Below are 223,744 nucleotides of genomic sequence, written 5' to 3' on the forward strand. Positions count from 1 at the left end.
GGTGCGGGAGAATAGCCCCGCAGTCGGGGGCAACCATGACAGGGGATCAAGTGTCCAACATGCGTGGCGAACGTGGTGGGGGCAGTGCGGGTGGGCACGGTGCGCGTGGCGGCGCGACCGGTCGATAGCCGGATGGGCACCGCCGCGGCGGACGCGGCGGGCGCCAGCGTCGACCACCTGACCGCGACCTACCAGGCGCACTACCGCTCCCTGCTCCGGCTGGCCGCCCTGCTGCTGGACGACATCGCCTCCTGCGAGGACGTCGTGCAGGAGGCGTTCATCCGGGTGCACGCGGCCCGGCGCCGGGTCCGCGAGCCCGAGAAGACCCTCGCCTACCTGCGGCAGACCGTGGTCAACCTGTCCCGCTCGACCCTGCGCCGCCGGATCCTCGGGCTGCGCCTGCTGCCCAAGCCGATGCCTGACATGGCCAGTGCAGAAGAAGGCGCCTACGATGCGCTGGAGCGCGACCAGTTGAAGACCGCGCTCCGAGGCTTGCAACGCCGTCAGCGGGAGGTGCTGGTGCTGCGCTACTACGCCGATCTGACGGAGGCCCAGGTGGCCGACGCACTCGGGATCTCGGTCGGCTCGGTGAAGGCGTACGGCTCGCGAGGGCTGGCCGCGCTGCGGGTGCTGATGGAGAGCAGCGATGACTGACGATCAACGGTCCTCGATGGAGGACCCGTTGGTGCGGGAGCTGCGCCAACGGCTGCACCGGGCGGTGGCCGAGGTCCAGCCCGACCCGGCCGCACTGCCCCGGCTGCGGGCCCAGGTGCCCCGGCGGCGGGCCAGGCACCGCGGCCTGTGGACGGGCGCGGCGGTCGCCGCCGCGCTCACCGCCGCCGCGCTGCCGACCATCCACGGGGTGCAGCAACTCGACCTCTCCGGCGGCCCGGTGGACGGTCCGCTGGCGGCCGGGCCGTCCCGCACCACGACTTCGTCGGGACCTTCGGTGGGCGGCGGCACCGGACGGCCGTCCGCGTTGCCGATGCCGGTGGTCACCGCCACGCCCACCGGCTCCCCGTCCGGCCCGGTGCCCGAGGTGACCACCAGCGGTTCGCTGGCCGGCGTCCCGGGTTCGCCCTCGGCGGGTACGCCGGTGGCGCCCGGCTGCGGCCCCGCCGACCTCGGCCAGGGCAGCTCCCACCTGGGCGCGGCCGAGGCGGACGGCCGGGTGTACGGCTGGTTCCGGGTGGTCAACACCTCGGGGCGGGCCTGCGAGCTGGCCGGCGGCGGGCTACTGGTCGCCGATTCGGCCAAGGTCAAGGTGGCCCCGCACACCGTCGGCGGGCCGGCCACCGGGCTGGCCGCACCGGTCGCGGACGGGCCGGTGCTGTTGCCGCCGAGTACGGGGTACCAGGTGCGGTTCGGCTGGGTGCCGGACGGGCCCTGCACGAGCGGTGACGCCGTCAAGGCCCGGGCGGTCGCGGCCGCCCCCGGGCCGTCCGGGTCGGGCTCCCCGAGTCAGGCCCCGGGCCCCGAGACCTCGCCCTCGCCGGTCGAGTCACCGAACCCGACCACCAGCCCGACCGCCGGCCGGCCCACCGTCACCCTCACCCACACCCCGGACCCGGGCGGCCCGCAGGTGGTCGCCACGCTGCCCAACGCCTGCACCGGCACCGTCTATCGGAACGGGGCGGAACGCATCCCGGAGGCATCGCCCTCGCCGGTCGGCTGAGCTCAGCCTTTTGCAGGGCGCTCAGTCTTACGGTCCAGGGGCTCGGGGAACGGCGACGGTTCGTGGCTGGCGGGCATCACTGCGAAGGTGCCTGACCATCTACGCAGGATCACCTTGCATGAGGTCGGCGTCGCCGTTCCCCGAGCCCCTGGATAGTGCAACCGTGCGCCCTGGTGTCCGGTGCGTGTGTAGGGGTGGTTACCGTGGTGCGTGTGTACCGGTTTCTCCTGACTTCGCGCTGGCTCGGCGGCACCGTGGTCGCCGTCCTGGCGGTCGTGGTCTGCCTGTTCCTGGGTTCCTGGCAGCTCAGCCGGTTCGAGGATCAGGTGAGCCGGCACCGGGACGCGGTGCGTTCGGCCGACGCGGCCACCGGCGGGGCGGCGGTGCCGTTCGCCGAGCTGCTGCCGGACGCGCGGGCCAGGGTCACCACCGAGACGGTCGGCCGCGCGGTCACGCTGACCGGGCGCTACGACCGGGCGCACCAACTGCTCGTTCCCAACCGCACGGTGGAGGGGAAGCAGGGGTACTACGTGCTGACCCCGCTCTGCCCGGGCGACGGGCAGTGCGTGGCGGTGGTCCGGGGCTGGGCGCCGGGGCCGGCCGCAGGCCGTACGGCGCCGGAGGTCGGGCCCGAGCAGGTGACCGTCACCGGGCGGCTGCAGGCTCCGGAGAACAGCGGCAGCAACGGTGCGGTGGCCGGCGGCCTGCCCGAGGGGCAGCTGGGCACGATCAGTCCGGCCGCCCTGGTGAACGTGCTGCCGGACGTCACGTACGACGGCTGGGTGGCCGCCGACACGGTGCCGGCCGGGCTGACCGTCGTGCCGACGGTGCAGCCGCAGGGGGGCAACGGCCTGAGTCTGCGGGCGTTCCAGAACCTGGGGTACACGCTGGAGTGGTTCGTCTTCGGCGGCTTCGTGGTCTTCATGTGGTTCCGGCTGGCCCGCCGCGAGGCGGAGAACGCCAGGGACCGGGCCCTCGGACTGGACCCGGTCCCGAACTGAGCCGACGGCGTCAGTCGTCGCAGTCGTCGCCGCCCGAGCTCTTGTGCTTGGAGCCCTTGTGGCTCTTCGCCTTCTTCGAACTCTTCGACCCCTTGCTGGACTTGGCCAGCAGCTGGGCCTGGACGGCCGAGCCGGGCGCGGCGACGCTGCCCGCGGACCAGTTGTCGCAGTCGTCGTCGGAGCTGGACGAGCAGCCCGCCGCGGTCAGCAGCAGCGCCAGTACGGCGCCGGAGGCCACCACCCCACGTCTGATGTTCAACGCGCTCTCCCCAGGTGTCGCAGTGCGAAGTCGATCTCCAGGCGGAGCTGTTTGATCCGCTCCTCGACCACCAGTGAGCCGTGCCCGGCATCGTAGCGGTAGACCTCGTGCTCCTTGCCGAGCTGTTCCAGCCGGGTCACGTAGTTGTCGATCTGCCGGATCGGGCAGCGCGGGTCGTTCACCCCGGCGCTGAGGTAGACCGGCACCTTCACCTGCTCGACGTAGCTCAACGGCGAGGAGGCGTGCCAGAGTTCGGGCACCTCCTCGGGCGAGCCGCCGAACAGGGTGCGGTCCAGCGACTTGAGCGCCTCCATCTCGTCCTCGTACGAGGCTAGGTAGTCCGCGACCGGTACGGCGGCCAGGCCGAGCGTCCAGCTGTCCGGCTGGGTGCCGAGGCCGAGCAGGGTGAGGTAGCCGCCCCAGGAGCCGCCGGAGAGCACGAGTTGGGACGGGTCGGCCAGGCCGGAGTCGACCGCCCAGTCCCGGACGGCGCCGATGTCCTCGAGCTCGATCAGGCCGACCCGGCCGTGCAGGGCGTCGGTCCAGGCCTGGCCGTAGCCGGTGGAGCCGCGGTAGTTGACCCGGACCACCGCGAAGCCGTGGTCCAGCCAGGCGGCGGGCCCGGCCGCGAAGGAGTCGCTGTCGTGGTGGGTCGGGCCGCCGTGCACCTCGAACAGGGTGGGGAACGGGCCGTCCCCGGACGGGCGTTGGACCAGCGCGTGCACCCGCCCGCCCGGTCCCTCCACCCAGACGTCCTCGACCGGCACCGAGCCGGGCGGCACCGGGCCCGGGGCCCGCAGCACCACGGTGCCCGCCGTCGAGCGGACCGCCGAGGGCTCGGCCGCCGAGGACCAGAGGAACTCCACCGTCCCGTCCGGCCGGGCGGTCGCGCCGGACACCGTGCCGCGCGGGGTGTCCAGCCGGGTCAGCTCGCCGGTGGCCAGCTCGTACGAGAACAGCTCGCTGCGCGCCTCGTACTCGTGCTCGACCAGCAGGGACCGGGCGTCGGGGCGCCACTGCGCGGAGAGATCGCCGGGGAACTCCCGGCCCTGGTCGTCGCGGAGGAGCAGCGCGGTCTCGGTGCCGGTGGCCACGTCCCAGAGGGCGGGCTCCCAGCGGCCGGTGCGCTGGTGGGCGATCAGCAGCCGGGTGTCGCCGTCGGCCGGGGCGAAGCCCAAACAGGCCACCCCACTGGGGTGCTGACGGCCCGTCACCTCGTCCAGCTCGGCCACCGTGGCGCCGTCGGCGAGCCGGAGCACCCGGATCGCCGAGTGCATCGCGTCGCCGTGCTCGGTGTGGTCGATCACCAGCAGGCTGGAGTCGTGGCTGAGGTCGCCGACCCCGCCGTACTCCTCGTGCCGGTAGACCACCTCGACCTCGGTGGCGCCGGGGCGGCGCAGGTAGAGGGTGGTGCCGTCCTCGTCGTCCGAGGTGCCGACCACCACGGTGCCGTCCAGGCCGAGCGCCAGCCCCGCGTCGTACGCGGCGGGCACGCCCGGCACGGCGTGTTCGTCGGGGCCGCCGGTGAACGGCTGGCGGCGCCAGACGCCCAGTTCGTCGCCGTCGGTGTCGTCGAACCACCAGATCCACTCGCCGTCCGGACTGAGCTCGGCGTCGGTGGTCCCGTTCGGGCGGGAGGTCACCTGGCGGTGGCTGTCGGCCGACCGGTCCCAGGCGTAGATCTCGTACGTGCCGGTGGAGTTGGAGACGTACAGGGCGCGTTCGGGGGCCTGCTCGGCCCAGTCGGGCAGGGAGACCCGTGCCGCCCGGAACCGCTGTTCCCACTCCGGTACGGGGCTCTTCTCGTTGCTCATCCCCCCATCAAACCCGATCCGCACGGCCCGGCGGAACGGCCGGGACGGCCGGTCAGGCGAAGGCGCACTGCACCACCCTGATCCGGTCCCGCCAGACCGTGACCGCCGTGGCGCCGCCGGCCGGCCCGCCGAACGACTCGGCCAGCGCCCGGTCGAAGGAACCGGACTCCAGGGCATCGGACAGCCGCCTGGCCCGGTCGAACCTGGCCTGGTCGGGCCCCTGGTACGGCAGCTTGCGCCAGCGCATCGGGGTGGCGCCGGGGCCGTAGCGGTGGCCGCCGAGGCTGGGGTGCGGGAGATCGAGCGAGAGCGCGTACAGGTCCTGTTCGCCCCGGTCGGCGACGGTGCGGAACCAGGGCGGGCCGACCCGGAGCCGGGCGCCGCCGGCGTCGGCCGGGGCCGGGCCGGCCTGGGACCAGCCGAAGGCCGTGATCACCGGGTCCCGGAGCACCGATTCGAACAGCGGGCGGAGGGCGGAGAGCGGCCGCTGCTGCACCCGGCAGGCGACCGGCTGGCGACTCCGCTGGATCGGGACTCCGAAGAACTCGGTCGGCATGGTCACGGGTGGCCTCCTGCTGCTTGCTCTGATCTGCTGCGCTGAACCTGTGGTCGTTGCTCGCGGACAGGACCTTACCTAGATGCGTTCGCGAACGCGAACACGTATTCGAATAATTTTCGATTCGCGGGGCAGGTCACCGAACGGGCTGGTCACGGGCCCGGAGAAGTGGCAGCATCGGCAGGTTGGCGCTGTTAGCCTCGTTCGCGAACGCGGCTGTCGCCCGCCGACCGCCCGCGCCCTCGCCCAGGCCGGGGCGAGGGGCCGACTGCCGTGAGGGGAGACGACGAGATGCCTGCGACCATGTCCGGCGACACCGGCGACGCGCTCTCCCGACTGGTGCGCGAGGCGCTGGACCGGCCCGGGGTGACCTTCCGCCGGCTTACCGAGTCCACTGTCGACCCGGCCACCGGCTACCGCCCGGGCACCACCTGGCTGCACAAGCTGGTCCGCAACGAGGTGGTCCGCGCGCCCGAGCCGCAGGTGCTCCGCGCGCTCGCGGCCGGGCTCGGCCTGCCGCTGCTCCAGGTCCAGCGCGCCGCCGCGGCCCAGTACCTGGACTACGTCACCACCGAGCTCACCGGCCTGCCCGCCGACGCCCGGGCGATCGTGGCGCACCTGGCCGAGCTGGATCCGGCCGATCTGCCCCGGGTCCGGGCCGTGATCGAGGCCCTGGTGGCCGCCAGGGCCGAGTCCGAAGGCGTCGAGGAACGCTGATTGTCGGACCCATGCGGTATTGCGGTTCCGCGACGTCCTCTCCTGCCCCCATAATCGGGTGTACGTTCGATTCCGTCTCGGGTCGCACGCGTCCGCCGTCACCGGGAGGGGGCACATGAACAGAGTCACCTGGTACCACGCCGAACTCGACGACGGCGCTCCCCTCGTCCTGCTCACCTTCCCCGACGAGTCCGTTCTGATCGGCGACCCGCGCACCCTCCCGCCGAACCTGCTGCCCACCCTCGCCGCCGCCCTGACCACCGGCCCGCTCACCGCCGACCGGATCGCCACCCTGCTGGCTGAGCTGTTGGCAGGTGCTGAGCCAGGCATCACCAGGGGCTCGGGGAACCGCGACGCCGACCTCGTACAAGGTGATCCGTCCGTAGGTGGTCAGGCACTTTCGCAGTGATACCCGCCAGCCACGAACCGTCGCAGTTCCCCGAGCCCCTGGATAGTGCAACCGGGCGCTCTGCCTAGTCTGTCCGGCGGGTCAACGCCACCCGGGAGCGGGTGAAGACGGCGGCGAGCAGCCAGGCCAGCAGTGGCAGCCCGATCACCAGCGCGGCCAGCTCCGGCCACGGGATCACCAGCGGGTTGCTGCCGATCTTGAGCGAACCCGAGCCGAACCGGGCCTCGATGCCGAGGTTCTGCACCCGCTGCAGCGCGGCGGCGGGCACCAGCCCGGCCAGCGCTCCGATGGTGGCGCCCATCGCGGCCACCACGGCGCACTGGAAGGCGGACAGCCGGCGGCGGATGCCCGGGGTGGCGCCCACGGCCGCCAGGGTGGCCAGGTCACCCCGGCTGTCGGTGGCCGCCAGACCGGTGGCGATGGCGGCGGCGGCGATGGCCACCGCCGAGGCGGCGATGGCGAGCCCCAGCGCGATGGCATTGGTGGAACCGCCCTGGTAGCCGCGCTCCACCTCGAGCTTGCCGGGGCCGGTCTGGAGCGCGGCGGCGGTGACGCGCTGCACCTCGGCCGAGGTCAGGGCCCGGGCGGGCCGCCACACCGACTGCTGGTCGACCGAGAGCAGCCCGGCCGCCTTGGCGGCCGCCGGTGACATCACCGCGCGGGCGGCCTGGGCGGTGCCGGTCACGGCCACCCCCGGCAGGCTGACCGTACTGGTCTTGTTGCCCTCGGGGCCGGTGGCGCCGAACCGGGTGAGCTGCAGGGTGACCTTGCCGTCCTGGAGGTAGCCGGGGTTCAGGACGACCACCTGACCGTCCGTCAGGGCCTTGGTGGCGACGGGCGAGTCCACGCCGAGCAGGTTGTGCAGCACGGCCGGATCGCCGCTGATCACGTCCCGGATGTCATCGGGCTCGGGGGTGTTGCGCGCGCAGCGGAGGTCGATGCCGCCAGGACCGGCCGGGGCCAGGCAGTCGTTCCCGGGCGCCGGGACCACCTGTACCCGGCCGCAGAACGAGCCGGGCGTGCTGTCGCACGCCCCGTAGCTGAGCGCGCTCAGGTCGGCGCGCTGCCCGAGCTCGGGCACGGCGCCCTCCACGGCGGTCCGCAGCGCGGCGGCGTTCTTCGCGATGGACACCGCCAGGCTGTCGGTGCCCCGGACGGACTGGGCCTGGAGCACCACGGCGCCGGGCGGGGCCGAGGCCACGTACCCGGCCCTGGCGGCCGAGTCGGTGCTGGCCTGGAAGGTCAGCACCGCGACCGCACCGGCGACGGCGGCCATCACGGCGGCGACCGCCGGGGCGGTACGTCCCCGGTTGCGGGCCGAGTCGCGCAGCGCGAGCCGGGGCGACAGCGGGAGGAACCGGCCGAGCCGGCCGAACAGGCTGATCAGCAGCGGGGTGCAGGCGATCAGCCCGAGCTCGGCCAGCACCGAGCCCGCCAGGACGGAGCGCGAGCCCGAGGCGGAGAGCTCGCCGCTCAGCGCGATGGCGGCGCCCGCCAGGGCGGTCAGCGCACCGGCGACGGCCAGCCACTTGGCCGGAGGCCGGGCGGTGACCCGGCCGGTGAGGGCGGCCACCACGGGCTGCCGGGCGGCCTGCACCGCCGGTACGACCGCGGCCAGCAGGCCGGTGACCACACCGAGCGCCACGATGCCCGACAGGTCGGCGGGGTTCAGTGCGAAGTGCCCGAACCGGGCCCCTGACCTGCCCTCCAGCCAGGACCGCCCGGCCAGCGCGGCGACCCCGCCGAGCGCCACACCCGCCAGCGCACCCGCGCCGCCGAGCACGATGCCGCCGCCGAGCACCACCCGGCGGATGTGCGCCCGGTTGCCGCCGGTGGCCGCGAGCAGCCCGAGCTGCCGCCGGGAGCGGCGGGCACCGACCGCGAACGCCGGACCGGCCAGCAGCACGATCTCCAGCAGCGCGAGACCGACCGCGGTGGCCGCGATGGTCCTGGTCCTGAGCGCGGTCTGCTCGGCCTCGGGGTCGGCGCTGGAGCTGATGGCGGTGGCGGGCGGCGGGTCGGCGAGCACGGCCCGCGACGCCACCGTGAAGCCGAAGGCGTTGGCCTGCTGCACCGCCTCCCAGCTGAACGCGGCGTGACCGGGCAGCGAGACCAGGTAGTCGCGGGCGCCGGGCGCGGTGGCCAGGCCGGCCTGCTCCGGCAGGGCACCGAGCAGTCCGCTCAGCTCGCCCGGCCGGCCGACCAGCCGGTTCGCCTTCAGGTCACCCGGGTACTCGACGGCGGCGGTGATCCGGAGCGGCTGGGTGGTGCCCTTGAGAGTGGTGCTCTGACCCACCTTCAGGCCGGAGTCGGTCAGGAAACCGGTGGTCGCCGCGACCTCGAACGGCGCGGCGGGCCAGCTGCCCTGCCGGAGCGTGGTGATGCCGGCCGTCAGCGGGTCCGTCAGGTCCATCCCCCAGGTCTGCACCTGGCCCTGGCCGTACGTGGTGCTGGTCAGGTGATAGCCGGTGGTGGCCTCGACCGGCAGCAGCTTGGCGTCGGCCGGCAGCGCCTGCTCCAGCAGCCGCTGCAAGGGCTGGGCGCTGCGGGCCTGTTCCTCGGGGGTGGGCGTGGGCTTCGGCCCGTTCTGGGACAGCACGGAGACGTTGCGCGAGGTGGGCTCCGCGCCCTGCACCAGCCGCCAGCCGGGCTGCGTACCGGTGCTGACGTACGCGTCGGCGGTGCCCATCAGGCGGGTGCCGCGCTCCTGCGGGGAGAGCTGGGTGCTGCGGGCCACGATGTCCGCGCCGGTGACACCCACCACCGGCAGCGCGATCATGGCGATGATCAGGGCGCTGCGGCCCTTGGCCCGCAGTGCGTCGCGGCGGGCGATCCGGAGGGCGGCGCGCCAGGCGGAGAGGCTCATCGGCTCTCGTCCGTCCCGGCGGCGGCGTGGCGCCCGCGGAGGTCGGCGGGCCGCTGACGCTCCTCGACCACCTGACCGTCGGTCAGCAGCACCACCCGGTCCGCCCACTGCGCGTGGGCGGGCTCGTGCGTCACCATGACGGCGGCCGCCCCGGCGTCGCAGCGGGCCCGCAGCACGGCCAGGACGGTCTCGCCGGTGGCCGTGTCGAGCGCGCCGGTGGGTTCGTCGGCGAGCACCAGCCGGCGTTCGCCGACCAGGGCCCGGGCGATCGCGACCCGCTGCTGCTGCCCGCCGGACAGCTGGTCGGGGAAGCGGTCGGCGTACTCGGCCACGCCGGTCTCGGCGAGTGCGGTCAGCGCCTCGGCCCGGGCCCGGCGGCTGGTCACGCCGTCCAGTTCGCGCGGCAGCGAGACGTTCTCGGCGGCGGTCAGCGCGGGGATCAGGTTGTAGTCCTGGAAGACGTAGCCGATCGCTCGGCGGCGGACGGCGGACAGCGCGGTCCTGGACAGCTTGCCCAGGTCCTGCCCCTCCACCCGGACCTGGCCCGAGCTGGCGGTGTCCAGCCCGCCGGCCAGCGTGAGCAGGGTGGACTTGCCGGACCCGCTGGGGCCCATCACCGCGACGAACTCCCCCGGACGGACCGTCAGGTCCACCTCGCGCAGGGCGTGCACCTGGGTCGCCCCCTGGCCGTGCACCCGGGACACGCCCCGCAGGCGCAGGACGGCCCCTTCGGTGTCCCTGATCTCTGTGGCTGTCACTCGTCGGCTCCTTCTCGTCGGCCGCCGCCCGAGGAACCGGGCGCAGCACAGCTGCCGTCCCGTCGGCGCGGCCTTGAGGGCGGCTCCGCCGGGGTGGCACCCCAGTCACTGTCCTGGCAGACCCGGCCGGTCGAACCACCCCGGCGAGCCTGCATACCGAGTATGTATACCCGGTATGCAGGCGTGCTTCAAGCGGCCCGGACGCGCGGCGGGGCCCCGCCGGAGTGTTCCGGCAGGGCCCCGGCGGGTCCGGCAAGCAGGTCAGGGGCGGCGCCCCGGGAGCAGCGCGGCGGGCAGCAGCCCGAGCGCCAGCACGCCCGCCGCGATCACGTACGTGGTCCTGAACCCCGCCGGGTCGAGGCCCGCCGTGCCCAGCAGCACCGAGAAGAGCGCCGTCCCGACCGAGGCCCAGACCTGCGAGTTGATGCTCAGCACGGTGCTCGCCGCCGCCAGCTGGTCCTTCGGCAGGTCGCGGCTCGCGGTCGTCATGGTCGGCATCAGCACCATCCCGGCACCGACGCCCATCAGCATCGCCGAGCCGACCACCCGCCAGGCGGCCACGTCCGGCACACCGACCTGGAGTCCGGTCAGGAGCATCCCCAGCGCGCCCAGCGCGACGCCGGCCGTGATCAGCCGCCGGGGTGACACCGTGTCGATCCGCCGGGCGGCGATCTGCAGGGTCAGGCCGACGGTCAGGCCGACCGGCGCGCCCAGCATCCCGACCTCGGTGGGGCTCACGCCGCGGACCTGCTGCCAGTACACCGGGCCGAGCAGCATCGAGCCGAAGTACCCGGCGGTGAACAGGGCGAGGGTGCCGATCCCGGCGGCGAGCCTGCGGTCGCGCAGCAGCCGCAGGTTCAGCAGCGGCTGACGCGCGGTCAGCGCGCGGCGGCCGAAGGCGGCCACCAGCAGCGCCCCGGCCAGTGTGGGGAGCAGCGCTCCGAGGGTGCCGAAGTCGCCCTGCTCGCCGCCCCTGGCCAGGCCGAACAGCAGCAGCGCCAGACCGGGGGAGAGCGTCAGCAGACCGGGCAGGTCCAGCTTGGGCGCGGCGGAGGGGTCGCTCGGCCGGTCGGACCGCAGCAGCTTCGCGGCGAGCACCGTGGCGGCCGCCCCGATCGGCAGGTTGACCAGGAAGATCCAGTGCCAGGAGGTGGCGTCGAGCAGCCAGCCGCCGAGCAGCGGGCCGAGCACCGGACCGATCAGGATCGGCAGGCCGCCCAGCGCCATCGCCCGTCCGAGCCGCTCACTGTCGGCGGCGCGCATCACCATCGTCATGCCGACCGGCATCAGCAGCCCGCCGCCGATCCCCTGCACGGCGCGGGCGGCGATCAGGCTGCCCGCGTCCCAGGCGAAGGCGGCCAGCAGGGAGCCGAGGGTGAACAGGACGAGGGCGGTCAGGTAGCTGCGCTTGGCGCCGATCCGCCCCATCGCCCAGGCCGCGGTCGGGACGACGGCGGCGAGCGCGAGCGTGTAGGCGGTGGTGGCCCACTGAATGGTGGTCAGCGAGGCGTGGAAGGTCTCGGCCAGACTGCGCAGCGCGACATTGACGATCGTGGTGTCGAGCACCGACATCATCGAGCCGATGATCACCACGACGAGCGTGCGGTTGAGGGCGGTGGACGAGGCCCGGGGCATCTCCGGCGGAGCCTCGACGAGCTGACCGGTGGTCATCTCCCGTGCCCCTCAGCCCTGGTACGGCCGGGTGGTCCGGGCGTCCCGCAGGGCCCGTCCCCACCAGGCGAGTTGGCCGAGCATGCCCTTGACCGCGCCCTCGGACACGGCGACGTCGCGCGGCGCACCGTCCGGCCCGAGGCCCGACCACGGACCGTGCAGACTGACCGAGTCGCGCACCGTCACGGCGTGCAACTCGGCGAAGATCAGCCGGAGTTGCTCGACTGCGCGGAGCCCGCCACCGAGCCCGCCGTACGAGACGAAGCCGACCGGCTTGGCGTGCCACTGCTGGTGGTGCCAGTCGATCAGGTTCTTCAGGGCGGCCGGGAAGCTGTGGTTGTACTCGGGGGTGACCACCACGAACGCGTCGGCGGCGGCCAGCCGGGGCGTGACGTCGGCCAGCGCGGCGACGGCCTCCGGGCTCGCCGTGCCGCCCCAACCGGGCATCACCAGCGGCAGGTTGACCTCGGCCAGGTCGATGACGTCCAGCTCCAGGCCCGCCTGGGCGGCGGCCGCGCCGACGAACCAGTCCGCGACGGCCGGGCCCTGGCGGCCCTCGCGGACGCTGCCGACGATGACGGCCACGCGCAGGGGTGCGTCCTGCTCGGCGGTGGTGGCAGCGGTTTCGGTCTCGATGGCAGCCATGGTGGTGTCCCCTCCTCGCGGGGTGACCGCCCGTCGCGGCCTCCCCTCCGGTAAAGTTACAACGAGCGTTGTCGAAAGTGCAACGGTCGTTGTAATTAATCGGGAGGCATGCGTGAGTGGCAGTAACGAAGCCTGGCTGGAGCAGGCGCGGCGCGAGGTCTCGCCCCGCAAGCTGGAGAAGCAGATCGCCCTCGCGAGCGCGGCCTGCATGGTCTTCGGCCGCGAGGGCTACGCCCGGGCCTCGGTGGACGCGCTGGCCGCCGCGGCCGGCGTCTCGACCCGCACGCTCTACAACCACTTCCCCGGCGGCAAGGCCGACCTCTTCCGGACCGTCGTCACCTGGACCTCGGGTCAGGTGCGTGATGCCCAACTGGCCCGCCTGGGTGCTCTGTTGGACCCCGAGCGCCCGCCCGGCCCGGAGGATCTGGCGCGCGACCTGATCGCCCTGGCCCGCGCGTTCGTCGGCCTGATGGCCGAGTACCCGAACCACTTCGCCCTGGTCCGCCACATCCACGCCGAGGCCGACCACGTGCCGCCGGAGGTGCTGCAGGCCTGGGTCGACGCCGGCCCGGGACCGGTCGGCCGCGCGCTCGCCGAGGCGATGGCCGGCCTCGCCGACGCGGGTCTGATCGACGTGCACGGGGACGCGGCCATGGCCGCCGCGCACTTCATGGCGCTGGTCTCGCACTCGATCGTGCAGCTCTCCCACTACGGCGTGCTCCCGCTGGCCAAGGGGGAGAGCGACCGTCTGATCGAGGGCGGCGTGCGGGCCTTCCTGCGGGCCTACCGGGCCGGGTGAGTCGACGTCAGCGAAACAGCTCGGCGTGGTCGAGGGCCCAGTCGCGCAGCGTGCGGGCGGGAGTGCCGGTGACGTCCCGGACGGTGTCGGTGACCGGCTCCGGTGCGTCGATCCGGGCCGCGACGAAGTCGAGTGCGCCGTCCACGATCCCGAGCGGCCACCCGCTGTCGACCATCTGCTGACGGGCAGCCGCCCGGGGGATCTCCTCCCACCGGGCCGGCCGGCCGACCGCCTCCCCGATGATCCGTACCTGCTCCGCCTGGGTCGGCGACGCGGGCCCGGTCAGCGCGTACCGCGCCCCGTCGTGCCCTTCCTCGGTCAGCGCCCGGACCGCCACGGCGGCGATGTCCCGTTCGTCGACCAAGGTCAGCCCGGCCGCGCCGCCGTAGCCGCGCACCACGCCCGAGGTGCGGATCTCCGCCGCCCACCGCAGCGCGTTGGCCATGAAGCCGTGCGGCCGCAGGAAGGTGTGCCGCAGGCCGGAGCCGGCGATCAACGACTCGATCGCGGCGTCCGGCCGCCCGGGCGACTCGGGCTCCTGCCCGGGGACGTCCCGCACCGCGGCCGAGGACAGGTAGACCACCCGGCGCGCGTTCCCGGTCAGCGCGGCCAGGGCCTCGGCCGCGCCCTCGGCCGTGTGCAGCGGCCAGGCGAGGAACACGGCATCGGCCTGCCCTGCGGCTGCCGCCAGCGTCCGCGCGGCGGACAGGTCGCCGGGTACGAGGCGTGCCCCGTCCGGGAGTTGGGCCGCCCGCGCCGGGTCGCGGGTCAGTGCCAGCACCTCCGTGCCGCCCGTCAGCAGGCCCGTCACGACGTGCCGGCCCACCGTCCCGTTGGCTCCGACGACCAGGACCCTCTGCTGCTCGTTCATGAACGGACTGCCTCTCCTTGACGGTGCGTCACCGCGCCCTCCGTGGGCTCTGTTTCGACCGTAAGCCGCCCGGACAAGACCTCCAATGCGCCCAGAGCTCCGATTCATACGCGAACGTCTCCGGCCCGAGCCTGTGCGAGTACCTTCGTCGGATGGATGTACTCAGCGACGTCGTGGCCGTGATGCGCACCGGTGAGCCCCGTTCGGCCCGGGTGGAGTGGTACGCCCCGTGGGGCCAGCGCTTCCTGCCCGCCCCCGGCGGTGGCTTCCAGGTGATCCTGCAGGGCTCGTGCTGGCTGATCCCCCGGGACGGGGCGCCGATCGCGCTCGGCGTCGGCGACGTGGTCTTCATGCCGCGCGGCCATGGCCACGCCCTGGCCGACCACCCGTCAACTCCGTTGGCAGCAGCCGCCTGTGACCCGCAGGACGACTCCCGTCACGAACAGCGGTACGCCGCACCGTCCGTGGGCCGCCGGCCGGACGGCACCCACCCCACCACCGTCACCCTGTGCGGCGCCTACCAGCTCGACCCCGGCCGGGCCCACCCGCTGCTCCACGACCTGCCCGACCTCCTGCACCTGCCCGCCCGCCTCGGGCACCACCCCGAGATCCGCGCCGCGGTCGAACTCCTCGGCGGCGAACTGGAGAACCCGCGACTCGGCGCGGACACCGTCGTCCCGGCCCTGCTGGACATGCTGCTGCTCTTCGTCCTCCGCGCCTGGTTCGACCGGCCCCCACCGTCGACGCAGGGCGGCCCGGCCCTCGGCTGGGCCGCCGCACTCGGCGACCCGGCGATCAGCGCCGCACTCGACGCCATCCACCGCACACCCGAAGCCCCCTGGACGGTCGAAACCCTCGCCACCCGGGGCGGCCTCTCCCGCGCGGCCTTCGCCAAGCGCTTCAGCGCGACGGTCGGCCGACCACCACTCGGCTACCTGACCTGGTGGCGGCTGACGACGGCCGCCCGCCTGCTCCGGGAGTCGGACAGCCCCCTCGGCGTGGTGGCCGAACGGGTCGGCTACGGCTCGGAGTTCGCCTTCGCCAACGCCTTCAAGCGGGAGTACGGCATCGCCCCGGGCCGCTACCGCCGGCAGCAGCTGTCCCCGGCCGTTGATGGCCGCCTGGTCTGAACTCGCGCGGCCTGCGGGACTGTTACGCCGGGAGGAAGAACCCGGTGACGTCGGCGAGCCGGCCGTCGCGGTGCACCGCGGTGCTGACGCCCGTCATCGCCGGTTCGCCCTGCTCGTTGAGCTGGGTCCACCGGGCCAGCGACCGGTCGTGGTGCTCCAGCACCTCGTCGATCCGGAACCGGTGACCGGGGAAGGCACCGGCGAACCCGGCCATGTAGGCGGCCAGTTCGGTCAGACCGCTGACCTCCGTACCCGGATCCCGGTAACCGATCCCGTCGAGGGCGACCGCCTCGAGCGCGGCGATCCGCTCGTCCGGTTCGGCCGACCAGCAGGCGGCGTAGTCCGTCCAGAGCTGCTGTGTGTCACTCATCGCTGTCCCTCTTTCGTGGGCCGATCGACGCGAGCGCGCCATCGGTGACGGTGTGCAGTTTGGTGATCGGCGTGCCGGCCCGGACCAGCACCAACAGGCCCTGATAGAGCGCCAGTAGCTGGGCCGCCGCCATCTCGACGTCCAGTTCCGCCGACACGCGGCCGAGCGCCCGGGCCCGGGTCAGCGCGTCGGCGAACCCGGACTCGATGGTCTCCAGCCCCTGCCGCACCCCCGGGGCGGCCTGGGGAACGGCGAAACACTCCACCGCCGTATTGGTGAGCAGGCACCCGGGATCGGGATCGACCCCGGTCTCGAACGCCGAGGTGAAGAACGACCGGATGCCCGCCACCGGATCGGCCGGCTCCAGCAGATGCACCCGGACCCGCCCCTGCACCACCTGCTCGTTGTAGGCCTCCAGGGCCGCGTGGAACAGGCCGTCCTTGCTCTGGAACGTCCGGTACAGGCTGCCCGGGTGCAGCCCCGTCGCCTCCTCGATGTCCCGCAGCGAGGCACCCAGGTAGCCCCGGCGACGGAACAGCCCCATGGCGGCGGCCAACACCTCTGCCCGATCCCAGAGTTGCCTGCGCCCCATGGTCACCCTGCCTCGATAGTTGAACGACTGCTCACAAAATAGCACGCTCGGCAGTGGTGTGAGTGATCGTCAGGCCGGTGGCCGTCCGCCGCGGCCGGAGGGGAGTCCGGCCGCGGCGGACGTACAGGTCAGGCGCCTGCCGCCACTGCCGTCAGCCAGGCGTTCCAGTCGCTCTCGTAGTCCAGCGAGGTGAGGAGGGTGCGCGCGGCGGTCCAGTTCCCGGTGCGGTAGTAGCCGAGCACGGCGGTGACGTCGGCCGGGTGCCTCTCGATCATGTAACGGGCGGCGAGGTAGCCCCAGTTGTAGGTGCGGCTGACGTCGCTGTTGTCGTAGGTGGTGTCGAACAGCGTGCGCAGGGAGTAGGTGTGCTTGCCGGCCTCGGCCACCGCGTTGGCGTAGGTGACGCCACGGTAGGAGTAGGAGACGTACTCCGCGAAACCCTCGCCCCACCAGACGGTCGGGGTGGTCTGGCTCGCGTTGAAGTCGCCGTACTGGTCGAAGCGCCCGTCGAGGTAGTGGGTGTACTCGTGGTTGAGGTTCCAGATCTGCCAACCGGGGCTCACGTCGGTGCGCTCATAGCAGATGAACCGCGGCTGGTTGCCCGCCTTGGCGGGGTTCCCCTCCAGGTACATGCCGCCGTTGTTGGTGTCGATGCCGTAGATCTTCCCCGCGTAGGCCTTGTAGTCGGCGCTGGAGTTGAAGACGTCGACCTCCAGGGTGGTGTTGAAGTCGTTCGCGACCGGCCCCGAGTCCTTGACCACGCCGTGGAAGTAGGCGTCCTGGTTGGCCAGACTCGTACAGGTCGCCGCCAGTTGGGCGGCGGTCATCTCCTGCGCCCGGATCCGCAGCGACGGGCTGCAGGTGTGGAGGACCGGCAGGATCCGCGACTCCAGCCGGCCGCCGGTGGGCGCGGCCGCGGCGGGAGCGCCCAGCGCGCTGCCGTGGGCCGGGCGCTGGCCCGGGTCCGCGGAGACCTGGTCCGGCTTGGGTGTGGCCTGGGCGGCTTGAGCGGCCTGGAGGGGGGTGGCCGCGATGGCTGCGACCAGCAGAGCGGTGGCTATGGCACGCAAGGTTCACTCCTGGGGGTTGGAGCAAGACGTCCCGTCCGTGACGGGCCTGCGCAGTAAAATGGCACACGTCACATTGCTTTTCAATACTTCTCACCGGGCCCACCGCGCGCATTCACCCGGGCCCGGAGAGCAGCGAGGACCACGAGACACACCAGCTCCACCGGCACCGGTCCGTCGGCCCTGACACGTCGGCAGCAACGACAGAGGGCCAGTCAGATTTCTCTGACTGGCCCTCTGGGCTGGGTCGGGGTGGCGGGATTTGAACCCACGGCCTCTTCGTCCCGAATTACAGGCGGGGCGGTCGCTCAGGTCATCTGCGCACGTCAGAGGTGGTGTCAGGTGCGTTGCTGGTCACTGCCGGACGGGCTGGTTGCTGTACTTTGCTGCTGTACTTTCGGAGCGCGATCAAGGGGTGGGACACGGGGCCGGGTCCCGGTCGCGGCACTGCCGTGGCACTGAGTAGAACCGGGTATCAGGCGTAGGGGCTCCAGCGGCCGAGGCGGGCCAGCAGTTCCAACGCAGCTGCCTCATCGAGGCCGAGGGCGACAGCGGCCTGTTCGGGATCTGCGTCGCGTCGAGCATCGTGGGCGGCCCAGTAGCCGACCTCCGTGGCGGTGACCTCCAACCGGCGGACCGCTCGAAGTGCCGCGAGTGGAGAGGTTTTCGTCAGCTTCTCGATCTCTTCTGCCAGTTGGCCAAGCAGGTCGGTGACCGTCTCGGGCAGCGGAACGGTCGACTTCTCCACGTCGTTTGTGTGCTTGTCCCAGTCCAGCAGGCAAGCCTCCGCCGCCTTGTCACCACCCTCAGCCAGGTCTTGCTCGCCGATCTCGTCCCAGTCCAGCTTGTGTTCGGCACCGGTCCAGCCGCAGGAACACACAGCACGCAGTGCCTGGGCCCGTGGGGTGAAACTGAAGCGGCCGTTGTAGGCGCTCCACTGTGACACCAGCTGCACGGCCCCGCTGCTGGTCATCGGGTAGGCGATCGGGCCAGGAGCGGTGCCGTCGGCCAGGAGCACTCCGACCGCACCCTCATGCGAGGCACCGAACTCGTCCGTTGTCCACGTCTCTTGCTTCCCCATCGTGCCCCTCCAACGGCCGTTTCCCAGTGCGCCCTTGGTGGGGGCAGTGGAGACGACGATCCCGCAGTCCGTGCTGTCTGCACCACCGGAATCGCGAAACTCCAGAGGCAGGCACGCGACACTGCTGTGGCCCGAGGCGACTCTTGGGCGTCGCTGACAACATGGATGAGGCTAAGTGGGATGATCTGCCTATTCGTGCTGTCCTGGAGCGGGCCTGAGCCATGGCACGAGTGAGATCGTGCGTGAACCGGTCTGCGGACTCCAGCGCTTGTTGTACAGCTCGGGCGTTTCCGCGGGTGTACTGGCGGAGCCGGTAGCAGTTGATCAGGTTGCCAGCCGCGAGAGCTCCATTGCACGCTGCGTCGAGTAGAGGATCGTCGTCTTCGAGGAGGACGAGCTCGGAGGCGGTGCGGATCAGTCGGAAGGTGAGGAGCTTCAGTTCGGTCTCAGGGCTATCGGAGGATCTGGCCAGCCCCTGGTAGCCGGCGAGGAGGTCGCTGAGTCCGCCTGGTGGCCCCTGGTCGGGGTCTGTCATCTGGGCTGCGTCGAGTTCGGCCTTGGCGAGCAGAACTCCGACTAGGAGCGGGGCGTCCTGTGACTGCACTCCGTGGGGCCGTTGTTTCGGGTCTGGGACCGGGGCGGCACCGAGCTCCGTCAGCGCGCGCAGCAGTTTGCGTGCGTTGGCGGGGCCAGGTGCTGACTGCCGTGACATGCGATCACAGTGCCGTCGCTGTGGTCAGGCCGGGGCTGTCGCGGCTCGGGCTCGACGACGCCTTCGACCAGCGCCCTTGACGGGCTTCGGCATCGCCAAGGCGGCCTTGCGCATACGCTCCTCTAGGCGGAGCATGTGCCCGATCTCGTCCTGGTACATCGCCAGGACCTCGTAGTTGGCGACCTGGTCGCCGAGTGGGTTGATCCACCCGGACAGAAGCCGCCGCAGCTCGGTGTTGATGCAGTGGAGGCGCCAGCCGACGCTCTCTGCGATCTTCGCGGGATCGGCGGTGATCATGTAGCCGCCGCGGAACGCGAGGAACGCCAAGCCCTTTTCCAGGGTGACGTGGTCGCGTATGTGGCCCTTGAGCCGTGAGAACTGGCTGTCGGTGGCGTGGATTTCGGTAGTGATCGCTTCTTTGGTGACCAGCACGTCCTCGCCGGCGCGCTCAAGGATTCGCCATGTGAGCTCGGCAAGGTGCTGGCTGGATACGGGGGGAGTGCGGCCCTGGTGAGTGGCCGCCTGAGCTGATGTGGTGGCGGGGGTGCGGCGGGAGGTCATTCAAGGTCATCGCCTTCGCCGAGGATCCGTGCCAGTTCGTCATCCATGGACTTCTCTCCGGTGGTCACCACTGTGTCGCACCAGTCGAGAGCGGCGCGAATACGCCGATGGTTGTCCAAGACGGCCCGGACCTCTCGGTCAGTGAACTCTGCAACATGCAGGTTCGGGATCAGTCTCTGTAGCTCTACTAGGAACGTGGTGCCCATGCCGATCAGCTCGAGCACTTCAGTGGACGCCCGCGTGTAGTCCACCGCGGGCTCGCGACGGCGCACCTCACGGACAGGCTCCTCAACCTCCTCCTCGTCGCGCTCGTGGGCGGCGGCGAAGCGGGCGTTCGCCGCCTCGATACGCTGCTCGTGGTGCGCCCGATAGACGATTCTCTGGTTCTCTGGGCTCGCCATGACCTGGTGGGCCACGTTTGGCCGCTTCAGCATCTCGGCCACGGCCTCGGCGGCATACTCGTCCTGGTTCATCAGGACTCGAACTCGGTCAAGCTTCTCTGCCTTGGTTAGAGGCCTGTGAGGCAGTCGGCCGGCGAAACTGAGGGCTTTGTCCTCCGTCCATCGCTTGCCGTCGGGCGGGTTGTGGATTAGCTCGAAGCGATCTTCCAGTGCGTCGAGTGCTGCGTGGATCGACCACGAGACGCCGCTTGCGCGCTTGTCCGGCGGCCAGGCTGTTGCTTCGTGTCGATATCGGAGCAGGGTGTGGACGTTGCTGCCGATCTCGTCCGCGTAGCGATCCAGCACGATGAAGACACCACGGTTTCCCCCTTCTGGGCCCAGCAGGGGGATCATCTTGAGAGTCAGGTCTCCCAGCTTGAACTGGACGCTACTGCCTTCATCAACGAGATCGCGCCCCTGGTGCACGTACCGATTCCACTGGCGGTCGGTGAACTGCTTGGGGAACGGACTCTCGACCGTCTTCGCGGGCATGTCGCCTCCAACGGGACCGACCGGCCTGCCACGAGGTGACACAGCAACCAAGAGCTGATCTTGGTTGCGGGCAGCCCGGAACAAATTCGCTGGTCACCCCCAGTGTCCAGCGAAGACGGCTAGGGACCAAACGGCCGCCAGCTCGAACGCTGTCCGTCGTGCAGAGGCTCTCGCAGCACCACTCTCTCGGCAGGTCCAGGTAGCGCACGACGAGCGCCGTGGGCTACTGATGGGTCCATGAGGACCTTCCTCCCCTACCTGCCGGTACTGCTACTTGGGGCCGGCCTCTTGGCACTCGCAATCGCGGTCCCACGTCGTCGGCGTCGACGTGAGCGCGCAGCACTGGCCGCGCAGTGGGATTGGATGTTGCGTCAGCAGGAAGCCCGTTGGGCGGCAGGAGCCCGCCTACTGCAGGCGGTGAACGTGTACCAGCGGGCGCGGCGGGGATCGAAGGCGCAGGTGCATTGGTGCGGGTCGGGGTTGGTGCAGGACGCATGGTTTGAGGGTTGGCATGTGCCGCCCGGGGCGTTTGTTCTCGTGACGGGAGAAGTGGGATGGGGCCCGCATAACCAGATCAAAGACGTGTTGTACGTCCGGCCTCACCAGGTGCATGGATGGGTGCCCGCGTCGGCGCCCGCGGCGTGGCAGAAGGAACGCCTAGCAGCGTCCGGCAGAGCGGAAGCGTGACACTGGCGGCCTGACTTGCACCAGCGAGGTTGCTGAGGTCATCTCGACAGGCCAGATGGTTCCAGGTTCGCCGGTTGCCGATTGACGGACCGGGGTGGTCCAGGTCGGCCGGGTGTCGAGCTTGGCGACTGCGGTGTAGGCCAGGGTGCTGGCGGGAGTCGATGGCGGCAAGCAGATCCGACTTGGTCACTAGGGCACCGGTCGCGGGGAGTTGGCCCAAGGGGCACTATTCGTCACTTTGACGCAAATTCGGTGGAGCTGCTCCGCTGGACCCTCGTCTCTGGCATGCTGAGGGTCCGTCGAGAGGGGCCGCAGCGATGCAGTGGAAGATCCACGGGGAACGTCCGATCTACGAGAACCCATGGGTGAACCTGTGGATGGTCGATGTCGAACAACCCGATGGGCACCGCTGGGAGCACCACGTCCTGAAGCTGCGGCACCTGGCCGTGGCCGCTGTGGTGGACAGCGAGAAGCGGGTGCTGATGATGTGGCGGCACCGCTTCATCACCGATTCGTGGGCCTGGGAACTGCCCATGGGGTTGATCGAGGCGGACGAGACTCCGGCGGAGGCCGCATCCCGCGAGGTGCTGGAGGAGACCGGCTGGACGACCAGCGACATCCGACCACTGATCTACGCCCAGCCCGCGAACGGCATCACCGACTCCGAGCACTTCGTCTTCCGCGCCGATGCCGTCGAGTACGCGGGGCCTCCGAGTGAGCGCAATGAATCCGATCGGATCGAGTGGATTCCGCTGTCCGAGCTGCGCGGCATGATCGACCGACGGGAGATCGTCAGCAGCGGTTCGCTCGTCGGGGTGCTGTACCTGCTGCTGGACGAAGCCGGCCTCTGATTCAGGCGGCCAATTCGTCGATTCGGCTGGCCAGTTCGGCCGCCAGCGGAGCATCAGCGTATGGCTTGAGCAGCTGTCGGAACTCTCCGAGGTGGGCGGTGACCCTCGGAGAGTCCACAGCCGCCGCGAGGTCCAGGGTCTTGCCTGCCGTTGCGCAGGACAACTCCACCTCCCGGAGCTGGAGTTGGGTTCGGGCCAGCCAGAACGTGTGGAACGCCCGGCCCCGCAGGTTCGTTGTCGGCTCGATTCGCAGGGCCTCGGTGATGAGGGGTTCCGCCGCGACCACGTCTCCGAGCTGCCCCAGGGCGATGCCGGTGTCCACGGTGAGCTTCGTCTGGTCGAAGTACTGGACCCAGGCGGGATCGTCATCCGATTGGCTGATCATCCCGAAGTAGCGGTGGGCCTCGTTGATGGCCTGGTGGGCTGCCTGCTTGTCCTGGGCGCTGGCGTGGGCGAAGGCTTCACGGGTCGAGAGCATGGCCAGCAACCGCGGGGTGCCGCCGTCGAGAAGTGCGCTGTCCTGTGCGGCCCGCGCCAGGGCGATGGCGTCGTTGACCCTGTCCTGGTAGGTCGCTTGGAGGCTGAGGCAGGCGAGCACGTTGGCGACGAACGGGTTGTCGTCGATCTCTCGTGCCAGCCGGAGGGACTCCGTGAAGTAGCTCTGAGCGGTCCTGTGTTGGCGCGCGTCGAAGTAGGTCCAGCCGGTGAGGCGTGCGAGTTCAGCCGCGATGCCGTGAAGGCTGCGCCGGTAGTTGGGATCGGTGGTCTCTCGCAACACGCCCATGACGTACCTGAGTTGCCCGATCACTGCTGGCCGGAGAGCCTCACCGCCATGCTCGTCGTCACGCCGCCAGTAGTCCTCGATGGACGCCTGGAGCGACCGCAGCACGGTCGGCGTCACCCTGGTGCCGGCCGCGATGGACAGGATCTCGTCCAACCCCGATCCAGGCAGGGGGCCCGGTGGCGCCCAGGGCTCCACGATCATCGGAGTGGTTGGGGCCGCCAGCTTTGGAGCGGCAGCCCTCGGGCGCTCCCACTCCCGGCCCGCGAGGCCGAGCAAGTGGCCAGGAATCCGGAGCCCGTCTGCGATGCGCTCGATGACGGTCATGTTGGTGATCTGCCGTCGGCCCGACATGACCTCGCCGACCCTGCTGGGTGTCATCTCGCACATCCGGGCGATCCGGGACGAGTGGAATCCGCCTTTGGACCTGGCGAGTTGGAAGATCCGGGCGAAGTCGCGGGCCCGGCACGCAGTGATCATTTCCGGGTCTGCCAGCAGGCGGCCGGAGAGCCCTGGCGGCGCAGTGGAATCAGTCATATCCGGCACCCCCACCGCCGGGACGATCATCGCTCACTGTCACGCGGGATAACTGACCGCGAGTTTACCCACCATGGGTACCCATGCTGGCCTTATCCGTGAACTACCCGGGCGGCGATCGTGGTTGTCAGCCGCCGGAGCCCCGGCGGCAGTCACCGGATCGGGAGTTCCTCATGTCTGAGAACCTCACCACCAACACGGAGCTGGACGGCGACGCCCTGCTCCTGTCCCGTTCGAAGGTCGTCGCGGCCCGCTCGCGCGACGAGCAGCCCTCGGACGGCGGGTCCACCGGCCGCACCGACACCAACGACTGACGGCTGCACTCATGACCGCCGAGCAGCCCTCGGTGGTTGAGCGTCTGGGCGGGGATGACTTCCTCGCCCAGACGCTCGGCCGCAGCTACAAGGTCGTACGTGGTGACGCCACGTCAACCGCCGGCCTCTTCGGCTGGGATGACTTGAACGCCATCCTGGCCGTCCACCGGCTCGAATCCCCCCGCTTCCGCCTGGCCGCCGACGGCACCCAGCTCCCGACGCACCTGTACTCCCGGCCGGTGGTCACCCGGCGAAGCACGGTGTGGAACCAGCTCCAGCCCTCCGCACTCCACCAGCAGCTCGCACAAGGGGCCACGTTGGTCCTGGACGCGGTGGACGAACTCCACCAGGGCGTAGGTGGGCTGGCCATGGACCTGGAGCGCTGGTTGCGGACCGGGGTGCAGACCAACCTCTACGCCTCGTGGACCAGCACCGAAGGGTTCGGGGTCCACTGGGACGACCACGACGTGGTGGTCGTCCAGCTCGACGGGGCAAAGCGCTGGCGGATCTACGGTCCGACCCGCGTCGCCCCGATGCACCGCGACGTGGACTCCCCCGAACTTCCGCCGGAGACCCCGGTCGCGGAGCTGGTCCTCACCGCCGGCGACCTGCTGTATCTGCCGCGCGGCTGGTGGCACGCCGTCGCCGCTTCCGAGGGGCAGCACTCCCTCCACCTCACGTGCGGGATGCAGAGCACCACCGGCGCGGACCTGATCACCTGGCTGTCGGAGGCCCTGCGCGCTCAGGAGGGCGTCCGGGTGGACGTGCCACGCTTCGGTACCGAAGCCGAGCAGCAGGCCTTCCTGCGCGCCCTCGCCAAGCTCGTGGCCTCCGAGTTGGAGAGCCCTGACCTGATCACCCGGTTCGCCGCGAGCCGGGATGCGACCGAGCGGGCGCGTCTCGCCCCCTCGCTGCCGTACATCACCGCGGCCCCGCCGAACCCGGACCTGCGGGTGCGCCTGGTGGCCTCGCGCGCTGTACTCGACTCCGGAGACGGGGCCACGGCACGGCTGATCGCGGGCGGGGAAGAGTGGACGTTCGCCGCGAAGGCCGAACCGATGCTCGCTCTGCTCCTCGACGGGGACGTGCACCGGCTCGCCGACCTGGCGCAGGCCGCGGGAATCACTCCCGCCCAAGCGGCCGGCGTCGTGACGGAGCTGGTAGAAGGTCAGGTCGTCGCCATCGGAGCAGGGCAGTGAGGGCGCGGCTGGGCCTCGGCACCTACCGGTGCCGGGACGTGCGGCGGGACGCCATGATGGCGGCCTCCCTCGGCGCGGACTGGGTGGACACCGCCGCGAACTACTCGCACGGGCAGGCCGAGAACGCGCTTGCTCCGGTGCTGGTCCGCCACCCGGACCTGAAGGTCTCCACCAAGGTCGGATTCATCCCGGCCGACACGGGGCGGATCGCGGTACGAGCCGGGATGCTGACCCCGGCGGACGCCCGGCGCGGGCACTGCCTGGCCCCGGGCTACGTCGCCTGGCAAGTCACCCGCAGCGCACGCCGCCTCGGCCGGGCCCCGGACATCGTGTTCGTCCACAACCCCGAACACGACTGCCCGCCCGGCGCCGTCACCGAGCGCCTCTACGCGGCCTTCCTCGCACTGGAGGAAGCCTGCAACCAGGGTGTCATCAAGGCGTACGGCGTGGCGACATGGCGGGGATTCAGCAGCGGAGTGTTCGATGTGGCGGACCTGGTCGCCCTTGCCGTCCGGGCCGGCGGCCTGAACCACCACCTGTCGGCCGTCCAACTCCCGGTGTCCGTCGTCCACTTGGCTCCTGTCGGGCTGGCTCTCGACGGCCTGGGCGTCCTGGTGGAAGCGGCGAGCGCTGGCCTGGAGGTGTTCGCGTCGGCCCCGTTGCACGGTGGGGAGATCCCCGACATGGTCGGGCTCGAACTCGCCGAGCTCATCACCCCTGGCAGTACTCCGGCGGAGGCGGCCCTGGCCGTGGTCGCCTCCGCCCCCGGAATCTCGCGTGTCCTGCTCTCGACCGGCAACCCGCAACACTGGAGCCGCGCCGCCGATGCCGTCGGCCGCGCGCCCCTGTCGCAGGACTTGCTCCGGAAGGTCACGGATGTACTCGGAACCTGAGAACGACACCGCCACGCGGATGCGAAACGCCCACCACACCGCCGCTTCGGCCCTCGCCGTGGCACTGGATGGGGACCGGGAGGCCTGGGGCTGGCGCGGCCGTACCCTCGGCCGCCCGGTCACCAGTGTGAGCGGCAACGCCTGGCTGCGTCTGGTGTGCGCTCCGGCGGAGAAGGCCGGCGGGAAGATCTGGGACGGACCGCAGGAGGCTGAACGTTCCATGCCTCCTGGGGTTCCCCGCCCGCACCTTCGGGCGTGGCAGACCTGGACCGAGGGCGGCAACGGCTACCTAGCCGAGCTGTACGACCGGATCACCGACCCCACCATTACCGGCGACGGGCCACTGCTGCGTACGGCCCCGGCTGTCGGTGACACCTGGTGGAAGGCCCTGGACACCACCCTCACCGCTGTGGCGGCCGTGCCCACCGACCGGGTGGCGGTGCGGCAGGAGTACCTCGATCGGGCGATGCCGCAGTACCTCGGCACCGGGTTCGACACCACCGTCCCCGCGTGGTCCACCGCCCACGGCGACCTGCACTGGGCGAACCTCACCCAGCCAACCCTGACCGTGCTCGACTGGGAAGGCTGGGGTGTGGCACCGGCCGGCTACGACGCCGCCGTCCTGCACGCGTACTCCCTGCTCGTCCCCGAGACCGCAGCCGAGATCCGGCACCACCTCGGTCACATCCTCGACACCCCAGCCGGGCGCTTCGCCGAACTCGTGATCGCCACCGAGCTGCTCCAAGGCATCGAACGCGGCGACCACACCGAGCTGGAAGGCCCGCTACGGGCCCGGATCGGCCACCTCGTCGAACTCCGCGGCTGAGAGCTGTCTGCCCTCGGCGCTGACGGCTTCGGCCACACCACTGGAGGGCACCATGCAGACCACCCAGGACGAAAGATGACCGCCCTACCAGCTCCGGAGCCGCTCGCTCCGGCGGTCCGGGGCCGGTGGCGGCTGCTCCCCGGTTCGCCGACCTCTTCCCAGACCGCGCGGGCGCTCGTCTCTGCCGCGCTGGCCGGGTGGGAAGTCGCTGACCTCGAAGCGGCTGCCCTCCTGGTTGCTTCCGAACTGGTCACCAACGCCGTGGTGCACACCGGCTGCCGCACCATCGGCCTGTCTCTGCGCCTGGACCACCGAGTGCTGCGGATAGGAGTGCGCGATTCCTCGCCGGCCGTGCCGGTTCTCCTGCCGCTGACCGATTCGCTGACCGGTGGAAGGGGGCTCGCCGTGGTAGCAGCCAGCTCGGTCGCTTGGGGAATGCAGCCCATGCCGTTCGGCAAACTCGTCTGGGCCGAGCTCGCCCGCCCGGCCCCTCCCCGGCCGCCTACGGCTTCCCCGGTCATCCATCTGCGGCCCGCACGGGTGAGGCCCACCGGGCAGATACGCGCTGCCTCGTAGCGGCTCCCAGTCTTCCGCCGCTCCCGCATGGCGGAGGCGCGGGGCCCCCTCCCGTGTAGGCCGTCCTGGTCCGTCCCTCGGGATCGGGACGGCCCCTTAAACCCCCAGCGGCACCTGCAACCGCTGGGCAGCACAACCCTCGCCCCGGTGACGTGACTTGTGGACCACGGACGACCGGGGCGGGGCGCTCCCGCAGCCGATACCGAAGAGTGAGACGAGCAAGATGAACGAGCCTGCCAACCCCGGGCGGGTGGCCATGGAGGATCAGATCCGTGCTGCGGGTGCTCATGCGGCCGACAGTCATTCAACAGTCAGCAGCCCTCGCCCGAGGCCCCGCTTCGCCGCGATGATCCGGGCGCGGAGCTGGTAGGAGGGCCGAACGGACAAGTGCCTCTTGCTGGGCACCACTGCCGGTCGCCTGAAGCGGAAAATGCCTTGCTGATGCCAGCAGTTGCTGGCATCAGCAAGGCATGCTCTAGGCCCAGGTGGCGCCGGCTAGGAGCCCATCGAACGCGAGTGCGCGCATGGCGGTGTCGTAGTCGGCCCACTCATGCTCGGCCTCGGTGAAGTGCTGGTCGAAGTAAGCGCGAGTGAGGTCGGGTTCGTGCCACTCGTGGGCGCATCGGCAGCGGACGAAGACCTGTTGGCGGACGTTCAGGAGGAGCCAGTCGCGGCGGGCGCGGCAGTAGGCGCAGGTGATGGGGATGCCGTGGGCGTCGAGTTCGCCGGGGTGGGGGACGGCTCGGACGACGGGGCGGTGGTCAGCGCTGGGGTTGGTCAAGTGGTGCCCTTCGGCCGGTGACGGGGTTCAGCGACACCACAAGACGTACGGCGGCCGGGATGTTCCCGGCCGCGCAGATGACATCAAATCGACATCCCCGTCAGGCCGTTGGCCTCGCGGGGTGGATCAGGCGGCCTGGTCCACGTCGCTGTACCTAGCCTCGTAGGCGGTGAGGCGGGTGATCAGCGCGTGATGGTCGGTGGCGAGGCCGTCGAGGACTTGGCGGGTGTGGAGGCTGTCGGGCTGGCGGGCGAGTGCCTGGAGGGTGTCCCAGTGCTCGGCGATGGCGGCCAGGTGCTCCTGGTCCCGGTGGACGGCCTCCTGTCGCTGCCCGAGTTCCTGGGTGGCGGCGGCGAGGGTGAGGTGGCCTTCGGTGACCCGGGCGGCCAGGTCGGGGGCGCTGCGGCGGAGGGCGTCGTGCGCGGCCTGGTCGGCGTCGGCCTTGGCTTTGCGCTCGCGTGCCATGTCGGCGGCGGCGTCGAGTGGGAGCTTGCCGTCGCGGACCTGTTCGGCGAGGTCGGGTGCGGCCTTGAGGACGGTATTGGCGAGGGACAGGCGGCTTCGGCTGAGCGCGTGGAGCTTGGCGTGGGTCCGCAGGGAGTGTCCCGAAACTGAAAGGAACATGGCCTGGACCATGGCGCGCTGGCCTGCGCTGATGTGCCGGCGGCGGACGTTGGACGCGAAGATGTACGCGACCTGGTCGGTGCTGGTGTAGGTGGTGAAGGTGGGTTCGACGCCTGCGAGTTCGCAGGCGGCCAGGCGGTTGCGGCCATCCAGGAGGACGCCGTCGGAGTCGAGGACGATCGGCCTGAGCAGGCCGTGGGTCTTGATGGCCTCGGCGAGGTCGTACATCTCGTCCTCGGCGAGCATCGGGAACATGTCGGCGTACGGGTGGATCTTCAGATGGGGCTCCTGGGTCGGGCGAGGTGCCGGGGTGCACCCGGTTGGTGCACCCCGGTGAGGAACGGCCTGGCGTGGCGGCCAGCGCCGGGCTGGAGACGTCTGCCACTGGGTGGGGCTCGGGGCATCTGGTCCTCTCGGCCGGTCAGCGTCGGCGGGTGTGGTCGTGGGCGGGCTGGGGGCCGGTCGGTGCGGTGGTGGGCGTCGCGGTCGCGGGCGCCGTGGGGGTGTGGCTTCCGGTGCGGGTGAGTGCGATGTGGGCGCGTTGGTCGAGGCGGTCGGTGGTGGCGTTGCGCAGTCGCCACAGGAGGACTTCGGCGGGGCGGTCGGCGGTGGTCAACTCCCGTTGCCGGGCGGCTTCGGCGAGGGCTCGGTGGGGTGGTTGGCCGGAGGTTTCGGCTTGGGCGAGGGCGGTGGCCAGGGCGGGCCAGGAGGGGTCGGCGAGGATGCGCTGGGCGTGGTCGGGGACGGCGGCGTGGACGTGGGCGGCGAGGCGGTCGGTGGTGGCGGGGGTGGGGGTTCGGCGGGTGAGGTCGGCCATGACGGGTTCGGCGGCCTGCCGGTAGGCGCTCCGCAGGTGGACGAGGGCCTGTTGGGCGGCTGCGGCCTGCTGGCGGTGGCCTCGGCTCTCGTGCCAGCGGGCGATGGCGATCAGGACGAACAGGGCGGTGGACAGCAGGGCCGCGGCTGCGGCGCCGTCCTTGCCGGAGCCAGCGGCGTGGAGGAGTTCCTTGGCGGCCGAGCGGAGGGCGGCGGCCTGCTGGTGTTCGGCGCGGATCTTGGATCGGGTGGCGCGGTTGAACGCGGTTGCGGCGGCCCGTAGTTCGGCGCGGGTGTGGGCGGGTGCGGTGAGGGCGGCGGTGTGGAGGAGCTCACCGAACGCGGCGGCCTGGGCCTGCATCGCGCCGTCCTGATCGCCACCACCCGCGTCCTCGTCGGCACCGTCCTGGCCGGGGAAGGCGAAGCGGACCGTGCCGACGAGGGCGGTCTCCGCCTGCCGCCACCGGTCCGGCTCGACCGCCGGCCGCTCGGGCACGGTGGGCTGCTGAGCGGCGAGGCGTTCGCGCAGGCGGTTGACGGACAGGTCGGGGGAGAGCTTGGAGCCGCCGAAGTAGACGGGATCGCCCTGGGCGTTGACGTCGCCGGGCCGGGCGAGGCTGTAGCCGAGGACGTCGCCGCTGTCGGGGCCGATGCGGTAGCGGATCTGGATGCCGAGCGCGGTGAGGGTGGAGAAGTACTCCTGCTCGTCGCGGACGGCTGCGGCGACCGCCTGGGCCTGCTCCAGCAGCCACTCCTTCGCGGTCTGCTGATGCCCGTTGCGCTGGGCCTTGGCCTGCTCGGCGCTGGTGGGCATCGGCGCGGCGGTGCCGTCCCCGGGGTTGAGCTGCCGCAGACCGAGTTCCTTCTCGATCTTGCGGCACACGGCCTGGGCGCGCTGGCCGTCGCGCTTGTTGCGGGGCCGGCGGCCGTCCTCGCGCACGGTGGTGGCCATGATGTGGATGTGGTCGTCGGCGTGCCGGACCGCGATCCACCGGCAGCCCTTGTCGTCCCGGTCGGGGGCGATGCCGGTGGCGTTGACGATCCGGCGGGCGACCTCGGCCCACTCGGCGTCGGTGAGGTACCGGTCGCCGGGCGCGGTGCGGACGGGGCAGTGCCACACGTGCTGCGGCACCATCGCACCGAGGCGCATCTCGCGGGCACGGACGGGCTGGTCGAGGTAGTCGGCGAGCTGGTCGAGGAGGGCGTGGTGCCGGTCGAGGGGGGATCGGCCGGGGTCGGGCAGGCCGGGCATAGCGAAGGCGGCGACGATATGCGGGTCGGTGTGCTCGTCGCGCCGGCCGGGGCCGAAGAGGTAGGAGAGCAGGCCGCGGGTGCGGGAGCCGGTGGAGACGTCAGGCACCACGACGGCCTCCCGGAGCCACGCGCTGGTAGGCGAGGCGGGCCTCGGCGGCGCAGGCGCCGAGGTCCTCCAGGACCTTCATCGCGCGCTCGGGGATCGGACCGAGGTAGACCTCGACCATGAGCTGGTTGAGGTTGTTGCCGGCCCGGTCGATCGCCCGCTGGTGGGTGCCGACCGCCTGGGTGAGCTGGTCGACGGCCTCCCGGTCGGGCAGGGGGACGAAGCCGTCGGGACGGCCGGTCTTCACGACCTCCTGTGCGACGCTCAGCGCCGAGTCCGCCAGGAACGCGGAGCGCGAGCGTCCGAGCCTGGCGGCGGCGATGTCGATCAGGTCCCGCTCGGCCGGCTCCGCGGAGCAGGTGAGCTGGAGGGTGCGCTTGGTTCCGGAACGCGGCCGGTACATCCGCTCAGCGAGCGCAGCGATGCACTCGTCCACCGGAAGCGCCGGGCGGTCGAGCTCCGGAACGCGGAGGTGGAGGAACTCGGCGGTGGTCACGGTCGGCGCTTCACGAACGACGCGAACATCGGCGTCGGCACGCTCGGCGTCGACGCGGTGGTGCGGATCGGCATGGGGCTCGGAGATCTGGTCCTGGTCGTGGCCGCCCTCGGTCACGTTCCCCTGGTCCGGCGCGCCCTCGCGCCGGTCCTGCCCCGCCACCCCTGGGGCGGGGTCAAGCGCAAAGTCCGCGTCGCCAACGGCGATGTGGACTTTGCCCCAGCTTGCTCCGTCGTCGTGGTGCCGGTGGCCCAACGGCCTACGCCACAAGCCCTTCAGCGTACGGGACTTCACGGGCTGCTTGGCGTCGTTCTGGGCGGCGTGCTGGTGCTCGGGAATGGGGTGCTCTCCGGCTGGGTCGGTCGGGTGTCGGACGGGATGGTGCGCTGTGGAACCGGGGTCGCTGGGCGGCGGTGTCCGGGCCGTCTGCTCTGCGGAACCCGTTCCGCAGGGCAGACGGCGGGGTGCGGTGATGCCGGAGTTCCGTTGGCCGTCTTCCGGTGGCGTGCGGTGCCCGGTCGACCGGGGGGTGGGCCGGTCGGTCCGGTGTGGCCGGTCAGGCGGCTTCGGGGTGCGGGCGGCCAGCCTCGGGGTTCCAGCGCGGGCGGAGGTCGTTCATCAGCTCGGTGAGGCGGCTGCTGCCGAGCGGGAGGCCGGCGGCGCGGACGGCCCGCTCGACGACCGCGCGGGTGAGCTTGCCCTCGGCGGTGGCGGCTTGGAGGCCGATCTCGCGCAGCCTCGCCATGTCGGCGCCGGGTGGACGGCCGACCGGCTTGTCCCGCCCGGTGGTGGGCTCCTCGCCGACGTGGCCGGACAGTCCTGCTGTCGGGGTGTCCCGAGAGTAAATCGGTGGACCGCCGTTCTGTGCGGGGCCGGGGTCGTCCAGGGTGCCGCTCCACTCGTCGGGCAGGACTCCGGTGGCGGATGCCAGCGTCAGCATCGCGTTGTCGTCGCCGACCGGCGGTCGCGGCCCGGTGTCCTGCGCGCGGTCGGTGGCGGTGTATCCGTTGCCGGTCTCCTCGGCCATCCCGTCGCCCTGGGTGGGCTGGGTGATGGCAGGGGCGCGGTCGGCGGGTCCTGTGGTGGGTGGGTGGTGGAGGTGGCGTAGGAGGGTGGGGCCGACGGTGCCCCAGCCGAGGAGGAGGGTGGGGGCGACGGTGTCGAGGGCGGCGCGTCCCCAGTGGTGGGCGAGGAGTGGTTCGGCGGTGTTCAGGGCGAGGGTGAGCAGGCCGCACAGGTGCATCAGCCAGCGGGCGGAGCGGAGCTGGTCGGGGTGGGTGCCGGTGGTGGCGAGGTGGTGGAGGGCGACGAGGAGGCCGACGACGGATAGGTCGACCATGGGGGCGATGAGCGGGGCGACGGGGCGCGGGATGCCCAGGCGCAGGGCGAGGGACCACACGTTGCCGAAGGAGAAGGTGAAGGCGAGGGCGGCGATGACGGCCATCACCACGGTGGTGATGGTGCGGGCGAAGGCGCCGGAGCCGGTCGGCGGGGCGGTGGGCATGCGGGTGGGGTCCTTGCGGTGGCGGGTGTTGTGGGGTTGCCGTCTTTGCCGTCTTGCCGTTGCATCCGCAGGTCAGGGCGGTTACGGCAGGGGCGGGCGCGGCAGGCCGGTGGCGTCTTGGACGCGGTGCGGTGGCGTCCCGGTACGGGAGCTCTTCCGTCTTGGGACGGCTATCCGTCCCACTCGCAGGCCATCTGACCTGCGGTTTCGTGGCAGGGACGGCTGGGACGGCACAAGACGGGTGTCGTCGCCGTCCCGGGTCCGGCCCGGCGGGCGCTGGGAGGGTGCGCGGTGCCGGACCGGTGGCGGTGCGGGACGCTGTGCCGTCCTGTCCGGTGCTGCCGTCTTGGCGGCAGGCCGCCTGACCTGCGGTGTTACGGCAGGGACGGCAGGGACGGCAGTTTCGCGCAGGTCACCTTCTTGGGCCCGCGCCCACGCCCGCACCCGTGCCCGCCTCCGACCCGGGTGCGGTCGGGTGGACGGTGGGGCAGTAGCGCCGCCAGGCGTCGGTGAACTTGTGGCGCAGGTAGCCCTTGCGCTGGGTTCCGTCGCCGATGCGCACGTTGCCGGAGGAGATGCCGAACTCGCGGAGCATCGCGCCGAGCCCGCGCGCGTTCAGCCCGCCCCGCCCGGCCTCGGCCCAGGGGGCTTCCGGGTCGCCGTTGAGGGTGAACAGCAGCTGGTCGGTGGTGATGCTGTCCGGCTCGCCGGCGGCGTGGAAGATCCGGCGGATGTCGGCGAGGATCCGCGCGCCGCCGGGGCTGTCCTCCTCGGTCTGGACCTCGTCGTCGACCATGCGCCTGCACGCCTGGCGGGCCAGGCGGGGCCAGGGTCCTCCGGCGAGGTCGGCGATGATCACCAGGGGCTCCCAGGTGTCGGCCGCGCGGTCCTCGACCGGCATCGCGGGCTCCAGCAGCAGGGCCTGCTCGGCCAGGGGCGCGCTCCACTGGGCGATGCGGTCGCGGATGGCGTGCAGGGCGGGCCTGTCGCGCATCGTGCGGTAGGGCGCGACGCGCTCCCCTTCAGCGCGGCGGCGCATCCGGATCACGATGGAGCGGTCCATGATCGTGTCGGGGAGGTCGCCGATCCCGGCGATGGCCGCCATGGCGAAGGTGTGGAAGCGGCGCGGGGTGTGGTCGTTGCCGACCACTCGCAGCACGTACCGGTCGCGCTGGTGCCCGGCGTTCAGCAGGCCGCGCATCTCCTCGTTCTTCTCCGCCATCTTCGGGCTGCCGAAGATCGTGTCCGCCTCGTCCACCAGGAGCGTGGGCGGCTCTTCGGTGATGGAGCGGAAGACCGCGGCCGGGGTCGAGTTGACCGTGAGCACCGGCTGGTGCACCGTCTCGGTGAGGACGTCGAGCAGGCGGGACTTGCCGCAGCGCTTCGCCGGGCCGACCACTGCCAGGCGCGGCGCGTGCTGCCACGAGCCCTGCAGGTGGGTCGCCGCCACCCACAGCGTCGCGGCGTCCAGGGCCTCCTCCGAGGGCAGGATCACGAAGGTGGCGATCAGGGCCTTCAGTTGGGCGAGCAGGTCGGCACCCTCGGTCGCCTCGGTGTCCGGCAGCAGGTCGGTCCCGGACAGGGCGCCAGGCTCGGCCGGTGCCGCCTCCGGCTGTCCACAGGCTGTGGACGCCTCGGGCTGGAGGCCGGGCAGGTAGGCGCCGGGCTCGCCGGCCTTGGCGACGGGCGGCCAGTTCGTGGTGGCCGCTGTCGGGCCGGGGGCTGCGGTGGCGGGGCGGGAGGCAGTACTCTCGGTCATGGCGATTCCTCACTCGGCGGTTCCGGGGGGCAACCCGGTCCGCCGTAGCTCGACTGTCCTGGGATGGGCGGTGGCGAGGTTTCCGATCAGCCCCCGGTGTTCGTAGCGCCGGGGGCTTCGTGTTTTTTCTCGGGACACTTGGGCGCTCCGCACACCCGTGCAACCTCCTGGGGGTTGGGTTCTCCATGCTGACATGATCGAACGTAGTGCGACCCCTATCGCCCTGTCAAGCGAATGGAGCCTGAAAATCTCAACCTTTTTCCGCATAGTCGCTGATGAGTGTGATGTAACGGATTGGTAACTATGCACCCCAACCGCTTGACGGTTACACATGTCATGCCACTACCTTCTATCTATCGCCGCGTCGCGCCCATCCGTAATCGAAGGGAGGTTGGTATGGTCAACCCTATGGTGCATCGCTTCACGCCCCTGGAGGGCGAGGCCCTGGTGGCCCACAACCTGAAGGTCCTGCGCAAGGCCGCCCGTCTCTCCCAGGAGGACGTGGCTGAGCGCATGACCCGGCTCGGCTTCAAGTTCCACCAGACCCAGGTCGCCAAGATCGAGAACCTCACCCGCCCGGTCCGCTTCGACGAGGTCATCGGTCTCGCCAAGGCGCTCAGCGTTCCGGCGGCCAACTTCATGACCGAGGCCGTGGCCGGCCCCGACGAACCCGACTACGAGCTGCAGGAGGCCGGCTTCGCCCTCCAGGCCGCCCAGCTGGAGTGGAGAACCGCTCGCGACATCGAGCAGGGAGCCAAGGCCCGGATGGACGAAGCCCAGCGCCTCTACGACGAGGTCGCCGAGCGCCTCGAAGCGCAAGGCATCGCTACCACCGTCGACCAGCCGCTGTGGTACCCCGCCCCCAACTCGCCCGGGGACCCGCTCCGCAAGGAGCCGGACGCCGACCGGTAGGACCGCACCGATCCCCTCCGGGTGCTGCGGTGCCATCGGCCCATGGTCACCCATGCCCCGGCTCGCAACCTAGAACGGCCGACCCGGCCCGCCCGCCCAAGATCGTTCTTGGCCGCGAGCCGGAGCCGCCGTAACCTGCACCACCCGCTGCCCGACCCCCGGCGCTACGAACGCCGAGGACCGACAAGCAGCTGCACCCACCCACCGCCCATCCCAACAGTCGCCACGGCCGCGCGTTGCCCACGCGCCGCCGGGAGGAGTTCCATGCCCACCGCTGCCACCACGACCGTCATCGAGCGGAAGTGGCACACCACCGCCGAGGTCGCCGAGATGCTCGGCTTCGGCCTCTCCAAGACCAAGATGCTGGTCCTCTCCGGCCAGATCCGCTCCGTCGCCATCGGCCGCAACCGCCGCATCCTGCCCCTGTGGGTCGACGAATACGTCGCCCGCGTCGTCGCCACCGCCGAGGAGGTGGCCGCATGAGTGGCAAGCGCGGCAACGGCGAGGGGTCCATCTACCCCTACCGCAACGGCTTCGCGGCCTACGCCTGGGTGACCACGCCCACCGGCAAGCGCGACCGCAAGTACGTCTACGGCAAGACCCGGACCGAGGTCCACGACAAGTGGCTCAAGCTCCACACCGCGGCCAAGGCCGGCCCCGTGGCCACCAGCACGCCGACACTGGAGCAGTTCCTCGCCTTCTGGCTGAAGGAGGAGGTCGAGGTCAACCTCAAGCCGCTCACCGCCGCGACCTACGAGACGGCCGTGCGCCTCTACATCGGCCCGTTCCTCGGCGCCAAGCGGGTCGACAAGCTCAACGTCCGCGACGTGCGCGAGTGGCTGAACAAGCTCGCCACCACCTGCCAGTGCTGTGCCCAGGGGAAGGACGAGCGCCGCCCCGAGGAGCGACGGAAGTGCTGCGCGATCAGCAAGTGTTGCCGCCAGTACCTGTCCAAGCGTTCCGTCGCCGACGCCCGCACCGTGCTCCGCAGCGCGCTCACCTACGCGATCAGCGAGGAGATGATCGCCCGCAACGTCGCCCAACTCGTCAAGCTGGCCAAGCCCCGCCCCCGCAAGGTCATCCCGTGGTCGGTCGAGGAGGCCAGCCGGTTCCTCGAATCGGCCCGCGCCGACCGCGACCCCCTGTACGGCGCCTACGTGATGATCCTGGTGCTCGGCTTGCGTAAGGGCGAAGTCCTCGGGCTCCGGTGGTCGGACGTGATGCTGGACCGGGGAGAGGTCCTGATCCAGCAGCAGCTCCAGCGGGTCCGTCGCCGCCTGCTGCACTCCGAGGTCAAGACCGATGCCTCGGAGTCGGTGCTCCCGCTGCCGGACCTCTGCCGCACGGCCCTGGTGCTGCGGGAGAAGAGCCGGGATGCCCACAAGCTCGCCGCCCGCGACCTATGGACGGAGTCCGACCTGGTCTTCACCACCAAGTACGGCACCCCGGTCGAGCCGCGCAACTTCAACCGGCGGTTCGAGTTCCGCTGCCAGCAGGCCGGCGTGCGGCTGATCCGCGTCCACGACACCCGCAAGACCTGCGGCACGCTGCTGGCGGCCCTGGACGTGCACCCGCGCGTGGCGATGCAGATCCTCCGGCACTCGCAGTTCGCGGTGACCATGGAGATCTACACCCAGGTCCCCTCCGAGCAGACGCGCAACGCGCTCAGGAAGCTCGGCGAGACCCTCGACGTCGGGCGATCCGACGAGGCGGAAGGAGAGGGCGAGACGCCTCCGGCCTCCGCAGCCGATGATGGTCCGGAAGCGCCGGAGTAAGCGCAGGACATGGTGATCATCCGAGTGGCCCGGCCAGGTACCTTCGGCCGGGCCATCGGCGTTCACGGGACCGACGTCACAGGTACCCCTGCCTGACGCTCGCTGAGCGACGCGGCTGAAGCCTGGAGACGAGTGACAGGGCTCTGGCGGCGCCGCAGTCGTTTCTCTGCCGGGTCAGTGTGTGCGTGTCGTGTGCGCGCCCGCCCCGGCGGCCAGGCTCCGAGGATGGCCGCTGGGGCCGGGGCGGGCACGCACGGCGGTCACGTGTCGAGGTAAATGCTGTACCAGGGCCCCCCGGTTACGGTGCGGCTGTAGTTGACATTGGTCTGGTCACCGTTGCAGTCAGCTTCGGTGTACACCGCGGCGTCTTTGTTGGTGAAGTTGCTGAGCTTCTTCGCAGGCATCGCGAGGTTGATGCAGTTACCGCTCTCCGGGTCCATCAAGGTCTGGTTGGCTCCCTGGTCGTCGACGTACTCGACCGCGCCGTCGGCGGCGTGCGCCGACGTCGGGACGGCGACGAGGAGCAGGAGTGCGCCGGTGAGCGTTCCCAGTGTGGTGCGGATGCGCATGGAGTTCCTTCGGGGTTTCGGGGAAGGGGGACAGCCCATCGGTACCTGGGCCGGGGGGATTCGCGTCCGGGACACGCGGTCCGTCACCCCGACGGCAGCGCCCTGTCATCCGGACGGGCCCACGGTGGACTGCGGCGCGCCAGGGGCGTGCTCTGACGGAACCCGCTTCTGAGGCCATCTGGCAGCATCGGATCGCCGACCGGCCAAGTCGGTGCTCAGCTGTTCGTGGCCGCACCGTGCGGCCGTGAACGGAAGGACCGAGCATGTCCCGTCGTACCGAGGCCGCCACCGCACTCGCCCTCTGCCTGGCCACCGGCCTGGGAACCGTGATCGCCGCCGGCCCCGCCCACGCGGCCGTCCCCAACGTGTGCGGGGGTGCGATGACCGACTACGTCGGGGCCAGCCCCCTCCTGCTCCCGGATGCCCCGTTCGTCGGCACCGTCAGCCTCGTCGGCGAGAAGCGGGCCATCAGCATCACGCCCGTCTTCCTGACCGCCAACGTCCTGCGGACCGAGATCGGCACCGGGGACGACGCCCGCGCCCAGAGCGGCAACTTCACGCTCAAGGTGGACAGCAGCGGACGCGGAAAGATCAGCTTCCCGGTCTACGCCGGCATGGCCAGCAGCACCGACGTCAACTGCACCCCGGGGCTCACCCCCACCCGCGTCACCAAGATCAACGGAAAGATCAACGTGACCGGCGTCGAGGGGCAGGTCGACTTCGTCGTGACCCGCACCTGACGGCCCGTTACCGTGCCGATCTTGGTGAGCATGGGCTCGACTGCGGGGCTCGGTCGGGTGATCTCTCGACCGGCCGCGTCATTGGCCCGGATCTGTCCGGGAGCGGGCAGCGGTGCTGGGCGGTCCATCGATGTGCTCGTGACTGCGGCGGCAGAAGCATGCCGACGGCCAGCGCCGCAACGCGCTCAGGAAGGTCGGCTCGTCCTTCAGCAGCAGCTCTGCCGACCCGGCGTCAGCCGCCCCCGACGACCGGCCGACTGATCCGGCGGTTGGTGAAGGTCGCCAGCAGTCGAGGCGGTTGCTGTACTTCCGTGCTGGCACATACGTCAGAGGGCCCGTCAGATTTCTCTGACGGGCCCTCTGACCTGGGTCGGGGTGGCGGGATTTGAACCCACGGCCTCTTCGTCCCGAACGAAGCGCGCTACCAAGCTGCGCCACACCCCGGTCCTGCTTCGTTGCTCTCCGTCTCCGGTGCAACGAGTAGAACTCTACCGGACGGGTGCCGTGAGGCGAAATCCGGTATCCCGGGGTGGCGGGGCGGGGGTCAGCGGCGGGGGGTGAGGGTGAGGAGGGTGGCCTCGGGGGGGCAGGCGAAGCGGACGGGGGTGTAGCGGTTGGTGCCGCAGCCGGCCGAGACGTGGAGGTAGGACTGGTGGCCGCCGGCGCGGTGGGCGGAGAGGCCCTTGACCCGGCGGGCGTCGAGGTCGCAGTTGGTGACCAGGGCGCCGTAGAAGGGGACGCAGAGCTGGCCGCCGTGGGTGTGGCCGGCCAGGATCAGGGGGTAGCGGTCGGCGGTGAAGGCGTCCAGGACCCGGAGGTAGGGGGCGTGGACGACGGCGATGGAGAGGTCGGCGTCGGCGGACGGGCCGCCGGTGACGGCGCTGTAGCGGTCGCGGCGGATGTGCGGGTCGTCCAGCCCGGTGAACTCGACGTCCAGGTCGGCGAGCTTGAGGCGGCCGCGGGTGTTGGTGAGGTCGAGCCAGCCGGCCGCGTCGAAGCCGTCGCGGAGGTCCTCCCACGGGTTGTGGACGGCGCCGGTGATGCCGCGTCGGCCGGAGCCGTCGGGGTTGTTCAGGCCGTGCACGCCGCTCTTCAGGGCCTTGAGGTAGCGGGTGGGGCTCTTCGGGCTCGGGCCGTAGTAGTCGTTCGAGCCGAAGACGTACACGCCGGGGAAGTCGAGCAGCGGGCCGAGCGCGTCGAGGGTGGCGGGTACGCCGAGCGGGTCGGAGAGGTTGTCGCCGGTGTTCACCACCAGGTCGGGGCGGAGGCCGGCCAGGCTCTGCAGCCAGCGCTGCTTCTTGGTCTGCCCGTTGACCATGTGGATGTCGGAGACCTGGAGTACTCGTACCGGCCGGGCCCCCTTCGGCAGGATCGGTACCTCGACCCGGCGCAGCCGGAACGAGCGGACCTCGAACCCGGCGGAGTAGGCGAGGCAGGCGGCGCCGGTGGCGGCGATTCCGAGTGGGACGGAGTACAGCGGTCGCATCGGTCCATGCTCTCAGACGCATGATCGGAGCGGGAACGGACCGGTGCCGCCGGAGGACTGGACGGGGCAAGGAGGGGACTGACGGGGCATCAGCGGGCAATCCGGTTGCCCGTGGCCGGGCAGGGGCATATGAATGGCCCATGACTACGCTCAAGCAGCAGCTGCAGGAGGACCTCACCACCGCGATCAAGTCCCGGGACGAGCTGGCCTCCTCCACCATCCGGCTCACCCTGTCCGCGCTGACCGCGGAGGAGAAGGTGAAGGGCCGGAAGACGCCGGTTCTCTCCGAGGACGAGGTGCTGACGGTGATCGCCCGGGAGGCGAAGAAGCGCCGGGAGGCGGCGGAGGCCTTCGACCTGGCCGGCCGCACCGAGTCGGCCGCGAAGGAGCGGGCCGAGGGTGAGCTGCTGGCGCGGTACCTGCCGAAGCAGCTCGGCGACGAGGAGTTGGCCGCGATCGTGGCCGAGGCCGTGGCGGCCAGCGGGGCGACCGGCCCGCAGGGCCTGGGTGCGGTGATGAAGCTGGTGAAGCCGAAGGTGGAGGGCCTGGCCGAGGGCAGCCGGGTGGCCGCCGCGGTGAAGGCAGCCCTGCAGCCGTAGGCAAGCAGCGGAGAAGCAGAAGGGCCCGCCCCCGGTTGAACCGGGGGCGGGCCCTTTCCGCTTGACGCAGCCTGACTCAGTGCCGGCCGCCGCCGTTACCGCCGTTGCCACCGTTCCCGTTGCCGCCGATGATGCCGGGCGGCAGGGTGAAGTTGCCGCCGATCAGGCCGGCGTTGGCGCCTGCGGCGTCGCCGCCGGCAGGCGGGGTGGGGGAGGCGTTGGGGTCGGTCTTGGGCAGCGGGTCGGGGATGTTGACGGTCTGGAAGTTGGTCTTGGGCGTGCCGTCCACGGCCGCGCTCATCGCCATCTGCCAGATCGGGCCGGGACCGGTCGCGCCGTACACGCCGCCGTTGAAGCGGGTGGGGCCGATCTTGATGTTCTTCATCGAGACGTTGACGGTCGGGCCGCCCAGCCAGACCGAGGTGGACAGCTCGGGGGTGTAGCCGGTGAACCAGGCCGCGTACCGCTCGTCGGTGGTACCGGTCTTGCCGGCGATCGGCCGGCGGTCGTCCAGGGTGAGCGAGGAGCCGGTGCCCTTCTCGGTCACACCGAGCAGCAGGGTGTTGATGCCGTCCGCGGTGGTCTCGGAGATCACCTGGGTGCAGTTGGCCTGCGGCACCGGCAGCTGGGTGCCGGCCGTGTTGACCACGGACTTCACGGCGACCGGGGAGCAGTACTTGCCGCGCGCGGCGAAGGTCGCGTAGGCGTTGGCCATCACCATCGGGGAGACCTCCTGGGTGCCGAGCACCATGGAGGGGATCTCCAGCAGCGGCTTTCCGCTGGCCAGGCTCTTGATGCCGAGCTTGTCGGCCATCTGCTTGACCGCGCAGAGGCCCATCTCGGCCTCCATCTGCACGAAGTAGGTGTTGACCGACCTGGCCATCGCCTCCTTCAGCGCGTACGGGCCCTTCTCCTCGGTGCTCTCGTTCTTGAGCTTGACGCCCTTCTCGTTCCAGGTGCCGGAGCACTGGGACATCTTCGGGTAGTCGATCTCGTACTGGGAGGGGTACTCCTGGGTGATCGGGATCCCGCTCTCCAGTGCCGCCGCCGCCAGGATCGGCTTGAAGGTCGAGCCGGGGGAGAAGCCGTTGCCGCCGCCCATCGCCGCGTCGGCGTTGAGGTTGATCACCGTCTGGTTCTGCTTGGAGTCCAGGCCGTACGGGCGGCTCTGCGCCATCGCCAGGATCTCGCCGGTGCCCGGCCTGATCATGGTGGCGGCGGCCGCGACCGAGTCGGTCGGGTAGACCTTGGTGGTCACCGCCTTGTACGCGGCGGCCTGCTTGTCCGGGTCGATGGTGGTGTTGATCTTCAGGCCGCCCTGGCTCCAGAGCCGCTGCCGGTCGGTGGCGGTCTTGCCGAAGGCCGGGTCCTGCTTCACCACGTGCCGGACGTAGTCGCAGAAGAAGCCCATCCCCGCCTGGGCGGTGATGCAGCCGTTCAGCGGCTCCTTGTACTTCAGGTTGAGCGGGCTGGCGATCGCTTCCTTGGCCTGCGCGTCGGTGATGTGCTTGTTCTCGAGCAGCTTGCCGATCACCGTGTCGCGGCGGGTCTGGGCCGCCTTCGGGTGCAGCACCGGGTCGTACGACGTGGGGTTCTGCACCAGCCCGGCCAGGGTGGCGGCCTCGGCGATGCTCAGGTCCTTGGCGCTCTTGCTGAAGTAGCGGTTGGCCGCCGACTCGACCCCATACGCCTGGTGGCCGTAGAAGGTGATGTTCAGGTAGTTGGTGAGGATCTGATCCTTGGTCAGCTCCTCCTCCAGCTTGATGGCGATCTTCAGCTCCTGGATCTTGCGACCCAGGCTCTTCTCGGTGGCCTTCTTGAAGGCCTCCTTGTCGTCGCCCGCCAGCTCGACGTTGACGTTCTTCACGTACTGCTGGGTCAGCGTGGAGGCGCCCTGGCTGGCCTCGCCGGACTCGGCGTTCTTCCCGATCGCGCGGAGCACGCCCTTGAGGTCGATCGCGCCGTGCTCGTAGAACCGGGCGTCCTCGATGTCGACCTGGGCCTGCCGCATGATCGGGGCCATCTGCTCCTGGGTCAGGATGGTCCGGTCACGGTCGAAGACCCTGGCGATCAGACCGCCCTTGGCGTCGTAGATGAACGAGGCCTGGGAGAGGGTCGGCGCCTTGAAGTCGGTCGGGACGTTGTCGAAGCTCTCGGCGGTGTCCTTGGCGGTCAGACCGAGTGCGCCGATCGCGGGCAACGCCATGCCCGCGACGAGAACTCCGGCCAGCACGCTGATGCCCAGGAACTTGAGCCCGAGCCCGGCCTTGTCAAGCGGGGATCCCGCGGGTCGCTGAGGTGCCATGGAGAGAACACTACGTCGGAGATTCCCGGACATGGGGGCAGGTGTTCGCCTAGGCTTGTCACAACACTGCGACAGCTTCGCTCTGTTCATCAGCGTCACTCTTGTGAGTGATGAGCTTTGCCCGAATTGACCCACTGTCTGGTGATATGTCGCCAGCTCTGCCGGGCGCACTGTGGCAGAGGGTGACGAAAGTGGCCCGAACGCCCCTGGCAAGGCCCCCGACCTGCGATCACTCCAACGAGTGAGAAGACGGATACCCATAGTCCGATTGGGCCATTTGAGATTGGGCCCGAAGGGGCTGTTGCGTGCTGTCGTTCTTCCGTAACGTCCTCAACTGGCAGCGGTGAATATGCCGTTGCCGCCGTGGGGGAGCCCCGATTCGGGAGAGGACGGCGCCGTGATGGGCTGGGTGGACGACTGGAGTGCGCAGGCAGCCTGCCGCACGAGTGATCCAGACGAGCTGTTTGTTCAGGGGGCGGCGCAGAACCGCGCCAAGGCGGTCTGCAGCGGGTGCCCGGTACGCACCGAGTGCCTCGCGGACGCGCTGGACAACCGGGTGGAGTTCGGCGTCTGGGGCGGGATGACCGAGCGCGAGCGGCGGGCGCTGCTGCGCCGCAGGCCGACGGTGATGTCCTGGCGCAGGCTGCTGGAGACGGCCCGCACCGAGTACGAGGAGTCGCTCGCCACGGGCGTCATCCTGACCGACTACGCACAGGCGGGCTAGGCCGACCGGGTCCCCGTCACACGTACGGCGCAGGCTGGCTGACCGACAGTCAGCCAACCGCCGTCAGTCCTGGCTGTCAGTCACGGCCGCCGCCCAGCCGCTCGCCGATGGCGCGCAGGCCGGCCAGGTCGTGCACGTCGCCCGGCAGGGCGGGCACCTCGACGATCGGCACGTCCGGGTACACCGAGACGAACCGGTCCCGGGTGAGCCGCTCGCGGTCCATCACCTGCATGCGCTCCGCGTGCAGCCGGAGCAGACCGGCGGCGAGCATCTCGGCCGCCACCGTGCTGCTGCCCGAGCCGTTCTCCTCCAGTGCCTCGGCCGCGGCCAGCGCGCGTTCGGCGGTGAGCTGGGGCGCCCCGGTGCGGTGCACCCGGTTGAGCACCAGGCCGGCCAGCGGCATCTCGTCGGCGGCCAGCCGGTCGACGAAGTACGCCGCCTCGCGCAGCGCGTCCCGCTCCGGTGCGGCCACCACCAGGAAGGCCGTGCCCGGTGCCTTGAGCAGCTGGTAGGTACGGTCGGCGCGTTCGCGGAAGCCGCCGAACATCGAGTCCATCGCGGAGACGAAGGTCTGCACGTCGGTCAGCAGCTGGGCGCCGAAGATCTTGCCGAGGGTGCCGGTGATCAGGCCCATGCCGACGTTCAGGAACTTCATCGCGCTCCGCCCGCCCACCTTGGCCGGGGCGGTCAGTATCCGGATCAGCCTGCCGTCCAGGAACGAACCGAGCCGGTTCGGCGCGTCCAGGAAGTCCAGCGCGGAGCGGGACGGCGGGGTGTCCACCACGATCAGGTCCCACCGGCCAGCCGCCCGCAGCTGGCCGAGCTTCTCCATCGCCATGTACTCCTGGGTGCCGGCGAATCCGGCGGAGAGCGACTGGTAGAACGGGTTCTCCATGATCGCCTTGGCCCGTTCGGGGTCGGCGTGGGCGAGCACGACCTCGTCGAAGGTCCGCTTCATGTCCAGCATCATGGCCTGGAGTTCACCGTCGCCGGTCACCTCCTTGACCACCCGGGGGGTGTTGTCCAGCTCGGTCAGGCCCATCGACTGGGCCAGCCGCCGGGCCGGGTCGATGGTCAGCACGACCACCTTCCGGCCGCGCTCCGCCGCCCGCAGGCCGATCGCCGCCGCGGTGGTGGTCTTGCCCACCCCGCCGGAGCCGCAGCAGACCACGATCCGGGTCTTCGGGTCCCCGATCAGGGTGTCGATGTCGAGCTCGGTCATGCCGCCCCCTGCCGCTTCAGCTCACCCGCCAGGCGGTACAGCCCGCCCAGGTCCACGCCCCCGCCGAGCAGCGGGAGTTCGTACGTCGGCCGTTTCAACTGCTGGAGCACCGCGCGCTGTTCACGCTCCAGCTCGACCCGCTCGGCGTGCTCGCGGGCCTGGTCGAGCAGTGGATCGAGCAGTGGCTCGACCGCGGCCCGGACGGTCGTGGCCGACTTGGACCGCCCGCCCAGACCGGCTTCGCCGAGGGCCAGCGCGACCTCCTCGCGATGGTCGCCGGTCACCGCGTCGACCGCGGCGGCGTCCAGCACCGGCGGCCGGACCATGTTCACCAGTACGCCGCCGAGCGGGAGTTGGGCCTCGGCCAGCTCGGTGACGCCGTCCACCGTCTCCTGCACCGGCATCTCCTCCAGCAGGGTGACCAGGTGCACCGCCGTCTCCGGAGACCTGAGCACCCGCATCACCGCCTGCGCCTGCCCGTGGATCGGCCCGAACCTGGCCAGCCCGGCCACCTCGGAGTTGACGTTCAGGAACCTGGTGATCCGTCCGGTCGGCGGCGCGTCCATCACGATCGCGTCGTACGCCCGCCGCCCGTCCGGGCCCTTGCGCCGGGCCGCCTCGCAGGCCTTGCCGGTCAGCAGCACGTCCCGTACGCCGGGCGCGATGGTGGTGGCGAAGTCGACGAAGCCGACCTTCTGCAGCGCCTTCCCGGCCCGGCCCAGCTTGTAGAACATGTCCAGGTACTCGAGCAGCGCCTGCTCGGTGTCGATCGCCAGCGCGAACAGCTCGCCGACCGGGCCCCGGCCGTCCAGCCCGAGCTTGGACCGCGAGACGGTGGCGATCCTGCGCTCCTCGTACGGCAGCGCGGCCAGCCCGAACATCTCGGCGATGCCCTGCCGGCCCTCCACCTCGATCAGCAGCGTCCGGCCCCCGTCGGCGGCCAGCGCCAGGGCCAGCGCCGCGGCGACGGTGGTCTTCCCGGTGCCGCCCTTGCCGCTGACCACGTGGAGCCGGACACCCTCCCAGTCCGGATCGCGCCGGTCCACCTGGTCCACGCTCCGTCTCCGTCCGTCTCAGCGGCACCGCACCCGGTGGGCGCCTCCTCCCGCGAGCGTAACCAGCCGCCGCCCCCGATGCCGGGAGCCCGGGAGGAACGGTCCGGATTCATGCCCGTGCTGTGTCCCGGATCACACCCCGGCCAGGCACTAGAGTCACCCCCATGACCAAGTGGGAATACGTCACCGTGCCGCTGCTCGTCCACGCCACCAAGCAGATCCTGGACTCCTGGGGTCAGGACGGCTGGGAGCTCGTCCAGGTTGTGCCGGGGCCGAACCCCGAGCAGCTCGTTGCCTACCTGAAGCGGGAGAAGAGCTGATGAGCAAGGTTGAGGAGAAGCTGGCCGCGCTCGGCCTGACCCTCCCCGAGGTGGCCGCGCCGGTCGCCGCGTACGTCCCGGCGATCCGCTCCGGCGAGTACGTGCTGACCGCGGGTCAGCTCCCGATGGTCGCGGGCAAGCTGCCGAGCACCGGCAAGGTCGGCGCCGAGGTGACCGCCGAGGAGGCCAAGCAGCTCGCGCAGACCTGCGCGCTCAACGGCCTCGCCGCGATCAAGTCCGTGATCGGTGACCTGGACAAGGTCGAGCAGATCGTCAAGGTGGTCGGCTTCGTCGCCTCCGCCCCCGACTTCACCGGCCAGCCCGGCGTGATCAACGGCGCGAGCGAGCTGCTCGGCGAGGTCTTCGGCGCGGCGGGCGTGCACGCCCGCAGTGCGGTCGGCGTCGCGGTGCTTCCGCTGGACGCGCCGGTCGAGATCGAGTTCCAGGTCCGCATCACCGCCTGACGCGCACCGGCGCTCCGGGCATCAGCCATCAGGGGCTCGGGGAACTGCGACGCCGACCTCGTTCAAGGTGATCCATGCGTAGGTGGTCAGGCACTTTCGCAGTGACCCGAACGCCAGATCTCCTCGCAGTTCCCCGAGCCCCTGGATAGTGCAACCGGACGCTCTGCCTACGGCGCAGCCCCGAGCCCCTGGACCGTAGATGCCGGAGCACCTGCCAGAGGCTGAGCCCCTGCCCAAAGCCGTGATCGCGGGCTAGCATCCCGTTCATGATGCCGATGCCGCCGTCCTGGCCCGCCCGGATCAGGGCGCTCGCGGAGGGTGGTCTGACCCCGCCGGTCCCGAAGCCCTCCGCCACCGTGGTGCTGCTGCGGGACGGGGCCGGGGGCCCGGAGGCGTACCTGCTGCGCCGCCGCACCTCGATGCCGTTCGCCGCCGGGATGTACGCCTACCCGGGCGGCGGTGTCGATCCGCGGGACGCGGAGGCCGAGCTCGGCTGGGCCGGCCCGAGCCCCGCCGAGTGGGGCGAGCGGCTCGGGGTGGACGCCGCCACCGCGCAGGCCGTGGTCTGCGCGGCCGTCCGGGAGACCTTCGAGGAGGCCGGCGTCCTGCTGGCCGGACCCGATGCCGGCACCATGGCCGACGCCGCGGACTGGTCCGCCGAGCGCGCCGCGCTGGAGGCGCACGAGCTCTCCTTCGCCGACTTCCTGCGGGCGCACGGCCTGGTGCTCCGCTCCGACCTGCTGTCGGCCTGGGCCAGGTGGATCACGCCGGCCTTCGAGGAGCGCCGGTACGACACCTGGTTCTTCGTCGCCGCGCTGCCGGCCGGGCAGCGGGCCGCCGACACGGTCGGCGAGGCGGACCGGGTCGCCTGGCTGACTCCCGCCGAGGCGGTCGAGGGCCACGCGGACGGTCGGTACGGGATGATGCCGCCGACCGTGACGGTGCTCCGGGAGCTGCTGCCCGCCGGTACGGCGGCGCAGGCGGCCGACCTGGCGGCGGACCGCAAGATCGAGCCGGTCCTCGGTACGGCCGAGCTGGCCGGTGATCGGATCTCAGTGCGATGGTCGGGGTATGAAGAGCTGACCATCGACGGTATTTTTCCTCTCAACTGACCGCTCCACCCAGGAAGGATCGCCCGATGACCCACAATGACGTGGTTCGCCGTGCGGCGTACCCCCAGCCCACCCTCTCCGTCCGGCCGCTGACCCTCCGTTCGCTGGCGGGGCAGCTCGACCCCGTCCCGGTCGAGCCGTACCTGCGCTCGCTGGAGCGGCCGCTGCACCCGCGCACCCTGCACCGGATCTGCGAGGGCGGCCGGTGAGCGGTCCGCTCCCCGGTGACCCCGCCGCCGAGATCGGCGGCGGGGCCACCCCCCGGGCGTTCTGCGTACTGGCGCCGAACCCGTCGCCGATGACGCTCGACGGCACCAACACCTGGCTGCTGTCCGAGCCCGGCTCCGAGCTCGCGGTGGTGATCGACCCGGGCCCGTTGCACGAGGGCCATCTGCGCCGGGTGATCGACATCGCCGAGCAGCAGGGCAAGCGGGTGGCGCTGACCCTGCTGACCCATGGTCACCACGACCACGCCGAGGGCGCCGCGCGGTTCGCCGAGCTGACCGGCACCGAGGTCCGGGCGCTCGACCCGGCCCACCGCCTCGGCGGCGAGGGCCTGCACGGCGGCCAGGTGATCGAGGTCGGCGGCCTGGAGATCCGGGTGGTCGGCACCCCCGGGCACACCGCCGACTCCCTGACCTTCCATCTCCCCGCCGACGGCGCGATCCTGACCGGCGACACCGTGCTCGGCCGGGGCACCACGATGGTCGCCCACCCGGACGGGACGATCGGCGACTACCTGGACTCGCTGCGCCGCCTGCACACCATGGCCGCGGAGCAGGGCGTCCGTACGGTGCTGCCGGGCCACGGCCCGGTGCTGGCCGACGCGCTCGGCGCGGTGGACTACTACCTCGCCCACCGGGCCAGCCGGCTGGCCCAGGTGGAGACCGCCGTGGAGGCGGGGTACCGGACCGCCGAGCAGGTGGTCGCCAAGGTCTACGCGGACGTGGACCGCGCGCTCTGGCCCGCCGCCGAGCTCTCCGTCCGGGCGCAGCTGCGCTATCTGGAGGACCACGGCCTGATCTGACGGCCCGTACGCCTGACAGAGACGCCTGAGGGCCCGTGAGCAGCAGCTCACGGGCCCTCAGGCGCTGGATGTCAGCGGGAGCGGCGGGAGAGCCGCTCGACGTCCATCAGGACCACCGCGCGGGCCTCGAGCTTCAGCCAGCCGCGGCCGGCGAAGTCGGCCAGCGCCTTGTTGACCGTCTCGCGGGAGGCGCCCACCAGCTGGGCCAGCTCCTCCTGGGTGAGGTCGTGCGCGACGTGGATGCCCTCGTCGGACTGCACGCCGAACCGGCGGGACAGGTCCAGCAGGGCCTTGGCCACCCGACCCGGCACGTCGGAGAAGACCAGGTCGGACATCACGTCGTTGGTCCGGCGCAGCCGGCGGGCGATCGCCCGGAGCAGCGCGATCGAGACCTCGGGGCGGGCGTGCAGCCAGGGCTGCAGGTCGCCGTGGCCGAGGCCGAGCAGCTTGACCTCGGTCAGCGCGCTGGCGGTGGCGGTGCGCGGGCCCGGGTCGAACAGCGAGAGCTCGCCGATCATCTCGCTGGGGCCGAGCACGGCGAGCATGTTCTCCCGGCCGTCCGGGGAGGCGCGGTGCAGCTTGACCTTGCCCTCGGCCACGACGTACAGCCGGTCGCCCGGGTCACCCTCGTGGAAGAGCGACTCGCCACGGGCCAGCGTCACCTCGGTCATGGAGGCACGCAGCTCGCCGGCCTGCTCGTCATCGAGAGCCGCGAACAGCGCGGCACGCCGCAGAACGTCGTCCACGTGCTTCCTCCTGCTGGTGGTGGGTGGTGCTTCCGGTCATGACTTGCCTCACCAAGGATGACGCATGTCGCTCCGATCATATGAGGAGGGGGGCGGGCGGGGAGTACGGTACGGGGCCATTTGTACTCATCAGTGCTCCCCGGATGCCGTAGTGGGCGCTCGATCACCCGTTTGCAGTACCCGTTCCGATCCTCCCGTCGCCCGGTGTCGGCGCCGTTGGGCCGAACGGATGCCGGGGACGGGGTGCCGGTTCGCCGTGCGGAGGTCCGGCTCCGCCGGAAGGGTGGAAGGGGTTGATCCATTCGGCATTCCAGGAGGGACGGACAGATGGAAAAGCGCGCGGTGATCAGTGAATTCCTCGGCACGCTGCTACTGGTGCTCTTCGCGGTCGGTGCGGCGGTGGTGGCCGGTCAGTGGATCGGCACCCTGGGGATCGCGTTGGCGTTCGGCTTCGTGCTGCTCGCCCTGGCGTACGCGCTCGGTCCGATCTCCGGTTGCCACGTCAATCCGGCGGTCACGCTCGGCTTCCTGCTGGCGCGCCGGATCGACGGCCGGACGGCGGTCTCGTACTGGGTCGCGCAGTTCCTCGGCGGGATCGTCGGTGCGGCGCTGGTGCTGCTGCTGGCCAAGCAGGTCCCCGGGCTGCAGACCAGCGGCAAGCTCGGCAGCAACGGCTGGGGCGACCGGTCCGAGGCGCACATCAACCTGTTCGGCGCCTTCCTGACCGAGGTGCTGCTGACCTTCCTGCTGGTCTACGTGGTCCTCTCGGTCACCCACCGCTTGGCCGTCACGGGCTTCGACGGCCTGCCGATCGGGATGGCGCTGGCGGTGGTGCACCTGGTCGGCATCCCGCTGACCGGCACCTCGGTCAACCCGGCCCGCTCGCTCGGGCCCGCGATCTTCGCGGGCGGGGCGGCGCTCTCCCAGGTCTGGCTGTTCCTGCTGGCCCCGCTGGTCGGCGGCGCCGTCGCCGCCGGAGTGCACCAGCTGACCCACCCTCAGCGGGTGGCCGCGGAGGTGCGGGAGACCGCGCGGGTCTGACATCCGGTTCGCACCAGGCCCGGCCGGCAGGTTCCGGCCGGGCCTCGTGCCGGCTGCTCGGAACCGGCCGCCGGGGGGTCTCGCCCGAAGTGATCTCGGCAAAGTAGGCTGACGAACACTCATGACACGGACATGACCGGCTGGGGCGATGGCCATGAACGCACGTACGGAACGAGCGACCGAGCCGGAATGGGCGGGCGACGACCAGGAGTGGTGGGACTGGTACATGTCCCTGGCCGTCAACGCCCCCTTGGGGGCGGTGAGTTCCATCGCTTCACCCGGCGGACCGCCGGTGCGGCCCGCCACCCCGGGCGAGGTCGCGGGTGCGCTCGACCAGCCGTACCTCCTGCCGGACCGGGCGGTCGAGCGGTTCCGCCGCCGAGGGCACGTCCGGCTGCCCGGGGTGATCCCGCCCGCCGTGCTGGCCGCGCTCGCCGAGCGGGCCGGTCAACTCCTCGGCGAGGCCCACGGGTTGGCCAACCCGGGACGCTTCCTGGCGCTGGAGCAGCTCTGGCTGACCGACCCGCTGCTGCGCAGCGTCGCGCTCTCCCGCCGGCTCGGCGACCTCGCGGCCCGCCTGCTCGGCGCCGGCCGGGTGCGGCTCTACCACGACAACGTGCTCTCCAAGGAGCCCGGCTGCGGACGGACGCCCTGGCACCGGGACGCCGACCACTACCCGCTCGACTCCCCGGCCGTGTGCACCAGTTGGATCCCGCTGCACGACGTGCCGACCGCGATGGGGCCGCTGGCCTGCCTGGACCGGACGGCCGTGCCGCCGGTGCTGGCGGCCACCCCGGCGGTCGCCGAGCAGGGGTACGACGGGTTCGTCGCCGCCACCCTGCGGGCCGACGGGATCACTCCCGTCCCCGCGCCGTACCGGGCCGGCGAGGTCTCGTTCCACGCCGCCGACTGCTTCCACACCGCCGGGCCGAACCGCACCGACACCCCGCGCCGGGTGCTCTCCGCCACCTACTACGCCGACGGCACCCGGGTGGTGGCCCGCCCGACCGCGATGAGCGGCCGCTGGACCGACTTCCTGCCCGGTGTCGCGCCGGGCGGTCCGGCCGCCTCGCCACTCAACCCGGTGGTCGGCACCCTGGGCTGACCCGGGCGCCGGGGGTTCACCCGTCGAGTCGGGCGGGCAGGCCGAACAGTGGGAACAGCTGCTCGGTGTCCAGGAACGAGTTGAGCCCGACCACCCGGCCCGCCGAGATCTCCAGCACCTGCAGCGCCCATGGCGCGTGCCCGCCGTCCGGGCTCGGCCGGTACTGGCCGAACGCGGGTGCCCCGTTGGCGACGGTCGGCAGCAGCCGCGAGCCCCGGCAGCCGCAGCCCGGGCCGAGCAGCCAGTCGCGGATCTCGCCCTTCCCGCGCAGCCACATCTCGTACGGCGGCATCGAGAGCACGGCGTCCTCGTGCAGCAGACCGGCCAGGGTGTCCAGGTCGTAGCTCTCGAAGGCCCGGAGATAGCGCTCCAGTAGGCGTTCCTGGTCCTGGTCCAGCGGCCGGAGCGGGTCGGTGACCACCGGCTCCTGCGCCGCCATGGTCGAACGGGCCCGCTGGAGCGCGCTGTTGACGGAGGCCACGGTGACGCCGAGCAGTTCGGCCACCTCGGCGGCGGACCAGGCCAGCACCTCACGGAGGATCAGCACCGCGCGCTGCTTGGGGGCGAGCCGCTGCAGGGCCGCGACGAACGCCAGCCGTACCGACTCGCGACGGGTGGTCAGCTCCGCCGGGTCGGCGGTGAGCAGGGTGTCCGGGACCGGGCCGATCCAGGTCACCTCGGGCAGTTGGGTGCCGCTCGCGGTGGACACCGTGGCCGAGCTGGTGAGGTCCATCGGCCGGGCCCGGCGCTGCCGTCCGTTCAGCGCGTCCATGCAGACGTTGGTGGCGATCCGGTACACCCAGGACCGCAGGGCCGCCCGGCCCTCGAAGCCCCGGTGGCCGCGCCAGGCGCGGATCATGGTCTCCTGCACCGCGTCCTCGGCCTCGAAGGCGGAGCCGAGCATCCGGTAGCAGTACCCGGTCAACTCGCGCCGGAACTCCTCCAGTTGACGCTCCAGCGGAGCTTCACGCTCCGTCGGTTCGATCGCTGCACTGCTGGTCATCGCACCCGCCCCCTGGTCCGGCCCGTTACGAGGGGAACGTAGCAGCTCCCGGATCACCAGAGGCCGGTGACCGCGTCGCCGACGTACTTGGCGCCGAGGACGGCGAGCACGGCCGCCATGATCGCGCCGTTGTGGACCGCCATCCAGGCCTTCCACTCGGCCAGCACGTGGGTCGAGCGCTCGCCGCCGACCAGGTGCACGCCGAGCGGCAGCAGCGTGCAGAGCGAGCCGATCAGCACCATCAGCACGGCGGCGACGGTCTTGCCGCCCGTACCCGCGGAGCTGGTGGCGATCGATACCGCGCCGCCGACCGCCAGCACCAGGTTCTTCGGGTTGGCGGCGACCAGGGCGGCCGCCAGCCCGGCCGACTCGGCCGGGGTGAAGCGGTCCACGGCCTGCATCCACTTCGGCGGCGCGGACACGTGCCCCTCGCGCGGCCGTCCGCGCCACTGCTTGCCGGCCAGCAGGACGAACAGCGCCCCCAGGGCGAGCTTGAGCCAGTAGGCCCAGGTCGGCTTCTCCCCGCTGGTGGTCAGCCCGCTGCCGAGCACCACCACGGCCGCGACCACCGCCGCCAGGGCACCCAGCCAGCCGGCCGCGAACGCGATCCCGTTGGCCCGGCCGCGCGGCGTCGCCAGCATCAGGATCACCGCGATCAACGGCAGCGGGCTGATCGCGATGCCGACCGCCGAGGACAGCATCGAACCGATCGCCTCGCCCATGCGCCTGCCCCTCTCGGATGGTCCGGGCAGGCCGCCTCGGCGTACGCCCTGGCAACACCCTTGCGGCAGGCGGCGGGAGCTGCGACTCCGGCCCGCCGAACGGGTGAGTGAGGGTGCGTCAGCCCGCCGCCCTCTTGATCAGATCGGCGATCAGGGCCTCGTTGGCGGGGCCGAGGTCGGTCAGGGCGTAGCTGGTCGGCCACAGGGTGCCCTTGTCCAGGTGGGCCTGGTCGCTGAAGCCGAGTGTGGCGTACCGCGACTTGGACTTCTGCGCGCTCTGGAAGAAGCAGACCACCTTGCCGTCCCTGGCGTACGCGGGCATCCCGTACCAGAGCTTCGGCGCGAGGTTCGGGGCGGCGGCGCCGACGATGGCGTGCAGCTTCTCGGCGAGGACGCGGTCCGCGTCCGGCATCTCGGCGATCTTCGCGAGCACGTCGCTCTCGCCGTCCGCCTTGGCCGCCTTCGCCGAGCGCGGGCCGCGGCGGGCGGCCGCCTTCAGGTCCTTGGCGTGCTCCTTCATCGCGTCGCGTTCCTCGGCGGTGAAGCCGTCGAAGGTGCTCTTGGTGTCGTTCATCGCGGGATTCCTCTCGGGCGGGGCGTGGGACGGATCAGGGGACGGAGACGGCGCGAGCCGGAGGCGCCTCGCGGTGGTGCAGCAGCGTTCTGGCACGCTCGGCCCGACGGGCCGTCAGATAGGCGTACGGCGAGGCTCCGTAGGCCAGGCGGAACTGGCGGCTGAGGTCCCCGGCGGCCAGGTCCGCGTCGCGGGCCAGTGCCAGGACGTCCAGCGGTTGGGTGTGCTCGCGGTCGATCCGGTCCCGGACGCGGCGCAGCCGGGCGAAGTCGTTCAGGCGTTGCGCCGCGATCCGGGCGCGGGCCCAGGCGGGATGGCACATGGGAGTTCCCCCTCCTCGATGACCGGAACGGCTACCGGAGCTCCTGGAAGCGGACCAGGTTCCCGGCGGGATCGCGGACGGCGCAGTCCCGGATGCCGTACGGCTGCTCGGTCGGCTCCTGCACCACCTCGGCGTCGCCCGCCACCAGCTTCGCGAAGACGCCGTCGAGGTCGGGGGTGGCCAGCAGGATCCAGCCGTAGGTGCCCTTGGCCATCATCTCGGTGATGGTCCGCCGCTCGTCCTCGGTGATCCCCGGGTCGACGGCCGGCGGCGCCAGCAGGATCGAGGTGCCGGGCTGCCCGGCCGGGCCGACGGTGATCCAGCGCATCTTGCCCTGGCCGACGTCGCTGCGGACCTCGAAGCCGAGCGCGTCCCGGTAGAACGCCACCGAGGCGTCGGGGTCGCTGTGCGGGAGGAAGGTGGTGTGAATGGTGATGTCCATGGATCTCAAGCTAGTCGCGGCCCGGGCGCCGCCGCTTCTCGAATCCTGATCGGTTCGGGCGGCCTGACGGTTCGTCGGCGGCCGGGGCGCGGCGGCGTCCCGCACCGCCGGTGGAATCGGGTCCGCGAGGTCGGCCGCGCGACGTAGCCTTCGTGCATGGCAGAGAGCAAGGTCAAGTCGCCCGTGAAGGCGCGGAAGCCGGAGTCGCACCTGGCGATGGTGCGGCGGGCGCGGAAGATCAACCGGGAGTTGGCGGAGGTCTATCCGTACGCGCACCCGGAGCTGGACTTCGAGAACCCGTTCGAGCTGCTGGTGGCGACGGTGCTGTCGGCGCAGACCACCGACCTGCGGGTGAACCAGACCACGCCGGCGCTGTTCGCGAAGTACCCGACACCGGAGGACATGGCGGCGGCGGTGCCGGAGGAGCTGGAGGAGATCATCCGGCCGACCGGCTTCTTCCGGGCCAAGGCGAGGTCGCTGATCGGGCTGTCGATCGCGCTCCGGGACAACTTCGGCGGTGAGGTGCCGGGCCGGCTGGCCGACCTGGTGACGCTGCCGGGGGTCGGCCGGAAGACCGCCAACGTGGTGCTCGGCAACGTCTTCGGGGTGCCCGGGATCACCGTGGACACCCACTTCGGGCGGCTGGCCCGGCGGTTCGGGTGGACCGCGGACGAGGACCCGGTCAAGGTCGAGGCGACGGTGGCGGAGATCTTCCCGAAGTCCGAGTGGACGATGCTGTCGCACCGGGTGGTGTTCCACGGCCGCCGGATCTGCCACGCCCGCCGCCCGGCCTGTGGGGCCTGCCCGATCAGTGCGCTCTGCCCCTCGTACGGAGTCGGTGAAACCGACCCCGAGAAGGCCGCGAAGCTGCTGAAGTACGAGAAGGGTGGCCAGCCGGGCCAACGGCTCAAGCCGCCGGCCGACTACCCGGGGGAGCCCGCGCGACCGGCCGGGACGGTGACCGTGGAGGTGTCCGAGTGACGGGGCTGGCGGAACTGATCGAGCGGGACGGGCTGCCGCAGTGGCTGCTGCCGGTGCGGGAGGCGGCCGAGACCGTGCGGCCCGAGCAGCTCAGCCGGTTCCTGCCGCCGGCCCAGGGGGGCCGGGCGTCGGCCGTGCTGGTGCTGTTCGGTGACGGTCCCTCGGGCCCGGACCTGCTGCTGATCGAGCGGGCCAGGGCGCTGCGCTCGCACGGCGGCCAGCCGTCCTTCCCGGGCGGTGCGCTGGACCCGGCGGACGGCGACCCGGCGAGCGTCGGTCCGGTGGCCGCCGCGCTGCGCGAGGCGGAGGAGGAGACCGGGCTCGACCCGTCCGGGGTGCAGGTGTTCGCCACCCTGCCCGCGCTGTACATCCCGGTCAGCGACTTCGTGGTGACGCCGGTGCTGGGCTGGTGGCGCCGGGAGACGCCGGTCGCGCCGGTCGACCCGGCCGAGACCGGCGCGGTGTTCCGGGTGCCGCTGACCGAGCTGACCGATCCGGCGAACCGGGCCAGGCTGCGGCACCCGTCCGGCCACGTCGGCCCGGCGTTCCAGGTGGCGGGGCGGCTGGTGTGGGGTTTCACGGCGGGCGTGATCGACCGGGTGCTGCACTACAGCGGCCTGGAACGGGACTGGGACAGCTCACGGACGCTCAGCCTGTAGGGGCGGGTGCGGCGTGGGGGGTTTGCGTGACGTCGCCGGGCGTACCGCCGTTCGGGCGTCGGCCCGTGGGAGGGTAGCCGGGTGAATGTCCTGGATCTACTGCTGATCGTCGCCGCGCTGGGCTTCGCCGTGACCGGCTACCGGCAGGGCTTCGTGGTCGGCGTGCTGTCGGTGCTGGGGTTCCTGGGCGGCGGCCTGATCGCCGTCCAGCTGCTCCCGCTGCTGCTGCGCCACCTCGACCCCGGCACGGTGGCCTCGGTGGTCGCGGTCGTGGTGGTGATCGTGCTGGCCGCCATCGGCCAGGCGGTGACCACCCACTTCGGCTGGAAACTGCGTGGTCACATCGACCGGCGCCCGACCCGGGTGCTGGACGGGATCGGCGGCTCGGTGGTCAACATGATCTCGATGCTGCTGGTGGCCTGGCTGATCGGTTCGGCGCTGGCCGGCACCTCGATGCCGACGGTCTCCAAGCAGGTCCGCAACTCGCAGGTGCTCGGCGGGGTGAAGTCCGTCCTGCCGGCGGACGCGCAGAACTGGTTCTCCGACTTCACCAAGGCCCTGGCCAGGAACGGTTTTCCCCAGGTCTTCAACCCCTTCGAGCAGGAGTCGATCACCGAGGTCAGCCCGCCCGACCCGACGCTGGCCAACAGCCCGGTGGTGGCGAAGGCCCGGCAGAGCCTGGTCAAGGTGGTCGGCACCGCCACCGCCTGCGGCAAGACCCTGGAGGGCACCGGCTTCGTGTTCGCCCCGCACCGTGTGATGACCAACGCCCACGTGGTCGGCGGCGTGGACGAGCCGACCGTGCAGATCGGTGGCACCGGCCAGCTCTACGACGCCACCGTGGTCCGCTACGACTGGCAGCGCGACATCGCGGTGCTGGACGTGCCGAAGCTGAACGCCCCCGCGCTGGTCTTCGCCGATGAGGCCAAGACCAACGACAGCGCGATCGTCGCGGGCTTCCCGGAGAACGGCGCGTTCAACGTCCAGCCCGCCCGCATCCGCGGCCGGATCCAGGCCTACGGCTCGGACATCTACCACCGCGGCCAGGTGGTCAGGGACGTCTACTCGGTGCGTTCGCTGGTCCGCCAGGGCAACAGCGGCGGCCCGCTGCTCACCCCGGACGGCCGGGTGTACGGGATGGTCTTCGCCAAGTCGCTGGACAGCTCGGACACCGGCTACGTGCTGACCGCCGCCGAGGTGCGCGGCGAGGCGCAGGCCGGCGCGGGCGCTTCCACGCGGGTGGACACCGAGGGCTGCGCGCTCTGAACCACTGTCAGCCCGTGGACCCGCACACTCTGACCCGCCGTCAGCCTGCCGGCCTGCCGCGCCCGGCGGGCCCCGGCTGGTAGCGTCGCCCCGGGCTCACCCGTTCGGCTCAACCGCCGTGCGGCGCACGGGGTCCGACGGCAGGTCAGAAGCGGTACGGGGCATTGGAGGACGGCCGGTCATGATGGGTCACTCGCACGCGGTGAGCGGAGCGATGCTGTACGCGGGCACCGCGCCGTTCCTGGCGCCGATGATGTTCGACGTCCACCTGGCGCCCGCCGACGTCATGATGGGCACCATCCTGGCGGCCGGGGCGGCCCTGTTGCCCGACCTGGACCACCACGACGGGACGATCGCCAACTTCCTCGGCCCGATCTCCAAGGTGCTCTGCCGCTTCGTCGCCTGGGCCTCCGGCGGGCACCGGAAGGCCACCCACTCGCTGCTGTTCGTCGCGCTGATGGGCGGCGGCACCTGGGCGGGCGTCAGCTTCCTGGGCCGCAACTTCACCCTGGCGATGACGTTCTTCCTGATCGCGCTGGCGATCCGGGCGCTGCGGCTGCACCCGCCGGGCGACGGGCCGACGATGTGGATCACCATCATCGGCCTGTCGGTGCTCGGCACGGCGGGGATGAACAACTGGATGCCCAACGCGCCCGGCTGGCTGCCGTACGCGGTCGCGCTGGGCACCCTGGCACACCTGCTGGGCGACTGCCTGACGAAGAAGGGCGCGCCGCTGCTCTGGCCGCACAAGGAGCGCTACGAGGTGGTGCTGATCAAGCGCACCGGCAACTCGGTGGAGACCAAGGTGCTGGTGCCGATCATGTCGGTGGCGACCTTCGTGCTGCTGTGGTTCACGGCGGTCTCGCCGACCGTGCTGACCTGACGGCGGCTCACTCCTCCCGACGGAGGCGCGCCCCCACCCAGCGGGCGCGCCGCCGGAGGATGCGCGGGATGCCCATCGGATGCGCCTCTGCCGCGCGCTGCCGGCCGATCCGGCCGTAGGTCTCGTACGCGTGCGGGTCGGCCAGTGGTTCGGGGTACGGCGGCTGCTGCGAGCTGCTGGTGCGGCGTCGTCGGCGCGTGGCAGCTTCGCGGTCGGGCATCCAGGTCATACCGGAGGGATGCCCGCCTGTCGGGCGGAGTAACCGTGGCCGGATGACCCGACTGTCCTATGCAGTTGTCATATGAACATGCGTCAAGTCCGGTGGCCCAGGCCACCGTCGGCCGCCCGGTCCTGGTGCTCAGCCCTGGTGCTCCCCGACCCACTCGATCAGCTCCGCCGAGAACTCAGCCGGTGCCTCCTCGTGCGGGAAGTGCCCGACCCCGGGCAGCAGCCGCCAGCGGTACGGCGCCTCGACGAACTCGCCCGCGCCCAGCGCGGTGTGCGCGAGCAGCACCGGATCGGCCGCCCCCTGGATGTGCAGGGTCGGCGCGCTGATCGGCTTCTTCATCCGGCGGGCGAACTGGATGCCGTCCGGCCGCGCCATCGAGCGCAGCAGCCAGCGGTACGGCTCGATCGAGCAGTGCGCGGTGCTCGGGATCTGCACCGCCTGCCGGTACGCGTGCAGCGCCTCGGCGTCCGGCTGGTTCGGCCCGGTCCACTCGGTCAGGTAGCGGCCGACCAGGGCCGCGTCGTCCGCGACCAGGCGGCGCTCCGGCACCCAGGGGCGCTGGAAGTTCAGCACGTGGTCGAAGGCGGCCATCTGCCGACGGTCCGTCAGCAGGGCGCGGCGCAGCTGCCGGGGGTGGGCCGCCGAGACCACGGTCAGGCTGCGGATCACCGAGGGCCGCATCACGGCCGCCACCCAGGCCAGCGAACCGCCCAGGGCGTGCCCCACCAGGTGCGCCTGCCGCTCGCCGAGCGAGCGGATCACGCCGGTGATGTCCAGCGCCAGGTTGCTCGGGTCGTAGCCGCGCGGGGTCCGGTCGCTGCCGCCGACGCCGCGCAGGTCCAGCGCCACCGCCCGGTAGCCGGCCTCGGCCAGCGCGGTCAGCTGGTGCCGCCAGGCCCACCAGTACTCGGGCCAGCCGTGCACCAGCAGCACCAACGGGCCCTCACCGGCTTCGGCGATGTGGAACCGGGCGCCGTTCGCCGCCAGGTCGCGGTGGGTCCATGGTCCGGCCGAGCGGAGCTCCCACGGGGTCTCGGTGATCTCGGTCCTCGGGGTACTGGCCCGGGAGGGCGTGGGCATCTGGTCCAGCGGCATACCGAGAGCCTGTCACACCCGGTCGCCGAACGCGTCTCCGGCACTCACCGGTGGTGTGAATGCTGTGTGACGCGGGCCCGTTGCGCCGTCAGGGGCGGCGGCCCAGGCCCCGGTCGATCTCCTCCTGGGTGGCCGGCCGCGGCCGGGCGTTCTTCAGCACGTCCTTGGTCTTCTGCGCGCCCTCGATGGTGCGGTGCGGCTTCTCGATCTTCTTGAACGAGCGCAGCGCCAGCAGCCCGAGCAGCGCGGCCAGCAGCAGGTAGGCGCCGGCCACGATCAGGAAGGACCAGCCGAGGGTCAGCCCGAGCGCCTGCAGACCGTACGCGGCGGCGAAGCTCAGCATCGGCACCGAGGCCAGCGCGACCACGCCGGCCACGGCCAGCGAGACGCCGCCGGAGACCCCGCGCTTGACGTCCTGTCGGATCTCCGCCTTGGCGAGCGCGATCTCGTCGTGCACCAGGGCGGACAGGTCGGCGGTGGCCGCCGCGAACAGCTGCCCCACCGAACGCTCGCCCTCGTAGGGCGCCCGGCCGTCGCTGGTCGGTTCTGCGGTTCCTGCGGGCATCAGCGGTTCTCCTTCACGAGGCCGGGCAGTTGCGGTGGCGGGATTTGTTGCCGACAGCTCTGAATCATGCCCCGACCGGCCAGTCCGGCACCACTCCGGGGCGCCCCTCGGGCGACGGCGTGTCACCTGACGGGCCCTCAGGGATGGTTTCAGGTCAGAGCGCGGTCTGCTGGTAGACGTCCGGGATGCCGTCGCCGTCCGAGTCGAGGTTCTCCTCGTCCACCAGCTGCTGGTAGTGCCGGTTGCGCAGCTTGAGCAGCACGGTGGCGACCAGCGCGCAGAGCAGCGAGCCGACCAGTACGGCGGCCTTGGCCCGGTCGGCCAGCTCCGGGTCGTCCGGGAAGGCCAGGTCGCTGATCAGCAGCGAGACGGTGAAGCCGATGCCGGCCAGGGTCGCGACCGCGAACAGGTCGGCCCATTTGAGCTGCGGGTTGAGCTCGGCCCGGGTGAATCTGGCGGCCAGCCAGGTGCCGCAGAAGATGCCGACCGTCTTGCCGACCAGCAGGCCGAGCACGATGCCGAGCGGGGTGGCCTGGGTGAACACCTCGCCGAGCGCCGGGCCGGTGATCGCCACCCCGGCCGCGAACAGGGCGAAGACCGGCACCGCGAAGCCCGCCGACAGCGGCCGGACCAGGTGCTCGATGTGTTCGCCGGGGGAGACCTTCTCGTCGCCGACCTTGTGGCAGCGCAGGATCAGGCCCATCGCGACGCCGGAGACCGTGGCGTGCACCCCGCTCTCGTGCATCAGCGCCCAGATCAGGAAGGCCAGCGGCACGTACAGGTACCAGCCGCGGACCCCGTGCCGGTGCAGGAACCAGAACAGCACCAGACCGGCCAGCGACAGCCCGAGCGCCCAGAACTTGATGCCCGAGCTGTAGAACACCGCGATGATCAGGATCGCGATCAGGTCGTCCACCACGGCCAGCGTGAGCAGGAACGCCCGCAGCGCGGACGGCAGGTGACTGCCCACCACGGCCAGCACGCCGAGCGCGAAGGCGATGTCGGTCGCGGTCGGGATGGCCCAGCCGGTCGGGTGGCCGCCGGGTCCGGCGTTGGCCAGCGTGTAGACGATCGCGGGCAGCGCTACGCCGCAGACCGCCGCCACCACCGGCAGCATCGCGGCCCTCGGGTTGCGCAGCTCACCGGCGACGAACTCGCGCTTGAGCTCGATCCCGGCCACGAAGAAGAAGATGGCCAGCAGCCCGTCCTTGGCCCAGGCGTCCAGGCTGAGGTCGAGGTGCAGCGGCGCGGACGGGCCGATGGTCCACTCGCGGACGGAGTCGTACGAGCCGGGCCAGAGGTTCGCCCAGAGGAGTGCGGCGGCGGCGGCCAGCAGGAGCAGGATGCCGCCCACGGTCTCGGTGCGCAGCGCGTCGGCGAGGTACGTCCGCTCGGGCAGCGAGAGCCGTCCGAGGAACTGACGGCGGGTCGGGGTGGGCGGCGGCGTGGCCACGACGGGAGACCTCCAGGGCGGGGAGCGGCAAACGGATACACCGGTGGTGCGGTGCCGACCAGTCTTCCCGGCGCGCCTCAGAAATCTTGTTGTGTTTTTGACAGTCTAACGGGTGGTCTCTGGCTAACGGGTGGTCTCTGGCGGGCGGGCGCGGCAACCCTGAGGCGGTGTCCGGTTTGCCTATTTTATGAAGAGAGCTGACTTTCGCTCGGGAACCCGCGCCTCCGCCCGGCGCGCGCCCTCTCGTGCGCTCCCTCGAACGGGTGCCGTGCGGTGCGGCCGGTCGGCGAGCTTCCTACCGTCGGGCATATGCCGTCCGGACCGGGCGGTCCCGCCCGATCCCGGAGCTCCTGATGTCCAGTCAGATAACCGACCGGCCCCCCTCACCGCTGCCCGCCCTCTCCCCGGAGCTGGCCCAGCTGATCCGGCCCCTGTTCAGCGGGGTCTCGCCGACCGGCGGCGTCGCGGTCGCCGTCATCCGGGGGAACGAGCGGACGGTGGTCTGCCGGGGCTACGCCGACCGCTCCGGTGCCCGGCCGGTGCGCGCCGACACCCGCTTCGCGCTCGGCTCGGTCACCAAGACCTTCACCGGGCTGCTGCTCGCCGAGATGGTGGCCAGGGGCGAGGTCAGGTACGAGGACCCGATCGACCGCTACCTGCCCGCCGAGGTGCTGCCCGGCTATCCGCAGGAGCGGCCGATCACCCTGCTGCACCTGGCCACCCACACCTCGGGCCTGCCCCGGCTGCCGGTCGGCCTGCTCCCCTCGGCGCTGCCGCGCTGGTTCACCGCCCCGTACGCCACCTTCAGTCGGCCGCACCTGCTCCGGGCGCTGCCGCGGACGCCGGTCCGGGGCATGCCGGGGGCGCAGGTCCGCTACTCCAGCCTCGGCTGCGGGCTGCTCGGGCTGGCGCTGGAGAGCGCGGCCGGGGTCCGTTACGAGGAGCTGCTGGCCAGCCGGATCTGCGGCCCGCTCGGGCTGATCGACACCTCCTGCGGGCCGCATGGCTACCGCCGGGGCCGCCGGGTGCCGTCCTTCCGGCTGCCGGCCCTGCCGGGCGCGGCCGCGCTCAGCTCGACGGCGGACGACATGCTGCGCTACCTGCAGGCACACCTGGCGGTGGACGCGGTGCCGATCACGGACCGGGGCGGCACGGCCGCCGCGCTGAAGGCGGCGCTGCGGGAGGTCCGGCTGCCCCGGGTCGAGCGGCGCCGCTCCGGTGCGCGGATCGCCCTGACCTGGAACCAGCGGTCGGTGGAGGAGGGCGAGTTGCTCTTCCACACGGGGTCGACGGGCTCGCTGCGGGGCCGTGGTGCGACGGCCGAGGCTTCGGGGGGCCGGGACGGCGGGGCGGCCTCGGCGGTGTTCGCCGGGTTCAACCCGGTGGCCCAGGTGGGGCTGGTGGCGATGGCCAGCACGCTGCCGGGGCTGCGCCGCCGGTTCACCCAGACCGCGTACGCGACGCTGCGGCGGCTGGCGGGCTGAGTCTTGGCGTGACACCGCGGCGGGGGCCGGTGACGGCCCCCGCCGCAGCGCTGGTACTGACGACCGGTCAGCTGTGGTCGGCGCCGCCGGGCAGCTGGGACTGGATCAGGTTCATCACCGAGGAGTCGGCCAGGGTGGTGGTGTCACCGACCTCGCGGCCCTCGGCGATGTCGCGCAGCAGGCGGCGCATGATCTTGCCGGAGCGGGTCTTCGGCAGCTCGCTGACCACCTTGATCTGCTTCGGCTTGGCGATCGGGCCGAGCGTCTTCCCGACGTGGTTGCGCAGCTCGGCGACCAGCTCCTCGGTCTCGGTCGCGGTGCCGCGCAGGATCACGAAGGCGACGATCGCCTGGCCGGTGGTGGCGTCGGTCGCGCCGACCACCGCCGACTCGGCCACGGCGGGGTGGCCGACCAGGGCGGACTCGACCTCGGTGGTGGAGATGTTGTGGCCGGAGACCAGCATCACGTCGTCCACCCGGCCGAGCAGCCAGATGTCGCCGTCCTCGTCCTTCTTGGCACCGTCACCGGCGAAGTACCGGCCCTCGAAGCGGGACCAGTAGGTGTCGATGTAGCGCTGGTCGTCGCCCCAGATGGTGCGCAGCATGGACGGCCACGGCTCGGTCAGCACCAGGTAGCCGCCGGAGCCGTTCGGCACCTCGCGGGCCTCGTCGTCCACCACGGTGGCGGCGATGCCCGGCAGGGCGCGCTGGGCGGAGCCCGGCTTGGTCTCGGTGACGCCCGGCAGCGGGCTGATCATCATCGCGCCGGTCTCGGTCTGCCACCAGGTGTCCACGATCGGGGTCTTGTTGCCGCCGATGTGCTCGCGGTACCAGATCCACGCCTCGGGGTTGATCGGCTCGCCGACGCTGCCCAGCACCCGGAGGCTGGAGAGGTCGAACTTGGCCGGGATGTCGTCGCCCCACTTCATGAAGGTGCGGATCGCGGTGGGCGCCGTGTAGAGGATGGTGACGCCGTACTTCTGCACGATCTCCCAGAACCGGCCCTGGTGCGGGGTGTCCGGGGTGCCCTCGTAGATCACCTGGGTGGCGCCGTTGGCGAGCGGCCCGTAGACGATGTACGAGTGCCCGGTGACCCAGCCGATGTCGGCGGTGCACCAGTAGACGTCGGTCTCCGGCTTGAGGTCGAAGACCGCGTGGTGGGTGTAGGCGGCCTGGGTCAGGTAGCCGCCGGAGGTGTGCAGGATGCCCTTGGGCTTACCGGTGGTGCCGGAGGTGTACAGGATGAAGAGCGGGTGCTCGGCCTCGTGCGCCTCGGGGGTGTGCTCGGTGGACTGGCGCGCGGTGATCTCGTGCCACCAGACGTCCCGGCCCTCGGTCCAGGCGACGTCCTCGCCGGTGCGGCGGATGACGAGCACCTTCTCGACGCCGTCGACCTTGGTCAGCGCCTCGTCGATGGCGGGCTTGAGCGCGGACGGCTTGCCACGGCGGTAGCCGCCGTCGGCGGTGATCACCAGCTTGGCGTCGGCGTCCTGGATCCGGGAGGCCACGGCGTCGGCCGAGAAGCCGCCGAAGACCACCGAGTGGGTGGCGCCGATCCGGGCGCAGGCGAGCATCGCCACGACCGCCTCGGCGATCATCGGCAGGTAGACCGCGACCCGGTCGCCCTTGCGGACGCCGAGCTCCAGCAGCGCGTTGGCGGCCTGCGAGACCTCGTCCTTGAGCTGGGCGTAGGTGATCGAGCGGCTGTCGCCGGGCTCACCCTCGAAGTGGATCGCCACCCGGTCGCCGTTGCCGGCCTCGACGTGCCGGTCCACGCAGTTGTACGCCACGTTGAGCTTGCCGTCGGCGAACCACTTGGCGAACGGCGGGTTCGACCAGTCCAGGGTCTCGGTGGGCTCGACCGCCCAGCTGAGACGGCGGGCCTGCTCGGCCCAAAAGCCGAGCCGGTCCTCGGAGGCCTGCGCGTACGCGGCCGCGGTGACGTTGGCGTCGGCCGCCAGCTCCGCCGGGGGAGCGAAGCGGCGCTCCTCCTTGAGCAGGTTGGCCAGGCTCTCGTTGCTCAACGCGCACTCCTCATCGAGTCTCAATCTGCCGGGAGATCCCGTGCGGAAGGGATTGTCCCGTGTGTCCCAGCGCACAGCTCACCAGGCGAACCGCCCTGTTGACAAGAGGCATCGTGGAATTGGTGTAGACCTTTGACCGGGTCGGGACGCTTTACGCGGTGCGGCGAGCCTTGACGGACCGTCCGGTCGGTACTCCACTGACAGCAGGGCTGGAGCCCCGGCCGGCACCGGGCCGACCGCGACCCGCCCTGGTGGGGGGACAGCATGTCCGGACTTCCCGCGAGCACCGACTCCCGTACCGAACCCCAACCCGGCGACTTCGCCGTGGTCCGGATGGGCGGCCACGGCGGCCGCCTGATCCGGATCGGCCAGTGGCTCAACGGCGACGGCTTCACCGACTTCGAGCACGCCTTCGTCCACGTCGGGAACGGCGAACTGGTCGAAGCCCAGCCCGGCGGGGCCGAGCTCCGACCGCTCTCCGTCTACGACAACCGCCCGACCCGCTGGTCGACCGGGCGGATCCCCTTGACCGACGACCAGCGCCGGGCGGTGGTCGCGGCCGCCCGGGGCTACGTCGGCACCCCGTACAGCGTGGCCGACTACTTCGCGCTGGCCGCGCACCGCTTCCACCTCCCGCTCGGACCACTGCTCAGGAAGTACGTCGCCGACAGCAGGCACATGATCTGCTCCCAGCTGGTCGACCAGTGCTACTGGGACGCCGGCGTGCACCTCTTCACCGACGGCCGCTGGCCCGGCTACGTCACCCCGGCCGACCTGGCCAACCTGCTGGGTCCGTAGCCGGGCTGACGGGCTGACGCCTGGTCAGGCGGCCAGGCTCGGGGTGTCGGCGGGGCCCGGCTCGGTCGGGCTCCGCCGCTGGTCCGAGACCGGGACGAAGCGGCGCAGCACCGGGTCCAGCACGTACGCCTGGGCGTCGGCGAAGTCGAAGTACATGCCGACCAGCCGGAGGGTGCCCGCCGTGACCCTGCGCTCCACCGCCGGGTGGGCGAGCAGCTGGTCCAACTGCTGGACCACGTTGGTGATGCAGAGCTGCTCCACCTCGCTGACCACCGGCCGGTCGGCGAACTCCGCGGGGGCCCGGCGCAGCCGGGCCAGCGAGCCCCGGCCGTTGCGCAGCCAGCGCCCGAGCGGGGTGGGCGGGCCAGGGGTCAGGTGCACGCCGTCCAGCAGGGCCTTCATCGCGCCGCAGCCCGAGTGGCCGCAGACGGTGATCGAGCGGACCTCCAGCACCTCGACCGCGTACTGCACGGCGGCCGCCACCGAGTCGTCGGCCGCGCCGGGCTCGTACGGGGCCGGGACCAGGTTGCCGACGTTGCGGACGGTGAACATGTCGCCCGGGCCACTGCTGGTGATCATGCTGGTCACCAGCCGGGAGTCGGCGCAGGTGAGGAAGAGCTGGGAGGGCGTCTGGCCCTCCCTGGCCAGCCGGGCCAGCTCGGGCCTGACCAGGTGGGCGGTGTGCTGCTGGAAGCCGCGGACGCCGTCCAGCAGGCGGCCGTGCGGGTCGTCGGCGCCCGGCTCGATGCAGTGGTGGCCGCCCCAGGGCGTCCAGGCCCGGCAGCGGTGCGGGCCCGGCGAACTGCCCGCCCGGACGGTGCCGTCCGGGTCCAGCACCTCTTCGTCGAGCTCGGTCAGCACGGTGACCCGGCCGCCGGCCGCCTGGTGGCCGGCCCGCCAGGTGTGCACCTGCTCGTAGGCCGCGTGGTCCAGGAACGAGCCGTCATGACTGACCGTCACCCGGGTGCCGGCCGGGATGCCGGCCAGCGCCCGGCTGAGCCGGGGCACCACGGCGAAGGTCAGCGGGCCGTGCGTACGGACCGTCCAGGAACCGTCCGGCTCGGCCAGCACGTCGACATGGGCCCGGGTCAGCCGGTACAGCGCCAGCAGGGCGGCGACCCCGCCGCCGAGCAGCACCCCGAGCGGGACGCCGAGCAGCACCACGCCGAGCACGGTGGCCAGGTAGACCGGGAACTCCCGGTGCCGGTGCACCCGCCGGATGTGCGCGAAGCTGACCATCTGGACGCCGACCACCAGCACCAGCGCGCCGAGCGCGGCCAGCGGGATCTGCCGCAGGCCGCCGCCGAGCGCGAGGGCGGCCACCAGCACCCAGACCCCGTGCAGCACGGCGGACCACCGACTGGCGGCCCCCGCCCGGATGTTGGCGGTGCTGCGGACGGCGCCGCCGGCCACCGGCAGACCGCCGAGCAGACCGGTGAGCAGATTGGCGATGCCCTGGCCGCGCAGCTCGCGGTCCAGGTCGATCGGGCCCGGCGCCATCCGGCCGACCGCGACGGCGGAGAGCAGCGACTCCACACCGGCCACCGCCGTCACCGTCAGCACAGCGGCCAGCAACAGCGGCCAGTGCGCGCCGAGTTGGGCCGCCGAGGGGAGCGCGGCGAAGTCGTGCCGCTCCCAGCCGGGCAGCTCGACCCGGGCCAGCGTGAGGCCGAGGCCGATCGAGAGGCCGGTGGCGGCCGCCACCGCGACCAGCGCGGCGGGCACCCGGGCGGCGACGGCGCCGATCCGGCCGGCCCGGCCGGGCAGCAGGCCGAGCCGGGGCCAGCCGAACAGCAGCACGATCGCCAGCCCGCCGACCGCGAGCGCGGGCAGGTGCGGCCCGGAGAGCTGGCCGGGCAGCGCGATCAGGTTGGCGAGTGCGGCGCTCTGCGGCGATCCGCCGAGCACCACGTGGAGTTGGGCGATGGCGATGGTGAGGCCGACCCCGGCCAGCATGCCGTGCACGACGGCGGGGGAGACGGCCAGTGCGGACCTGGCGACCCGGAAGGTGCCGAGCAGCAGTTGCAGGAGCCCGGCGGCCACCGTGACCGCGCAGGTCACCTGCCAGCCGAACTGGGCGATCAGGCCGGCCACGATCACGGTCAGCGCGGCGGAGGGGCCGGTCACCTGGAGCGGGGCGCCGCCGAGGGCTCCGGCGACCATGCCGCCGACGGCGGCGGCCACCAGCCCGGAGGTGAGCGGGGCGCCGGTGGCGAGTGCGATGCCGAGCGAGAACGGGACGGCGATCAGGAAGACCACCAGGGAGGCCGGCAAGTCCCTGGTCAGCCGTCCGAGGCGGCCCGGCGGGGCGTGGTCGGTGGTGTCGGAGGCGATGGGTGCGGCGGAGACGTCGAGGGTCATGGTGTCCCGTCTTTCCGGGGGAACGAACGCAGTCAGGTCCGGGCGGTGCTTCGGGGGATCGGATCGGCTGTCGTGGGTCGCGACGGTGTGGCGGGGGATGGTCGTGGGGTGCAGGCACGGCGGGGTCGGCTCGTCCACCCCTGGGACCATCAAGATTCGGTAAACCGAGAGTAATGAGATCTTTGCACAGCGTAAAATCGAGCGGTAGGGCGAAGGCTCGGATTCACTCCTTCGGGGGGTAGGCGAACCATCGGGGGATATGCAGAAACGCGCTGGGCGACCCCGGTCTCCCAGGGTCGCCCAGCGCGTCGTGGCCCGTGGCCGACGGTGGATCAGACGCCGGCCGCGTCCAGGTGCCCGGCGCCGAGCACGAAGCCCTCGTCCACCTGGGTGGCCAGGTCGATGCCGGTCTTGGCGTTGCCCCAGCTCTCCGCGTTCCGCAGGTGGAAGTGGACGGCCTGGCCGGTCCAGCGCTCCGGCTCGCGGGCCGCGAAGGCCAGCTCCGCCTGCTCCCTGAGCCGGGCCAGCACGGCCCGGTTGGCGGGCTCCAGGGTCCGCAACTCCGGCTCGGCACCCTGCTCCAGGCGGCGCACCCAGTCGGACTGGCCGAAGCAGGTGAGCAGGTCCTCGCCGACCTCGCGACGGAGGAAGGCGAGGTCGTCGGCGCCGTTCACCTTGTTGCCGACCACCTTCAGGTTCACGCCGAAGTCCCGCGCGTACTCCTTGTACTGGCGGTAGACCGAGACGCCCTTCCGGGTCGGCTCGGCGACCAGGAAGGTCAGGTCGAAGCGGGTGAAGAGGCCGGAGGCGAACGAATCCGAACCGGCGGTCATGTCGGTGACCAGGTACTCGTCCTGACCGTCGATCAGGTGGTTCAGCAGCAGCTCGACCGCGCCGACCTTGGAGTGGTAGCAGGCCACCCCGAGGTCCTGCTCGGTGAACGCGCCGGTGGCCAGCAACCGGACCGAGCCCTCGTCCAGCGCGATCGGCCGGGCGCAGGCGGCGTACACCGGGTTCTCCTCGACGATCCGGAGCAGGCGCGAACCCCGGCCGGGCGGCGTGGTCTTGATCATCTGCTCGGCGGAGCCGATCAGCGGATTGCTGCCGCGCAGGTACTCCTTGATCTCCGGCAGGTGCGCGCCGAGCGAGGGCAGCGCGGCGGCCTGATCGTCCGTCAGGCCCAGGGCAGGGCCGAGGTGTTGGTTGATGTCCGCGTCGACGGCGATCACCGGGCAGCCCGCTGCGGCGAGGTGGCGGATGAACAGTGCGGACAGCGTGGTCTTCCCGCTGCCGCCCTTGCCGACGAAGGCGATCTTCATCTGAGACTCCGGCTCTCGGCCCAGCCGCTGGGCGGCTGAAGTTCTTGGTAATCGTTATCGTCACCGATAGCGCTCATGCTATCGGGGGTTTGGCCCACCGCGCGGGCGGGAAAGTCGGATTGCCTCGAACGGGTGATGGTGGGGTTGCTGTCGGGCCCTGGGGGAGGTGTTCATTACCCTCGGGTAGGTGACCACTGGAACAGACCCCCTCGCCCCGCTGGCCGAGCTCCCCGGAGTCCCCGAGGCCGTCGCGGAGGTGCGCAAGGCCGTCGACCGGCTGTACGGGCACCGGGCGATGCGCCGCCGCGCCGCCGAGGTGACCTCGGAGTCAGCCCTGCGCGGGGCCCGGGCCTCCGCCGCCCTGGACGGCGCGGACTGGCCGCTGGAGGAGGTCCGCCGCCGGACCGACTTCGGCGCCGACCCCGAAGCCCGTACGGTCGGCGGCGCGCTGCGGATCTCCGCCGAGGCGGGGCAGCTGCTCAGCGTCTGGCGGCACTCGCCGATGCAGGTGCTGGCCCGGCTGCACCTGCTCGCGGTGGGCGACGGCGCGGCCGACGCCGGCCGGCCGCGAAAGGCGGACGAGCCCGCCCCCGAGCTGTTCCCGCTCGAGCTGGCGACGGCCGAGGGGGTCGGGTCCGAGCTGCCGCCGGCGGTGGCCGTCACGCTGCCGCCCGCGCCGCCCGCCGAGGAGGCGGCCGCCCGGCTGGACCAGCTGGCCCAGCTGCTGGCCGCCCGCGCCGACCGCGCCCCCGGCGTGGGTGCCCCGGCCCTGGTGGTGGCCGCGGTGGTGCACGGCGAGCTGCTCGCGCTGCGGCCGTTCGCCTCGCACAACGGCGTGATCGCCCGGGCCGCCCAGCGGATCGTGCTGATCGCCGAGGGGCTTGACCCGAAGGCGATCTGCCCCGCCGAGGTCGGCCTCGCCGAACTCGGCACCGCGGCCTACCAGCAGGCTCTGCAGGGCTACCTGAGCGGCACCGCCGAGGGCATGGCGGCCTGGATCGCGCACTGCGGGCAGGCGCTGCGGCTCGGCGTGCGGGAGAGCACGGCGGTCTGCGAGGCGATGCAGCGCGGGATGGTCTGAGCTCTGGCGTTGGCGGCCGTCCACCTGCCCTCCTCCGGGGGCGGGTGGGCGGCCGTTGCCGGTTATCGGTCGTTCATAGGTGCCGCATAGCGGCGGTCCGCAGACTGTGCGGCGAGGCAAGAGCAGCACGGACGCAAGCCCGACCGCTGACGCACCGCCACCGTCACTGACCGCAAATCCGGAGGAGGCACCAGAAGCATGACCATCCTCGACGAGCGTCCGGTCGAAGCCGACGTCGCAGCCGCGCCGGCCCCGATCCCGGCCCTGATCCCGGAGCCGGCCCTGGCGCCGGTCCCGGAGCGCCCACCGATCGCCGACCTGCGCTCCAGAACCCGCGAACTGCACCGCCTGCGGGCCGAGGTGGAGGCCGGGCCGAACCCGCAGGCCACCGCCCAGCAGCACGGCCGAGGCAAGCTGACGGCCCGTGAGCGGCTGGAACTCCTCTTCGACGAAGGCTCGTTCATGGAGTTCGAGCCGCTGCGCCGGCACCGCGCGGTCGGCTTCGGGATGGAGGCGAAGAAGCCGCACACCGACGGTGTGATCGTCGGCTGGGGCACCGTGCACGGCCGGACGGTCTTCTCCTACGCCCACGACTTCCGGATCTTCGGCGGCGCACTGGGTGAGGCCCACGCGCAGAAGATCCACAAGATCATGGACATGGCCGAGGCGTCCGGCGCCCCACTGGTCAGCCTGAGCGACGGCGCCGGTGCGCGGATCCAGGAGGGCGTCACCGCGCTCGCCGGGTACGGCGGGATCTTCCAGCGCAACGTCCGGGCCTCCGGGGTGATCCCGCAGATCAGCGTCATCCTCGGGCCGTGCGCGGGCGGCGCGGCGTACTCGCCCGCGCTGACCGACTACGTCTTCATGGTGCGGGGCATCTCGCAGATGTTCATCACAGGCCCCGACGTGGTGCAGGCCGTCACCGGCGAGCGGGTCAGCATGGACGAACTCGGCGGCGCCGACGTGCACTCGCAGGTCTCCGGGGTCGCCGCGTTCGCCTACGACGACGAGCAGACCTGCCTGGAGGAGGTCCGCTACCTGCTCTCGCTGCTCCCGCAGAACAACCGCGAGCTGGCCCCGTACAGCCCGACCGACGACCCGGCGGACCGGCGCTGCGAGGCGCTGTTCGACCTGGTGCCCGCCGACCCCGCCCGGGCGTACGACATGCGCGCGGTGCTCGAGGAGCTGGTGGACGACGGCGAGTTCTTCGAGGTGCACGCGGCCTGGGCGCCCAACGTGGTCTGCGCGCTGGCCAGGATCGGCGGGCACGTGGTCGGCCTGATCGCCAATCAGCCGCTGGCGATGGCCGGGGTGCTGGACATCCACGCCTCGGAGAAGGCCGCGCGCTTCGTCCAGCACTGCGACGCCTTCAACATCCCGCTGGTGACCATGCTGGACGTGCCGGGCTTCCTGCCCGGCGTCGACCAGGAGCACGACGGCATCATCCGGCACGGCGCCAAGCTGCTGTACGCGTACTGCAACGCGACGGTCCCGCGCATCCAGCTGATCCTGCGCAAGGCGTACGGCGGCGCGTACATCGTGATGGATTCCCGCTCGATCGGCGCCGACCTGTCCTTCGCCTGGCCGAGCAACGAGATCGCGGTGATGGGCGCGGAGGGTGCCGCCAACGTGATCTTCCGCCGGGACATCAACGGGTCGGAGGACCCGGAGGCGACCCGGGCGCAGAAGATCAAGGAGTACCAGACCGAGCTGATGCACCCGTACTACGCGGCGGAGCGCGGCCTGGTGGACGACGTGATCGACCCGGCCGATTCCCGCGCCGTGCTGGCCAGGGCGCTGGCGATGCTGCGGACCAAGCACCGGGCGCTGCCCCGCCGCAAGCACGGGGTCACCCCGCTGTGAGCGGGCCGGAGGGGCCGGTCCTGCGGGTGCTGCACGGCCGGCCGGATCCGGTCGAACTCGCCGCCACCGTCCTGGTGTTGCGGGCGGCCGCCGTCGCGGCGGCGGCCCGGGCCGGGGCGCCGCCCGGCCAGGGCGGCCACCGGGCGGTGGACTGGGAGCGGCCGGGAGCGGACCACCACTCGGCCGGCTCCTGGCAGCGCGATCCGGCCCCGATCTAGGTCAACGTGTCAAATCCCCACGCCAGTTCAGTCTCACTGAGGAAGAATCCGCATCATGACTGCGACCGACTACGTCATCTCAGCCGCACTCGTCCTCCTGGTCATCCCGCAGATCCGCGGCACCAGGCTCACCGTCCTCAACCTGTTGATCCCGCTCGCGCTGGTCGCGGCGGCCGCCGCCTACTACCTCAAGGGCATCCCGACCCAGGGCAACGACGTGCAGCTCGACCTGGTGACGGTGGCGGCCGGTGCCGTGATCGGCGTGGGCTGCGCGCTGAGCACCCGGCTGCAGCGGGGCTCCACCGGTGAGGTGATCGCCAAGGCCGGGGTGCTGGCGGCCGCGCTGTGGATCGTCGGCATGCTCGTCCGGGCCGTCTTCGTCTACGCGGTCTACCACGGCTACGGCGCCGAGATCGCGGACTTCAGCCGGGAGCAGCAGATCACCGGCGCCGAGGCGTGGACCGCCGCGCTGGTGCTGATGGCACTGGCCCAGGTGGTCGCCCGGCTGCTGGTGCTGCGGCTGCGGGCCCGGCAGGTGGTCGCGGTCTGACGCAGGGTTGGAGCCGGGTCCGGGAGGGTCGTCCTCCTGGGCCCGGCTCCGTCGTGTGCTGCCCCCGCCCCGGGGCGGTCATGCGGCGGCCGGTCGGGACAGGGCCGGGTCGGCGTACTCGACCAGGCTGACCCGGCCGGTCGCGGGGAACGGCCTGGCCAGCGCGGCGTACCGGCCCTGACCGACCGGCAGATCCTGCACCAGCCACCGTCGCGGCCCGGCGCCGACGCCGAACCGGACCACCACCGGGCCCGGCAGCTCCGGGTCCACCTCGATCGCGCGCAGGTCGGCCGCCAGGCCGACGCCGACCGCCTTCAGCACCGCCTCCTTCCGGCTCCAGGCCCGCAGGCCGGCCGCCCGACGGTCGGCCGGGTCGGTCAGCCGGGCCAGCTGTTCGCGCTCCCGGGGGGTCAGGGTCAGCGGTGCGGCCCGGTCCGGGTCGGGGCCGGCGGCGGTCGCCAGATCCACTCCGAGCGGGCCGTGACCGGTCACCGCCAGCAGCCAACTGCCGCCCGAGGCAGTCAGGTTGAAGCTTGCTCCGGCGTTTGGGCCGGTGAGTGCGGGGGCGCCGTGGCCCGGGTCGGCGCACTGCGGGCAGGCCCGGCGGCCGAACCGCAGCCCGGCCGGGTCCCGGTCGAGCCGGGCAGCCAGGATCCGGCGCAGCGCCACGTGCGAGCTCAGGTAGAGCCGGGCGGCCTCAGGGGTGAGCCGCCGGGCCCGGTCGAGTTCGGCGGCGGAGAGCAACCCGGTGCGCCGCAGGTCGAGTTCGGCCTGCGGGGTGGCGGCCCCGCCGTGCCAGACCTGGGTGACGGCTCCGGCCGGGGCCGGCCCGGTCGGGACCGCGACGGCGCCGCCGGTGGCGGCCCCGCTCACCGCGCCCCGCCCGCCAGTGCCTCGGTGACCGCGCCCGCCAGCCGTTCGACGGTGTTCAGTTCGTCGAACAGTCCGGCCGGGGAGATGTCCACGTCGAAGGCGTCCTTGATCCCGTTCAGCAGCGCCATCGCGGAGAGGGATTCGCCGCCCGCCGTGAAGAAGTCCTCGTCGACGTCGCCGAACCGGTCCCGGTCGAGCGCGAAGGCCCAGAGCCCGGCCATCGCGGCCTCCACCGGCGTCTGCGGCCGCGCTGTCAGCGCGGGTACGGCTTCGACGGCCAGGGCCGCCGCCTGCTCGGCCTGCTCGGCGAACTGGGTGGCGTACCGGCGGCTGTAGTCGGCCCGGACCAGCTTGCCGAGCGCGTTGAGCTCCAACTCCGCCTGCACCAGCACCCGGGAGGGCACCTTGAACGGGGCGAGCAGGCCCGCGACGTGCGCCCGCAGCCCGGCTTCGTCCACGGCCGCGCCCTCGTGCAGCACCACCACGGCGGCCACCCGCTGGGTGAACAGCTCGTCCGCCACGCCGAAGGCCACCGCCTGCCGGACGCCGGGGTGTCGCAGCAGCGCCTCCTCGACCTCGTACGGGGAGATCTTCTCGCCGCCCCGGTTGATCATCTCCTTGATCCGGCCGGTGAGTTGGATCGAGCCGTCCTCGGCCAGCCGCCCGAGGTCGCCGGTCCGCAGCCAGCCGTCGACGAACGCCTCGGCGCCGTCCTCCAGCCGGAAGTAACGGTCGATCACATTGGCGCCGCGCAGCACGATTTCGCCCGTACTGCCGGGGGTGGTCCGGACCGTGCCGTCGGGGTCGAGCAGGCCGACCTCGGAGCCGGTGGGCACCATGCCGGCCGCGCGCGGGGTGCCGTCCGACGGCAGGGTGGAGGCGATCTGGTGCGCCTCGGACATCCCGTAGGTCTCCAGTACCGGTGCGCCGTAGGCGAGTTCGAGCTCCTCGCGGAGGGCGGTCGGCAGGCTGGCGGTGCCGGAGCGGGCGAACCGCAGGCCACTCAGGTCGGCCGGCCGTTCGCGCAGCCGGTCGAGCAGCAGCCGGTGGATGGTCGGGCCGGCCGAGAACCAGGTCGCCCCGCTCTCGGTCAGCGCGCGCAGGGTCTGCTCGGCGTCGAAGGCGGGTAGCAGCAGGACGCTCGATCCGGCGATCAGCGAGGTGATCACCGAGCCGACCAGGCCGTGGATGTGGAAGGTCGGCATCACGTTGAGGCAGCGGTCGGCGGGCGTGAGGCCGTACGCCAGGACGGAGGCGGTGGCACCCGCAAGGAGGTGGCGCTGCGCGAGCGGGACGATCTTGCCGGCCGAGGTCGTACCCGAGGTGCGCAGCAGCAGTGCCTCGTCCGCGACCGGCTCGGCGAGCGGCCGGAGCGGGTCCAACCCGGCGCCGGTGAACCGGAGTTCGACCGGCCCGCCGAGCGGATCGGGGGTGGCCTCCAGGATCGCGCAGCTGGTCCCGGCGGTGGCCCGGAGCAGGCTTGCGGAGCTCCCCGCGAAGGTCAGCACGAGCGAGGGCTCGGCCATCGCGAGCGCCTGCCCGAACTCCTCCTCGGTCAGCAGCGGGTTGACCGGGTAGCACACCGCGCCAGCCATCACGGCGAGTTGGACCACCACGCCGTCCAGGTCGTTGGGCGCGCAGACCAGCACCCGGTCCTGCCGCTCGACGCCGAGCTCGGCCAGCCGGGCCATGGTGGCCCGGACCAGGCCGTCGAGTCGGCGGTAGTCGACGCTCCGCCCGTCGGGGCCGAGCAGGGCGGGGGCGGTGGGAGTGGCGGCGGCCCGTTCGGCCAGCACGGCGAGCAGGGAGGTCGGGACGCGGTTCATCGGACGGGCTCCAGGTGGGTGAGTCGCAGCTCGGGGACGGTGCCGACCTGGGCGTCGACCCAGCTGTCGGAGTAGACGGTGTCGGCGTACCGGTCGCCGCCGTCGGGGAGGATCAGCACGCAGACCGCGCCGGGTTCCAGCCGGCCGCGCAGCCGGGCGAAGGCAGCGATCACGGCGCCGGACGAGCGGCCGGTCAACAGGCCCTCCCGGTCCAGCAGTTGGCGGCAGCCGGCCACCGCCTCGGCCTCGGTCACCGGCTCGACCAGGTCGAGCCCGGGGCCCCGCGGCCGGCCGCCGTGCGGCAGGTCGTCGACCACCACCAGGGTGGTGGCCAGCCGGTGGGTCCGCAGGTGGGCGGCGGCGCCGAGCAGCGCGACCGGGCTGCTGGCGGGGCAGAACAGGTAGTCGGGGTCGGCCGGCAGCCCGGCCCTGATCTCCCGGACCAGGGTGTCGTCGGTGCTGTCCGGGCTGCCGGATCGCGGCCGGTACGCGCCGGGCAGGGTGGCCGCCAGCGCGTCGGCCAGCCGGGCCAGTCGGCCGCCGTCCGGCGGACCGCCGGCGGGAGCGGTGCGCACCGCCTCGATCCGGGCGCCGAAGGCGTGCAGCATCGCCCGGTGCCAGACCGTGACGGCCCCGGCCTCGACCACCACGTGCAGGTCCAGGCCGTAGTAGCGGCAGACCTGGGCGTACGAGATGGCGAGGTTGCCCGAGTCGGCGGCCAGCACCACCGGGCGGCCCGGGACGATCTCACCGGTCCGGAGCGGGGTGAGCAGCAGGCCGAGCGCGGTGCGGTCCTCGATGCTGCCGGTCGGGTTGAAGCGTTCCAGCTTGGCGTGCACCCGCAGGCCGGAGTCGGGGGAGAGGCCGTTCAGGCAGACCAGCGGGGTCTGGCCGACGGTGTCCAGGATGCCCTGGCGAACGTGGTGGTTCATGAAGTCCTCCACTACTGGACGGCCGCGGACGGACCGTCACCGGACGGCCGGGAGCGCTCAGCGCCGCGGCTCTGGGGTGGTCAGGACCGCCTCGATGCGGTTCAGCATGGCGTCGGCCCGGTCGTTCATCCCCGGGCCGCTGCGGCAGGACATCGCGATCTCCACGTGCCCGGGAAGCTGGTAGGCCGACAGGAAGGCCGGTGCGTACGGGACGTACATCGGCAGCGAGTAGACGGTGCGCGCGGTGAAGCCGCCGCCGGAGAAGCCGGGCAGGTCGGCCCGGCCGAGTTCGGAGACGATCGCGGAGGCCTGGTAGGTCTCCCGCCGGTCGCCCGCCGAGCGGGCGGCGGCCAGCGCGGGGGCCAGGCCGGCGAACGAGGAGAGCCTGACGTTGCCCTCGCGGGGGCCGTCGGAGTTGAGCTCCTGACCGTCCATCATGGCCTGCACCAGCTTGCCCTGGGTGGCCCGCCAGCTCGCCCCGAGCGGGACGTCGAGCAGCACCGGCAGGGTCAGGTTGGCGGTGGAGAGCACGGCCGGGTCGTGCCGCCGCAGGTTCACCGGGACCATGAACCGGCCGTCCGCCCCGGACGCCCCGGTCATCGCCACGGCGATCTTGGCGACCAGGCCGGCGTGGCTGCCCGGGATGCTGCGGCGGCGCCAGATCCAGCCGGGGCCCGGGGCGTCGTCGGTCCGAGCGGCCGGGAGGGCGTCGAACGGCGAGGGCCAGCGGGCCTCGGTGTCCGGACGCTCCACCGACCTGGCGAACCGGGCGACGAAGGTCTCCTCGGTGTCGGTCGCGGCCGCCCCGACCGGGGTCTCGGCCCGCAGCGCCCGGAACACCTCGGCCATCCAGGCCATCACGCCCTTGGCGTCCATCACGGCGTGGAAGGCCCGGAAGACCACCGTGCTCGGCTCGCCGGTGAGCAGCAGCACCTCGCAGTTCGGGCCCTTGGCCGGGTCGAACGGGCGGCGCAGCAGCTCGCTGTCGTACGTCCGACGGTCGATCAGCGAGCCGTCCACCACGGTGACCGGAGGCGCCTGGCCGCTGTCCACCCAGTACGCCCCGCGGCGGACCACCCGGGCCCCCGGGCAGGCGGCGGAGGCGATCGCCACCGCCTTGGCCAGCTGGTCCGGATCGAGCCTGCCCGCCCCCTCGACGAAGACCTGGATCGCCATCGGCGGGGCCATCAGCGCCGCCATCAGGTAGCTGCGCTCGGTCAGCGAGATCTTGCGCTTGTAGAGGGTGGCGGCGGGACGCGGACGGGCCTGAACGAGGGTCATGCCAGGCTCCCTTCGGTGAGTCGGAGGCGGACGGGGGCGTCCGTCGGGGCGAGGGTGCGGGAGAGGGCGAGCGGGCCGGTCGGGCCGAGGTCGCCGGCCCAGCGCAGCGGGAGCGGTTCCTCGGCGGCCAGCGCGAGCTGGACGCCGCCGGGGACGGGGCGGCTGCTGCGCAGCCACCACCCGCACGGCGTCCGCCGCCAGCCCGGCCGCCAGGCCGGCAGTTCGACCCGCTCGGGGCGGATCGCGGCGATGCCCTTGGCCTTCAGCAGCGCCTCGGTCTCGGCCCACTCCCGCATGCCGACCTGCTCGGCGGGCCGGTCGAGCACCCGGGCCAGCCAGCCCAGCGCGGCCGGGCGGGGGCGCTGGTCCTGGATGTCCACACCGATCCAGATCCCCCGGGCCAGCGCGGTGAGGCCCAACTCGCCCGCGTGCGAGACCGATCCGCGCCAGGCCGACTCCGGCCGGTCCTGGTCCGGCCAGGACCAGCGCCGCTGGGCGTCCCGGGTGGGCGCGGTCCGCAGACCGGCCACCCGCTCGGCCGCGTCCAGCAGCAGCCCCCGCCCGGAGGGGCTGGCCCGGCGCCCGAAGCCGTCCCGGGGGAGCCGCGGGGTGCTGCTCGGGCAGAGGTGGATCCTGCTCATCGGACGAACCGGAACCGGGGCACGGCCAGGGCGAACAGGACCACCGCGACCGCCAGCAGGATGCCGGCCCCGGGCAGCGCCGCGTCCAGCGACCCGCCGCGCACCAGGATGTCCTGGTAGGCGTTGAGCGCGATCCCCTGCGGGACGAACTCCGAGACGGTGCGCATGAAGTCGGGCATGAACACCCCGGGGACCATACAGCCGCCGAGCGCCGCCAGCACCAGCACCACGGCGGTGCCGATCCCGGTCACCTGCGCCTCGCTGCGGGCGATCGAGGCCAGCAGCAGCCCGAGCGAGACCGCGCAGGCGGCCAGCGCCAGCGTGATCGGCAGCAGCGCCAGCGGATGCACCCCGAGATCCATCCCGAACACGAACCGGCCGAAGCCGAGCAGGATGCCGACCTGGACCACCGCGACCAGCAGGTACGGGGCGACCTTGCCGAGCAGCAGCTGCCAGCGCGGCAGCGGGGCGGAGAGCAGCCGGCGGAAGGTGCCCTCCCGCCGCTCGACCATGATCGAGCTGGCCATCACGGTGACGATGAAGAAGACGTACATCACCGTGTAGCCGGGCACCTCCTGCTGGTACACCGAGGGGTACTTGATCGCGCCCTCGCCGTCCGGGAAGCTCACCTTGGCGTTCACCTGATGGGTGGTCGCGTCCAGCGCCGCCACCTGGGCCTGGAGGGCCGCGCGGAGCGCCGGATCGGACTGACCGTCACCCAGCTTGGTGAGCGCGAGCCTGGTCCCGGCCTGCGAGGTGACCGTGACGATCAGGCTGCTGATCGCCGACTGCACCGGGTCCACCACCTGGCGGGACGAGGACGGGTCCACCACGTAGCCCACCTCGGGCACCGCGCCGTCCGCGATCCGCTGCTGGAAGCCGGCCGGGATCACCACGCTGAACGAGTCGGTCTTCGCCTTCACCCGCTCCTGGGCCTGCGCCGCGCTGAGCGGGGCGCCGTCCTGGGTGCTGGTGACCTTCAGCTCGCCGCTGCCGGCCAGGGCCGTGGCCACCGCCCCGGCGGCCGGGCTGTGGTCCTCGTCCACGATCGAGATGCTCAGCTTGCCCGGGGAACCGAGGTCGGCGAAGGAGTTGCCGAGCGCGAAGCTCATCACGGTCATGAAGAGCACCGGGGAGAGGAACAGGGTGATCAGCGAGCCGCGGTCCCTGAGCAGGACCAGCAGTTCCTTGCGCATCATCGGAAACATCAGGCACCGTCCCGTATCTGGCGACCCGTCAGGTCGAGGAAGAGCGACTCCAGGTCCGGGCGGCCGAGCTTGATGCCGCCGAGGCCGAGGCCGTGCTCGGTGGCCAGGTCGGAGACCCGGCGCAGGGTGGCCGGCATGTCCGTCACCCGAACCCGCAGGGTGGCGGCGGTCACGGTCACCTCGCCGTGCGCGGTGAAGGCCACCGCCAGGTCCTCGACGCCCTTCGGCAGCAGCGCCGACTCGGCCTCGTTGAGCGACCACTCGAGCAGGCCCTCACCGAGCGGTTCGAGCAGTTCGTCCTGGGTGCCCTCGGCGAGCACCCGGCCGTCGTCGATGATCACGATGCGGTCGCAGAGCTGCTCCACCTCCGGCATGTAGTGGCTGGTGTAGACGACCGACATGCCGAACTCGGCCCGCAGCCGCAGCACGGTCTCGAAGATCTGGTTGCGGCTCTGCGCGTCCACCCCGACCGTCGGCTCGTCCAGGAACAGCAGCTTCGGCTTGTGCAGCAGCGCGGCGGCGATGTTCACCCGGCGCTGCATACCGCCCGAGAAGGAGGAGACCCGGTCCCCGGCGCGGTCGGTCAGGCCGACCACGTCGAGGGCCCAGTCGATCCGCTCGTCGCGGAGCCGGCGGGGCAGCTTGTACGCGCCGGCGAAGAAGGCCAGGTTCTGCCGGGCCGTCAGGCTCGGGTAGAGGGCGATCTCCTGCGGGACCACGCCGATCAGCGCCTTGGCCCGGATCGGATCGGCCGTCAGACCGAGCCCGCCCACCGAGATCGAGCCCTCGTCGGGGGCCAGAGCACCCGTCAGCATCGCGATCGTGGTGGACTTGCCGGCCCCGTTCGGGCCGAGGAAGCCGAGGATCTCGCCCTTGCCGACCCGCAGCGAGATGCCGTCCACCACCGAGCGGTCACCGAACTTCTTGACCAGTCCTTCGGCGGTCAGCACGTCGGCCGCTCCGGAGGTCACGTCGACGCCCTCGGGCGCCACCAGGTCGATGGTCATGACTGCCACCGCGAGACCACCAGCGAGAGGTAGCTGCCGCCGTAGGCGAAGCTGGAGACCAGCGCGTGGTCGACGTCGCCGGACCGGCCGCCCTGCGGCACCAGTCCCGGCAGCTCGTCGGGGGCCACGTCCACGCCCCAGGTACCGGGCAGGAAGCCGTCCTGGATCGACTGCACCGCCGCGACCAGGGCCAGCCCAGGGGCGGAGCCCGAGGTCTCGCCGAACAGCGACTTGGTCGCGGTCAGCGGCCGCTCGGCCAGACCGCTGGCCCGCAGGGCGGCGATCTCGACGTCGTCCACCGCCGGGCGGCCCATCGCCGCCGAGGCGACCAGGCCGATGTCCTGCGGGGTGAGTTCGGCCGTCCGGAGCGCCTCGGACATCGAGCGGGCCCAGGCCGTGCCGTGGCTGTGCAGGCCGGAGATCCCGCTGTCGTCGCCGGTCAGACCGAAGCCGGCCACCTTGGCGAGCACCGGGGTCTCGTTCTCCCGCGCACTGGCGGCGGACTCCAGCACGATCGCGACCGCACCGGCCGCGAGCACCGTGCCGCCCCCGCCGAACGGGTGCACCCCCTTGTCGCTGAGGAAGCCGGGGATCTTCACGTGCCCGGCCAGCAGGGCGTCCGGGCACTCGTCCGCGACCACCACCACGATCCGTTCGGAGGCACCCCGGGAGATCAGCCGGTAGGCGTAGTGCAGCGCGCTCAGCGCACTGGTGCCGCCCGCGCAGACGGTGGCGGTGATGCCCTTGAAGCGGTGCAGGATCGCCACGTGCCCGGCGGCCGCGTTCACCACCGTGTTCGGGAAGAACTTCGGGTTGGCGCCGGACGGGCCGCCGGCCAGCACGATGCCCTCGTTGAAGTCCTTCACCGGCGTGATCGGGGCCAGACCGGTGGCGAAGATCAGTCCGGTCTGCTCGGCCTGCTGCCGGCTCGGCTTGCCGTACGTGCGGTGCAGCTGCTCGACGGCCGCGGCGGCCAGTCGGCTGGTCGGGTCCATCCGGCGCAGCACGGCGGGGTTGACGCCCGCCGCGATCGCCTTGTAGTCGATGGTGCCGGCCGGGCGGCTGCCGTAGCCCTCCACCTCGACCTGCTCGCGGTACGCGGGTTCGCCGGAGGCGAGCGTCTCGAGCAGCTCGGCGTGGCTGTGCGCAGAGCCGGCGATGCCGGCGACGCCGGTGATCACCACGTCCCGGCCGACCGCGGCGGCCACCGCCGCCGGGGGCGGGGTGTCGGTCATCGCGGCGTTCCGGATCACCAGGGCGGCGTTGTTGCCGCCGAACGCGAAGGAGTTGGAGACCACCACGTCGATCGCCTCGTGCCGGGCCTTCTCCGGCACGATGTCAAGCCCGCTCGGGGCCGGGGTGCCACCGGTGTTGGCGGTCGGCGGCAGGATGCCGTCGCGGACGGCCATCGCGCAGACCACGGCCTCCACCGCACCGGCCGCGCCCAGGGTGTGACCGATCATCGACTTGGTCGAGCTGACCGGCGGCGGGGTCTTGAAGAGGGTCCGGATCGCCTTCGGCTCGATCTTGTCGTTGGTCGGCGTGCCGGTGCCGTGGCCGTTGATGTAGTCGACCTGGTCCACGGTGTGGCCCGCGCTGCGCAGCGCCGCCGTCATGGCCCTCGACGCACCGTCACCGCCCGGGTCCGGCGCGGTCAGGTGGTACGCGTCGGCGGACAGGCCGTACCCGGCCACCTCGGCGATCGCCGGGACGCCGCGCCTGGCGGCCGCGTCCGCGTTCTCCAGCAGCAGGAACCCGGCGCCCTCGCCGAGGTTGAGCCCGGCCGAGCGGGTGTACGGGGAGCAGGCGTCGGAGTCCAGCGCGCCGAGCGAGTGGAAGCCGTTGAAGGAGAGCCCGGCCAGCGGGTCCACCCCGCCGACCAGCACCACGTCGGCCTCGCCGCTCCAGAGCAGCTCGGACGCGTAGCCGATGGCCACCGCGCCGGCCGCGCAGGCGTTGGAGAGGGTGGCCCGGGGGCCGGTCAGCTGCAGCCGCTCGGCGACCAGGTCGGCCACGCTGTGCAGCGAGTACCCCTTCAGCAGCCGGACGTCCGCCTTGCGCAGACCCTGCTTGATCCACTGCTCGTGGAACTTCTCCACGCTCCGGCTGGTGCCGAGGCTGCTGCCGATGACCACGGCGACCCGCTCCGGGTCGTAGCCCGCCTCGGCCAGCCGGCCGTGCTCGACGGCCTCGGTGGCCGCCTTCACGGCGAGCGTGAAGCAGCGGTCCACGCCCGGCTCGTCGGCGACCGGGGACTGGCCGCCCTTGCTGGTGATCAGGCCCGTGGTGTCCACCACGGTGACCTCGCCGACTCCGCTGCGCCCCGCCTGGATGGCGGTCCAGCACTCGTCCGCGGTGGTGCCGACGGCTGAGATCATGCCCAGCCCGGTGATGACGATGCGCATGGCTGTCAGGCTCCGATTCGCTCGGTCCAGGACTGCGGGACGACCACCGGCGAGGAGACCGTGGTCAGGGTGACGGGGGTACCGGCCTCGTCGGTGCCCAGCAGGGCGAGGCCGGGGACGTCGAAGGGCTTGGCGAGCAGGCCGAGGGCCAGCTCGATCGCGCCCTCGGCGCTCGGGAAGACCGCCCGGACCTCGCCGACCTGGCGGTCACCGGCGAGGATGGCGCTGCCGACGGCGGGCGCCGAGCCGGCCGGGGCGGTGAGGGTGATCAGGCCGCGCTCCGGGGCGGGCGCCTCGGCCAGCGCGGCGCTGCCGCGGAACTCGTCCTCGCGGTTCCAGCTGACCAGCCACTCGAGGTTGGCCTCACGGACCGTCAGACCGATGGTCTGGCCGGCCACCTGGGGGTGCCGGACCTCGGCCCGGGCCCGGCTCAGCGCGGGCTCGTCGACCGCGCCGCCGGCCAGCGCCTGGGCCTGGGTCAGCACGGTGCCCAGCGGGTCGGCGCCGACCGGGGCGAGCAGCAGGTAGCCGTACTCGCCGGTGGTGCCGATCCGGGTCAGGATGCCCGACTCGCCGTCGGCGCCCGGCAGATCGACGGCGGTGACGCCGTGCAGGACCAGGCTGGAGACCTCGAAGTCGACCAGGTTCTCGGCGATCTTCCAGGCCTTCGGGCCCTCGAAGGCGACTGCGGCCTGCTCGCCGGTGGCGTCGATCACCTGGACGTCGTCCAGGTCGGCGGCCGCCTCGCGGAGCAGCTCGGCCAGGTCGGTGCGGGACTGCGAGATCAGCCAGCTGGTGTCGTCCAGTTCGATGTGGATGACGGCGTCCCAGATGCCGCCCTGCTCGTCCAGGATCAGGGTGTCGCGGGCGGTGTCGGGCTCGACGTACTCGCTGTCCTTGGCCAGCACCCGGCCGAGGACGACGCCGCGCTCCAGGCCCGAGACGGCGACCAGGCCGGCCCCCGGGGTGTAGACGCCGACGGTGGTGCGGATGTGGTCGTAGTGCTGGGTGATACCGGCCATGACGATGAATCTCCTTGTGAGAAAGCTGAGTTGAGTGAAGTGGGGGTGGATCAGTGCTCGGTGGACAGCGCGCGGCTGTGCGGCTGCCGGGTCAGGTACCGCTCGGCGGCGTCCGCGTCGGCCAGCACCGAGACCGGCCAGTGGGCCGAGCCCGCCCGGCCGTGCGGGTGCCGGGCGACCAGGGCCAGCAGCGGCCCGGACGGGGTGGAGCGGACCAGGATCTGGGCGCTGCCCGGGTCCTGGGTGGCGGTGGCGAGCCAGCGGCCGTCGGGCAGCCGGACGGCCACCCGGTCGGTCCAGCGCTGCCAGGCGCCGGGCTTGTCCAGCGACCAGACCTCGCCGGGGCCGCCGGGCACCAGCAGCTCGGGCGCCTTCGGGCTCGTCGGGGTCAGCCAGACCACCAACTCGCCGTCCTGTGCCGCCGCTTGGGCCCGTACGGTGACCGTGATCCCGGTCGGGTGACCGGCCAGTGACCAGGACAGCTCCGGTGAGCCGAGCCCGCCGGCCGCCGGGTCGAAGTCCCAGTGGACCGGGTCCGCCTCGGAGCCCCAGCCCAGGCCGTGGTTCTCGTCCTCGCGGGTGCCCTGCCGGGTCACCCAGAGTCCGGAGCGCCACCGCGGGTTCCGGGCGAAGGCCCGGGCCCGGGGGAACGGGGTGCCCAGCACCGGCTTGCCCGCCGACTGCCAGGAGGCGATGCCCCCGGCGGCGGCGTCGAGCAGCACGGTGTGGTCGCCGGAGACCATCCGGTGCACCGGGCGGCGGGCCACCTCGCGGTCGTCCCAGGCGGCCTGTTCAACGGTCAGGTCCTCCTCCGCCTCGTGCAGCGGCCCGGACGGCCGGAGCGCGAGGCCCCGGTCGGGTGCGGGACCGGTCAGCGGGAGTACCTGCTGCGGCCGGTCCGCGTCGTGCAGTTCGACGTGGTACGCGTAGTCGGACGGGTGGTCCAGCGCGAGCAGCGAGTCGGTGACCAGTCCCGCCTCGGCGGGCTCCGACCAGTGCACCCGGGCGGACAGCCCGGTCCTGGGCTCCCACCAGGCGACCGCGCCGCCCGGCCGCAGCCGGGTCCTGGCGCCCTGGTAGTCGGCGGTGTTCGCCGGGTACAGGCCGCGGCCGGCCGGGCGGTAGCCCCGGTCGTCCAGCAGCAGGGCCGAGCGCAGCCCGTTCACCACCAGGGTCCGCAGCCGCTCGTACGGTGCCGGGCCGCCGGTCCACCAGACCCGCTGGTACAGCGCCCCGTCGACCAGCCGGCTCTCCCGGTGCAGGGTGCCGTCCGGCTGCCGCTCGCTGGCCAGCCACCCGTCGGGCAGCGGCTGGACGGTGATCCGGTGGCGCAGTGCCTGCCGCCAGCCGGTCAGGTAGGCCGGGCCGAAGACCGGCCAGGTCTCCTGGAGCACCGGGCCGACCCAGTCGTCGTGGAACACCCGGACCGCGCCGTCGGAGTGACGGACCGTCAGGTTCAGCCGTCCGGACCGGTGACTGAAGACCGGTTCGGCGGGCCCGGCCGGCCGGGGCGGCAGCACCGGGTCGGGCCCGGGTTCGGCGCCGACCTCGGTGTGCAGGATCTCGCCGGTGTCCGGGTCCAGGATCGCCCGGAAGGTCAGCTCGCCGAGCGAGAGCGCGGTCCGCAGCACGGTCCGGCCCTGGAGCAACTCGCTCTCCTTGCCCAGCTCCTGGCCCGCGATGCCGTCCGCCTGGTAGCGCCAGGCGGCCGTCATTGACAGGTCGGCGGGGATCAGGTGACCGTGCTCCTCGCGCAGCCGGGTGACGATCTTCGGCATCCAGCTGACCATCTCGATGTCGCCGTCCTCGTCCGCCTCGGCGGGGCCGACCACGACGCAGCCGAGCTGCCGGTAGAGCGGCAGGGCCAGCTGGTTGCTCGGGTTGACGGTCAGTCGGATCGCCTCGACGCCCTGGTCCCGTACGGTGCGGAAGGCCAGCGAGAACAGCTTCCCGGCCAGCATGCCGCCACGGATCCGGGGGGCGAGGTAGAACATCGACCCGATCACCTCGTTCTCGGGCACCACCCGCATCCCGCAGGCGCGGAACATCCCGAGCGTGCCGAGGACCTCGCCCGCCTCCTCCACCACCAGGAACAGCACCGTGCCCCGCTCGGCGAACTCGGCGAGCACCATCTCCGGCGTCAGCTCACGGTCGACCCAGGCCGGGACGTCGTGGTGCCGGTTGTACAACTCGGCTATCCCTGCCGCGTCCTGGGGGGTGTAAGGCCGGATCACCGCCTCACTGGAGGCCATTACCGCCTCCGCTGCTGCGCTCGGTCACGGTCAGCGAGCCCTTGGCGACCAACTCCCCGCCCACGCTTGCCTGGACGGTGACCGGCGTCAGGGTGCCGAAGGCGTTGCCGAGCTCGGCCCGCAGGACCAGCTGGTCACCCGGGACGACCAGCCGGCTGAACTTCATCTGCCGGATCGCGCCCAGGTAGCCCACCCGGCCCGCGGTGTCGACCTCGTCGCTGTCGGCCACCTCCTCCTTCCAGGCGGACGCGTAGACCACGGCGGTGAGTTGGGCCATCGCCTCGACGATCAGCACGCCGGGCATGATGGACTGGTCGGGGTAGTGGCCGGCAAAGAACGGCTCGGAGACGGTGACGTTCTTGATGCCGTAGCCGGACTTGCCGGGGATCACGTCGTACGCGCGGTCGACGAAGAGCATCGGCCAGCGGTGCGGCAGGAGTTCACGGATCTGGTTGGCGTCGAAGGTCAGCTTGCGGCCGTCGGCCGCCGAGAGTGCGGAGCTCATGCGAGGGCCTCCACCCGGGGGATCTCGCCGAGGGCGGTGACCACGAAGTCCACCAGCTTGTTGACCGAGCCGAAGGCGGAGCGGTCGTCGTCGGAGATGGTGACGCCGAGGTGCTCCTCGAACATGACCACGATCTCCAGGGTGTCCAGCGAGTCCAGCTCCAGACCGCGGCCGAACAGTGGCTGGTCGTCGCCGATCAGCTCGGGGCTGATCTCCAGGCCCAGGCTCTCCACCAGCAGGACCTTCACCCGGTGGTTGAGGGCGGCGCGGGCCTCGGCCTGGTCGAGCAGCTCGTCGTAGGACTGAGACATTTCGTTTCTCCTTGGGAAGGGGTGTGGGTGATGTGACGATGCGTCAGGTGGTCAGGCCGCCGTCGACGGTGAGCACCTTGCCGGTGATGTAGCTCGCGGCCGGCGAGGCGAGGTAGGTCACGGCCGAGGCCACTTCCTCGACGCTGCCGGTGCGCTTCATGGGGACCATGCCGACCAGCTGCTCGCGGGCCCGGGGCTCCATGCCCCGGAGCATGTCGGTCTCGGTGAAGCCGGGGGCGACCACGTTGACCCGGATCGAGCGCTCGGCCACCTCGCGGGCCAGGCCCTTGGCGAGGGCGATCATGCCGCCCTTGCTGGCGGTGTAGTTGAGCTGGCCGGGCTGGCCGACGATGCCGCTGGTCGAGCCGATCATGACGATCGAGCCGCCGGTGCGGTGCATCTGCTTGACCGACTCACGGCAGGTCAGGAAGGCGCCGGTGAGGTTGGTGGTGATGACCTTCTGCCACTTGTCGAGGCTCATCGTGGCGAGGAAGCCGTCCGCCGTGATGCCGCTGTTGACGACCACCACGTCGAGCTTCTTCCAGGTGCTCCTGACGGTCCGGAACATCTCCTTGACCTCGGCCTCGACGCCGACGTCGGCCTGCACGGTGAGCGCCTCCCGGCCGAGTGCGCGGATCTCCTCCGCGACCTCCTTGGCGGCGCTCTCCTGGGTGGCGTAGTGCACCACCACGTCGCAGCCGGCCCGGGCCAGGGCCAGGGCGCAGCCCCGGCCGATGCCCCGGGAGGCGCCGGTGACCAGGGCCACCGTGCCGGAGGCGAAGGTGCCGGGAGCCAGGTCGAGTGAGCGGGGTTCGGTGGACGTGGTCATCTGTCCTCTGCCTCCAGTCGGCGCACGAACGCCTCCAGCGATACGGGGGTGTTCACCAGGGTGAGTTGGGGTCGGTCGGGGAAGTGCTTGGCCAGTCCGACCAGCGCCTGGGCGGGTCCGAGCGCCACCAGCGGGGTGGGGTCGGGGCCGCCGAGCGCGGTCATCAGGTCCTGCCAGCGGACCGGCGCGCAGAGTGCGGCGGTGAGGTCCTTGGCCAGGTCGTCGGCATCGGTGCTGAACGAACCGGTGGCCACCAGGCCGACCGGTACGGTCGCGTCCACCAGCCGGGCGTCCCGGACGGCGTCCGCCCACCGGTCGGCTACCGGCTGCATCAGCCGGCTGTGGAAGGCGTGCGAGACGTCCAACAGCTTGGCCCGGGCGCCCAGTTCGGCGGCGAAGGCCCGTACGGTGGCCAGCTCGCCGGCCGCCACGAACTGCCGCGGGCTGTTGTCGGCGGCGACGTCCAGGCCGTGCCGCTCGACGGCGGCCAGCGCCTCGGTGCGGTCCTGGCCGGTCGCCACGACCGCGCACATCCCGCCCTCGCCGGGCGCTCCGGCCATCAACTCGCCGCGCAGCCTGATCAGTTCGACCGCCCGGCCGAACGGCAGACTGCCGGCGGCGACCAGCGCGGCGACCGCGCCGACACTGTGCCCGGCGGTCGCGGTGAGCCGGACGCCGCGCTCCTCGAGCACCCGCCAGGTCGCCACCGCCACGGTCAGCAGGGCGGGTTGGGCGTTCTGGGTCTGGGCGAGCACGGTGCCGGGCGCGTCCCAGCAGAGCTCCCGCAGGTCCAGGCCGACGGCCTCGGACGCTTCGTCGAAACAGGCGGCCGCGACCGGGAACGCGGTGGCCAGCGCCTTGCCCATGCCGGGCGTCTGGCTGCCCTGGCCGGGGAACAGGGCACGGACTGCCTTGCCGGTACTCATCGGGGAATGACCTCCTTCAGTCAGGGGTGGTTGGGGGCGCGGTGGGCTCAGCCCGCGACGGGGGCGGGCTGGTGCGCGGTCTCCTGCCAGAGCCCGGAGATGTCACCGAACTTCTCCAGCACCCAGCCGTCGTGGTAGATGGTGTCGAGGTAGCGGTCGCCGCCGTCGGGGTAGATCAGGACGCAGTTCGAACCGTCCGGGATCCGGTCCCGGTAGCCCAGGAAGGCCGCGGTGACCGCCCCGGAGGAGCCGCCGGCCAGGATGGCCTCGCGCTGCACGAGCTTCCGGCAGCCCACCACGCTGTCCAGGTCCGAGACATGGATCACCTCGTCGACCAGGCTGGTGTCGGTGAGCGGCGGGCGGATGCTCGCTCCGTGCCCGGGCAGCAGCCGGGGCGCGGGGGGCTGGTCGAAGATGACGCTGCCGATCGCGTCCACCCCGATGATCCGGGTGTTCAGCCGGTGCTCCCTGATGTACTCGGCGCAGCCCCGCATGGTGCCGAAGGTGCCGACCGAGGCGAACAGGTAGTCGATCCGGCCGTCCAGCGCGAGGTGGATCTCCCGCATGGTCTGCTGGTGCGCCCGGGGGTTGTTGGGGTTGGCGTACTGGTTCGGCCAGTAGGCGTGCGGGGTGGCCGCGACCAGCTCCCGGACCCGGCGCAGCCGGGCCGGCAGGTACTCGCCGCTGTCGGCGTCGGGTTCGGTGACCAGCTCGACCTCGGCCCGGTAGGCCCGGAGCAGTTCGAGGTTGCGGCTGGTGGTCTTGGCGTCGATCACACAGATGAACCGGAGACCGAAGTACCGGCAGATCTGGGCCAGTCCGACCCCGAGGTTGCCCGAGCTGGACTCGATGACCACCGAGCGCTCCGGGTCGAGCTCGCCGGCCTCGATCGCACCGAGCAGCATGGAGAGCGCGGTGCGGTCCTTGATGCTGCCGCCCGGGTTGAAGCGCTCCATCTTCACCAGCACCCTGGAGCGGAACTCCGGGGCGATCTGCTTCAGTTCGATCAGCGGTGTCCCGCCGATGATTCCCGGGAGACCCTGCAAGGCTCTGCGTACCATGAGTCCGGACCCTTTCTGTCGACCCGAATGCACTGGTGGAAGGTTTCGCACTGGTGGGCGGTTCGTTCTGAGGAGGACTCTCCGGGACGGCCCTATCAAGGCCCGATGAAGTCCCCATGCGGCGCACATAACCCCTGTTGAACCCCTGTTTCTTGCTGCGCCCCCGGGGGTTGGGCCGGCCGGAATACAGACTGGATATGGGCGGAGTACAGGGCCGGTGCAGGCGCACGCGCCAGAGTTCTCCCGACTGAACTCGTAGAGGGAGCTGGAGACATGGACACCGAAGCCGTGGACCTGGACGCCTGGCCGGCCCTGCTGTCGGGCGCGGGCGAGCGCACCGTCCGCGCGGCGCTCGCCCGGGGTCCCGAACGGGCGGGCCACGCGGGCGCGTTGGTCGCGGCCGCGCAGGCCGCCGCACTGCTCGGCAGCCGGGCCGCCCGGCTGCTGCCCGGCGAGGCGGCGGTGACGGCGGCGGTGGTGCACACCGTGACGCCGGTCCTGCTGGGCGACGGGGGTCGGGCGGTCGCGGGTACGCCGCTGATCGACCGGTTCCCGGTCCTGGTGCACGCGTTCGCCGCCGAGACGGCCGACACGGCCCGGCTGACGTCCGCCGCCCGGCTCGGCGCCCAGCTCCCCGAGCGAGCCGCGAACGGCCAAGCCCCGCGCGGCGGTTGCAGCATCGTCCAGGCGCTTCCCGGTGCCGTCCGCGAGCTGGCCGCACCCGCCCCGGTCGTCGACCGGGCCCGGGCCCTGCTGGCGGCGGGGGACGAACTGCACCGCCGGATGGCCGACGTGCGATCGGTCACCGACCCGGCCGCGCAGCCGCTCGCCCGGGCGTACGGCACGCTCTTCGCCGCCGCGGCCTGCCTGCACCTGTGGACCGCCAACTCGACTGCGGCCGCCGGGCATCCGCTCTGGGCCGAGGCCGGCTGGCTGGCCGGTGCCCTGGAGGCGCTGACCGCACTGCTCGGCGGGCAACTCGAGCTGCCCGAAACCTGGTTGGCCGGTCTCGGGCTGCCGCCGGTCGGGGCGGCCACCGCCCCGTTCGGTGCGCTGCTGCTGGCCGAGGCCGAGGCCGGCCGGCCGCTCACCCCGTTCGACCTGTAGTACCCACCCACCCCGACCGCAGCGCCAACCCCCGCCCAGGAGGACCGAGATGTCCGACCGCACCGCTGTCGCCACCGCACCGCAGACCACCGAGCAGATCCGCGGCTGGCTGCTCGACCGGGTCGCCCACTACCTCGGCCGGCCGAGCGCCGACCTGGCCGGCCACCTCCCGCTGAGCGGCTACGGCCGGGAGTCGGTCTACACCTTCGCCCTGTGCGCCGACATCGAGCGCGTCCTGCGCGTGCCCGTGCACCCCACCGTGATCTGGAACATCGACACGGTGGACGGCCTGGCCGCGTACCTGGGTTTCCGCTCGGCCCGGCGCTGAGCTCGCTTTTCTGTGATGACATACGGCCCGAGGGGCGGCCGGGGGCTTCCGCTCCCCGTCCGCCCCTCGGGCCGTACGCCGTTCCGGGTGGGTCAGCCCACCAGCTGATGCGGCATCAGGGTCCGCACCTCGCCGCTCAGGATCGCCTCGTACGTCCGGACCAGCAGTCGCCCGGGCTCCACCCCGAGCTCCTCGGCGAGGATCCGCCGCCCGTCCAGGTAGAGCGACATCGCCTCGGCCTGCCGTTCCGAGCGGTACAGCGCGGTCATCAGCAGGGCCCGGAACTGCTCGCGCATCGGGTGCTGCGAGACCAGCCGGGTGAGTTCCGGGATCAGCCCGCGGTGCCGGCCGAGGATCAGCTCCGCCTCGATCCAGCCCTCCAGCGCCTCCAGCCGGGTCTCCTCCAGCTGCGGCCGCTCGGTGTCGATCAGCTGGTCCGTGACGTCCGCCAGCGCCTCGCCCCGCCAGAGCGCGAGGGCGGCCCGCAGCTCCTCGGCCGCGCGCTCGTAGCTCTGCTCCCGCAGTGCGCGCAGGCCGTCGGCGGCCCGGTGCGCGAACTCCCGGTGGTCACAGGCGATCTGATCGGCCACCAGGCGGTAGCCGGAGCGGATTCTGATCAGCTGGGCGTCCGGCCCGAGTCGTCGCCGGATCCGCGAGGCGTAGGTGTGGATCTGCGCCCCGGCGGTGTTCGGCGGGTTCTCGTCCCAGAGCATCCGGCTCAGGTGCTCGTCGGACAGCACCCGCCCGCCCGCCAGGACCAGCGCGGCGAAGGTGGTGCGCTGCTTGGTGCCGCTGAGGGTGTCTTCCTGGCCGGCGGTCCAGACGTGAACCGGCCCGAGGATTCGGAACTCCATGGTGCCGCCTTCTCTCCTGTCGACGTCACGGGGTACGGCCCGGACGGGTGATGTGGGTGCTGCCGCGGCTTGATCCGCCGGCCATGGGAAGAGGCTAGAAAACCGCCTCATCGAGCGGTTATCGGCTCGATATCCCGGGTAACCGCGGTTGTCTGAACGCCTGTTGGGTGCGCTGCTGCCCGGCCAAAGCCCGAGAGCCCCGACGGGGGAGAGCTCCGGTCGGAAGCTCTCCCCCGTCGGGGCTCTCGGTGGCACCGGTCAGTGCCACTCCTCGGTGTTGCCGGTGGTGGTGGGCAGGGTGGTCGGCGTGGGGGCCGGGGCGTCCGCCGCGGTGATGTGCGAGGTGGCCGCCTGGGCGGGGCCGGCGAGCAGATCGGCGGCGACGCCGGCGCCGAGGGCGACGGTGGCGGCGGCCACGAGGAGGACGATCTGCTGCTTGAAGGTGCTACCGGTGAGGCGCATCTCAACCCATTTCCAGTCGGAGTAGCGGGCGTTCCCTGCTGACGTGGAAGACTCTAGGAAGCGGCGGCTTCGATCCTTTATCGGTTTCCTTTCGCCTCTGACCTGCGGTGATATCGGTTTCCGGCGGCTCAGCCGTAGCGGCGGAGATCGTGGAAGAAGTCCTCGACCACCGCCAGCTCCCCGGCGGCCAGCACCGAGTCGTACACGTGCTTGCCGACCGCGAGGTCGAGCACCCCGAGGCCGAACGGCGAGAACACCACCGGGCGGTCGGCGGGCAGCGTGAGCCGGCCGGTGAGGACGTCGTACAGCGTGCCGTCGACGAAGTCCCGGTTCCCCGTGCGCTGTTCGGCGAGGTGCAGCGAGGTGTCGGCCTTCAGGCAGTGCTCCACGTCGTCCACGATGTTGACGGCCCCGAGCACCACCTCGGGGGCCAGGTCGCGAAGCGAGACGTGCAGCACCAGCGGGTTGTGCGAGAACCACTCGGGGTCGTGCACATGGGGGGCGCCGGCCACGGTCGCGAAGACCACCAGGTCGCTGGTCCGGATCAGCTCCTCGGCGCTCTCGTGCACGGTGATCTCGCCGGTGCCACCGGCCTGTTGGAGATATCCGGCGAACCCGGCGGCGTGCTCGGCGGACAGGTCGTGCACCCCGGTGGAGTCGAACTCCCAGCCCGTACCGGCCAGATAGCTGTGCAGATAGCGGGCGATCAGCCCGACCCCGACGAAGCCGATCCGCCGCGGCCGGCCGACGCCGGGCCCGCGGGCCTCCGAGAGCCGGGCGGCCGCGAGCGCGGCGGAGGCCGCCGTCCGGGCCGCGCTGATGATCGAACTCTCCAAGCAGGCGAGCGGATAGCCGGTCTCGTGGTCGTTGAGGATCAGCACGGCGGAGGCCCGCGGCAGCCCGGCCGGCACGTTCTCCGGGAAGCTGGAGATCCACTTCAGCCCGTCCACCCGCACCGCACCGCCGATCGAGGCGGGCAGCGCGATGATCCGGGAGCTCGGGCGGTCCGGGAAGCGCAGGAAGTAGGACGGCGGGTTCACCGTCCCGCCCACGCCGTGGATCCGGTACGCCTCCTCCACGATCGAGACCACTTCCTGCTGCCTGCCGTCCAGAACCCGGTGGACCTGGGCTCCGGAGATGACGGCGAACGGCGGGACCGTACCTGTTCGGGACATGGGCAACTCCGCAACTGGGAAGGGCTGTTCGACGGAACGGGGGATCACGGACCCCTCGGGACATCGGCGACCCTAGGCAACCGGTCTACGGGAAAGCCATATTGCGACCGTGGGCCGGGCGCGGCCCACGGCTCACCGGGCGTAGTGCAGTGACTCCCCGCCCCCGCCGCCGCCCGACGGCGGTTCCAGCTCCGCCAGTTCGGCCAGCGCCTGTTCCGCCCGGAGCAGCGAGGGCGGCGAGTCGAGCCGCGCGAACAGGCTGCGGGCCTGCTCGAAACGCAGCCGGGCCTCGCCGTTTCGCTCCAGTTCCCGGTGCAGCCGCCCGAGCGCGAACAGGACCCGGCCCTCCGCCAGCGGACTGTCGATCCGGCGGACGGTCTCCAGCGCGGCCAGCAGATCGGCCTCGGCCTCGGCCGCCCGGCCGAGCCTGGTCCGGGTCTCGCCCAGCCCGAGCAGGGCGTAGACGCTGCCGAGCAGATCGCCCTTCAGTCGGACGATCCGGCCGACCTCCAGGAAGGACTGCTCGGCCGCCGCCAGCTCGCCCTGGAGCGTCTGACTGCGCGCCAGGCGGTAGAGGGACTGGGCGGCGCACCGGGTCTCGCCGGTCCGGCGGGAGACCAGCACCGACTCCTCACCGAGCCGGACGGCCTCCTCGGTCCGGCCGAGGTCGAGCGCGTTCTCGGCCAGATAGCCGAGCGCGTGTGCCTCCGAGGAGGCGTCCCCGACCTTCCGGAAGATCACCGCGGCGGCCCGGAGCCGCTCCGCGGAGCTCTCCAGATCGCCCTGCAGCCGCTCCATCACCGCGATGTGGCGCAGCGCCAGCGCCAGCCCGTGCTCCTCGCCCGCCTCGGCGAACAGTTCGAGCGCCGCGTGCAGGTACTCGCCAGCCTCGGCCAGCCGGACCCGGCGCAGCCGGGTGCCGCCCAGCTCGGTCAGCATGAAGGCGCTGCCGCGCAGGTTCCCGGCCGCCCGGGTGGCGGCCAGCGCCCGTTCGCAGCAGAGCTGCCAGTCGTCCACGTAGTTGCGGATGTCGAACAGCACCAGCAGCGACCCGGTGAGGTCCCAGGCCAGTTCGTCCATCCCGAGCCGGGCGGTCTGCTCGATCACGGCGATCAGCGAGAGCCGCTCGGCCTCGTACCACTCCAGCGGCGCGGCGATCAGCTCGGCCAGCAGACCGGCCTCGACCGGATAGCGTGGGACGCTGCCGTGGATGATCGAGAAGTCGCCGCCGTACTCCCGCCGGTGGGCCTGCTCGGCGATGGTCAGCCAGCCCCGGAAGGCCCGGTCGAGGGACTCCCGCAGCTCGTCCTCGCTCTCCTCCGCCCGGGCCCGCTCACGGGCGAACAGCCGCAGCAGGTTCTGGAACCGGTAGCGCAGCTGGCCGGTGGCGTCGACGCCGACCACCTCCAGCAGCTGGACGTCCACCAGATGCTCCATCAGCCGCTCGGCCTCGAACTGGTCGCTGTCCAGCAGCGCCGCGCCCACCCAGACGGTGAAGTCCGGCACGGGGAGCAGGGCGAGCCGCCGGTAGAGCTGGGCGGCGTCGTGCGAGAGATAGCGGTAGCTGAGCGCGAAACCGGCCCTGACCTGCGACTCGCCCTGGCTCAGCTCGTCCAGTCGGCGCTGCTCGTCGGCCAGCCGGCCGACCAGGTGACGGACCGTCCAGTGCGGCTTGGAGGCCAGCCGGGCCGCCGCGATCCGCAGCGCCAGCGGCAGCCGGTCGCAGAGCTCGCTGAGCCGGGCGGACTGCTCCGGGTCCGCCGCGATCCGCTCCGCCGGGACGATCCGGGAGAGCAGCTCTATCGCCTCGGGCTCGGGCAGCACCCCGAGCTGGATCCGGAGCGCGCCGTAACGGAGCATCAGCTGCTCCATCGGCCCCCGGCTGGTGACCACCACGCAGCACTGGCCGTTGCTCGGCAGCAGCGGTCTGATCTGGGCGATCGAGCGCACGTTGTCCAGCACCACCAGCAGCCGGCGGTCGGCCAGCATGCTGCGGTAGAGCGAGACCCGCTCGTTCAGCTCGGCGGGGATCTGCTCGCTCGGGACGCCGAGCGAGCGCAGGAAGCGGCTCAGCACGTCGGCCGCGGCGGTCGGCTCGTTCACCTCGTCGTGGCCGCACAGGTCGACGAAGAGCCGGCCGTCCGGGAACAGCCCGGCCACCTGGTGCGCCCAGTGCACCGCCAGACCGGTCTTGCCGACCCCGGCCACCCCGGTGACGAAGCCGATCGCGGGCGGCTGGCCCTCGGTCCGGTCGCCGAGCAGGGTGTCCAGGGCCGCGATCTCCTCGGCCCGGCCGGTGAAGGCGGGGATGTTGGGCGGCAGGTCGGAGGGGGTGATCCGGAGCTCGACCGGCCCGGCCGCGGGGCCGGGCGGCCCGGGCAGCTCGGGCAGGGCGGCGACGGCCAGCGTCAGCGCGGGGTCGTCACGCAGGATCGCGTCGTGCAACTCCTGCAGACCGGGCCCCGGTTCGATGCCCAGCTCCTCGATGAAGAGCTGCCGGCCCTCCCGGAAGGTCTCCATCGCCTCGGCCCGTCGGCCGGCCCGGTACTGGGCCAGCATCAGCGAGTGCCGGGTGCGCTCCCGCAACGGGTGCTCCCGGACCATCGGGACGAGCCGCCCGATCAGCTCCTGGTGGTTCCCGAGCGCCAGCTGGAGCACGACCATCTCGTCGTGGGTGACCAGCCGCCACTCCTCCAGCCGCTGGGCCTCCTCCTCGACCAGCCGCCCGGTCACCCCGGAGAGCACCGGCCCGCGCCAGAGCTGCAGCGCCTGCGCGTACAGCTCGGCGGCCCGGGCGTCCCCGGTGGGGGAGCGCTCCTCGGCGACCCGTTCCGCCTGCTGCACCAAATCGGTGAACTCCAGCAGATCCACCCGGTGCCCGGCCGGAATCAGCTGATAGCCGGGGTGCGCGGTTCTGATCAGATCATCACCGAAACCCTCGGCCTTGAAAGCCTTTCGCAGGGCGGCGATACAGATCGCGACCTGGGTCCGTGCGGTGGCCGGCGGCTCGCCGAGCCAGACCGCCTCGGTCATCGCGTCCACCGACACGATCCGCCCCGGGGCCAGCAGCAACATGGCCAGGATGGTGCGCTGACGTGCGCCGCCTACGACGATCCGGCGACCCCCGGTGGCCACCGAAAGTGGTCCGAGCACGCCGAACTCAAGCTGCCCGCTCAAGAAATCCCCCCGAATGCGACGTCCGTCCCCCTGAAGAACGTCTGTGCCGCTGCCGTGCAGCCGGGCAGCGACTTCGGGCCGCACAAGGGGCCGCCCGCAGTAGCGCAGCCTACCGGGGACGGTGGAATTTCCAACCCCGGTCGGAACAGCGGGAGGGTCAAATTTGGGCAAGAGCCGGCCGCCGGGTCGCCGGGCAAAGAGTTGCGGCGACGCCTGATCGAGCTGGGCGCCGCCGCTGGTACAGGTACCGGGTTACCAAGCATGCACCGTAATTGCCCATCAGGTGGGGATCTACTGCCCGTTCACCTGGTGCGGCGGCCCGACAGCGGGTCGGCTGCATGTGGGTGCTCAGTTATCTGTACTCGGTCCGTGGGGCCTGAACTGCGTTGTCGGTTTGACCTCTCAGGGTCCTGACCGGGTCTCGCGGGCCGTAAGTCCTTTCTACCTCGAAACGGGACAAAGGGGAACCCGAAACGAGAAGTCTTTCGGTGTTTGCGCACTGTGACGGGCCCTGGTGGAGGGGCCGCCCGGCCGTTCTGGCCGATTCGGGCAGCCCCGGCACTTTCAGGCGATCGGCCGACGGCGCTTCGCGGCGTACCAGAGCAGCCCGGCGGTCAGCGCCGCCGTGCCGAACGCGACCGCGAGCAGCACCGAGCGGCTGGGAGCGGAGAACTCCGGGAGCCGGCGGCGGAGTTCGACCGGCCGGTCGAAGACCAGGATCGGCCAGTCCCTGGCCTGCGCCTCCTTACGCAGCGCCCGGTCCGGGTTGACGGCGGACGGGTGGCCGACCGCCTCCAGCAGCGGCAGGTCGGTCGAAGAGTCGCTGTACGCAAAGCAGTTGGCGAGGTCGTAGCCCTCGGTCTCGGCCAACTCCCGGATCGCGGCCGCCTTGTTCTCGGCGTAGGCGTAGTAGTCGATCTCCCCGGTGTACCGGCCGTCCTCGACCTGGAGCCGGGTGGCGATCACGTGGTCCGCGCCGAGCAGCTGCCCGATCGGCTCCACCACCTCCGAGCCGGAGCTGCTGACGATCACCACGTCGCGGCCGGCCTGGTGGTGCTGCTCGATCAGCGAGGCGGCCTCGTCGTAGATGATCGGGTCGATCAGGCCGTGCAGGGTCTCGGCGACGATCTCGCGGACCTGCTGGACGTTCCAGCCCTTGGTGAGGGCGGACAGGTACTCGCGCATCCGCTCCATCTGGTCGTGGTCCGCGCCGCCGACCAGGAAGACGAACTGGGCGTAGGCGCTCTTCAGTACGGCCCGACGGTTGATCAGGCCGCCCTGGTAGAACGGGCGGCTGAACGCCAGGGCGCTCGACTTGGCGATGATCGTCTTGTCGAGGTCGAAGAACGCGGCGGTCCGCGTTGCTCTGAACGGGCGGGATGCGGCGGTCGCGGCGGTCGGCAGCGGGCCGTGCGGGGCGCCGTTCGGCACCGAACCGCGGGCGTTGTTCTCGCCGTGGTCGGCGGTGTCGGCGTTCTCGGTGGTGTCCACGGGATCAGAGGATAGAGGGCTGGGCAAAAGACCCCGCCATATGGCGTACTCGCAGCGATGCGGGTTTGTGTTTCTGGGCCGTCGGGTACACCATGGAAGTCACGGATCGTTCGCGACCGTGCTAACCCGGTCCGGCTCCTCCCCCCCGAGTCGGACCGTGGATAGACGACCCCCGCTCTCCCCCCCGGCGGGGGTCGTCGCACGTCCGGGGCCATTTTCCGGGCCTGTGGGCTGGTCGGGCGGGGTCTGCGGTGTGGTGTTTCCCGCGGCGGTACGGCGGTTGGGCGGTCCGCCCTTCGAGACGAGATCGTCACTCTGAGTATCGAGTTCGACGGCCCGTTCGGCAGCTCGGTTGATCTTCATTTGTGTCCGTCCGGGGTCTTCCGGATCTTCTCGGTGACGAAGTCGGCGTCAATTCATTGGGCAATCGCCCCCCGTGCGAGTGAACAAAGTTATCCACAGCCCCCGAGTTGTCCCCAGCGAATCGGACCGGGCCTGACGGACCCTCAGCGGAGCCGGACCGTGGAGTCCGGTCGGGCACCGTCCGACCGCACCTCGCCAGGGGCAGCAGCCGTACCGGGGGAGACAGCCATGTCGACACCGATCACCGACCGACTCACCGACCGACCGGCCGCCCGGGGGCCGTTGATCGTCACCGAGGACGAGAGCCTCGCCGAGCACCTGCTGCGGCTCTGCGCCGCGGCCGGCACCGACCCCCAACTGCTCTCCGGCGCCCCGCCGCCCAGAGGGCTCTGGGAGAGCGCCCCGCTGGTGCTGGTCGGCGACGACCAGGCCGAGCGCTGCGCCGGGCTGACCCGCCGGGCCGGCGTGCTGCTGCTCGGGCTCGACCTGGACGACTGCGACGTGTGGGTCCGGGCGGTCCAACTCGGGGCCGAGCACGTCATCTTCCTGCCCGACGCGCAGGCCTGGCTGCTGGACCGGATCGCGGACGCCGCCGAGGGCGTCGGCGCACCGGCCCTCACCGTTGCGGTGCTCGGCGGCCGGGGCGGCGCCGGTTCCTCCACGCTGGCCTGCGCGCTGGCCGTCACGGCGGCCAGGGCGGGCCACCGCACCATGCTGATCGACGCCGACCCGCTCGGCGGCGGCCTGGACGTCCTGCTCGGCGGCGAGGAGGCCGGCGGCCTGCGCTGGCCCGACCTGGCCGGCTCCCGGGGCCGGGTGAGCGGCTCCGAGCTGGCCAAGGCGCTGCCCTCGCTGCACCGGCTGACCGCGCTGTCCTGGGATCGCGGGGACACCCTGGCCGTACCGCCGGAGGCGATGCGCAGTGTGCTGGCCGCCGCCCGTCGACGGGGCGGGCTGGTGGTGCTGGACCTGCCCAGGCATCTCGATCCGGCGGCCGGTCAGGCGCTCGAACAGGCCGACACCGGGCTGCTGGTGGTTCCCGCGGAGCTGCGCGCGATGGCGGCGGCCGACCGGGTCGCGGCCGCCGCCCGGATGCGGCTCGCCGATCTGCGGGTGGTGGTCCGGGTGCCGGGCCCGGCCGGGCTGACCGGGGCGGAGGTGGCCCGGGGGCTGCGGCTGCGACTGGCGGGCGAACTGCCCACCGAACCCGGCCTGGTGGTGGACGTCGAGCGCGGCTCGCCGCCCGGTATCCGGGAGAAGGGGCCGCTGGCCCGCTTCTGCGGGGGCTTCCTGACCGAGGTGATGCCGCCGGTCCAGGCGGCCGGAGGAGGGGCGTCATGACGATGCGTCAGCGCGGGCCCGGCTGGCCCGCCGGAGCGGGGACGGGAGCGGGGGCCGGGAACGAGTCTGGGGCCGGGGCGCACCGGCGGCCGTTGGGCCGTGGAGCCGCCGCGGTCGGGGACGAGCGGGCGGCGACGCTGATCGACGCCGTCCGGATCCGGCTGGCCGAGGCCGGGGCCGCACCCACCGCCGGTTCGGTGGCGGCCGCCCTGCGAGCCGCCCGCCCACCGCTGGGCGGGGACGACGTGCTCGACGCCGTCCGGGTGCTCCGCTCCGAACTGGTCGGCGCCGGGCCGCTGGACGCGCTGCTCGGTGAGCCCGACGTGACGGACGTGCTGGTGAACGGCCCCGACCAGGTCTGGGTCGACCGGGGCGGCGGGCTGCGCCGGGTCCCGGAGATCCGCTTCCCGGACGTCGAGTCGGTCCGGCGGCTGGCCCACCGGCTGGCCACCGCGGCGGGCCGCCGCCTCGACGACGCCCGCCCCTGGGTGGACGCCCGACTGCCCGACGGCACCCGGCTGCACGCCGTGCTGCCGCCGATCGCGGCCGGCTGCACCCACATCTCGCTGCGGATCTGCCGGACCAGGCCCTTCACCATGGACGAGCTGGTGGCCGGCGGCGCCCTCCCGCCGATCGGCGCCGAACTGCTCACCGCCGTGCTGCGGGCCCGGCTCTCGCTGCTGATCAGTGGGGGCACCGGGACCGGAAAAACCACGCTCCTCGCAGCGTTGCTCGGCCTGGTCGAGCCGGACGAACGGATCGTGCTCGCCGAGGACTCGGCCGAACTCCGGCCCGACCACCCGCACGTGGTGCGCCTGCAGAGCCGCCCGCCGAACCAGGAGGGCCTGGGCGAGCTGACCCTGCGGGACCTGGTCCGGCAGGCCCTGCGGATGCGTCCGGACCGGGTGGTGGTCGGCGAGGTCCGCGGCGAGGAGGTGGTGGACCTGCTCTCCGCCCTCAACACCGGCCACGAAGGCGGCTGCGGGACGGTGCACGCCAACACGGCGGCCGACGTCCCGGCCCGGCTGGAGGCGCTGGGTTCGCTGGCCGGGCTCGACCGGCTCTCGCTGCACAGCCAACTGCGCGCCGCGCTGGACGTGGTGATCCACCTGGTCCGCGACCAGCGGACCGGGCAACGGCGGGTGGCCGAGCTGCACATGCTGGTCGGCGACGACCGCGGGCTGGCGCTGACCGTCCCCGCCCTGGCCTTCACGGCCGAGGGCGGCTGTGCCCCCGGCCCGGGCTGGGGGCGGCTGCGTCGGCGCTGCGCCGAACGGGGCGTCGCACTGCCCGAGCCGACGGCGGTGGCGCGGTGAGGCCCGACGCGTGGCACTTCGGGTGGGCCCTGCTGCTGTGCGCGGTGGCGGCGGGCGCCCGCTACGCGCTCAGGAACCGGACGGAGGAGCTGGGATGACGACTGATCAGATGCTGGTGATCGCGGCCGGAGCGGTGGGTCTGGCCGCCGGGCTCACGTTCCGCCGATGGCGGCACGCCCGGACGGTGCGCCGGGCCGGTGCACTGCTCGGCGGTCCGGCCCGGGGCGGCGCGCGAGCGGGCCGGTGGGCCGTACTCGGGCGGGCCAGACCGGCCTGGCTGGTGCCGGAACTCCTGCTGCTCCCGGCCGGGTTGCTGGCCGGACAGCTCAGCCGCTCCCCGGTGCCGCCACTGCTGGCCGCCGTGGCGGTGCTGCCGGTACGGCGCTGGCGCAGCCGCCGCCGTCGGGCCGCCGAGGCACGGCGGCGGGCGGCCGCAGTGGTCGAGCTGTGCGCCGGCCTGGCCGCCGAACTGCGCAGCGGGGCAACGCCGCAGCAGGCCCTGCACTCCGTACTGGGCCGGGCGTCCACCCTGACCGAGGGGCTCGGGGCCGAGTCCTCGGCCCGGCTGGCGGCGGGGCGCTACGGGGCGGACGTCCCGGCAGCCCTGCGTTCGGTCGCCGAGCTGCCCGGTGGTCGTGGCGCGGCGGCGGTGGCCGCCTGCTGGCAGGTCACCGCCGAGAGCGGCACCGGTCTGGCCCCCGGGCTGGACCAACTCGCCGACGCGCTAAGGGCGGAGCGGGCCCTCGCCGAGGAGATCGAGAGCGAGCTGTCCGGGCCGAGGACCACGGTCGCGGTGCTGGCCGCGCTGCCGCTGGTCGGCCTGCTGCTCGGGGCGGCGCTCGGCGCGGAGCCCGTACGGATCCTGCTGCACACTCCGGCCGGGTTGGCCTGCCTGGCGGCCGGGGCCTTGCTGGAGGCGGCCGGGCTGGCCTGGACGGCGCGGATCGTCAGGGCGGCGGAGGACGCGCCGGAGCAGAGCGGGAGAGCGGGGAGCGGCTGCGGGCTCTCCCGAACGCGCGCGGGGGCTCCGCCGCAGGACCGCTGGGTGGGGTCGGACGCGTCGTCGGTGCGGGCGGAGGTGGCCTGGTGAGACGGGAGTTGGTGTTCGCGGTGCTGGCCGGGCCGGTGTCGGCCGGGGTCGGGGTCGAGCTGCTGAAGGCGGTCCGGCGACGGTCGGTCCGGCGGCGGGTCAGGCGGTGGGGCGGTCCGGCCGGGCGGCCGTTCGCCCGGCGGCGTCGACCTCGGGCCGGGCGGATCGGGCAGGCGCTGCGGGCGCGCGGGGTGACCCGGGCGGTGCTGCTCGACCGGGCTGTCCCGGCGGCGGCCGGTGCCGGTGCGGCGGTGCTGGTCGGTGGCCCGGCGGGGCTGGTGGTCGGTCTGCTGGTCGGTCTTGCGGCCCGGCGGTGGCTGCCGAGAGTGCGCTCACCGAGCGCCCGCCGGGCGGCGCTGGAGCAGGAGCGGCTGACCCGCCAACTGCCGCTCGCCGCCGAACTGCTGGCCGCCTGCCTGGGCGCCAGCTCGTCACCCGCCGCGGCAGCCGCCGCAGTGGCCGACAGCGTCGATCAGCCGATGAGCGGCCGACTGGCCGGAGTGGCGGCCGAGTTGGCGCTCGGCGCACCGCCGGAGCTCTGCTGGGACCGGCTCGGCGCCGACTGCCCGCCGCTCGCCCCACTGGCCCGCTGCCTGGTCCGGACGAGCGTCAGCGGCTCGCCGCCGATGGCTCCGCTGGTCGGCCTGGCACACGCCCAGCGGGCCGCCGCAGGCCGGGCCGCCCACGCCCGGGTCCGCCGGGCGGGGGTGCTGGCCACCGCGCCGCTGGGGCTCTGCTTCCTGCCCGCGTTCGTCCTGATCGGGGTGGTGCCGGTGGTGATGGGGCTGACCGCGCTGTTCGCCGAGCGGGTCTGACCTTCTGCCTTCTTTGGTTCTGAATTCCGGCTTCCGACAAGGAGTTTCTGATGACCGTTCACGTTGTGCCTGTTCGGCACCACAGCCCGGCCCGGCGGATCCGGGTGCTGCTGCGCCGCCGGGTCGACTGGCTGGCCGTCCGGGCCCGCCGGTTGGGCGGGGCCCGGGCCGATGCGGGGATGACGACGGCGGAGTACGCCGTCGGCACGGTGGCGGCCTGTGCGTTCGCCGCGCTGCTCTACAAGGTGGTGACCAGCGGGGCGGTCTCCGGCGCCCTGAGCGAGTTGCTCAATCGAGCGCTCCATGCGGTCTGACCGGCCGTCGAGCCCGGGGCAGGGCTCGGAGCGAGGGTTCGTCACGGCGGAGACGGCGGTGGCGCTCCCGGCGCTGGTGCTGCTGTGCGCGCTGCTGGTCTGGGGCGTGGTCACCGCCGCCGCTCAGATCCGCTGCGTGGACGCGGCCCGGGTGGGTGCCAGGGCCGCCGCCCGGGGCGACGGCAACGCCGGGGCACTGGCGCAGGCCGCCGCCCCGGCCGGGGCCAGGGTGAGCGTCGCGACGGGCGGGGACACCGTCCGGGTCACCGTCGAGGCGCCGAGCCCCGCGCCGGGGCGGCTCGGCGGGGCCCTTTCGGTGCGGCTGCACGCCGAGGCGGTGGCCGCGCGCGAGGACGTGATCGGTTCGACGGGCGGAGGTGGGCGATGGCCGGCCTGAGGCCCGGCCTGACGCGCGGCCTGAGGTCCGGTGGGAGCCCCGACGGCAGCCCCCGTACGCCGTCGGACCGGGGCTCGGCGACGATCTGGCTGGTCTCGCTCGGGATGCTCGGCTGCGTGGTGTTCGCGGTCAGCCTGGCGTTCGGCGCGGCGGTGGCGGCCCGGCACCGGGCGGAGTCGGCCGCCGACCTGGCCGCGCTGGCCGCCGCAGGCCACCTGATGCTGGATCAGGACGGCGGCTGCGGCCGGGCCGCCCGGATCGCCGGTCAGCACCGGGCCCGGCTGGTCAGCTGCACGGTGCGGGAGGGCATCGACGCGGTGGACGTGGTGGTCGAGGTGCCGGTCACCGGCCTACCGGTGCCGGTGGGCCCGGCCCGCGCCCGCTCCCGGGCGGGGCCGGTCTGGGCCTGGGGCGACGGCGACCCGGTGGCAGCGGCAGCGGGCCTGTCGGGCCGTCAGGAATCCTCCTCCGACCGCCCCGGCGCTCCCGCCAGCAGGATGTTCAGCAGCCGCACCGCCGCCGCCTTGTCCAGCGGGTCGTTCCCGTTGCCGCACTTGGGGGACTGGACGCAGGACGGGCAGCCCCGTTCGCACTCGCAGGCGGCGATCGCGTCCCGGGTCGCGGTCAGCCACTGCTCCGCGCCCCGGAAGCCCCGTTCGGCGAAGCCCGCGCCGCCGGAGTGGCCGTCGTACACGAAGACCGTCGGCAGCCCGGTGTCCGGGTGCAGCGGCACCGAGACCCCGCCGATGTCCCAGCGGTCGCAGGTGGCGAACAGCGGGAGCAGGCCGATGGAGGCGTGCTCCGCCGCGTGCGCCGCTCCGGGCAGCTGGTCGAACGGGATGTTCGCGTCGAGGAGTTGGTCCTCGGTGACGGACCACCAGACCGCGCGGGTGCGCAGTGTCCTGGGCGGCAGGTCGAGCTTGCTCTCGCCGAGGATCTCGCCGGTGGAGATCCGCTTGCGCAGGTATCCGACCACCTGGTTGACCACCTCCACCGAGCCGAAGCTGAGCCGGGCCTCGCCCCACTCCACGGTGGTGTCGGTGGCCAGCACCGAGATGGAGGTGATGTCCCTGGCGGCGGTGGTGTAGGGCGGCTCGGCGGGTTCGACCAGCGCCACCGAGCTCTCCAGGTCGAGGTCCTGCACCAGGTAGCTGCGGCCCTGGTGCAGGTGGACCGCGCCGGTGTGCACGGTGGTGTGGGCGGCGGCCGCGTCCACGGTGCCGAGCAGCCGGCCGGTCGAGCTCTCGACGATCTGCACCGGGCTGCCGCCGCTGCCCCGCAGGTCCACCGAGTCGACGGCGCGCTCCCGGCGGGTCCAGTACCAGGAGCCTTTGGTCCGCTGCCGGAGCAGGCCGCGCTGCTCGAGCACGGTCAGCAGCTGCCCGGCGGAGGGTCCGAAGAGCGGCAGGTCGGCCTCGGTGAGCGGGAGTTCGGCGGCGGCCGCGCACAGGTGCGGGGCCAGGATGTGCGGGTTGTCCGGGTCCAGCACGGTGGCCTCCACCGGGGTGGCGAACAGCGCCTCCGGGTGGTGCACCAGGTAGGTGTCCAGCGGGTCGTCCCGGGCGATCAGCACCGCCAGCGCGCCCTGGGCCTCCCGCCCGGCCCGTCCGGCCTGCTGCCAGAGGGAGGCCCTGGTGCCGGGGTAACCGGCCATCAGGACGGCGTCCAGCCCGGACACGTCGACCCCGAGTTCCAGTGCGGAGGTGGAGGCCAGGCCGAGCAGCCGGCCGGAGTGCAGGTCGCGTTCCAGCGCCCGGCGCTCCTCGGCCAGGTAGCCGCCCCGGTAGGCGGCGACCCGGGCGGCCAGCGGGGTACCGAGCTGGTCCTGGGCCTGCAGGGCGACCAGTTCGGCCGAGCGGCGGGAGCGGACGAAGACCACCGTGCGGGTGCCGCGCTCGACCAGTTCGGTGAGCAGGTAGCCGGCCTCGGCGGTCGCGGTCCGCCGGACGGGGGCGCCCTGTTCGCCGACGTTCTCGGTGAGCGGCGGCTCCCAGAGCGCGAAGACCAGCGGCCCGCGCGGCGAGGCGTCGTCGGTCACCGCCACGGCGGGCAGCCCGGTGAGCCGCTCGGCGGTGGCCGCCGGGTCGGCGGTGGTGGCCGAGGCCAGCAGGAAGGTGGGCGAGGAGCCGTACCGTTCGCACACTCGCCGCAGCCGCCGCAGCACCTGGGCCACGTGCGAGCCGAACACGCCCCGGTAGCTGTGGCATTCGTCGATCACCACGTACTCGAGCGTCTTCAGGAACGAGGCCCAGCGGGGGTGGGCCGGCAGGATGCCCCGGTGCAGCATGTCCGGGTTGGTCAGCACGTACGAGGCGTACTGGCGGACCCACTCGCGCTCCTGGAACGGGGTGTCCCCGTCGTAGAGGGCGGCCCGGACCCGCTTCGGCGCCAGCTCGGTGGCCCGGCGGCGCTGGTCGGCGGCCAGTGCCTTGGTCGGTGCCAGGTAGAGCGCGGTGGCACCCCGGCCGTTGCGGGCCTCGGTGCCGTCCAGCAGGTCGCTGAGCACCGGCGCCAGGTAGCCGAGCGACTTGCCCGAGGCGGTCCCTGTGGCCAGCACCACAGTTTGGCCGGATTTGGCCAATTTCATCGCTTCGGCCTGGTGTGTCCAGGGTTCTTCGATGCCCAGGGCCTGCGCGGATGCCACGATCTCCGGACGGATTCCGTCCGGCCAGGGCGCGTAGCGGGCCTGACGGGCCGCCAGATGCTCCGTATGGGTGAGGCGGTCGGCCCGGCCCCGGCTGGCGGACAGGGCGGCGAGCAGGGCCTCGGGCTGGTGGTGACGGGGCGGCATGGGGACCCAGTGTGTCACCGGCGTGACGGAGAATCGTGCCAAGCCATCGTGCGGGCATGGTCGCAAGTGGTTGAATGAAGCCGTGACGGCCGCATGGCCGAGGGTCGCACCGCCGGGGCTCAACTGCCACGGCCGTGCCGTGCCCGGCCTGCGACCAAAGCGGTGACGGCCATCCGGCCGAGGATCGCAATGACGTAGCAAGGCAAGGTGCTGGAGGTTCCGTGGACCTGTCCCTGTCGACCCGCACTGTCGGCGACCGTACGGTCGTCGAGGTTGGCGGCGAGATCGATGTGTACACCGCCCCCAAGCTGCGCGAGCAGCTGGTCGAGCTCGTCAACGAGGGCAACTACCACCTGGTCGTCGACATGGAGGGCGTGGACTTCCTGGACTCGACCGGTCTGGGTGTCCTGGTGGGCGGCCTGAAGCGAGTTCGCGCGCATGAGGGTTCGCTGCGCCTGGTGTGCAACCAGGAGCGCATTCTGCAGATCTTCCGGATCACCGGTCTGACCAAGGTGTTCCCGATCCACACCTCGGTGGACGACGCGGTCGCCGCCACCGACTGACCAGCCGTCAACGGGCCGGTGCGGGCGATCGCTTCGGCCCCTGACGCTCTCACTTGAGCTCATCTGCTCGTGCACCGGCGGGGCCCTCGGCCCCGCCGGTGGCGGGTGGTGGGCAACTGCCCCGGCGGCGCTTCTGCCTGCCCGCGCGAGTCCGAGGCGTGATCCCGGAGGGGAAGACAATGGCAACGGTCGAACTTCGGTTCAGCGCACTTCCTGAGCATGTCCGGACGGCCAGACTGGTGGCCGTGGCGGTGGCGAGGCGCGCCGGAGTCGATGAGTCGGTGCTCGACGAGGTGCGGCTCGCGGTCGGCGAGGCGTGCTCGCGTGCGGTGAGCCTGCATCAGCGGGGCGGTCTGGACGGCGCGGTACGGGTCGCGCTGACGGATCAGGAGAAGCGTTTCCTCATCGAGGTGGAGGACGAGGCCGGTCCGGCCGGTCTGCCGCCGCTCGGCTCCGCCGCCGAGGAGATGGGCGAGGACGCCGAGGACGCGCTCGGGCTCGCGGTGATCACCGCGCTGGTCGAGGACGTCGAGGTGACCTCCGGGGCCAACGGCGGCCTGATCCGGATGAGCTGGAACGTCTCGACGGAGCCCGTGGAGCTCTGACTCCGCGCAGAAACTCCGGGCTCACTCGGACCACATATTGACAGATTGTTGAAGCAGGCGGTTCCCTGCTCTCGGGCGCGATCGGTTTCGGTTCGAGAGAAGGACACCTTCCCCATGCGGATTCGCATCCTGTGGCCGACCGGTCAGGCCACCGCCACCCTGCGCCCGACGCCCACCTCCGAGGCCCTCTGGGCCGTCCTGCCGGTCGGCTCCACCGCGAGCACCTGGGGCGAGGAGGTCTACTTCGACACCCCGGTCTCGGTGGACCGCGAGGACGATGCCCAACAGGTGGTCGAGCCCGGCACGGTGGCGTTCTGGACCGACGGCGACAGCCTCGCGCTGCCGTACGGCCCGACCCCGATCTCACGGGCCGACGAGTGCCGGCTGGCCGGCCCCTGCAACCTGCTCGGCGCGCTGGACGGCGATCCCGGGGTGCTGCGCACCGTCCGGGCCGGTGACCCGATCCGGGTGGAGCGGGCCTGAGCCCTGCGGGGTGCCGTGTAGGTTCGCTGCGTGAAGCCTGACGTGAAGCTCGAAAAGCGGCTGTGGGCCGCCCCGGCGCTCGGCCTGCTGCTCGCCGGCCTCGCGGTCGGGTGCGGCGGTGGCAGCGACACCGCCGCGCTCGACTCCTGGTCCAAGAAGGTCTGCGACTCCGCCCAGAGTCCGATCGCGCAGTCGCAGACCGCGCTCGCCGACACCGCCAAGGTGCTGCCCGGGGAGGCGCCCGCCGAGTTGCAGCAGCGGCTGGCGGCCGACCTGGGGGTGCTGGCGGCCACCGACCAGCAGCTCGCCGAGGCGATCTCGAAGGCCGGTGCGCCGAAGATCGACGGCGGGGCGGCGGTCCAGCAGGGCGCGGTGGACGAGTTGAAGAAGGCCGGCCAGGGCTACCTGGAGGTGCAGCAGAAGCTCACCGCGCTGCCCAACACCGAGCAGGCGAAGTTCGCGGACGGGCTGCGCAGCGTCGGTGACCAGATCCAGCGGCTCGCGCAGCAGTCCACCGCGGCGCTCAACAAGCTGCAGAGCGGCGACCTCGGCACCGCCATCGCCAAGCAGCCGGGCTGCAAGCCCGCTCCGAAGACCTCGCCGAGCGCGAGCACGGACCCGAGCACCCCCGCTGCCACTCCCGCGGCCTCCCCCAGCGGCACCCCGGCCACCACCCCGGCTGGCACCCCGGCCGTGCCGCCCGCGTCCCCGACGCCGGGCGCCAGCGGCTGAACCGTCCCGGCCGCCGCGCGACAATGGGCGGGTGACCAACAGCCCTGTCCTTGACCACGCCCGTCTCGCCGAGTTGCGCGCGGCGCTGCTCGCCGCCTCGTACACCGCCGACGGCTGCCTCGACCTGCTCGGGTCCACCGGCTACGCCGCGCTGGCCCGGAGCGAGGCGGTGCCCGCGCTGCGGGCGACCACCGGCGGCACCCCGCTGGAGACGCTGGTGCGGCTGTTCCTGCTCCAGCAGCCGGTGCCGTACGCCGCCGCGGCGGCCGCGCTGCCGGTCGAGCACTGTCTGACGGACCGTTGGCTGGTCCGCGACGGCGACGAGCTGGTGCGGGCCACCGTGGACGTCCGCCCGTACGCCAACGAGGTGGCCGGGCTGCCCAGCGCGGACGCCTGGGTGGTGTCGGACCTCGGCTGCGCGGTCGGCGGGGCGGGCGGCATCGGGGCCGGGGAGGCCGCGCACGGGGTAGCCAGGAAGGACCTGGTGCTCGGCGTCGGCGGTGCCTCCACCACGCTGGCCAACCTGGCCGTGCGGCGGCCGGTGCGCCGGGTGTTGGACCTCGGTTCGGGCTCCGGCGTGCAGGCGCTGCACGCCGCGCGGCACGGCCGGCACGTCACCGCGACCGACCTCAACCCGCGCGCGCTGCACTTCACCGCGCTGACCCTGGCGCTGTCCGGTTTCGCGGACTTCGAGACCGCCGAGGGCAGTCTCTTCGAGCCGGTCGGGGAGCAGAAGTTCGACCTGATCGTGTCCAACCCGCCGTTCGTCATCTCGCCCGGCAGCCGCTTCGTCTACCGGGACGGCGGGATGGCCGGCGACGACCTCTGCCGCAGCATCGTCCGGGGCGCCGCCGCGCACCTGGAGCCGGGCGGTTACTGCCACCTGCTCGCCAACTGGCAGCACGTCAAGGGCGAGGACTGGCAGGACCGGCTGGCCGGCTGGGTGGCCGGGACCGGGCTGGACGCCTGGGTGGTCCAGCGCGAGGTCCAGGACGTGGCCCAGTACGCCGAGTTGTGGCTGCGCGACGGCGGCGACCACCGCGGCCCGGGGTCGGACTACCAGGCCAGGTACGGCGAGTGGCTGGATGCCTTCGAGGCCGCCGAGGTGGAGGGCATCGGCTTCGGCTGGATCACCCTGCGGGCGGGCGGCTCGGCCGAGCCGACGGTGCGGATCGAGGAGTGGCCGCACACCGTGGAGCAGCCGCTCGGCCCGCACATCGAGAGCTGGTTCGCCCGGCAGGACTTCCTCCGGACGCACGACGACGCGGCGCTGCTGGCGACCCGTTACCAGCTGGCCGACGAGGTGGTGCAGGAGCAGATCGGCGCGCCCGGCGCGGAGGACCCGGAGCACGTGATCCTCCGTCACAACCGGGGCATGCGGCGGGCCACCAAGGTGGACACCGTCGGGGCCGGTTTCGTCGGGGTCTGCGACGGCACCCTGGCGGCCGGCGAGATCGTCGACGCGATCGCCCAACTGCTCGGCGAGGACCGGGTGGTGCTGCGGGACCGGGTGCCCGAGTCGCTGCGGATGCTGACCGAGCAGGGCTTCATCGAGCCGGTCGGGTAGCCGGGAGCCCTGTCCGGTTCATCTGCCGGTTGCCCGGTGTACGCCGGACGGCAGCCGCCGGTTGGCCGTAGCCTGCCACGCTCCCTGTCCACAGGCTGTGGACAGGGAATCGGGCGGGGGAGCGATGGAGACGCCGACGGCGGTGGCCGCAGGGGTGGTACTCACGTGCTTCGGTGGCGCCCTGCTGCTCTGGTGCGCCGTCGAACTGCGCCTTCGCCACCACCTGCGCCGCCACGGCGTGTCCGCGACCGCCCGGGTGGTCGCCGACCGCGATCCGTACGGCGAGTCCTACGGGGACACCTTCGGCGAGCTGGACAGCGCGCCGCTGCTGACCTTCCCGACCGAGGACGGCGGTTCGATGCTGACCCGGCCGCGCGGGCACACCCCGCTGCGCCGGCCGTCCTGGCTGCGGCCAGGGGTGTCCGTACCGGTCGCATACGACGCGAAGCGGCCGGGCCGAGTGGTGCTGGCCGCGCCCGACGTCGCCTCGGCGGTGCCCGGTGACGTGTTCTGGGCGCTGCTCGGCACCAGCTCGCTGGCCGGCGGGCTGAGCCTGCTCGGGAGCGTGCTGGCGGGCTAGGGCAGGGCATTCGGATCCCGCCGGCCCCGATTCGGCCGACCGGCCCAGGACGACCGGAATCCGACCCCGGGACACCCCGGAACCCCCTCCGCGCGGCGAGAACACGCATCATCGGGTTACCGTTCGAGTGGCGTCGGTCGGCCTTGCCGGTGAAAAAGTGCGATCCGTTCGTTTGACAAGGGTGGCCAGGGTACGGTCACACTCCGCTGGTGGGGCCGTCGCACAGTGGCAGCCTCGGACGAGGACCACGAGCAGTAGACGAGGGTCGGGGGCGGGTCGAACGCCGCCGGTCCCAGGCCGCGCCGCCAGCAGATATAACGACCGGGAGAGAAGAGCGAAGGTGTCCCCGAGCAGCGAGACCGCGCACGGCAAGCGACTCGTCATTGTCGAGTCGCCGGCCAAGGCGAAGACGATCAAGGGCTACCTGGGCCCCGGCTACATCGTCGAGGCCAGCGTCGGGCACATCCGCGACCTGCCCGGCACGGCCGCCGAGGTCCCCGACCAGTACACCGGCGAGGTGCGCCGCCTCGGCGTCGACGTCGACCACGACTTCGCCCCGATCTACGTGGTGAACGCGGACAAGAAGTCCCAGGTCTCCAAGCTCAAGGCCCTCCTCAAGGAGTCCGACGAGCTCTTCCTCGCCACCGATGAGGACCGCGAGGGCGAGGCCATCGCGTGGCACCTGCAGGAAGTGCTCAAGCCCAAGGTGCCGGTCAAGCGGATGGTCTTCCACGAGATCACCAAGGCCGCCATCCAGGAGGCCGTGGCCAACCCGCGCGAGCTGAACCAGCGCCTGGTCGACGCCCAGGAGACCCGCCGCATCCTCGACCGCCTGTACGGCTACGAGGTCTCGCCGGTGCTGTGGAAGAAGGTCATGCCGAAGCTCTCGGCGGGCCGGGTGCAGTCCGTCGCGACCCGCCTGGTGGTCGAGCGGGAGCGCGAGCGGATCGCCTTCCGCACCGCCTCGTACTGGGACCTGACCGGCACCTTCGGCACCGGCCGGACGGCCGCCGACGCCGCCAACCCGGAGAGCTTCGGTGCCCGGCTGTCCACCGTGGACGGCAAGCGGATCGCCACCGGCCGGGACTTCGGCTCGGACGGGCAGATCAAGGGCGCCAACACCCTGCACCTGGACGAGACGGCCGCCCGCGCGCTGGCCGCCGCCCTGGAGCAGACCGCGTTCACGGTCCGCAGCGTCGAGTCCAAGCCGTACCGCCGCTCGCCGTACGCGCCGTTCCGCACCACCACGCTCCAGCAGGAGGCCAGCCGCAAGCTGGGCTTCGGTGCCAAGCGGACCATGCAGGTGGCCCAGAAGCTGTACGAGAACGGCTTCATCACCTATATGCGTACCGACTCCACCACGCTGTCGGAGACCGCGATCACCGCCGCCCGGGTCCAGGTCACCCAGCTCTACGGGGCCGACTACCTGCCGGACGCGCCGCGCACCTACGCCAGCAAGGTCAAGAACGCCCAGGAGGCGCACGAGGCGATCCGCCCCTCCGGCGACCGCTTCCGCACCCCGGCCGAGACCGGGCTGAGCAGTGACGAGTTCCGGCTCTACGAGCTGATCTGGATGCGCACCGTCGCCTCCCAGATGAAGGACGCGGTCGGCCAGTCGGTGACGGTCAAGGTCGGCGGCCGGGCCGCCACCGGGCAGGATGTGGAGTTCTCCGCCTCCGGCAAGATCATCACCTTCCACGGCTTCCTGAAGGCCTACGTCGAGGGCGCCGACGACCCGAACGCCGAGCTGGACGACCGCGAGCGCCGGCTGCCCCAGGTCACCGAGGGCGACCCGCTGGCCGCCGAGCAGCTCAACCCCGAGGGCCACTCCACCAAGCCGCCGGCCCGCTACACCGAGGCCTCGCTGGTCAAGGAGCTGGAGGACCGGGAGATCGGCCGGCCGTCGACGTACGCGTCGATCATCGACACGATCATCAACCGGAAGTACGTCTTCAAGAAGGGCACGGCGCTCGTCCCGTCCTTCCTGTCCTTCGCCGTGGTGAACCTGCTGGAGAAGCACTTCGGTCGACTTGTCGACTACGACTTCACCGCCCGGATGGAGGACGACCTCGACCGGATCGCCGCCGGTGAGGCGCAGTCCGTGCCGTGGCTCAAGCGGTTCTACTTCGGCGGCGTCGAGGGCGCGGCCGAGGGCGGCGCGGCCGAGGCCGGGAACGGCGACGGCGACCACCTCGGTGGCCTGAAGGAACTGGTCACCGACCTCGGCGCGATCGACGCCCGGGAGATCAGCTCGTTCCCGCTGAACGACGAGATCACCCTGCGGGTCGGCCGGTACGGCCCGTACGTCGAGCGGGCCTCCCAGGTCGAGGGCGAGCCCGGCCAGCGCGCCGACGTGCCGGACGAGATGCCGCCGGACGAGCTGACCGTCGAGCTGGCCGAGGAACTGCTGGCCAAGCCCAGCGGCGACTTCGAGCTGGGCCAGGACCCGGAGTCCGGCAACCAGCTGGTGGCCAAGGACGGCCGGTACGGCCCGTACGTCACCGAGATCCTGCCCGAGGGCACCCCGAAGACCGGCAAGAACGCGGTCAAGCCGCGTACTGCCTCGCTGCTCAAGACGATGTCGCTGGACACCGTCACGCTGGCGGACGCGCTGCGGCTGCTCTCGCTGCCCCGGGTGGTCGGCACCGACGCCGAGGGCGTGGAGATCACCGCGCAGAACGGCCGGTACGGCCCGTACCTCAAGAAGGGCACCGACTCGCGGTCGCTGACCGACGAGGAGCAGATGTTCACGGTCACCCTCGAGGAGGCCCTGGCCATCTACGCCCAGCCCAAGCAGCGCGGCCGGGCCGCGGCCGCGCCGCCGCTCAAGGAGCTCGGCAACGACCCGGTCAGCGAGCGTCCGGTCGTGGTCAAGGACGGCCGGTTCGGACCGTACGTGACCGATGGCGAGACCAATGCGACGCTCCGCAAGGACGACGACGTCGACACCATCACGCCCGAGCGCGGCTACGAGCTGCTCGCCGAGAAGCGGGCCCGCGGACCGGTGAAGAAGAAGGCCGTGGCGAAGAAGGCCCCGGCCAAGAAGGCCGCACCCGCCAAGACGGCGGCGGCCAAGAAGACCGCCGCCAAGAAGACCACCACGGCGAAGAAGGCGACCACGGTCAAGAAGACCACCGCCAAGAAGGTCGCGACCAAGAAGACGGCGGCTCCGGACGAGAGCTGACCCCGGTCGGAACCGAGGGCCCGCGCCACGGCGCGGGCCCTCGGTGTGTCACAACCCAGTCATGACCGGCATCCGGAGGGCCTTCCCTCCTTTGGCCACAGGCGCCGACCGCTACGCTGACGGTATGACGAGCGAGGAGCAGCCCACCCAGTCGAGCGCCCCCGACCTGCCCGAGGTGCGCCCCGCCGGGACACCCGGCGAGCGGGCCAGGGCACTGCTGCGGCTGCGCCCGTACCGGCGGCTCTGGGTCACCCAGCTCGTCGGCGGGGCCGGCGACCGGCTCGGTCTGCTGGTGCTGATCGGCCTGACCTGGGTCGCGGCGCTGGTCGGCGGCCAGCTCGGGCACGGCTACCGGGGCCAGGCGCTGGCGGTCGCCGCCGTGCTGGCGGCCCGGCTGCTGGCCACCCTGATCTTCGGCGCGGCGCTGCTCGGTCCGGTGCACAGTCTGTTCGGCGGGCGACTGGGCCGGCGCTGGACGATGCTCGGCGCTGACGTCTTCCGCGCGGTTCTGATCGGTCTGGCGCCCTGGTGGCTCAGCTGGTCCACCGGTTCGGCGACCTGGCTGCTGCTCGGCACCGCCTTCCTGACCGGCGCGGCCGAGCGGATCTGGTCGGTGGCCAAGGACGCCGCCGTCCCCGGCCTGCTGCCCGCCGCCGATCCGTACGCCCCGCAGGGCGAGCAGCGGCCGTCCGCCGCCAACCTGGAGACCGTCCGGGTGATCGACCAGCGCACCGGCTGGGCCACCGTGCCGCTGGCCGGGGCGCTGCTGGTCGGGCTGACCCTGCTCAACAACGTCTTCGCGGCGCTCGGCTCGGACTGGCTGAGGGCGCATCAGTTCACCACCGCCGGTGTCGGCGCGGCGCTGCTGCTCACCGCCTCGGCGGTGCTGACCTACCTTCAGGAGCTGCCGACCGGCGCCTTCACCGCGCCGCGCTCCCCGCTGCAGGGCCTGCGGGCCCCGACCGACGCGACCCCCGGCCCGGCGCTGAGCAAGGGCCGCACCGGCTCGGCCCCGTTCTTCACCTTCTCGGTCGCCGCCGCCTACGCGGCGATGGCGGGCGTCGCCGTGCTCGGCCTGCTGACCGCGGTCGACCACCGGGCCGGGCCGATCGGCTTCGGCCTGGTGGTGCTCGCCGCCACCGGTGCCCCCGCGATCGGGATCCGGATCACCCGGCCGCTGCTGCCCTCGCTGTCCCGCCGCCGGCTGCTGGCGCTCGCCCTGATCACCGAGGGCGTGGCGCTGATCCTGGCCGGGCTGGTGCTGGACTTCGTCCTGGTGCTGCTGCTCGTCGCGCTGGCCGGGCTGGCCGCCGGCGTGGTGATCGGCACCGGCCGGACGCTGCTCGCCCAGGAGGTCGAGGAGCTCCGGCTGCCCAGGGTCACCGAGCACCTGTACGCGGTGCTGCGGGTGGTGGTTGGCGCCTCGCTGGTGCTGATGCCGCTGCTCGCCGCCGGGTACGGCGAGATCGCCTTCGGCGAGGTCACCACCGGCAGCTTCACCTTCATCCACGACGGTGCCGCGCTGGCGATGGGTACGGCCGGGCTGCTCACCCTGGCGCTGGCCGCCGTGGTGCTGCTGAAGACCGACGACCAGCGGGGCGACGTCCCGTTCGGCCGGGAGCTGATCCGTTCGATCCGGGGCACCGCCGCCGTGGCGCCGCACCGGGTCAGCGGCACCGGCTTCTTCATCGCCCTGGAGGGCGGCGACGGCGCGGGCAAGTCCACCCAGGCGAACGCGCTGGCCGAGTGGATCCGCAGCAAGGGCCACGAGGTCGTGGTCACCCGCGAGCCCGGCGGCAGCCCGATCGGGCAGCGGCTGCGCGCGCTGGTGCTGGACGTCGGCAACACCGGGCTCTCGCACCGGGCCGAGGCCCTGATCTACGCGGCCGACCGGGCCGAGCACGTCGAGAACGTGATCCGCCCCGCGCTGGAGCGCGGCGCGGTGGTGATCACCGACCGGTACATGGACTCCTCGATCGCCTACCAGGGCGCGGGCCGCGACCTGGCCGCCACCGAGGTCGCCCGGATCTCGCGCTGGGCCACCGGCGGCCTGGTGCCCGACCTGACCGTGGTGCTGGACGTCGCGCCGGAGGCGGCGCGCGAGCGCTTCACCGAGGCGCTCGACCGGCTGGAGTCCGAGCCGACCGAGTTCCACGCCCGGGTGCGCGCCGGGTTCCTCGCGCTGGCCGCGGCCGACCCCGCGCGCTACCTGGTGGTGGACGGCAGCCAGACCGCCGCCGCCGTGACCACCGCCGTCCGGCACCGGCTCGACCGTGAGCTGCCGCTCTCCTCGCAGGAGAAGGCGGCACAGGTCGAGCAGGACCGGCTGGCCCGCGAGGAGGCTGCTCGACGGGCTGCCGAGGCGGCCCGGCTGAAGGCCGAGGCCGAGGAGGCCGAGCGCAAGCGGCTCGAGCTGCTGGAGGAGCTCCGCGCCGAGCAGGCCGAGAAGGACCGGCTGGCCCGCGAGGAGGCCGAGCGCCTCGCCGCCGAGGCCGCGGCCAAGGCGGCCGAGGAGGCCCGGGTGCTGGCCGAGGCCGAAGCGGCCCGTCGCGCCGAGGAGGAGGCCGTCCGGGCCGCCGCGGAGGCGGAGCGACTGGCCGCCGAGCTGGCCGAACGGGAGCGGCTGGCCGCCGAGACGGCGGCGCAGGAGGAGCTCCAGCGGCAGCGCGAGCTGCAGCGGGCCGAGCAGCGGCGCCGGGCGGAGGAGGCGTTGCAGCGGGCGGAGGCGGCGCGGGTCGCGGCTGCGGCCGCGGCGGCTGCCGCGGTCGGGGAGAGCACGATGACGGTGGAGCTGCCGCAGGTTGCCGCCGACGACAGCACCCGGGAGATCCGGAAGCCGGTGGACGAGACGGCGGTCATGCCGAAGGTGCCGGCGGCGGACGAGACGGCGGTGCTGCCCAAGGTCGAGCCGAAGGCTGTTCCGGTGGAGGACCGGGTGCCGCCGGGGCTGTTCCGGGACGAGACGCCGGCCTCGCCGGTCTCGCCCGCTGAGACCACCCGGGAGCTGCCGGTGGCCGAGCCGCGGCCGCGGCCGTCCTGGGCGGAGGAGACTCCGATGGACGACCTGCCGAGCCTGACGGACACGCTGCTGGGCTCCCGCGAGGAGTGGGCTCAGTGGCAGACCGAGGAGCCGAACCCGGACGAGAATCCGCGCAAGCGCCGCAGCTAGGCACACGGGCTGGTGGCACATGCCAGGGGCTCGGGGAACGGCGACGGTTCGTGGCTGGCGGGTATCACTGCGAAAGTGCCTGACCACGCACGGACGGATCACCTCTTTTGAGGTCGGCGTCGCAGTTCCCCGAGCCCCTGGCATGTGCCACCTTGCGTCCTGCAAAGGGTGTCCGCCCGCAGGGTTAGGCTCGGGGCGGGACGAGCGGTAGGAGTGCGGCGTGAGTGTGTGGGACGACCTGGTCGGCCAGGATCGGGTGGTCGAGCAGCTGACGGCCGCCGCCGGGGCGGCCCGCGCGACGGTGCTGGCGGGCCGGACGGCCGCCGCCCCGGCGGGGAACGCTTCGCTGATGACGCACGCCTGGCTGTTCACCGGCCCCCCGGGGGCAGGGCAGATCACCGCCGCGCGGGCGTTCGCCGCCGCGCTCCAGTGCACCAGCCCGGACCTGGAGCTGGGTGGTGTGCTGGGCTGCGGGTTCTGCGACGGCTGCCACACGGTGCTCGCGGGCAGCCACGCCGACGTGAAGTACGTCCGGACCGACGGGCTCTCGATCGCGGTCGCCGACATGCGTGAGCTGGTGATGCGCGCTGCGAGCTACCCGACCGGCGGCCGCTGGTCGGTGATCCTGGTGGACGCCGCGCACCGGCTGACCGAGGCGGCGGCGAACGCGCTGCTCAAGGGTGTGGAGGAGCCGTCCCCGCGGACGGTCTGGCTGCTCTGCGCCCCTTCGGTGCAGGACGTGCTGCCCACCATCCGCTCGCGCTGCCGGCTGCTGGTGCTCCGGACGCCCGCCGCCGAGGCGGTGGCGGACATGCTGGTCCGCCGGGACGGCGTGGAGCCGGAGACCGCCCGGCTGGCCGCGCTGGCCGGGCAGGGCGACGTCGACCGGTCCCGGCGGCTCGCGGTGGACGACCAGGCCAGGGCCCGGCGGCTGGACGTGCTGCGGATCCCGCTGGAGGTGGCCGACATCGGGGGCTGCCTGGCCGCCGCCCAGCGGCTGGTGGACACCGCGAAGGCCGATGCCGAGGCGCTCGCCGACACCCAGGACGCCAAGGAGACCGGCGATCTGCGGGCCGCGTACGGCGCCACCGAGGGAAGCCGGGCCCCGCGCGGGATGGCCGGTGCGGTCAAGGACCTGGAGAAGCGACAGAAGAGCCGGGCCACCCGGACCCGGCGGGAGACGCTCGGCGTCGCGCTGCTCGATCTGCTGGGCTTCTACCGGGACGTGCTGGCGCTCCAGTTCGGCGCGGGCGGCTCGCTGTCCAACGAGGACCAGCGGCAGGCGCTCGGCCGGGTCGCGGAGCAGAGCACGGCGGAGAACACACTGCGCCGGATCGAGGCCGTGCTGGCCTGCCGCCGCGCGCTGGACCGGAACGTCGACCCGCTGCTGGCGGTCGAGGCGATGACGGTGGCGCTCCGCGCGGGCTGAGCCGCGCAGTGGCGGTTGACGCTGCGTCACCTCCTCCCTTCGAGTGAATCCCGCACCCCCTCCGGGAGCCGCGCGGCCGTCCGCCGTTCCGTCTTGCACGCTGTGGACCGAGTACGCCGTGGTCTGCGGCCCCGAAGGCCGGGCCGTTCGTGTTCGGTTCCCCGAGGTGGTGCGCCCCATGCCCCGTCCGCTCCTCGTCGTCCCGCTGGTGCTGGCTCTGGTCGGCGGATTCTGGCTGACCCGGGCCGCGCTGGTCCGCTGGCGCGACCTGAAGTCCGCGCAGACGTACGAACTGGTCGCCGAGCAGCGCCCGTTGCTGCTCCGCGCGGGTGGCGCGGTACTGTGCGGCATGTGTGTGACCGCGCTCACCGTGGCGGTCGCGCTGGACGGCCGCGGCGTCCGCCCGGCCCGGGCCGCCGCTGTGGCGGCGGAGCGTCCGGCGGCCCCGCCGATGGCCTCGCCGTCGGCCGAACTCCCGCCGGTGGTCACCCAGTTCGACGTGATCGGCCGGCCCGCCGGCGGTGAGCTGCTGGAGGGCGCGGTGGCCGGTCCGGACGGTCGGCCGCGCACCGTACGGGTCTGGCTGCCGGAGCGGTACCAGGCCGACCGGCAGGCCAGGTTCCCGGTGGTGGTGCTGCACGCGGGCACCGCCCGGCGGACCGCCGACGCCGAGGTGCCGGACGTCTTCGAGGGCATCGCGTCCGCCGTGAAGCTGGGCCGGGCCCGGCCGTTCGTGGTGGTCGCCCCCGAGGCGCCGACCGGCACCGAGCATCCGTGCGAGCTGGTCGCCGCCGCCCCGCAGGCGATCGCCGACGACCAGGCGCTGCGGACGGCGGTGGCCGCCGCGTTCCGTACCCTCCCGGCGGGTCCCGGCAGTTGGGGCGTGCTGGGGATCGAGGGCGGCGCGGCCTGCGCGGCCGCCGCCGGGCTGGCCAGGCCCGACCTGTACGGGGCGGCCGCCGCCGTCTCCGGCCGGTACGACGCCACCGCGCTGGCGGGCACCGGCGCCGAGGCCCCGGAGGGGACCGCCGCCAAGCTGCTGCTGGCGGCCGCGAAGAACGACGCGGACGGGCTGGACGCGGCCCGCAAGCTGCAGACCGCCCTGCACGACGGCCGGGGCCGGGCCGCCAAGGCGAACGTCCGGATCTCCGACGTGGTGCAGGACTTCGCGCCCGACCGGGAGCGGCTGCGGCTGGTCCGGGTGGCGGCGCAGTACCTGGCGGAGAGCCTGACCCGCACGGGCTGAGAGCCGGACTGGCACCGGCCGGGCCGCTACGCTCGATGCACCCTGTACCGAGCGCAGAGAGAAGCACCCATGCGAGCTGTCCGGCCGACCCGCCTCGTGCCCGCCGTCCTGGCCGCCGCGCTGCTGCTCGGGGCCTGTACCTCCGGCGGTTCGACGCCCGGACAGACCGTCTCCTCCACACCGTCCTCGGACCACGCCCCGGCCGCCGGGGTCACCCCGCTGGAGCCGCTGCCCGCCGAGATCCCGGCCGCGCTGGCCTCCTACTACGGGCAGAAGCTCGACTGGAAGACCTGCGACGGCGACTTCGACTGCACCACCTTCAAGGTGCCGCTGGACTACGCGGCCCCGGCCGGCGGGGACCTGGTGCTGACCGCGGCCCGCAAGCGCGCCGCCGGCGGCAAGGCCCGGCTGGGCTCGCTGCTGCTCAACCCGGGCGGCCCGGGCGGCTCGGCCGTGGAGTACGTCGAGGGCGTCGCGAAGGGCTACGACCCGGAGGTCAGGGGGGCGTACGACCTGGTCGGCCTCGACCCGCGCGGGGTCGGCCGGAGCTCGCCGGTGACCTGCCTGAGCGGCGACCGGATGGACGCGTACACCGCCGTCGACATCACCCCTGACGACCAGTCGGAGATCGACGCCCTGGTGGCGGCGGACCAGGAGTTCGCGGCGGGCTGCAAGCAGCGCTCCGGCGGCTTCCTCGGCCACGTCAGCACCGTCGAGTCGGCCCGCGACCTGGACGTGCTGCGGGCCCTGCTCGGCGACCAGAAGCTCAGCTACCTGGGCAAGTCGTACGGCACCTTCCTCGGTGCCACCTACGCCGGCCTGTTCCCGTCCCGGGTCGGCCGGATGGTGCTGGACGGCGCGATGGACCCGGTGCTGGACGCCCGCGCGGGCAACAAGACCCAGGCCGGCGGCTTCGACGTGGCCTGGGCCGCCTTCGCCAAGGACTGCGCCAAGCGCGAGGACTGCCCGCTCGGCCGGGACGAGCAGCAGCTCGACCAGCAGCTCGACGCCCTGTTCAAGCGGATCGACGGCGCCCCGCTCCCCACCGAGTCGAGCCGGAAGCTGACGGAGGCCCAGGCCACCACCGGCGTGATCCACGCGATGTACGCGGAGTTCCTCTGGCCGCAGCTGCGGACCGCGCTGACCACCGCGAAGGCGGGCGACGGCACGGCGCTGCTCAAGCTCTCCGACCAGTACTACGACCGGGAAGCCGACGGCAGCTACCCCAACCTGATGTTCGCCAACATGGCCGTCAACTGCCTCGACCTGCCCGCCCCGTTCGCCTCCCCGGCGGAGGCCGCGGCGGCGGTGCCGGAGTTCGAGCAGGCGTCCAGGCACTTCGGCCGGGACATGGCCTGGATGGCCCTCGCCTGCGGCTACTGGCCGGTCAAGCCGACCGGTGCCCCGCACACCATCCGCGCGGCCGGCGCCGCCCCGATCGTGGTGGTCGGCACCACCCGCGACCCGGCTACCCCCTACGCCTGGGCCCAGTCGCTGGCCGGCCAGCTGGAGTCCGGCCGGCTGCTCAGCTACGACGGCGACGGCCACACCGCGTACGGCCGCCACAACACGTGCGTCGACGGCGCGGTCAACCGCTACCTGCTCGGCGGGGACGCCCCGGCGGCGGGGACCCGCTGCGCCAAATAACGAAAGTACGATCTTCGGTCCGGTAGGTACGATGTCTGCCCGCCTGTACCCACCTGCACCTACCGCTGAAGGAATGTTTCGTGCTCGGAGTCAACGACCTGGCGACGTACGTCCTCGGCGCCCTGGTCATCGTCCTGCTGCCCGGTCCCAACTCGCTCTACGTGCTCTCGGTCGCCGCCCGCAAGGGCATCCGGACCGGCTACTCGGCCGCCGCCGGCGTGTTCGTCGGCGACTTCACGCTGATAAGCCTGACCGCCCTCGGTGCCTCCTCGCTGCTGAAGGCCAACCCGGCGGTCTTCGCCGTGGTGAAGTTCGGCGGCGCGGCCTACCTGCTCTGGATCGGCTTCGGCATGCTCCGGGCGGCCCGCCAGCTCTGGCGCGAACGGCACGCCACCGCGGCGGAGGACGCCGAGGCTCCGGCCGCCGGCGAGCGGCCGTTCCGCCGGGCCCTGGTGATCAGCCTGCTCAACCCCAAGGCCATCTTGTTTCTCTTGTCGTTCTTCACCCAGTTCGTCGACCCGACGTACGGTCAGCCGGTGCTCTCCTTCGCCCTGCTCGGTGGCATCCTGCAGACCTTCAGCGTGCTCTACCTCTCCCTGCTGATCTTCGCGGGCACCACCCTGGCCGCCGCCTTCCGCCGCCGCAAGCGCCTCTCGGCCGGCCTCACCAGCGGCGTCGCCGTCCTGTTCGCCGGCTTCGCCGCGAAGCTGGCCGTCTCCTCCGCCTGAAACGTGGGTGCGGACCACCGGTGCGCACCGTGTAGACTGGCACGCGTTGCCGACGGCGTGATCATCTCGCCGGATGCAGCGGTGCCGCCTTAGCTCAGTTGGCCAGAGCAACGCACTCGTAATGCGTAGGTCTCGGGTTCGAATCCCGAAGGCGGCTCTGTGAAGGCCCCAGGACTCACTCGCCGTGACCTGGGGCCTTTGCCATGTCCGGAGCACCGCCGCTGACCCGTCCTCAGCCGTGGCGGGGTTCCCAGCGGAAGAGGCGGCGGCCCAGGACGGCGGCGCCGGCGGTCCAGGCGGCGATGATCAGCAGGGCCGGGGCGGCGTGCTGCCAGGCGTGCAGGAGGTCGAGGGCGGGGAGTGGGGCGCCGTTCCAGGACTCGGGGCCGAAGCCGCGGCCGAACCAGGCGGTGCGGAGGGTCTCCACCACGGGGGCCATGGGGAGGTTGTGGGCGGGGGCCTGGAGCCAGTGCGGCATGGAGCTGAGGGGGGCGACCACGCCGCTGGCGAACATGCAGATCAGCAGGACCGGGGTGGCGATCATCGGGGCGGCCTCCGCGCTCGGGGTGAGGCCGGAGAGGGCCACCGCGAGGACGGCGAAGAGCAGGAAGCCGCCGGTCAGGGTGAGCAGGAAGAGCAGCGGATCGGCGGGGAGGGGTGCGTCGAACCAGATGACGGACAGTCCGCCCAGGACCAGGACCTGGAGCAGGACCACCGCGCCGGCCGCGCCGAACTGTCCGGCGAAGATGGCGGTCGGCGGGACCTCGGTGCCGCGCAGGCGCTTGAGCACCAGGTCGTCGCGCCGGGCCACCACGCCGTTCAGCAGGTTGATGAAGGACGTGACGAGGGCGAAGCCGATGAAGCCGACGGTGCTGTAGGCCGCCGCGTTCACACCGGCGATCTGCTGGTCGCGCAGCGGTGCCGCGATCACCAGGTTGAGCAGGACCGGCAGCAGGAAGCCGATGAAGGTCGAACGCCGGTTGCGCCAGAACACCCGCCAGGAGAGCAGGAATTGGCCGCGGGCGTAGGCGGGCCAGGCCAGGGTCCGGCCGGGGGCGGTGGTGGTCGGGGTGCTCATCGGGTCTCCGCCTTTTCGTGGGCCAGTTCCAGGAAGACGTCCTCCAGGGAGGCGTTGCGTGCCTCGATGCCGTCCAGTTCGACGGCCAGTTCCGCCGCCCAGCCGTGCAGGGCGGCCAGGGCGGGGGCGGTCCGGGCCACCGTGTAGAGCACGGTGCCGTCCGTGACGGTCGGCGACTCGCCCAGGACGAACGGGAGTTGGGAGACGGCGACGCCCGCGGGCAGCGGGAAGGTGATCCGGGTGCCGTGGCCGGACAGCACCTCCTCGACCGTTCCGACGGCGGCCAGCTGCCCCCGGTCCATGATGGCCACCCGGTCGGCCAACTGCTGGGCCTCCTCCAGGTAGTGGGTGGTGAGCAGGACGGTGGTGCCGGCCGCCTTGAGCTCGCTGACGAGTCGCCAGGTGGCCCGGCGGGCCTCCGGGTCCATGCCGGTGGTCGGCTCGTCCAGGAACAGCAGCTCCGGGGTGTTCAGTACGGCCAGGGCGAGGTCCAGCCGGCGCCGTTCGCCGCCGGAGAGCTGCGCCACCCTGGTGCCCGCCCGTTCGGTGAGGGCGACCCGGTCGAGGACCTCGGCGGTGGGCTGTGCGCCGGAGATGAAGGAGCGCCAGGAGTCGATGGTCTCCCGGACGGTCAGCTCCTTGAAGAAGCCGCCCTCCTGGAGCATCACGCCCGTCCGCCGCCGGACCAGCGCGCCCTGGGTGTACGGGTCGAGGCCCAGCACCCGGACGGTGCCCGAGCTCGGCGGCGAGTACCCCTCCAGTACCTCCAGGGTGGTGGTCTTGCCGGCGCCGTTGGTGCCCAGCAGGGCGAACAGTTCGCCTCGCGCGACCGTGAAGGAAATGCCCCGGACGGCTTCGTAATCGCCGTAGCTGCGACGCAGGTCGCGTACCTCTACTGCTGGTTCCCCGGGAATTCCCGGGCCCGTGTTGAGTGTCATGGGATACAGGGTGAACCGGGGGGCCTATATAAGGCAAGTGGGCGACATAAGCGCAGGTCAGAGGGTATTCAAAATGTCATGGGTGCAGGTGTGGCATTTTGCAGCGGTGAGTTTCTGACATCCCCTACTGACGCACTCCCGGGTGTCGGGTGCATAGTTTCCTCATCGCCGAAAACGAGCCGGAGAAAAAGCCGGAAAGCGAATTGGCGCCGATGGTGACCAGCCCCGCCGGGGCAGGCGCCACACCCCGAAGGGAGCCCACCATGGCCGAGAACACCACCCCCGCGAACGACCAGTTCGACATCGAGATCGAGGAGCTGGACAGCGTCAACGCCGGCATCTCCGTCAGCTCGCTGGCCTGCGCCGCCTGCCCGGTCTCGAGCTTCAGCTCGGTCTCCAACGCCGCCGCCGAGACCGCGGCCGAGTAATTCGGGTCCTGTGCCGCGGTGAGCCCGCCCTCGGGTGGGGTCACCGCGGCACCCTGCTTCCCGCCATCCCCGCCATCCCGAAGTACCCACCGACCAGCAGCGAAGGAGAGCCGGGCCCATGGAGAACCTCCGGCAGGAGCTGACGCGGTTCATCCAGCAGCCCGCCGCCCAGCAGGACCCGCCCGCGCTCTACCGCCGTCTGCTGGCCAAGGCGCCGGTGCTGGACCTCGGCCGGGTCCATGTCGTCTCGGGTTACCAGGAGATCATCACCGTCCTGATGCACCCGGGGACGGCCGTCGACCCGACCACCGTCGGTCTGCCCAGGGCCGGTTCGACCGCCCTGGCCCGGATCGTCAACCGGATGCTTCCGATGCGCGACGGCGCCGACCACACCCGGCTCAAGCGCCTCGCCACCACCGCCTTCAGCGCGCGCCGCCTGGAGCAGATGCGCGCCCGGATCGAGAGCACGGCCGCCCGGATGCTCGAACCGCTGCTCGCGGCAGGGGAGTTCGACGTGGTCGCCGACCTCGCCGTACCGCTGCCGGTGGCCGTCTCCTGCGCGATCCTGGACATCCCCGACTCCGAGCAGGAGCGCGTCACCGGCTGGGCCGGTCTGATGGCCCGTTCGCTCCTCGACGACTTCGGCAGCCAGGATGCCCCGGACGATCCGGCCCGGATCGCCGAACTGGACGCCGAGTTCGAGGAGTTCCGCGCGTACGTAGAAGAGCTGTGCGCCGCCCGCGCCGCCGATCCCGGTGACGACCTGATCAGCCGGCTCACCGTGGCCCGCGCCGACGGCCGGCTCGACGACGAGGATCTGCTCGCCTTCGTGGTGATGCTGCTGGCCAACGGGCTGGAGACGCTGACCTCCGGACTGGCGCTGGCCGTCTGGCAGTTGCTGCGCGCCCCGGACCTCGCCGAACTGATCCGAAGCCGGCCCGACCGGGCCGAAGCGGTCTTCGACGAAGCCCAGCGGCTCGGCAGCCCGGTGCGCGCCAGTGCGCGCGCCCTCACCCACGAGATCACCCTCGGCGACACCGTCGTCCCGGCCGGCCGGGTCGCTCTGCTGCTGTACGCGGCGGCCAACCGGGACCCGCGCCGCTTCGCCGACCCGGACGTCTTCGACCCGGACCGGGCCGAGACGCGTCACCTGGCCTTCGGCCACGGTCCGCACCACTGCCTGGGCGCGCCGCTCTCGCTGATGGCGGGCGCCGCCGTGCTGCGCGGCCTGGCCGAGGCGGGCCGGACGCGTGCGTTGAGTACCCCGCTGACCGAGGAGACCGTGCCGTGGAACGCGCAGTTCGTCTTCGGCGGCATGCGTGAACTGCCGCTGCGGTGCCCGCCGGTGGCGGCAGCGGACCGGTCGGCCGCCCTCGTGGGGGTGGGGCGGCCATGAGCAGCACAGCCACTAGTGAGCGGACACCGGAAAGTGGGGAGATCGTGACCGTCGCGACCAGGCCGGACGGCCCGGAGACCGAGCAGCCGACCGTCGGCACGGCGGGAGCCACCGCCGTCGCGGCGGCCCGGGCCGCCGCAGTCCTGGAACCCGGGCTGGACCGTCCGGTCGGACTGGTCGGCGCCCGGCTCCGGGCCGCCGCCGCCGCACTGCTGCTCGCGGTCGGCGCGGGCGGCGGCTGGGCGGCGTTCGGCAGCCTGCCGCACACGCTCGCGCTCCCGGCGGTGCTCGCCCACGGCACGGCCCCGGAGACGGTCCGGGCCGACCAGGCGGGCTCGCTGCTCGCCTACCAGGTCGGTACCGGAGCGGTGGTGACACAGGGTCAGGGCATCGCGTTGCTCAGGACACCGGCGGGCGATGAGCTCGTTGTCCGGGCACCGCACGCCGGCACGGTCACCGCCCTGCTGGCCACGCCCGGTGCCACGGTCGCGCCCGGAGCCGGTCTCCTCGCGCTGGACGACGCCCAACTGCCGGACACCGTACGGATCTTCGCCACCTCACTGCAGGACGCCGGGCACCTCGTGCGCGGGCGGACGGTGCTGGTGCCGGTGCCCGGGGCGGGGACGGTCCAGGCCACCATCACCGAGGTGGACTCGCTGCCGGTCCGGGCCGAGACCCTGGACGGGACGTTCACCGTGCCGCTGCCCGGTGTGCCCACCGGTGCGGCTCCGGTGTGGGTGGCCTATGCCCGGATCCAGGCTTCCGCAACGCAGTTGCGCGGTCCGGTGCCGTTGACGGTCTCGGTCGATCTGGGCGCCAGGCACCCGTACCAGGCCGTGTTCGGATCGGGGGCCGGGCGATGAGCCTCGACGTCCGGGAGACGGCGGCACCGAAGGAGGTGCACCAGGAGCGGCCGGAGCCGCCGAAGCCCGCCGCGCGCAAGGCGCCCCGCTACCTGCGGACACCCGTGGTGCCGCAAATGGAGGAGCAGGACTGCGGTGCGGCCTGCCTGGCCTCGGTACTGGGCGCGTTCGGCCGCCGGGTCACGCTCCAGGAGGCGTCCCGGTCCTGTGGGGTGAGCCGGGACGGCGTCAGCGCGGCCGCGGTCGCCAAGGCGGCCGGCCGGTACGGGGTGCTCGCCAAGGGCCGCCGGGTGGTCCGGACCGAGGAGCGGCTGCTCGGCCTGGAAAACGTGCAGGTCCCGTCGATGGTGCTGGTCACCGGCCCGCACTTCGCGATCTTCGAGGGGGTCAAGCGGGGCCGGGTGCACATCAACGACCCTTCGCTGGGCTCCTATTCGGCGACCCCGGCCGAGTTCTGGGACTCGTTCTCAGGCATCGCGGTCGGCTTCGAGCCCGGCCCGGACTTCGAGGCCGGCGGCCGACGCTTCCCGCTGCTCCGGGCGCTGGCGGCGCGGATGCGCGCGTTCGCCGGACCGCTGCTGCTGGCGGTGCTGCTCTCCGTGACGCTGGCGGTTCCTGGGGTCGCGGCGGCGTTCCTGCTGCGGGCCTATCTCCGGTCGGTGGTGATCGGCGGCACGGCGACTTGGGCGGTACCGCTCGCGCTCGCGGCGGGCGCCGTGGCGGGTACCGTACTGCTCGGTACCTGGCTCCAACAGACCCTGGTCAACCGGGTGTTGGAGGCGATGGCGGCCCGCACCTCGGCCGGCTTCCTGTGGCGGCTGCTGCGGCTGCCCGGATCGTTCTTCCACCGCCGCCAGTTGGGCGGGCTGGTCACCCGGGTGCAGATGAACGACGGTCTGGCGATGCTGCTCTCACACCGGGTCGCCTCGGCCTCGGCCTCGGCGGCGGCCGCCGCCGTGCACCTGGCGGCGCTGGTCTGGCTGGAGCCCCGGCTGGCCGTGGTCCCGGTGGCGGTGGCGGTGCTGGACGTGCTGGTGCTGCGGGTCGCGGACCGGCGGCGCGGCGGTCTGATGCACCGGCTGCACGCCGAGCAGTACAAGCGGGACGGGGTCGCCTTCGCCGGTGTGTCGGCGATCGAGACGCTGAAGGCGGAGGGGGCGGAGGACTCGTTCTTCCGGTCCTGGGCGGGCTGGCAGGCCCGGGCCATGGAGACCGGCCAGCGCGTCACCACCGCGGTGATCGTGCCGCTCTCGCTGCCCGGCGCGCTCAGCTCGGCGGCCACCGCGACCGTGGTGGTGCTCGGCAGCTCGATGCTGCTCGGCGGCTCGCTCTCGATCGGCACGCTGCTCGCCTTCCTGCTGCTGCTGAACGGATTCCTCTCGCCGGTGGGACAACTGGTCGGAGCGGCCTCGGAGTTCACCATGGCCAGGGCGCAGAACGCGCTGCTGGAGGATGTCGAGAGCACCGAGCCCGACCCGTACCTGAATCCGGTCCTGGACGCCCCGGCCGAGCCCGCACCGCGGCTCAGCGGTGAACTGGAGCTGCGCGACGTCGAGTTCGGCTACGACCCGAACCGCCCGCCCACCCTGGCCGGGATCTCGCTGCACATCCGCCCGGGGGAGTGGGTGGCGGTGATCGGCGGCAGTGGCAGCGGCAAGTCCACGATGGCCAGGCTGGCGGCCGGGGTGCTGCGCCCCTGGTCCGGCCAGGTGCTGCTGGACGGCCGGCCCCGGGACGACTGGCACCGGTCGGTGGTGACCAGTCAGGTCGCCTATGTGGAGCAGCAGTTGCGGCTCTTCGAGGGAACCGTCCGGGAGAACCTGACGCTCTGGAACCCGGCCGCCGACGAGGACGCCCTGCGGCGCGCGCTGGACGACGCCGAGGTCGCCGAACTCGTGGCCAGGCGTGGCGGACTGGACGCGGGACGGATCGACGAGGACGCCCGCAACCTCTCCGGCGGTGAGCGCCAGCGGCTCGAACTGGCCCGCGCGCTCGCCCTGGACCCGGTCCTGCTGGTGCTGGACGAGGCCACCTCCGCGCTGGACGCGCACACCGAGGCGGCGGTCAACGAGCACCTGCGGCGCCGGGGCACCACCTGCCTGGTGCTGGCCCACCGGCTGAGCACCATCCAGGCCGCCGACCGGGTGGTCGTGCTGGCCGGCGGCCGGATCGTCCAGCAGGGCACCCCCGCCGAACTCGCCGCCGTCCCGGGCCCGTACCGGACGCTGCTCGTCGAGAAGACCCAGAAGACCGAGACCGAGAAGGAGGAGAAGTCATGACCGCCACGGCCACCGCCCAGGCCAACCGCGCCGCGCTCGCCGCCGCCGTCGGCGTGCTGCACGCCGGCCGTGGCGGACGACAAGCTCACCGGGCCGCCGCCGGGCACCCGGCCGAGCAGGCCCGGGCCGCCCTGGTCGCCCTGGGCACGCTCCCCGAAGGCGCCGAACTCCCCGCCGCCGTCAGCAACTCCCGTGACCCGCTGACCGCGCTGCTGCGGTCGGCCGGGGTGCGGTACCGGCCGGTGACACTGCCGGCCGGGGCGGACGGGCACGGCGATCCGGCCGGTACGGCCGGGCCGATGGTGGGGTTCGCGGCGGAGGACGGCCGCCCGGTCGCGCTGGTGCCGAGTCCGGCGGGCGGTCACCGCCGCTACGACCCAGCCGACCCGTCGGGCCGGGGCGAGGTCGCACTGCAGGCCGGAGCGCTGCTGCTCTACCTGCCGCTGCCCTCGGGCGATCTCGGTCCGGCGGACCTGGCCAGGTTCGTGCTGAAGGTGCCGGGCGCGCGGCGCGACCTGGGACGGCTGACCGCGGCCGGTCTGGGGGCGGCGCTGCTCGGGCTGCTGGTGCCGTTGAGCGCCGGTGTGCTGATGCCGCAACTGCTGGCGGCAGACGCCCACCCGGTGCGCTGGCTGGCCCTGCTGCTGGGGTCGGCGGTACTGGCGGCCTGGCTGCTGGTGATCGTCCGGAACACGGCCGCGATCCGGCTGACCGGACGGGTGCAGAGCGCGTTGGAACCGGCTGTCTGGGACCGTCTGCTCGGTCACGACGCCCGGTTCTTCCGCGACTACACCACGGGTGACCTGGTGCACCGCGCCAACGCGGTCGCCCAGGCCAGGGCCGCGCTGTCCGAGGTACTGGTCAGCGCGGTGCTGGGGGCGGTGTTCGCCACCTCGGGACTCACCGTCCTGCTGTTGGTGGACGCCTGGCTCGGCGGGCTGCTGCTGCTCGCCGTGCTGGCGGTGACCGGGCTGCTGCTTCTGCTCGGTCGCCGCCGCCAACGCCACGAGAGCGCGGTGTTCGAGCTGCACGGACAGCTGAACGGCGTGCTGTACGGGCTGCTGCTCGGCATCGACAAGATCCAGACGGCCGGCCGGGAGATCCAGGCGTTCGCTCGCTGGGCGGTGCCGTTCGCCGCCCAGAAGCGGGCGGACGCCGCCGCTCAGCGGGCCGACGCCGCGGCCGGCGCGCTCACCGCAGGGCTGCAACCGCTGCTGCTGGCGGTCCTGTTGGCGGGCGCGGTGCTGGACGGCGGGACCCTGCCCGGCCATCTGATGGCGGCCGGTGTGGCGGCCGGTCAGGTCGCGGCGGCGCTGGGTCAGGTCACCCACGCCGCGGCCAGCGCGTACGGGATCGCACCGGTGCTCGACCGGATCCGGCCGATCCTGGCCGATGCCCAACCAGCGCAGAACGACCGTCAGTTGACCGATCCCGGTGAGCTGCGGGGCGCGGTCTCGCTGGACCGGGTGACGTTCCGCTACCCGGGGACGGCCGCACCGGTGCTGGACGGGGTGTCGTTGCACGCCGCGCCCGGCGAACTGGTGGCGGTGGTCGGCCCCTCCGGGGCCGGCAAGTCCACCCTGGTCCGGCTGCTGCTCGGCTTCGAGACGCCCGAGTCCGGCACCGTCCGCTACGACGGACAGGACCTGGCGGGGCTGGACGCCCGGCTGGTCCGGCGTCGGCTCGGCGTGGTGCTCCAGCACGGCCGCATGCTGCGCGGCTCGCTGCTGGAGAACCTGGCCGGCAGTGACCCCGAGGTGACCGAGGAGCGGATCTGGGAGGCCGCCGAACTCGCCGGTATCGCCGACGAGTTGCGCGCCCTCCCGCTCGGCCTCGGCACCCGGGTCGGGGAGGACGCCCAGGGCTTCTCCGGGGGTCAGGTGCAGCGCCTGCTGCTGGCGCGCGCCCTGGTCCGGCGGCCCGCCGTCCTGCTGCTGGACGAGGCCACCTCCGCGCTCGACAACGCGACCCAGCTGCGGGTCGCCGAAGCCGTCGCGGGCCTCGACCGCACCCGGGTGGTGATCGCCCACCGACTCAGCACCATTCGCACCGCCGACCGTATCCATGTCCTCTCCGGCGGCCGACTGACGGCCTCCGGCACCTACGACGAACTACTCGGCCACGACCCGCTGTTCACCCGACTCGCCCGACTCCAGGAGATGTGAGATGCCGCTCGACCTGCAGACCCACCGCGCCGTCGACGGTGCTTTCACCCCTAATGACGATCACGACCACCCGGCCGGGGTGCTGCTCCCCGGCCTCGCCCGGGGCGACGAACGGCTGCGCGCCGTGGTGGCCGCGGCCGCCTCGTTCGCCGACCGGGCCGAGGCCCGACCGGACGGCAGTACGGTCTTCGCCCCCGATCCGGACGAGGACCGCCGCGGCCGGAGCGCCGCGGTGGACACCTGGCTGCGCCGCGCGGCCGGTGAGCGCGGCGGCGCCGGGGCGCTGCTCGACCACCTGGCCGAGACCGGCCGGCCGCTCGGCGACGGGCTGCGCTCGGTGGTGCTGGCCGACCCCGCGAAGCTGCCCGACTGGGCCCTCGCGCTGGCCGTCTTCCTGCGCACCCTGCCGCTCGCGCCGAGCGCCGAGACCACCGCGCCCGGTGCGCTCAGTGCCGCTTTCGCCGCCGCCGCAGACGAGTTGCTCCCGTACGGCAGCGGCGGCATCCTCGGCGTCCCGGTCACCGACCGGGCCCGCGCCGACCTGGCCGGCACGCTGACCAGCCGGCTGGTCGAGGCCTGCAAGCTGGCGCTCTGCCACGAACTGCAGGCCACCACCGGCCGCCCGCGGGCCACCGACTGGGACGAGTCCGGTGACCTGGACACCTCACAGGAGGGCTGGCTGGCCCGGCTGGAGCGGCTGCCCGCGCTGGCGTACCTGGTCGGTACGGTCTGCCGCCAGTGGCAGCACGTGCAGACCGAGCTGTTCGCCCGGCTCGCGGCGGACCGCGCGCTGCTGGTCGAGCAGATGTGGGAGGGCGAGGACCCGGGCCCGCTGGACTCGGTGCGCGGTGAGGCGGGCGACCGGCACGCGGGCGGCCGCTCGGTGGCGCTGCTGTACTTCGCGGGCGGCCGGGCGGTGGTCTACAAGCCCAAGGACATGCGGCACGCCGCCGCCTACCTGGACCTGTCGCGCCGGCTGAACGAGGAACTGTCGCTGGACCTGCCGGTGCGCACCGTGCTGATCCGCAGCGACCGGGGCGACGACGGCCACGCCGCCTCGCTGACCGCGCACGTCGAGAGCGACTACGGCTGGGAGGAGCTGGTCCCGCACCGCCCCTGCGCCGACGCCGGCGGCTTCGCCCGGTTCTACCGGCGGCTCGGCATGACGATGCGTCTGGTGCAGCTGCTGGAGGGCCGCGACCTGTGGGCCGACAACCTGCTGGCGGACGGTGAGCACCCGGCGCTGATCGACCTGGAGTGCCTGCTCTACCCGCGGGTGCAGACCCCGCCGTCGATCAGCAGCGAGCAGCACGAGCTGCTGGACACGCTCGAGTCCACCGTGGTGCGGACGGCGATGGCCTTCCAGCCCTGGACCCCGGCCAAGCACGGCTCCACCCTGGACATCGGCTGCCTGTCCCGGATCGGCAGCCTGGAGGTCGCCCCGGGGGTGCCCGCCCTGCCGCTGCCGCCGTACCGGCCCGTCCACCTGGACGAGAGCGGCGCCACGGTCACCGCGGACCCGTGGGCGTACACCGAGGAGCTCACCGAGGGCTACCGCGAGATGCACCGGGTCCTGTACGGCCTGCGCGCGGAACTCGCCGATCCGGAGGGGCCGTTGGCGGGCTTCCGGGGCATCTGGGTGCGCTACATCTGGCGGCACACCTGGGACGGCTACAAGATCATCCGGGCCTCCACCAGCCCGCTCGCCCTGGACAGCGGCGCCACCCGCGAGACGGTGATCGCCGGGGCCCTGCAGGGTGCCATCACGGCGCTGGCCGGTGATCCCGGACGTGGTGACCTGCTGGAGGTGGTGCTAGCCGAGCTGGACTCCTTCCGCCAGCTCGACATCCCGTTCTTCCGCTCGCTCACCACCTCCTCGTCCGCCTTCACCGCGGACGGCCGGGAGATCCCGGGCCACTTCCGCAGCACCGGCTGGCAGCGTCTCCAGGACCGGGTCGCCGAGCTCGACGGCTTCGACCTGGACGCCCACCTCGCGGTGCTCACCGGCTGCGTGGACGCCGCCAGGTCCGGCGAGGAGCTGCCCGTCCCCGCCGCCGCGCGCACCGCCAAGGCCCGGATCCCCGGCAACGGCGAACTGCTCGACCACGCGGTGGCCATCGGCGACCAGCTGCTCGCGGACCGGCACGGCAACGGCTGGCTCGGCGAGTGCTGGTACCCCGGCAGCGGCCTGCGCCAGGTCGAGGTGCTCGGCCCGGACCTGGTCAGCGGCACGGCCGGGCTGGCCGTCCTGTTCGCCGAACTCTGGGCCGCCACCGGCGAACCGCGCTTCCACCGCGCCGCCCACCACACCATGACCGCCGCCGCCCGGCTGATCGACCCGGACGCGCCGCGGGCCTTCGCCTTCGCCTCCGACAGCCGGCTGGCCGGCGGCGCGCCCGTCCCCGGCGGCTTCGCCGGCCCCGGTGCGCTGATCCACGCGCTGGCCCGGGTCGGCACCCTGCTCGGCGAGCCCCAACTGGTCGCCTCCGCCCAGGCCCTGGTGCCCGGCACGGTCGGGGTCGCCACCCCGACGGAGGCCCGGCCGGGACGCCCGGTCCGGACGCCCAACCCGGACCTGCCGCTCGGCAGCGCCGGCCTGCTGCTCAACCTGCTCCGGCTGCGCCGGGTCACCGGCCCCGGCCACGCGCCCACCGACGACGGCATCAGGGCGCTGGCCGCCGCCGCCCTCGACCAGCTGGCGGCCGAGCCGGCCGACGGCGCCGAGGGCGAGACCGTCCACGGCTTCCACGACCTGGTCCCCACCGGCCCCGACTCGATCGCGGCCGCCCTGGCCCGCACCGTGGCCGAGGCGCCCGCCCTGCTCGCCGCCCCGGAGGCGGTCCGCGAACGGCTGCGCGGCCACCGCTTCGCCACCGCCACCCGGGCCGGCCGGCTGGCCTGCCTGGACACCGCCGTCGCGCTCGGCGCCGGCATCGTCGACCCGGCCGAACTGGCCGCCCTCACCCCGCCGGTGAGCGCCCGGCAGATCTCCGGCCGGTCCACCCGTGACCTGGTAGCCACCGCCGGTGAGGCCCTCACCGCCGCCGAGGCGGGCCTGCTGCACACCGTCCCCGAGGCACTGGACTCGCTGCTGCCCGGCCCGTTCTACGACGGCCGGGAGGCCGCCGCCCTGCTGGTCGGCGAGCTGATCGCCCGTCACGACGCCACCGGGAGCTGGTACCCCGACCGGGCCGCCGACGACCGGATCAACCTCGGCGCGCTGGACGGCTCGGCCGCGGTCGGCCTGCTGCTGCTGCGCCTGCTCGACCCCGCCACCGCCCCGCTCGCCACCCTGCGCTGACCTCCGATCGAGACTGAGGGACCGTCATGTCCGACACACCCGCGACCGAGGCCGCGATCGGCTTCAAGCACCACTACACCCCGTACGTCGTCGACGGCGAGGCCGTCTACCTGGTCTCCGAGCGCGGTGTCTCGGTGGTCGACGGCGGCCTCGCCCAGGCCCTGGCGCCGCTGCTGGACGGCACCCGGACCGCCGAGCAGATCGGCGAGGCGCTGCGCGACACGGTGCCCGCCGACAAGGTGCGGACCGCCGTCGAACGGCTCCGCGACCGGGGCTACCTGGCCAGCACGGGCCGGGTCGAGGACCCGGCCGGGGCCGCCTACTTCGAGATGGCCGGGCTGGACGGCGCCGCCGCGAGCAGCGCGCTGCGCACCTCCCGGGCCCGGGTCGAGGTGTACGGCGACCTGGACCCGCAGCCCTTCCTGACCGCGCTGGCCGCGGCCGGGGTGACGGCGGACCCGACGGCCGAGTTCACCATCGCCCTGACCGAGGACTACCTGCACCCCGGCCTGGCCGAGCGCGACCTGGAGGCCCGGGAGAGCGGGCGGCCCTGGCTGCTGGCCCGTCCGGTCGGCTCCATCGTCTGGGTCGGCCCGGTGTTCGTGCCGGGAGCGCCCGACGAGGCCGGGACCACCGGCTGCTGGGAGTGCCTGGCCCACCGGCTGTCCGCCAACCGCCAGTCGCTCAGCTACCTGCAGCACCGCCTGGGCCAGGACGGCCCGATCTCCACCGCCGGCGCCCAGTTGGCGCCCTCGCTCGGCACCGGCGCCCAGCTCGCCGCCCTGGAGGCGGCCAAGTGGCTGGCCGGGGTGCGCCCCGCCGAGGCGGTCGTGCTCACCCTGGACACCGTGCTGCTGGAGACCGAACGGCACCGCCTGATCCGCCGTCCGCAGTGCCCGGCCTGCGGCGACGACGGACTGCTGGCTGAGCGTCAGCTGAGGCCGGTCCGGTTCGAGAGCCGCCCCAAGGCGTACACCGCCGACGGCGGCCACCGCTCCTCCTCGCCGGAGGACATGCTGGACAAGTACAAGCCCCAACTCTCGCCGGTGACCGGCGTGGTGACCTCCCTGGTACCGGCCGGCCGCACCCCCACCGGGCTGCGGGTGTACGTCTCCGGGCAGAACCTCTCCCGGCGCAGCGGCGACCTGCGCCAGCTCAGGACCGGGTTGCGCTCGGTGAGCTGCGGCAAGGGCCGGACCGACGTGCAGGCGAGGGCCAGCGCGCTCGGCGAGGCGATGGAGCGCTACTCCGGCGTCTTCCAGGGTGACGAGGCCCGCCGCACCGCCAGCTTCACCGAACTGGGCGATGCCGCGATCCACCCGGCCGACTCGCTGCTCTACAGCGAGCGCCAGTTCGCCGAGCGGGGCCGCTGGAACGACAAGCCGTCGATGTTCAACACCGTCCCCGAGCGGTTCCGCGAGGACGACGAGATCGAGTGGTCGCCGGCCTGGTCGCTGACCGAGCAGCGCACCCGCTGGCTGCCCACCATGGCGCTGTACTACGGCTACCGGCACCGCGACGGCTTCTTCGCGGCCGGTGACTCCAACGGCTGCGCGGCCGGCACCTCCTTCGAGGACGCCACCCTGCAGGGCTTCCTGGAGCTGGTCGAGCGGGACGCGGTCGCGCTCTGGTGGTACAACCGGGTCCAGCGGCCGGCCATCGACCTGGACGCCTTCGGGGATCCGTACATCGGTGAACTCCGGGAGATCTACCGGGGGTTGAACCGCGAGATCTGGGCGCTCGACCTGACCACGGACTTCGGCATCCCGGTGGTCGGCGCCTTCTCCCGCCGGACCGACAAGCCGGCCGAGGACGTGCTGATCGCCTTCGGGGCGCACCTCGACCCGCACATCGCGCTCACCCGGGCGCTCACCGAGATGAACCAGTTCCTCGGCCCGGTCGCGGGCGACGCGGACGGCAACGTGGACTACGCGGGCGCCGACCGCGAGCAGAAGGAGTGGTGGACCACCGCGACGGTGGCCAACCAGCCCTACCTGCTGCCCGACCCCGCCGCCCCCGCGGCCGGCCCGTCCCGCTGGACGAAGCTGGCCGGTGACGACCTCGCCGAGGACCTGGCCCTGGTCCAACGCCTGGTCGAGGAACGGGGCATGGAGTTCCTGGTGCTCGATCAGACCCGCCCCGACATCGGTCTGCCGGTGGCCAAGGTGATCGTCCCCGGTATGCGGCACTTCTGGGCCAGGTTCGCGCCCGGCCGGCTGTACGACGTGCCGGTGGCGCTGGGCTGGCTGGACAAGCCCACGCCGGAGGAGGAGCTCAACCCGATCCCGATCTTCATCTGACGAACCGCCGGGCCGCCGCCCTCGCGGCGGCGGCCCGTCCAGCCCGGAAAGAGGTTTTCCATGACCGTGACCGAACAGCTGCACCCCGACCTCACCGCCGAGGGCGGGACGCCGCGCACGCTGCTGCGGCTGCGCCCGGAGGTGGAGGTCACCGCGCAGGGCGACGACCTGGAGCTCAGCCACCCGTGGGGCCGGCAGCGCGTGCACGCGCTCGGCGCCGAAACCGTCCAGCGGCTCGCCGCACTGACCCGGACCCATCTCGACGTCGACGAACTCGCCGACGGTGGCAGGCTGTTCCACCTGCTGAGCCGGTTCCCGTACCTGGTCACCACGACCATCGCCGACCCGCTCGGCGAGCCGATGGCCACCGCCGTGCCGATCGCCCGGGCGGCCGGCCTGCCGGGCCTGGTCCGGGCACCCGCCTCGGTGGTGCTGTCCCGCTTCGCCTACCTGCGCCGACTGCCGGAGGAGCACGCCGGGGCGTGCGTGCTGGAGTCGCCGATGGCGCCGTTCCGGCTGACCCTGCATCAGCCGGCGGCGGGGGCCTTCGTCGCGGCGGTGACCGCCTCCCGTTCGGTGGCCGAGGCGGCCATGCTGGCCGGGATCAGCGGGCCGGCCGGGCAGGCGCTGGCCGGACTGCTGGCCGGGGCCGGATTCCTGGACGACGGCGCGACCGGCGAGCCGCCGCTCTGGGACTTCCACGACCTGCTGTTCCACGCCCGCAGCCGCCCGGGCCGGCACGACTACCCGAGCGGGGGCGTCTTCGCCCACACCGACATCGCCCAACTGCCCGCGATCCCGGGTCTGGGGGCCCGGGAGGACGGCACCGGGATCGACCTGCCGGTCCCGGACTGGGACGAGGTGCTGGCCCGTGACCCGGTCCTCAGCGAGGTGCTCGAGGGCCGCCGCTCGGTCCGTACGTACGCCGAAACCCCGGTCACCCTGGCCCAGTTGGGCGAACTGCTGTACCGGGTGGCCCGGGTCCGCCGGATCGTGCCGGGCGACCCGTCCGACCCGCACGGCTACGACATCGTGGACCGCCCCTACCCGGCCGGCGGCGCGACCGGCGAACTGGAGGTCTACCTCTCGGTGGTCCGCTGCGACGGCCTGGTGCCGGGCGTCTACCGCTACGACGCGGCGGCCCACCGCCTGCGACCCCGGCCGTTCGCCGGCGCGGCGGACGAGGCGGCGTTCCGCGAACTGATGACGGCGGCCTGGCGGGCCACCGGCTGCTCGGTGGACCCACAGGTGCTGCTCACCGTCACCTCCCGGTTCGGGCGGCTGTCCTGGAAGTACAGCCAGATCGCGTACGCGCTGACGCTCAAGCACGTCGGCGTGGTCTACCAGACGCTGTACCTGGTGGCGACCGCGATGGGTCTGGCGCCGTGCGGCCTCGGCTCGGGCGACACCGACGCGGCGGCCCGGGCCCTCGGCCTGGACTGGACGGCGGAGTCCTCGGTCGGCGAATTCCTGATCGGCAGCCGCCCGGCCGACGTCCCGCGCACCGCCCACGGCTTCAACGACATCGTGGCGTCCACCCGGGGGGCTTAAGGAACTGACGTTCGGAAGGCAGGGGCTCGGGGAACTGCGACGCCGACCCTTGCAAGGTGATCCGTGCGTAAATGGCCAGGCACTTTCGCAGTGACCCGAACGCCAGATCTCCTCGCAGTTCCCCGAGCCCCTGGATAGTGCAACTGAGCGCCCTGCAAAAGCCCTTGGACATGCCTGTGCCCCGCCGTGGAGTGGCGGGGCACAGGCATGTCCAGTTGGGTCGGCTCAGAGCCACCCGTGTTCGCGGGCGATCCGGATCGCGTCGCAGCGGTTCCGCCCGTGGGTCTTGGCGATCGCGGCCGAGACGTAGTTGCGCACCGTGCCGGGAGAGAGCGAGAGCGCGGCCGCGACCTCGTTGATGGTCGCCCCCTCGGCCACGTGGCCGAGCACCGTGAGCTCGCGCGGGGTGAGCGGCATCGCGGCGGGCCGCACCACGTCTGCCACCAGCCGGGGGTCGTACACCCGTCCGCCCCGGGCGAGTTCGCGGACCGCCGAGATCAGCGCGCCCGGCGGCACGTCCTTGAGCAGCACCCCGGCGACACCGTCGGCGACCGCACGCTGCAGGTCGGTGGAGCGTGGCACCGCGATCAGCAGCAGCACGGCGGTGGCCGGTGCGTGGTCGCGGATCAGGGCGGCGGTGGCGGGTCCGCCGGGTCCGGGCAGATCCGGGTCGAGGACGGCGACGGTCGGCCTGGTCCGGGCGGCCTCGGCGGCGGCCTCCTCGGCGGTGGTCGACTCGGCGACCACGGCGATGTCGGTCTCCCGGTCGAGCAGGGCGCCGAGCCCCGAACGGAACAGGTGGTGTCCGTCGGCGAGCAGGACGCTCACGGTGGGGGTCCCGGCGGTGGTGGCCGGGGCCGAACGGTACGGGGGGTGGTCCAGGAGGGTGATCATCCGGCTACCTCGGTGGCGTTGAAGTGTCGGGCGAACAGGCGGGCAAGCCAGGTGCGGGGGTCGGAGGGCTCAGCCCCAGCCCCAGGTGTCCTGCGGGCCGGTGGGCAGCGGGGACGGGACGGCGGTGGCGGCGGGAGCGGGCGGCGGGGTGGGCAGACCGGTGGTGACGCTGTTGGTCGCGGCCAGGTCACCGGGGGCTCCGTCGGCCGTCAGGACGACGGAGGCCGGGGCGGGGGAGGCCAGCTGGACGGTGGCGGCGGTACCGGTCAGGACGCTGAAACCGAGGGCGACAATCGTGATAAAACGGACCTTCTGCGTCATGGGGGTGCCCGATCCTCTCGCATTTCGACTGAACCCCCGGGCTGCTTCCGGGGATCGAGGTGTGCGGCCGGCGGTCCGTACCGGGCCCCTGAGGGGCTGCTGTCCCGGTGTTTCGGTCCGTCGTTCTTGCCGACACCATGAGATTGGCGGTCCGGGGTGGTCCCTGTCAGCACTCGGAGCTGGCACCAGAGTGCCGTGACACCCTGAGGCCAGCTCCGGTCACTTGGTGCCAGGGCGGCCGAACCGGCCCTGACCTGCCCGGATGCGGGTCAGGGGTGGCTGGGCAGCTCGAGCAGGCCGAGCGCGAGCCGGGAGTCGACCTCGCAGTGCAGAAGGTGCCAGCCGCTCAGCACGCCGCCGGCGCTGGTCAGTTCGTGCCACGCGTCGCGCAGCCCGTCCTCGGCGTCCAGCAGGTTGCCGGCCGCCACGAACACCACGGCGTCCAGCTCCTGCGGCGTCACCCGGATCCGCGCGTGGCTGAGCCGGGCCGGCCCCTGGAGCCCGCGCTCCAGGCCGTCCCGCACCACCGGTGCCACCGGAGGGCCGGCCGGGCGGCCGCTCGTCTCCAGATGGGCGCGAATCGCGTACACACCTGCAAGCCTGCGGCACCGAAAGCTCGCCGACCGGCAGTTTGCGGTGGCATCTCTCCGCCTGGCAGCAACATGTCGCGGGTCCCGGACGCGGTACGGCGGATTCCGCTATCTGACGCCCCGTTCGGTGCCCGCTCCTTCACGGTTCGTCCATCGGACCACCGCGATTGTCCGTAAGACTGTTCTATGTTCCTTCTCGTGACGGTACGCTGACCGCCTGTCAGGGACGGCCTGCAGGACGACCGGTTCGATATCCGGTCCACGGGGAGGGTGTGATGTGTTCCGCACTTCTGGTGACGGGGCGTTGACCGAGTCGCAGCCGATGGGTCTCGACCCGTTCGGCGAGGCGGTCTACCGGACGATGCTGCTCCACCCCGAGTTGGACACCCAGGGCATCGCCGACCGGCTGGAGGCGCGCGAGCCCGAGGTCAGGGCGGCGCTCGACCATCTGGCCGACCTGGCGCTCACCCGGCCCACCGGGGCCGAGGACCGCTGGCGCGCCGTCAATCCCGAACTCGGGCTGGCGACGCTGCTCGCCCGGCAGGAGGCCGAGGCGGCCCGCCGCCAGCAGGAGATCGAGCGCAGCCGCGCCGCGATGGCCGGGCTGATCGCCGAGTACGCGAGCGTACGGGCCCCCAGCACCCAGTCGGGGGTCGAGCTGATCGTCGACCTCGGCGAGGTCCGCGGCCGGCTGATCCAGCTCGCCTCCGACGCCGCCGTCGAGGTGCTCGCGCTCGCCCCCGGCGGCCCGCAGCCGTTACAGGTGATGGAGGCCAGCCGCGCGCTGGACCAGGAGACCCTGGAGCGCGGCGTCCGGATGCGCACCATCTACCAGGACAGCGTCCGCAACGACCCCGCCACCGTGCAGTACGCCCGCTGGCTGCACGGTCTGGGCGGTGCCGTCCGTACGACGCCCACGCTGCCGCTGCGGATGATCCTGGTCGACAACGCCACCGCGATCGTCCCGATCGACCCGGAGGATCCGCGCAAGGGCGCCGTGCTGCTGCACAGCCCCGGCGTGATCGCCGCGCTGCGGGCCCTCTTCGAGCAACTCTGGGACCAGGCCCGCACCTTGGGCGAGACCGTGCAGCGCGACCCGCACGGGCTCACCGCGCAGGAGCGGGAGCTGCTCCGGCTGCTCGCCGAGGGTCTCACCGACGAGCGGGCCGGTCAGCGGCTCGGCGTCTCGCTGCGCACCGTCCGCCGGATGATGGCCGACCTGATGGTGCGGGTGGACGCCCGCAGCCGCTTCCAGGCCGGCATCCAGGTGGCCGCGCTCGGCTGGCTCGGCGAGACCACCGCGCGCTGAATCCCGGTCGCCGCCCGCCTGCCGCGCGGCACATGGGCCGGTGACTGCCGCCGTCGGATGAGTGGGTGCTGATCCCGGACATGAAGGTGGGGTCAGGACTGCCGGGATCACGCACTGCGGAGGGGATCCCCTCGCTGCCACGCTGAGCCCGGCGGCGCAGCAGCGTCGGCAGCGGGGTTCTGCAGAGGCGGGCGACAGCACGTGGGTGGGTTTTTGGGGGCGGTCACGGGATACCCCACCGTGCTCTTCACCTTTGCGCTGGCGGTCGTGGTGGCGTACTGGGTGGTGGTGCTGGTCGGGGGGCTGCACTTTCACGGAGGCCACGGCGGGGGCCACGGTGCGCACGGGGGCCACGGTGCGCACGGCGGGGGCCGTGCGGGCCACGGGGGTCGTGGTGGGCGCGGGGGCCACCACGGCCACGGGGGAGTGCAGAAGGTACTGGGCCTGGGCGGGGTGCCGATCACGGTGGGGGTCTCGCTGGTGGTCGCCTTCGGCTGGTTCGGTGCGCTGGTCGGCCGGGCCGTCCTCGGGGACCGGGCGGCTGGGGTCGTGCTGCCGTTGGCGCTGGTCACCGGGTGGGTGGGGGCGCGGGTCCTGGCGTGGCCGGTGCGGCGGTTGATACCGACCCCGGCCCCGCCGCCCACCCGGCAGGACTTCGTCGGCCGGGCCTGCGTGATCCGCACCGGTCGGGTCGGCCCCGACTTCGGGCAGGCCGAGGTCCGTGCCGCCGACGGCTCCGCCGCGCTGGTGCAGGTCCGGCAGAGCGTCGCGGAAGCGGGGGGCCCGGGAAGCGGGCTGACGGCGGGTGTGTCCGCGCTTATCTACGACTACGACGCGGCCGGCGAGTTCTTCCGCGTGATGCCCGAGGTCGTGCCCGGCCTGCCTGTCATCGACTGATCCGTCGTCATCATCCATTCACAGTGAGCTCGTCCAAGGGGCCGGCCATGTCTGTTGTCACCATCGGTATCGGCGTGCTCGTCGCCGTCCTGCTACTCATCGGCCTGGGCACTCTGCTGCTCTTCGGCCGGCTGTTCCGGAAGGTGGTCCAGGGGGAGGCGCTGATCATCAACCGCCCCAAGTCGGTCGATGTCACCTTCACCGGCGCCCTGGTGGTCCCGATGATGCACCGGGCGGAGGTGATGGACATCTCGGTGAAGACCATCGAGATCTCCCGCACCGGCCGGGAGGGCATGATCTGCCAGGACAACATCCGGGCCGACATCCAGATCACCTTCTTCGTCCGGGTCAACAAGACCGTCGAGGACGTCATCAAGGTCGCGCAGGCGATCGGCACCGACCGGGCCAGCCACCAGGAGACCCTGCAGACGCTGTTCAGCGCGAAGTTCGCCGAGGCGCTGCGCACCGTCGGCAAGCAGCTCGACTTCACCGATCTCTACACCAAGCGCGAGGAGTTCAGGGACCGCATCATCGCGGCCATCGGCACCGACCTGAACGGTTACCACCTCGACGACGCCGCGATCGACCACCTCGAACAGACCCCGATGGTGCAGCTCGACCCGGCCAACGTGCTGGACGCCCAGGGCATCCGCAAGATCACCGAGTTGACCGCGCTGGAGCACATCCGCACCAACGACTTCCAGCGCAACGAGGAGATGGAGATCACCCGGCAGAACGTGGACGCTCGGGAGGCCGTACTGGAGTTGGAGCGCCGCCGGGCGGAGGCGGAGATCCGGCAGCGCAAGGGGATCGAGACGCTGCGCGCGCAGGAGGAGGCGGCCACGGCGCAGGTCCAGGAGGAGGAGCGGCTGCGGGCGCACGGTGCGCTGCTGCGGACCGAGGAACTGCTCGGCGTCCAGCGGGAGAACCAGCAGCGGGAGATCGCCGTCGCCGAGAAGAACCGCGAGCGGGTGATCGCCGTCGAGACCGAGCGGATCGAGAAGGACCGCCTGCTGGAGGTGGTCAACCGGGAGCGGGAGGTCGAGCTCTCCCGGGCCGAGATGGACCGGCAGGTCGAGGTGGAGCGCCGGGGCGTCGCCGAGGTGGTGCGCGAGCGGGTCGCGGTGGACCGTACGGTGGCCGAGCAGGAGGAGGAGATCAAGCGGGTCCGGGTGGTCCAGGAGGCCGAGCGGACCCGGCAGGCCGTGATCATCACGGCTGAGGCGGAGGCGCAGGAGCGGCTGGTCAAGGACATCAAGGGGGCCGAGGCCGCCGAGCAGGCCGCGCACTTCCGGGCCAGGGAGCAGCTGGTGCTGGCCGAGGCCGGGCAGAAGAGTGCCCAACTCGACGCGGCGGCTGCGGCCCTGACGGCGGAGGGCGAGCGGGCCAGGGCCGGTGCTGCCGGGCTGGCGCAGGCCGAGGTGGCGGAGCGTCAGGCGCTGGCCGAGGCGGCCGGGATCCGGGCCCGACTGGAGGGGGAGGCCGAGGGCCTGAAGCAGAAGGCGGCGGCGATCGAGAAGGTCGGCCTCGCCGAGGCGGCGGTCACCGAGAGCAAGGCGCTCGCGGAGGCCGTCGGCATCAGGGAGCGGCTGCTGGGCGAGGCCGCCGGGCTCAAGGAGAAGGCGGTGGCGATGGCCGCGCTGGACGAGGTGTCCCGGGCGCACGAGGAGTTCCGGCTGCGACTGGCCGCCGACAAGGAGATCAGGCTGGCCGCTCTGGAGGTCCAGCAGAAGGTCGCCGAGGCCCAGGCGGCGGTGCTGGCGGCCGGGTTGGAGAGCGCGGACATCGACATCGTCGGCGGGGACAGCGTGTTCCTGGAGCGGCTGGTCGGCGCGGTGTCCTTCGGCAAGGGCATCGACGGTGTGGTCCGGAGCTCGGAGACCGTGCAGACGCTGGGTGCGGAGTGGCTCGGTGGGGACCGGAGCTTCGGGGCGGACGCGACCGAGGTGCTCGGTTCGCTGGCGGCGGGTGGGCCGTGGAACCTCGCGATGCTGCTGAAGCTGCTCGGTACCAACGGAGTTGACGCCACGGTGCCGATCGCGCCGGTGCCGGCCGCCACGGTGCAGTCGGCCAACGGCAGCGCCAAGTAACCAGGGGAGCGGGGAGAGCAGCGATGGGCGTCGAGGACGGCACCTACCAGGTCCTGCGAGCGCGGCTCGCCGAACGGGCCGCCGAACTGGGGCGACAGGTCTCGGAGTTGAACGGCCGTCGGCAGGAGGTCTTCGGCTCCCGCGGCCTGGAGCTGGCGGGCTCGGCCCGGCTGCGCACCGCCGGGGAGGCGACCGCCTGCGGCCTGGTCGCGGTCCGGCCCGGCGTCCTGCTGCTGGGCACGTCCGCGCCGGACCTGCTCGCCGGCCTGCTCTCGCTGCACGGCCCCGACGGCTCACCGCTGGAACCCGCCGCCGTCCCGGGCCTGTTGGACGACGAGCGGTTCCACCGCGATCTGGCCGAACTGCTGCGCTACTTCCGGGACTCCCGGCTGGTCGACCTGGTGCGCACCCCGGCGGGGCGGCTGCTGGCCGTCTTTCGCACCGGGGCGAACGAGGGCGACCTCCGGGTCCTGCGCTGGCAGGTGACGGACGACCGGGTCGAGTACCTGGACAACCACGGCGAGCGCGACCTGCCCCGCCCGGCGGCTTTCGAGCTGCCGTGGACCACGGCCGGGCGTGACCACCACGAGCAGGGCCGGATCAGGATCGAGGGCGGCGAGGGTGTGGTCTCGGTCGCCGCCACCGAGGGCAGCCTCACCGTCCGCTCGGTGCCCGACGGCCGGCTCCTGTTCGAGGAGACGGTGGACGACCCCTTGCAGAGCCTGGCCGACGCCACCGTGGCGTACGCCATGACCGGGCCGTTGCTGCTGCTCAAAGTCCGTCCCTACAACGAGTCCGCCGACCGCTGTCTGGTCGTCAACACCCGGACCGGCTCGGTGCGTCGGCAGGACTCGCTCGGGTACGGAGCCAGGCTGCTCCCGGCCGAGCAGGGCCTGCTCTTCCCCGGCGGGTACGAGCTGGCGGACGGCAGCCACCGGGCCTTCCGGAGCGGAGCCGCCCCCGGCGCTGAGGAATTGCACTTCGACGCGGTGCTCCCCTCGCCGAACGGTGAGGACCTGCTCTACATCCTGCGCCGACCCGGCCACGCCCAGGTGCTGCTGGTGCCGTGGAACACCGTCCGCCGGGAGGCCGGGACCGCGCTGCACGGTGCGGGCTGCGCTCTGCTGCCCGACGGCACGCTCGTGCTGCTCAGGGCGGACCGCGAGCCCGTCCGGACCCATGAGCTCCAGTTGTGGCGCACCCCGTTCCTCTCCGCCGAGTACGCCGCCGCCCAGCCGGTCGGCGACGGCCCGCTGGAGCGGATCGGCAACGCCGACCTGGTGCGCGGTATCGCGGACTGCCTCGACGTGGTCCGTACGGCGACCACAGCGGCAAGCGAACAGGCCACCGCGGCAACGGCGTTGCTGCTGGACAGCTGCGCCAAGGTCGGTGACCGCCACTACTGGCTCGCCGAGGCCGGGCTGCTCGCGCCACTCACCGAGTTGCGCGGCGCCGCCGAGCAACTCACCGCCGAGCAGGCCCGGATCGGAGTGCTGGCCGCCCGGGCGGCCGAGGCGCTGGACCGGGCGGGCGAGGAGACTGCCGCGCTGATCCGCCGCTCGGTGGGCGAGCCGCCCGCCGACGCGGAGGCCTGGACTGCTCTGCTGGCCGAGCTGCGCCGGGCCCAGGGCCGACTCCGAACCCTGCGCGAGCTGCCCAGGATCGACCTCGCCGAGCTGGATCGGCTGGAGGCGCAGCTCTCCGCCGAGCTGGCAACGGCGACCGAGCGGGCCTTCGCCTGGTTCGCCGGTCCGGACGCCTTCGCCGCTTCGCTGGCCGCCGCCCTGGCGGCGGCGGAGACGGCTGCCGGGGTGGCGAGTGCGGCCGAGGCGGTGCAGCTCGCCGACCGGCTCGCCGGACAGGCGGACGCCCTGGCCGTGGTGACCGATCTGGTGACCGGCGCGGTGGCCGCCGATCCGGGCGCGGGCACCGCCGTGCTGCTCGCCATCGGCGAGGTGCTGGCCGCCGTCAACCGCGCCCGGGCCGTCCTGGAGACCCGTCGCCGCGCCCTGCTGGACGAGGAGTTGCGCGCCGCGTACGCCGCCGAATCCGCGCTGCTCGCCCAGGCGACCACGGCGGCGCTGGCCGCCGCCGGCACGCCGGCCGACTGCGACGGCCGGCTGGCCGGGCTGCTGCTGCGGCTGGACGGCATGGAGGCCAGATTCGCCGAAGTGGCGGAGTTCGCCGAGGAGTTGGCCGCGCGCCGGGAGGATATCCGGCGGGCGTTCGCCACGCGCAGGCAGACTCTGCTGGACCAGGCCGCCGCCCGGGTCGGCCGGAGTGCGGCCTCCGGGCAGCGAGCGCTGGAGGCGCTGCGCCGCCGACTCGCCGGGCTGGCCACCCAGGAGGACATCCACGCCGCAGCGGCCGCCGACCCGATGGCGCTGCGCGTCCGCGCCGCCGCCGACGAGCTGCGGACACTGGACGACCAGGCCGGCGCCCAGGAGTTGGCGGACGGCCTGACCGGTGCCGTCCGGGCGGCCGTCCGGACCCTGCGGGACCGGGCCGACCTCGCCGAGGACGGCGGCGCGAGCGTCCGGTTCGGCCGGCACCGCTTCGCCGTACGGCGCGAACCGGTCGAGCTGACGCTGCAACAGGACGGCGAGCAGCTGGTCTTCGCGGTCACCGGGACGGCCTACCGGCGGCCCGCCCCGGTCCCCGAGCTGCTCGCCGGGCGCGAGTTCTGGACCCAGCCGTTGGTGAGCGAGTCGCCCGCGCTCTACCGCGCCGAGTACCTGGCCACCGGCCTGCTGGAGACGGCCACCGACGAACCGCTGCCGGACCAGGTCCGCCGCGCGGCGGAGCAGGCGTACGACGAAGGCTACGAGCGGGGCGTGCACGACCAGGACGCGGCACTCATCCTCGGCGCGTTGCTCCGACTGCGCGCCGGAGCAGGGCTGTTGGCGCACCCGGCCGGAGTACGGGCGGCCGCGCAGCTGTTCTGGGCGCACGGGGCGGACGAAGGGCGGCGCGGTGCCTGGCAGCGCCGGGCCCGCTCACTCGGGCTGGCCCGCGACACCTTCGGGCCCTCCGGTGCGCTGGCCGATCTGGCGGCCGAACTGTCCGATGCGGCGAGGGAGTTCTGCGACGTCCGAGGTCTGCCCGTGGGCCCGCCGGTGGGCGGGTACCTGGTCGAGGAGCTCGCCGACGGGCGCGCGGGCTTCGCGGGCAGCGCCGTCGCCCGCACGCTGCTCGACGGATTCCGGCGCACGGCGGCGGCCCCGCAGCTCACGGCCGACCTCACCGCGCTCGCCGGGGACCTCCCCGCCTGCCACCAACTCGCCACCGCCTGGCTGGGGTCCTACGCCGGGCCCGAGCCCGACGGCCTCGCCGAGGCGGTGGCCCGGCTCTGCGCCCCGGCCCTGCCGCGCTACGAACTCGACGTACCGCTCGGTGAGACGGTCGAGGGCCTGCTCGGCACCCACCCGCGGGTACGGGACGGGCGGCTCACCGTGCGGATCGACGAACTGCCCTACCGGGCACATGAGTTCAGGGAGAAGCGCGGCGCCGCCTTCCGGGCCTTCCAGCGGCGGCGCACGGAGGTCCTCGCCGCCGAGCGCACCCGCCTGCGGCTGGACGACCACCGCCCCCGCCCGTCGGCCGGGTTCGTCCGCAATCAGCTGATCAACGAGGTCTACCTCCCCCTGATCGGCGACAACCTGGCCAAGCAGCTCGGCACGCTCGGGGCCGGCCCCGACCGCAGCGGCCTGTTGCTGCTGCTCTCCCCGCCCGGCTACGGCAAGACGAGTCTGCTGGAGTACGTCGCCGACCGCCTGGGCCTGCTGATGGTCCGGATCGACGGCCCGGCCCTGGGTGCCGGCACCACCTCACTGGACCCGGAGCGGGCTCCGGACGCCGCCGCCCGGCACGAGGTCGAGAAGATCGTCTTCGCGCTGGAGGCGGCCGGCAACGTGCTGCTGCACCTGGACGACATCCAGCACGTCTCGGCCGAATTCCTGGAGAAGTTCCTCCCGTTGTGCGATGCCCAGCGCCGGATCGAGGCCGTCAGCGAGGGTCGGGCCCGCAGCTTCGATCTGCGCGGGCGCCGCTTCGCGGTCTGCCTGTCCGGCAACCCGTACACCGCGAGCGGCCGGCGGTTCCAGGTCCCCGACATGCTGGCCAACCGGGCCGACGTCTGGAGTCTCGGCGAAGTACTGTCGGGGCATCAGGAGTTGTTCGCGCTCTCCTTCCTGGAGAACGCGCTCGCCGCCAATCCGGTGCTCGCCCCGCTGGCCGGAGCCGAACCGGCCGAGCTGCGGCTGCTGGTCGCCCTGGCCGACGGCGACCCCGGCGCCCAGGCCGACCAACTTACCCGGCCGGTCCAGGACTTGGACCGGGTCCTGGCCACGCTGGCCCGGCTGCGCAGTGTCCAGCGCACCGTCCTGACCGTCAACCGCGCCTACATCGACTCCGCCGCTCAGCAGGAGAGCACCAGGACCGAGCCGCCGTTCCTGCTCCAGGGCTCCTACCGGACGATGGCCCGACTCGCCGCACGGGTCGACCCGGTGCTCAACGAGACCGAACTCGAGGCCCTGCTCGATGAGCACTACCTCGCCGAGGCACGGACCCTCGGCAGCGCGGCCGAGGCCAACCTGCTCAAGCTCGCCCAGCTACGCGGCCGGGCCACCGCCGAGCAGACCGCCCGCTGGCGGGCGCTGTGCGCGGGCTACCCCGCCGCGGACTGATCGGGCCACCCGAGCAGCCGCGCGCCGAAGGCCGCCGTCTCCAGGGTGTAGCGCTGGAGCGCATCGTCCGGATCCAGCCCGGTCAGCCGGACGATCCGGTCCAGCCGGTACGACAGCGCCCGGACGCTCAGCCCGAGTCGCCGCGCCGCCTCCGCCAGCACATAGCGCGAGTCGGCGTAGGCGGCCAGGGTCTCCAGCAGCGGCACCGCCCCGCCGCGGGCCTCGCGCAGCGGGCCGAGCACCCCGTTCACCAGCTCCTCCAGGGCGACCCGGTCCCGCAGCAGCACGGGCAGCACCAGCAGATCGGCCGCGGACAGCAACTGCCCCGGCAGCCGGAGCCGGTTGGCCTGCTCCAGCGCGCTCCGGGCCTCCTCGTACGAGCGGACCGCCCCGCCGGGCCCGCTGTGCGGACGGCCGACCACCACCCGCCGACGCCCCGTCAGCTCCGCGAACGCCTGGATCGCCGCACTCTCGCCGGGGCCGGCGGGCAGGATGCAGACCAGCCGCCCGTGCTTCACAGCGAGCAGCACCTCCTGATCGCCGAAGCGGCCGAGCAACTGCCGCTCCACCCCGCGCACCAAGGGGTCCTCGGGGTCGTAGCCGTCGCCGTCGGCGACCGCCACGATATGGGCGCAGGCCAGGTTGAGCCCGAAGCGCTCGGCGTGCTCGGCCAGCCGGCCCAGGTCGCTCCGGCTGCTCAGCAGGTCGGCGACGAACTCCCGCCGCCGGGCCTCCTCCTGGTGCAACTGCTCCCGGTAGGCCCGGCCGTGCCCGCCGGCGAGTGCGGCCACCGCCGCCCGCAGCGCGGCCATGGAGGCCCCGTCCACCGGCTGCCCCGCCCAGACCCGCCCGCTTTCGGCCAGTTGCTCGTCGACCAGCTCGGCCAGCCCCCGCCCCGCCAGGGCACACCGGCCTCCGTACTCCCGCAGCGCCTCCAGCTCGTCCCGCCGCAGGCGCCGCCCGGTTCTGGCGACCTCCTCCAGCAGCCGTCCCCACTCGCCCGGGCCGGACGCCGCAGGCGACCCCGACGACGCTGTGACCGTGGCCATGTGGTCTCTTCCCCCCGTTCGAACAACGACGCGTCAGCGTACTCGCTGCCCCCCGGCGGTGGATGGCGGGTTTCTGACAGATCATTGCCCGGGGCCCCGGGGATCAGCACGATGGGCCGGTACGGGTGAGTGGTGAAGGGGGACGGGGATGACCGGGGACGTGGCCGAGAGACCGCAGGCCAAGGAAGGGGAACGCGTCGAACAGCGGGTCACCTGGGCGGAGTTGTTCTTCGACCTGGTGTGGGTCTTCGCCATCACCCAGATCGCGGTGGCCCTGGCGCACGCGCACTCGCTGTTGGACGTGGCGATGGCAGTGATGCTGTTCCTGCCGCTCTGGATGGGCTGGGTCGGGGCGGCGCTGCTCGGCAACGCGACGGGCGAGAGCCTGGACGGGGTGCACGGGCGGCTGCTGGTCTTCGCGCTGGCGGCCTGCGGTCTCGGGATGAGCGTCGCGGTGCCGGACGCCCTCGGCGACCGGGGCGTGCTGTTCGGGGTCTGCTACGTGCTGATGCGGCTGATCCTGTGGCAGCGGATGCGGCGCTGGCCGACCTTCGGCGGGCTGCGGATCGAACCGTTCTCGGTGAGCCTGCTGGTGAGCGGGCCGCTGTTCCTGACCGGTGCCTTCCTGGACAGCGGGCCGCGCCAAGTCCTCTGGACGGTCGGCGCCTTGGCCGAGGTGCTGGGCACGGCGCTGCTGGGCAAGCGGCTGGACCGGGCCAGGTTCGAGACCTCCCATCTCCCGGAGCGGTTCGGCCTGTTCGTCATCATGGCGCTCGGCGAGACGGTGATCGCCTCCGGCGGCCACGTCTCGGACGGTCACCTCGGTACGGTCGCCCTGGTCACCCTGGGGGTGGCGTTCGTGCTGATCGTGCAGCTCTGGTGGGCCTACTTCCACTACAGCGCCCCGGCGGCCCGGCACAGCCTGGACGTCGACCCGGTGCAGGCCAGGATCGTCCGGGACGTGTTCAGCTACGCGCACCTGGCGTACGCGGTGGCCATCATCCTGATGGCGGTCGGACTGGAGGAGCTGCTCGCCGCACCGCTCCAACACCCGCACGAGCTGCCGCAGTTCATGCTGGCGCCGGGAGCGGCGCTCTACCTGGCCGGGTTCTGCTACGCCCGCTGGCGGATGTTCGGCGCGGCGGCGGTGCCGCGGACGGCGGGCGCGCTGGCCTGCCTGGCCCTGGCCGCGACCGCCTCGGCGGTGCCGCAGGTGGTCACGGCGGTGCTGGTGGTGCTGGTGCTCGGCGCGGTCAACGGGGTGGAGGCGTTCATCGTCGAGACCGGCCGCCCACTGCTGCTGCTCCGGATGCCGGGGCGGCGTCGCGCGGCGAACTAGCCGCCGTTGAGCAGCGCCTCGCCGAGCGGGGTGCGCAGGTAGAGCACGGTGCGGCCGGTCCGGTGCGAGGCGGCGAGGCCGGCCGCCCGGAGCGTGGTGAGGTGGTGCGAGACGGTCGGGGCCGGCATGCCGGTGCGGGCGGCGAGTTCGGTGGTGGAGGCGGGGGAGCCGAGCTCGGCGAGCAGCCCGGCCCGGGAGCGGCCGAGCAGGGCGGCCAGCGCGTCGGGAGCCCGGTCGCGAGGGGTCTCCCAGAGCGCGGCGATGCCGCGCGGCGGGTAGACCAGGCCGGGCTGCCGGGGCGGGGTGCTCTGGGAGAAGACCCCGGGCCAGACGAAGACGGTGGGCACCAGGACCAGCCCCCGGCCGCCGTCCAGGGTGCGGGTGGCCTCGTAGTTACGGTGCCTGACCCGGAGGGTGTCGTCGGCCCAGCTGACCTGGGGGTGCAGCGCCTCGAACAGCTCGGCGGCGCCGCCCCGGGCGATCGACCGGGCCCGGTACAGGACTTCGCCCTCGACCAGGCGCTGGATCCGGCTCCAGTGCGGCTGGATGGCGACCTCCCAGTAGGCCCGGATCTGGTCGGCGAGCCGGGCCAGCCCGTCGGCCGGGTCGCGGTACAGCTCGGCGACCGGGGCGGCCAGCGAGGCGTTCGGTGGGCCGGTGAGCCGCGCCAGGTCGGCCCGGACCAGCTCCGCCGGGGTGGCCGCCAGGGTGGCCAACTCCTCCGCCAGTGAGGGTGACTCGGTCTGCGGAACGGGCGTGAGGAAGCTCGGGACGTACAGCGTGGGGATCGGCACCAGCGCGAACAGCAGCGACAGGTCCACCGCCGGGAGAGCGGCCCGGGTGTCCCGGGCCCAGCCGAGGTGCAGAGGTTTGCCGCCGGGGTCCTTGAGGGCTTCGACGCTGGTGACCACCTCCCAGAGCGGGGAGTGGCCGAACCGGGTCCGGGCCAGGTCCTGGGCGGAGAACCGCAGGGTGAGCACGCTCCGACCCTCCGGACGATTCGAGCAGGATGAAATCTGTGGGCGGCCGGGCACTGCGCTGGCAGGGTCGGTCCCGCGACCGGCACTCATTCCAGCAGACCGGTCCGCGTCCTGGATGAGGGGGCCTTCGGCCATGCGTACCTTGCGGAGATTCGGCCTGCCCCGGGTGGCGGGGAACGGCGGGCTGGTCGGGGCCAGCGTGATCGACAGCCTGGGCAGCGGGCTGGTGCTCGCGTTCGTGCTGGTCTACTTCGCCCGCACCACCGAGCTCTCGCTGCCGGTGATCGGCGGGGCGCTCACGCTGGCCCGGCTGCTCGCGGTGCCGACGGCGGTGACGGTCGGTCCGCTGATCGACCGTTGGGGCGCGCGCGGGCTGGCGCTGGCGGGCAACCTGATCTCCGCGGCCGGGTACGCGGGCTTCCTGATCAGCCATCAGGTCTGGCAGATCGTGGCGGCCGCCTGGCTGGCCCAGGTCGGCGCGGTGACGTACTGGACGTCGAGCACCGGTCTGGTGGTGCTGGCGGCGGACGGGGCGGAGCGGCCGCGCTGGTTCGCCATGATCCACATGCTGCGCAACGTCGGCCTCGGGCTCGGCGGCGCGCTCGGCGCCTTCCTGGTCGGCATCGGCGGCACGGCCGGGCTGCGCGGGGTGGTGGTGGCCAACGCGGTCAGCTTCCTGGTCGCCGTCGTGCTGCTGTGGCGCTGGCGGCCGACGGTCCGGGCGGTACCGGCCGCAGCCCGCGCCGGGGGCGGCTACCGGACGGTGCTCCGGGACCGGCGCTACCTGCTGCTGGTGGCGATCAACGTCAGCTTCGTCTTCTCGGCGCTGATCCTCAGTCTGCTGCTGGCCGTCTACATCACCGAGGGCCTGCACCGCGAGGCCTGGATCGCCGGTGCGCTGCTGGTGCTGAACGGTGGTCAGGTCGCGCTCACCCAGACCGTGGTGAGCAGGTGGCTGGAGCGGTTCCGGCCGACCCGGGTGATCGCCGCCGCCTGCGGGATCAACGCGCTGGCCTTTGGCGTCTTCGCGGTGCTGGCCGACGCCCCGGGCTGGGCGGTGCCGGCCGGTCTCTTCCTGGCGATGCTGCTGTACACCCTGGCGGAGACCGCCGCGACGCCGTTCTCCGAGGAGCTGAGCGTCTCGCTCGCCCCCGAGCAGCTGCGCGGCCGGTACCTGGCGGTCTATCAGCTCTCCTGGACCTTCGGCCAGACCGTGGCCCCCGGCCTGCTGACCCTGCTGCTGGCCGGCGGCGCGAGCCGGCCGTGGCTGTTCCTGATCGGACTCAGCCTGGCGGCGGTGCCCGCCCTGCTGCTGCTGGAACGGCTGACCGCCGCCCGGCCGGTCGCCGAGCCGGCCCTGGCTGCCTGACCACGCGGCGGGCCCGGTACGGACGATCCGTACCGGGCCCGCCGAGCGGCCGTCAGGCCGCCACCAGCTCCTGCTCCGGCGCCTCGGCCTCGACCACCGGCCGCGGGGCCCGCCGAGGCAGGGCGAAGACCAGCGCGAAGACCAGCAGCAACCCGCCGCTCACCCACCACAGCGCGTGCTGGAAGGCGTTCACGAAGACCGGCCCCATCGCCTGGACGGCCGGGTCGGCCGCGTCGACCACGGTGAAGAACGCCACCGAGGAGAGCCCGAGGCCCAGCGCGACGCCCAGCTGCTGGGTGGTGTTGATCAGCCCGGAGGCCGAGCCCGAGTGCTCGCGCGGCACCTCGGAGAGCACCAGGTCGGTCAGCGGGGCGACGATCAGGCCCATCCCGAGGCCCATCACCACCAGCGGCAGCGCCATCTGCCAGGACTCGATCTCCATCCCGTACCGGGCCGCCTCGGCCAGGTAGACCAGCGTCCCGGCCGCCATCACCAGCGCCCCCGCCTGCAGCACCTTCCGGCCGAACCTCGGCACCAGCACCTGCACCGACAGCCCCGCCGCCACCGACACCGCGAGCGAGAACGGCACCCCGGTCAGCCCGGCCCGCAGCGCGCTCCAGCCGAGGCCGAGCTGCATGTAGAGGGTCCACACCATGAAGAAGATGCCGGAGGCGATCCCGAAGCTCAGCTGCACCCCGATGCCCGCCGCGAAGCTCTTCACCCGGAACAGCGCCAGCTCCACCAGCGGCGAGCCGTCCCGCCGGGTCTTGGCCTTCTCGTACGCCACGAACAGCGCCAGCACCGGCAGGCTCAGCCCCATCGAGACGAAGCCCCAGACCGGCCAGCCCGACTCCCGGCCCTGGGTCAGCGGGTAGAGCAGCATCAGCAGCCCGGCCCCGGCCAGCAGCATCCCGACCAGGTCCAGCTTCAGCGCCTGCGGGGCCTTGGACTCGCCGACGTACTTGGCGCCCAGCAGCAGCCCGGCGATCCCGATCGGCAGGTTGACCAGGAAGATCGGCCGCCAGCCCAGACCGAACAGGTCCCACTCCGTCAGCAGCGCGCCCAGCAGCGGCCCGAGCACCGCCCCGAGCCCGACCATCGCGCCGAACATCCCGAACACCTTGCCGCGCTCGTGCGCCGGGAAGGTGACATGGATGATCGACAGCACCTGAGGCACCATCAGCGAGGCCGTCGCCCCCTGCAGCACCCGGGCGGCCACCAGCATCTCCGGGCTGCCGGCCAGACCGCAGAGCGCGGAGGCCAGCGTGAAGCCGGTGATCCCGATCAGGAACAGCCGCTTGCGGCCGTAGATGTCACCGAGCCGCCCGCCGGTGATCAGACCGATCGCGAAGGCCAGCGCGTACCCGGCGGTGATCCACTGCAGCGTGCTGTAACCCGCGCCCAGGTCCAGCTGGATGCTCGGCATGGCGATGTTGACGATGGTGACGTCGACCAGGTCCATCAGACTGGCCGTCATCACCACGGCGAGCGCCAGCCAGCGGCGGCGGTCGGGGGTGTCGGTGACGGGTGACATGAGGGGGAACTCCTTCGGCTGGGAACGGACCGAAGGTAGCGGGCAACTAGGTCAGATCCTGACCGCTTGGTACGGCATGCTGAACCGCATGACCGACACCCCCGCGAGGCTGCTCAGCCTGCTCTCGCTCCTCCAGACCCCCCGCGAGTGGCCCGGCAGCGAGCTGGCCGACCGCCTCCGGGTCAGCCCGCGCACCATCCGCCGGGACATCGAGCGGCTGCGCGACCTCGGCTACCCGGTGGAGGCCAGCAAGGGCGCGATCGGCGGCTACCGGCTGGTGGCCGGCGCCGCGATGCCGCCGCTGCTGCTGGACGACGAGGAGGCGGTGGCCATCGCGGTCGGCCTGCGGGCCGCCGCCGGGCAGGCGGTCGAGGGGATCGAGGAGGCCTCGGTACGGGCGCTGGCCAAGCTGGTCCAGGTGCTGCCCGCCCGGCTGCGCCACCGGGTCGGCTCGCTCAACGCCGCCACCGTCCCACTGGCCGGCGGCGGCCCCCGGGTCGACCCCGAGGTGCTCACCACGCTGGCCTCGGCCGCCGCCGGGCGGGAGAAGCTCCGGTTCCAGTACCGGGCCGGCGACGGCGCCGAGACCCGGCGGCTGGTCGAACCGCACCGCCTGGTCGCCACCGGCCGCCGCTGGTACCTGGTCGCCTTCGACAACGAACGCGACGACTGGCGGATCTTCCGGGTCGACCGGGTCCGCGAACCACAGCCGACCGGGGCCCGCACCGTCCCACGCGAGCTCCCGGCCGAGGACGCGGGCGCGTACGTCGCCGCCCGGCTCACCAACCGCAGCCGCACCTACACCGCCGTGGCCACCCTGCACGCCCCACTCCACCGCCTCCAGGACCGCCTGGGCTTCCGCGAGGACGAGGTCGAAGCCCTCGACGACACCCGCACCCGCCTCCGCACCCAGGCCGACTCCCTGGAGTGGCTGGCCCTCCGCCTGGCCAGCCTCGGCTGCGAGTTCGAAGTCCACGAACCCGCCGAACTCCGCACCTACCTCACCGACTTGGCCGCCCGCGCCACCCGCGCAGCGGCACTTTAGGCAGGCGCTATAGGGCTACGGTCCAGGGGCTCGGGGAACTGCGACGCCGACCTCGAAAAAGGTGATCCGTGCGTAGCGGGCCAGGCACTTTCGCAGTGACCCGCACGCCAGATCTCCTCGCCGTTCCCCGAGCCCCTGGACAGCGCGACTCACTCACTTGCCGAGCGCAGCGACCCCCGCCTGGGCGAACTTCTCGTCGAGGTCACCGCTGGGCGCACCCGCGACACCGATCCCCGCGATCGGCGCCCCCTGGACGGCCACCGGAGCGCCGCCGCCGAGGAACAGCGTGCCGGGGATGTCCTTCAGGTTCGGAGCCGTGGCGAGCCGCTTGACCAGCTCGGAGGTCGGCGCGTTCCAGGAGACCGCGGTGAACGCCTTGCGCTCCGCCGACTCGTACGACTGCGGGCCGGCCCCGTCGCCGCGCAGGGTGACCAGGGTGTTCCCGTTCCGGTCCACCACCGCGACGGTGACCCGCTGGTTCTCCTGCTCGGCGGCGGCCAGGGCGGCCTGGGCGGCCTTGGTGGCGGCGGCGATGCTCAGGTGGGTGCTGGTGACCGTGTCGGACTTCTTCACCTCGGCGGCCGGCCTGGCCTGCGCGTTCTGCGGGGCGGCGGAGGCCGACAGCGCGCCGAACGTGCCCGCGCCGACCGCCGCCAGGGCCACCGCGCCGGTCAGGACCCGGGTCCGAACGCTCATCTTCTGCATGGGAGTTGCTCCTCGTCGGATCGCCTTCGGAAGCCTGCGGCTCCCGCTCTGCTTCGATCCTCACCCGGCCGCACCCCTTACCCCGTCGACGCGACAGCCGACCCCGGTGTCAACCGATCGGCTGATACGACACCACCCACCCGGCGAGGGTGCGCAGCCCTGCCGCCGTAGTCGGATACTGCTAGGGGACCCCCGGGGCAAGCCGGGGCTCCGCATCAGCAGGGACGGACGCCATGCCCCAGAACCCCGAGAACCCCGAATTTCCCGAGGACTTCGACGACTTCGAGGAGGAGGCGGCGCCGGTCGCGCAGGAGGCGATGGACGACGAGCGGGTGGTCGCCGAGCACTTGGGCGACGACTACGAGCAGCTCAGGGAGCGCCGTTCGCTCGGTGCCGAGAAGGCGGACGACGCGGACGCGGCCGAGCAGGTCCGGGTGGTGGAACTCGACGAGGACGAGTACCGCTGATCGGATAAAAGCTTAGAATCCGGGCATAACTGCCTGGCGTTCTGATCGCCGCGCACACCGCGGGGCGATCGGCCGCCGAACGGAGGTCGACGATGACCAAGCGATCCACGGGCAAGATGACCAAGCTCCGCCGGGGCACCCAGGAGCTGCTGCAACGCCGCGGCATGGTGGCCGACCCCGGGCCGCAGCCACCGATGATGGGCGACCACGGGGCGATGGGTGCCGACTCGGGCCCCCGCTTCGGTGACGCCGCCTTCAGTCACGGCGGCCGCCGCTCGTTCGCCGCCCCGGCGATGCTGGGCGGCCCGGCCCACCACGCCGAGCTGCCCGGTCACCGGCACCGGGGCGCCGAGAAGCACTCCGCCCACTGAGTCGGACGGGGCGGGCGTTCCGGTGACCGGAGCGCCCGCCCCGACCCGTTCCCGGGTGCGGGAGAGGTACGGGAGAGTAGGGGCGACACGTCGTCTGCCGGAGGAGAGCGCATGTCCGAGGAGAGCACCACCCTGCAGCCCCGCGACCAGTGGCTGGCCTCGCTGCCCCGGGTGTTCGCGGCGGCGGGGTGCCTGATCCGCGACCCCGCCGGCCGGGTGCTGATCGTGAAGGCGGGCTACCGGCCCGACTGGCAGTTCGTCGGCGGCACGGTGGACCGGGGCGAGGACGCCGCGCAGTGCGCGAGCCGGGAGCTGCTGGAGGAGACCGGCCTGGTGGGGCAGGCCGGACCGCTGCTCACGGTGGCCTGGACCCACCCGACCGAGGAGCTCGCCCACCCGGCCGTGCACTTCCTGTTCGACTTCGGCACCATCCCCGCCGACAGCCCGATCACGCTCCCGGCGGGCGAGCTGGACGACTACCGCTGGGTCACCGTCGAGAACGCGCTCGCCCTGCTCGGCCCGACCCGCGCGCCCCGGCTGGCCGCCGGCCTGGCCGCCCTGGCGGACGGCCGGACCAGGATGGTCACCACGCCGGCCGGCGGCTTCTGACTGGGACCCTCCCCCCAACCCCCGGAGGGTCCGGGTCAGACCTTGCGGAAGACGTACGCGGCGGAGACCGGGATGCCCCGGAACCGGGACCACTTGGGCTTCAGCGCGATCCACTCGTCGCCGACCACGCCCTCCCGCATCTCGGCCAGCTGCCACCCCTCGGCCAGTGCGGCCGTCAGGTGGTCGCTGACCAGGTGCAGGTGGGTGTCGATGGCGACGTCCTCGCCCCCGTCGGTGGTGAAGTGGGTGGGCATCCCGGCCGCCATGATGAACTGCGGGTGCAGGCCGACCAGGACGCACAGCCCGCCGGGGGCGGCCAGCCGGTACGCCTCGCGGTAGAACGGGGTCAGGTCGGCCAGGTGCTCGTCCACCAGCGAGGAGACCACCAGCCCGTACCCGCCGTCCGGCAGTCCGGTGGCGGCCAGGTCAGCCTCCACCAGCCGGTCGTGCGCGCCCTTGGCTCCGGCCAGGGCGAGCATCTCGGGGGTGAGGTCGACGCCGTCCACCGCCTGGACGCCCTGGGCGCGCAGCCACACGCCGGTCCGTCCGGTGCCGCAGCCGAGGTCGGCGGCCCGGGCGACGGACGCCCAGTCGGGCACCGCCAGCCGGGCCAGCACGGCCAGGTCCATCAGGTCCTCGACGGTCCGCTCGTAGCTGCCGACCCACTGGCCGTAGCCCGTCCGGACGTCGACCATCGGATAGCCGCGGGAGTCAAAATCTGCGAATTGCGCCATGATCCGCAGTGTTCACGCTCCGGCGGCCCGGTCGCCAGCGATTAAAACGAAGGAAGCCGATGCAGCTGCTGAGCTGGCCCGAGGCCCGGGTGCCCGCTGAACTCCGTTCGCAGGTATGGGAGTTGCAGGAGTCGGCTTGGCCGAGCGGCGGGTCCGATCCCGGGGTGAGTCACGACCCGGCGCTGGCGCCGGTGAGCTTGCTGCTGCTGGACGGCGGCCGGGTACTCGCCGCGCTCGACCTGCTGGAGAAGGAGATCGAACACGGCGGGGAGCGTTATCTGGCCCGGGGGCTGAGCTGTGTGGTCACCGACCCGGCGGCGCGCGGGCGGGGGTACGGCGGGCGGCTGGTGGCGGTCGCCCGGGAGATGGTCAGGGCGGGCGGGGCGGATCTCGGGATCTTCAGCTGCGACCGGCCGCTGCTGGAGTTCTACCGGTCGGCCGGCTGGCAGCCGCTGCCCGGGGCAGTGCTGGTCGGCGGTACGCCGGAGGAGCCGTTCCCGACCGACCGGCCGGGGTTCGACAAGGTGGTGCTGGCCGACCTCTGCTCGGCCCGGGCCCGGGTGGCGGGGTTCGAGCGGAGCCGGATCGCCCTCCACCCGGGGACGCACGACCGGCTCTGGTGACCCGTCAGCTCCCCGGGCCCCGGAACACCCAGAGCTCGCGGCCGAGCGAGTCCACGCAGCCGACCTGCCGGAAGCGGTCGTCCCCGGCGGCCAGGAAGCCCTGGGCGACGCCGGTCAGCACCTCCTGTGCGACCGGGTCGGAGCGGCTCCATGCGCCGGTCAGCAGCAGGGTCTTGTCGACCAGTTCGGCCCGCTGGATCCGGGCCACGGCGGCGGTCAGCAGCACGGCGTTGACCTCGTCCAGCTCGGCGGGGGAGAGGTAGGTCTCGGCGTACGAGCTCTGCCCGGTCATCGCGGCGGCCAGCCGGCGGCGCAGCTCGGGGAACGCGTAGTGCCGGACGGCGGACACCGAGTCCTCGACCGCGACCAGCCAGCGCGGGCCGGGCGAGACCTCCCAGCAGATCTCGTCGTCCACCGGCATCAGCTCGCCGATCCGGGCGTGCCAGAGCTCGGCGCCGGTCGGGGCGTTCGGGTCGGGACGCTCGCCGGGGCCCGGCCAGTCGGCCTTGGCGGTCAGGCTCAAGGTGACGGTGTAGCGCAGTGCGTACTCGTCCTGGCTGAGCGGCTGGACGCCGAGCAGGGCCCAGTGGTCCGGGGCGGGGAGGCTGAACGAGCCGCGCTGGTCGGTGAGCCCCAGCGCCCGCAGGGCGGGAGCGAAGTGCTCGCGCATCCCTTCGGCGAAGAGTTCCTGAGCAGCGGTCATCGCGGTGTCCTCAAGTGGTGGGGGTGGCGGAGAACCTCACCGGGAGGGCGGTCCGCTTCGTGTACCTCCAAGTTATGTCTGGGACCGAACTACCCGCTGCGGGCGAACGGCCGCAGTGAGGGGGTCTTTGGGCCCGACCGGGCATGCCGCATGATGTGGCGGGTGCACAGTCCCGAACACCCGGCCCCCGACCTCGCCGAAGCCGTCCGCGCGGCGCAGCGCGGTGACGAGGACGCCTTCCGGCTGCTCTTCCGGACCGTCCAGCCCGGCCTGCTGCGCTACCTGCGGGTGCTGGTCGGCGGCGGTCCCGAGGACGCCGAGGACATCGCCTCCGAGGCCTGGCTGCAGATCGCCCGCGACCTGGCCGGCTTCCAGGGGGACGCGGACGGCTTCCGGGGCTGGGCCGCCACCATCGCCCGGAACCGGGCGATGGACCACCTGCGCCGGGTCCGCCGCCGTCCGGTGGCCGACCTGCCGGTCGAGTACCTGGCCGAGCTGGCGGCGGCCGAGGACACGGCGGGGAGCGCGGTCTCGCTGGTCTCCACCGCCGACGCGCTCGCGCTGATATCCCGGCTGCCGCCGGACCAGGCCGAGGCGGTGCTGCTCCGGGTGGTGCTCGGGCTGGACGCGGAGGGGGCGGCCCAGGTGCTCGGCAAGCGGTCGGGCTCGGTCCGGATGGCCTCGCACCGGGGTCTGCGGCGGCTGGCCAAGCTGCTGGAGCAGACCGGTGGCCGGTCGGCCGGCATCCCCGCGCGGCAGTCGGCCGCGGTCGCCGGAAGGAATTCTCCGCAGGGTGTGACAGCAGGCCGGTCCGCGACGCTGAAGGACATGAGATGAGCACCAACCGATCCCGGCGGATCGACCGGGCCACCGCCGAGCAGCTGCTCGCCGGTGCCCCGAGCGACCCGTCGGCCGGTCAGGCCCGGCTCGCCGGCCGTACGGTCCCCCCCGGCCACGCGGCCCTCGCCGGGCTGCTCGCCGCCGCCACTGCCCCCGAAGTCGGCGACGGCGAGCAGCCTGGCGAGCAAGCGGCCCTCACGGCGTTTCGGACGGTGCGGGACCAGTCGGCCGCAGCCCCCCTGGGCCGGGCCACGAAGGCGGTCGCGGTGACCAGGCGGGCCCGGGCGTTCAGCGCCAAGGCCCTGCTCGCCGCAGGTCTGGCCACCGCGCTCGGCGGTGTCGCGGTCGCGGCGACCACCGGCGGCCTGACCCATCTGCCGGGCGGTCTCGGTGGCGGTCCGGAGGCGCAGGCTCCGATGAGCGCGCTGCCGAGCGCGTCCGCCCCCTGGTCCGGACGGCCGTCCGGGCAGCCGTTCGAGCAGCGGTCCACCAGCCCCTCGGCCACCGGCGCCAAGTCCGCGCGGCCGGAGCCGAGCCCCAGCACCCCGGCCGGCCCGGTACCGAGCACCACCCCGCCCGGCGTCCTTCCCGGCACCCCGGCCGCCCAGGCCGAACTGGAGCGGCTCTGCCGGACCTTCACCGAACGGCTGCAGGCCGGCGACCGGGTCAAGACCCTGGTCGCCGACCCGGCCTTCGCTCCGCTGGTGAGCGAGGCGGGCGAGTCCGAGAAGGTCCAGGAGTACTGCGTCCGGCTGGTCGGCGCCGCCGCCTCCGGCGGCAAGCCCTCGCCCGGCAAGAGCGCCAAGGCCGACCCGTCGACCGGCCACCCGACCAAGGCGGCTCCGAGCGCAGCCGGGTAACCCGGCCCGCCCGTCCGTTCGGGAGCAGCCGCTATCGTGCTCAGAGCGCGAGGCGATCCGACGGCCTCCGGCCGAGTGGGGAAGGAGCTGGTGACGGTGATCGGACGTGCGCTGAACGGGCGTTACGAGCTGGGGGAGATCCTCGGCGTCGGCGGCATGGCCACCGTCTACCGGGGCCACGACCACCAGCTGGGCCGCCCGGTCGCGGTCAAGGTGCTGAACGGCGGCCTGGCGGACGACCCCCGGTTCGGTGAGCGGTTCGGCCAGGAGGCCCAGCACGCCGCCCGGCTGCACCACCCGCGGATCGTCACCGTCTTCGACTCGGGCGTGGACCAGGGCTCGCCGTACATCGTGATGGAGCTGGTGCACGGCCGTCCGCTGAGCCAACTTATCGCCGAGACCACCTGGTTGCCGGTCGAGCGGGCGGTCGGGATCGCGGCCGCGGTCTGCGAGGCGCTCGAAGTCGCGCACGCCGCAGGGCTGGTGCACCGGGACATCAAGCCCGGCAACATCATGATCACCCACGAGGGCGGGGTGAAGGTGGTGGACTTCGGTATCGCCAGGGCGAGTTCCTCCGGCGCCCAGCTGACCCAGACCGCCGCCGTCCTCGGCACGGCCGGCTACCTCTCGCCCGAGCAGGCCACCGCGAGCCCGCTGGACGGCCGCTCCGACCTGTACGCCGTCGGCTGCGTGCTGACCGAAATGCTCACCGGGGAACCGCCGTTCACCGCCGACACCTCGGTCGCGGTCGCCTTCCGGCACGTCACCGAACAGCCCGCCCCGCCGTCCTACCGGCGGCCCGGACTCCCGCCCGTGCTGGACACCGCCGTGCTCCGGCTGCTCGCCAAGAACCCGGCCGACCGCCCGGCCGACGCAGCGGCGGCCCGGGCCGAACTGCTCGCCGCCGTCCCGGTGTTCACCCCCGCCGACCGGACCAGCGAGCTGCTCGCCGAGACCCGGGCGATGCCCCCGGTGCCCATGCCGTACCAGGACCAGCAGCGCACCTCCTTCCTCCCCCCGGTGGCGTACCCGGACGCCCCCGAACCCGCCCGCAGCCGCCGCTCGCTGGCCTACGCGGGCGTCGGGCTGGTGGCCGTCGCCGGCGCCGCGGTGATCGGGGTGCTCACGCTCGGCGGCCCCGACCCGTCCGCCGCCAAGGCGGCCTCCACGCCGAGCCCGAGCGCCAGCACCTCGGCCTCACCGACCCCGAGCGCCACGCCCTCCGCGAAGCAGACCCCGACCGGCAAGCCCTCGCCCAGCCCCAAGCTGGGCCCGGCCGCCGCGGTGGTCGCCCTCCGCGCCGTCGTCGCCCAGGCCGACCCCGGCAAGGAACGCGACCGGTACCGCGCCCTGCTCGACGAACTCGACCAGGCAGCCCAGGCCTTCACCGCCCAGGAACCCCAGGACGCCGAGAGCGCCCTCCGCAACGCCCAACGCCTGGTCCGCGACCTCGCCAAGAAACACGCCATCGACAACACCACCAGCCAGGCCTGGCAGGCCAAACTCGGCGCACTGCTGGCAGCTACCGACTGACCAGAAGTTGCACTATCCAGGGGCTCGGGGAACTGCGAGGAGGTCTGGCGTGCGGGTCACTGCGAATCTCACCTGCCTGAGCCCTTGCCGGTGCGCTCGACGAAGCGCCCCCGCATCCGCCGGGTGATCGAGGTGGCCCCCGCGGTCAGGAAGACCAGGGTGTAGAGGATCTGCAGCATGACCACCATCCGGGCCTCCTGCCCGACCGGTGAGATGTCGCCGTAGCCCACCGTCGACATGGTGATGACCGTGAAGTAGAGGGCGTCGACCCGGGTCGCCAGCCCGTTGAACTGGCCCGGTGCCTTGGCCAGGCCGTAGTAGGTGGCGGCGAAGACCACCAGGGTCAGGCAGATCAGCAGCACGATCATCAGGGTCGGCCGCCCCGGCAGCCCGAGCAGCTCGCGCCGGATCTCCCGCAGCAGCAGCCCGGCCAGCACGGCCAGCCCGACCCCGAAGCTGACCCAGCCGAACACTGGGCGGTCGGGCCCGAAGAGGTCGAACGGCACCGTGAAGTACAGCGTCAGCAGCACCGCAGGCCCGGCGATCACGAGCGACAGCCCGAACCGGTCGGTCACCTTGTCGTCCGTCTTCCGCACTCCTCGGTCCTCTCCCGAATCAGACGACTAGACGGTCGCGTCCGGCCGGTCGTCCAGCAGTTCCAGTACGGCCAGCGCGCCGAGCAGCCCGACCCCGAGCCAGAGCACCACGGCGCCGGTCGGGTAGCTCCAGAGCAGGAAGGCGAGGACGAAGCCCGTCAGCACCGCCCCGGTCAGCCAGCCCTTGAACCGGTGCACGAACCGCCCGACCGGCCCCAGCCGCAGCCCGGCCTTCCCGGCCACACCCCGGACCGCACCGAACCCGGCCGCCCAGAAGCCGCGTACGGTGCCCGCCCAGCGTCCGCCCCCGCTCACCCAGGCGCCGAAGGCGACCAGCAGGCCGAGCACCACGACCGCACGCACGGTGGCCCGCAGGTAGTGCACCAGCGCGTCGTAGACGGCGGTGGCCGCGTCCTGGTTCACCCCGGCGGGCAGGCGGTCCTGGTAGAGCGCGCGGAACACGGTCAGTCCGAGGCCGAGCAGCGCGGCCCCGGCGGCCACCCCGAGCGCCGCCGTGACCAGGGCCCGCCGCCGGCGCCCGGCCAGCAGGACTCCGGCCGCGGCGCAGAGCACGGTCAGCACCGGCAGCCAGAACCCGGCCAGGTCGAGCAGCCGGAACGCGGTCCTGGCCTTCGGGATGGCGTCCGACTGCACCAGCACGAAGTCGGTGTGGATCTCGGGGATCTTCGAGGCGATGCCCAGGCCGTCGGCGACCAGCCGGTTCTTCACCTGGTCGATCAGCGGGGCCAGGTCGAGCGTGACGGTGTCGCCCTGGGCCTGGACGGCACCGCCGCCCTGGCCGGTCAGGATCCGGTCGACGGCGGCGTGCGCGTTCCGGTTCACCGCCACCCAGACGGTGACGAAGGCGTCGCTGTCCACCACCCGCTCCACCTGGTTGTGGACGAAGCCGGTGAGTCCGTCGGTGATCGCGCTGCTCACCCGGCCGAGCGCGGCGTCCAGCAGCGGCCGCTGATCCGGGGTCACCTCGTCCAGCAGGGTGCCGACCGGCAGGTACTTCATGATCTCGGTGGTCACCCGGTCGGTGACGGCGGCCCGCACCGCCGGGTTCTCGGCCAGCGGGGTGACCGTGGCCAGGTACCGGTCGGTGTCGCCGACCTGCGAGTTGGTCCAGGCGGCGACCGCGCTGAGCGGGGTCAGGACGCAGGCCAGCAGGATCAGCAGGACGGCGCAGAAGGACCTGACCCGGTGTCGGTTCCGGGGCTGGGCCGCGCCTTCCTCCAACAGGGCCAGCCGCTGCCGAAGTTCCTCGAGCTCAGCGGTCTCGGCGCTGTCGGCCATCCGGCACACCTCCTGGTCACGGGGCAGTGCCTACCAGGAGATACCAGAACATTTCGGACGGCCAGTCAGGCGCGCCATCCGCCCGCGCCGGGAAACGACTCGGGCCGCCGACCCGTCACATGGACGGATCGGCGGCCCGGGAGGACTCGACCGCTGGGGTCAGGCCTTGTCGGTCGTCTTGGTGGCCTCGGCCGCCGTGGTGACGGTGGTCGGGGTGACCGCCGGCCGGGGCTGCTCGGTGGCGGTGCTCTGCGCCGTGCCGTCGGCCGGAGCCGCGGTGCCGGCCGCCGGAGCGTCGTCCTCGCGCAGGGCCTTGGTCTCGGCCTTGAGGATGCGCATGGACTTGCCGAGCCCGCGCGCCATGTCGGGCAGCTTCTTCGATCCGAAAAGCAGGATGATGACAGCCAGCACCACGAGGAGGTGCCAGGGTTCGAAACCGTTGCGCAGCATCCCTGACCACCGGTCCCTTCGGAAATCTCGCTGTTCATGGGCCGCGCGAGCTGCCCGGCCTCGGCCAGTATGCCTGGCGGATACGGCGAACGTATACATCGGTCGTGAAACATCGGTCAAAAACCAGGTGTTCACATGCGGTTTTCCTCGGACGTGGTCTGGACCACTTGTCAGCCCTGCGGACCGAGCAGTACGCACCACCCGGCCGCCGCGGCCACCAGGCAGACCGCCCCGGCCATCGCCCGCAGCGGTACGGGTCCGACCGGCCCCGGCGGGCCCTCGGCCGGCTCCAGCTGCCGCCGCCGGCGCAGCCCGTAGCCGTACGTCGCGCAGGCCGTCAGCGCGAGCAGTCCGCCGAGCGTGACCAGGCCCGGCTGCCGGTCGGCCAGGCCGGTGCGCAGCACCAGCGCCGCGTTGACGGTCAGCACCAGGGCGGTCCGGCCCCAGGCCAGCAGGGTGCGTTCCGGCTGCAGGCCGGGGTCGCGGTTCACCGGGAGTAGCCGATGATCAGAGCGGCGAAGACGAACGAGATCACCACCACGCAGCAGGTCAGCACCAGCAGGAAGTGGGTGCGCGGCAGCGGTTGGCCGGCCCGCACCGCCCGGTCCACCCGGGCCCACCGCCGGTACGCGGCCGTGCCCATCCCGGCCGCCCCGAGCGCCAGCACCACCCCGAGCGCCGCCCGGACGGGTGCGGGGGCCAGCCCGGGGGCCAGCTGGTCGAGCGCGATCGCCCCCGCCAGCAGGGCGAGGGCGGTTCTGATCCAGGCCAGGAAGGTGCGCTCGTTGGCGAGCGAGAACCGGTAGTCCGGCTCCTCGGGCTGGCTCGGTTCCGGCATGGAAATGAGCTTAGCCACGAGCCCCCAGGGGGACTCGTGGCCAAGTGGGCGTGTCGGATCGGGCGGCCCGACCGGGCGGGCCCGATCAGGCGGCCGGGGCCGGCTGGGGGGCCTCGGTGAGCTGCTCCTCGGGGATCTCCTCGGCGCGGTCGGCGGGCAGGCTGCCGAGCAGGCGGTAGGCGACCGCCGAGCCGGCCAGCAGGCAGAGCACCCCGACCGCGGCGGCCAGGTGCAGGCCGTCGGTGAAGGCGATCCGGGCGGCACCGAGCAGCTGCTCGGCGACGTCGATGGGCAGCTCGGCGGCGACCGTGACCGCACCGCCGAGGGTGTCCTGAGCGACCGTCAGCGCGCCGTCCGGCAGGGCGGCCGGCAGCTTGCCGTCCAGCCGGGCGGTGTAGACGGCCGCACCGGCGGCGCCCAGCACCGCGATGCCGAGCGATCCGCCCAGCTCACTGGCGGTCTCCGAGGTGGCCGAGGCGGCACCGGCCTGGTCCGCCGGGGCGGCCGAGACCACCAGCTCGGCGGTCTGCATCACGGTGCTCACGCTGCCGGCGGCCAGCACCCCGGCGCCGACCAGGATCAGCGCCAGCGGCGAGTCGACCTGGACCTGGGTCAGGATGCCGAAGCCGAGCGCCCCGACCAGCATGCCGCCGGCCATCTGCACACCGGGCCGGATCTTCCCGGCCAGCGCCCCGGAGATCCCGACCGCCGCACCGACCCCGACGCTGGGCAGCAGCGCCCAGAGCGAGGCGGTCAGCGGGCTGTAGCCACGGACCAGCTGGAGGTACTGCGAGGTGAAGAGGGAGAAGCCCATCATCGCCAGCATCGCGATGGTGTTGACCGAGATCGCCCCGGTGAAGATCGGGTTGCGGAACAGCGCCAGGTCGACCAGCGGCGTGGCGGCGGTGCGCAGTCGCAGGACCAGCAGACCGACCAGCACCAGACCGCCCACGATGGCCAGCGCGGCCGTCAGGTCCCAGCCCTCGACCGCCAGCTGCTTGATGCCGTAGACCACCGGCAGCACGGCGGAGACCGAGAGCACCGCGCCGAGCAGGTCGAACCGTCCGGCCCGGGGGGCCTTGTACTCCGGCAGCAGCGCCGGGGCGGCGAGCAGCACCAGGAGCATCACCGGCACGGCGCAGAGGAAGACCGCGCCCCAGTGGAAGTGCTCCAGCAGCAGTCCGCCGGCCACCGGGCCGAGGGTGGCGCCGGCCATCAGCACGCCGCTCCAGGCGCCCATCGCGGCCTGCCGCTGCTTCGGGTCGTGGAACATGTTCCGGATCAGCGCCATGGTCGAGGGCATCAGGGTCGCCCCGGTCAGCCCGAGCAGCGCCCGGGCCGCGATCAGCTGCGCCGCGCCGTCCGCCGTGGCGGCCAGCACCGAGGCGGCGGCGAAGCCGGCCGCGCCGGCCATCAGCAGCTTCCGGCGGCCGATCCGGTCGCCCAGCGCGCCCATCGGGATCAGCAGCCCGGCCAGCACGAACGAGTACATGTCCATGATCCAGAGCTGCTGGGTGCCACTCGGCTGCAGTTCCTTGCTGATGAACGGCAGGCCGAAGAACAGGATGCCCATGTCCATCGAGAGGACGAGGGTCGGCAGGAGGAGGACGGCGAGTCCGGTCCATTCGCGGCGGCCGGCGAGGCCGTGGGTTGCGGTCATGGGGACAACCATACGTATGTGTCAGACGGTTGTCTAGTACGGACGTGCAAGACAATCGTCTGTTCGGACGCGTAGGCTTCCGACCATGGGAAATCGAGAGGATCTGCTGGCCGGCGCCAAGCGCTGCCTGTTCGAGAAGGGCTACAGTCGGACCACCGCCCGGGACGTGGCCACGGCCGCAGGGGTGAGCCTGGCCGCCATCGGCTACCACTTCGGGTCGAAGGAGGCGCTGCTCAACACCGCGATGATCGAGTCGATCGGCAGCTGGGGCGACGTGGTCGAGAAGGCGGTCGCCGAGGCGGTGCCCGAGGGGGCCTCCCCGCGCGAGCGCTTCGTGGCCACCTGGGACTGCGTCCGGGGCACCATGATCGAGTACCAGGGACTCTGGGCGGCGCAGTTCGAGGCGCTGGCCCGGCTGGACGACATGCACGAGATCCGGGACGCGTTCCGGGCGGTCCAGCGGGACGCCCGGCTGGGGATGGCCACCATGTTCTCCGAGCTGGCCGAGGTGCCCGACACCGAGGACGAGGTGATGGTCGGGGCCTTCCACCAGGCCCTGCTGGCCGGGCTGGTGAGCCAGTGGCTGATCGACCCGTCCCAGTCGCTGACCGGCGCCGAGGTGCTGCGCGGGCTGGAGCTGACCGGCGCCCGGGTGCTGGGCTGAGCCTGGGTTACCCGGTGACGGTGGTCAGCAGGACGACGGCGTCGGTGTGCGCGAGCAGACCGTGCCGCTCCTGCGGGACCGGGTGGAGCTGACCGGCCGTCAGCTCCACCCGGCGGCCCGCGATGGTCAGCGAAACCCGGCCGCGCAGCACCTGGAGGGCGGCCGCCACCGGGGCGTTGTGCTCGTCCAGCGCGGTGCCCGCGGTCAGCGCGATGACGGTCTGCCGCAGGACGCCGTCGTGCAGCAGCAGGTGTGCGCTGCGCCCGTGCGGGGCGGCGGCCGCCAAGGCGGCGTGCTCGTCGGCTGCGGCGGCCAGGTCGATTCCCGTACCCATGCCGCGACCCTAACCGTCCCGGGGCGGGGCGGCCCGGTGGCGCAACCCGAACGGGGGCGGCCGGGATGCGGCGGTCTGCGGCGCATCCGATGGTGGGTCACATGGCGACGTATCAGAAGTTCATGGGCGGGTTCGAGGTCAACCGACGGCTGCTGAGCACCGGGGTGGTGCTCACCGGGATCGGCGCGCTGGTCGGGCTGGCGGGCACCGCGATCGTCGGGGCTGTCGTGCTGTCGGCGGGCCGGGGGTGGGTCCGGCAGTTGGAGACCCCGCCGAGCGAGCTCGCGCACCGCACCCTCCACCAGGCGCGGGCCGCCTCCCTGGCCGGCCTGGAGGCCTGGCGGGCGGACGCGGGCAGCCACAACTGACGGTTCAGCTTTCTTGCAGGGCGCTCGGTTGCACTGTCCAGGGGCTCGGGGAACTGCGAGGAGATCTGGCGTGTGGGTCACTGCGAAAGTGCCTGACCAGCTACGCACGGATCACCTTTTTTCGAGGTCGGCGTCGCAGTTCCCCGAGCCCCTGGTGGTTGATGCCCGGAGTGCGTCCAGTTCTTCGCGGAGCTGGCGCTTGAGGATCTTGCCCGTCGGGTTGCGCGGCAGTTCCGCCGTTCGGAGCACCATGTGCGCGGGCACCTTGAACGCGGCGAGCCGTCCGGCCACGTGGGCGCGCAGGTCGTCGGGGCCGGCCGTGGCGCCGGGCCGCAGGACGATCACGGCCGCGACCTCCTCGCCGAGGGCGGGGTGCGGGACGCCGAGCACGGCCGCGTCGTCGACGTCCGGATGGGCCGTCAGGACGCCCTCCACCTCGATGCAGTGGACGTTCTCGCCGCCGCGGATCACCAGGTCCTTGAGCCGGTCGAGTACGTAGACCTCGCCGTCCTGCACCCGGGCCAGGTCGCCGGTGCGGAACCAGCCGTCGGTGAAGGCCGCCGCCGTGGCCTCGGGGTTGCCCCGGTAGCCGCGGAACAGTGACTGGCCGCGCAGCAGGAGTTCGCCGATCTCGCCGTCCGGCAGGGTGCGGCCGGCCGGGTCGGCGATCCGCAGTTCGAGGGCCGGGGCGGGGCGGCCGATGCTCTCGGGGTGGGCCAGGTAGCGGTCGCCGAGGTTGGCGATCACGCCGCCGCAGGTCTCGGTCAGGCCGTAGCCGTTGCGGGCCACGGCCCGGCCGTCGGAGCGGCGGGCGATCCGGCCGGCCAGTCCGGGCGGGGCGGCCGCGCCGCCGGTGCTGATCATGGCGAGTCCGGGCAGTTCGTCCCCGGCGGCGTCGGCCGTGTCCAGCAGGCCGAGCGCCGTGGTCGGCACCCCCGCGAAGGTGGTGACCCGGTGTTCGGCGATCAGCCGCCGGGCCTCCTCGGCGTCCCAGCGGTGCATCAGGACGGCGCTGCCGCCGCTCGCCATCAGCGGGAACATCGTGGTGAACGCCGCGACGTGGAAGAACGGGAAGGTCATCAGGACGGTCTGCGGCGGGACCGTCGCCGGGTCGCCGCCCGCGCAGAGCACCGAGGTGGCCGCGAAGAACCGGGGCGTGGTGGCCGCCGCGCACCAGGCGGCGTGGGTGGCCTCGACGCCCTTGGGGCGGCCGGTGGTTCCGGAGGTGTAGAGCAGGGTGGCCAGGTCGGTCGGCTCGATCCGGACCTCGGGGGCGGCGCCGCCGCGGGGCAGGCCGGTCAGGTCGGTCAGCACCGGTATGCCGTGCGCGGTGGTCCAGGGGGCCACCCGGTCGGCCCGTTCCGGGTCGGCGATCACCAGGCCCGGTGTGCAGTCGTCCAGCGCGTACGCCAGCTCCTCGGCCGTCCACCAGGCGTTCAGCGGGACGGCCACCAGGCCGGCCGACTGGCAGGCCCAGAAGGCGACTTGCCACTCCGGCAGGTTCCGCATCGCGATCGCCACCCGGTCGCCGGGGCGCAGCCCGTACGCGCCGAGGCAGTGGACGGCCAACGAGGTGGCGGCGGCGTGGTGCTCGGCGAAGCTGTACCGGCCCGAGTCGGCGATCAGGAAGGGGCGGTCGCCGTGCGCGCGGGTGGCGTCCAGCAGCTCGCGCAGGGTGCGGGGCGCGCGCAGGTAGCGCGGGCCTTCGGGGGTCGACTCCACCTCGAAGGGCATGCCGGGGGCGCGCAGCGCGGCCTGCACCCGGGTCACCAGGGCGAGCGAGTCGGCAGGTCGAGGTGTCATCAGGTCCCCTGCGGCCGAGACGGGCGGACGGAGGTGGCAGCGGGCCGATGGGGGAACGGCCCGCTGCCGGGGCCCGGCGGGGTGGGGGACGTGGGGGTCGGCCCGCCGGGCTGGTGCGAGAGGGTCTCAGAGACCGAGCGACTTGGCGATGATGGTCTTCATGACCTCGCTGGTGCCGCCGTAGATCCGGAACACCCGGTTGTCGGTGTAGAGCCGGGCGATCGGGTACTCCAGGATGTAGCCGTAACCACCGTGCAGCTGAAGGCACTTGTCGATCACCTGGGAGGCCGACTCGGTGCAGAACAGCTTGGCCGCGGCCGCGTCCGCGACGGTCAGCTCGCCGTTCTGGTAGAGCTCCAGCGCCTGGTCGACCATGGCCTGCTGGGCGAGCACCTGGGCCTGGCAGTCGGCCAGCGTGAACTTGGTGTTCTGGAACTCGGACACCGGCTGGCCGAAGACCTTGCGGTCCTTCACGTAACTCACCGCGAAGCGCACCGCGGCGGCGGCCGAGGCGTACGCGCCGACGGCGATCGCCAGCCGCTCCTGCACCAGGTTGTGGGTCAGGTAGGCGAAGGCGTTGCCCTCCTGGCCGAGCAGGTCCTCGACCGGGACCTTGACGTCGGTGAAGGAGAGTTCGGCGGTGTCCGAGGTGCGCAGGCCGATCTTCTTCAGCTTGCGGCCGACGGCGTAGCCCTCGGAGGTGGTGTCCACGCAGAGGATGGAGAGCCCGGCCCGGCGGTTCGCCGGGTCGTACGGGCTGGTGCGGCAGACCACCAGCACCAGGTCGGCCAGCACGCCGCCGGTGATGAAGGTCTTGGCGCCGTTCAGGACGTAGTGGGTGCCGTCCTCGGACAGCTTCGCCGTGGTGGTGATGCCCGCGAGGTCGGAGCCCGCGCCGGGCTCGGTCATCGCGATCGCGGTCATGATGTCGCCGGAGACGAAGCCGGGCAGCCAGCGCCGCTTCTGCTCCTCGTTCGCGTACTCCAGGATGTACGGCAGCACCAGGCCGGTGTGCACGCCGGAGGAGCCGAAGGTGACGCCCGCCCGGGCGCACTCCTCGGTCACCACGGCCTGGTACTTGAAGCCGCTCTCGCCCGCGCCGCCGTACTCCTCGGGCACCTCGATGCCGTAGACGCCGAGTTCGCCGAGCTTGCGGTAGAAGTCCCGGGGCGGGTGGCCCTCGTTCTCCCAGCTCTCGTAGACCGGCACGACCTCCTTGGCGATGAAGTCCCGGATGGTGTCCCGGAACGCCTCGTGGTCCTCGTTGAACACGGTGCGGCGCACGCGGCGCTCCCTTCGTGGTGCCCCCTGATCGCTGGTTAAGTTAATCGCCGGTAGCTTCCGCTGTCCAGCGTTCCCGCCGGTGGTTCTTCGTGTGGATTCGGCCCTGCCCGAGCATCTTCCGGTCCGTCAAGTGAATCCTTGCTACCCTGGGCCGACGACCGTGGGTGATCGCTTGCAGGGGGCGAGAGGGTGACGACGGAGCGCGGCGTGGTCCGCCGTCCGCCGGGGCGCAAGGCGCAGATCCTGGTGGTCGCGAGCGAGCGGTTCCACCGATCCGGGTACCACCAGGTGTCGATGGCCGAGGTGGCGGCCGGGGTCGGCATCACCGCCCCGGCGCTCTACCGGCACTTCACGAACAAGCCCGAGCTGCTCCGCCAGGCGGTCGGGGCCGAACTCGCCGCACTCCGTACGGCGGTGACCGCCGGCCGCGCCGGGCCGGCCGAGCTGTGCGCCCGGCTGGCCGCCGCCGCGATCGACCACCGCGCGCTGGGGACGCTCTGGCAGCGCGACGCCCGGCTGCTGCCCGCCGCCCAACGCGCCGGGCTGCGCCGGGAGTTGCGGGCCGACGTCCGGCGGATGGCCGAGGTACTGGGGCTGGCCAGACCCGAACTCGGGCGGGCCGACGCCGAGTTGCTCTGCTGGTCACTGCTCTCGGCGTACGGCGGCCTGTCGTACCACACCTTCGCCCCGCCCCGGCGGCGGTTCGAGCGGCTGCTGACCGGGCTGGGCGAGGCGCTGCTGGACGTCCCGTTCGGGCCGCCGGGACCGCCCGCTCCGGCGTCGGCCGAGCTGTCCTGGCCCGCGGTCGCCGACACCCGGCGGGAGGAACTGCTGGCCGCCGCCGCCAGGTTGTTCCACCAGCGCGGCTTCGACAACGTGAGCACCGACCAGCTCGGAGCGGCGGTCGGCATCGCCGGGCCCAGCGTCTACAAGCACTTCGACACCAAGGCCGAGCTGCTGGCCGCGACCCTGGTACGGAGCCGGGAGCGGCTCTGGCACGAGATCTCCGCCGCGCTGGCCGGGGCCGCCACCCCGGCCGCCGCGCTGGACTCCGGGCTGCGGGCCTACCTGGACTTCGCCCGGCGGCACGTCGACTACCTCGGGGTGACGGTCAGTGAGACCGAGCGGCTGACCGAGCCGGACCGGAAGGCCGCGATAGACGCCCGGCGGGACTTGCTGCGGACCTGGGTCGGACTGCTCCGGCAGGTGCGGCCCGAGTACGACAAGGCCGAGGCCCGGATCCGGGTGCACGCGATGTTCTCGCTCGTCAACGACGGGGTGCGGAACCGGCCCGGCTGTCAGCGAGCCGATCTGACGGAGCGTCTGGAAGCTTTTGCCAGAGCCGTGTTGGGGGTTTCCTGATGCATATGCCCGTGCGGGGCGGGCCCGTGATGGGCCCGCCCCGCACGGTGCGAATCGGCCTAGTAGAGCACGAAGGGGTAGTAGACGTTGTGCGCGAAGGCGCCGTTGCCCTGGATCACGCCGATACCGCCGGAATTCCCGGCCACCCCCGAGTTGTTGTTCTGGTTGGACGCACCGGAACCGGTGGCGGCCTGCTGGGTCGCGTTGCCGTTGCCGTTGACGCTGCCGACGACGTTGCTGGAGCCGATGTTGCTCACGATGCTGCTGTTGGAGCCGTGAGCGGCACCCGCGCCGTTGTCGGCGTGGGCGGCGCCGGCTCCGAGGAGCAGAAAGGCGGCGAGGGCGGTGACGGTGGCGGCTGCGCGAATTCGGGACACGGTGGTCTCCCTGTAACTGGTGCGAATGTGGCACGTGCGGGGTGGCCGCCCCGTAACGCGCCGTTGCCTGACGTCGCACGACCAGCATTCACCAGAAGGCCGACCGACTTCAATGCCCGCCGACCCGGTTCGCCCGAACGTGTCACGACCGGTGGCCGACTTGGTCTCCGGCATTGTCGAAGCTGCCCGGAACGGGCAATTCCCCCCCGTCCGACCTGGTACGAAGCCGAGAATGCCCGTGACGGGTAACGGTAAAGCGCAAAAACCTAGTAGGTGGATTGTCTTACTGGCAGACTTGGGCCTCATGTCAGAAGGTCTTCAGCCCGGTCGGCTGCCGGAACAGAATCTGCGTACGACCGAGGTCGACCTCGGGGGTCTGGTCGGCGTACTCGCCACTCATCTCTACTCCACCCCCTTGGTAGCGCTGCGCGAACTCGTCCAGAACGCCCACGATTCACATACCCGACGGGATTTGGAGGATCCGGGCAACCTGGCGGATCCGGGCGACCCCGCCGGGGTGATCCGGGTACGGGCCGACCAGGCCCGCCGGACGGTCTCGATCGAGGACGCCGGGGCCGGGCTGACCGAGCCGGAGATCCACGCCTACCTGGCCACCGTGGGCACCGGGTACACCCGCCTGCTCCGCGATCTGACGGGCAACCAGCAGCTGATCGGCGCCTTCGGCCTCGGCTTCCTGTCGGCCTTCTCGGTGGCCGACGAGGTCACCGTCACCACCACCTCGCACCGCGAGCCCACGCTCGGCCACCGCTACCGGAGCCGGGGCGGCGAGCAGTACAGCGTCGAGCAGGTGCCGGCCCGCCCGGCCCCGGGCACCGTGGTCGAACTGCTGCTGAAGGCCGAACACGCCGGGCTCGCCGACGAGTACGCGCTCCGCGAGGTGCTCGGCCGGTACTGCGTCCTGCTGCCGGTCCCGGTGCACGTCGGCGACGACGAACGGCCGGTCAACAGCGTTCCGGTGCCCTGGCGCGAGGAGGTGACCGGCGATCAGGTGACGGGCGATCAGTACGCGGCCAGGATGCGGTTCGCCGCCGCCTTCGGCCGCCACTTCGAGCCGCTGGCCACCCTGCCGGTCACCCCGGTGGAGGGCGTCACCGACGCGGTCGGCCTGCTCTGGGTGCAGGACGGCGGCAGCTACGGGTCCACCGACAACCGCGACCTCGCCGTCTACCTGCGCGGCATGCTGCTGGCCGAGGACGCCCGCGACCTGCTGCCGCCCTGGGCCGGTTTCATCGGCGGCGTGATCGAGTCCGACCGGCTCACCCCGACCGCCAGCCGAGAGGACCTGCAGCGCGACGAGCACTACCGCGCGCTGCAACGGGCACTCAGCGACGCGGTGGTGGAGGGCCTGTACGAGATCGCCCGGCTGGACCCGGCCGCCTGGCGGCGGATCCTGACCCGGCACGGCCAGGAACTGCTGGGCGCCGCACTGGTGGACGACCGGCTGTTCACCCTGCTCGCCGACGACGTACCGGTGCCCACCTCGCAGGGCGAGCTGACCGCCGGTGCGCTGCGGGCGGCCGGAGAGGGCGCGCTGCACGTCGCGCTCGGCGCGGGCGGCGGCTTCGAGGAGATGCTCTACCGCGCCATGCAGGTGCCGATCGCCCGCGGCGACCGGTACGCGGTGCTGCCGTTCCTGCGCAGGTACGCCGCGCTGCGGGGCTGCCGGCTGGTCGAGCTGGGCAGCGAGAGCGGCAACCGCGAACTGTTCCGCGATCCCGAACGGCCGCTTCCGGAGCAGGAGTTCGCCTGGCTGTCGGGTGCGCTCACCGACCTCGGCGAGCAGCTGGTGCCGGCCCGCTTCGATCCGCCGGGTCTGCCGCTGGTGCTCGTCCCGGACCGGGAGGCCGAGCTCAAGGCGCGGATCGAGAACGACCGGGCGGACGCCCGGATCCCGTCCGCCGCACTGCGGTTGGCCCGCGCGTTCACCGCGCGGACCGACGGCACGGTCAAGGCCAGGCTCTATCTCAACCTGGCCGCGCCCGCCGTCCAGCAGCTGCTCACGGCGTACCGGACGGGGCACACCGGCAGCGCCACGGCGGCCGGGCTGCTCCGCTCACTGAAGGTGATCATGGCGGCGGCCGCAGGCTCCGCCGCCGGGGATCTGGCCGCCGCGCTGGGGGGCGTGGGCACCGCTGTGGCGGCGCTCACGGCGGCCGTTCCCGAAGGCCCGTCCGCACCGGACGGGCTGACGGACGAACAGGACGGAACGCACAACCGATGACCGCAGCGAACGGCCCGGGCACGCCCGGCCAGGGGGACGCCGTATGAGCACCGACATCTGGGCCTGGGTGCACGACAACCACGCCCGCCTGGTGGAGTCCGGCCAGCACCGGCTGGCCGACGCACTGGCGGAGATCGCCGGACACGCCGTCGAGGGGCGGAACGAGCAGCTGGACGCGGTCTTCCCGGAGGCGCTGGCCGCCGCCCGGGCGCTCGACCTGCCGTGGGTCGAGGTCTTCCTGCGGCACTGGCGGCTGCAGAACCTGCTGAACAAGCGTCACCAGGGCGAGGCGGCGCTCGAAGAGGCGGTCTCACTGCTGGAGTTCGCGCACCGGCCGGAGACCGAGTCCTGTCCGCAGTCGGTCTGCGCGGTACAGGACTTCACCATCTGCCACGCCAACATCGACGGCCCCGGCTACGTGCCCGAGCGGCTCGCGGTGCTGGAGGAGACCCTGGCCCGGGTCGAACCGGCCCGGGCCTGCTTCGACTGCCTCTCCCGGGAGTACGCCGACACCCTGGAGGACGACGGCCGGGCCGAGGCCGCCCTCGCCCACCTGGACCGGGCCCAGGCCCGGATCCTGGCGGCCGGCGAGCAGGTCTCACTGGCCTTCGGGCACAGCCGGGCCTCCGCGCTGTACCGGCTCGGCCGGCCGCAGGAAGCGCTGGACGCGTACGACACCGCCGAGGCCGGATTCCTGGCCACCCGGCGGCAGTTGGACGAGGACGACCGCCGAAAGCTTGCGGTCGGCCGGGCGTTGATGCTGGCCACGCTGGGGCGGGCCCAAGCCGCGCTGGTGCAGCTGCCCAGCCCCGAGGAGGCGGAGAACTTCGCCGACATCAGGTACCGCTGGGCCTGCGCGGTGGCCGAACTGGTCGAGGCCGACGCCTACCTCAACGACGCCGAGCTGGGCGCCCGGCTGGCGCACTGGGTCGGCTATCTGGACGCGGCGGGATCCCACCGCCCTTGCCTGGACCTGCTGTTGGTGGCCGGCCGGCTGGCTGTCCGGCGCGGCGCCCGGGAGGTGGCCAGGACGCTGGCCGGCACCGGCGAGCGCAAGCTCGGCCTGCTCCGCCGCACCGACGGGGTGGCCGACCGGGTGGCCGCGCTGCGGTCCGCCGCCGATGCCCTGCCGGTGGCCGAACTCCCGGTGCCGGTCGAGGAGTTCCGCGACTGGCTGGCCGGGCACTCGCTGGCCGGCGAGCAGGCCGCCGACCTGCTGGCCGCCGCCCACACGGCCGCTCCGGCGACCGACCTGCTGATCGGCCTGGCCGGGGCGCTGGGCGCACTCGGCCACGCCAGGGCGGCCGCCGACCTGCTCTGGGCGCGGCTCGAACTCGACCCGGCCAACGACCAGTTGGCCCGGGTGCTGTCCGCCGCGCTGATCGACGCCGGGGACGGCGACGGCATCCGCCGGCTGGCCGACCGGCTGATGGCGGACAGCCCCGCCGACGCGTACTGGGTCAGGGCCCGCTGGGCCGCCGCCGAGGGTCGCTGGGCCGAGGTCGGCGAGCACTGCGCCGCGATGATCGTCGAGGACCCGAGCCGGATCAACCCGCGTCGGCTCGGCGCGCTGGCCGCCACCCGGCTCGGCGACCACCGCACCGCCCAGCGGCTCTACCAGGACCTGCTGGCGCACGCCCTGCCGGCCGAGGGCACGCCCGCCGACCTCCAGCACCGCGCCGTGCAGGGCACCGACCTGTGGCACCTGGTCACCGTCGCCAGCGCCAACCGCGACTGGGCGGTGGTCCGCTCCACCGGCGCCCTGCTCGGCCTCGACTTCGAGCAGGACAGCGGCCCGGTGGACGAGGAGTGGCAGATCGTCACCGTCCGGGCCAGGCGCAGCAACGGCAGCCCCGCGGACCTCCCGGCGATCCGGACCGGGCCGGCCACCGCCCGGATCATGCCCGTACTCGGCGACGACCTGACGCTCAATCACGGGGACGTGGTGGTCTTCGGCCCCACCCTGCTGAACGAGGCCCCCGAGGACCAGGACCGCGACTGGCGTCCCGCCTTCGAGCTGCTCACCCTGCTCGATCCGGCGGGCTTCACCACCTGGTGGCTGGACGGGGTCTGGCCGGGCACGGCCCGCTGGGTGGCGTTCCGCGAGGCGCTCACCGACGCGGGTTTCGCGGTCTGGGCGCACAGCGGGGACGGCTACACGCTGCAGGACCCCGGGACGGGGGTCGCGCTGCCCGGCGTCTACGCCGCACTCGGCGTGCCGCCGCTCGCCTCGGCGGCGGAGGCCGACGCGATCCTCACCACCCTCACCAAGGGCTGGGACCACCCGCTCAGCTGGCCCGAACTCGCCGCCGCAGCGGGCGTGGACGTGGCCCCGCACCGGGAGATCGTGGAGCGGTACGGGCTCTGACTTTTTTGCAGGCGATCGAGCATCTACGGTCAGGGGCTCGGGGAACTGCGAGGAGATCTGGCGTTCGGGTCACTGCGAAAGTGCCTGACCAGCTACGCACGGATCACCTTGTACGAGGTCGGCGTCGCAGTTCCCCGAGCCCCTGGTGGCTTAGCCGGGGGTGGGGTCCAGGTAGATGCGGGTGACCGCGGGGAACGCGGTGCGGACCGCCTGTTCGGCGGTGTCGCAGGCCTGTTCGACCTCGGCGGCGGTGGCGAGGTCGGAGAAGTCGACCTTGGCGGCGACCAGGACCTCCTTGGGGCCGTGCAGGATGGTGATCAGCTCCAGGACGGCTTCCACGTGCGGCTGCTGACGGAGGGTCTCCTCGATCCGGTCCTCGATCGGCTGGGGGAGCGAACGGCCGATCAGCAGGGAGGAGTTGTCCCGGCCGAGCACGTACGCCACCCAGGCGAGCAGGGCGCCGATCAGCAGCGAGGCGACGCCGTCCCAGACGGCGGAGCCGGTGAGCTGGGCGCCGAGCAGGCCGCCGAAGGCGAGCAGCAGGCCGACCAGGGCGGCCGAGTCCTCCAGGAAGACCGCCTTCACGGCGGTGTCGGGGGTGTGCCGCAGGTACTGCCGGGTGCCGGCGCCGAGCCGGGCGGACTCGGCCCGGACCTGGAGCACGGCGCGTCGCAGCGAGATGCCCTCCAGGACGAAGGCGACCGCGAGCACGATGTAGGAGAGGGTCGGGCTGCCCAGTTCCTCGCCGTCCACCAGGGTGTGGATGCCGTCGTTGACCGAGAAGACCGCGCCGCCGACGAAGGTGGCGACCGAGGCGAGCAGGGCCCAGAGGTAGCGCTCCCGGCCGTAGCCGAACGGGTGGGCATCGTCGGCGGGGCGGGCGCCGCGTTTGATCGAAGCGAACAGCAGCAATTCGGTGACCGTGTCGGCGAACGAGTGCGCCGCCTCGGAGAGCATCGCGCTGGAGCCGCTGACCACTCCGGCGACCGCCTTGGCGACCGCGATCCCCAGGTTGCAGAGCCCCGCCACGATCACAGTGCCGAGGCTCTCCTCGGCTTCGTTGCTGCTCATGATCCGAAATTATGTCCGGTTTGCCGGGAATCTTGGCCTTCACGCGCCGCTTATCCGACCGATGCTTTACTATTTCTTTGCCTAACCGCCCTGAGGAGCCCTGCCCGTGACCAGCCTCGCCCTCGGCCCCTCCTGGCTCGACCCGACCACGTTGATCTCCACCTTCGGGCTGGTCGGCATCCTGGCCGTCGTGTTCGCCGAGTCGGGTCTGCTGATCGGCTTCTTCCTGCCGGGCGACTCGCTGCTGTTCACCGCCGGGCTGCTGGTGGCGGACGGCACGTTCCTGGACCAGCCGCTTTGGCTGGTCTGCGGGCTGATCGTGCTGGCCGCGGTGGCCGGTGACCAGGTCGGCTATCTGTTCGGCCGCAAGGTCGGACCGAGCCTGTTCCGCCGCCCCGACTCCCGGCTGTTCAAGCAGGAGAACGTGGAGAAGGCCGCCGCCTTCTTCGACCGGCACGGGCCGAAGGCGATCGTGCTGGCCAGGTTCGTGCCGATCGTCCGGACCTTCACCCCGATCGTGGCGGGCGTGAGCCGGATGAACTACCGCACCTTCGTGGTCTACAACGTGGTCGGTGGCGTGCTCTGGGGCGCCGGGGTCACCGTGCTCGGGTACTTCCTCGGCCAGATCCCGTTCGTCCGGGAGAACATCGAGGCGATCCTGATCGCGATCGTGCTGGTCTCGGTGATCCCGGTCGCGGTCGAACTCCTGAGGGCCCGTCGGACCGCCCAGCGCACGAGCTGAACTCAGGCTGTTGTGCATCCGGCCGTACGATCGGGCAAGGTGGGACCGACGATCACCATGCGGAGCGGGGCGGCGGAGGAGCGGCAGTGCCGAAGCGGGGCCGGGGCCGACCCGGTGGCGGCAAGAAGGTCAGGGGCGGCAGGCCGCCCCGGCCGACGACACGGAAGCCGGTGCCCCCGAGCGAGGCTCCGCCCACCGAGGGCCTGCTCGGTTCGGCCGCGCCCCCGGTCGAGCAGCAGACCGTCATCCCGCTGGCCCCGCCGCCGCAGCAGACCGAGGGTCTGCTCAGCCCGGCCGAGTCGGCCGAGCCGGTCTGGAACCCCGAGGACACGCTGACCCCCGAGGTCTGGCGGGCGGTCGGCTTCAGTCCGCCGACCGGGATCGCGGTCCCGATGCTCCGTCAGGGCGCGCCCGGCGAGGCCCCCTGGCCGGACCGGATGCGCACCCTGCTGCGCACGCCGATGGCCGAGCGGCCCGCGTACGAGCGGACCCAGCGGGAGCAGAAGCCCGAGTCCGCGGTGAAGCGCAACGTGCCGCGGGTGCTCGACCTGACGCTGCGGATCGGCGAACTGCTGCTGGCCAGCGGTGAGGCCGCCGAGGACGTCGAGGCGGCGATGCTCGGCATCGCGCACGCCTACGGCCTCGACCACTGCGAGCCGCAGGTCACCTTCACGCTGATCGGCATCTCCTACCAGCCCTCGCTGGTCGAACCCCCGGTCACCGCCGACCGGGTGGTCCGCCGCCGGACCTCCGACTACACCCGGCTGGCCGCGGTCTACCGGCTGGTGGCCGACATCACCGCCGAACGGCTGACGGTGAACGACGCCTACCGCCGGCTCGCCGCGATCCGCCGCAACCGGCACCCGTACCCGACCTGGCTGCTGGCGCTGGCCACCGGCCTGCTGGCCGGGGCGGCCACCTTCCTGGTCGGCGGCAAGCTGGACGCCAAGGCCTGGCTGGTCTTCGCGAACGCCTTCGTGGCCGCGATACTCGGTGACCGGCTGGCCTCGCTGATCGCCCGGCGCGGGCTGCCGGAGTTCTATCAGTTCGTGCTGGCGGCGATGCCCGCCGCGGTCTCCGGCATCGTGCTGTCGCTCAATCACCTCGGCCTGCGCGGTTCGGTGGTGATCACCGGTGGACTGTTCGCGCTGCTGCCGGGCCGGGCCCTGGTGGCCGCCGTGCAGGACGGTCTGACGGGTTTCTACATCACCGCCGCCGCCCGGCTGCTCGAGGTGCTGTACCTGGTCGCGGGCATCGTGATCGGCGTGATGCTGGTGCTCTACGCGGGCTCCAAACTCGACCCGAACCTGAACCCGAGCGAGAGTCTGATCGGGATCAGCCACCCGCCGGTGCAGCTGGTGGCGGCGATGGTGCTCACCCTGGCCTTCGCGATGCTGCTGCAGACCGACCGCCGGATCCTCGCGCTGGTCACCCTGAACAGCGGCATCGGCTGGTCCACGTACGGGGTGCTGGCGTACAACGCGCAGATCTCGCCGATCGTCGCCACCGGGATAGCGGCCGGTCTGGTCGGCCTGTTCGGCCAGCTGACCGCCCGTTACCAGGCGACCTCCGCGCTGCCGTACGTGACCGCCGCGCTCGGGCCGCTGATGCCGGGGTCGGCGATCTACCTGGGGATGCTGGCCTTCACCCAGAACAACCCGGTGGGCGGTGTGGTCCAGGTCGGCCGGGCGGCCGCGCTGGCGCTCGCGCTGGCGGTCGGGGTGAACCTCGGAGGGGAGATCGCGCGTCTCTTCATGAAGATGCCCAGCGCGCTGCCGGGCGGTCAGGTCACCGGAGGCACCCGGGGCGCCGGGGCGGACGGCGAACGGCTCGCCCCCTACCTGCTGGTGCCGCGCCGGGCGGCCAAGCGGACCCGCGGTTTCTGACCCCCGGTCACTGACCTGGGGTCAGGACGGAACGAAGGTACGACGCATGATCGAAGCCCTGCTGGACGGCTACCGGACGCACATCGTGGCCGCGCACAAGCAGCCGCTGTTCCTGCTGCTGGCGGGCTTCATCCTGTCGTTCGTGCTGATCCGGGTCAGCGTGCGGATGATCCGGGCCAAGGTGCGCTGGTGGCCCGGCAACATCACGCCGGGCGGTCTGCACATCCACCACATGGTGTTCGGCCTCGGCTTCCTGCTGCTCGGCGGGATCGGGGTGTTCGCCACCAACGGCGCGGCGCCGTGGAGCGACTGGTTCGGGTTCAGCTTCGGCATCGGCTGCGGGCTGGTGCTGGACGAGTTCGCGCTGATCCTGCACCTGGACGACGTGTACTGGAGCGCGCAGGGCCGGAAGTCGGTGGACGCGGTGATCTTCGGCATCCTGTTCACCGCGCTGCTGCTGACCGGGTACGTGCCGCTCGGCGTGGTGCCGGGGCAGGACACCCGCTGGGGTCTGGTCGCGGTGATCAGCGTGAACGCGCTGGTCTCGATCGTCGCGCTGTTCAAGGGCAAGGTGTGGACCGGGCTGCTCGGCATCATGGTCCCCGGCCTGTCCTGGATCGGCGCGATCCGGCTGGCCCGGCCGACCAGCCCCTGGGCCCGCTGGCGGTACGCCACCCGGCCCCGGCGCAGGGCGCGGGCCGTCCGGCGCGAGCGGCGGCTGCACGCCCGCGCGGACCGCGCGCGGACCTGGCTCTTCGACCTGATCGCGGGGGCACCCGACAAGGTCCCCGCCCACCACACCGCCACCCACCGGGTCGCCGAGCGGATGGCCGCCCGGGCCACCGCCCACCTGGACGCCCACGAGGCCAGGGCGCTGGCCCGCCGCTCCGCCCGGCTGGCCGACCGCCGGGCCACCGCGCTGACCCCCGGCCCGGTCGCCGCTCCCGAACGCACCTCCCCGGCGGTGGCCCGCCGCCGGACGGTCCGGGCCGGCCGGACCCGGACGTACGCGGTTCGGCCCTCCGTGCGGTCCGGGCCCGAGCCGCACGCCCCGTACCGGCGCCTGCGGACCATCGCCGCGCCCCGGCTGCCGCACCCGCAGGCCCGGCGGCCGCACTGACGGTTCGAGGGGCGCTCGGGCCGCCGGGCGGTCGTGCGCCGGGCGCCGCCGCCCGAACGGGGCTGACAATCCGACATCTCACCCGCCCGGCCGTGTGGGTATGGCGCTGAGGCACCGTCAGGTCTGAAACTATGACAACGAGTGACCGATTTATCACTTGATGGGATATTTGATCCACCGTCAGCCGTCGCGAGAGGGACACCCCGTGGCTCGCAGAATCCTCCCGACCCTCCTGCTCACCCTCTCCGGTCTGTTCGGACTGCTGCCCGCCGCCGGTGCGGCCCCCGCCGCACCCGGCATCGCCGCCCCGGCCGACGACCCGTACCCCACCGCCGACGACCTCGCCGCCGCCAAGGCCGAGGAGACCGCCAGGGCCGCCGACGGCGCCGCGATCGAGGTCCGGCTCACCGCCGCCCAGACCGAGCTCGACCGGGCCGGCCGGGAGGCCGAGCAGGCCGTCGAGGCCTACAACGGCGCCCAGGCCCGGCTGACCCGGGCCCGGGCCGAAGCCGCCAGGACCGGGGCGGAGGCCGCGGTCGCCGCCGCCGCCCGGGTGGCGGCCGCCGAACGGGCCGCCGAGCTGGCCGCCGAGACCTACCGGCAGGGTGCGAGTGCCCAACTCTCCGCCCTCGACGCCCTGCTGGGCGCCGAAGGACCCCGGGCGATCAGCGCCCAGGCCGCCGCCATCGGCATGGTCGGCGCCCGGACCAGGGACATCCTGGACACCGCCACGGCCACCGCCGCCGAGGCCGCCCGTACCGCCGAGGCCGCCGGAGCCGCCGAGGCCGAGGCGGTCCGGGCGGCCGACGCCGTCCGGCAGGCCAAGGAACGGGCCGAGGCCCGGCTGGCCGCCCAGCAGACCCAGGTCACCGAGATCACCGCCCGCCGCGAGCAGCTGCTCGCCGCCCTGGCCACCGCCCGCAACACCACTCTGGAACTGGAGCGGCAGCGCCGGGAGGCACTCGAAGCGGCCGCCGCGCGGCAGGCCGAGGAGGACGCCCGGGCGGCGGCCGCAGCCGCTGCGGCCCGTCCCTCCAATGACTCCGCCGACTCCTTCGCCGAGTCCCCCTGGTCGGCCGGCGGTGCCGAGGCCGCCATCGCCTTCGCCCGCTCCAAGATCGGCCTGCCCTACATCTGGGGCGGCGAGGGCCCGGCCGGCTACGACTGCTCCGGGCTGACCATGATGGCCTGGCGCCGCGCGGGCAAGAGCCTGACCCACTTCGCCGCCGACCAGTACGCCGAGTCCACCCCGGTCAGCTACGCCCAACTCCGCCCCGGCGACCTGGTCTTCTGGACCGACACCGGCCGCGCCCGCGACATCCACCACGTCGCCCTCTACATCGGCGACGACCAGATGATCGAGGCCCCCCGCCCGGGCATGGCCATCAAACAGGCCAGCCTCTGGATCATGGGCCGCCCCGACTTCTACGGCCGCCCGTGACGGGCGGTCACCCCACGGCGTGCCAGCTGGCGGACGCCTCGTAGCCGTCCCGGCGGTACTCGGCGAGGGCGCCGTTCGGCTTGAGTCCGATCAGGGTGACGTTGCCGTGGCCGTTGACCACCGACATCGGGTTGCCGACGATGTAGCCGCGCGCGTCCGTCCAGCCGCCGAAGGCCTGGCCCGCGGTGGCCTGCTGGGAGAGGCTGACGCCGCCGCCCTGGTTGCGGGCAGCGATCACCATCCGGCCGTCCGTGCCGGTGGCCACGGCCAGTTCGCCGGTGCCTCCGGGCTTGGCGCTGCTGCCGCCGACGGCGGAGGGGCCGCTCCAGCCACCGCCGGGCGCGTTCTGATAGATCGTCATCGCGCCGCCGGTGCCGGCCTCGCGGTAGACCAGTTCGATCCGGCCGTCCGCGTCGGTGCCGGCCGACAGCCCGCTGGCCGGCCGGGCGGCCGGGAACTGCTGGTCGACCTGGAACGGGGCGTTGATCGCGGGCTGGAACCAGTGCAGGACGCGGGCGGAGTTCCCGGAGACCGGGGCGAACAGTTCGATCCGCTTGTCGTAGGTGACGACCGCGGTGACCGGCCCCTGGACGTGGTCGCCCTGCATGTCGGCCCAGCCGCTCCACGCCCCGTTCACGGCGAGCTGCCAGCGGGTGCTGACGCCGCCTCCGGCGTTGCGGACGAAGGCCTGGAGCCGGCCGTCCTCGTTCGGCACCACGACGGGGGAGCTCACGCTGGTCGCGTCCGCGGGCAGGTTCGGGTTGCCGAGCGACCCCCAGCCCCAGCCGGAGCCGTTCTGGAACAGGGAGACCAGCTCGCCGTTGTCGGAGCGCTGGCCGAACACCTCGATCCGGCCGTCCTTGTTGCGGGCGGCCGAGAGCCCGGCGGCCAGCGCCCCACCGGGATTGCCGCGGTCGACCGGACCGCTCCACACCGGGGCGGTCGACTGCGCGGAGTCGGTCCGGGTCCACTCCCACAGCGAGCCGCCCAGGACGACGAAGAGGTGCAGGACCCCGTTCGGGTCGGTGATCGCGGCCTGGACCGGGCGCGGCGTCCGGGAGTACTGCGCCGCCCACCACTGGTTGTACGAGGGCTCCAGGTGGCCCTGGAGCCACGGGTCGTGCGGCAGGTAGCGGTCGACGAACCGGGCCTTCTTCTCGGCCGCCTGGCTCGGCATCAGATTGCCGGGCATCGAGTCGATGTTGTACTGCCGGTAGTGCTCCAGCAGGGTGCGCGGGTTCACGCTCCGGTAGGCCGCCGCGGCCCGGTCCGCGATCCGGCTCGCGTAGACGTGGTCCTCGTGGTCGTGGTCGGGGAGCCAGTCCCTGACCCACTCGACCTTGTCCGGCGCCGAGTCCTGGGCCCGGATCAGGGTCGCCCCGGTCTCGGTGAGCAGGCTCTTCAGGATGTCCACCACGTCCCCGCCGTCGACCCGGTACGCGTCCGGGATCTCGGGATCCCGCCCGCCCATGTCCAGCATGTCGCTGACCAGGTTCGGGTCGGTCGCCAGCTTGCGCAGGGTGTTGCCCTCGTTGAAGCGGCCGTCGCCCGCCTCCGCGAGGTTCAGGAACGCCAACTGCACCGTCGGGTGGCTGTCGAGGAAGAAGCGCTGCACGAACTTGCCCGGGCCGAGCAGCTCGTGGTCGACGTCCTCGGTCCAGCAGCCGCCCGGCCCGGCGACGGCCAGGATGCAACCGTCGCCGCCGGCGCCGGCCATCGCGGCGTACGAGGACCTGATCCCGTTCTGCCGGCTCGCGGCGTACTCCTCCGGGGTCATGCCGGGCACCGCGCCGGGCACGTTCTCACCGGCCGTCAGGTACACGGTCAGCGTGGGGATGCCGGCGGCGATCCCGTTGGAGACGTCCGGGTTCATGAACAGCAGGTCGTCGTCCTCGTGCGCGACGATCTGCACCATGCTCGGTGTCAGTTGCACTGCCTGGGCCGACGGCACCGGCCAGCAGACCAGCGATGAGGCGAGCAGCCCCAGAACCGTGGCGGACCTGATCGAACGCATGTATCCCCCTGGAGCGAAGCCGAGGACCGGAGGCTACCGGTCCGGCCCGGTCAGGGGATCGTTCGGGGTCAGATGTCGCGGAAGGTCTCGATGCTCGCGCCGATCGAGTTGAGGCGTTCGGCCAGGTCCTCGTAGCCGCGGTTGATCACGTAGACGTTGCGCAGCACCGAGGTGCCCTCGGCGGCGAGCATGGCGAGCAGCATGACGACGGCGGGGCGCAGGGCCGGCGGGCAGACGGTTTCGGCGGCCCGCCAGCGGGTGGGGCCCTGGATCAGGACGCGGTGCGGGTCGAGCAGGGTGACGTCGGCGCCGAGCCGGGTGAGGTCGGTGAGGTAGATGGCGCGGTTGTCGTAGACCCAGTCGTTGATCTGGGTGGTGCCGTGCGCGGCGGCGGCGATCACCGCGAAGAACGGGACGTTGTCGATGTTGATGCCGGGGAACGGCATCGGGTGGATCCGGTCGATCGGGGCGGTCAGCTTGGACGGACGGACCGTCAGGTCGACCAGCCGGGTGCGGCCGTTGCGGGCCGGGTACTCGGGGGTGCGGTCGTGGTCCAGGCCCATCCCCTCCAGGACGGCGAGCTCGATCTCCAGGAACTCGATCGGCACCCGACGGATGGTCAGCTCGGAGGAGGTCACCACGGCGGCGGCGAGCAGGCTCATCGCCTCGACCGGGTCCTCGGCGGGCGCGTAGTCGACGTCACAGGTGATATCGGGCCGGCCGTGCACGGTGAGCGTGGTGGTGCCGATGCCCTCGATCTTCACCCCGAGCTGCTCCAGGAAGAAGCACAGGTCCTGGACCATGTAGTTCGGGCTGGCGTTGCGGATCACGGTCACGCCGTCGTGCCGGGCGGCGGCCATCAGCGCGTTCTCGGTCACGGTGTCCCCGCGCTCGGTCAGCACGATCGGCCGCCCCGGCGAGACCCCGGCCTCGACCCGGGCGTGGTAGCTGCCGTCGGTGGCGGCCACCTCCAGGCCGAACTGCCGCAGCGCGGCCAGGTGCGGCTGCACCGTCCGGGTGCCGAGGTCGCAGCCGCCCGCGTACGGGAGCCGGAACTGCTCGGCGCGGTGCATCAGCGGACCGAGCAGCATCAGCACGCTGCGGGTCCGCTTGGCGGCGGCCTCGTCCATCGAGTCCAGGTCGAGCCGGGCGGGCGGGGTGAGTTCGAGGTCGCGGCCGTCGTTGGTCCAGCGGGCCTTGACGCCGATGCTGGCGAGCACCTCGAGGATCCGGTAGACCTCCTCGATCCTGGCCACCTGGCGCAGGGTGGTGCGGCCGGTGGTGAGCAGCGAGGCGCAGAGCAGCGCGACGCCGGCGTTCTTGCTGGTGCGGACGTCGATCGCGCCGCTCAACTGCCGTCCGCCGTCGACCCGCAGGTGCATCGGCCCGGCGTAGCCGATCGAGACGATCTCGCTGTCCAGCGCCTCGCCGATCCGGGCGACCATCTCCAGCGTGAGGTTCTGCTGGCCCTTCTCCATCCGGTTGACCGCGCTCTGGCTGGTGCCGAGGGCCGCCGCGAGCTGGCCCTGGGTCTTGCCCTTGTGCTCGCGGGCGGTGCGGATGAGGCCGCCGATGCGCTGGAGGTAGTCGTCGCTCATTGGGCAGACGATATCTCATATGTGAGATGAGAAAAGCCTGGGAGGGTGCTGGAAAAAACCGGATGCCGCTCCTGACGGGTCGTCGTACCGTGACGGGATGGGCAATGAGCGAAGCGACAACGCGGACATCCGGTACATCACGGAGGAGGAGCTCCCGGCCTGGGACCGGGCGCTGGCGCGGGGCTTCCTGCGGCCGCACGTCGCGGACGGCGTCGAGTACCGCCGGCTCCAGTTCGAGCCGAACCGCTTCCAGGGCGCCTTCGACCCGTTCGACCCGACCCGCTGCGTGGCCACCTTCCGCAGCTTCGACATCGAGCTGACCGTCCCGGGCGGCGGCACCGTCCGGGCCGACGCGATCACCGGGGTGACGGTCAACTCCACCCACCGCCGCCGCGGCCTGCTCAGCCGGATGATGACCACCGACCTGACCGACGCGCACCGGCGCGGCTGCCCGGTCGCCATCCTGATCGCGGCCGAGTACAACATCTACGGCCGGTTCGGCTTCGGCCCGGCCACCGCCAACGCCGGCCTGCGGATCGACGTCAAGGAGTCCGGCGGCCTGCGCGCGGACCTGCCGGAGAGCCCCGGCGGCCGGATCGACTTCGTCACCATGGCCGAGCTCCGCGAGCTCGGCCCCGACCTGCACGAACGCTGGCGGCGCGGCCAGCCGGGAGCGATCGCCCGCAAGCCGTACTACTGGCAGCTGGTCACCGGTGAGGTGACGCTGCCGGGCTTCGACTGGAAGGAGCCGTTCGCCGCCGTGCACCGCGACGCGAGCGGCGCCGTGACCGGTCTGATGGTCTATCGGCTGGACGACAACTGGGACGGCCCGGTCCCCAACTGCACGCTCACCGTCGGCGCCTTCCTCGCCCTGGACGCCCCGACCGCCGTGGCGCTCTGGCGGCTGGCCTTCTCGGTGGACTGGGTCCGCACCGTCGAGATCGAGAACCTCGCCCCCGACGACCCGCTGCCGCTCTGGCTGAACGACCCCCGGCAGGCCAGGCCGGGCCGGGAGGTCGCCGACTTCATGTGGCTCCGGGTGCTGGATGTTTCTGCTGCCTTCGCCGCCCGCCGGTACGGTGCCCCCGGCCGGACGGTGCTCGAGGTCACCGACCGGGACGGCTGGACCGAGGGCCGCTGGGCCCTGGAGGTCGCCCCGGACGGCACCGGCCGCTGCACCCGTACCGAGGACCTGGCCGACCTGGCGCTCGGCGCCGGCCAACTGGGCAGCCTCTATCTGGGCGCCGAGACCCTGCCCCGGCTGGTGGCGGGCGGCCTGGCCACCGAGCTCCGCCCCGGCGCGGCGGCCGAGGCGGACCTGCTGCTCCGTACCCCGCTGCGAGCCTGGAACCCGGACAGCTTCTGACAGGTGATCAGGACTTCGTCCGGCCGATGGTCGGCAGGATGAAGTCCTGGATCAGGCCCTTGGCGTCCCGGACGATCGGCCGGAACACCCGGTAGCGGGAGAGGGTCAGGATCCGGGCCGCCATCGGCGTCGAGCGGCGGACGAACTCCCTGGTCCGCTCGGTGTCCGGGGTGCGGTCGAAGACCCAGTACAGGACGACCACCATCAGGTGCAGCCAGAGCAGGTCGGGCAGCAGCTCGACCAGCTCGGCGTCCAGCTTGCTGCTCAGGTCGGAGCCGGCCAGCACCTCGCGGAACAGCTCGACCGCCGTGGCCCGGGCCGGGTGCGACTCGTTCGAGAACGGGCTGAGCGAGCTGTTCGGGTCGGCGGCGGTGCGGAAGAACTGCGAGGCGAAGGAGTGGTAGTCCGCCGCGCAGTCCAGCCAGGAGACCAGCGCGATCTCCAGCCGGTCCGCGAACTCGGTGTGGCCGACCATCCTGGCCCGGGCGTCGCGGGCGTGGTCGTGCGTCATCAGGTCGTAGAACCCCTGGATCAGGAATTCCTTCGACTCGAAGTAGTAGTAGGCGTTGCCGACCGAGACCCCGGCCTCGGCGGCGATCGCCCGCATGGTGGTCTTGTCGTACCCGCGCTCCCTGAACAGCCGCATCGCGGTGTCCAGGATCAGGGCCCGGGTCTGCTCGCTCTTGTCGGTCTTCGGTCTGGCCCGACCGCCCGGCAGCTCCGCGTTGCCGGGCTCGCTCGGGGTCGGTACCGGGTCCGTGACGTCGTTGGGCTGCTCCACGCCTGTGGAGCCTACCTTGGCGGGCCGGTGTGACAGGCTCGATGCCATGGCACTCGAGATCCGCCCCGGTACCGCCGCCGACGCCCCGGCGGTCGCCGCCCTGCACAGCGCGAGCTGGCTGACCACGTACGCCGGCATGGTCCCGGCCGAGGCGCTCGGCGACGGCCTGGCCGAGGAGCGCCGCGAGCTCTGGGAGCTGCGGCTGACGGTCGACTACGGGGAGCCCGCCAACACCCCGCTGCTCCTGCTCGCCGAGCGGGGGCCCGAGCTGGACGGCTTCGCCTACCTGGTCCCGCAGCCGGACGGCCGGGTGCTGCTGGACAACCTGCACGTACGCCCCGGGCTGACCGGCGGCGGGATCGGCTCCCGGCTGCTGGCCGCCTGCCGGGCGCACTGCCCCGACCGCACCCTCTACCTGGAGGTGCTGCAGGCCAACACCCGGGCGATCGCCTTCTACGAGCGGGCGGGCGCGGTCCGCACCGACGACCGGATCGGCTGGTTCCCCGGCGGGTACCCGCTGCCCGAGTACGAGTACAGCTTCCCGGTCACGCCGCCAGGGCACTGAGCCCCGGCGCCGGGCGAGCGCGCAGGCGGCGGCGTCCGGCCAGCGCGGTCAGCAGGGCCAGCCCGGCGGCCCCGGCTGGCACCAGGAAGCCGGTGCCCGGGGCGGCCTGCTGGGCGACCACCCCGCCGAGCGCCGCCCCGGTGGAGATCCCGACCAGGATGCCCGCCACCGCCACGCCCATGCCCTCGTTCAACTGCCGGGCGGGCAACAGCTCCTGAACCATCGTCATCCCGGCCACCATGGTCGGCGCGGTCCCCGAACCGGCCACGAACAGCGTCAGCCCGAGCACCGCGAGCCCGGCCCCGGAGAGCCCGGCGGCCAGCGGGAGCAGCAGCAGGACGGTCATCGCCGTCACCCCGAGCACCAGGCCCTGTCCGGCCGATCTTGCCGGGCGCGCGACGCTGGGCATCCCGCCTGGACGCACGGCCGGAACGGCCAAGTACGACCCAGTACGAGGCCGTTCCGGCCGCACGCCCAGCCGGGCGCCCAACGCCGCGCGCTGATCCGACAAGATCGACCGGACAGGGCCTGGCCGCCGGGTGGCGCCGGCCCGGCCCCGGTACAGCCCGAGGACCAGCCCGGAGGCGCAGGACCCGGCCGCCACCAGCGCCAACAGCCCACCGGCCAACGGCTGCCGGCCGAGCGCGTCGGCGTACGCGATGGTGGTGACCTCCATCGAGCCGAACACTACCCCGGTCGCGGCGAAGACCAGTACCAGCACCCGAAGTCCGCCGTCCCTCAGCGCGCCCCGTCCGGCGGTCTCCGCCGGGGGCTGCACCGGCGGTTCGGTCCGCCGCTGGGCGGCGAACAGCAGCAGCCCGGCCGAGCCGAGCAGCACACCGGCCAGCAGCCCGGCCTCCGGGAAGAGCGAGGTGCAGAGCAGCATGGCGAGCACCGGGCCGCCCATGAAGCAGAGCTCGTCCAGCGCCTGTTCGAGGGAGTTGGCGACGTGCCGGGCCGCCGGGTCGTCCCGGTAGAGGTGCGCCCAGCGGGCCCGGGCCATGCCGCCCAGGTTGGGGACCACCGCGGAGGCCGTGCAGCAGAGGAAGAGCGTCCAGGCGGGGGCGCCGAAGTGCGCGCAGAGCAGCAGCCCGGCCGTCGGCCAGACCGCCAGCAGCACGGACCAGGCAGAGATCCGGCCCTGCCCGTACCGGTCCACCAGCCGCCCGGAGATCGGCAGTGCGACCGCGACCGCCACCACGCCGGCCGCCGAGACCGCCCCGGCCAGCGCGTACGAGTCGCGACGGGTGGCGATCAGCACCACGGTGCTGACCCCGGTCATCGCGAAGGACAGCCGGGCGAACAGGCCGGTCAGCGTGAAGGCGAGCGCGCCGGGGGCGGCGAACAGGCGGCGGTACGAGGCGAACACGGAACTCCTGGGGTGGGCACGGGGTGTGTGCCCAGCCTCCCGGCGGCCGGCTGCGCTGGTCCAACACTTGTTCGGCCCGATTCACGCGGTTCTGTTGTCAATGAGGGGTCAAGCCGCAGGGTCTAAGGTGCGGGGATGCCCCGTGACCTGCACCCGCGTCTGCTGCGCGGCTTCGCCACGACCGCCGAGACCCTGCACTTCGGCCGGGCCGCCGAGCGGCTGCACGTGGCGCAGCAGGCGCTCAGCCGGGACGTCCGCGCGCTGGAGCAGGCGCTCGGGCTGCGGCTGTTCGACCGGAGCACCCGCAGCGTGCGGCTCACGCCGGACGGGGAGCGGCTGCTGCCGAAGGTCCGTCGGCTGCTGGCGCTGCACGACGAGCTGCTGGACGGGGAGGCCGGGCACCGGCCGCTGCTGGTGGATCTGAACAACGACGTCACCGGGGACGATCTGACCGCCGTCCGGCTGCTCGCGGCGGCCAGGGCGGCCCGGCCCGAACTGGAGCTGCTGGCCCGGTTCCACGGTGGTCTGGCCGCTGCGGCGGCGGAGCTGACGGCCCATCGGCTGGACGTCTCGTTCGGCCGGTTCGCCGGACTGCCGGCCGGGCTGCGGTCCCAACTGGCGCAGTTGCCGGTGCGGTTCGAGGAGATGGCGGTCTTCCTGCCGTCCGGCCATCCGCTGGCCGCGCTGCCCGAGGTGCCGCTGGGCGCGCTGGCGGGGCATCCGGTGGACATCTGCGCGGGGAACCCGGCGACCACCGAGTGGACCGAGCTCGGGCGGCGGCTGCTGGGCGCGCACGGTCTGCTCGCGGCGGCCCCGCACAGCCCGCCGGTCGGGGTGGAGGAGGTCGGGCACTATCTGGCCCGGCACGGTGAGGCGATGCTGACCACGACCGGCGGCCCCGGGATACCCGGGGCCGTCACCCGTCCGCTGGTCGATCCGGTGCCGCTCAGTCTGGTGAGCCTGGTGCACCGCCCGGAGCTGCGTCATCCGGGATTCACCGCGTTGCGCGAGGCGGTTGCCGAACTCGGCTCGCGCGAGGGGTGGTTGCGGCGTCCGCCGGTGAGCTGGCTGCCCGCCGAGGATGCCGCGCTGCTGCCCGGGTGACCGGGCGTCAGATGGTCGGGTCTCAGACGCTCTTCACGGCCGAGATGTCGAAGCTGAGCTTCACCTTCTCGCCGATCAGCACGCCACCGGTCTCCAGCGCGGCGTTGTAGGTCAGGCCCCAGGCGGTGCGGTCGACGGTGGCGCTGCCCTCGAAGCCGACCCGCTGGGCGCCGTAGACGTCCGTCGCGCTGCCGGTGTACTCCAGGTCGAGGACCACCTGGCCGGTGGTGCCCTTGATGGTGAGGTCACCGGTCATCCGGTACGAGTCGTCGCGCAGCCGCTCGGCCGAGGTGGAGCGGAAGGTGATCTCCGGGAAGGTCTCGGCCTCGAAGAAGTCGCCGGTGCGCAGGTGCTCGTCGCGCTGGGTGTTGCTGGTGTCGATGCTGGCGACCTTGATGGTCAGCGCGGCGGTGGAGTTCTCCGGGTTGCTGCCGTCCAGGTGCAGCAGGCCGTCGTGCTCGGCGAAGACGCCGCGCACGTTGGTGACCATCGCGTGGCGGACCGCGAAGCCGATCGCGCTGTGCGAGGCGTCGATGGTGTAGTCACCGGTCAGGTGCGCCAGGTCGGGCCCGGCGGGGGCCGTGGCGACGGCGGTGCTGGTGGTGGCGGCCTTGCTGGTGCGGTTGAAGATGCCCATGGCTTCTCCTCGGGTCGGAAGCCATTTGTTTAGGCTTCAACTTGTTGGCGTGCCACCACCATAACCCGGTTTCGTTCAATGTTCAACCAAGGCTCACTCGCGGCCCCCGTTGACCTCCGCGACCAGCTCCAGGGCGGTGCGGCCGTCCAGGGTCTCCCGGATGATGTCCGCGTGCCCGGCGTGCCGGGCCACCTCGGTGCACAGGTGGGTGAGGATCCAGCGCGCCGTCCGGCGGCTGTTGGGCGGGAACCAGGGCGCATCCGCCAGGGCCGCGTCCGTCTCCAGGTCCGGCAGTGCCCGGATGATCCGGTCGGTCTCGGCCGCGATCTCCTCGTACTGCTTCAGCCAGTCGGCCACCGTCTCGCCGTCCAGCAGCCGGTGCTGGTCCGCCCAGGGCTGCTGGGTCAGCTCACGGCCCATCAGGGTGCCCTCGGTCCAGTGCTGCTCGCAGGTGGCCACGTGCTTGAGCAGGCCGCCCAGCGACAGGCTGCTCGCGGTCGGGGTGGCCCGCGCCTGCTCCTCGGTGAGGCCGTGCACCGAGCGGCGCACCGCGCCCCGGTGCGCCTCCAGGAAGGCCAGCAGCCCCTCGCGCTCGTTCGTCTCCGCAGCCACCAGAACCACCATGTCGCTCACCTTTTCGTCGGGCGGGTTTCCCCCGCTTCGGTACGACCAAAGGTAGGCGGCAACTAGGCCAGATCCTGTCCGCTATGCCCTCCGGCTAGGGTGAAACCCTGCTGCCGTTCCCGGGAGGCCCGCCGATGTACGCCCTGCACGCGCTCTGGCGGGCCGACGGCGCGCTGGCGCTCTGGGCCGAGGACGCCCGCGCCTACACGGCGGCCCGCCTGCACCGCCCGGGCGGTGCCCCGGTGGCCGCCACCGCGCACCCGTTCGCCGCCCCGGCCGCCGAGGTGGCCCGGCTGCTCGCCGCCCTCGGCCCCGGCCCCGGCTGGCTCGCCGAACAGGCCCCCGAACGGTGGAGCACCCTGCGGCTGCCCAGCCTCAGCGGCGCCCCCACCCCCTCCCCGCAGCTGCCGATCGGCGCCACCGGCCGGGGCGTCTCGCTGACCGCGTGGCGGGTGCCGGTGCTGCTCTTCCCGCAGGCCGAGGCGGCCCAGCTGCTGGGCGAGCTGTTCGACCCGTACTGGTCCGGCGCCAGCCTCGAACTCCCGGGCGTCGAAGGGTCGGTGGAGCTCGCGTACGGTGCCTCGCTGCGCTGGCTGACCGCCGTCCACGACCTGGCCTGGCGGCTGGCCGGCCGGGGCAGGGCACTGCCGGTGCTGCGCGAGCGGGACGGCATCCCGTACGCCACCTGGCAGCCCGCCCCCGAGCGGGCCGACCGGCGGGAGGCGGACGCGCTGGTCCGGGGCTGCCCGCCGGCCGTGCTGGCGGAGGGCCGGACCGGTGCGGCGGAGCTGGTCGCCGAGCTGCTCGACCGCTTCGTCGACCAGGAGATCAGGACCGCGCTGGACGGCGCGGCTCCTGGTGGTGACGGTGCGTCAGTGGCCTGGTGGGCCGCGCTCCACCGCGCCGACGGACGGTTCGAGGCGCCCGCGGCCGAGCTGGCCGAGCTGCGCGAACAGCTCGCGGTCTGGCTGGCGGGGTCGCCCCCGACGGACAGTCCGGTCCGGCTCTGCTTCCGGCTCTCCGAACCGCTCGGGCCCTCCGACAGCGACCCTGAAGGCCGGCCGAACGACGACGACTGGCAGCTCGACTTCCTGATCCAGGCGGTCGACCAGCCCTCCCTGCTGATCCCGGCCGCCGAACTCTGGGACGGTGGACCGGCGTTCGCCGCCCTGGCCCGGCAGCTCGCCGACCCGGTGGAGAGCTACCTGGCCGAGCTCGACCGCGCTGCCCTCCGCCGTCCCGAGCTGCGCCCCGGCCGGGGCCGCCGTCCGACCGGCCTGCGACTGGACCGGGCCGGGGCGCTCGACTTCCTGCGCAGTGCCGCACCCGCCCTGACCGAGGCCGGGTTCGGCGTCCTGCTGCCCGCCTGGTGGCAGCGCAGGCCCGGCCTCGGCCTCGCGCTGACCGCCACCCGGACCGCACCGCCCGGCACGGTGGAGCGGGCCGCCCAGGTCGACCGGGACGCCGTGGTGGACTTCCGCTGGCAGGCCGCGATCGGCGAAGTCAAGCTCACCCAGCAGGAGTTGACTGACCTCGGGGCCGCCCAGCAGGGCCTGGTCCGACTGCGTGGCCGCTGGGTCGAGGTGGATGCCGGGCAGATTGCCGCCGCCCTCGGCTTCCTTACCCGGCACGGCACCGGATCGCTTCCGACGGCCGAACTGCTCCGGCTCGCCCTCGACCCGACGGCCACCGCCGGCGGCCTCCCGATCACCGAGGTCACCGCCACCGGTCCGCTCGGCGAGCTGCTGGCGGGCCGGACCCAGGACACCGCCGCACCCGCCCTGCCGCCGGACTTCGGGGCCACCCTCCGCCCGTACCAGGAACGGGGGTTGGCCTGGCTGCACGGCCTCGCCCGGCTGGGTCTCGGCGGCGTGCTGGCCGACGACATGGGCCTCGGCAAGACCGTCCAGACGCTGGCCCTGCTGGCCGCCGAGCAGCACGCGGGCGCCGCGACCGGCCCCACCCTGCTGGTCTGCCCGATGTCGCTGGTCGGCAACTGGCAGCGCGAGGCGGCCCGGTTCGCGCCGATGCTCCGGGTGCACGTCCACCACGGCAGCGAGCGCGGCTCGGCGATCCCGCCCGCCGACCTGGTGATCACCACGTACGGGGTGCTCCAGCGGGACGCCCGGGCGCTCGCGGGCACGCAGTGGCGGCGGGTGGTCGCCGACGAGGCGCAGTACGTCAAGAACTCCGCCACCGCCCAGTCCAGGGCGCTGCGTTCGCTCCCGGTGACGGTGCACCGGATCGCGCTCACCGGCACGCCGGTGGAGAACCGGCTGGCCGAGCTGCACGCCATCCTGGACTTCGCGAACCCGGGCCTGTTCGGCAGTACGGAGTCGTTCCGGGAGCGGTTCGCCGTCCCGGTCGAGCAGCACGGCAGTGCTGACGCCGGGTCACAACTGCGCAGGCTCAGCGGCCCGTTCGTGCTCCGGCGGCTGAAGACCGACCCGGTGATCGCCGCCGAACTGCCCGCCAAGCAGGAGATCACCGTCTGGTGCAACCTCACCGCCGAACAGGCCGGGCTCTACCAGGCGGTGGTCGCCGACGTCCTGCACCGGGAGCAGGGCATCCGCGGTGTCGAGCGCAAGGCCACCGTGCTGGCGGCGATCGGCAAGCTCAAGCAGGTCTGCAACCACCCGGCCCAACTCCTGCACGACCGCTCGCCGTTGGGCGACCGCTCGGGCAAGGTCGCCCGGCTGGAGGAGCTGCTCACCGAGGCACTGGCCGAGGGCGACCGGGTGCTGGTCTTCACCCAGTACGCCGAGTTCGGCCGGCTGCTCCAGCCGCACCTGACCGAGCGGCTCGGCGAGGAGGTGCTCTACCTGCACGGCGGCGTCCCCAAGCACCGGCGGGAGGAACTGGTCACGCGCTTCCAGGCCCCCGACGGCCCCCGGGTCTTCCTGCTCTCGCTCCGGGCCGGCGGCACCGGGCTCAACCTCACCGCCGCCAACCAGGTCATCCACCTCGACCGCTGGTGGAACCCGGCGGTCGAGGACCAGGCCACCGACCGGGCCTTCCGGATCGGCCAGCGCCGTGACGTCCAGGTCCGCCGCCTGGTCTGCGTCGGCACCGTCGAGGAACGGATCGCCGAGCTGATCGAGGCCAAACGCGCCCTCGCGGAGGCCGCCGTCTCCACCGAGGAACAGTGGCTCACCGGCCTGGACCCCAGCACCCTACGGGAGTTGGTCACCCTCTCCGCCGACGCGATCGGAGCCGTCTGATGGAACACGACCCGCTGAAGCCCGACCCGCTGGCCCGCTTCTGGGACGGTGACGTCACCCTGCAAGCCGCTGCCCCTGCCCCCGCCCCCGTCGAGGGATTCCCGACCGACGGCCTCGGCCCGTCCGGCATCCGGATCGGCGGACGGGAGCTGAGCGTCCTGCTGGCCGAGACCTACCGCCGGCTGTCCAACCCGGACGGGAGCTGACCCCGGCTCAGCCCCGCTCTTTGGTAGGGTGCGGTCCCGGTAGTACACGACTCGACCCAGGAGGTGACACCCATGACCGCTCGACCCGTACGGGTGCCCTCCTCCGTCGCCCCGCCGCACTGACCGGCAGGCCACGAGGGCGCTCTTCGTCCGCTCGAAAGGCCGCTGTCATGTCGTACGCCACCATCGTCACCACCCTCCGCGCCGCCGGCTGCGTCTTCGCCGAGGACGAGGCAGAACTCCTCCTCGCCACCGCCACCACCCCCGCGCAGCTCGCCGCCATGGTCGAACGCCGGGTCGAGGGCCACCCGCTCGAACACGTCCTCGGCTGGGCCGGGTTCTGCGGCCTGAAGATCACCGTCACCACCGGGGTCTTCGTCCCGCGCCGCCGCACCGAATTCCTCGCCGAACAGGCCGCCGCCCTGCTCCGCCCGGACGGCGTCGCCCTCGACCTCTGCTGCGGCGCGGGCGCGGTGGCCGCGGTCCTGGCCGCCACCGTCCCCACGGCCGAACTCCACGCCGCCGACCTCGACCGGACCGCCACCGACTGCGCCCGGAGCAACCTCCCGGCCACCGCGACGGTCTACCAGGGCGACCTCTACACCCCGCTCCCCGCAAGCCTCCGGGGCCGGATCACCGTCCTGGTCGCCAACGCCCCGTACGTCCCCACCGACGCGATCCCCTTCCTCCCCTCCGAAGCCCGCGACCACGAACCGCACTTCACCCTCGACGGCGGCACCGACGGCCTCGCCATCCAACGCCGCGTCATCGCCGAAGCCCCCCACTGGCTCGCCCCCGGCGGCCACCTCCTGATCGAAACCAGCACCCACCAGGCCCCCGCCACCGCCGCCGCCATGACCGCCCACGGCCTCACCCCCGCCATCCGCAGCTCCGACAACCACGACGCCACCGTGGTGATCGCCACCCACCCGGCCTGACCGGCCCCGTCCCCGGGGCGGGTTGCTCTGGGGACGGGCTGCTGGCGTCACCCGGACGGAGTCCCGGCAGGCAGCCATGACGGACCCTCGGCAGCAGCTCGGCCCTCGACGGCATGGCGCCTAACCGGCCGTTCCACCCTCGCAGGGTGTTTCCACCGCTACGGCGAGGACGATTTCCGGATGTGCCAGGCCGGCTGGCAGACGTGGCCACTGCCCGAGCGGGCGGCCGTGACCGAGGTGTGGCGGACCTGGCTGGAGCTGACCCTGTATCAGTACCCGAGCCCGGTGCCCGTCACAGAAGTCCTGGGGGTGACGGCGGTGACTACCGGCACCCTGCGACCCTGGCTCGACATCTGTACCGACACCCGCACGCCGTCCGGCGACCGGCACCTGGCGGACCTGCTCGACTGCTGGCTGGTCTACGACGATCCGGCCGGGCTGAGACTGGGCTTTTACGGCGAACTGGCCGTCGGCCCCGAACTCCTGCCCTGGCTAAGGAGTCTGGACCCGGCTCGGCTGAGCGAAACCCATCGCTATGTGCGCGACCTGCACCTCGCCACCCAGGACGGGCTGCCGTCGGCCTGACCCCGTCGGCTCAGGCCAGCTCGGCCAGGAGCTCGCGCAGGCGGTGGGCGTAGGCGCGCGGGTGGGAGAGGTTGCCGTTGTGGCCGCCGGGGAACTCGCGGACCGGTTCGTCGACCAACTCGGCCAGGGCGTCGGCGCACTGGCGGTCGAAGACGTTCCGGGGAGTGGTGTGCCCGGCGGCCGGGATGATCCGGGTGGGGGTGGTGCGCAGGGTGTCGGGGTCGAGGGTGTCGTGCACGATCGCGCTGAAGTCGTGCCGGATGAAGTGGTCGAAGTTGGCGATCCGGCGCGCGTCCATCGGGTGCGGCGTCAGCCCGTCCTCGGTGGCCGCCTTGAGGTCGATGCCCAGCGCCCGGGCCATCTCGGGCAGCGTCGGGCCGAGGCCGTGCTGCTCGTAGTAGTGCTGAAGTTCCGTCAACTCACCTTCGTGCTTCGCCTGTTCGGCGGCAGGCAGCAGGCGCGGGGTGACCGGCTCGTGCGCGATCAGCGCCCGCAGCTGCCCCGGGTGGCGGACGGCCACGTGCAGCCCGATCGCGGCACCGAGGCTGCACCCGAGCATCAGCGCCGGCGCGTCGGTGACGGCGGCCAGCAGCCGGTGCACGTCCTCGGCGTGCTCGGCCAGGCTCGCGCCGCGCTCCGGTGCGTCCAGCCGGCTGCGGGACAGGCCCCGCCGGTCGTACGTCACCACGGTGTACGCGTCGGTGAGGCCCGCCACCAGGTCGGTGCTGCGCTCGGCGTCACCCTCGCCGCTCTGCGAGACGAGCAGGACCGGGCCGGTCCCGCGCACCTCGTAGTGCAGGGTCGCGCCGGGGACGGTGAGGCTGGCAGTGGGCATGGTGGTGTTCCCCCTCCGGGTGCTGACGGTCCGTCCGTCGCACTGCCTTCACCGTAGTGCATCCAAAGAGATGTATCAATATGGATGGATCACTATGGATGTATCTTGTCCTCATGAACGGAGTCGAGCTCTTCCTGCTGGGCCGGGCCCTGATGAAGATCGGCGAGAGCGCCATCCCGGAGCCCCCGGGCGGCGGCCAGTCCGGCAGCACCCGCGCGGTCCTGATCGTCGCCACCGACATCGCCGCCCACCCCGGCACCACCGCCAGCGAGATCGTGGCCCGTACCGGCATCCCGCAGAGCCAGGTATCCACCGCCGTCGCCCGCCTCCGGGAAGCCGGCTCGATCACCACCGCCCCCGACTCCGCCGACGGCCGCCGCACCCTGATCCACCCCGCCGCCGAACCGTCCCCCCGAGTCGCCGAGATCCGCGCGACCACCGTCGACGACGCCCTCGCCACCGCCCTCGACGGCAACTCCATCCAGCTGCGCGAGGTCACCGACGCCCTGGCGGTACTGGCCCGCCACCTGGCGCCCGGTCGGTCCTGAGCGGCCCATCGCCCATGTGACCCGGATCACATCAACTGATCGGCCGCGGAGCGATGAGTTCCGGACGGCGGGACGGTCTCCCCTCATGTACACCCGAAGTGAGAAAGAGGAGCGACTCCCCATGCGCATCGTGATCAGTGAGTTCATCAGCCTCGACGGCGTCGTGCAGGCCCCCGGCGGCCAGGAGGAGGACCGCGACGGCGGCTTCGCGCACGGCGGCTGGTCGCACCCGTTCTTCGACCCGGAGGTGGTGGGTGGCGCGTTCGCCGACGCGACCGCCAAGGCCGAGGCGCTGCTGTTCGGCCGCCGCACCTGGCAGACCATGGCCGGCGCCTGGCCGGAGCGGGCGGGCGACCCGTTCGCCGACCAGATGAACTCGCTGCCCAAGTACGTCGTCACCGACACCCTCGGCGACTCCGACCTGACCTGGGAGAACACCACCCGGATCCCCGCCGCTGAGGCCGTCGCCCGGCTCCGCGAGCTGCGCGAGACCCCCGGTGGCGACCTGGTCGTGATGGGCAGCCCCACCCTGGTCCGCACCCTGCTGAGCGAGGATCTGTTCGACGAGCTCCGCCTGATCGTCATGCCGGTGCTGGTCGGCGGCGGCAAGACGATCTTCCCCGCCGACGGCGGCCTGCACACCCTCGAACTGGTCTCCACCGTCACCAGCAAGGCCGGCGTGAACGTGTGCACCTACCGCCCGGCCGCCGACAAGTAGTCCACCCGGCGGGTATGTCCAGGGCTACTCCGCGCCCCGGCGTACCCGCCGGAGTTCGTGGTGGACCGCCCAGGCGTCCGCCGCCGGGCCCAGATGGCCGAGCTTGTCGGGGTTGAGCACCAGACGGATCGCCTGGATCTGCCCGTCGAGGAGATCGAGCGTCAGGGCCTGGAGCACCTTGCCGTCCCGGTCGCGGAAGACCGCGCCCGGCTGGCCGTTGACCTCGTGCGGTTCGAAGGTCACGTCGATCCGGGCCAGCCAGGGGAAGACGGCGGCGAGCAGTCGGGCCACGTTGTCGGCGCCCATGACTGCCCGGGCGAGCTGCGGGGTCTTGCCGCCGCCGTCGCCGACCATCGACACGTCGGCGGCGAGCAGGTCCCGCAGGCCGACCACGTCGCCCTCGCGGAGGGCGTCGAAGAACCGCGTCGCCAGCTCCTGCTGTTCCTGACGGTCCGCCTCGAACCGCGGCCGCCCGGCCTCCATGTGCCGCCGGGCCCGTACCAGCAGCTGCCGGCAGGCCGCCTCCGAGCGGCCCACCGCCGCGGCGACCTCCTCGAACCCGAAGCCGAACACCTCCCGCAGCAGGAAGACCGCCCGCTCCAGCGGGCTCAGTCGCTCGAGCAGCAGCAGCGCCGCCATCGACACCGAGTCGGCCAACTCCGCCGAACGGGCCGGGTCCTGGTACGGATCGTTCAGCAGCGGCTCGGGGAACCACGGCCCGACGTACGCTTCCCGCCGCACCCGGGCGGACCGCAGCACGTCGATCGAGAGCCGGGTCACCGCGGCCGACAGGAAGGCCCTGGTCGACGTCGGCTCGGTGGCCGAAGCGTCGTACCGCAGCCACGTCTCCTGCACCGCGTCCTCGGCCTCGCTCACGCTGCCGAGAATCCGGTAGGCGATCGAGAACAGCAGTGGCCGCAGCTCCTCGAACTCCTCGACCTTGCTCACGGCGAACCCCTTCCCCCTTGAAACCGACAGCTCCTGACGGATGATCATCAGAGTCGCCGGCCGGTCAGCGTACGGCACCGGCGACTGCCGGGCCGCTCAGTGGAACTTCCCGGCCTCGTAGTCGCCGGTGGCCGGCTGCCGGGTGATGATGTTCACCCGGTTGGCCATGTTCATGAACGAGATCAGGACCAGCAGGGCGGCGAGCTGCTCCTCGTCGTAGTGCTTCGCGGCGCGCTCCCACACCTCGTCCGGGACGCCGCCGGCCGCGTCCGCGACCCGGGTCCCCTCCTCCGCCAGCTCCAGCGCGGCCCGCTCGGCGTCGGTGAAGACCGTCGCCTCCCGCCACGCCGCGACCAGGTTCAGCCGCACCGGGGTCTCGCCGGCGGCGGTGGCGTCCTTGACGTGGATGTCGAGACAGACCGCGCAGCCGTTGATCTGACTCACCCGCAGCGCCACCAACTCCTGGGTGGCGACCGGCAGCGGGGAGTCCTTGAGCACCTTGCCCACCGCCATGAAGTGCTTGATTGCCTTGCCGACGGTCGGGCTGGCGAAGAGGTTCAGTCGAGCGTCCACGGTGTGCTCCTCGGTGGTGGTCGATGCCTGCACCACCTGAGACGAGAGGGCCCGCCGCCCTGTGACACGGACGAATGTGACCTGCGTCTCGGGCCCTCGGCCACGTGGCAGGATCGCCCTCATGAACTGCGCCGCCCTGCTCCTCGATGCGTTCGGCCGGGTCCGTGAGGCCGTCCACGAGTCGGTGGCCGGGCTCGGGCCCGACGAGCTGACGGTGCGTCTGGACGCGAAGGCCAACTCGGTCGCCTGGCTGATCTGGCACCTGACGCGGATTCAGGACGACCACGTGGCCGAGGCCGCGGGCACCGAACAGATCTGGACCGCACAGGGCTGGTACGCCCGCTTCGACCTCCCCTTCCCCGTGGGCGCCACCGGCTACGGGCACGCCACCCGCGAGGTCGCGGCGGTCCGGGTCGACTCCGCGCGACTGCTCACCGGCTACTACGACGCCGTGCACGAGCACACGCTGTCGTACGTGCGCGGGCTCAGCGGCCCGGCCCTCGACCGGATCGTGGACGAGAGCTGGACCCCGCCGGTGACCCTGGGCGTCCGGCTGATCAGCGTGATCTCCGACTGCCTCCAGCACGCCGGTCAGGCGGCCTTCATCCGCGGCGTACTCCGGCGACGCTAACTGTCCGATCGCGGCTCGGGCTTCGTGTGGAGGACCTCGCGGGCCTGCTCCGCGGCGCGGGCGATGCTTTCGCCGACGAAATCGACGAAGCGGGCGATGTTCTCCAGGCGGGTGGCGGCGGGGGTGTGGGGGCCGAGGACGCTGACGCCCTGTCGGGCGGTCTCGGCGAAGCGGGCGTTGGCGCGGGCGGTGGCCATCATCGACTGGTACCAGACGTCGTCGTCGACCAGGTAGCGCTCCCGGCGCCGTTCGTCGCGCTCCCGGCGGACCAGGCCCTGGCCCTCGAGGAACGCGATCGCCTTGGAGACGGACGCCGGGCTGACCTGCAGGCGCTGGACGAGCTCGGACGCCGTGACGCTGCCGGTGTCGGTGGTGTAGAGGCAGACCAGCACCCCAGCCGTCATCCTGGGCAGGCCCGACTGCATGAGTACGGTCGCGAACATCTCCTCGTACGCGCGCACCGCCTCGGCGTCCCGCCCGTCGGCCTGTGGGGGCGCCGGGAGATTCCGGGGGGCGGCCTGCCTGCGGCGGTGGGCGCGCTGTTCGGTGGCGCGGTGGGCGAGGTCGGCGCGGTAGGCGCTGGGGCCGCCGTTGCGCATCACCTCACGCGTGACCGTCGAGGTCGGACGGTCGAGGCGTCTGGCGATCTCCGCGTAGGCGAGGTCGTCGGCCAGCCCCGACGCGATCTGCTGACGTTCCTGCTGGGTGAGCCTGCCTCCCGGCATTGGGGTCTCCTTCGTGGTCCGTGGTGGCCCCACTGTAGCGTTCGCTCTCAATTCATTGCAACGAACGCAATGGGAGTCGTTGCTTTAGATTCAAAACCAGTGCAACGATTTCCCTGCTCTGGCCTGCAGTGATGCCGTTTCTGCGCAACGAATATGTTGCCAGATCTATGAACGCAACGTAGCTTTTCGTTCATCAGAAACGGCGCGCCGAAGAAAGCGCGACGACACGAAAGCAGGAGAGCACCGTGCAGAAGTACGACACCACCGCCCCGATCACCACCACCCTCGACATCCCCGCAGGCCGCATCCACCTCATCGCCGCCGACCGCACCGACACCACCGTCGAGATCCGCCCCGCCGACGCCACCAAGAGCAGCGACCTCAAGGCCGCCGAGCAGACCACCGCCGACTACCGCGACGGCATCCTGCACATCACCACCGCACCGGCCAAGAACCGCATCCTCGGCAACACCGGCGCCATCGAGGTGACCGTCCAACTGCCCACCGGCTCCCGCATCGAGGCAAAGGCCGCCACCGCCGAACTCCGCGGCGTCGGCCGCCTCGGCCCCGTCACCTTCGACGCCGCCCACGGCACCGTCAAGCTCGACGAAACCGCCACCGCCCACCTCGCCCTCCTGGCCGGCGACATCACCCTCGGCCGCCTCAACGGCCCCGCCCAGATCACCACCCACAAGGGCGACATCCACATCACCGAAGCCACCACCGGCACCGTCACCCTGCGCACCGAAGCCGGCAACCTCACCGTCGGCGCCGCCCGCGGCGTCAGCGCCACCCTCGACGCCGGCACCACCCACGGCCGCATCCACAACGCGCTCCAGAACACCGACGGCACCGCCGCCCTCACCATCCACGCCACCACCGCCTACGGCGACATCACCGCCCGCAGCCTCTGACCACCCCTCACCCCTGCTGACCTGGAGAGAAATTCAGATGAAGACCACCGAGCAGCACGCCGTCCGGACCACCATGGTGTCGACCGAGGACACCGCCCTGGCCGTGACCGACACCGGCGGCTCCGGCCGCCCCGTGCTCTACCTCAACGGCTCCTACGCCGACCAGTCGCACTGGCGCCGCGTCATCAGCGACCTCGGCGGCGACTTCCGCCACATCACCTACGACGAGCGCGCCCGCGGCAAGTCCGACCGCTCGGCCGACTACTCCTTCGAGGCCTGCCTGCGCGACATCGACGCCGTCCTGGCGGCGACCGGCGCCCAGCGGCCGATCCTGGTCGGCTGGTCCTACGGCGCGATGCTCGCCGTCCACTGGGCCGCGCGTAACCCCGACCGCACCGCAGGCGTGGTCTCCGTCGACGGCGCCCTGCCGCACGACTGGCTCGACGACGCCGCCCGCGCACAGATCCGTACGCTGTTCCGCCGGCTGAGCCCGATCTTCCCCGTCGCCCGCCGCCTCGGCATGGCCGCCCGGATGAGCGCCGCCCAGCACGCCGAGATCAACATCGAGATCAACGAGCTCTGCGCACCCGCCGAGCTCGACCCCGTCCTCGACCGCCTCGCCGTCCCCACCCGCTACGTGCTCGCCACCGGCGGCAACCTCGGCGGCGACCCCAAGCTGATGGAGCAGATCCGGGCCAACCTCGACCCGGTCCTCACCCGCAACCCCAACATCCAGCTCAGCGCCAAGGTCGCCAGCAACCACTCCAAGATCCTCCGCAACGACCACCTCGCCGTCGCGCAAGCCGTCCGCGGGCTGTCCGTTGCCTCAACTCCTGTTTCGCAGGCCTGAGATCAGCAGGTGCAGGCCGTACTCGAATTCGCGGTCGAAGTCGCGCCCCGCGGTGCGCAGGGTGACCCCGCGGGCCAGCAGGGGGAAGCGGGCCTCGTCGATGCGAAGCCCCCCGGGGGCCCCGGGCGCCTGGCTGGTCTGCTCGGCGATGACGGCGCCGAGGGTGTGGTTGCCCAGGGCGAAGATCGCGTACATGGCGTCCTCGATGGTGAAGCCCGCGCCCTCCATCATCTGCAGCAGCAGTTCGAGCCCCGGCCACTGCTCGGCCGTCGGCCTGGCGTACTCCTGCAGTCGCCCGCCGTCGCGGTAGGAGAGCAGCGCACGCCGGACGGCGCGGGAGCGGGCGGCGAGCCAGTCCGCCCAGTCGGCGCGGGGCGCGGGCCGGTCCAGGACGGACATGACGTCGACGAGCATCGAGTCGGCCATCGCCTGCAGCAGCTCCTGCTTGCTCGCGAAGTGCCGGTAGAGGGCCGGGGCCTGAACGCCCAGATCCTGGGCCAGGCGGCGCAGCGACAGCCCGTCCAGGCCGACCTCGTTGAGGAGCTTCAGCGCGACGTCCACCACGAGCGTGCGATCCAGTTTCATGTTGACATGTTAACACTGTTCCCTCAATGATTAACGGTGTTAGCGCATCCGATAACACCGTTAATGGAGTCCGCATGCCCCACCGCCGATGGCTCGCCCTGCTGGTGATCCTGGCCGCCGACGTCATGGATCTGCTCGACGGGTCGGTCCTGAACGTGGCCCTGCCGGCCATCCGCGCTGACCTCGGCGCGGGCAACACCGCACTGCAGTGGATCTCCGCCGGGTACACGCTGGCGTTCGCCGTCGTCCTGATCACCGGCGCCAGGCTCGGCGACATCCACGGCCGCAAACGGATCTTCCAGATCGGCCTGGCCGCCTTCGTGGTCGCCTCGCTGCTGTGCGCACTGGCGCCGTCGGCCGGCGCGCTGGTGGCCACCCGCCTCCTGCAGGGGGCGGCGGCCGCAATCATGATGCCCCAGGTGCTCGGCATCATCAGGACCTCCTTCCCGCCCAAGGAGATGGCCGCCGCCTTCGGCCTGGTCGGCCCGATCATGGGCCTGACCGCTGCCCTCGGCCCTGCGGTCGGCGGCATCCTCGTCGACGCCGACCTGTTCGGCACCGGCTGGCGGGCCGTCTTCCTGATCAACCTGCCGATCGGGCTGATCGCCCTGGCCTGCACCTCACGCCTGGTCCGCGAGTCCCGCGCCCCGCATCCCGTACGCCTGGACCTGGTCGGGATGCTCCTGCTCTCGGTGGCCGTGGCGCTGGTCTTCCACCCCTTGGTCCAGGGGACGGACTTCGTCCGGATGGCTGCCGCCCTGCCCGTCCTGGGGCTGTTCATCGCCCATCAGCGTCGGCGGAAGAGCTCACCGCTGATCGAGCTCACGCTCTTCCGCAAGCCCGCCTTCTCCGCCGGACTGCTGGTCTCCGTCCTCTTCTTCTGCGCGATGTCGGGCTTCATGCTGGTGCTCACCCTCTTCCTGCAGCTCGGCCTCGGCTACAGCGCGATGCGGGCCGGCCTGACCACCATCCCCTGGGCCCTGGGCATCACCCTCGGCGCCATCCTGGCCGCCGTCCTGGGTGAACGCGCCGGCCGCCCCGGACTCCAGGTTGCCCTGCTGACCTGCGCGGCGGGCGCCGTCGCTCTCCACTTCACCACCGCCCGGTACGGCACGAACGTCACCTCGTGGCAGCTCGTCCCCGCCCTGGTCCTGTTCGGCCTCGGGATGGGCTCGGTGATCGGTCCGCTGTTCGGCTTCATCCTGGCCGGAGTGGACGACCACGAGATCGGCTCGGCCTCCGGCGTACTGGAGGCCAACCAGCAACTGGCCGGAGCGGTGGGCGTCGCGGCCGTCGGCAGCCTGTTCTTCCACCGCATCGAGGTGGGCTCCTTCACCGCGGCGGTGCAGTACACGATGATCGTCATCGCCCTGCTGATGGCCGCCACCGCCACCCTGACCTTCCTGCTGCCCCGCAGCGCCCGCGACGAGGACCAGCTCGACGAACTCCGCGCCGCGCAGGCGGGGGTCTGAACGCAGTTGCAGGCTGGGCGGTCTCAGAATGCCGTGCGGACGTCGCTGCGGGGGTCGTCGACCGGGAGCCGCTCGTCGTAGAGTCCGGCCCGGGCCGAGCGGCGCCACGGACGGGCGTAGCGAACGGCCATGTCGATGTCCTCGTCCTGCGAGTCGAGGTCGATGTCCGCGACCGCCAGGGCGGGACGCCCGTCTGCGGGACAGCGCGCCAGCCACCGTCCGCCGGGCGCCACGATCCCGGACGGCACCGTGGCGCTGAACTGCGCCGGGACCGAGTAGCCGAGCCAGTAGTTGTGGAGCGTCCCGTACGCCTGGGCGACGCGGGCCCGGGGCGCGTCGTCGACCATCACCGACAGCAGGACGCAGTCGACGTCCAGGCGCTCGTACTCGGCGAACACCTCCGGGAAGTTGGCCTCGATGCACAGCGCGAAGCCGAACCGGATGCCGTCCACCTCGACGACGAGCGGCTGCTGCCCCGGGGAGTAGAGGAAGGACACCTCGGTGTGCGACAGGAACCGCTTGTCGTACCGTGCGACCAGCCGGCCCCGGTCGGAGACGACGTAGAGGCTGTTGTGCGGCCGGTTCGGCGGGGTGAGCGGGTGGATCGATCCGAACACCGTCCACAGCTCGAGCTCCCCCGCCAGCGCGGTGATCGACTCCGCTTCCTCGCGCAGGACGTCCCACGCGGCACGGCTCCAGTCGGCCGGTATCAGCTCTCCGATCGGGCCGGCCGCCATCACGTGCTTGCTCGGGTAGGTGACCGCCCCCTCGGGGAACTGCACCAGCCGCGCACCCGCCCCGGCGGCCTCGACCATCAGGGCCCGGATCTCCTGCCCGGTGGCCCGCAGCGCCCCTCGATCGGTGGGGTCCTCCGGCACCGTGCTCTGCGCGACCGCCATCCGCAATGTCCTTGCCACACCGTGGACGGTACGGCCTGCCCGGTTCCAGGACCAGCGCCTTGACGGTGCGATTCGCAGCCCGGTCGGCATGCTCCTGCTAGCACTCTGCTTGCAATTGCAAGCATGGTGGGGCAGAGTGCTGGCATGGCTTCACTGAAGGTCGGCTCGCTCGGGGAGTACATCCGGGAGCAGCGGCGGAACGCGCAGTACTCGTTGCGCCAGCTGGCGGAGGTGGCGGGGGTCTCGAACCCCTACCTGAGCCAGATCGAGCGCGGGCTGCGGAAGCCGAGCGCGGAGATCCTGCAGCAGATCGCCAAGGCGCTGCGGATCTCGGCGGAGACGCTGTACGTGCAGGCCGGAATGCTGGAGGAGCGGCAGGGCGAGGGGCTCGAACTGCGGGCCGCGATCCTGGCCGACCCGCTGATCAGTGAGCGGCAGAAGCAGGCGCTGCTCGCGGTCTACGACGCCTTCCTGAAAGAGAATCAGGAGAGCGTCGGGGAGCCCGAGGAAGCAGGAGAGGGACAGGCCGACCGCCGGACTGTCGAGGGATAGCAGGAGGACCGGTCATGCCGATCACCGACGAGATCAAGAAGACGCTGAGCGACCCGACCCCGCTGTACGCGATCGCGGGCGCCGGGGACCTGGCGTACGAGAAGCTGCGCGAGGTGCCCGCCAAGGTCGAGGCGCTCGCGGCGGACCGCAAGGGCGCCCAGGAGAAGGCCACCGCCAAGCTCCAGGAGGCGCAGACCCGGCTGGTCGAGGCGCAGGCGAAGGTGACCGAGACGGTCTCCACGCTGCCGGGTGACCTGAAGGGGCTGCAGGAGAAGGCACAGGGCTTCGCGCTCCAGCAGGTCGGACTGGCACTGGAGTTGGCCGTGAAGGCCAAGGAGGCGTACGAGGAGCTGGCGGTCCGGGGCAAGGCCGTGGTGGACGGTCAGCAGACCTCCCCGGCGGAGCAGCCGGCCGCCGAGGTCGAGATCGAGGCCGTGGTGGTCGACCTGGAGCCGGACGGGGAGCCGGAGGCCGAGCCGGAGCCCGCCGCCAAGCCGACGGCGCCGAAGCGCGCGCCCCGGGCCCGGAAGAGCACCGGCGACACCGGGAAGTAGCCGAGCAGGAGCCGAGGGACGGCCGGGACGTCGGGCGGGGCACAACCCGGCGTACCGGTTCGTTGTCCCGGGTACGGTCGTCCGGCCGTGCCAGGATGGGCGGCGGTGTCGCCGGAGCCGCAGTGAGGAGTCCGCAGTGTCCGAGATCCTGCAGTTGGATTACCTGGATCCGTTCTGGTGGCTGGCCGTGGCGATCGTGGGCTTCAAGGTGCTCGCCTTCGTGGACGCGGTGACGCGCCGGGAGGACGCCTTCCGGGCGGCCGACAAGAAGACCAAGTCGTTCTGGCTGATCATCCTCGGGCTGGCGCTCGGGCTGGATCTGCTGCTCGGTGCGGCGGTGTTCAGCATCCTGACCCTGGTCGGGCTGGTCGCCGCGATCGTCTACATGGTCGACGTCCGGCCCGCGATCAAGCAGCTGACGGACGGTCGGGGCAATGACAGCAAGCGGAACATGGGGCCGTACGGGCCCTGGTGACGAGACGTCACCAACGATTCACCACCGATGGGGAGCGGCCGAAGCGGCCGCTCCCCATCGGCGTGTCAGCCCATGATGACCGGGGCGGGGTTGCGCTCCAGCAGCAGCACCGCGACGTCGTCGGTGAGTGCGCCGCCGTTCAGCTCCTCGACCTCGGCGATCGCGCTGTCGACCAGCCGGCCCCTGGTCAGGCCGCCGGCCTGGTGGTCGCCGATCAGCTCGACCAGCCCGTCCTGGCCCAGTCGGCGGGAGCCCGCGCCGACCCGGCCCTCGACCAGGCCGTCGGTGTAGAGCAGCAGGCTCCAGCCCGGGTCGAGGGTCAGCTCCTCGGCGGGCCAGGCGGCTCCGGGGTCGTCGCAGTGCAGCAGGCCGAGGGCCGGGCCGGCCTGGTCGGCGGAGAGCAGGGTGGGCGTGCCGCCGGGGCCGAGCAGCAGCGGTGAGGGGTGCCCGGCCAGGTAGAGCCTGGCCTGCTCCGCCTGGCCGGGCGCGGCCGGGGAGTCACCGTCGGCGGGGGAGCCACCCTCGGTGGGGGAGAGCACCAGCATGCAGAGCGTCGCGAAGATCTCGTCGCTGCGCCGCTCGTGCTCCAGCACGTGCTGGAGGGTGGTGAGCAGGGCCTGCCCGGTCAGCCCGGCGAAGACCAGCGAGCGCCAGGCGATCCGGAGCGCGACGCCGAGGGCGGCTTCGTCCGGACCGTGGCCGCAGACGTCGCCGATCACCACGTGGACCGTGCCGTCGTCCGTCCGGACGGCGTCGTAGAAGTCGCCGCCGAGCAGCGCCCGGCTGCGGCCGGGGCGGTAGCGGCGGGTGAAGGAGAGCCCGGCGCCGTCGAGCAGCGGGGTGGGCAGCAGGTGGCGCTGGAGGCGGGCGTTCTCCTGGCCGCGCAGCTCGGCCTCGACCAGCCGGCGCTGGGACTCGTCGGCCCGCTTGCGCTCCACGGCGTAGCGCAGCGCGCGGGCCAGCAGCGGGCCGTCGGTCTCGTGCCGGATCAGGAAGTCCTGGGCACCGGCCGCCACGGCGGCGGCGCCCAGCTCGGCGCCGGCCGCGTCGGTGAGCACCACGACGGCGGTCTGCGGGGCGTGTCGGAGCAGCTCGCGCAGCCCCTCCAGGCCCTGCAGCGGGCCGCGCTGGTCGGCCGGGTCGGCGAGGTCGAGCAGGACGCAGCCGAACTCGACGTCGCGCGGTCGGCCGCGTCGGCTGCCGGGTCGGGCCAGCCGGGTGGTGGCGGAGGCCACGCCCTGGGCCCAGTGCAGCTCGATCGCCGAGCCGCTGTCGGTGACCAGCTGCTCCAGGAAGGCCGCGTCGGTGAAGTCGTTCTCGATCACCAGCAGCCGGAACGGGGCGTCGGGGGAGCCGGCGGTGGCCCGGGGGTGCGGTATCGGGTGGTGCCCAGCCTCGACCGCCTCCGCGCGCGCGTCGCGCACTTCGGTGAGGGCGCCCGGCCGGTACGCGGCACGAGGTGCCCGCCCGTCTCCCGTTGCGGGCATTGGTCGGTCCTCCCTTTCCCCGACTGGGCAACGGCTGAGGTCCGCGCGCAGTGCCCGCATGGCACTGTGTGTCGGGGAGCTTCCCGCGACCATAACGTGATCTCCGGAGTTTTCTCCGGCCGACCGGCGACTCTGTGGCTATCGCCACGCCGCCGGGGCCGGGCGGACGCTGACAGCGGGCACCGCGACCGCGGTGCTCGACAGGGGATGTGACGGAAGGTCGGTACGGTGACGCGGATCACGCTGGTCGAGGGTGACATCACGGAGCAGCGGGTGGACGTGGTGGTGAACGCCGCCAACACCTCGCTGCTGGGTGGCGGCGGGGTGGACGGCGCGATCCACCGCAAGGGCGGGCCGGAGATCCTGGCCGAGTGCCGCAGGCTGCGTGCCTCGCACTACGGCAAGGGCCTGCCGGTCGGCCGGGCCGTCGCCACGACGGCCGGCCGGCTGCCGGCCCGGTGGGTGGTGCACACGGTGGGGCCCGTCCACCTGCCGGAGGAGTACGAGGAGCGGGCCGGGCTGTTGGCGTCCTGCTATCGGGAGTCCCTTCGGGTCGCGGCGGAGCTGGGTGCGCGGACGGTGGCCTTCCCGGCGATCTCGACCGGGGTCTACCGGTGGCCGTTGGAGGACGCGGCGCGGATCGCCCTCGCGGCGGTGGCGGAGGTCACTGACGGCGGGTCGGAACTGGAGGAGGTGCGGTTCGTGCTGTTCGGCCGGGAGGCGTACGGGGCGTTCGAGCGCGCTGCGGAGCAGAGGAGCTGACCGGGGCACGGACACCACCGGCCGCTCATGCGGTGTTCCCATGGTGGCGTGACGGGGCGTCAGCACACCAGAGGTAATCGATAACTCGTTCGAGTGAATTGTGACGGGCGAGCGAACGGCTGACCGAAAAGACCCCGAAAGGCTCAGGGCGCCAGCGCACTCCACGGCACGGTGACCTCGCCCTGCCGCCACCGCCCGCGCGCGTCCACCAGCGGCCAGCTCCCGCCCAGCGACCGGCAGGCGGCCACCCAGCGCTGCCGGGCCCCGAACGCCCCGTACGGCGCGGCCGCCGACCAGGCCCGGTCGAAGTCGGCGAGGAAGGCGTGCACCGGACGCCCGGGCACGTTGTGGTGGATCAGCGCCTTCGGCAGCCGCTCGGCCAGGTCGGACGGCCGCTCCAGGCCGCCCAGCCGGGCCGCGAAGGTGACCGTCCGCGGCCCCTCGGGGCCGAGCGCGACCCAGACGTGCCGCCGCCCGATCTCGTCGCAGGTGCCCTCGACCAGCAGCCCGCCGGGCGCCAGCCGTCCGCACAGTCGCTCCCAGACCGCCGCCACCGCCGACTCCTCGTACTGCCGCAGCACGTTGGCGGCCCGGATCAGCAGTGCCCGCTCCCCGCCGTCCAGCGGGACCTCGAACCCGCCCCGGCGGAAGGTCAGCAGCGGCGGCTCGGCGTACGGCAGCGCAGCCGCGACCCGCTCCGGCTCGATCTCGATGCCGACCGTCCGGACGTCCGGCCGGACGGTGCGCAGCCGGCCCGACAGCTCGACGGCCGTCCACGGCGCCGCGCCGTAGCCGAGGTCCACCGCGACCGGCGGCCGGTCGGCGGAGCGCAGGGCGGGGCCGAGGGTGTGGGCGATCCAGCGGTCCATCCGCCGCAGCCGGTTGGTGTTGGTGGTGCCCCGGGTGACCGTGCCGACCGGTCGGTCCTTCCGCCCACGGGCGGCGGAGCTGGAGGGATCGAACGTGGCGGCCATGCCCAGCAGCCTACGGCGGGGCCGTCTGACGGTCCCAACAGGTGGCGTCTGACGGTCCCACCAGGTGGACGGGAATGCCGTCCGCACCTTCGGCGGTTGTCACACTGGACGAATGCCCGCGGCCAGTGGGCGGCAGACGGGGAGCAACAAAGGAGGCCTCCGCAGGTGACTCAGCACCCTGCTCGAACGGCTCTGCGTGCCCAGCTCCTGCCCCCCACCCGGGGCCGGTTGCAGGCCCTGATGGGCGGCCGTTCCCGTCGGCCGCGCCGGATCGCGATGCTGAGCGTGCACACCTCCCCGCTGCACCAGCCGGGCACCGGCGACGCGGGCGGGATGAACGTCTACATCGTCGAGCTGGCGAAGCGGCTGGCCGAGCTCGACATCGAGGTCGAGGTGTTCACCCGGGCGATCAGCTCCGACGACGCGCCGACGGTCGAGCTGGCGCCCGGGGTGCTGGTCCGGCACGTCACGGCCGGTCCGTTCGAGGGCCTGATCAAGGAGGACCTGCCGGCCCAGCTGTGCGCCTTCACACACGCGGTGCTGCGCACCGAGGCGGGTCACCGGCCTGGCCATTACGACCTGGTGCACTCGCACTACTGGCTCTCCGGCCAGGTCGGCTGGCTGGCCGCCCAGCGCTGGGGCGTCCCGCTGGTGCACACCATGCACACCATGGCCCGGGTGAAGAACGCGGCGCTGGCCGAGGGCGACACCCCCGAGCCGGCCGCCCGGGTGATCGGCGAGAGCCAGGTGGTCGAGGCCGCCGACCGGCTGATCGCCAACACCGCCGAGGAGGCCGGCGAGCTGGCCTTCCACTACGCGGCCCGGCCGGATCAGCTGGCCGTGGTGCACCCCGGCGTCAACCTCGAGGTCTTCCGCCCCGGCGACCGCCAGGCCGCCCGGGCCCGGCTCGGCCTGCCGCAGGACGCCGCCGTGCTGCTCTTCGCGGGCCGGATACAGCCACTCAAGGCACCGGACGTGCTGCTCCGGGCGGTCGCGGTGCTGCTGGAGCGCGAGCCCGAGCTGCGCCGTCGGCTGGTCGTGCCGGTGGTCGGCGGCCCGTCCGGCAGCGGTCTGGCCAAGCCGGAGAGCCTGGAGAAGCTGGCCGCCCAGCTCGGCATCTGCGACGTGGTCCGGTTCCACCCGCCGGTCGGCCAGGCCGAGCTGGCCCAGTGGTACCGGGCCGCCACGGCCCTGGTGATGCCCTCGTACAGCGAGTCCTTCGGGCTGGTCGCGCTGGAGGCGCAGGCCTGCGGCACCCCCGTGGTGGCAGCCGCCGTCGGCGGTCTCCCGGTCGCGGTCCGGGACGGGCGGACGGGCACCCTGGTGACCGGCCACGACCCGCACGACTGGGCCCGCGCGCTGCGCCCGTACGTGACCGACGCCGAGCTGGTGCACCGTCAGGGGGCGGCCGCCGCCGCCCACGCGGCGGCGTTCGGCTGGGAGACCGCCGCGGCGAGCACCGCCGAGGTGTACACCGCGGCGATGCACCGGTCCGGGCTGCGCGGCGGCCTGCGGCTGGCCTGACGGGGAGTCATCGCGTCGGGCGCGGTACCGCCGAGTAACGTCTCCCCCATGGCAATCCGTACCAAGGACGACGCCCTCGCGCTGCTCCGGACCGCGCTGGACGAGGCGGGCGTGGCCTGGGAGCCCGCCGCGACCGATCCGTACACGCTGGTCGCGACGCTGCCCGGGACGCGCAAGCTGGCCACCCCGTGCGCGCTCCGGGTCGGCGACCACACCCTCTCGGTGAACGCCTTCGTGGTCCGGCGCCCGGACGAGAACCACGAGGCGGTCTACCGCTGGCTGCTGGAGCGCAACACCAAGCTGTTCGGTGTCGGGTACGCGCTCGACGCGCTCGGCGACGTCTACCTGGCGGGACGGCTGCCGCTGGAGGGGTTGACCGCCGAGGTGGTGGACCGGCTGCTCGGCACCGTGCTGCAGGGGGCCGACGAGCCCTTCAACACCCTGCTGGAGCTCGGCTTCGCGACCGCGATCCGGCGCGAGTGGGCGTGGCGGGTCAAGCGCGGCGAGTCCACCCGCAACCTCGAGGCCTTCACCCACCTGGCCGGTCCCGCCGACGAACGGCCGGAGACCGACTGACCGTCAGACGGCGGCCCGGTCCGGCTCCGCCGCCGCGGGCACGCGCTCGACCGCCTGCCGCCGCCCGAGCAGCAGGAAGGCGGCCGCGGCGAGGGTGCCGAGGCCCGCGCAGGTGCCCCAGGCCGCCGCTCCGCCGCCGTACTGGAGCAGCACCGAGCCGCCCACCGGGCCGATGAACATGGCGAGCGACCAGGAGAGCGAGTACACGCCCTGGTAGCGGCCCCGGGCCTGCGCCGGGGCGAGTTCGGCGACCAGCGCCGTCATGGTCGGGGCGTTCATGATCTCGCCGATCGTCCAGACCGCGACCGTGAAGGCGAAGAACCAGACCGACGAACCCGCGAACATGGTCAGCCCGAAGCCCCACCCGATCAGCAGCGCGCTGGCCAGCAGCAGCGCGGTCCGGCTCCGGCCCTCCATCAGCCTGGTCAGGGGGAGCTGGAGCAGCACGATCAGCAGGCCGTTCAGGCTGATCACCCAGCCGTACTGGGCGGCGGTGATCCCGGCCTGCCCCATGTCGACGGCCAGCGTGGTGCTGCCCTGCTGGGCGACCAGGGCGAGCAGCAGGTTGATCCCGACCACGGCCATGAACCGGCGGTCGGCGAACACCGTGCCCAGGTGGACCGCGGGTTCGGAACGTTCGGTGGCGGTGACGGCGGGCTTGGTCTCCGGGATCTTCACGAAGACCACCACCGCGCAGAGCAGCGTGCTCAGCGCGTCCAACAGGAAGAGCGTCAGATAGCCGCCCGCCGCGATCACACCGGCCGCGGCGGTCGAGACGCCGAAGCCGATGTTGACGGCCCAGTAGTTCAGCGAGTACGCCCGCACCCGGTCCTCGGCGGGCACCACGTCGGCGATGATCGCCGAGATCGCCGGGCGGGAGGCGTTGCTGGCCAGACCGACCAGGAAGACCATCGAGGCGATCGCCACCGGCCCGTCGGTGAAGCCGAGCACCGCCACGCTGACGGCGGTGCCGAGCTGCGCCGCGAGCAGGGTCGGCCGCCGCCCGATCCGGTCGGTCAGCACACCGCCGCCGATCGCCGCGATCGCCGAGCCGAGACCGAACAGCGAGGCGACCAGACCCGCGTACGCCGCCGAGTAGCCCCGGTCGGCGGTCAGGTAGAGCGCCAGGAACGGCACCACGAACCCGCCGAGCTTGTTGACCAGGGTGGCCGTCCAGAGCCACCAGAACCGGCGGGGGAGTCCACGGCCCGTCTCCGATAGTGAGACGACCAGGCGCTGCAGGGCGGGCATGTGGGGGCTCCCGGTGGGCATGAGGTCGCGCTGAGCGGTGCAGGGAGGGGCAGGCTGACCGCTCAGCGCCAATGTAAGTGGCTCTTATCCGAGCCGAACATTACCGAGGGACCTCCGTCCCGACCAGCCGTTATTCACCTCTATTAAGCTGACCCCCATGGCTGACACGACCTACCGACTGATCCTGCTCCGTCACGGCGAGAGCCAGTGGAACCAGAAGAACCTCTTCACCGGCTGGGTCGACGTCGACCTCAACGAGAAGGGCGAGAAGGAGGCCGCACGCGGCGGTGAGCTGCTCGCCGCCGAGGGCTTCCTCCCCGACGTGCTGCACACCTCCCTGCTGCGCCGCGCGATCCGCACCTCGCAGATCGCCCTGGACAAGGCCGACCGGCACTGGATCCCGGTCAGCCGCAGCTGGCGGCTGAACGAGCGCCACTACGGCGCCCTCCAGGGCAAGGACAAGGCCCAGACCCTGGCCGAGTTCGGCGAGGAGCAGTTCCAGCTCTGGCGCCGCTCGTACGACACCCCGCCGCCCGCGCTCGAGGACGGCAACGAGTACTCGCAGGCCGGCGACGCCCGCTACGGCGACATCCCGAGCGAGCTGCGTCCGCGCACCGAGTGCCTCAAGGACGTCGTCGACCGGATGCTGCCGTACTGGTACGACGCGATCGTGCCCGACCTGGCGGCCGGCAAGACCGTCCTGGTCACCGCGCACGGCAACAGCCTGCGCGCCTTGGTCAAGCACCTCGACGGCATCTCCGACGAGGACATCGCGGGCCTGAACATCCCCACCGGCATCCCGCTCGTCTACGAGCTCGACGCCGACTTCAAGCCGGTCACCAAGGGCGGCCGCTACCTGGACGCGGACGCCGCCGCGGCCGCCATCGAGGCGGTCAAGAACCAGGGCAAGAAGTAAGCCCGACGCAGTCCCCGAGGGCCCCACCGGTGCGTTCGCGCCGGTGGGGCCCTTCTGTCTGCCGGGGTGTCAACTCGCCGTAGTGGGGCGGTGGTTCAGACCATTGACGGGTCGGTCGGGCGCTCCTACCGTATGGACCAGCGCTGGCGCGAGCACGCCAAGATCCCCCACCGGCGGCCGTTCGCCAGTCATGCACTCCATCCACCCCCACAGCTCGCTCCGGCCTGCCCGGGGACGAGTCCGGAAGGAGCACCATGCGTAAGCGCCATCTGTTCGCGGCCCTCGTCGGGGCCCTGGCCGTGCAGGTCGCCACCGCGATTCCGGCCTTCTCGCACGGCTACATCAGCGGGCCGCCCAGCCGGGCCGCGTACTGCGCGGCGGGCACCGTCACCGGCTGCGGCGACATCCAGTGGGAGCCGCAGAGCGTCGAGGGGCCCAAGGGCTTCCCGAGCGGTGGCCCGGCCGACGGCAAGCTCTGCGCGGGCGGCAACAGCCGGTTCGCCCAGCTGGACAACCCGCGGAACGGGGCCTGGCCGACCACCAAGGTGGCGGCGGGTCAGAAGCAGAACTTCACCTGGAAGTTCACCGCCAGGCACGCCACCGCCCAGTACCGGTACTTCCTCACCAAGCCGGGCTACAGCGCGTCCTCGGTGCTGAGCCGGAGCAACCTCAACCTCACCCCGCTGCTGACCGTCCCGGGCAACAACGCCCAGCCGCCCAGCACGCTCACCCACAGCGTGCCGCTGCCGGCCGGGCTGACCGGGCACCACGTGCTGCTCGCGGTGTGGGACGTCGCCGACACCACGAACGCCTTCTACTCCTGCGTCGACCTGCAGTTCTAGCAGCCGGGCGGACATACGTCGGCCGGGCGCCCCGCTCAGGACAGGGGCGCCCGGCCGACGGGCGGGACGGTGGGACCGGCCCGGGTCAGTGACCGCCGCAGCAGCCGCCGGAGGCGCCGCCGCACTGGCAGGGCGCACCCGACTGGCAGCCGCAGCCGCAGCCGCCACCGCAGCCGCACCCGGCGGCGAGGATCGGCAGCAGGGCGGGGCTGGTGGGCTCGACGAGGCTCGCCGGTGGACTGGTCGGAGCGGTGGTTGCCTTCATCGCGCTGGGCCCTCCTTGGCACTGGCACACTGCGGCGCACACGGAGGTGTGCCCACCCCCTGAGTGAAGCGCCGCCGGTGACGGGGCGTCAACGGGCGCGCAGGGGCGGTTCAGGACCGCCCCGTGCGCCCCCGCGCCGCTCGACCCGGGACCCGTACGACGACCCCTACTCCGCCGACTCGGCGTTGGCGACGAAGTCGGCCACGTGCTCGCCGGTCACCAGGAAGACCACGCGCTTGGCCACCGAGACCGCGTGGTCGGCGAAGCGCTCGTAGTAGCGGCCGACCAGGGTGACGTCCACCGCGGTCTCGATGCCGTGCTGCCAGCGGTCGTCCAGCAGGTGCGAGAACAGCTCGCGGTGCAGCGCGTCGATCGCGTCGTCGTCCTGCTCCAGCTCGAGCGCCTTCTCGACGTCCTTGGTGGCGATCACCTGGCCGGCCTTGGCCACCAGCCGCTGGGCGAGCTGCCCCATCTCCAGCACGATCGGGTGCAGGTCGTTCGGGACGGCGGTCTCCGGGAAGCGCAGCCGGGCCACCTTGGCCACGTGCCGGGCCAGGTCGCCGCAGCGCTCCAGGTCGGAGCTCATCCGCAGCGAGGTGACCACGATCCGCAGATCGGTGGCGACCGGCTGCTGACGGGCCAGCAGGTCGATGGCCCGGTTCTCCAGGTCGTGGTGCAGGGCGTTGACCTTGTCGTCGGCGGCGATCACGCTCTCCGCCAGCGCCAGGTCCGCGTCGAGCAGCGCGGTGGTGGCCCGACCCATGGCCGAACCGACCAGCCGGGCCATCTCGACCAGGCCGTCGCTGATCGAGTCCAGTTCCTCGTGGTACGCGTCGCGCATTGCTGCTCTCCTCAGTAGCTCTGTCGGTGGCGGTGCCGACCGGCCATCTCACATGACTAGCGAGCCCGTCTGACGATCGGGACGGCCGCTGCTGGTGGCGGCATCGTAGTGCCGTCACCGCCCGCGCGGGCTGCGCAACCCACCTTGGGCCGTTCGGGCGACCACGCACGGCCGGTGCAGTGAACCAGTGGCAGCGTGAAGGTGAATTCTCGGCAACGCGCGGCCGATGCCTTGATCTCACCCCGGGGGTGGGCCGCCGTCATGCGCTTACGCTGGCCACATGGACGTGAATGTGGCCCTCGCCGCAGCCTGCGCCATAGCCGGGCTCGGTGTCGGTCTCACAGCCGCGATCGCCTTCCGCTGGAGTGAGCGGGAGCAGGCCAGGGCAGGCAGCGGAACCAAGGGCGGAAAGACAGGTGTCGGCAGCGCGCCGACCCAGGAGCCATCGCTCCCGCCGGGCGTGGACACCGTGCTCTCGGTGCTGCGCTCCTGCGCGATCGTGCTCGGCGACGGCGACGAGGTGGTCAAGGCCAGCTCCGCCGCGTACGCGATGGGCCTGGTCAGGGGTGGTGCGATGGCCGTGGAGCAGATGCTCTCGCTGGCCCGGGCCACCCGCAGGGACGGCGAGATCCGACAGGTCGAGCTGGAGGTG

Annotated in this window: 206 protein-coding genes, 2 tRNA genes and 3 pseudogenes (1 of these 211 cut by a window edge); 111 read left to right on the top strand and 100 right to left on the bottom strand. The window is 72.7% G+C overall.

The window, feature by feature from the left end; all coding sequences use genetic code 11:
* Positions 1-132: 132 nt before the first annotated feature.
* The 3 genes from F4556_RS18710 (at position 133) to F4556_RS18720 (ending at position 2,676) form a co-directional block, all read left to right on the top strand.
* Positions 133-654, top strand: coding sequence for a SigE family RNA polymerase sigma factor (locus F4556_RS18710; protein ID WP_184917327.1), 522 nt, complete (start codon positions 133-135; stop codon positions 652-654).
* Positions 647-1,675 (top strand): hypothetical protein, encoded by a 1,029-nt coding sequence (locus F4556_RS18715; protein WP_184917331.1) that lies wholly within the window; start codon positions 647-649, stop codon positions 1,673-1,675. Before F4556_RS18710 ends, F4556_RS18715 begins: the two co-directional genes overlap by 8 nt.
* Before the next feature lie 212 nt (positions 1,676-1,887).
* Positions 1,888-2,676, top strand: coding sequence for an SURF1 family protein (locus tag F4556_RS18720; RefSeq protein WP_184917333.1), 789 nt, complete (start codon positions 1,888-1,890; stop codon positions 2,674-2,676).
* Positions 2,677-2,686: 10 nt separating this feature from the next.
* Here F4556_RS18720 and F4556_RS18725 read toward each other — a convergent pair whose 3' ends face one another.
* Genes F4556_RS18725 through F4556_RS18735 form a run of 3 tightly spaced genes read right to left on the bottom strand, consistent with a single transcriptional unit; the run spans position 2,687 to position 5,311 of the window.
* Entirely contained in the window at positions 2,687-2,935 is a 249-nt protein-coding gene (locus F4556_RS18725; RefSeq protein WP_184917336.1) for a hypothetical protein, read from the bottom strand.
* A complete protein-coding gene (locus F4556_RS18730) occupies positions 2,932-4,749 on the bottom strand; it encodes a S9 family peptidase (RefSeq protein WP_184917339.1) in 1,818 nt (605 codons plus the stop codon). The genes F4556_RS18725 and F4556_RS18730 overlap by 4 nt, the downstream gene beginning before the upstream one ends.
* A 52-nt stretch (positions 4,750-4,801) precedes the next feature.
* Entirely contained in the window at positions 4,802-5,311 is a 510-nt protein-coding gene (locus tag F4556_RS18735) for a hypothetical protein (protein WP_184917342.1), read from the bottom strand.
* Between the two features lie 285 nt (positions 5,312-5,596).
* Between F4556_RS18735 and F4556_RS18740 the strand changes: the two genes are divergently transcribed.
* Positions 5,597-6,022, top strand: coding sequence for a hypothetical protein (locus F4556_RS18740; protein WP_184917345.1), 426 nt, complete (start codon positions 5,597-5,599; stop codon positions 6,020-6,022).
* A 115-nt stretch (positions 6,023-6,137) separates the two neighbouring features.
* Positions 6,138-6,431 (top strand): hypothetical protein, encoded by a 294-nt coding sequence (locus F4556_RS18745; RefSeq protein ID WP_184917348.1) that lies wholly within the window; start codon positions 6,138-6,140, stop codon positions 6,429-6,431.
* A gap of 64 nt (positions 6,432-6,495) precedes the next feature.
* Here the strand turns inward: F4556_RS18745 and F4556_RS18750 are convergent, their stop codons facing one another.
* The 4 genes from F4556_RS18750 to F4556_RS18765 form a co-directional block, all read right to left on the bottom strand.
* Positions 6,496-9,297, bottom strand: a complete 2,802-nt coding sequence (locus F4556_RS18750) for an FtsX-like permease family protein (protein ID WP_184917351.1) — start codon at positions 9,295-9,297, stop codon at positions 6,496-6,498.
* On the bottom strand, positions 9,294-10,055 hold the full coding sequence (locus F4556_RS18755) for an ABC transporter ATP-binding protein (RefSeq protein ID WP_313068357.1): 762 nt from the start codon (positions 10,053-10,055) through the stop codon (positions 9,294-9,296). The genes F4556_RS18750 and F4556_RS18755 overlap by 4 nt, the downstream gene beginning before the upstream one ends.
* Before the next feature lie 261 nt (positions 10,056-10,316).
* The gene (locus tag F4556_RS18760; RefSeq protein WP_246511044.1) at positions 10,317-11,726 is read right to left on the bottom strand and encodes a DHA2 family efflux MFS transporter permease subunit; all 1,410 of its coding nucleotides are present in this window, start codon (positions 11,724-11,726) and stop codon (positions 10,317-10,319) included.
* Positions 11,727-11,738: 12 nt separating this feature from the next.
* Positions 11,739-12,371: an NADPH-dependent FMN reductase gene (locus F4556_RS18765; protein WP_184917354.1), complete on the bottom strand. Its 633-nt coding sequence runs from the start codon at positions 12,369-12,371 to the stop codon at positions 11,739-11,741.
* 112 nt (positions 12,372-12,483) lie between these two features.
* Here F4556_RS18765 and F4556_RS18770 point away from each other — a divergent pair, with 112 nt between their 5' ends.
* The gene (locus F4556_RS18770) at positions 12,484-13,170 is read left to right on the top strand and encodes a TetR/AcrR family transcriptional regulator (RefSeq protein WP_184917356.1); all 687 of its coding nucleotides are present in this window, start codon (positions 12,484-12,486) and stop codon (positions 13,168-13,170) included.
* 7 nt (positions 13,171-13,177) lie between these two features.
* Here F4556_RS18770 and F4556_RS18775 read toward each other — a convergent pair whose 3' ends face one another.
* Positions 13,178-14,041: an NAD(P)H-binding protein gene (locus F4556_RS18775; RefSeq protein ID WP_184917359.1), complete on the bottom strand. Its 864-nt coding sequence runs from the start codon at positions 14,039-14,041 to the stop codon at positions 13,178-13,180.
* A 152-nt stretch (positions 14,042-14,193) separates the two neighbouring features.
* On the opposite strand from F4556_RS18775, the gene F4556_RS18780 reads away from it, so the two are divergent.
* Complete coding sequence (locus F4556_RS18780; protein ID WP_184917362.1) at positions 14,194-15,171, top strand: AraC family transcriptional regulator; 978 nt, start codon at positions 14,194-14,196, stop codon at positions 15,169-15,171.
* Positions 15,172-15,193: 22 nt separating this feature from the next.
* On the opposite strand, the gene F4556_RS18785 is transcribed toward F4556_RS18780, so the two are convergent.
* The 6 genes and pseudogenes from F4556_RS18785 to F4556_RS18810 all read right to left on the bottom strand — a co-directional run bounded on the left by F4556_RS18785 (position 15,194) and on the right by F4556_RS18810 (position 20,486).
* A complete protein-coding gene (locus tag F4556_RS18785) occupies positions 15,194-15,541 on the bottom strand; it encodes a nuclear transport factor 2 family protein (RefSeq protein WP_184917365.1) in 348 nt (115 codons plus the stop codon).
* Positions 15,534-16,133, bottom strand: coding sequence for a TetR/AcrR family transcriptional regulator (locus F4556_RS18790; RefSeq protein ID WP_184924805.1), 600 nt, complete (start codon positions 16,131-16,133; stop codon positions 15,534-15,536). The genes F4556_RS18785 and F4556_RS18790 overlap by 8 nt, the downstream gene beginning before the upstream one ends.
* 134 nt (positions 16,134-16,267) lie before the next feature.
* Positions 16,268-17,029 (bottom strand): annotated as a pseudogene (locus F4556_RS18795) (collagenase); the annotation flags it as partial.
* A 646-nt stretch (positions 17,030-17,675) separates the two neighbouring features.
* The gene (locus tag F4556_RS18800; RefSeq protein ID WP_184917374.1) at positions 17,676-18,281 is read right to left on the bottom strand and encodes a hypothetical protein; all 606 of its coding nucleotides are present in this window, start codon (positions 18,279-18,281) and stop codon (positions 17,676-17,678) included.
* A 736-nt stretch (positions 18,282-19,017) separates the two neighbouring features.
* The gene (locus F4556_RS18805) at positions 19,018-19,554 is read right to left on the bottom strand and encodes a hypothetical protein (RefSeq protein ID WP_184917377.1); all 537 of its coding nucleotides are present in this window, start codon (positions 19,552-19,554) and stop codon (positions 19,018-19,020) included.
* A complete protein-coding gene (locus tag F4556_RS18810) occupies positions 19,551-20,486 on the bottom strand; it encodes a DUF6192 family protein (protein ID WP_184917379.1) in 936 nt (311 codons plus the stop codon). Before F4556_RS18810 ends, F4556_RS18805 begins: the two co-directional genes overlap by 4 nt.
* Positions 20,487-21,490: 1,004 nt before the next feature.
* Between F4556_RS18810 and F4556_RS18815 the strand changes: the two genes are divergently transcribed.
* Positions 21,491-22,024, top strand: a complete 534-nt coding sequence (locus F4556_RS18815) for an NUDIX hydrolase (protein WP_184917381.1) — start codon at positions 21,491-21,493, stop codon at positions 22,022-22,024.
* 1 nt (position 22,025) lies between these two features.
* Here F4556_RS18815 and F4556_RS18820 read toward each other — a convergent pair whose 3' ends face one another.
* The gene (locus F4556_RS18820) at positions 22,026-23,342 is read right to left on the bottom strand and encodes an NsdA family TPR-like regulatory protein (protein WP_184924808.1); all 1,317 of its coding nucleotides are present in this window, start codon (positions 23,340-23,342) and stop codon (positions 22,026-22,028) included.
* A 173-nt stretch (positions 23,343-23,515) separates the two neighbouring features.
* On the opposite strand from F4556_RS18820, the gene F4556_RS18825 reads away from it, so the two are divergent.
* From F4556_RS18825 to F4556_RS39740, 5 genes are all read left to right on the top strand, one after another.
* Positions 23,516-23,656 carry a hypothetical protein gene (locus F4556_RS18825; RefSeq protein WP_184917384.1) on the top strand — a complete coding sequence of 47 codons (141 nt, stop codon included), beginning with the start codon at positions 23,516-23,518 and terminating at the stop codon, positions 23,654-23,656.
* Between the two features lie 11 nt (positions 23,657-23,667).
* Positions 23,668-24,855 (top strand): cupin domain-containing protein, encoded by a 1,188-nt coding sequence (locus tag F4556_RS18830; RefSeq protein ID WP_184917387.1) that lies wholly within the window; start codon positions 23,668-23,670, stop codon positions 24,853-24,855.
* Positions 24,852-25,748 carry an aldo/keto reductase gene (locus F4556_RS18835; protein WP_184917390.1) on the top strand — a complete coding sequence of 299 codons (897 nt, stop codon included), beginning with the start codon at positions 24,852-24,854 and terminating at the stop codon, positions 25,746-25,748. The genes F4556_RS18830 and F4556_RS18835 overlap by 4 nt, the downstream gene beginning before the upstream one ends.
* Positions 25,732-26,574: a hypothetical protein gene (locus tag F4556_RS18840; RefSeq protein ID WP_184917393.1), complete on the top strand. Its 843-nt coding sequence runs from the start codon at positions 25,732-25,734 to the stop codon at positions 26,572-26,574. The genes F4556_RS18835 and F4556_RS18840 overlap by 17 nt, the downstream gene beginning before the upstream one ends.
* A gap of 75 nt (positions 26,575-26,649) precedes the next feature.
* Entirely contained in the window at positions 26,650-27,150 is a 501-nt protein-coding gene (locus tag F4556_RS39740; protein ID WP_376775725.1) for an ATP-binding protein, read from the top strand.
* A 475-nt stretch (positions 27,151-27,625) separates the two neighbouring features.
* Here F4556_RS39740 and F4556_RS18845 read toward each other — a convergent pair whose 3' ends face one another.
* From F4556_RS18845 to F4556_RS18870, 6 genes are all read right to left on the bottom strand, one after another.
* A complete protein-coding gene (locus F4556_RS18845) occupies positions 27,626-27,931 on the bottom strand; it encodes a hypothetical protein (RefSeq protein WP_184917396.1) in 306 nt (101 codons plus the stop codon).
* 126 nt (positions 27,932-28,057) lie between these two features.
* Positions 28,058-28,810: a ParB/RepB/Spo0J family partition protein gene (locus tag F4556_RS18850; RefSeq protein WP_184917399.1), complete on the bottom strand. Its 753-nt coding sequence runs from the start codon at positions 28,808-28,810 to the stop codon at positions 28,058-28,060.
* A 166-nt stretch (positions 28,811-28,976) separates the two neighbouring features.
* Positions 28,977-30,734 carry a relaxase/mobilization nuclease domain-containing protein gene (locus F4556_RS18855; protein ID WP_184917402.1) on the bottom strand — a complete coding sequence of 586 codons (1,758 nt, stop codon included), beginning with the start codon at positions 30,732-30,734 and terminating at the stop codon, positions 28,977-28,979.
* Positions 30,724-31,389 carry a type II toxin -antitoxin system TacA 1-like antitoxin gene (locus F4556_RS39480; RefSeq protein WP_184917405.1) on the bottom strand — a complete coding sequence of 222 codons (666 nt, stop codon included), beginning with the start codon at positions 31,387-31,389 and terminating at the stop codon, positions 30,724-30,726. Before F4556_RS39480 ends, F4556_RS18855 begins: the two co-directional genes overlap by 11 nt.
* A gap of 394 nt (positions 31,390-31,783) precedes the next feature.
* Positions 31,784-32,731: a DUF2637 domain-containing protein gene (locus F4556_RS38300; RefSeq protein ID WP_246511046.1), complete on the bottom strand. Its 948-nt coding sequence runs from the start codon at positions 32,729-32,731 to the stop codon at positions 31,784-31,786.
* A 412-nt stretch (positions 32,732-33,143) separates the two neighbouring features.
* Positions 33,144-34,490, bottom strand: a complete 1,347-nt coding sequence (locus F4556_RS18870; protein ID WP_184917408.1) for a DUF3631 domain-containing protein — start codon at positions 34,488-34,490, stop codon at positions 33,144-33,146.
* Positions 34,491-34,898: 408 nt separating this feature from the next.
* Here F4556_RS18870 and F4556_RS18875 point away from each other — a divergent pair, with 408 nt between their 5' ends.
* The 3 genes from F4556_RS18875 (at position 34,899) to F4556_RS18885 (ending at position 37,177) form a co-directional block, all read left to right on the top strand.
* Positions 34,899-35,402 carry a helix-turn-helix domain-containing protein gene (locus F4556_RS18875; RefSeq protein WP_184917411.1) on the top strand — a complete coding sequence of 168 codons (504 nt, stop codon included), beginning with the start codon at positions 34,899-34,901 and terminating at the stop codon, positions 35,400-35,402.
* 264 nt (positions 35,403-35,666) lie between these two features.
* Positions 35,667-35,885: an excisionase family DNA-binding protein gene (locus F4556_RS18880; protein ID WP_184917414.1), complete on the top strand. Its 219-nt coding sequence runs from the start codon at positions 35,667-35,669 to the stop codon at positions 35,883-35,885.
* Complete coding sequence (locus F4556_RS18885; protein WP_184917417.1) at positions 35,882-37,177, top strand: site-specific integrase; 1,296 nt, start codon at positions 35,882-35,884, stop codon at positions 37,175-37,177. The genes F4556_RS18880 and F4556_RS18885 overlap by 4 nt, the downstream gene beginning before the upstream one ends.
* Positions 37,178-37,437: 260 nt before the next feature.
* On the opposite strand, the gene F4556_RS18890 is transcribed toward F4556_RS18885, so the two are convergent.
* On the bottom strand, positions 37,438-37,746 hold the full coding sequence (locus F4556_RS18890; protein WP_184917420.1) for a hypothetical protein: 309 nt from the start codon (positions 37,744-37,746) through the stop codon (positions 37,438-37,440).
* Positions 37,747-38,009: 263 nt separating this feature from the next.
* On the opposite strand from F4556_RS18890, the gene F4556_RS18895 reads away from it, so the two are divergent.
* Positions 38,010-38,486: a hypothetical protein gene (locus F4556_RS18895; RefSeq protein WP_184917424.1), complete on the top strand. Its 477-nt coding sequence runs from the start codon at positions 38,010-38,012 to the stop codon at positions 38,484-38,486.
* A gap of 370 nt (positions 38,487-38,856) precedes the next feature.
* Here F4556_RS18895 and F4556_RS18900 read toward each other — a convergent pair.
* A tRNA-Pro gene (locus tag F4556_RS18900) sits at positions 38,857-38,930 on the bottom strand.
* 100 nt (positions 38,931-39,030) lie between these two features.
* Complete coding sequence (locus tag F4556_RS18905; protein ID WP_184917427.1) at positions 39,031-39,972, bottom strand: metallophosphoesterase; 942 nt, start codon at positions 39,970-39,972, stop codon at positions 39,031-39,033.
* Between the two features lie 140 nt (positions 39,973-40,112).
* Between F4556_RS18905 and F4556_RS18910 the strand changes: the two genes are divergently transcribed.
* Positions 40,113-40,571 carry a GatB/YqeY domain-containing protein gene (locus F4556_RS18910; RefSeq protein WP_184917431.1) on the top strand — a complete coding sequence of 153 codons (459 nt, stop codon included), beginning with the start codon at positions 40,113-40,115 and terminating at the stop codon, positions 40,569-40,571.
* 76 nt (positions 40,572-40,647) lie between these two features.
* Here the strand turns inward: F4556_RS18910 and F4556_RS18915 are convergent, their stop codons facing one another.
* The gene (locus tag F4556_RS18915) at positions 40,648-42,876 is read right to left on the bottom strand and encodes a transglycosylase domain-containing protein (protein ID WP_184917433.1); all 2,229 of its coding nucleotides are present in this window, start codon (positions 42,874-42,876) and stop codon (positions 40,648-40,650) included.
* 400 nt (positions 42,877-43,276) lie between these two features.
* Here F4556_RS18915 and F4556_RS18920 point away from each other — a divergent pair, with 400 nt between their 5' ends.
* Positions 43,277-43,600 carry a WhiB family transcriptional regulator gene (locus F4556_RS18920; RefSeq protein WP_033333275.1) on the top strand — a complete coding sequence of 108 codons (324 nt, stop codon included), beginning with the start codon at positions 43,277-43,279 and terminating at the stop codon, positions 43,598-43,600.
* 76 nt (positions 43,601-43,676) lie between these two features.
* Here the strand turns inward: F4556_RS18920 and bagB are convergent, their stop codons facing one another.
* A complete protein-coding gene (bagB, locus tag F4556_RS18925; RefSeq protein ID WP_184917435.1) occupies positions 43,677-44,822 on the bottom strand; it encodes an ATPase BagB in 1,146 nt (381 codons plus the stop codon).
* Entirely contained in the window at positions 44,819-45,877 is a 1,059-nt protein-coding gene (gene bagA / locus F4556_RS18930) for an ATPase BagA (protein ID WP_313068358.1), read from the bottom strand. The genes bagB and bagA overlap by 4 nt, the downstream gene beginning before the upstream one ends.
* A gap of 164 nt (positions 45,878-46,041) precedes the next feature.
* On the opposite strand from bagA, the gene sp36 reads away from it, so the two are divergent.
* The 5 genes from sp36 (at position 46,042) to F4556_RS18955 (ending at position 48,800) form a co-directional block, all read left to right on the top strand.
* Positions 46,042-46,197 (top strand): Sp36 family protein, encoded by a 156-nt coding sequence (gene sp36, locus F4556_RS18935; protein WP_157531528.1) that lies wholly within the window; start codon positions 46,042-46,044, stop codon positions 46,195-46,197.
* On the top strand, positions 46,197-46,661 hold the full coding sequence (locus F4556_RS18940; RefSeq protein ID WP_184917438.1) for a RidA family protein: 465 nt from the start codon (positions 46,197-46,199) through the stop codon (positions 46,659-46,661). Before sp36 ends, F4556_RS18940 begins: the two co-directional genes overlap by 1 nt.
* A gap of 266 nt (positions 46,662-46,927) precedes the next feature.
* Complete coding sequence (locus F4556_RS18945; protein ID WP_184917441.1) at positions 46,928-47,773, top strand: NUDIX hydrolase; 846 nt, start codon at positions 46,928-46,930, stop codon at positions 47,771-47,773.
* A gap of 26 nt (positions 47,774-47,799) precedes the next feature.
* On the top strand, positions 47,800-47,982 hold the full coding sequence (locus F4556_RS18950; RefSeq protein WP_184917444.1) for a hypothetical protein: 183 nt from the start codon (positions 47,800-47,802) through the stop codon (positions 47,980-47,982).
* On the top strand, positions 47,979-48,800 hold the full coding sequence (locus tag F4556_RS18955) for an MBL fold metallo-hydrolase (RefSeq protein WP_313068359.1): 822 nt from the start codon (positions 47,979-47,981) through the stop codon (positions 48,798-48,800). The genes F4556_RS18950 and F4556_RS18955 overlap by 4 nt, the downstream gene beginning before the upstream one ends.
* Positions 48,801-48,871: 71 nt before the next feature.
* Here the strand turns inward: F4556_RS18955 and F4556_RS18960 are convergent, their stop codons facing one another.
* Positions 48,872-49,546 (bottom strand): Crp/Fnr family transcriptional regulator, encoded by a 675-nt coding sequence (locus tag F4556_RS18960; RefSeq protein WP_030392646.1) that lies wholly within the window; start codon positions 49,544-49,546, stop codon positions 48,872-48,874.
* A gap of 327 nt (positions 49,547-49,873) precedes the next feature.
* Between F4556_RS18960 and F4556_RS18965 the strand changes: the two genes are divergently transcribed.
* Positions 49,874-50,587: an MIP family channel protein gene (locus F4556_RS18965; protein ID WP_184917447.1), complete on the top strand. Its 714-nt coding sequence runs from the start codon at positions 49,874-49,876 to the stop codon at positions 50,585-50,587.
* A 154-nt stretch (positions 50,588-50,741) separates the two neighbouring features.
* The gene (locus tag F4556_RS18970; protein ID WP_184917450.1) at positions 50,742-51,692 is read left to right on the top strand and encodes a phytanoyl-CoA dioxygenase family protein; all 951 of its coding nucleotides are present in this window, start codon (positions 50,742-50,744) and stop codon (positions 51,690-51,692) included.
* A 16-nt stretch (positions 51,693-51,708) separates the two neighbouring features.
* On the opposite strand, the gene F4556_RS18975 is transcribed toward F4556_RS18970, so the two are convergent.
* The 5 genes and pseudogenes from F4556_RS18975 to F4556_RS18995 form a co-directional block, all read right to left on the bottom strand.
* On the bottom strand, positions 51,709-52,695 hold the full coding sequence (locus F4556_RS18975; RefSeq protein WP_184917453.1) for a sigma-70 family RNA polymerase sigma factor: 987 nt from the start codon (positions 52,693-52,695) through the stop codon (positions 51,709-51,711).
* A 53-nt stretch (positions 52,696-52,748) separates the two neighbouring features.
* The gene (locus F4556_RS18980) at positions 52,749-53,417 is read right to left on the bottom strand and encodes a GAP family protein (RefSeq protein ID WP_184917456.1); all 669 of its coding nucleotides are present in this window, start codon (positions 53,415-53,417) and stop codon (positions 52,749-52,751) included.
* Between the two features lie 118 nt (positions 53,418-53,535).
* A complete protein-coding gene (locus F4556_RS18985; RefSeq protein ID WP_184917459.1) occupies positions 53,536-53,991 on the bottom strand; it encodes an iron chaperone in 456 nt (151 codons plus the stop codon).
* Between the two features lie 79 nt (positions 53,992-54,070).
* Positions 54,071-54,313: pseudogene (locus tag F4556_RS18990) on the bottom strand (AraC family transcriptional regulator); the annotation flags it as partial.
* Positions 54,314-54,344: 31 nt separating this feature from the next.
* Positions 54,345-54,755, bottom strand: a complete 411-nt coding sequence (locus tag F4556_RS18995) for a VOC family protein (RefSeq protein WP_184917462.1) — start codon at positions 54,753-54,755, stop codon at positions 54,345-54,347.
* Between the two features lie 156 nt (positions 54,756-54,911).
* On the opposite strand from F4556_RS18995, the gene nth reads away from it, so the two are divergent.
* The 4 genes from nth to F4556_RS19015 all read left to right on the top strand — a co-directional run bounded on the left by nth (position 54,912) and on the right by F4556_RS19015 (position 58,544).
* A complete protein-coding gene (nth, locus tag F4556_RS19000; RefSeq protein ID WP_184917465.1) occupies positions 54,912-55,736 on the top strand; it encodes an endonuclease III in 825 nt (274 codons plus the stop codon).
* A complete protein-coding gene (locus F4556_RS19005) occupies positions 55,733-56,395 on the top strand; it encodes an NUDIX hydrolase (protein ID WP_184917467.1) in 663 nt (220 codons plus the stop codon). The genes nth and F4556_RS19005 overlap by 4 nt, the downstream gene beginning before the upstream one ends.
* Before the next feature lie 81 nt (positions 56,396-56,476).
* Positions 56,477-57,661 (top strand): MarP family serine protease, encoded by a 1,185-nt coding sequence (locus F4556_RS19010; protein ID WP_184917471.1) that lies wholly within the window; start codon positions 56,477-56,479, stop codon positions 57,659-57,661.
* Between the two features lie 181 nt (positions 57,662-57,842).
* A complete protein-coding gene (locus F4556_RS19015; RefSeq protein ID WP_184917475.1) occupies positions 57,843-58,544 on the top strand; it encodes a metal-dependent hydrolase in 702 nt (233 codons plus the stop codon).
* A 7-nt stretch (positions 58,545-58,551) separates the two neighbouring features.
* On the opposite strand, the gene F4556_RS19020 is transcribed toward F4556_RS19015, so the two are convergent.
* From F4556_RS19020 to nhaA, 4 genes are all read right to left on the bottom strand, one after another.
* Positions 58,552-58,773: a hypothetical protein gene (locus F4556_RS19020; RefSeq protein ID WP_184917510.1), complete on the bottom strand. Its 222-nt coding sequence runs from the start codon at positions 58,771-58,773 to the stop codon at positions 58,552-58,554.
* Positions 58,774-58,902: 129 nt separating this feature from the next.
* On the bottom strand, positions 58,903-59,853 hold the full coding sequence (locus F4556_RS19025; RefSeq protein ID WP_184924814.1) for an alpha/beta fold hydrolase: 951 nt from the start codon (positions 59,851-59,853) through the stop codon (positions 58,903-58,905).
* Positions 59,854-59,956: 103 nt separating this feature from the next.
* The gene (locus F4556_RS19030; protein ID WP_184917513.1) at positions 59,957-60,433 is read right to left on the bottom strand and encodes a phage holin family protein; all 477 of its coding nucleotides are present in this window, start codon (positions 60,431-60,433) and stop codon (positions 59,957-59,959) included.
* A 154-nt stretch (positions 60,434-60,587) separates the two neighbouring features.
* The gene (nhaA, locus tag F4556_RS19035) at positions 60,588-61,886 is read right to left on the bottom strand and encodes a Na+/H+ antiporter NhaA (protein WP_184917517.1); all 1,299 of its coding nucleotides are present in this window, start codon (positions 61,884-61,886) and stop codon (positions 60,588-60,590) included.
* Between the two features lie 353 nt (positions 61,887-62,239).
* Between nhaA and F4556_RS19040 the strand changes: the two genes are divergently transcribed.
* Positions 62,240-63,370, top strand: coding sequence for a serine hydrolase domain-containing protein (locus F4556_RS19040; RefSeq protein WP_184917521.1), 1,131 nt, complete (start codon positions 62,240-62,242; stop codon positions 63,368-63,370).
* A 67-nt stretch (positions 63,371-63,437) separates the two neighbouring features.
* Here the strand turns inward: F4556_RS19040 and acs are convergent, their stop codons facing one another.
* Positions 63,438-65,393 carry an acetate--CoA ligase gene (gene acs / locus F4556_RS19045; RefSeq protein ID WP_184917524.1) on the bottom strand — a complete coding sequence of 652 codons (1,956 nt, stop codon included), beginning with the start codon at positions 65,391-65,393 and terminating at the stop codon, positions 63,438-63,440.
* A gap of 264 nt (positions 65,394-65,657) precedes the next feature.
* Between acs and F4556_RS19050 the strand changes: the two genes are divergently transcribed.
* Positions 65,658-66,191: a hypothetical protein gene (locus F4556_RS19050; protein ID WP_184917527.1), complete on the top strand. Its 534-nt coding sequence runs from the start codon at positions 65,658-65,660 to the stop codon at positions 66,189-66,191.
* Positions 66,192-66,215: 24 nt separating this feature from the next.
* On the opposite strand, the gene F4556_RS19055 is transcribed toward F4556_RS19050, so the two are convergent.
* Positions 66,216-68,552, bottom strand: a complete 2,337-nt coding sequence (locus F4556_RS19055) for a SulP family inorganic anion transporter (protein ID WP_184917529.1) — start codon at positions 68,550-68,552, stop codon at positions 66,216-66,218.
* Between the two features lie 332 nt (positions 68,553-68,884).
* Positions 68,885-69,871 (bottom strand): ATP-binding protein, encoded by a 987-nt coding sequence (locus F4556_RS19060; RefSeq protein ID WP_184917532.1) that lies wholly within the window; start codon positions 69,869-69,871, stop codon positions 68,885-68,887.
* 187 nt (positions 69,872-70,058) lie between these two features.
* Between F4556_RS19060 and F4556_RS19065 the strand changes: the two genes are divergently transcribed.
* From F4556_RS19065 to F4556_RS19080, 4 genes are all read left to right on the top strand, one after another.
* Positions 70,059-70,952, top strand: a complete 894-nt coding sequence (locus tag F4556_RS19065; protein ID WP_184917535.1) for a Fic family protein — start codon at positions 70,059-70,061, stop codon at positions 70,950-70,952.
* 198 nt (positions 70,953-71,150) lie between these two features.
* Entirely contained in the window at positions 71,151-72,815 is a 1,665-nt protein-coding gene (locus F4556_RS19070; RefSeq protein WP_184917539.1) for an acyl-CoA carboxylase subunit beta, read from the top strand.
* Positions 72,812-73,033: an acyl-CoA carboxylase epsilon subunit gene (locus F4556_RS19075; protein WP_184917544.1), complete on the top strand. Its 222-nt coding sequence runs from the start codon at positions 72,812-72,814 to the stop codon at positions 73,031-73,033. The genes F4556_RS19070 and F4556_RS19075 overlap by 4 nt, the downstream gene beginning before the upstream one ends.
* 55 nt (positions 73,034-73,088) lie before the next feature.
* Positions 73,089-73,583: a hypothetical protein gene (locus tag F4556_RS19080; RefSeq protein ID WP_184917547.1), complete on the top strand. Its 495-nt coding sequence runs from the start codon at positions 73,089-73,091 to the stop codon at positions 73,581-73,583.
* Between the two features lie 78 nt (positions 73,584-73,661).
* Here the strand turns inward: F4556_RS19080 and F4556_RS19085 are convergent, their stop codons facing one another.
* Genes F4556_RS19085 through sbnA form a run of 15 tightly spaced genes read right to left on the bottom strand, consistent with a single transcriptional unit; the run spans position 73,662 to position 90,662 of the window.
* Positions 73,662-74,456 (bottom strand): 4'-phosphopantetheinyl transferase family protein, encoded by a 795-nt coding sequence (locus F4556_RS19085; protein WP_184917551.1) that lies wholly within the window; start codon positions 74,454-74,456, stop codon positions 73,662-73,664.
* Positions 74,453-76,282, bottom strand: coding sequence for a non-ribosomal peptide synthetase (locus F4556_RS19090; RefSeq protein ID WP_184917554.1), 1,830 nt, complete (start codon positions 76,280-76,282; stop codon positions 74,453-74,455). The genes F4556_RS19085 and F4556_RS19090 overlap by 4 nt, the downstream gene beginning before the upstream one ends.
* Positions 76,279-77,214: a pyridoxal-phosphate dependent enzyme gene (locus F4556_RS19095; protein ID WP_184917557.1), complete on the bottom strand. Its 936-nt coding sequence runs from the start codon at positions 77,212-77,214 to the stop codon at positions 76,279-76,281. Before F4556_RS19095 ends, F4556_RS19090 begins: the two co-directional genes overlap by 4 nt.
* A gap of 57 nt (positions 77,215-77,271) precedes the next feature.
* A complete protein-coding gene (locus F4556_RS19100) occupies positions 77,272-78,495 on the bottom strand; it encodes a hypothetical protein (protein WP_184917560.1) in 1,224 nt (407 codons plus the stop codon).
* Positions 78,492-79,136 (bottom strand): 4'-phosphopantetheinyl transferase family protein, encoded by a 645-nt coding sequence (locus F4556_RS19105; RefSeq protein WP_184917563.1) that lies wholly within the window; start codon positions 79,134-79,136, stop codon positions 78,492-78,494. The genes F4556_RS19100 and F4556_RS19105 overlap by 4 nt, the downstream gene beginning before the upstream one ends.
* Entirely contained in the window at positions 79,133-80,335 is a 1,203-nt protein-coding gene (locus tag F4556_RS19110; protein ID WP_221503648.1) for an ABC transporter permease, read from the bottom strand. Before F4556_RS19110 ends, F4556_RS19105 begins: the two co-directional genes overlap by 4 nt.
* Before the next feature lie 8 nt (positions 80,336-80,343).
* Positions 80,344-81,351, bottom strand: coding sequence for an ABC transporter ATP-binding protein (locus tag F4556_RS19115; RefSeq protein WP_221503649.1), 1,008 nt, complete (start codon positions 81,349-81,351; stop codon positions 80,344-80,346).
* Complete coding sequence (locus F4556_RS19120) at positions 81,348-83,756, bottom strand: beta-ketoacyl-[acyl-carrier-protein] synthase family protein (RefSeq protein WP_184917569.1); 2,409 nt, start codon at positions 83,754-83,756, stop codon at positions 81,348-81,350. The genes F4556_RS19115 and F4556_RS19120 overlap by 4 nt, the downstream gene beginning before the upstream one ends.
* Before the next feature lie 5 nt (positions 83,757-83,761).
* Positions 83,762-84,778: an aminomethyl transferase family protein gene (locus tag F4556_RS19125; RefSeq protein WP_184917572.1), complete on the bottom strand. Its 1,017-nt coding sequence runs from the start codon at positions 84,776-84,778 to the stop codon at positions 83,762-83,764.
* 50 nt (positions 84,779-84,828) lie between these two features.
* Positions 84,829-87,030, bottom strand: coding sequence for a GNAT family N-acetyltransferase (locus F4556_RS19130; RefSeq protein ID WP_184917575.1), 2,202 nt, complete (start codon positions 87,028-87,030; stop codon positions 84,829-84,831).
* Entirely contained in the window at positions 87,017-87,535 is a 519-nt protein-coding gene (gene fabZ, locus F4556_RS19135) for a 3-hydroxyacyl-ACP dehydratase FabZ (protein WP_184917578.1), read from the bottom strand. The genes F4556_RS19130 and fabZ overlap by 14 nt, the downstream gene beginning before the upstream one ends.
* Positions 87,532-87,846, bottom strand: coding sequence for an acyl carrier protein (locus F4556_RS19140; protein ID WP_184917581.1), 315 nt, complete (start codon positions 87,844-87,846; stop codon positions 87,532-87,534). Before F4556_RS19140 ends, fabZ begins: the two co-directional genes overlap by 4 nt.
* A gap of 43 nt (positions 87,847-87,889) precedes the next feature.
* Positions 87,890-88,675, bottom strand: coding sequence for a 3-oxoacyl-ACP reductase family protein (locus F4556_RS19145; protein ID WP_184917585.1), 786 nt, complete (start codon positions 88,673-88,675; stop codon positions 87,890-87,892).
* Positions 88,672-89,601 carry an ACP S-malonyltransferase gene (locus F4556_RS19150; RefSeq protein ID WP_184917588.1) on the bottom strand — a complete coding sequence of 310 codons (930 nt, stop codon included), beginning with the start codon at positions 89,599-89,601 and terminating at the stop codon, positions 88,672-88,674. The genes F4556_RS19145 and F4556_RS19150 overlap by 4 nt, the downstream gene beginning before the upstream one ends.
* Before the next feature lie 47 nt (positions 89,602-89,648).
* A complete protein-coding gene (gene sbnA, locus F4556_RS19155) occupies positions 89,649-90,662 on the bottom strand; it encodes a 2,3-diaminopropionate biosynthesis protein SbnA (protein WP_184917591.1) in 1,014 nt (337 codons plus the stop codon).
* A gap of 273 nt (positions 90,663-90,935) precedes the next feature.
* On the opposite strand from sbnA, the gene F4556_RS19160 reads away from it, so the two are divergent.
* Together F4556_RS19160 and F4556_RS19165 are read left to right on the top strand one after the other, a co-directional pair.
* Positions 90,936-91,769 (top strand): hypothetical protein, encoded by an 834-nt coding sequence (locus tag F4556_RS19160; protein WP_184917594.1) that lies wholly within the window; start codon positions 90,936-90,938, stop codon positions 91,767-91,769.
* A 49-nt stretch (positions 91,770-91,818) separates the two neighbouring features.
* Positions 91,819-92,097, top strand: coding sequence for an acyl carrier protein (locus F4556_RS19165; RefSeq protein WP_184917597.1), 279 nt, complete (start codon positions 91,819-91,821; stop codon positions 92,095-92,097).
* A gap of 92 nt (positions 92,098-92,189) precedes the next feature.
* Here F4556_RS19165 and F4556_RS19170 read toward each other — a convergent pair whose 3' ends face one another.
* The 5 genes from F4556_RS19170 to F4556_RS19190 form a co-directional block, all read right to left on the bottom strand.
* Entirely contained in the window at positions 92,190-92,951 is a 762-nt protein-coding gene (locus F4556_RS19170; RefSeq protein ID WP_184917600.1) for an AfsR/SARP family transcriptional regulator, read from the bottom strand.
* Between the two features lie 258 nt (positions 92,952-93,209).
* Entirely contained in the window at positions 93,210-93,413 is a 204-nt protein-coding gene (locus F4556_RS19175; protein ID WP_184917603.1) for a hypothetical protein, read from the bottom strand.
* A 128-nt stretch (positions 93,414-93,541) separates the two neighbouring features.
* Complete coding sequence (gene sbnB / locus F4556_RS19180; RefSeq protein WP_184917606.1) at positions 93,542-94,588, bottom strand: 2,3-diaminopropionate biosynthesis protein SbnB; 1,047 nt, start codon at positions 94,586-94,588, stop codon at positions 93,542-93,544.
* Between the two features lie 132 nt (positions 94,589-94,720).
* Positions 94,721-97,765 carry an AfsR/SARP family transcriptional regulator gene (locus tag F4556_RS19185; RefSeq protein WP_184917609.1) on the bottom strand — a complete coding sequence of 1,015 codons (3,045 nt, stop codon included), beginning with the start codon at positions 97,763-97,765 and terminating at the stop codon, positions 94,721-94,723.
* Between the two features lie 564 nt (positions 97,766-98,329).
* On the bottom strand, positions 98,330-99,169 hold the full coding sequence (locus F4556_RS19190; RefSeq protein ID WP_184924819.1) for an HAD family hydrolase: 840 nt from the start codon (positions 99,167-99,169) through the stop codon (positions 98,330-98,332).
* Between the two features lie 678 nt (positions 99,170-99,847).
* Here F4556_RS19190 and ssd point away from each other — a divergent pair.
* The 7 genes and pseudogenes from ssd to F4556_RS38310 form a co-directional block, all read left to right on the top strand.
* Positions 99,848-100,960 carry a septum site-determining protein Ssd gene (gene ssd / locus F4556_RS19195; RefSeq protein ID WP_184917612.1) on the top strand — a complete coding sequence of 371 codons (1,113 nt, stop codon included), beginning with the start codon at positions 99,848-99,850 and terminating at the stop codon, positions 100,958-100,960.
* Complete coding sequence (locus F4556_RS19200; RefSeq protein ID WP_376775728.1) at positions 100,957-102,276, top strand: TadA family conjugal transfer-associated ATPase; 1,320 nt, start codon at positions 100,957-100,959, stop codon at positions 102,274-102,276. The genes ssd and F4556_RS19200 overlap by 4 nt, the downstream gene beginning before the upstream one ends.
* 94 nt (positions 102,277-102,370) lie before the next feature.
* Positions 102,371-103,366 (top strand): type II secretion system F family protein, encoded by a 996-nt coding sequence (locus tag F4556_RS19205; protein ID WP_184917615.1) that lies wholly within the window; start codon positions 102,371-102,373, stop codon positions 103,364-103,366.
* Complete coding sequence (locus F4556_RS39120; RefSeq protein ID WP_184917647.1) at positions 103,363-104,181, top strand: type II secretion system F family protein; 819 nt, start codon at positions 103,363-103,365, stop codon at positions 104,179-104,181. Before F4556_RS19205 ends, F4556_RS39120 begins: the two co-directional genes overlap by 4 nt.
* Before the next feature lie 50 nt (positions 104,182-104,231).
* Positions 104,232-104,495 (top strand): DUF4244 domain-containing protein, encoded by a 264-nt coding sequence (locus F4556_RS19215; RefSeq protein ID WP_184917650.1) that lies wholly within the window; start codon positions 104,232-104,234, stop codon positions 104,493-104,495.
* Entirely contained in the window at positions 104,485-104,892 is a 408-nt protein-coding gene (locus tag F4556_RS19220; RefSeq protein ID WP_184917653.1) for a TadE family type IV pilus minor pilin, read from the top strand. The genes F4556_RS19215 and F4556_RS19220 overlap by 11 nt, the downstream gene beginning before the upstream one ends.
* A 104-nt stretch (positions 104,893-104,996) precedes the next feature.
* A pseudogene (locus tag F4556_RS38310) lies at positions 104,997-105,230 on the top strand (Rv3654c family TadE-like protein); the annotation flags it as partial.
* A 116-nt stretch (positions 105,231-105,346) separates the two neighbouring features.
* On the opposite strand, the gene F4556_RS19230 reads toward F4556_RS38310, so the two are convergent.
* Entirely contained in the window at positions 105,347-107,683 is a 2,337-nt protein-coding gene (locus F4556_RS19230; RefSeq protein ID WP_184917656.1) for a DNA 3'-5' helicase SftH, read from the bottom strand.
* A 221-nt stretch (positions 107,684-107,904) separates the two neighbouring features.
* Between F4556_RS19230 and bldG the strand changes: the two genes are divergently transcribed.
* From bldG to F4556_RS19295, 13 genes are all read left to right on the top strand, one after another.
* Positions 107,905-108,246: an anti-sigma factor antagonist BldG gene (gene bldG / locus F4556_RS19235; RefSeq protein ID WP_184917659.1), complete on the top strand. Its 342-nt coding sequence runs from the start codon at positions 107,905-107,907 to the stop codon at positions 108,244-108,246.
* 179 nt (positions 108,247-108,425) lie between these two features.
* Complete coding sequence (locus F4556_RS19240) at positions 108,426-108,851, top strand: ATP-binding protein (protein ID WP_184917662.1); 426 nt, start codon at positions 108,426-108,428, stop codon at positions 108,849-108,851.
* A gap of 114 nt (positions 108,852-108,965) precedes the next feature.
* Positions 108,966-109,334 carry a cyclophilin-like fold protein gene (locus tag F4556_RS19245; RefSeq protein ID WP_184917665.1) on the top strand — a complete coding sequence of 123 codons (369 nt, stop codon included), beginning with the start codon at positions 108,966-108,968 and terminating at the stop codon, positions 109,332-109,334.
* A 42-nt stretch (positions 109,335-109,376) separates the two neighbouring features.
* Complete coding sequence (locus F4556_RS19250; protein WP_184917668.1) at positions 109,377-110,066, top strand: superantigen-like protein SSL4; 690 nt, start codon at positions 109,377-109,379, stop codon at positions 110,064-110,066.
* 31 nt (positions 110,067-110,097) lie between these two features.
* Complete coding sequence (locus tag F4556_RS19255) at positions 110,098-111,633, top strand: DUF7059 domain-containing protein (protein WP_184917671.1); 1,536 nt, start codon at positions 110,098-110,100, stop codon at positions 111,631-111,633.
* Positions 111,634-111,757: 124 nt separating this feature from the next.
* Entirely contained in the window at positions 111,758-112,213 is a 456-nt protein-coding gene (locus tag F4556_RS19260) for a DUF3592 domain-containing protein (protein WP_184917674.1), read from the top strand.
* A gap of 340 nt (positions 112,214-112,553) precedes the next feature.
* A complete protein-coding gene (gene topA / locus F4556_RS19265) occupies positions 112,554-115,397 on the top strand; it encodes a type I DNA topoisomerase (protein WP_184917677.1) in 2,844 nt (947 codons plus the stop codon).
* Between the two features lie 124 nt (positions 115,398-115,521).
* Positions 115,522-118,566 (top strand): dTMP kinase, encoded by a 3,045-nt coding sequence (tmk, locus tag F4556_RS19270; protein ID WP_184917680.1) that lies wholly within the window; start codon positions 115,522-115,524, stop codon positions 118,564-118,566.
* 220 nt (positions 118,567-118,786) lie between these two features.
* Positions 118,787-119,995 (top strand): DNA polymerase III subunit delta', encoded by a 1,209-nt coding sequence (locus F4556_RS19275; RefSeq protein WP_184917683.1) that lies wholly within the window; start codon positions 118,787-118,789, stop codon positions 119,993-119,995.
* Between the two features lie 178 nt (positions 119,996-120,173).
* Positions 120,174-121,241 carry an alpha/beta hydrolase gene (locus F4556_RS19280; RefSeq protein WP_184917686.1) on the top strand — a complete coding sequence of 356 codons (1,068 nt, stop codon included), beginning with the start codon at positions 120,174-120,176 and terminating at the stop codon, positions 121,239-121,241.
* A gap of 69 nt (positions 121,242-121,310) precedes the next feature.
* Positions 121,311-122,888 carry an alpha/beta hydrolase gene (locus tag F4556_RS19285; protein WP_184917689.1) on the top strand — a complete coding sequence of 526 codons (1,578 nt, stop codon included), beginning with the start codon at positions 121,311-121,313 and terminating at the stop codon, positions 122,886-122,888.
* A gap of 80 nt (positions 122,889-122,968) precedes the next feature.
* A complete protein-coding gene (gene leuE / locus F4556_RS19290) occupies positions 122,969-123,616 on the top strand; it encodes a leucine efflux protein LeuE (RefSeq protein WP_184917692.1) in 648 nt (215 codons plus the stop codon).
* Positions 123,617-123,699: 83 nt separating this feature from the next.
* A tRNA-Thr gene (locus F4556_RS19295) sits at positions 123,700-123,773 on the top strand.
* Positions 123,774-123,848: 75 nt separating this feature from the next.
* Here the strand turns inward: F4556_RS19295 and F4556_RS19300 are convergent.
* The gene (locus F4556_RS19300; RefSeq protein WP_184917695.1) at positions 123,849-124,694 is read right to left on the bottom strand and encodes an ABC transporter permease; all 846 of its coding nucleotides are present in this window, start codon (positions 124,692-124,694) and stop codon (positions 123,849-123,851) included.
* Entirely contained in the window at positions 124,691-125,632 is a 942-nt protein-coding gene (locus F4556_RS19305; protein ID WP_184917698.1) for an ABC transporter ATP-binding protein, read from the bottom strand. Before F4556_RS19305 ends, F4556_RS19300 begins: the two co-directional genes overlap by 4 nt.
* A gap of 263 nt (positions 125,633-125,895) precedes the next feature.
* Here F4556_RS19305 and F4556_RS19310 point away from each other — a divergent pair, with 263 nt between their 5' ends.
* From F4556_RS19310 to F4556_RS19345, 8 genes are all read left to right on the top strand, one after another.
* On the top strand, positions 125,896-126,060 hold the full coding sequence (locus F4556_RS19310) for a hypothetical protein (RefSeq protein ID WP_184917700.1): 165 nt from the start codon (positions 125,896-125,898) through the stop codon (positions 126,058-126,060).
* Between the two features lie 118 nt (positions 126,061-126,178).
* The gene (locus F4556_RS19315; RefSeq protein WP_184917703.1) at positions 126,179-127,456 is read left to right on the top strand and encodes a cytochrome P450; all 1,278 of its coding nucleotides are present in this window, start codon (positions 126,179-126,181) and stop codon (positions 127,454-127,456) included.
* A gap of 44 nt (positions 127,457-127,500) precedes the next feature.
* Positions 127,501-128,319 (top strand): biotin/lipoyl attachment domain-containing protein, encoded by an 819-nt coding sequence (locus F4556_RS19320; protein ID WP_184917706.1) that lies wholly within the window; start codon positions 127,501-127,503, stop codon positions 128,317-128,319.
* Positions 128,316-130,598 (top strand): ATP-binding cassette domain-containing protein, encoded by a 2,283-nt coding sequence (locus tag F4556_RS19325; protein WP_184917709.1) that lies wholly within the window; start codon positions 128,316-128,318, stop codon positions 130,596-130,598. Before F4556_RS19320 ends, F4556_RS19325 begins: the two co-directional genes overlap by 4 nt.
* Positions 130,595-132,763 (top strand): ATP-binding cassette domain-containing protein, encoded by a 2,169-nt coding sequence (locus tag F4556_RS19330; protein WP_184917712.1) that lies wholly within the window; start codon positions 130,595-130,597, stop codon positions 132,761-132,763. Before F4556_RS19325 ends, F4556_RS19330 begins: the two co-directional genes overlap by 4 nt.
* A 1-nt stretch (position 132,764) precedes the next feature.
* The gene (locus F4556_RS19335) at positions 132,765-136,064 is read left to right on the top strand and encodes a type 2 lanthipeptide synthetase LanM (RefSeq protein ID WP_184917715.1); all 3,300 of its coding nucleotides are present in this window, start codon (positions 132,765-132,767) and stop codon (positions 136,062-136,064) included.
* A gap of 26 nt (positions 136,065-136,090) precedes the next feature.
* Positions 136,091-138,364: a TOMM precursor leader peptide-binding protein gene (locus tag F4556_RS19340; RefSeq protein WP_184917718.1), complete on the top strand. Its 2,274-nt coding sequence runs from the start codon at positions 136,091-136,093 to the stop codon at positions 138,362-138,364.
* Positions 138,365-138,424: 60 nt separating this feature from the next.
* Positions 138,425-139,915, top strand: coding sequence for a SagB/ThcOx family dehydrogenase (locus F4556_RS19345; protein WP_184917721.1), 1,491 nt, complete (start codon positions 138,425-138,427; stop codon positions 139,913-139,915).
* 225 nt (positions 139,916-140,140) lie between these two features.
* Here the strand turns inward: F4556_RS19345 and F4556_RS19350 are convergent, their stop codons facing one another.
* The 3 genes from F4556_RS19350 to F4556_RS19360 form a co-directional block, all read right to left on the bottom strand.
* Positions 140,141-140,809 carry a response regulator transcription factor gene (locus F4556_RS19350; protein WP_184917724.1) on the bottom strand — a complete coding sequence of 223 codons (669 nt, stop codon included), beginning with the start codon at positions 140,807-140,809 and terminating at the stop codon, positions 140,141-140,143.
* A 69-nt stretch (positions 140,810-140,878) separates the two neighbouring features.
* On the bottom strand, positions 140,879-141,130 hold the full coding sequence (locus tag F4556_RS19355) for a hypothetical protein (protein WP_184917727.1): 252 nt from the start codon (positions 141,128-141,130) through the stop codon (positions 140,879-140,881).
* 269 nt (positions 141,131-141,399) lie between these two features.
* Entirely contained in the window at positions 141,400-141,720 is a 321-nt protein-coding gene (locus F4556_RS19360) for a hypothetical protein (protein WP_184917745.1), read from the bottom strand.
* Between the two features lie 277 nt (positions 141,721-141,997).
* Here F4556_RS19360 and F4556_RS19365 point away from each other — a divergent pair, with 277 nt between their 5' ends.
* The 4 genes from F4556_RS19365 to F4556_RS19380 all read left to right on the top strand — a co-directional run bounded on the left by F4556_RS19365 (position 141,998) and on the right by F4556_RS19380 (position 150,701).
* On the top strand, positions 141,998-143,029 hold the full coding sequence (locus F4556_RS19365; protein ID WP_313068360.1) for a LuxR C-terminal-related transcriptional regulator: 1,032 nt from the start codon (positions 141,998-142,000) through the stop codon (positions 143,027-143,029).
* A gap of 426 nt (positions 143,030-143,455) precedes the next feature.
* Positions 143,456-143,926: a hypothetical protein gene (locus F4556_RS19370; protein WP_246511048.1), complete on the top strand. Its 471-nt coding sequence runs from the start codon at positions 143,456-143,458 to the stop codon at positions 143,924-143,926.
* Positions 143,927-143,973: 47 nt separating this feature from the next.
* Positions 143,974-146,016 carry an SPFH domain-containing protein gene (locus F4556_RS19375; RefSeq protein WP_184917749.1) on the top strand — a complete coding sequence of 681 codons (2,043 nt, stop codon included), beginning with the start codon at positions 143,974-143,976 and terminating at the stop codon, positions 146,014-146,016.
* 23 nt (positions 146,017-146,039) lie between these two features.
* The gene (locus tag F4556_RS19380; RefSeq protein ID WP_184917751.1) at positions 146,040-150,701 is read left to right on the top strand and encodes a DNA repair ATPase; all 4,662 of its coding nucleotides are present in this window, start codon (positions 146,040-146,042) and stop codon (positions 150,699-150,701) included.
* On the opposite strand, the gene F4556_RS19385 is transcribed toward F4556_RS19380, so the two are convergent.
* Positions 150,683-151,750 (bottom strand): PucR family transcriptional regulator, encoded by a 1,068-nt coding sequence (locus F4556_RS19385; protein WP_184917754.1) that lies wholly within the window; start codon positions 151,748-151,750, stop codon positions 150,683-150,685. The two genes, F4556_RS19380 and F4556_RS19385, sit on opposite strands and share 19 nt — an antisense overlap.
* Positions 151,751-151,898: 148 nt before the next feature.
* Here F4556_RS19385 and F4556_RS19390 point away from each other — a divergent pair, with 148 nt between their 5' ends.
* Complete coding sequence (locus F4556_RS19390) at positions 151,899-153,089, top strand: low temperature requirement protein A (protein ID WP_184917757.1); 1,191 nt, start codon at positions 151,899-151,901, stop codon at positions 153,087-153,089.
* Here F4556_RS19390 and F4556_RS19395 read toward each other — a convergent pair.
* Entirely contained in the window at positions 153,086-154,069 is a 984-nt protein-coding gene (locus tag F4556_RS19395; protein WP_184917759.1) for an ArsR/SmtB family transcription factor, read from the bottom strand. The genes F4556_RS19390 and F4556_RS19395 overlap by 4 nt on opposite strands.
* Before the next feature lie 133 nt (positions 154,070-154,202).
* Between F4556_RS19395 and F4556_RS19400 the strand changes: the two genes are divergently transcribed.
* Positions 154,203-155,438 (top strand): MFS transporter, encoded by a 1,236-nt coding sequence (locus tag F4556_RS19400; protein WP_246511049.1) that lies wholly within the window; start codon positions 154,203-154,205, stop codon positions 155,436-155,438.
* A 52-nt stretch (positions 155,439-155,490) separates the two neighbouring features.
* Here F4556_RS19400 and F4556_RS19405 read toward each other — a convergent pair whose 3' ends face one another.
* Entirely contained in the window at positions 155,491-156,972 is a 1,482-nt protein-coding gene (locus tag F4556_RS19405; protein ID WP_184917765.1) for an MFS transporter, read from the bottom strand.
* A gap of 88 nt (positions 156,973-157,060) precedes the next feature.
* Between F4556_RS19405 and F4556_RS19410 the strand changes: the two genes are divergently transcribed.
* The gene (locus F4556_RS19410; protein ID WP_184917768.1) at positions 157,061-158,017 is read left to right on the top strand and encodes a helix-turn-helix transcriptional regulator; all 957 of its coding nucleotides are present in this window, start codon (positions 157,061-157,063) and stop codon (positions 158,015-158,017) included.
* Between the two features lie 153 nt (positions 158,018-158,170).
* Here F4556_RS19410 and F4556_RS19415 read toward each other — a convergent pair whose 3' ends face one another.
* On the bottom strand, positions 158,171-158,722 hold the full coding sequence (locus tag F4556_RS19415) for a GlcG/HbpS family heme-binding protein (RefSeq protein ID WP_184917771.1): 552 nt from the start codon (positions 158,720-158,722) through the stop codon (positions 158,171-158,173).
* 233 nt (positions 158,723-158,955) lie between these two features.
* On the opposite strand from F4556_RS19415, the gene F4556_RS19420 reads away from it, so the two are divergent.
* From F4556_RS19420 to F4556_RS19430, 3 genes are all read left to right on the top strand, one after another.
* A complete protein-coding gene (locus tag F4556_RS19420; protein WP_184917774.1) occupies positions 158,956-159,189 on the top strand; it encodes a hypothetical protein in 234 nt (77 codons plus the stop codon).
* A gap of 92 nt (positions 159,190-159,281) precedes the next feature.
* Positions 159,282-159,560: a hypothetical protein gene (locus F4556_RS19425; RefSeq protein ID WP_184917777.1), complete on the top strand. Its 279-nt coding sequence runs from the start codon at positions 159,282-159,284 to the stop codon at positions 159,558-159,560.
* Between the two features lie 111 nt (positions 159,561-159,671).
* Entirely contained in the window at positions 159,672-160,169 is a 498-nt protein-coding gene (locus F4556_RS19430; RefSeq protein ID WP_184917780.1) for an NUDIX domain-containing protein, read from the top strand.
* A gap of 35 nt (positions 160,170-160,204) precedes the next feature.
* Here F4556_RS19430 and F4556_RS19435 read toward each other — a convergent pair whose 3' ends face one another.
* Positions 160,205-160,903 (bottom strand): class I SAM-dependent DNA methyltransferase, encoded by a 699-nt coding sequence (locus tag F4556_RS19435; protein WP_184917783.1) that lies wholly within the window; start codon positions 160,901-160,903, stop codon positions 160,205-160,207.
* A gap of 59 nt (positions 160,904-160,962) precedes the next feature.
* Between F4556_RS19435 and F4556_RS19440 the strand changes: the two genes are divergently transcribed.
* Positions 160,963-161,526 carry a GNAT family N-acetyltransferase gene (locus F4556_RS19440; protein WP_184917785.1) on the top strand — a complete coding sequence of 188 codons (564 nt, stop codon included), beginning with the start codon at positions 160,963-160,965 and terminating at the stop codon, positions 161,524-161,526.
* A gap of 4 nt (positions 161,527-161,530) precedes the next feature.
* Here the strand turns inward: F4556_RS19440 and F4556_RS19445 are convergent, their stop codons facing one another.
* Positions 161,531-162,229 carry a hypothetical protein gene (locus F4556_RS19445; RefSeq protein WP_184917789.1) on the bottom strand — a complete coding sequence of 233 codons (699 nt, stop codon included), beginning with the start codon at positions 162,227-162,229 and terminating at the stop codon, positions 161,531-161,533.
* A 153-nt stretch (positions 162,230-162,382) separates the two neighbouring features.
* Here F4556_RS19445 and F4556_RS19450 point away from each other — a divergent pair, with 153 nt between their 5' ends.
* From F4556_RS19450 to F4556_RS19460, 3 genes are all read left to right on the top strand, one after another.
* On the top strand, positions 162,383-163,066 hold the full coding sequence (locus tag F4556_RS19450; protein ID WP_184924827.1) for an RNA polymerase sigma factor: 684 nt from the start codon (positions 162,383-162,385) through the stop codon (positions 163,064-163,066).
* On the top strand, positions 163,063-163,929 hold the full coding sequence (locus F4556_RS19455) for a hypothetical protein (protein WP_184917792.1): 867 nt from the start codon (positions 163,063-163,065) through the stop codon (positions 163,927-163,929). The genes F4556_RS19450 and F4556_RS19455 overlap by 4 nt, the downstream gene beginning before the upstream one ends.
* Positions 163,930-164,025: 96 nt before the next feature.
* On the top strand, positions 164,026-165,462 hold the full coding sequence (locus F4556_RS19460; RefSeq protein WP_184917795.1) for a protein kinase domain-containing protein: 1,437 nt from the start codon (positions 164,026-164,028) through the stop codon (positions 165,460-165,462).
* Positions 165,463-165,530: 68 nt separating this feature from the next.
* On the opposite strand, the gene F4556_RS19465 is transcribed toward F4556_RS19460, so the two are convergent.
* The 6 genes from F4556_RS19465 to F4556_RS19490 all read right to left on the bottom strand — a co-directional run bounded on the left by F4556_RS19465 (position 165,531) and on the right by F4556_RS19490 (position 170,305).
* Positions 165,531-166,058, bottom strand: coding sequence for an ion channel (locus F4556_RS19465; RefSeq protein ID WP_313068362.1), 528 nt, complete (start codon positions 166,056-166,058; stop codon positions 165,531-165,533).
* A 27-nt stretch (positions 166,059-166,085) separates the two neighbouring features.
* Positions 166,086-167,357: a hypothetical protein gene (locus F4556_RS19470; RefSeq protein WP_184917798.1), complete on the bottom strand. Its 1,272-nt coding sequence runs from the start codon at positions 167,355-167,357 to the stop codon at positions 166,086-166,088.
* 159 nt (positions 167,358-167,516) lie between these two features.
* Entirely contained in the window at positions 167,517-167,807 is a 291-nt protein-coding gene (gene tatA, locus F4556_RS19475; RefSeq protein WP_184917801.1) for a Sec-independent protein translocase subunit TatA, read from the bottom strand.
* Positions 167,808-167,977: 170 nt separating this feature from the next.
* Positions 167,978-168,298 carry a DUF202 domain-containing protein gene (locus F4556_RS19480; protein ID WP_184917804.1) on the bottom strand — a complete coding sequence of 107 codons (321 nt, stop codon included), beginning with the start codon at positions 168,296-168,298 and terminating at the stop codon, positions 167,978-167,980.
* Positions 168,295-168,645 carry a YidH family protein gene (locus tag F4556_RS19485; RefSeq protein ID WP_184917807.1) on the bottom strand — a complete coding sequence of 117 codons (351 nt, stop codon included), beginning with the start codon at positions 168,643-168,645 and terminating at the stop codon, positions 168,295-168,297. Before F4556_RS19485 ends, F4556_RS19480 begins: the two co-directional genes overlap by 4 nt.
* Before the next feature lie 85 nt (positions 168,646-168,730).
* Positions 168,731-170,305 carry an MFS transporter gene (locus F4556_RS19490; protein ID WP_184917810.1) on the bottom strand — a complete coding sequence of 525 codons (1,575 nt, stop codon included), beginning with the start codon at positions 170,303-170,305 and terminating at the stop codon, positions 168,731-168,733.
* A gap of 85 nt (positions 170,306-170,390) precedes the next feature.
* Between F4556_RS19490 and F4556_RS19495 the strand changes: the two genes are divergently transcribed.
* Positions 170,391-170,969 carry a TetR/AcrR family transcriptional regulator gene (locus F4556_RS19495; protein WP_184917813.1) on the top strand — a complete coding sequence of 193 codons (579 nt, stop codon included), beginning with the start codon at positions 170,391-170,393 and terminating at the stop codon, positions 170,967-170,969.
* Between the two features lie 7 nt (positions 170,970-170,976).
* Here the strand turns inward: F4556_RS19495 and F4556_RS19500 are convergent, their stop codons facing one another.
* Entirely contained in the window at positions 170,977-171,303 is a 327-nt protein-coding gene (locus F4556_RS19500; protein ID WP_184917816.1) for a cupin domain-containing protein, read from the bottom strand.
* 101 nt (positions 171,304-171,404) lie between these two features.
* Between F4556_RS19500 and F4556_RS19505 the strand changes: the two genes are divergently transcribed.
* Entirely contained in the window at positions 171,405-171,671 is a 267-nt protein-coding gene (locus F4556_RS19505; protein WP_184917819.1) for a hypothetical protein, read from the top strand.
* 111 nt (positions 171,672-171,782) lie between these two features.
* Here the strand turns inward: F4556_RS19505 and F4556_RS19510 are convergent, their stop codons facing one another.
* Entirely contained in the window at positions 171,783-173,474 is a 1,692-nt protein-coding gene (locus tag F4556_RS19510; RefSeq protein ID WP_184917822.1) for a class I adenylate-forming enzyme family protein, read from the bottom strand.
* A 126-nt stretch (positions 173,475-173,600) separates the two neighbouring features.
* Complete coding sequence (locus F4556_RS19515) at positions 173,601-174,758, bottom strand: acyl-CoA dehydrogenase family protein (RefSeq protein ID WP_184917824.1); 1,158 nt, start codon at positions 174,756-174,758, stop codon at positions 173,601-173,603.
* A 189-nt stretch (positions 174,759-174,947) separates the two neighbouring features.
* Between F4556_RS19515 and F4556_RS19520 the strand changes: the two genes are divergently transcribed.
* Complete coding sequence (locus F4556_RS19520) at positions 174,948-176,120, top strand: TetR/AcrR family transcriptional regulator (protein ID WP_184917827.1); 1,173 nt, start codon at positions 174,948-174,950, stop codon at positions 176,118-176,120.
* 59 nt (positions 176,121-176,179) lie between these two features.
* Here F4556_RS19520 and F4556_RS19525 read toward each other — a convergent pair whose 3' ends face one another.
* Entirely contained in the window at positions 176,180-176,497 is a 318-nt protein-coding gene (locus F4556_RS19525) for a hypothetical protein (RefSeq protein WP_184917830.1), read from the bottom strand.
* Positions 176,498-176,801: 304 nt separating this feature from the next.
* On the opposite strand from F4556_RS19525, the gene F4556_RS19530 reads away from it, so the two are divergent.
* Positions 176,802-178,739, top strand: a complete 1,938-nt coding sequence (locus F4556_RS19530; protein ID WP_184917833.1) for an ATP-binding protein — start codon at positions 176,802-176,804, stop codon at positions 178,737-178,739.
* 43 nt (positions 178,740-178,782) lie between these two features.
* Complete coding sequence (locus F4556_RS19535) at positions 178,783-181,107, top strand: amino acid adenylation domain-containing protein (protein ID WP_184917836.1); 2,325 nt, start codon at positions 178,783-178,785, stop codon at positions 181,105-181,107.
* A 150-nt stretch (positions 181,108-181,257) separates the two neighbouring features.
* Here F4556_RS19535 and F4556_RS19540 read toward each other — a convergent pair whose 3' ends face one another.
* Positions 181,258-182,178 carry a cation diffusion facilitator family transporter gene (locus F4556_RS19540; protein ID WP_184917839.1) on the bottom strand — a complete coding sequence of 307 codons (921 nt, stop codon included), beginning with the start codon at positions 182,176-182,178 and terminating at the stop codon, positions 181,258-181,260.
* A gap of 106 nt (positions 182,179-182,284) precedes the next feature.
* On the opposite strand from F4556_RS19540, the gene F4556_RS19545 reads away from it, so the two are divergent.
* The 4 genes from F4556_RS19545 (at position 182,285) to F4556_RS39485 (ending at position 187,367) form a co-directional block, all read left to right on the top strand.
* Complete coding sequence (locus F4556_RS19545; RefSeq protein ID WP_184917842.1) at positions 182,285-182,920, top strand: DedA family protein; 636 nt, start codon at positions 182,285-182,287, stop codon at positions 182,918-182,920.
* 170 nt (positions 182,921-183,090) lie between these two features.
* Positions 183,091-184,806, top strand: coding sequence for a threonine/serine exporter family protein (locus F4556_RS19550; protein WP_313068363.1), 1,716 nt, complete (start codon positions 183,091-183,093; stop codon positions 184,804-184,806).
* A 46-nt stretch (positions 184,807-184,852) separates the two neighbouring features.
* The gene (locus tag F4556_RS19555) at positions 184,853-185,926 is read left to right on the top strand and encodes a hypothetical protein (protein ID WP_184917845.1); all 1,074 of its coding nucleotides are present in this window, start codon (positions 184,853-184,855) and stop codon (positions 185,924-185,926) included.
* Between the two features lie 205 nt (positions 185,927-186,131).
* On the top strand, positions 186,132-187,367 hold the full coding sequence (locus F4556_RS39485; RefSeq protein WP_184917848.1) for a C40 family peptidase: 1,236 nt from the start codon (positions 186,132-186,134) through the stop codon (positions 187,365-187,367).
* Positions 187,368-187,374: 7 nt separating this feature from the next.
* Here the strand turns inward: F4556_RS39485 and F4556_RS19565 are convergent, their stop codons facing one another.
* Positions 187,375-189,381 (bottom strand): DUF8189 domain-containing protein, encoded by a 2,007-nt coding sequence (locus F4556_RS19565; RefSeq protein WP_184917851.1) that lies wholly within the window; start codon positions 189,379-189,381, stop codon positions 187,375-187,377.
* Between the two features lie 68 nt (positions 189,382-189,449).
* Entirely contained in the window at positions 189,450-190,979 is a 1,530-nt protein-coding gene (locus tag F4556_RS19570) for a helix-turn-helix domain-containing protein (protein WP_184917855.1), read from the bottom strand.
* Between the two features lie 97 nt (positions 190,980-191,076).
* Between F4556_RS19570 and F4556_RS19575 the strand changes: the two genes are divergently transcribed.
* Positions 191,077-192,345, top strand: a complete 1,269-nt coding sequence (locus F4556_RS19575; RefSeq protein ID WP_184917858.1) for a GNAT family N-acetyltransferase — start codon at positions 191,077-191,079, stop codon at positions 192,343-192,345.
* Between the two features lie 7 nt (positions 192,346-192,352).
* On the opposite strand, the gene F4556_RS19580 is transcribed toward F4556_RS19575, so the two are convergent.
* Complete coding sequence (locus F4556_RS19580) at positions 192,353-193,126, bottom strand: TetR/AcrR family transcriptional regulator (RefSeq protein ID WP_313068364.1); 774 nt, start codon at positions 193,124-193,126, stop codon at positions 192,353-192,355.
* 46 nt (positions 193,127-193,172) lie between these two features.
* On the opposite strand from F4556_RS19580, the gene F4556_RS19585 reads away from it, so the two are divergent.
* Positions 193,173-193,691 (top strand): GNAT family N-acetyltransferase, encoded by a 519-nt coding sequence (locus F4556_RS19585; RefSeq protein ID WP_184917864.1) that lies wholly within the window; start codon positions 193,173-193,175, stop codon positions 193,689-193,691.
* On the opposite strand, the gene F4556_RS19590 is transcribed toward F4556_RS19585, so the two are convergent.
* Positions 193,672-195,060 carry an MFS transporter gene (locus F4556_RS19590; RefSeq protein WP_313068365.1) on the bottom strand — a complete coding sequence of 463 codons (1,389 nt, stop codon included), beginning with the start codon at positions 195,058-195,060 and terminating at the stop codon, positions 193,672-193,674. The genes F4556_RS19585 and F4556_RS19590 overlap by 20 nt on opposite strands.
* A gap of 135 nt (positions 195,061-195,195) precedes the next feature.
* On the opposite strand from F4556_RS19590, the gene F4556_RS19595 reads away from it, so the two are divergent.
* On the top strand, positions 195,196-196,164 hold the full coding sequence (locus F4556_RS19595) for a LysR family transcriptional regulator (protein WP_184917867.1): 969 nt from the start codon (positions 195,196-195,198) through the stop codon (positions 196,162-196,164).
* Positions 196,165-196,186: 22 nt separating this feature from the next.
* Here the strand turns inward: F4556_RS19595 and F4556_RS19600 are convergent, their stop codons facing one another.
* Together F4556_RS19600 and F4556_RS19605 are read right to left on the bottom strand one after the other, a co-directional pair.
* A complete protein-coding gene (locus F4556_RS19600; protein WP_184917869.1) occupies positions 196,187-196,801 on the bottom strand; it encodes a YceI family protein in 615 nt (204 codons plus the stop codon).
* A gap of 93 nt (positions 196,802-196,894) precedes the next feature.
* Positions 196,895-197,425 carry a DinB family protein gene (locus tag F4556_RS19605; protein WP_184917872.1) on the bottom strand — a complete coding sequence of 177 codons (531 nt, stop codon included), beginning with the start codon at positions 197,423-197,425 and terminating at the stop codon, positions 196,895-196,897.
* Positions 197,426-197,559: 134 nt separating this feature from the next.
* Here F4556_RS19605 and F4556_RS19610 point away from each other — a divergent pair, with 134 nt between their 5' ends.
* The 4 genes from F4556_RS19610 to F4556_RS19625 all read left to right on the top strand — a co-directional run bounded on the left by F4556_RS19610 (position 197,560) and on the right by F4556_RS19625 (position 202,375).
* A complete protein-coding gene (locus tag F4556_RS19610; RefSeq protein ID WP_184917875.1) occupies positions 197,560-200,646 on the top strand; it encodes a DEAD/DEAH box helicase in 3,087 nt (1,028 codons plus the stop codon).
* On the top strand, positions 200,646-200,852 hold the full coding sequence (locus tag F4556_RS19615; protein ID WP_184917878.1) for a hypothetical protein: 207 nt from the start codon (positions 200,646-200,648) through the stop codon (positions 200,850-200,852). Before F4556_RS19610 ends, F4556_RS19615 begins: the two co-directional genes overlap by 1 nt.
* Before the next feature lie 170 nt (positions 200,853-201,022).
* Entirely contained in the window at positions 201,023-201,790 is a 768-nt protein-coding gene (locus tag F4556_RS19620) for a putative protein N(5)-glutamine methyltransferase (RefSeq protein ID WP_184917881.1), read from the top strand.
* 180 nt (positions 201,791-201,970) lie between these two features.
* Positions 201,971-202,375, top strand: coding sequence for a hypothetical protein (locus F4556_RS19625; protein ID WP_184917885.1), 405 nt, complete (start codon positions 201,971-201,973; stop codon positions 202,373-202,375).
* A gap of 10 nt (positions 202,376-202,385) precedes the next feature.
* Here the strand turns inward: F4556_RS19625 and F4556_RS19630 are convergent, their stop codons facing one another.
* Positions 202,386-203,210, bottom strand: coding sequence for an alpha/beta fold hydrolase (locus F4556_RS19630; RefSeq protein WP_184917888.1), 825 nt, complete (start codon positions 203,208-203,210; stop codon positions 202,386-202,388).
* A 113-nt stretch (positions 203,211-203,323) separates the two neighbouring features.
* Here F4556_RS19630 and F4556_RS19635 point away from each other — a divergent pair, with 113 nt between their 5' ends.
* Together F4556_RS19635 and F4556_RS19640 are read left to right on the top strand one after the other, a co-directional pair.
* Positions 203,324-203,758: a MarR family transcriptional regulator gene (locus F4556_RS19635; protein ID WP_184917890.1), complete on the top strand. Its 435-nt coding sequence runs from the start codon at positions 203,324-203,326 to the stop codon at positions 203,756-203,758.
* A 121-nt stretch (positions 203,759-203,879) separates the two neighbouring features.
* Positions 203,880-204,476 carry a dihydrofolate reductase family protein gene (locus F4556_RS19640; RefSeq protein WP_184917893.1) on the top strand — a complete coding sequence of 199 codons (597 nt, stop codon included), beginning with the start codon at positions 203,880-203,882 and terminating at the stop codon, positions 204,474-204,476.
* Between the two features lie 24 nt (positions 204,477-204,500).
* Here the strand turns inward: F4556_RS19640 and F4556_RS19645 are convergent, their stop codons facing one another.
* Together F4556_RS19645 and F4556_RS19650 are read right to left on the bottom strand one after the other, a co-directional pair.
* Positions 204,501-205,424 carry an RNA polymerase sigma-70 factor gene (locus F4556_RS19645; RefSeq protein WP_184917896.1) on the bottom strand — a complete coding sequence of 308 codons (924 nt, stop codon included), beginning with the start codon at positions 205,422-205,424 and terminating at the stop codon, positions 204,501-204,503.
* Between the two features lie 96 nt (positions 205,425-205,520).
* On the bottom strand, positions 205,521-205,997 hold the full coding sequence (locus F4556_RS19650; RefSeq protein WP_184917899.1) for a carboxymuconolactone decarboxylase family protein: 477 nt from the start codon (positions 205,995-205,997) through the stop codon (positions 205,521-205,523).
* A gap of 121 nt (positions 205,998-206,118) precedes the next feature.
* On the opposite strand from F4556_RS19650, the gene F4556_RS19655 reads away from it, so the two are divergent.
* Complete coding sequence (locus F4556_RS19655) at positions 206,119-206,628, top strand: mycothiol transferase (RefSeq protein WP_184917902.1); 510 nt, start codon at positions 206,119-206,121, stop codon at positions 206,626-206,628.
* On the opposite strand, the gene F4556_RS39745 is transcribed toward F4556_RS19655, so the two are convergent.
* Entirely contained in the window at positions 206,625-207,353 is a 729-nt protein-coding gene (locus tag F4556_RS39745) for a helix-turn-helix domain-containing protein (protein WP_184917907.1), read from the bottom strand. The two genes, F4556_RS19655 and F4556_RS39745, sit on opposite strands and share 4 nt — an antisense overlap.
* A gap of 245 nt (positions 207,354-207,598) precedes the next feature.
* Here F4556_RS39745 and F4556_RS19665 point away from each other — a divergent pair, with 245 nt between their 5' ends.
* Positions 207,599-208,267, top strand: a complete 669-nt coding sequence (locus F4556_RS19665) for a DUF4097 family beta strand repeat-containing protein (RefSeq protein ID WP_184917910.1) — start codon at positions 207,599-207,601, stop codon at positions 208,265-208,267.
* A 37-nt stretch (positions 208,268-208,304) separates the two neighbouring features.
* A complete protein-coding gene (locus tag F4556_RS19670) occupies positions 208,305-209,117 on the top strand; it encodes an alpha/beta fold hydrolase (RefSeq protein WP_221503652.1) in 813 nt (270 codons plus the stop codon).
* Here the strand turns inward: F4556_RS19670 and F4556_RS19675 are convergent.
* On the bottom strand, positions 209,094-209,702 hold the full coding sequence (locus tag F4556_RS19675) for a TetR/AcrR family transcriptional regulator C-terminal domain-containing protein (protein ID WP_184917913.1): 609 nt from the start codon (positions 209,700-209,702) through the stop codon (positions 209,094-209,096). The genes F4556_RS19670 and F4556_RS19675 overlap by 24 nt on opposite strands.
* A 74-nt stretch (positions 209,703-209,776) precedes the next feature.
* Between F4556_RS19675 and F4556_RS19680 the strand changes: the two genes are divergently transcribed.
* Complete coding sequence (locus tag F4556_RS19680) at positions 209,777-211,174, top strand: MFS transporter (protein WP_184917916.1); 1,398 nt, start codon at positions 209,777-209,779, stop codon at positions 211,172-211,174.
* Between the two features lie 23 nt (positions 211,175-211,197).
* On the opposite strand, the gene F4556_RS19685 is transcribed toward F4556_RS19680, so the two are convergent.
* Positions 211,198-212,073, bottom strand: a complete 876-nt coding sequence (locus F4556_RS19685) for a carbon-nitrogen hydrolase family protein (RefSeq protein ID WP_184917919.1) — start codon at positions 212,071-212,073, stop codon at positions 211,198-211,200.
* Positions 212,074-212,217: 144 nt separating this feature from the next.
* Between F4556_RS19685 and F4556_RS19690 the strand changes: the two genes are divergently transcribed.
* The 3 genes from F4556_RS19690 to F4556_RS19700 all read left to right on the top strand — a co-directional run bounded on the left by F4556_RS19690 (position 212,218) and on the right by F4556_RS19700 (position 213,654).
* Positions 212,218-212,625 (top strand): helix-turn-helix domain-containing protein, encoded by a 408-nt coding sequence (locus tag F4556_RS19690; RefSeq protein ID WP_184917922.1) that lies wholly within the window; start codon positions 212,218-212,220, stop codon positions 212,623-212,625.
* A 14-nt stretch (positions 212,626-212,639) separates the two neighbouring features.
* Entirely contained in the window at positions 212,640-213,179 is a 540-nt protein-coding gene (locus F4556_RS19695) for a hypothetical protein (RefSeq protein ID WP_184917925.1), read from the top strand.
* Positions 213,180-213,324: 145 nt separating this feature from the next.
* Positions 213,325-213,654: a DUF2516 family protein gene (locus tag F4556_RS19700; protein ID WP_184924842.1), complete on the top strand. Its 330-nt coding sequence runs from the start codon at positions 213,325-213,327 to the stop codon at positions 213,652-213,654.
* A gap of 65 nt (positions 213,655-213,719) precedes the next feature.
* Here F4556_RS19700 and F4556_RS19705 read toward each other — a convergent pair whose 3' ends face one another.
* On the bottom strand, positions 213,720-215,141 hold the full coding sequence (locus F4556_RS19705; RefSeq protein WP_184917928.1) for a PP2C family protein-serine/threonine phosphatase: 1,422 nt from the start codon (positions 215,139-215,141) through the stop codon (positions 213,720-213,722).
* A gap of 228 nt (positions 215,142-215,369) precedes the next feature.
* Here F4556_RS19705 and F4556_RS19710 point away from each other — a divergent pair, with 228 nt between their 5' ends.
* Complete coding sequence (locus F4556_RS19710; protein ID WP_184917931.1) at positions 215,370-215,903, top strand: O-acetyl-ADP-ribose deacetylase; 534 nt, start codon at positions 215,370-215,372, stop codon at positions 215,901-215,903.
* A 143-nt stretch (positions 215,904-216,046) separates the two neighbouring features.
* On the opposite strand, the gene F4556_RS19715 is transcribed toward F4556_RS19710, so the two are convergent.
* Complete coding sequence (locus F4556_RS19715) at positions 216,047-216,877, bottom strand: class I SAM-dependent methyltransferase (protein WP_184917934.1); 831 nt, start codon at positions 216,875-216,877, stop codon at positions 216,047-216,049.
* A 165-nt stretch (positions 216,878-217,042) separates the two neighbouring features.
* On the opposite strand from F4556_RS19715, the gene mshA reads away from it, so the two are divergent.
* Both mshA and F4556_RS19725 read left to right on the top strand, forming a co-directional pair.
* The gene (mshA, locus tag F4556_RS19720) at positions 217,043-218,401 is read left to right on the top strand and encodes a D-inositol-3-phosphate glycosyltransferase (protein WP_184917937.1); all 1,359 of its coding nucleotides are present in this window, start codon (positions 217,043-217,045) and stop codon (positions 218,399-218,401) included.
* Positions 218,402-218,449: 48 nt separating this feature from the next.
* Positions 218,450-218,977, top strand: coding sequence for a type III secretion system chaperone family protein (locus F4556_RS19725; RefSeq protein ID WP_184917940.1), 528 nt, complete (start codon positions 218,450-218,452; stop codon positions 218,975-218,977).
* A 3-nt stretch (positions 218,978-218,980) separates the two neighbouring features.
* Here the strand turns inward: F4556_RS19725 and F4556_RS19730 are convergent, their stop codons facing one another.
* Positions 218,981-220,228 (bottom strand): MDR family MFS transporter, encoded by a 1,248-nt coding sequence (locus F4556_RS19730; RefSeq protein ID WP_184917943.1) that lies wholly within the window; start codon positions 220,226-220,228, stop codon positions 218,981-218,983.
* A 157-nt stretch (positions 220,229-220,385) separates the two neighbouring features.
* On the opposite strand from F4556_RS19730, the gene F4556_RS19735 reads away from it, so the two are divergent.
* Both F4556_RS19735 and F4556_RS19740 read left to right on the top strand, forming a co-directional pair.
* Positions 220,386-221,144, top strand: a complete 759-nt coding sequence (locus F4556_RS19735) for a phosphoglyceromutase (protein WP_184917947.1) — start codon at positions 220,386-220,388, stop codon at positions 221,142-221,144.
* Positions 221,145-221,398: 254 nt separating this feature from the next.
* Positions 221,399-221,986, top strand: a complete 588-nt coding sequence (locus tag F4556_RS19740) for a lytic polysaccharide monooxygenase auxiliary activity family 9 protein (RefSeq protein WP_184917950.1) — start codon at positions 221,399-221,401, stop codon at positions 221,984-221,986.
* 85 nt (positions 221,987-222,071) lie between these two features.
* On the opposite strand, the gene F4556_RS19745 is transcribed toward F4556_RS19740, so the two are convergent.
* Entirely contained in the window at positions 222,072-222,251 is a 180-nt protein-coding gene (locus F4556_RS19745) for a hypothetical protein (RefSeq protein WP_184917953.1), read from the bottom strand.
* 166 nt (positions 222,252-222,417) lie between these two features.
* Positions 222,418-223,092 (bottom strand): phosphate signaling complex protein PhoU, encoded by a 675-nt coding sequence (gene phoU, locus F4556_RS19750; RefSeq protein WP_184917955.1) that lies wholly within the window; start codon positions 223,090-223,092, stop codon positions 222,418-222,420.
* A gap of 280 nt (positions 223,093-223,372) precedes the next feature.
* Here phoU and F4556_RS19755 point away from each other — a divergent pair, with 280 nt between their 5' ends.
* A protein-coding gene (locus F4556_RS19755) for a sensor histidine kinase (RefSeq protein WP_184917958.1) crosses the window boundary here: on the top strand, positions 223,373-223,744 show its beginning. 897 nt of this gene lie beyond the right edge of the window; only the first 372 of its 1,269 coding nucleotides appear in the window; the start codon lies at positions 223,373-223,375; the stop codon falls past the right edge of the window.

It is taken from the genome of Kitasatospora gansuensis (assembly GCF_014203705.1).
GTDB lineage: Bacteria > Actinomycetota > Actinomycetes > Streptomycetales > Streptomycetaceae > Kitasatospora > Kitasatospora gansuensis.

Coding starts and splice junctions, on each gene's coding strand:
- F4556_RS19410 (WP_184917768.1), top strand. CDS start 157,061: ATGACCGACACCCCCGCGAGGCTGCTCAGCCTGCTCTCGCTCCTCCAG.
- F4556_RS19310 (WP_184917700.1), top strand. CDS start 125,896: ATGGCCGAGAACACCACCCCCGCGAACGACCAGTTCGACATCGAGATC.
- F4556_RS19740 (WP_184917950.1), top strand. CDS start 221,399: ATGCGTAAGCGCCATCTGTTCGCGGCCCTCGTCGGGGCCCTGGCCGTG.
- F4556_RS18810 (WP_184917379.1), bottom strand. CDS start 20,486: ATGCCCGCGAAGACGGTCGAGAGTCCGTTCCCCAAGCAGTTCACCGAC.
- F4556_RS18980 (WP_184917456.1), bottom strand. CDS start 53,417: ATGGGCGAGGCGATCGGTTCGATGCTGTCCTCGGCGGTCGGCATCGCG.
- F4556_RS19610 (WP_184917875.1), top strand. CDS start 197,560: ATGTACGCCCTGCACGCGCTCTGGCGGGCCGACGGCGCGCTGGCGCTC.
- F4556_RS19070 (WP_184917539.1), top strand. CDS start 71,151: ATGACCATCCTCGACGAGCGTCCGGTCGAAGCCGACGTCGCAGCCGCG.
- F4556_RS19205 (WP_184917615.1), top strand. CDS start 102,371: ATGACGACTGATCAGATGCTGGTGATCGCGGCCGGAGCGGTGGGTCTG.
- F4556_RS18895 (WP_184917424.1), top strand. CDS start 38,010: ATGTCCCGTCGTACCGAGGCCGCCACCGCACTCGCCCTCTGCCTGGCC.
- F4556_RS19565 (WP_184917851.1), bottom strand. CDS start 189,381: ATGCGTTCGATCAGGTCCGCCACGGTTCTGGGGCTGCTCGCCTCATCG.
- F4556_RS19495 (WP_184917813.1), top strand. CDS start 170,391: ATGGGAAATCGAGAGGATCTGCTGGCCGGCGCCAAGCGCTGCCTGTTC.
- phoU (WP_184917955.1), bottom strand. CDS start 223,092: ATGCGCGACGCGTACCACGAGGAACTGGACTCGATCAGCGACGGCCTG.
- F4556_RS18775 (WP_184917359.1), bottom strand. CDS start 14,041: ATGAACGAGCAGCAGAGGGTCCTGGTCGTCGGAGCCAACGGGACGGTG.
- F4556_RS19535 (WP_184917836.1), top strand. CDS start 178,783: ATGAGCACCGACATCTGGGCCTGGGTGCACGACAACCACGCCCGCCTG.
- F4556_RS19605 (WP_184917872.1), bottom strand. CDS start 197,425: ATGGTGGTTCTGGTGGCTGCGGAGACGAACGAGCGCGAGGGGCTGCTG.
- F4556_RS18840 (WP_184917393.1), top strand. CDS start 25,732: ATGTACTCGGAACCTGAGAACGACACCGCCACGCGGATGCGAAACGCC.
- tatA (WP_184917801.1), bottom strand. CDS start 167,807: ATGCTGCGCAACGGTTTCGAACCCTGGCACCTCCTCGTGGTGCTGGCT.
- F4556_RS19705 (WP_184917928.1), bottom strand. CDS start 215,141: ATGCCCGCAACGGGAGACGGGCGGGCACCTCGTGCCGCGTACCGGCCG.
- F4556_RS19025 (WP_184924814.1), bottom strand. CDS start 59,853: ATGCCCACGCCCTCCCGGGCCAGTACCCCGAGGACCGAGATCACCGAG.
- F4556_RS19375 (WP_184917749.1), top strand. CDS start 143,974: ATGTCTGTTGTCACCATCGGTATCGGCGTGCTCGTCGCCGTCCTGCTA.
- F4556_RS18880 (WP_184917414.1), top strand. CDS start 35,667: ATGCCCACCGCTGCCACCACGACCGTCATCGAGCGGAAGTGGCACACC.
- F4556_RS19120 (WP_184917569.1), bottom strand. CDS start 83,756: ATGCGCATCGTCATCACCGGGCTGGGCATGATCTCAGCCGTCGGCACC.
- F4556_RS19220 (WP_184917653.1), top strand. CDS start 104,485: ATGCGGTCTGACCGGCCGTCGAGCCCGGGGCAGGGCTCGGAGCGAGGG.
- F4556_RS19510 (WP_184917822.1), bottom strand. CDS start 173,474: ATGACACCTCGACCTGCCGACTCGCTCGCCCTGGTGACCCGGGTGCAG.
- F4556_RS18965 (WP_184917447.1), top strand. CDS start 49,874: ATGGAAAAGCGCGCGGTGATCAGTGAATTCCTCGGCACGCTGCTACTG.
- F4556_RS19115 (WP_221503649.1), bottom strand. CDS start 81,351: ATGACCATCGACCTGGTGGCGCCCGAGGGCGTCGACGTGACCTCCGGA.
- F4556_RS19420 (WP_184917774.1), top strand. CDS start 158,956: ATGCCCCAGAACCCCGAGAACCCCGAATTTCCCGAGGACTTCGACGAC.
- F4556_RS19685 (WP_184917919.1), bottom strand. CDS start 212,073: ATGGCGGTCGCGCAGAGCACGGTGCCGGAGGACCCCACCGATCGAGGG.
- F4556_RS18890 (WP_184917420.1), bottom strand. CDS start 37,746: ATGCGCATCCGCACCACACTGGGAACGCTCACCGGCGCACTCCTGCTC.
- F4556_RS18950 (WP_184917444.1), top strand. CDS start 47,800: ATGACCCACAATGACGTGGTTCGCCGTGCGGCGTACCCCCAGCCCACC.
- F4556_RS19355 (WP_184917727.1), bottom strand. CDS start 141,130: ATGACGCAGAAGGTCCGTTTTATCACGATTGTCGCCCTCGGTTTCAGC.
- F4556_RS18830 (WP_184917387.1), top strand. CDS start 23,668: ATGACCGCCGAGCAGCCCTCGGTGGTTGAGCGTCTGGGCGGGGATGAC.
- F4556_RS19620 (WP_184917881.1), top strand. CDS start 201,023: ATGTCGTACGCCACCATCGTCACCACCCTCCGCGCCGCCGGCTGCGTC.
- F4556_RS18940 (WP_184917438.1), top strand. CDS start 46,197: ATGAGCAAGGTTGAGGAGAAGCTGGCCGCGCTCGGCCTGACCCTCCCC.
- F4556_RS19170 (WP_184917600.1), bottom strand. CDS start 92,951: ATGGAGTTCCGAATCCTCGGGCCGGTTCACGTCTGGACCGCCGGCCAG.
- F4556_RS18905 (WP_184917427.1), bottom strand. CDS start 39,972: ATGCGACCGCTGTACTCCGTCCCACTCGGAATCGCCGCCACCGGCGCC.
- sp36 (WP_157531528.1), top strand. CDS start 46,042: ATGACCAAGTGGGAATACGTCACCGTGCCGCTGCTCGTCCACGCCACC.
- F4556_RS18780 (WP_184917362.1), top strand. CDS start 14,194: ATGGATGTACTCAGCGACGTCGTGGCCGTGATGCGCACCGGTGAGCCC.
- F4556_RS19160 (WP_184917594.1), top strand. CDS start 90,936: ATGGACACCGAAGCCGTGGACCTGGACGCCTGGCCGGCCCTGCTGTCG.
- F4556_RS18850 (WP_184917399.1), bottom strand. CDS start 28,810: ATGTTCCCGATGCTCGCCGAGGACGAGATGTACGACCTCGCCGAGGCC.
- F4556_RS19090 (WP_184917554.1), bottom strand. CDS start 76,282: ATGAACCGCGTCCCGACCTCCCTGCTCGCCGTGCTGGCCGAACGGGCC.
- F4556_RS18760 (WP_246511044.1), bottom strand. CDS start 11,726: ATGACCACCGGTCAGCTCGTCGAGGCTCCGCCGGAGATGCCCCGGGCC.
- F4556_RS19715 (WP_184917934.1), bottom strand. CDS start 216,877: ATGGCCGCCACGTTCGATCCCTCCAGCTCCGCCGCCCGTGGGCGGAAG.
- F4556_RS19385 (WP_184917754.1), bottom strand. CDS start 151,750: ATGGCCACGGTCACAGCGTCGTCGGGGTCGCCTGCGGCGTCCGGCCCG.
- F4556_RS19280 (WP_184917686.1), top strand. CDS start 120,174: ATGCCCCGTCCGCTCCTCGTCGTCCCGCTGGTGCTGGCTCTGGTCGGC.
- F4556_RS19240 (WP_184917662.1), top strand. CDS start 108,426: ATGGCAACGGTCGAACTTCGGTTCAGCGCACTTCCTGAGCATGTCCGG.
- F4556_RS39740 (WP_376775725.1), top strand. CDS start 26,650: ATGACCGCCCTACCAGCTCCGGAGCCGCTCGCTCCGGCGGTCCGGGGC.
- F4556_RS19300 (WP_184917695.1), bottom strand. CDS start 124,694: ATGAGCACCCCGACCACCACCGCCCCCGGCCGGACCCTGGCCTGGCCC.
- F4556_RS19505 (WP_184917819.1), top strand. CDS start 171,405: ATGGCGACGTATCAGAAGTTCATGGGCGGGTTCGAGGTCAACCGACGG.
- F4556_RS39745 (WP_184917907.1), bottom strand. CDS start 207,353: ATGCCGGGAGGCAGGCTCACCCAGCAGGAACGTCAGCAGATCGCGTCG.
- F4556_RS19640 (WP_184917893.1), top strand. CDS start 203,880: ATGCGCATCGTGATCAGTGAGTTCATCAGCCTCGACGGCGTCGTGCAG.
- F4556_RS18970 (WP_184917450.1), top strand. CDS start 50,742: ATGAACGCACGTACGGAACGAGCGACCGAGCCGGAATGGGCGGGCGAC.
- F4556_RS18710 (WP_184917327.1), top strand. CDS start 133: ATGGGCACCGCCGCGGCGGACGCGGCGGGCGCCAGCGTCGACCACCTG.
- F4556_RS19020 (WP_184917510.1), bottom strand. CDS start 58,773: ATGACCTGGATGCCCGACCGCGAAGCTGCCACGCGCCGACGACGCCGC.
- F4556_RS19730 (WP_184917943.1), bottom strand. CDS start 220,228: ATGCCCGCCCTGCAGCGCCTGGTCGTCTCACTATCGGAGACGGGCCGT.
- F4556_RS19030 (WP_184917513.1), bottom strand. CDS start 60,433: ATGCCCGCAGGAACCGCAGAACCGACCAGCGACGGCCGGGCGCCCTAC.
- F4556_RS18750 (WP_184917351.1), bottom strand. CDS start 9,297: ATGAGCCTCTCCGCCTGGCGCGCCGCCCTCCGGATCGCCCGCCGCGAC.
- F4556_RS18945 (WP_184917441.1), top strand. CDS start 46,928: ATGATGCCGATGCCGCCGTCCTGGCCCGCCCGGATCAGGGCGCTCGCG.
- F4556_RS19490 (WP_184917810.1), bottom strand. CDS start 170,305: ATGACCGCAACCCACGGCCTCGCCGGCCGCCGCGAATGGACCGGACTC.
- F4556_RS18730 (WP_184917339.1), bottom strand. CDS start 4,749: ATGAGCAACGAGAAGAGCCCCGTACCGGAGTGGGAACAGCGGTTCCGG.
- F4556_RS19585 (WP_184917864.1), top strand. CDS start 193,173: ATGGCACTCGAGATCCGCCCCGGTACCGCCGCCGACGCCCCGGCGGTC.
- F4556_RS19540 (WP_184917839.1), bottom strand. CDS start 182,178: ATGAGCAGCAACGAAGCCGAGGAGAGCCTCGGCACTGTGATCGTGGCG.
- F4556_RS19630 (WP_184917888.1), bottom strand. CDS start 203,210: ATGCCCACTGCCAGCCTCACCGTCCCCGGCGCGACCCTGCACTACGAG.
- F4556_RS19690 (WP_184917922.1), top strand. CDS start 212,218: ATGGCTTCACTGAAGGTCGGCTCGCTCGGGGAGTACATCCGGGAGCAG.
- F4556_RS18800 (WP_184917374.1), bottom strand. CDS start 18,281: ATGGGGAAGCAAGAGACGTGGACAACGGACGAGTTCGGTGCCTCGCAT.
- fabZ (WP_184917578.1), bottom strand. CDS start 87,535: ATGAGCTCCGCACTCTCGGCGGCCGACGGCCGCAAGCTGACCTTCGAC.
- F4556_RS19555 (WP_184917845.1), top strand. CDS start 184,853: ATGATCGAAGCCCTGCTGGACGGCTACCGGACGCACATCGTGGCCGCG.
- F4556_RS19230 (WP_184917656.1), bottom strand. CDS start 107,683: ATGCCGCCCCGTCACCACCAGCCCGAGGCCCTGCTCGCCGCCCTGTCC.
- F4556_RS18915 (WP_184917433.1), bottom strand. CDS start 42,876: ATGGCACCTCAGCGACCCGCGGGATCCCCGCTTGACAAGGCCGGGCTC.
- F4556_RS19095 (WP_184917557.1), bottom strand. CDS start 77,214: ATGAACCACCACGTTCGCCAGGGCATCCTGGACACCGTCGGCCAGACC.
- tmk (WP_184917680.1), top strand. CDS start 115,522: ATGACGAGCGAGGAGCAGCCCACCCAGTCGAGCGCCCCCGACCTGCCC.
- F4556_RS19600 (WP_184917869.1), bottom strand. CDS start 196,801: ATGGGCATCTTCAACCGCACCAGCAAGGCCGCCACCACCAGCACCGCC.
- F4556_RS19175 (WP_184917603.1), bottom strand. CDS start 93,413: ATGCGCCTCACCGGTAGCACCTTCAAGCAGCAGATCGTCCTCCTCGTG.
- F4556_RS19100 (WP_184917560.1), bottom strand. CDS start 78,495: ATGACCCTCGTTCAGGCCCGTCCGCGTCCCGCCGCCACCCTCTACAAG.
- F4556_RS19040 (WP_184917521.1), top strand. CDS start 62,240: ATGTCCAGTCAGATAACCGACCGGCCCCCCTCACCGCTGCCCGCCCTC.
- F4556_RS19015 (WP_184917475.1), top strand. CDS start 57,843: ATGATGGGTCACTCGCACGCGGTGAGCGGAGCGATGCTGTACGCGGGC.
- F4556_RS18765 (WP_184917354.1), bottom strand. CDS start 12,371: ATGGCTGCCATCGAGACCGAAACCGCTGCCACCACCGCCGAGCAGGAC.
- F4556_RS18815 (WP_184917381.1), top strand. CDS start 21,491: ATGCAGTGGAAGATCCACGGGGAACGTCCGATCTACGAGAACCCATGG.
- F4556_RS18975 (WP_184917453.1), bottom strand. CDS start 52,695: ATGACCAGCAGTGCAGCGATCGAACCGACGGAGCGTGAAGCTCCGCTG.
- F4556_RS19445 (WP_184917789.1), bottom strand. CDS start 162,229: ATGACCGCTGCTCAGGAACTCTTCGCCGAAGGGATGCGCGAGCACTTC.
- F4556_RS19400 (WP_246511049.1), top strand. CDS start 154,203: ATGCGTACCTTGCGGAGATTCGGCCTGCCCCGGGTGGCGGGGAACGGC.
- F4556_RS19330 (WP_184917712.1), top strand. CDS start 130,595: ATGACCGCCACGGCCACCGCCCAGGCCAACCGCGCCGCGCTCGCCGCC.
- F4556_RS18740 (WP_184917345.1), top strand. CDS start 5,597: ATGCCTGCGACCATGTCCGGCGACACCGGCGACGCGCTCTCCCGACTG.
- F4556_RS19125 (WP_184917572.1), bottom strand. CDS start 84,778: ATGGCCGGTATCACCCAGCACTACGACCACATCCGCACCACCGTCGGC.
- F4556_RS19425 (WP_184917777.1), top strand. CDS start 159,282: ATGACCAAGCGATCCACGGGCAAGATGACCAAGCTCCGCCGGGGCACC.
- F4556_RS18910 (WP_184917431.1), top strand. CDS start 40,113: ATGACTACGCTCAAGCAGCAGCTGCAGGAGGACCTCACCACCGCGATC.
- F4556_RS19340 (WP_184917718.1), top strand. CDS start 136,091: ATGTCCGACACACCCGCGACCGAGGCCGCGATCGGCTTCAAGCACCAC.
- F4556_RS18920 (WP_033333275.1), top strand. CDS start 43,277: ATGGGCTGGGTGGACGACTGGAGTGCGCAGGCAGCCTGCCGCACGAGT.
- F4556_RS19285 (WP_184917689.1), top strand. CDS start 121,311: ATGCGAGCTGTCCGGCCGACCCGCCTCGTGCCCGCCGTCCTGGCCGCC.
- F4556_RS18875 (WP_184917411.1), top strand. CDS start 34,899: ATGGTGCATCGCTTCACGCCCCTGGAGGGCGAGGCCCTGGTGGCCCAC.
- F4556_RS19625 (WP_184917885.1), top strand. CDS start 201,971: ATGTGCCAGGCCGGCTGGCAGACGTGGCCACTGCCCGAGCGGGCGGCC.
- F4556_RS19405 (WP_184917765.1), bottom strand. CDS start 156,972: ATGTCACCCGTCACCGACACCCCCGACCGCCGCCGCTGGCTGGCGCTC.
- F4556_RS19440 (WP_184917785.1), top strand. CDS start 160,963: ATGCAGCTGCTGAGCTGGCCCGAGGCCCGGGTGCCCGCTGAACTCCGT.
- sbnA (WP_184917591.1), bottom strand. CDS start 90,662: ATGGTACGCAGAGCCTTGCAGGGTCTCCCGGGAATCATCGGCGGGACA.
- F4556_RS19140 (WP_184917581.1), bottom strand. CDS start 87,846: ATGTCTCAGTCCTACGACGAGCTGCTCGACCAGGCCGAGGCCCGCGCC.
- F4556_RS19315 (WP_184917703.1), top strand. CDS start 126,179: ATGGAGAACCTCCGGCAGGAGCTGACGCGGTTCATCCAGCAGCCCGCC.
- F4556_RS19725 (WP_184917940.1), top strand. CDS start 218,450: ATGGCAATCCGTACCAAGGACGACGCCCTCGCGCTGCTCCGGACCGCG.
- F4556_RS19245 (WP_184917665.1), top strand. CDS start 108,966: ATGCGGATTCGCATCCTGTGGCCGACCGGTCAGGCCACCGCCACCCTG.
- F4556_RS18825 (WP_184917384.1), top strand. CDS start 23,516: ATGTCTGAGAACCTCACCACCAACACGGAGCTGGACGGCGACGCCCTG.
- F4556_RS18820 (WP_184924808.1), bottom strand. CDS start 23,342: ATGACTGATTCCACTGCGCCGCCAGGGCTCTCCGGCCGCCTGCTGGCA.
- F4556_RS19215 (WP_184917650.1), top strand. CDS start 104,232: ATGACCGTTCACGTTGTGCCTGTTCGGCACCACAGCCCGGCCCGGCGG.
- F4556_RS19050 (WP_184917527.1), top strand. CDS start 65,658: ATGTCCGGACTTCCCGCGAGCACCGACTCCCGTACCGAACCCCAACCC.
- F4556_RS18885 (WP_184917417.1), top strand. CDS start 35,882: ATGAGTGGCAAGCGCGGCAACGGCGAGGGGTCCATCTACCCCTACCGC.
- F4556_RS18715 (WP_184917331.1), top strand. CDS start 647: ATGACTGACGATCAACGGTCCTCGATGGAGGACCCGTTGGTGCGGGAG.
- F4556_RS19575 (WP_184917858.1), top strand. CDS start 191,077: ATGGGCAATGAGCGAAGCGACAACGCGGACATCCGGTACATCACGGAG.
- F4556_RS19615 (WP_184917878.1), top strand. CDS start 200,646: ATGGAACACGACCCGCTGAAGCCCGACCCGCTGGCCCGCTTCTGGGAC.
- F4556_RS19345 (WP_184917721.1), top strand. CDS start 138,425: ATGACCGTGACCGAACAGCTGCACCCCGACCTCACCGCCGAGGGCGGG.
- F4556_RS19485 (WP_184917807.1), bottom strand. CDS start 168,645: ATGCCGGAACCGAGCCAGCCCGAGGAGCCGGACTACCGGTTCTCGCTC.
- F4556_RS18870 (WP_184917408.1), bottom strand. CDS start 34,490: ATGACCGAGAGTACTGCCTCCCGCCCCGCCACCGCAGCCCCCGGCCCG.
- ssd (WP_184917612.1), top strand. CDS start 99,848: ATGTCGACACCGATCACCGACCGACTCACCGACCGACCGGCCGCCCGG.
- F4556_RS18785 (WP_184917365.1), bottom strand. CDS start 15,541: ATGAGTGACACACAGCAGCTCTGGACGGACTACGCCGCCTGCTGGTCG.
- F4556_RS19530 (WP_184917833.1), top strand. CDS start 176,802: ATGTCAGAAGGTCTTCAGCCCGGTCGGCTGCCGGAACAGAATCTGCGT.
- F4556_RS19325 (WP_184917709.1), top strand. CDS start 128,316: ATGAGCCTCGACGTCCGGGAGACGGCGGCACCGAAGGAGGTGCACCAG.
- F4556_RS19145 (WP_184917585.1), bottom strand. CDS start 88,675: ATGACCACGTCCACCGAACCCCGCTCACTCGACCTGGCTCCCGGCACC.
- sbnB (WP_184917606.1), bottom strand. CDS start 94,588: ATGTCCCGAACAGGTACGGTCCCGCCGTTCGCCGTCATCTCCGGAGCC.
- F4556_RS19305 (WP_184917698.1), bottom strand. CDS start 125,632: ATGACACTCAACACGGGCCCGGGAATTCCCGGGGAACCAGCAGTAGAG.
- F4556_RS19450 (WP_184924827.1), top strand. CDS start 162,383: ATGTGGCGGGTGCACAGTCCCGAACACCCGGCCCCCGACCTCGCCGAA.
- bagB (WP_184917435.1), bottom strand. CDS start 44,822: ATGACCGAGCTCGACATCGACACCCTGATCGGGGACCCGAAGACCCGG.
- F4556_RS18805 (WP_184917377.1), bottom strand. CDS start 19,554: ATGACCTCCCGCCGCACCCCCGCCACCACATCAGCTCAGGCGGCCACT.
- F4556_RS19430 (WP_184917780.1), top strand. CDS start 159,672: ATGTCCGAGGAGAGCACCACCCTGCAGCCCCGCGACCAGTGGCTGGCC.
- F4556_RS38300 (WP_246511046.1), bottom strand. CDS start 32,731: ATGCCCACCGCCCCGCCGACCGGCTCCGGCGCCTTCGCCCGCACCATC.
- F4556_RS18985 (WP_184917459.1), bottom strand. CDS start 53,991: ATGAACGACACCAAGAGCACCTTCGACGGCTTCACCGCCGAGGAACGC.
- F4556_RS19130 (WP_184917575.1), bottom strand. CDS start 87,030: ATGGCCTCCAGTGAGGCGGTGATCCGGCCTTACACCCCCCAGGACGCG.
- F4556_RS18995 (WP_184917462.1), bottom strand. CDS start 54,755: ATGGACATCACCATTCACACCACCTTCCTCCCGCACAGCGACCCCGAC.
- F4556_RS19670 (WP_221503652.1), top strand. CDS start 208,305: ATGAAGACCACCGAGCAGCACGCCGTCCGGACCACCATGGTGTCGACC.
- F4556_RS19415 (WP_184917771.1), bottom strand. CDS start 158,722: ATGCAGAAGATGAGCGTTCGGACCCGGGTCCTGACCGGCGCGGTGGCC.
- F4556_RS19655 (WP_184917902.1), top strand. CDS start 206,119: ATGAACTGCGCCGCCCTGCTCCTCGATGCGTTCGGCCGGGTCCGTGAG.
- F4556_RS18790 (WP_184924805.1), bottom strand. CDS start 16,133: ATGGGGCGCAGGCAACTCTGGGATCGGGCAGAGGTGTTGGCCGCCGCC.
- F4556_RS19435 (WP_184917783.1), bottom strand. CDS start 160,903: ATGGCGCAATTCGCAGATTTTGACTCCCGCGGCTATCCGATGGTCGAC.
- F4556_RS19335 (WP_184917715.1), top strand. CDS start 132,765: ATGCCGCTCGACCTGCAGACCCACCGCGCCGTCGACGGTGCTTTCACC.
- F4556_RS19080 (WP_184917547.1), top strand. CDS start 73,089: ATGACTGCGACCGACTACGTCATCTCAGCCGCACTCGTCCTCCTGGTC.
- nth (WP_184917465.1), top strand. CDS start 54,912: ATGGCAGAGAGCAAGGTCAAGTCGCCCGTGAAGGCGCGGAAGCCGGAG.
- F4556_RS19260 (WP_184917674.1), top strand. CDS start 111,758: ATGGAGACGCCGACGGCGGTGGCCGCAGGGGTGGTACTCACGTGCTTC.
- F4556_RS19150 (WP_184917588.1), bottom strand. CDS start 89,601: ATGAGTACCGGCAAGGCAGTCCGTGCCCTGTTCCCCGGCCAGGGCAGC.
- F4556_RS19570 (WP_184917855.1), bottom strand. CDS start 190,979: ATGAGCGACGACTACCTCCAGCGCATCGGCGGCCTCATCCGCACCGCC.
- F4556_RS19200 (WP_376775728.1), top strand. CDS start 100,957: ATGACGATGCGTCAGCGCGGGCCCGGCTGGCCCGCCGGAGCGGGGACG.
- F4556_RS19675 (WP_184917913.1), bottom strand. CDS start 209,702: ATGAAACTGGATCGCACGCTCGTGGTGGACGTCGCGCTGAAGCTCCTC.
- F4556_RS19060 (WP_184917532.1), bottom strand. CDS start 69,871: ATGAAGATCGCCTTCGTCGGCAAGGGCGGCAGCGGGAAGACCACGCTG.
- F4556_RS19470 (WP_184917798.1), bottom strand. CDS start 167,357: ATGGCCGACAGCGCCGAGACCGCTGAGCTCGAGGAACTTCGGCAGCGG.
- F4556_RS19165 (WP_184917597.1), top strand. CDS start 91,819: ATGTCCGACCGCACCGCTGTCGCCACCGCACCGCAGACCACCGAGCAG.
- F4556_RS19110 (WP_221503648.1), bottom strand. CDS start 80,335: ATGATGCGCAAGGAACTGCTGGTCCTGCTCAGGGACCGCGGCTCGCTG.
- F4556_RS19350 (WP_184917724.1), bottom strand. CDS start 140,809: ATGATCACCCTCCTGGACCACCCCCCGTACCGTTCGGCCCCGGCCACC.
- F4556_RS18745 (WP_184917348.1), top strand. CDS start 6,138: ATGAACAGAGTCACCTGGTACCACGCCGAACTCGACGACGGCGCTCCC.
- F4556_RS19390 (WP_184917757.1), top strand. CDS start 151,899: ATGACCGGGGACGTGGCCGAGAGACCGCAGGCCAAGGAAGGGGAACGC.
- F4556_RS19635 (WP_184917890.1), top strand. CDS start 203,324: ATGAACGGAGTCGAGCTCTTCCTGCTGGGCCGGGCCCTGATGAAGATC.
- F4556_RS19595 (WP_184917867.1), top strand. CDS start 195,196: ATGCCCCGTGACCTGCACCCGCGTCTGCTGCGCGGCTTCGCCACGACC.
- F4556_RS19695 (WP_184917925.1), top strand. CDS start 212,640: ATGCCGATCACCGACGAGATCAAGAAGACGCTGAGCGACCCGACCCCG.
- F4556_RS19055 (WP_184917529.1), bottom strand. CDS start 68,552: ATGACCCTCGACGTCTCCGCCGCACCCATCGCCTCCGACACCACCGAC.
- F4556_RS19735 (WP_184917947.1), top strand. CDS start 220,386: ATGGCTGACACGACCTACCGACTGATCCTGCTCCGTCACGGCGAGAGC.
- F4556_RS19380 (WP_184917751.1), top strand. CDS start 146,040: ATGGGCGTCGAGGACGGCACCTACCAGGTCCTGCGAGCGCGGCTCGCC.
- F4556_RS19455 (WP_184917792.1), top strand. CDS start 163,063: ATGAGCACCAACCGATCCCGGCGGATCGACCGGGCCACCGCCGAGCAG.
- F4556_RS19745 (WP_184917953.1), bottom strand. CDS start 222,251: ATGAAGGCAACCACCGCTCCGACCAGTCCACCGGCGAGCCTCGTCGAG.
- F4556_RS19500 (WP_184917816.1), bottom strand. CDS start 171,303: ATGGGTACGGGAATCGACCTGGCCGCCGCAGCCGACGAGCACGCCGCC.
- F4556_RS19680 (WP_184917916.1), top strand. CDS start 209,777: ATGCCCCACCGCCGATGGCTCGCCCTGCTGGTGATCCTGGCCGCCGAC.
- F4556_RS19105 (WP_184917563.1), bottom strand. CDS start 79,136: ATGAGCAGGATCCACCTCTGCCCGAGCAGCACCCCGCGGCTCCCCCGG.